General features: G+C 66.1%; 204 protein-coding genes, 2 tRNA genes, 4 rRNA genes, 2 pseudogenes and 1 riboswitch (2 of these 213 only partly in view). Of the genes and pseudogenes, 111 read left to right on the forward strand and 101 right to left on the reverse strand.

Going from position 1 to position 226,569, the window contains the following annotated elements; translation table 11 throughout:
• The 6 genes and pseudogenes from AC3IR9_RS01505 to AC3IR9_RS01530 all read left to right on the forward strand — a co-directional run.
• Positions 1-163: the 3' portion of a hypothetical protein gene (locus AC3IR9_RS01505; RefSeq protein ID WP_489295663.1), read on the forward strand. 416 nt of this gene lie to the left of the window's left edge; only the last 163 of its 579 coding nucleotides appear in the window; the start codon falls outside the window, past its left edge; it ends in the stop codon at positions 161-163.
• 155 nt (positions 164-318) lie between these two features.
• A pseudogene (locus tag AC3IR9_RS01510) lies at positions 319-1,326 on the forward strand (RHS repeat domain-containing protein); the annotation flags it as partial.
• A 428-nt stretch (positions 1,327-1,754) separates the two neighbouring features.
• Complete coding sequence (locus tag AC3IR9_RS01515; protein ID WP_489293581.1) at positions 1,755-2,528, forward strand: RHS repeat domain-containing protein; 774 nt, start codon at positions 1,755-1,757, stop codon at positions 2,526-2,528.
• A 37-nt stretch (positions 2,529-2,565) separates the two neighbouring features.
• Complete coding sequence (locus AC3IR9_RS01520) at positions 2,566-3,234, forward strand: hypothetical protein (RefSeq protein ID WP_489293582.1); 669 nt, start codon at positions 2,566-2,568, stop codon at positions 3,232-3,234.
• 152 nt (positions 3,235-3,386) lie between these two features.
• A pseudogene (locus tag AC3IR9_RS01525) lies at positions 3,387-3,663 on the forward strand (integrase core domain-containing protein); the annotation flags it as partial.
• Positions 3,664-3,731: 68 nt separating this feature from the next.
• Positions 3,732-4,412, forward strand: a complete 681-nt coding sequence (locus AC3IR9_RS01530; RefSeq protein ID WP_489293583.1) for a hypothetical protein — start codon at positions 3,732-3,734, stop codon at positions 4,410-4,412.
• 7 nt (positions 4,413-4,419) lie between these two features.
• Here the strand turns inward: AC3IR9_RS01530 and AC3IR9_RS01535 are convergent, their stop codons facing one another.
• Positions 4,420-4,779 carry a DUF1428 domain-containing protein gene (locus AC3IR9_RS01535; RefSeq protein ID WP_489293585.1) on the reverse strand — a complete coding sequence of 120 codons (360 nt, stop codon included), beginning with the start codon at positions 4,777-4,779 and terminating at the stop codon, positions 4,420-4,422.
• 703 nt (positions 4,780-5,482) lie between these two features.
• Between AC3IR9_RS01535 and AC3IR9_RS01540 the strand changes: the two genes are divergently transcribed.
• Both AC3IR9_RS01540 and AC3IR9_RS01545 read left to right on the forward strand, forming a co-directional pair.
• Positions 5,483-6,055: an OmpO family porin gene (locus tag AC3IR9_RS01540; RefSeq protein WP_489293586.1), complete on the forward strand. Its 573-nt coding sequence runs from the start codon at positions 5,483-5,485 to the stop codon at positions 6,053-6,055.
• A 208-nt stretch (positions 6,056-6,263) separates the two neighbouring features.
• Positions 6,264-6,950: an alpha/beta hydrolase gene (locus tag AC3IR9_RS01545; RefSeq protein WP_489293588.1), complete on the forward strand. Its 687-nt coding sequence runs from the start codon at positions 6,264-6,266 to the stop codon at positions 6,948-6,950.
• Between the two features lie 85 nt (positions 6,951-7,035).
• Here AC3IR9_RS01545 and AC3IR9_RS01550 read toward each other — a convergent pair whose 3' ends face one another.
• Genes AC3IR9_RS01550 through AC3IR9_RS01560 form a run of 3 tightly spaced genes read right to left on the reverse strand, consistent with a single transcriptional unit; the run spans position 7,036 to position 9,892 of the window.
• Positions 7,036-7,971 carry an alpha/beta hydrolase gene (locus tag AC3IR9_RS01550; RefSeq protein WP_489293589.1) on the reverse strand — a complete coding sequence of 312 codons (936 nt, stop codon included), beginning with the start codon at positions 7,969-7,971 and terminating at the stop codon, positions 7,036-7,038.
• A complete protein-coding gene (locus tag AC3IR9_RS01555) occupies positions 7,968-8,837 on the reverse strand; it encodes an alpha/beta fold hydrolase (protein ID WP_489293590.1) in 870 nt (289 codons plus the stop codon). Before AC3IR9_RS01555 ends, AC3IR9_RS01550 begins: the two co-directional genes overlap by 4 nt.
• Positions 8,837-9,892 (reverse strand): sugar phosphate isomerase/epimerase family protein, encoded by a 1,056-nt coding sequence (locus tag AC3IR9_RS01560; protein WP_489293592.1) that lies wholly within the window; start codon positions 9,890-9,892, stop codon positions 8,837-8,839. Before AC3IR9_RS01560 ends, AC3IR9_RS01555 begins: the two co-directional genes overlap by 1 nt.
• A gap of 111 nt (positions 9,893-10,003) precedes the next feature.
• On the opposite strand from AC3IR9_RS01560, the gene AC3IR9_RS01565 reads away from it, so the two are divergent.
• Together AC3IR9_RS01565 and AC3IR9_RS01570 are read left to right on the forward strand one after the other, a co-directional pair.
• The gene (locus AC3IR9_RS01565; protein WP_489293593.1) at positions 10,004-10,606 is read left to right on the forward strand and encodes a TetR/AcrR family transcriptional regulator; all 603 of its coding nucleotides are present in this window, start codon (positions 10,004-10,006) and stop codon (positions 10,604-10,606) included.
• Positions 10,593-11,024, forward strand: a complete 432-nt coding sequence (locus AC3IR9_RS01570; protein ID WP_489293595.1) for an NUDIX domain-containing protein — start codon at positions 10,593-10,595, stop codon at positions 11,022-11,024. The genes AC3IR9_RS01565 and AC3IR9_RS01570 overlap by 14 nt, the downstream gene beginning before the upstream one ends.
• 14 nt (positions 11,025-11,038) lie before the next feature.
• Here AC3IR9_RS01570 and AC3IR9_RS01575 read toward each other — a convergent pair whose 3' ends face one another.
• From AC3IR9_RS01575 to AC3IR9_RS01600, 6 genes are all read right to left on the reverse strand, one after another.
• Positions 11,039-12,142 carry a sugar kinase gene (locus AC3IR9_RS01575; protein ID WP_489293597.1) on the reverse strand — a complete coding sequence of 368 codons (1,104 nt, stop codon included), beginning with the start codon at positions 12,140-12,142 and terminating at the stop codon, positions 11,039-11,041.
• Positions 12,139-13,320, reverse strand: a complete 1,182-nt coding sequence (locus AC3IR9_RS01580; RefSeq protein ID WP_489293599.1) for a GDSL-type esterase/lipase family protein — start codon at positions 13,318-13,320, stop codon at positions 12,139-12,141. Before AC3IR9_RS01580 ends, AC3IR9_RS01575 begins: the two co-directional genes overlap by 4 nt.
• Before the next feature lie 68 nt (positions 13,321-13,388).
• Complete coding sequence (locus AC3IR9_RS01585; protein WP_489293600.1) at positions 13,389-14,144, reverse strand: SDR family NAD(P)-dependent oxidoreductase; 756 nt, start codon at positions 14,142-14,144, stop codon at positions 13,389-13,391.
• A gap of 64 nt (positions 14,145-14,208) precedes the next feature.
• Complete coding sequence (locus AC3IR9_RS01590) at positions 14,209-15,498, reverse strand: MFS transporter (RefSeq protein ID WP_489293602.1); 1,290 nt, start codon at positions 15,496-15,498, stop codon at positions 14,209-14,211.
• The gene (locus tag AC3IR9_RS01595) at positions 15,495-17,729 is read right to left on the reverse strand and encodes an oligoalginate lyase (protein WP_489293604.1); all 2,235 of its coding nucleotides are present in this window, start codon (positions 17,727-17,729) and stop codon (positions 15,495-15,497) included. The genes AC3IR9_RS01590 and AC3IR9_RS01595 overlap by 4 nt, the downstream gene beginning before the upstream one ends.
• On the reverse strand, positions 17,726-19,951 hold the full coding sequence (locus AC3IR9_RS01600) for a polysaccharide lyase 6 family protein (RefSeq protein ID WP_489293605.1): 2,226 nt from the start codon (positions 19,949-19,951) through the stop codon (positions 17,726-17,728). Before AC3IR9_RS01600 ends, AC3IR9_RS01595 begins: the two co-directional genes overlap by 4 nt.
• A gap of 281 nt (positions 19,952-20,232) precedes the next feature.
• Between AC3IR9_RS01600 and AC3IR9_RS01605 the strand changes: the two genes are divergently transcribed.
• Together AC3IR9_RS01605 and AC3IR9_RS01610 are read left to right on the forward strand one after the other, a co-directional pair.
• Positions 20,233-23,115, forward strand: coding sequence for a TonB-dependent receptor (locus AC3IR9_RS01605; protein WP_489293607.1), 2,883 nt, complete (start codon positions 20,233-20,235; stop codon positions 23,113-23,115).
• A gap of 91 nt (positions 23,116-23,206) precedes the next feature.
• Positions 23,207-23,950 carry a FadR/GntR family transcriptional regulator gene (locus tag AC3IR9_RS01610; protein ID WP_489293608.1) on the forward strand — a complete coding sequence of 248 codons (744 nt, stop codon included), beginning with the start codon at positions 23,207-23,209 and terminating at the stop codon, positions 23,948-23,950.
• Positions 23,951-23,971: 21 nt separating this feature from the next.
• Here the strand turns inward: AC3IR9_RS01610 and AC3IR9_RS01615 are convergent, their stop codons facing one another.
• The gene (locus tag AC3IR9_RS01615; protein WP_489293609.1) at positions 23,972-24,361 is read right to left on the reverse strand and encodes a DUF6165 family protein; all 390 of its coding nucleotides are present in this window, start codon (positions 24,359-24,361) and stop codon (positions 23,972-23,974) included.
• 179 nt (positions 24,362-24,540) lie between these two features.
• Here AC3IR9_RS01615 and AC3IR9_RS01620 point away from each other — a divergent pair, with 179 nt between their 5' ends.
• Positions 24,541-25,242 carry a TorF family putative porin gene (locus tag AC3IR9_RS01620; RefSeq protein ID WP_489293610.1) on the forward strand — a complete coding sequence of 234 codons (702 nt, stop codon included), beginning with the start codon at positions 24,541-24,543 and terminating at the stop codon, positions 25,240-25,242.
• A 118-nt stretch (positions 25,243-25,360) separates the two neighbouring features.
• Here the strand turns inward: AC3IR9_RS01620 and AC3IR9_RS01625 are convergent, their stop codons facing one another.
• Complete coding sequence (locus AC3IR9_RS01625) at positions 25,361-26,548, reverse strand: MFS transporter (RefSeq protein ID WP_489293611.1); 1,188 nt, start codon at positions 26,546-26,548, stop codon at positions 25,361-25,363.
• A 112-nt stretch (positions 26,549-26,660) separates the two neighbouring features.
• Between AC3IR9_RS01625 and AC3IR9_RS01630 the strand changes: the two genes are divergently transcribed.
• A complete protein-coding gene (locus AC3IR9_RS01630) occupies positions 26,661-27,587 on the forward strand; it encodes a LysR substrate-binding domain-containing protein (protein ID WP_489293612.1) in 927 nt (308 codons plus the stop codon).
• On the opposite strand, the gene AC3IR9_RS01635 is transcribed toward AC3IR9_RS01630, so the two are convergent.
• Positions 27,562-28,032 carry a YehS family protein gene (locus AC3IR9_RS01635; RefSeq protein WP_489293614.1) on the reverse strand — a complete coding sequence of 157 codons (471 nt, stop codon included), beginning with the start codon at positions 28,030-28,032 and terminating at the stop codon, positions 27,562-27,564. The two genes, AC3IR9_RS01630 and AC3IR9_RS01635, sit on opposite strands and share 26 nt — an antisense overlap.
• 175 nt (positions 28,033-28,207) lie before the next feature.
• Between AC3IR9_RS01635 and AC3IR9_RS01640 the strand changes: the two genes are divergently transcribed.
• A complete protein-coding gene (locus AC3IR9_RS01640; protein ID WP_489293615.1) occupies positions 28,208-28,675 on the forward strand; it encodes a hypothetical protein in 468 nt (155 codons plus the stop codon).
• Between the two features lie 63 nt (positions 28,676-28,738).
• On the forward strand, positions 28,739-29,488 hold the full coding sequence (locus AC3IR9_RS01645; protein WP_489293617.1) for an SDR family NAD(P)-dependent oxidoreductase: 750 nt from the start codon (positions 28,739-28,741) through the stop codon (positions 29,486-29,488).
• Between the two features lie 133 nt (positions 29,489-29,621).
• Here AC3IR9_RS01645 and AC3IR9_RS01650 read toward each other — a convergent pair whose 3' ends face one another.
• From AC3IR9_RS01650 to AC3IR9_RS01680, 7 genes are all read right to left on the reverse strand, one after another.
• Complete coding sequence (locus AC3IR9_RS01650; protein WP_489293618.1) at positions 29,622-29,978, reverse strand: VOC family protein; 357 nt, start codon at positions 29,976-29,978, stop codon at positions 29,622-29,624.
• A 71-nt stretch (positions 29,979-30,049) separates the two neighbouring features.
• Positions 30,050-30,832: a helix-turn-helix domain-containing protein gene (locus tag AC3IR9_RS01655; RefSeq protein WP_489293620.1), complete on the reverse strand. Its 783-nt coding sequence runs from the start codon at positions 30,830-30,832 to the stop codon at positions 30,050-30,052.
• A gap of 251 nt (positions 30,833-31,083) precedes the next feature.
• Positions 31,084-31,950, reverse strand: coding sequence for an SPOR domain-containing protein (locus tag AC3IR9_RS01660; RefSeq protein ID WP_489293621.1), 867 nt, complete (start codon positions 31,948-31,950; stop codon positions 31,084-31,086).
• A gap of 18 nt (positions 31,951-31,968) precedes the next feature.
• Positions 31,969-33,657, reverse strand: coding sequence for an arginine--tRNA ligase (gene argS / locus AC3IR9_RS01665; protein WP_489293622.1), 1,689 nt, complete (start codon positions 33,655-33,657; stop codon positions 31,969-31,971).
• Between the two features lie 150 nt (positions 33,658-33,807).
• On the reverse strand, positions 33,808-34,506 hold the full coding sequence (gene radC / locus AC3IR9_RS01670) for a RadC family protein (protein ID WP_489293624.1): 699 nt from the start codon (positions 34,504-34,506) through the stop codon (positions 33,808-33,810).
• A gap of 418 nt (positions 34,507-34,924) precedes the next feature.
• Positions 34,925-35,377: a hypothetical protein gene (locus AC3IR9_RS01675; protein ID WP_489293625.1), complete on the reverse strand. Its 453-nt coding sequence runs from the start codon at positions 35,375-35,377 to the stop codon at positions 34,925-34,927.
• A 3-nt stretch (positions 35,378-35,380) separates the two neighbouring features.
• Entirely contained in the window at positions 35,381-35,941 is a 561-nt protein-coding gene (locus AC3IR9_RS01680) for a Panacea domain-containing protein (RefSeq protein WP_489293626.1), read from the reverse strand.
• 264 nt (positions 35,942-36,205) lie between these two features.
• Between AC3IR9_RS01680 and coaBC the strand changes: the two genes are divergently transcribed.
• From coaBC to AC3IR9_RS01695, 3 genes are read left to right on the forward strand one after another with little or no spacing between them, the layout of a single operon-like run.
• A complete protein-coding gene (coaBC, locus tag AC3IR9_RS01685; RefSeq protein ID WP_489293628.1) occupies positions 36,206-37,465 on the forward strand; it encodes a bifunctional phosphopantothenoylcysteine decarboxylase/phosphopantothenate--cysteine ligase CoaBC in 1,260 nt (419 codons plus the stop codon).
• Entirely contained in the window at positions 37,462-37,935 is a 474-nt protein-coding gene (dut, locus tag AC3IR9_RS01690) for a dUTP diphosphatase (protein WP_489293629.1), read from the forward strand. The genes coaBC and dut overlap by 4 nt, the downstream gene beginning before the upstream one ends.
• Before the next feature lie 14 nt (positions 37,936-37,949).
• On the forward strand, positions 37,950-40,289 hold the full coding sequence (locus AC3IR9_RS01695; protein WP_489293630.1) for a phosphomannomutase/phosphoglucomutase: 2,340 nt from the start codon (positions 37,950-37,952) through the stop codon (positions 40,287-40,289).
• A 127-nt stretch (positions 40,290-40,416) separates the two neighbouring features.
• Here AC3IR9_RS01695 and AC3IR9_RS01700 read toward each other — a convergent pair whose 3' ends face one another.
• The 8 genes from AC3IR9_RS01700 to pyrE form a co-directional block, all read right to left on the reverse strand.
• Positions 40,417-41,136 carry a response regulator transcription factor gene (locus AC3IR9_RS01700; RefSeq protein WP_489293631.1) on the reverse strand — a complete coding sequence of 240 codons (720 nt, stop codon included), beginning with the start codon at positions 41,134-41,136 and terminating at the stop codon, positions 40,417-40,419.
• On the reverse strand, positions 41,117-43,777 hold the full coding sequence (locus AC3IR9_RS01705) for an ATP-binding protein (protein ID WP_489293633.1): 2,661 nt from the start codon (positions 43,775-43,777) through the stop codon (positions 41,117-41,119). Before AC3IR9_RS01705 ends, AC3IR9_RS01700 begins: the two co-directional genes overlap by 20 nt.
• A 37-nt stretch (positions 43,778-43,814) precedes the next feature.
• Entirely contained in the window at positions 43,815-44,477 is a 663-nt protein-coding gene (kdpC, locus tag AC3IR9_RS01710) for a potassium-transporting ATPase subunit KdpC (protein ID WP_489293634.1), read from the reverse strand.
• Positions 44,474-46,525 (reverse strand): potassium-transporting ATPase subunit KdpB, encoded by a 2,052-nt coding sequence (kdpB, locus tag AC3IR9_RS01715; protein ID WP_489293635.1) that lies wholly within the window; start codon positions 46,523-46,525, stop codon positions 44,474-44,476. Before kdpB ends, kdpC begins: the two co-directional genes overlap by 4 nt.
• 26 nt (positions 46,526-46,551) lie before the next feature.
• Entirely contained in the window at positions 46,552-48,270 is a 1,719-nt protein-coding gene (gene kdpA / locus AC3IR9_RS01720) for a potassium-transporting ATPase subunit KdpA (protein ID WP_489293636.1), read from the reverse strand.
• Between the two features lie 12 nt (positions 48,271-48,282).
• Complete coding sequence (locus AC3IR9_RS01725; RefSeq protein ID WP_038690964.1) at positions 48,283-48,375, reverse strand: potassium-transporting ATPase subunit F; 93 nt, start codon at positions 48,373-48,375, stop codon at positions 48,283-48,285.
• Positions 48,376-48,683: 308 nt separating this feature from the next.
• Positions 48,684-49,352 carry a hypothetical protein gene (locus AC3IR9_RS01730; protein WP_489293637.1) on the reverse strand — a complete coding sequence of 223 codons (669 nt, stop codon included), beginning with the start codon at positions 49,350-49,352 and terminating at the stop codon, positions 48,684-48,686.
• Between the two features lie 17 nt (positions 49,353-49,369).
• On the reverse strand, positions 49,370-50,029 hold the full coding sequence (gene pyrE / locus AC3IR9_RS01735) for an orotate phosphoribosyltransferase (RefSeq protein WP_489293639.1): 660 nt from the start codon (positions 50,027-50,029) through the stop codon (positions 49,370-49,372).
• A 195-nt stretch (positions 50,030-50,224) separates the two neighbouring features.
• On the opposite strand from pyrE, the gene AC3IR9_RS01740 reads away from it, so the two are divergent.
• From AC3IR9_RS01740 to AC3IR9_RS01750, 3 genes are all read left to right on the forward strand, one after another.
• On the forward strand, positions 50,225-51,025 hold the full coding sequence (locus tag AC3IR9_RS01740; RefSeq protein WP_489293640.1) for an exodeoxyribonuclease III: 801 nt from the start codon (positions 50,225-50,227) through the stop codon (positions 51,023-51,025).
• Positions 51,022-52,392, forward strand: a complete 1,371-nt coding sequence (locus AC3IR9_RS01745; protein WP_489293642.1) for an AmpG family muropeptide MFS transporter — start codon at positions 51,022-51,024, stop codon at positions 52,390-52,392. The genes AC3IR9_RS01740 and AC3IR9_RS01745 overlap by 4 nt, the downstream gene beginning before the upstream one ends.
• Before the next feature lie 84 nt (positions 52,393-52,476).
• Positions 52,477-52,704, forward strand: coding sequence for a hypothetical protein (locus AC3IR9_RS01750; protein ID WP_489293643.1), 228 nt, complete (start codon positions 52,477-52,479; stop codon positions 52,702-52,704).
• Positions 52,705-52,773: 69 nt separating this feature from the next.
• On the opposite strand, the gene AC3IR9_RS01755 is transcribed toward AC3IR9_RS01750, so the two are convergent.
• Together AC3IR9_RS01755 and AC3IR9_RS01760 are read right to left on the reverse strand one after the other, a co-directional pair.
• The gene (locus tag AC3IR9_RS01755) at positions 52,774-53,898 is read right to left on the reverse strand and encodes an anhydro-N-acetylmuramic acid kinase (RefSeq protein WP_489293644.1); all 1,125 of its coding nucleotides are present in this window, start codon (positions 53,896-53,898) and stop codon (positions 52,774-52,776) included.
• A 93-nt stretch (positions 53,899-53,991) separates the two neighbouring features.
• Positions 53,992-55,467: a M23 family metallopeptidase gene (locus AC3IR9_RS01760; protein WP_489293646.1), complete on the reverse strand. Its 1,476-nt coding sequence runs from the start codon at positions 55,465-55,467 to the stop codon at positions 53,992-53,994.
• 168 nt (positions 55,468-55,635) lie between these two features.
• On the opposite strand from AC3IR9_RS01760, the gene tyrS reads away from it, so the two are divergent.
• The 7 genes from tyrS (at position 55,636) to rrf (AC3IR9_RS01795) (ending at position 62,911) form a co-directional block, all read left to right on the forward strand.
• Positions 55,636-56,847 (forward strand): tyrosine--tRNA ligase, encoded by a 1,212-nt coding sequence (gene tyrS / locus AC3IR9_RS01765; protein ID WP_489293647.1) that lies wholly within the window; start codon positions 55,636-55,638, stop codon positions 56,845-56,847.
• A 577-nt stretch (positions 56,848-57,424) separates the two neighbouring features.
• Positions 57,425-58,969: ribosomal RNA gene (locus tag AC3IR9_RS01770) — 16S ribosomal RNA — on the forward strand.
• Positions 58,970-59,064: 95 nt separating this feature from the next.
• Positions 59,065-59,140, forward strand: a tRNA-Ala gene (locus AC3IR9_RS01775).
• A 47-nt stretch (positions 59,141-59,187) separates the two neighbouring features.
• A tRNA-Ile gene (locus AC3IR9_RS01780) sits at positions 59,188-59,264 on the forward strand.
• 229 nt (positions 59,265-59,493) lie between these two features.
• Positions 59,494-62,374 (forward strand): 23S ribosomal RNA (locus tag AC3IR9_RS01785).
• Between the two features lie 172 nt (positions 62,375-62,546).
• A 5S ribosomal RNA gene (gene rrf / locus AC3IR9_RS01790) occupies positions 62,547-62,661 on the forward strand.
• A 135-nt stretch (positions 62,662-62,796) separates the two neighbouring features.
• A 5S ribosomal RNA gene (gene rrf, locus AC3IR9_RS01795) occupies positions 62,797-62,911 on the forward strand.
• The 16S, 23S and 5S rRNA genes sit together here with 2 tRNA genes alongside, the layout of an rRNA operon.
• A 23-nt stretch (positions 62,912-62,934) precedes the next feature.
• Here rrf (AC3IR9_RS01795) and AC3IR9_RS01800 read toward each other — a convergent pair.
• From AC3IR9_RS01800 to AC3IR9_RS01810, 3 genes are all read right to left on the reverse strand, one after another.
• A complete protein-coding gene (locus AC3IR9_RS01800; protein ID WP_489293649.1) occupies positions 62,935-63,072 on the reverse strand; it encodes a hypothetical protein in 138 nt (45 codons plus the stop codon).
• 311 nt (positions 63,073-63,383) lie between these two features.
• The gene (locus tag AC3IR9_RS01805) at positions 63,384-65,111 is read right to left on the reverse strand and encodes a M28 family metallopeptidase (RefSeq protein ID WP_489293650.1); all 1,728 of its coding nucleotides are present in this window, start codon (positions 65,109-65,111) and stop codon (positions 63,384-63,386) included.
• A 52-nt stretch (positions 65,112-65,163) separates the two neighbouring features.
• A complete protein-coding gene (locus tag AC3IR9_RS01810) occupies positions 65,164-65,826 on the reverse strand; it encodes a DUF4097 family beta strand repeat-containing protein (protein WP_489293651.1) in 663 nt (220 codons plus the stop codon).
• 98 nt (positions 65,827-65,924) lie between these two features.
• Here AC3IR9_RS01810 and AC3IR9_RS01815 point away from each other — a divergent pair, with 98 nt between their 5' ends.
• On the forward strand, positions 65,925-67,247 hold the full coding sequence (locus AC3IR9_RS01815) for a murein hydrolase activator EnvC family protein (RefSeq protein ID WP_489293653.1): 1,323 nt from the start codon (positions 65,925-65,927) through the stop codon (positions 67,245-67,247).
• A 124-nt stretch (positions 67,248-67,371) separates the two neighbouring features.
• Complete coding sequence (locus AC3IR9_RS01820; RefSeq protein ID WP_489293655.1) at positions 67,372-68,817, forward strand: S41 family peptidase; 1,446 nt, start codon at positions 67,372-67,374, stop codon at positions 68,815-68,817.
• A gap of 68 nt (positions 68,818-68,885) precedes the next feature.
• Here AC3IR9_RS01820 and AC3IR9_RS01825 read toward each other — a convergent pair whose 3' ends face one another.
• Complete coding sequence (locus AC3IR9_RS01825; protein ID WP_489293656.1) at positions 68,886-69,578, reverse strand: rhomboid family intramembrane serine protease; 693 nt, start codon at positions 69,576-69,578, stop codon at positions 68,886-68,888.
• A gap of 228 nt (positions 69,579-69,806) precedes the next feature.
• Between AC3IR9_RS01825 and AC3IR9_RS01830 the strand changes: the two genes are divergently transcribed.
• The gene (locus AC3IR9_RS01830) at positions 69,807-71,150 is read left to right on the forward strand and encodes an outer membrane protein transport protein (RefSeq protein WP_489293657.1); all 1,344 of its coding nucleotides are present in this window, start codon (positions 69,807-69,809) and stop codon (positions 71,148-71,150) included.
• Positions 71,151-71,228: 78 nt separating this feature from the next.
• On the opposite strand, the gene AC3IR9_RS01835 is transcribed toward AC3IR9_RS01830, so the two are convergent.
• Positions 71,229-72,191 carry a GlxA family transcriptional regulator gene (locus AC3IR9_RS01835; protein WP_489293659.1) on the reverse strand — a complete coding sequence of 321 codons (963 nt, stop codon included), beginning with the start codon at positions 72,189-72,191 and terminating at the stop codon, positions 71,229-71,231.
• Positions 72,192-72,309: 118 nt separating this feature from the next.
• Here AC3IR9_RS01835 and AC3IR9_RS01840 point away from each other — a divergent pair, with 118 nt between their 5' ends.
• Positions 72,310-72,579 carry a GFA family protein gene (locus AC3IR9_RS01840; protein WP_489293660.1) on the forward strand — a complete coding sequence of 90 codons (270 nt, stop codon included), beginning with the start codon at positions 72,310-72,312 and terminating at the stop codon, positions 72,577-72,579.
• A gap of 536 nt (positions 72,580-73,115) precedes the next feature.
• On the opposite strand, the gene putA is transcribed toward AC3IR9_RS01840, so the two are convergent.
• Positions 73,116-76,355 carry a bifunctional proline dehydrogenase/L-glutamate gamma-semialdehyde dehydrogenase PutA gene (gene putA, locus AC3IR9_RS01845; protein ID WP_489293661.1) on the reverse strand — a complete coding sequence of 1,080 codons (3,240 nt, stop codon included), beginning with the start codon at positions 76,353-76,355 and terminating at the stop codon, positions 73,116-73,118.
• 410 nt (positions 76,356-76,765) lie between these two features.
• On the opposite strand from putA, the gene coxB reads away from it, so the two are divergent.
• The 4 genes from coxB to AC3IR9_RS01865 all read left to right on the forward strand — a co-directional run bounded on the left by coxB (position 76,766) and on the right by AC3IR9_RS01865 (position 81,098).
• The gene (coxB, locus tag AC3IR9_RS01850) at positions 76,766-77,716 is read left to right on the forward strand and encodes a cytochrome c oxidase subunit II (protein ID WP_489293662.1); all 951 of its coding nucleotides are present in this window, start codon (positions 76,766-76,768) and stop codon (positions 77,714-77,716) included.
• Between the two features lie 64 nt (positions 77,717-77,780).
• Positions 77,781-79,391 (forward strand): cytochrome c oxidase subunit I, encoded by a 1,611-nt coding sequence (ctaD, locus tag AC3IR9_RS01855; protein WP_489293664.1) that lies wholly within the window; start codon positions 77,781-77,783, stop codon positions 79,389-79,391.
• 220 nt (positions 79,392-79,611) lie between these two features.
• Entirely contained in the window at positions 79,612-80,202 is a 591-nt protein-coding gene (locus AC3IR9_RS01860; RefSeq protein ID WP_489293665.1) for a cytochrome c oxidase assembly protein, read from the forward strand.
• A 20-nt stretch (positions 80,203-80,222) separates the two neighbouring features.
• Positions 80,223-81,098, forward strand: a complete 876-nt coding sequence (locus AC3IR9_RS01865) for a cytochrome c oxidase subunit 3 (protein ID WP_489293666.1) — start codon at positions 80,223-80,225, stop codon at positions 81,096-81,098.
• A gap of 53 nt (positions 81,099-81,151) precedes the next feature.
• Here AC3IR9_RS01865 and AC3IR9_RS01870 read toward each other — a convergent pair whose 3' ends face one another.
• Positions 81,152-81,370, reverse strand: a complete 219-nt coding sequence (locus tag AC3IR9_RS01870; RefSeq protein WP_038690924.1) for a twin transmembrane helix small protein — start codon at positions 81,368-81,370, stop codon at positions 81,152-81,154.
• 57 nt (positions 81,371-81,427) lie between these two features.
• Here AC3IR9_RS01870 and AC3IR9_RS01875 point away from each other — a divergent pair, with 57 nt between their 5' ends.
• Genes AC3IR9_RS01875 through cyoE form a run of 4 tightly spaced genes read left to right on the forward strand, consistent with a single transcriptional unit; the run spans position 81,428 to position 84,885 of the window.
• The gene (locus AC3IR9_RS01875; protein WP_489293668.1) at positions 81,428-82,162 is read left to right on the forward strand and encodes an SURF1 family protein; all 735 of its coding nucleotides are present in this window, start codon (positions 81,428-81,430) and stop codon (positions 82,160-82,162) included.
• 27 nt (positions 82,163-82,189) lie between these two features.
• On the forward strand, positions 82,190-82,765 hold the full coding sequence (locus AC3IR9_RS01880) for a hypothetical protein (protein WP_489293670.1): 576 nt from the start codon (positions 82,190-82,192) through the stop codon (positions 82,763-82,765).
• Between the two features lie 10 nt (positions 82,766-82,775).
• The gene (locus AC3IR9_RS01885) at positions 82,776-83,984 is read left to right on the forward strand and encodes a COX15/CtaA family protein (protein WP_489293671.1); all 1,209 of its coding nucleotides are present in this window, start codon (positions 82,776-82,778) and stop codon (positions 83,982-83,984) included.
• A gap of 1 nt (position 83,985) precedes the next feature.
• Positions 83,986-84,885 (forward strand): heme o synthase, encoded by a 900-nt coding sequence (gene cyoE, locus AC3IR9_RS01890; RefSeq protein ID WP_489293672.1) that lies wholly within the window; start codon positions 83,986-83,988, stop codon positions 84,883-84,885.
• Positions 84,886-85,115: 230 nt separating this feature from the next.
• Here the strand turns inward: cyoE and AC3IR9_RS01895 are convergent, their stop codons facing one another.
• The 4 genes from AC3IR9_RS01895 to AC3IR9_RS01910 form a co-directional block, all read right to left on the reverse strand.
• Entirely contained in the window at positions 85,116-86,114 is a 999-nt protein-coding gene (locus AC3IR9_RS01895) for a bile acid:sodium symporter family protein (protein WP_489293674.1), read from the reverse strand.
• 52 nt (positions 86,115-86,166) lie between these two features.
• Positions 86,167-86,655, reverse strand: coding sequence for a protein tyrosine phosphatase family protein (locus AC3IR9_RS01900; RefSeq protein WP_489295664.1), 489 nt, complete (start codon positions 86,653-86,655; stop codon positions 86,167-86,169).
• 54 nt (positions 86,656-86,709) lie between these two features.
• Positions 86,710-88,437 carry a DNA primase gene (gene dnaG, locus AC3IR9_RS01905; protein WP_489293676.1) on the reverse strand — a complete coding sequence of 576 codons (1,728 nt, stop codon included), beginning with the start codon at positions 88,435-88,437 and terminating at the stop codon, positions 86,710-86,712.
• 64 nt (positions 88,438-88,501) lie between these two features.
• Positions 88,502-89,416: a YihY/virulence factor BrkB family protein gene (locus AC3IR9_RS01910; RefSeq protein WP_489293678.1), complete on the reverse strand. Its 915-nt coding sequence runs from the start codon at positions 89,414-89,416 to the stop codon at positions 88,502-88,504.
• Between the two features lie 212 nt (positions 89,417-89,628).
• Here AC3IR9_RS01910 and AC3IR9_RS01915 point away from each other — a divergent pair, with 212 nt between their 5' ends.
• Positions 89,629-90,564, forward strand: coding sequence for a hypothetical protein (locus AC3IR9_RS01915; protein ID WP_489293679.1), 936 nt, complete (start codon positions 89,629-89,631; stop codon positions 90,562-90,564).
• A gap of 69 nt (positions 90,565-90,633) precedes the next feature.
• Here AC3IR9_RS01915 and AC3IR9_RS01920 read toward each other — a convergent pair whose 3' ends face one another.
• Entirely contained in the window at positions 90,634-91,080 is a 447-nt protein-coding gene (locus AC3IR9_RS01920) for a GatB/YqeY domain-containing protein (protein WP_489293681.1), read from the reverse strand.
• A 142-nt stretch (positions 91,081-91,222) separates the two neighbouring features.
• A complete protein-coding gene (gene rpsU / locus AC3IR9_RS01925) occupies positions 91,223-91,438 on the reverse strand; it encodes a 30S ribosomal protein S21 (RefSeq protein ID WP_002808376.1) in 216 nt (71 codons plus the stop codon).
• A 167-nt stretch (positions 91,439-91,605) separates the two neighbouring features.
• Between rpsU and tsaD the strand changes: the two genes are divergently transcribed.
• Positions 91,606-92,631, forward strand: coding sequence for a tRNA (adenosine(37)-N6)-threonylcarbamoyltransferase complex transferase subunit TsaD (gene tsaD, locus AC3IR9_RS01930; protein ID WP_489293682.1), 1,026 nt, complete (start codon positions 91,606-91,608; stop codon positions 92,629-92,631).
• A gap of 8 nt (positions 92,632-92,639) precedes the next feature.
• Here tsaD and AC3IR9_RS01935 read toward each other — a convergent pair whose 3' ends face one another.
• Positions 92,640-93,014: a hypothetical protein gene (locus tag AC3IR9_RS01935; RefSeq protein ID WP_489293684.1), complete on the reverse strand. Its 375-nt coding sequence runs from the start codon at positions 93,012-93,014 to the stop codon at positions 92,640-92,642.
• Positions 93,015-93,671: 657 nt separating this feature from the next.
• Between AC3IR9_RS01935 and folB the strand changes: the two genes are divergently transcribed.
• From folB to AC3IR9_RS01955, 4 genes are all read left to right on the forward strand, one after another.
• Positions 93,672-94,025, forward strand: coding sequence for a dihydroneopterin aldolase (gene folB, locus AC3IR9_RS01940; protein ID WP_489293686.1), 354 nt, complete (start codon positions 93,672-93,674; stop codon positions 94,023-94,025).
• 70 nt (positions 94,026-94,095) lie between these two features.
• Complete coding sequence (locus tag AC3IR9_RS01945) at positions 94,096-95,367, forward strand: mechanosensitive ion channel family protein (RefSeq protein ID WP_489293687.1); 1,272 nt, start codon at positions 94,096-94,098, stop codon at positions 95,365-95,367.
• A gap of 137 nt (positions 95,368-95,504) precedes the next feature.
• On the forward strand, positions 95,505-97,679 hold the full coding sequence (gene bglX / locus AC3IR9_RS01950; protein WP_489293689.1) for a beta-glucosidase BglX: 2,175 nt from the start codon (positions 95,505-95,507) through the stop codon (positions 97,677-97,679).
• 196 nt (positions 97,680-97,875) lie between these two features.
• The gene (locus AC3IR9_RS01955) at positions 97,876-98,484 is read left to right on the forward strand and encodes a hypothetical protein (RefSeq protein ID WP_489293691.1); all 609 of its coding nucleotides are present in this window, start codon (positions 97,876-97,878) and stop codon (positions 98,482-98,484) included.
• Positions 98,485-98,600: 116 nt separating this feature from the next.
• Here AC3IR9_RS01955 and AC3IR9_RS01960 read toward each other — a convergent pair whose 3' ends face one another.
• Positions 98,601-99,749 carry a PQQ-dependent sugar dehydrogenase gene (locus AC3IR9_RS01960; RefSeq protein WP_489293693.1) on the reverse strand — a complete coding sequence of 383 codons (1,149 nt, stop codon included), beginning with the start codon at positions 99,747-99,749 and terminating at the stop codon, positions 98,601-98,603.
• A 177-nt stretch (positions 99,750-99,926) separates the two neighbouring features.
• Between AC3IR9_RS01960 and yiaA the strand changes: the two genes are divergently transcribed.
• On the forward strand, positions 99,927-100,376 hold the full coding sequence (gene yiaA / locus AC3IR9_RS01965) for an inner membrane protein YiaA (RefSeq protein WP_489293695.1): 450 nt from the start codon (positions 99,927-99,929) through the stop codon (positions 100,374-100,376).
• A 23-nt stretch (positions 100,377-100,399) separates the two neighbouring features.
• Here yiaA and AC3IR9_RS01970 read toward each other — a convergent pair whose 3' ends face one another.
• From AC3IR9_RS01970 to AC3IR9_RS01995, 6 genes are all read right to left on the reverse strand, one after another.
• Positions 100,400-100,747, reverse strand: a complete 348-nt coding sequence (locus AC3IR9_RS01970) for a hypothetical protein (protein WP_489293696.1) — start codon at positions 100,745-100,747, stop codon at positions 100,400-100,402.
• Between the two features lie 106 nt (positions 100,748-100,853).
• Positions 100,854-102,152 (reverse strand): APC family permease, encoded by a 1,299-nt coding sequence (locus tag AC3IR9_RS01975; RefSeq protein WP_489293698.1) that lies wholly within the window; start codon positions 102,150-102,152, stop codon positions 100,854-100,856.
• A complete protein-coding gene (locus AC3IR9_RS01980) occupies positions 102,149-102,919 on the reverse strand; it encodes a L,D-transpeptidase family protein (RefSeq protein ID WP_489293700.1) in 771 nt (256 codons plus the stop codon). The genes AC3IR9_RS01975 and AC3IR9_RS01980 overlap by 4 nt, the downstream gene beginning before the upstream one ends.
• A gap of 18 nt (positions 102,920-102,937) precedes the next feature.
• The gene (locus AC3IR9_RS01985) at positions 102,938-103,786 is read right to left on the reverse strand and encodes a MurR/RpiR family transcriptional regulator (protein ID WP_489293702.1); all 849 of its coding nucleotides are present in this window, start codon (positions 103,784-103,786) and stop codon (positions 102,938-102,940) included.
• Positions 103,787-103,794: 8 nt separating this feature from the next.
• The gene (locus AC3IR9_RS01990) at positions 103,795-104,901 is read right to left on the reverse strand and encodes a dipeptide epimerase (RefSeq protein ID WP_489293703.1); all 1,107 of its coding nucleotides are present in this window, start codon (positions 104,899-104,901) and stop codon (positions 103,795-103,797) included.
• Positions 104,898-106,346, reverse strand: a complete 1,449-nt coding sequence (locus AC3IR9_RS01995) for a C40 family peptidase (protein ID WP_489293705.1) — start codon at positions 106,344-106,346, stop codon at positions 104,898-104,900. Before AC3IR9_RS01995 ends, AC3IR9_RS01990 begins: the two co-directional genes overlap by 4 nt.
• Positions 106,347-106,571: 225 nt before the next feature.
• On the opposite strand from AC3IR9_RS01995, the gene AC3IR9_RS02000 reads away from it, so the two are divergent.
• The 9 genes from AC3IR9_RS02000 to hglS all read left to right on the forward strand — a co-directional run bounded on the left by AC3IR9_RS02000 (position 106,572) and on the right by hglS (position 117,385).
• Positions 106,572-108,041, forward strand: a complete 1,470-nt coding sequence (locus AC3IR9_RS02000; protein WP_489293706.1) for a transglutaminase-like domain-containing protein — start codon at positions 106,572-106,574, stop codon at positions 108,039-108,041.
• 43 nt (positions 108,042-108,084) lie between these two features.
• Entirely contained in the window at positions 108,085-111,084 is a 3,000-nt protein-coding gene (locus tag AC3IR9_RS02005) for a TonB-dependent receptor (protein ID WP_489293707.1), read from the forward strand.
• 4 nt (positions 111,085-111,088) lie between these two features.
• A complete protein-coding gene (locus tag AC3IR9_RS02010) occupies positions 111,089-112,651 on the forward strand; it encodes a serine hydrolase (RefSeq protein WP_489293709.1) in 1,563 nt (520 codons plus the stop codon).
• The gene (locus AC3IR9_RS02015; protein ID WP_489293710.1) at positions 112,605-113,336 is read left to right on the forward strand and encodes a M15 family metallopeptidase; all 732 of its coding nucleotides are present in this window, start codon (positions 112,605-112,607) and stop codon (positions 113,334-113,336) included. Before AC3IR9_RS02010 ends, AC3IR9_RS02015 begins: the two co-directional genes overlap by 47 nt.
• A 58-nt stretch (positions 113,337-113,394) precedes the next feature.
• Positions 113,395-113,772: a hypothetical protein gene (locus AC3IR9_RS02020; RefSeq protein WP_489293711.1), complete on the forward strand. Its 378-nt coding sequence runs from the start codon at positions 113,395-113,397 to the stop codon at positions 113,770-113,772.
• A gap of 218 nt (positions 113,773-113,990) precedes the next feature.
• Entirely contained in the window at positions 113,991-114,410 is a 420-nt protein-coding gene (locus tag AC3IR9_RS02025) for an EF-hand domain-containing protein (protein ID WP_489293713.1), read from the forward strand.
• 171 nt (positions 114,411-114,581) lie between these two features.
• Entirely contained in the window at positions 114,582-115,331 is a 750-nt protein-coding gene (locus AC3IR9_RS02030; protein ID WP_489293714.1) for an HAD family hydrolase, read from the forward strand.
• 31 nt (positions 115,332-115,362) lie between these two features.
• A complete protein-coding gene (locus AC3IR9_RS02035; protein ID WP_489293715.1) occupies positions 115,363-115,908 on the forward strand; it encodes a hypothetical protein in 546 nt (181 codons plus the stop codon).
• A 109-nt stretch (positions 115,909-116,017) separates the two neighbouring features.
• The gene (gene hglS, locus AC3IR9_RS02040) at positions 116,018-117,385 is read left to right on the forward strand and encodes a 2-oxoadipate dioxygenase/decarboxylase HglS (protein WP_489293716.1); all 1,368 of its coding nucleotides are present in this window, start codon (positions 116,018-116,020) and stop codon (positions 117,383-117,385) included.
• Between the two features lie 217 nt (positions 117,386-117,602).
• On the opposite strand, the gene AC3IR9_RS02045 is transcribed toward hglS, so the two are convergent.
• Positions 117,603-118,837, reverse strand: a protein-coding gene (locus tag AC3IR9_RS02045; protein WP_489291031.1) for an IS3 family transposase whose coding sequence is annotated in 2 segments (ribosomal slippage) — positions 117,603-118,486 and positions 118,486-118,837 — 1,236 coding nt in all. Because the reading frame shifts where the segments join, the coding sequence is not laid out codon by codon here.
• Positions 118,838-118,940: 103 nt separating this feature from the next.
• A complete protein-coding gene (scpC, locus tag AC3IR9_RS02050; protein ID WP_489293717.1) occupies positions 118,941-120,455 on the reverse strand; it encodes a succinyl-CoA:acetate CoA-transferase ScpC in 1,515 nt (504 codons plus the stop codon).
• A 370-nt stretch (positions 120,456-120,825) separates the two neighbouring features.
• Between scpC and glnE the strand changes: the two genes are divergently transcribed.
• Positions 120,826-123,645 carry a bifunctional [glutamate--ammonia ligase]-adenylyl-L-tyrosine phosphorylase/[glutamate--ammonia-ligase] adenylyltransferase gene (gene glnE, locus AC3IR9_RS02055; protein ID WP_489293718.1) on the forward strand — a complete coding sequence of 940 codons (2,820 nt, stop codon included), beginning with the start codon at positions 120,826-120,828 and terminating at the stop codon, positions 123,643-123,645.
• Between the two features lie 48 nt (positions 123,646-123,693).
• On the opposite strand, the gene AC3IR9_RS02060 is transcribed toward glnE, so the two are convergent.
• From AC3IR9_RS02060 to AC3IR9_RS02080, 5 genes are all read right to left on the reverse strand, one after another.
• On the reverse strand, positions 123,694-124,263 hold the full coding sequence (locus tag AC3IR9_RS02060; RefSeq protein WP_489293719.1) for a queuosine precursor transporter: 570 nt from the start codon (positions 124,261-124,263) through the stop codon (positions 123,694-123,696).
• Between the two features lie 74 nt (positions 124,264-124,337).
• Complete coding sequence (locus AC3IR9_RS02065; RefSeq protein WP_489293720.1) at positions 124,338-124,862, reverse strand: hypothetical protein; 525 nt, start codon at positions 124,860-124,862, stop codon at positions 124,338-124,340.
• Positions 124,863-124,899: 37 nt separating this feature from the next.
• Positions 124,900-125,418 (reverse strand): hypothetical protein, encoded by a 519-nt coding sequence (locus AC3IR9_RS02070; protein ID WP_489293721.1) that lies wholly within the window; start codon positions 125,416-125,418, stop codon positions 124,900-124,902.
• Positions 125,419-125,485: 67 nt separating this feature from the next.
• Positions 125,486-126,352, reverse strand: coding sequence for a DUF2145 domain-containing protein (locus AC3IR9_RS02075; RefSeq protein WP_489293722.1), 867 nt, complete (start codon positions 126,350-126,352; stop codon positions 125,486-125,488).
• A 37-nt stretch (positions 126,353-126,389) separates the two neighbouring features.
• The gene (locus AC3IR9_RS02080) at positions 126,390-127,358 is read right to left on the reverse strand and encodes a mitochondrial fission ELM1 family protein (RefSeq protein WP_489293724.1); all 969 of its coding nucleotides are present in this window, start codon (positions 127,356-127,358) and stop codon (positions 126,390-126,392) included.
• A 130-nt stretch (positions 127,359-127,488) separates the two neighbouring features.
• On the opposite strand from AC3IR9_RS02080, the gene AC3IR9_RS02085 reads away from it, so the two are divergent.
• The 3 genes from AC3IR9_RS02085 to AC3IR9_RS02095 all read left to right on the forward strand — a co-directional run bounded on the left by AC3IR9_RS02085 (position 127,489) and on the right by AC3IR9_RS02095 (position 129,811).
• Positions 127,489-128,079, forward strand: a complete 591-nt coding sequence (locus AC3IR9_RS02085) for a malonic semialdehyde reductase (RefSeq protein WP_489293725.1) — start codon at positions 127,489-127,491, stop codon at positions 128,077-128,079.
• Positions 128,080-128,163: 84 nt separating this feature from the next.
• On the forward strand, positions 128,164-128,865 hold the full coding sequence (locus tag AC3IR9_RS02090; protein ID WP_489293727.1) for a YceI family protein: 702 nt from the start codon (positions 128,164-128,166) through the stop codon (positions 128,863-128,865).
• A gap of 118 nt (positions 128,866-128,983) precedes the next feature.
• Positions 128,984-129,811 carry a hypothetical protein gene (locus AC3IR9_RS02095; protein ID WP_489293728.1) on the forward strand — a complete coding sequence of 276 codons (828 nt, stop codon included), beginning with the start codon at positions 128,984-128,986 and terminating at the stop codon, positions 129,809-129,811.
• A 114-nt stretch (positions 129,812-129,925) separates the two neighbouring features.
• Here the strand turns inward: AC3IR9_RS02095 and AC3IR9_RS02100 are convergent, their stop codons facing one another.
• Positions 129,926-130,357, reverse strand: a complete 432-nt coding sequence (locus AC3IR9_RS02100; RefSeq protein WP_489293729.1) for a hypothetical protein — start codon at positions 130,355-130,357, stop codon at positions 129,926-129,928.
• On the opposite strand from AC3IR9_RS02100, the gene AC3IR9_RS02105 reads away from it, so the two are divergent.
• On the forward strand, positions 130,356-131,084 hold the full coding sequence (locus AC3IR9_RS02105; protein WP_489293730.1) for a hypothetical protein: 729 nt from the start codon (positions 130,356-130,358) through the stop codon (positions 131,082-131,084). The two genes, AC3IR9_RS02100 and AC3IR9_RS02105, sit on opposite strands and share 2 nt — an antisense overlap.
• Positions 131,085-131,141: 57 nt before the next feature.
• Here the strand turns inward: AC3IR9_RS02105 and AC3IR9_RS02110 are convergent, their stop codons facing one another.
• Both AC3IR9_RS02110 and AC3IR9_RS02115 read right to left on the reverse strand, forming a co-directional pair.
• Positions 131,142-131,939, reverse strand: a complete 798-nt coding sequence (locus tag AC3IR9_RS02110) for a siderophore-interacting protein (protein ID WP_489293732.1) — start codon at positions 131,937-131,939, stop codon at positions 131,142-131,144.
• Positions 131,940-132,039: 100 nt separating this feature from the next.
• The gene (locus AC3IR9_RS02115; RefSeq protein ID WP_489293733.1) at positions 132,040-132,543 is read right to left on the reverse strand and encodes a PadR family transcriptional regulator; all 504 of its coding nucleotides are present in this window, start codon (positions 132,541-132,543) and stop codon (positions 132,040-132,042) included.
• 482 nt (positions 132,544-133,025) lie between these two features.
• Here AC3IR9_RS02115 and aceE point away from each other — a divergent pair, with 482 nt between their 5' ends.
• Both aceE and AC3IR9_RS02125 read left to right on the forward strand, forming a co-directional pair.
• Positions 133,026-135,713 (forward strand): pyruvate dehydrogenase (acetyl-transferring), homodimeric type, encoded by a 2,688-nt coding sequence (gene aceE / locus AC3IR9_RS02120; RefSeq protein ID WP_489293735.1) that lies wholly within the window; start codon positions 133,026-133,028, stop codon positions 135,711-135,713.
• A gap of 194 nt (positions 135,714-135,907) precedes the next feature.
• Positions 135,908-137,137, forward strand: a complete 1,230-nt coding sequence (locus AC3IR9_RS02125) for an AAA family ATPase (protein ID WP_489293736.1) — start codon at positions 135,908-135,910, stop codon at positions 137,135-137,137.
• Here AC3IR9_RS02125 and AC3IR9_RS02130 read toward each other — a convergent pair.
• Positions 137,065-138,152, reverse strand: a protein-coding gene (locus AC3IR9_RS02130; protein WP_489290575.1) for an IS3 family transposase whose coding sequence is annotated in 2 segments (ribosomal slippage) — positions 137,065-137,900 and positions 137,900-138,152 — 1,089 coding nt in all. Because the reading frame shifts where the segments join, the coding sequence is not laid out codon by codon here. The two genes, AC3IR9_RS02125 and AC3IR9_RS02130, sit on opposite strands and share 73 nt — an antisense overlap.
• A gap of 184 nt (positions 138,153-138,336) precedes the next feature.
• Between AC3IR9_RS02130 and AC3IR9_RS02135 the strand changes: the two genes are divergently transcribed.
• The 4 genes from AC3IR9_RS02135 (at position 138,337) to AC3IR9_RS02150 (ending at position 141,999) form a co-directional block, all read left to right on the forward strand.
• Positions 138,337-139,442 (forward strand): IS3 family transposase gene (locus tag AC3IR9_RS02135; RefSeq protein ID WP_489291038.1). Its coding sequence is split into 2 segments (ribosomal slippage): positions 138,337-138,595 and positions 138,595-139,442, totalling 1,107 coding nucleotides; the frame shifts between segments, so codons are not numbered across the junction.
• A 200-nt stretch (positions 139,443-139,642) separates the two neighbouring features.
• Positions 139,643-140,461 (forward strand): AAA family ATPase, encoded by an 819-nt coding sequence (locus AC3IR9_RS02140; RefSeq protein WP_489295666.1) that lies wholly within the window; start codon positions 139,643-139,645, stop codon positions 140,459-140,461.
• A gap of 26 nt (positions 140,462-140,487) precedes the next feature.
• Positions 140,488-141,354, forward strand: coding sequence for an HNH endonuclease family protein (locus AC3IR9_RS02145; protein WP_489293737.1), 867 nt, complete (start codon positions 140,488-140,490; stop codon positions 141,352-141,354).
• Between the two features lie 186 nt (positions 141,355-141,540).
• Positions 141,541-141,999 (forward strand): very short patch repair endonuclease, encoded by a 459-nt coding sequence (locus AC3IR9_RS02150; RefSeq protein WP_489293739.1) that lies wholly within the window; start codon positions 141,541-141,543, stop codon positions 141,997-141,999.
• Here AC3IR9_RS02150 and AC3IR9_RS02155 read toward each other — a convergent pair.
• The 6 genes from AC3IR9_RS02155 to AC3IR9_RS02180 all read right to left on the reverse strand — a co-directional run bounded on the left by AC3IR9_RS02155 (position 141,978) and on the right by AC3IR9_RS02180 (position 150,677).
• Positions 141,978-143,522, reverse strand: a complete 1,545-nt coding sequence (locus AC3IR9_RS02155) for a DNA cytosine methyltransferase (protein WP_489293740.1) — start codon at positions 143,520-143,522, stop codon at positions 141,978-141,980. The genes AC3IR9_RS02150 and AC3IR9_RS02155 overlap by 22 nt on opposite strands.
• Positions 143,523-143,575: 53 nt before the next feature.
• Positions 143,576-144,265 (reverse strand): DUF6339 family protein, encoded by a 690-nt coding sequence (locus AC3IR9_RS02160; protein ID WP_489293741.1) that lies wholly within the window; start codon positions 144,263-144,265, stop codon positions 143,576-143,578.
• A 74-nt stretch (positions 144,266-144,339) separates the two neighbouring features.
• Positions 144,340-145,251, reverse strand: a complete 912-nt coding sequence (locus AC3IR9_RS02165; protein ID WP_489293742.1) for a hypothetical protein — start codon at positions 145,249-145,251, stop codon at positions 144,340-144,342.
• Complete coding sequence (locus AC3IR9_RS02170; protein ID WP_489293744.1) at positions 145,248-147,095, reverse strand: hypothetical protein; 1,848 nt, start codon at positions 147,093-147,095, stop codon at positions 145,248-145,250. The genes AC3IR9_RS02165 and AC3IR9_RS02170 overlap by 4 nt, the downstream gene beginning before the upstream one ends.
• Positions 147,092-148,108 (reverse strand): PD-(D/E)XK motif protein, encoded by a 1,017-nt coding sequence (locus AC3IR9_RS02175; RefSeq protein WP_489293745.1) that lies wholly within the window; start codon positions 148,106-148,108, stop codon positions 147,092-147,094. The genes AC3IR9_RS02170 and AC3IR9_RS02175 overlap by 4 nt, the downstream gene beginning before the upstream one ends.
• Complete coding sequence (locus tag AC3IR9_RS02180; protein WP_489293746.1) at positions 148,089-150,677, reverse strand: Z1 domain-containing protein; 2,589 nt, start codon at positions 150,675-150,677, stop codon at positions 148,089-148,091. Before AC3IR9_RS02180 ends, AC3IR9_RS02175 begins: the two co-directional genes overlap by 20 nt.
• Before the next feature lie 665 nt (positions 150,678-151,342).
• Between AC3IR9_RS02180 and AC3IR9_RS02185 the strand changes: the two genes are divergently transcribed.
• The 4 genes from AC3IR9_RS02185 to AC3IR9_RS02200 all read left to right on the forward strand — a co-directional run bounded on the left by AC3IR9_RS02185 (position 151,343) and on the right by AC3IR9_RS02200 (position 153,987).
• Entirely contained in the window at positions 151,343-151,642 is a 300-nt protein-coding gene (locus tag AC3IR9_RS02185; protein WP_137191215.1) for a SymE family type I addiction module toxin, read from the forward strand.
• A 201-nt stretch (positions 151,643-151,843) separates the two neighbouring features.
• Positions 151,844-152,176, forward strand: coding sequence for a hypothetical protein (locus tag AC3IR9_RS02190; RefSeq protein WP_489293747.1), 333 nt, complete (start codon positions 151,844-151,846; stop codon positions 152,174-152,176).
• Between the two features lie 175 nt (positions 152,177-152,351).
• Positions 152,352-152,606, forward strand: coding sequence for a hypothetical protein (locus AC3IR9_RS02195; RefSeq protein ID WP_489293749.1), 255 nt, complete (start codon positions 152,352-152,354; stop codon positions 152,604-152,606).
• A gap of 235 nt (positions 152,607-152,841) precedes the next feature.
• A complete protein-coding gene (locus AC3IR9_RS02200; protein ID WP_489293751.1) occupies positions 152,842-153,987 on the forward strand; it encodes a YncE family protein in 1,146 nt (381 codons plus the stop codon).
• A gap of 65 nt (positions 153,988-154,052) precedes the next feature.
• Here the strand turns inward: AC3IR9_RS02200 and AC3IR9_RS02205 are convergent, their stop codons facing one another.
• Complete coding sequence (locus AC3IR9_RS02205; RefSeq protein ID WP_489293753.1) at positions 154,053-154,661, reverse strand: hypothetical protein; 609 nt, start codon at positions 154,659-154,661, stop codon at positions 154,053-154,055.
• A gap of 84 nt (positions 154,662-154,745) precedes the next feature.
• On the opposite strand from AC3IR9_RS02205, the gene AC3IR9_RS02210 reads away from it, so the two are divergent.
• Both AC3IR9_RS02210 and AC3IR9_RS02215 read left to right on the forward strand, forming a co-directional pair.
• Positions 154,746-155,792 carry a hypothetical protein gene (locus AC3IR9_RS02210; RefSeq protein WP_489293754.1) on the forward strand — a complete coding sequence of 349 codons (1,047 nt, stop codon included), beginning with the start codon at positions 154,746-154,748 and terminating at the stop codon, positions 155,790-155,792.
• Between the two features lie 415 nt (positions 155,793-156,207).
• Complete coding sequence (locus AC3IR9_RS02215) at positions 156,208-156,378, forward strand: hypothetical protein (protein ID WP_489293756.1); 171 nt, start codon at positions 156,208-156,210, stop codon at positions 156,376-156,378.
• Positions 156,379-156,424: 46 nt separating this feature from the next.
• Here the strand turns inward: AC3IR9_RS02215 and AC3IR9_RS02220 are convergent, their stop codons facing one another.
• Positions 156,425-157,327, reverse strand: coding sequence for a class I SAM-dependent methyltransferase (locus tag AC3IR9_RS02220; RefSeq protein ID WP_489293757.1), 903 nt, complete (start codon positions 157,325-157,327; stop codon positions 156,425-156,427).
• Positions 157,328-157,422: 95 nt separating this feature from the next.
• Between AC3IR9_RS02220 and AC3IR9_RS02225 the strand changes: the two genes are divergently transcribed.
• Both AC3IR9_RS02225 and AC3IR9_RS02230 read left to right on the forward strand, forming a co-directional pair.
• Positions 157,423-158,214: a hypothetical protein gene (locus AC3IR9_RS02225; protein WP_489293759.1), complete on the forward strand. Its 792-nt coding sequence runs from the start codon at positions 157,423-157,425 to the stop codon at positions 158,212-158,214.
• Between the two features lie 96 nt (positions 158,215-158,310).
• Positions 158,311-158,796: an REP-associated tyrosine transposase gene (locus tag AC3IR9_RS02230; protein ID WP_489293761.1), complete on the forward strand. Its 486-nt coding sequence runs from the start codon at positions 158,311-158,313 to the stop codon at positions 158,794-158,796.
• Between the two features lie 25 nt (positions 158,797-158,821).
• Here AC3IR9_RS02230 and AC3IR9_RS02235 read toward each other — a convergent pair whose 3' ends face one another.
• Both AC3IR9_RS02235 and AC3IR9_RS02240 read right to left on the reverse strand, forming a co-directional pair.
• Positions 158,822-159,235: a hypothetical protein gene (locus tag AC3IR9_RS02235; RefSeq protein ID WP_489293763.1), complete on the reverse strand. Its 414-nt coding sequence runs from the start codon at positions 159,233-159,235 to the stop codon at positions 158,822-158,824.
• Between the two features lie 120 nt (positions 159,236-159,355).
• Positions 159,356-159,727 carry a MerC domain-containing protein gene (locus AC3IR9_RS02240; protein ID WP_489293764.1) on the reverse strand — a complete coding sequence of 124 codons (372 nt, stop codon included), beginning with the start codon at positions 159,725-159,727 and terminating at the stop codon, positions 159,356-159,358.
• Positions 159,728-159,795: 68 nt separating this feature from the next.
• Between AC3IR9_RS02240 and AC3IR9_RS02245 the strand changes: the two genes are divergently transcribed.
• Complete coding sequence (locus AC3IR9_RS02245; protein WP_489293765.1) at positions 159,796-161,124, forward strand: GTP-binding protein; 1,329 nt, start codon at positions 159,796-159,798, stop codon at positions 161,122-161,124.
• A 42-nt stretch (positions 161,125-161,166) separates the two neighbouring features.
• Here AC3IR9_RS02245 and AC3IR9_RS02250 read toward each other — a convergent pair whose 3' ends face one another.
• On the reverse strand, positions 161,167-162,777 hold the full coding sequence (locus tag AC3IR9_RS02250; protein ID WP_489293766.1) for an ABC-F family ATP-binding cassette domain-containing protein: 1,611 nt from the start codon (positions 162,775-162,777) through the stop codon (positions 161,167-161,169).
• Between the two features lie 174 nt (positions 162,778-162,951).
• Positions 162,952-163,854: a LysR family transcriptional regulator gene (locus tag AC3IR9_RS02255; RefSeq protein ID WP_489293768.1), complete on the reverse strand. Its 903-nt coding sequence runs from the start codon at positions 163,852-163,854 to the stop codon at positions 162,952-162,954.
• Between the two features lie 229 nt (positions 163,855-164,083).
• Here AC3IR9_RS02255 and AC3IR9_RS02260 point away from each other — a divergent pair, with 229 nt between their 5' ends.
• The 3 genes from AC3IR9_RS02260 (at position 164,084) to AC3IR9_RS02270 (ending at position 167,535) form a co-directional block, all read left to right on the forward strand.
• Positions 164,084-165,265, forward strand: a complete 1,182-nt coding sequence (locus AC3IR9_RS02260; RefSeq protein ID WP_489293770.1) for a serine hydrolase domain-containing protein — start codon at positions 164,084-164,086, stop codon at positions 165,263-165,265.
• Entirely contained in the window at positions 165,262-166,476 is a 1,215-nt protein-coding gene (locus tag AC3IR9_RS02265) for an MFS transporter (RefSeq protein ID WP_489293771.1), read from the forward strand. Before AC3IR9_RS02260 ends, AC3IR9_RS02265 begins: the two co-directional genes overlap by 4 nt.
• A gap of 87 nt (positions 166,477-166,563) precedes the next feature.
• The gene (locus tag AC3IR9_RS02270; RefSeq protein ID WP_489293773.1) at positions 166,564-167,535 is read left to right on the forward strand and encodes a polysaccharide deacetylase family protein; all 972 of its coding nucleotides are present in this window, start codon (positions 166,564-166,566) and stop codon (positions 167,533-167,535) included.
• Positions 167,536-167,556: 21 nt separating this feature from the next.
• Here AC3IR9_RS02270 and AC3IR9_RS02275 read toward each other — a convergent pair whose 3' ends face one another.
• On the reverse strand, positions 167,557-169,158 hold the full coding sequence (locus AC3IR9_RS02275; RefSeq protein ID WP_489293775.1) for an EAL domain-containing protein: 1,602 nt from the start codon (positions 169,156-169,158) through the stop codon (positions 167,557-167,559).
• A gap of 262 nt (positions 169,159-169,420) precedes the next feature.
• On the opposite strand from AC3IR9_RS02275, the gene AC3IR9_RS02280 reads away from it, so the two are divergent.
• Entirely contained in the window at positions 169,421-170,194 is a 774-nt protein-coding gene (locus tag AC3IR9_RS02280; protein WP_489293777.1) for a lytic transglycosylase domain-containing protein, read from the forward strand.
• Positions 170,195-170,215: 21 nt separating this feature from the next.
• On the opposite strand, the gene AC3IR9_RS02285 is transcribed toward AC3IR9_RS02280, so the two are convergent.
• On the reverse strand, positions 170,216-171,742 hold the full coding sequence (locus AC3IR9_RS02285; RefSeq protein WP_489293778.1) for a tetratricopeptide repeat protein: 1,527 nt from the start codon (positions 171,740-171,742) through the stop codon (positions 170,216-170,218).
• A 125-nt stretch (positions 171,743-171,867) separates the two neighbouring features.
• Here AC3IR9_RS02285 and AC3IR9_RS02290 point away from each other — a divergent pair, with 125 nt between their 5' ends.
• Positions 171,868-173,946 carry an NHL repeat-containing protein gene (locus tag AC3IR9_RS02290; protein ID WP_489293780.1) on the forward strand — a complete coding sequence of 693 codons (2,079 nt, stop codon included), beginning with the start codon at positions 171,868-171,870 and terminating at the stop codon, positions 173,944-173,946.
• 9 nt (positions 173,947-173,955) lie between these two features.
• On the opposite strand, the gene AC3IR9_RS02295 is transcribed toward AC3IR9_RS02290, so the two are convergent.
• A complete protein-coding gene (locus tag AC3IR9_RS02295; RefSeq protein WP_489293782.1) occupies positions 173,956-174,330 on the reverse strand; it encodes a YciI family protein in 375 nt (124 codons plus the stop codon).
• Between the two features lie 208 nt (positions 174,331-174,538).
• Here AC3IR9_RS02295 and AC3IR9_RS02300 point away from each other — a divergent pair, with 208 nt between their 5' ends.
• From AC3IR9_RS02300 to AC3IR9_RS02335, 8 genes are all read left to right on the forward strand, one after another.
• Positions 174,539-174,958, forward strand: a complete 420-nt coding sequence (locus tag AC3IR9_RS02300) for a YciI family protein (protein ID WP_489293783.1) — start codon at positions 174,539-174,541, stop codon at positions 174,956-174,958.
• A gap of 29 nt (positions 174,959-174,987) precedes the next feature.
• The gene (locus AC3IR9_RS02305; RefSeq protein WP_489293785.1) at positions 174,988-175,410 is read left to right on the forward strand and encodes a VOC family protein; all 423 of its coding nucleotides are present in this window, start codon (positions 174,988-174,990) and stop codon (positions 175,408-175,410) included.
• Between the two features lie 22 nt (positions 175,411-175,432).
• Entirely contained in the window at positions 175,433-175,840 is a 408-nt protein-coding gene (locus AC3IR9_RS02310) for a VOC family protein (protein ID WP_489293787.1), read from the forward strand.
• Between the two features lie 85 nt (positions 175,841-175,925).
• Positions 175,926-177,161, forward strand: coding sequence for an RNA polymerase sigma factor (locus AC3IR9_RS02315; protein ID WP_489293788.1), 1,236 nt, complete (start codon positions 175,926-175,928; stop codon positions 177,159-177,161).
• 90 nt (positions 177,162-177,251) lie between these two features.
• Positions 177,252-178,901: a M28 family metallopeptidase gene (locus AC3IR9_RS02320; protein WP_489293789.1), complete on the forward strand. Its 1,650-nt coding sequence runs from the start codon at positions 177,252-177,254 to the stop codon at positions 178,899-178,901.
• Positions 178,902-179,165: 264 nt separating this feature from the next.
• The gene (locus AC3IR9_RS02325; RefSeq protein ID WP_489295668.1) at positions 179,166-180,425 is read left to right on the forward strand and encodes a sensor histidine kinase; all 1,260 of its coding nucleotides are present in this window, start codon (positions 179,166-179,168) and stop codon (positions 180,423-180,425) included.
• Complete coding sequence (locus AC3IR9_RS02330) at positions 180,415-181,188, forward strand: LytR/AlgR family response regulator transcription factor (RefSeq protein WP_489293791.1); 774 nt, start codon at positions 180,415-180,417, stop codon at positions 181,186-181,188. Before AC3IR9_RS02325 ends, AC3IR9_RS02330 begins: the two co-directional genes overlap by 11 nt.
• A gap of 31 nt (positions 181,189-181,219) precedes the next feature.
• Entirely contained in the window at positions 181,220-181,564 is a 345-nt protein-coding gene (locus AC3IR9_RS02335) for a hypothetical protein (RefSeq protein WP_489293792.1), read from the forward strand.
• Positions 181,565-181,603: 39 nt separating this feature from the next.
• On the opposite strand, the gene AC3IR9_RS02340 is transcribed toward AC3IR9_RS02335, so the two are convergent.
• Together AC3IR9_RS02340 and AC3IR9_RS02345 are read right to left on the reverse strand one after the other, a co-directional pair.
• Complete coding sequence (locus AC3IR9_RS02340; RefSeq protein WP_489293793.1) at positions 181,604-182,218, reverse strand: hypothetical protein; 615 nt, start codon at positions 182,216-182,218, stop codon at positions 181,604-181,606.
• Positions 182,219-182,629: 411 nt separating this feature from the next.
• Entirely contained in the window at positions 182,630-184,750 is a 2,121-nt protein-coding gene (locus AC3IR9_RS02345; protein ID WP_489293795.1) for a M13 family metallopeptidase, read from the reverse strand.
• 309 nt (positions 184,751-185,059) lie between these two features.
• Between AC3IR9_RS02345 and AC3IR9_RS02350 the strand changes: the two genes are divergently transcribed.
• Complete coding sequence (locus AC3IR9_RS02350) at positions 185,060-188,011, forward strand: bifunctional diguanylate cyclase/phosphodiesterase (protein ID WP_489293796.1); 2,952 nt, start codon at positions 185,060-185,062, stop codon at positions 188,009-188,011.
• 25 nt (positions 188,012-188,036) lie between these two features.
• Here AC3IR9_RS02350 and AC3IR9_RS02355 read toward each other — a convergent pair whose 3' ends face one another.
• The gene (locus tag AC3IR9_RS02355) at positions 188,037-188,918 is read right to left on the reverse strand and encodes a LysR family transcriptional regulator (RefSeq protein ID WP_489293797.1); all 882 of its coding nucleotides are present in this window, start codon (positions 188,916-188,918) and stop codon (positions 188,037-188,039) included.
• A 96-nt stretch (positions 188,919-189,014) separates the two neighbouring features.
• Here AC3IR9_RS02355 and AC3IR9_RS02360 point away from each other — a divergent pair, with 96 nt between their 5' ends.
• The 3 genes from AC3IR9_RS02360 (at position 189,015) to AC3IR9_RS02370 (ending at position 192,088) form a co-directional block, all read left to right on the forward strand.
• A complete protein-coding gene (locus tag AC3IR9_RS02360) occupies positions 189,015-189,425 on the forward strand; it encodes a DoxX family protein (protein WP_489293799.1) in 411 nt (136 codons plus the stop codon).
• Positions 189,426-189,462: 37 nt separating this feature from the next.
• Positions 189,463-190,275 (forward strand): dioxygenase family protein, encoded by an 813-nt coding sequence (locus tag AC3IR9_RS02365; protein WP_489293800.1) that lies wholly within the window; start codon positions 189,463-189,465, stop codon positions 190,273-190,275.
• A gap of 169 nt (positions 190,276-190,444) precedes the next feature.
• Positions 190,445-192,088 carry a Na+/H+ antiporter gene (locus tag AC3IR9_RS02370; protein WP_489293801.1) on the forward strand — a complete coding sequence of 548 codons (1,644 nt, stop codon included), beginning with the start codon at positions 190,445-190,447 and terminating at the stop codon, positions 192,086-192,088.
• 151 nt (positions 192,089-192,239) lie between these two features.
• Here the strand turns inward: AC3IR9_RS02370 and AC3IR9_RS02375 are convergent, their stop codons facing one another.
• Positions 192,240-192,491: a DUF3297 family protein gene (locus tag AC3IR9_RS02375; protein ID WP_489293802.1), complete on the reverse strand. Its 252-nt coding sequence runs from the start codon at positions 192,489-192,491 to the stop codon at positions 192,240-192,242.
• A 137-nt stretch (positions 192,492-192,628) separates the two neighbouring features.
• Between AC3IR9_RS02375 and AC3IR9_RS02380 the strand changes: the two genes are divergently transcribed.
• Entirely contained in the window at positions 192,629-193,171 is a 543-nt protein-coding gene (locus tag AC3IR9_RS02380; RefSeq protein WP_489293803.1) for a DUF6630 family protein, read from the forward strand.
• A gap of 43 nt (positions 193,172-193,214) precedes the next feature.
• On the opposite strand, the gene AC3IR9_RS02385 is transcribed toward AC3IR9_RS02380, so the two are convergent.
• From AC3IR9_RS02385 to msrB (AC3IR9_RS02405), 5 genes are all read right to left on the reverse strand, one after another.
• Entirely contained in the window at positions 193,215-193,496 is a 282-nt protein-coding gene (locus AC3IR9_RS02385) for a DUF4031 domain-containing protein (RefSeq protein WP_489293804.1), read from the reverse strand.
• Positions 193,497-193,509: 13 nt separating this feature from the next.
• Positions 193,510-194,040: a hypothetical protein gene (locus AC3IR9_RS02390; RefSeq protein ID WP_489293806.1), complete on the reverse strand. Its 531-nt coding sequence runs from the start codon at positions 194,038-194,040 to the stop codon at positions 193,510-193,512.
• Positions 194,041-194,142: 102 nt separating this feature from the next.
• Positions 194,143-195,087, reverse strand: a complete 945-nt coding sequence (gene motB / locus AC3IR9_RS02395) for a flagellar motor protein MotB (protein WP_489293807.1) — start codon at positions 195,085-195,087, stop codon at positions 194,143-194,145.
• Positions 195,088-195,096: 9 nt separating this feature from the next.
• Positions 195,097-195,951, reverse strand: coding sequence for a flagellar motor stator protein MotA (motA, locus tag AC3IR9_RS02400; RefSeq protein ID WP_489293809.1), 855 nt, complete (start codon positions 195,949-195,951; stop codon positions 195,097-195,099).
• A gap of 126 nt (positions 195,952-196,077) precedes the next feature.
• Complete coding sequence (gene msrB / locus AC3IR9_RS02405; protein WP_489293811.1) at positions 196,078-196,545, reverse strand: peptide-methionine (R)-S-oxide reductase MsrB; 468 nt, start codon at positions 196,543-196,545, stop codon at positions 196,078-196,080.
• A 140-nt stretch (positions 196,546-196,685) separates the two neighbouring features.
• On the opposite strand from msrB (AC3IR9_RS02405), the gene AC3IR9_RS02410 reads away from it, so the two are divergent.
• A complete protein-coding gene (locus AC3IR9_RS02410) occupies positions 196,686-197,108 on the forward strand; it encodes a classical arabinogalactan protein 4 (protein ID WP_489293813.1) in 423 nt (140 codons plus the stop codon).
• A 179-nt stretch (positions 197,109-197,287) separates the two neighbouring features.
• Positions 197,288-197,458 carry a lana protein gene (locus AC3IR9_RS02415; RefSeq protein WP_489293815.1) on the forward strand — a complete coding sequence of 57 codons (171 nt, stop codon included), beginning with the start codon at positions 197,288-197,290 and terminating at the stop codon, positions 197,456-197,458.
• A gap of 613 nt (positions 197,459-198,071) precedes the next feature.
• On the opposite strand, the gene AC3IR9_RS02420 is transcribed toward AC3IR9_RS02415, so the two are convergent.
• A complete protein-coding gene (locus AC3IR9_RS02420; protein WP_017356503.1) occupies positions 198,072-198,551 on the reverse strand; it encodes an Lrp/AsnC ligand binding domain-containing protein in 480 nt (159 codons plus the stop codon).
• 149 nt (positions 198,552-198,700) lie between these two features.
• Between AC3IR9_RS02420 and AC3IR9_RS02425 the strand changes: the two genes are divergently transcribed.
• Both AC3IR9_RS02425 and alr read left to right on the forward strand, forming a co-directional pair.
• The gene (locus tag AC3IR9_RS02425; RefSeq protein WP_489293817.1) at positions 198,701-200,011 is read left to right on the forward strand and encodes a D-amino acid dehydrogenase; all 1,311 of its coding nucleotides are present in this window, start codon (positions 198,701-198,703) and stop codon (positions 200,009-200,011) included.
• Positions 199,990-201,063 (forward strand): alanine racemase, encoded by a 1,074-nt coding sequence (gene alr / locus AC3IR9_RS02430; RefSeq protein ID WP_489293818.1) that lies wholly within the window; start codon positions 199,990-199,992, stop codon positions 201,061-201,063. The genes AC3IR9_RS02425 and alr overlap by 22 nt, the downstream gene beginning before the upstream one ends.
• 85 nt (positions 201,064-201,148) lie before the next feature.
• On the opposite strand, the gene AC3IR9_RS02435 is transcribed toward alr, so the two are convergent.
• Positions 201,149-201,718 (reverse strand): DUF3016 domain-containing protein, encoded by a 570-nt coding sequence (locus AC3IR9_RS02435; RefSeq protein WP_489293819.1) that lies wholly within the window; start codon positions 201,716-201,718, stop codon positions 201,149-201,151.
• Between the two features lie 165 nt (positions 201,719-201,883).
• Here AC3IR9_RS02435 and AC3IR9_RS02440 point away from each other — a divergent pair, with 165 nt between their 5' ends.
• Entirely contained in the window at positions 201,884-203,932 is a 2,049-nt protein-coding gene (locus AC3IR9_RS02440) for a hybrid sensor histidine kinase/response regulator (protein WP_489293820.1), read from the forward strand.
• A 78-nt stretch (positions 203,933-204,010) separates the two neighbouring features.
• The gene (locus tag AC3IR9_RS02445; RefSeq protein WP_489293821.1) at positions 204,011-204,301 is read left to right on the forward strand and encodes a DUF3247 family protein; all 291 of its coding nucleotides are present in this window, start codon (positions 204,011-204,013) and stop codon (positions 204,299-204,301) included.
• Positions 204,302-204,321: 20 nt separating this feature from the next.
• Here AC3IR9_RS02445 and AC3IR9_RS02450 read toward each other — a convergent pair whose 3' ends face one another.
• Positions 204,322-204,585, reverse strand: coding sequence for a hypothetical protein (locus tag AC3IR9_RS02450; protein ID WP_489293822.1), 264 nt, complete (start codon positions 204,583-204,585; stop codon positions 204,322-204,324).
• 153 nt (positions 204,586-204,738) lie between these two features.
• Here AC3IR9_RS02450 and AC3IR9_RS02455 point away from each other — a divergent pair, with 153 nt between their 5' ends.
• From AC3IR9_RS02455 to AC3IR9_RS02465, 3 genes are read left to right on the forward strand one after another with little or no spacing between them, the layout of a single operon-like run.
• Positions 204,739-205,866, forward strand: coding sequence for a class I SAM-dependent methyltransferase (locus AC3IR9_RS02455; RefSeq protein ID WP_489293824.1), 1,128 nt, complete (start codon positions 204,739-204,741; stop codon positions 205,864-205,866).
• On the forward strand, positions 205,863-206,567 hold the full coding sequence (locus AC3IR9_RS02460) for a pseudouridine synthase (protein ID WP_489293825.1): 705 nt from the start codon (positions 205,863-205,865) through the stop codon (positions 206,565-206,567). Before AC3IR9_RS02455 ends, AC3IR9_RS02460 begins: the two co-directional genes overlap by 4 nt.
• Positions 206,564-207,259 (forward strand): HAD family hydrolase, encoded by a 696-nt coding sequence (locus tag AC3IR9_RS02465; protein ID WP_489293827.1) that lies wholly within the window; start codon positions 206,564-206,566, stop codon positions 207,257-207,259. Before AC3IR9_RS02460 ends, AC3IR9_RS02465 begins: the two co-directional genes overlap by 4 nt.
• 763 nt (positions 207,260-208,022) lie before the next feature.
• On the opposite strand, the gene AC3IR9_RS02470 is transcribed toward AC3IR9_RS02465, so the two are convergent.
• The 3 genes from AC3IR9_RS02470 to fabA form a co-directional block, all read right to left on the reverse strand.
• Positions 208,023-209,243: an ISL3 family transposase gene (locus AC3IR9_RS02470; RefSeq protein WP_489291085.1), complete on the reverse strand. Its 1,221-nt coding sequence runs from the start codon at positions 209,241-209,243 to the stop codon at positions 208,023-208,025.
• A 132-nt stretch (positions 209,244-209,375) separates the two neighbouring features.
• A complete protein-coding gene (fabB, locus tag AC3IR9_RS02475; protein ID WP_489293828.1) occupies positions 209,376-210,584 on the reverse strand; it encodes a beta-ketoacyl-ACP synthase I in 1,209 nt (402 codons plus the stop codon).
• Positions 210,584-211,099 (reverse strand): 3-hydroxyacyl-[acyl-carrier-protein] dehydratase FabA, encoded by a 516-nt coding sequence (gene fabA / locus AC3IR9_RS02480; RefSeq protein ID WP_489293830.1) that lies wholly within the window; start codon positions 211,097-211,099, stop codon positions 210,584-210,586. The genes fabB and fabA overlap by 1 nt, the downstream gene beginning before the upstream one ends.
• Positions 211,100-211,328: 229 nt before the next feature.
• Here fabA and dinB point away from each other — a divergent pair, with 229 nt between their 5' ends.
• Complete coding sequence (gene dinB, locus AC3IR9_RS02485) at positions 211,329-212,411, forward strand: DNA polymerase IV (RefSeq protein ID WP_489293831.1); 1,083 nt, start codon at positions 211,329-211,331, stop codon at positions 212,409-212,411.
• A gap of 289 nt (positions 212,412-212,700) precedes the next feature.
• Here dinB and AC3IR9_RS02490 read toward each other — a convergent pair whose 3' ends face one another.
• Positions 212,701-213,615 (reverse strand): MBL fold metallo-hydrolase, encoded by a 915-nt coding sequence (locus AC3IR9_RS02490; protein ID WP_489293832.1) that lies wholly within the window; start codon positions 213,613-213,615, stop codon positions 212,701-212,703.
• 86 nt (positions 213,616-213,701) lie between these two features.
• Positions 213,702-214,340, reverse strand: a complete 639-nt coding sequence (locus AC3IR9_RS02495; RefSeq protein WP_489293833.1) for an NAD(P)-dependent oxidoreductase — start codon at positions 214,338-214,340, stop codon at positions 213,702-213,704.
• 96 nt (positions 214,341-214,436) lie between these two features.
• Here AC3IR9_RS02495 and AC3IR9_RS02500 point away from each other — a divergent pair, with 96 nt between their 5' ends.
• A complete protein-coding gene (locus AC3IR9_RS02500) occupies positions 214,437-215,339 on the forward strand; it encodes a LysR family transcriptional regulator (RefSeq protein ID WP_489293835.1) in 903 nt (300 codons plus the stop codon).
• Positions 215,340-215,395: 56 nt separating this feature from the next.
• Positions 215,396-216,046, forward strand: coding sequence for a phosphoglycolate phosphatase (gene gph / locus AC3IR9_RS02505; protein ID WP_489293836.1), 651 nt, complete (start codon positions 215,396-215,398; stop codon positions 216,044-216,046).
• Between the two features lie 122 nt (positions 216,047-216,168).
• Here the strand turns inward: gph and btuB are convergent, their stop codons facing one another.
• Positions 216,169-218,010, reverse strand: a complete 1,842-nt coding sequence (gene btuB / locus AC3IR9_RS02510) for a TonB-dependent vitamin B12 receptor (RefSeq protein WP_489293838.1) — start codon at positions 218,008-218,010, stop codon at positions 216,169-216,171.
• Between the two features lie 122 nt (positions 218,011-218,132).
• Positions 218,133-218,357: riboswitch (cobalamin riboswitch) on the reverse strand.
• 156 nt (positions 218,358-218,513) lie between these two features.
• Between btuB and AC3IR9_RS02515 the strand changes: the two genes are divergently transcribed.
• The gene (locus tag AC3IR9_RS02515; RefSeq protein WP_489293840.1) at positions 218,514-219,092 is read left to right on the forward strand and encodes a histidine phosphatase family protein; all 579 of its coding nucleotides are present in this window, start codon (positions 218,514-218,516) and stop codon (positions 219,090-219,092) included.
• An 81-nt stretch (positions 219,093-219,173) separates the two neighbouring features.
• Here the strand turns inward: AC3IR9_RS02515 and AC3IR9_RS02520 are convergent, their stop codons facing one another.
• Entirely contained in the window at positions 219,174-219,536 is a 363-nt protein-coding gene (locus tag AC3IR9_RS02520; protein ID WP_489293842.1) for a TfoX/Sxy family protein, read from the reverse strand.
• A complete protein-coding gene (locus AC3IR9_RS02525; protein ID WP_489293844.1) occupies positions 219,533-220,015 on the reverse strand; it encodes a GAF domain-containing protein in 483 nt (160 codons plus the stop codon). Before AC3IR9_RS02525 ends, AC3IR9_RS02520 begins: the two co-directional genes overlap by 4 nt.
• 74 nt (positions 220,016-220,089) lie before the next feature.
• Between AC3IR9_RS02525 and bioD the strand changes: the two genes are divergently transcribed.
• On the forward strand, positions 220,090-220,767 hold the full coding sequence (gene bioD / locus AC3IR9_RS02530) for a dethiobiotin synthase (RefSeq protein ID WP_489293845.1): 678 nt from the start codon (positions 220,090-220,092) through the stop codon (positions 220,765-220,767).
• 20 nt (positions 220,768-220,787) lie between these two features.
• Here the strand turns inward: bioD and AC3IR9_RS02535 are convergent, their stop codons facing one another.
• From AC3IR9_RS02535 to msrB (AC3IR9_RS02550), 4 genes are all read right to left on the reverse strand, one after another.
• Positions 220,788-222,206: an aminotransferase-like domain-containing protein gene (locus AC3IR9_RS02535; RefSeq protein ID WP_489293847.1), complete on the reverse strand. Its 1,419-nt coding sequence runs from the start codon at positions 222,204-222,206 to the stop codon at positions 220,788-220,790.
• 178 nt (positions 222,207-222,384) lie between these two features.
• The gene (msrA, locus tag AC3IR9_RS02540; protein WP_489293848.1) at positions 222,385-223,125 is read right to left on the reverse strand and encodes a peptide-methionine (S)-S-oxide reductase MsrA; all 741 of its coding nucleotides are present in this window, start codon (positions 223,123-223,125) and stop codon (positions 222,385-222,387) included.
• Between the two features lie 16 nt (positions 223,126-223,141).
• Positions 223,142-224,920 (reverse strand): cytochrome c biogenesis protein DipZ, encoded by a 1,779-nt coding sequence (locus AC3IR9_RS02545; protein WP_489293849.1) that lies wholly within the window; start codon positions 224,918-224,920, stop codon positions 223,142-223,144.
• A gap of 34 nt (positions 224,921-224,954) precedes the next feature.
• Positions 224,955-225,461: a peptide-methionine (R)-S-oxide reductase MsrB gene (msrB, locus tag AC3IR9_RS02550; RefSeq protein WP_489293850.1), complete on the reverse strand. Its 507-nt coding sequence runs from the start codon at positions 225,459-225,461 to the stop codon at positions 224,955-224,957.
• A 147-nt stretch (positions 225,462-225,608) separates the two neighbouring features.
• Between msrB (AC3IR9_RS02550) and AC3IR9_RS02555 the strand changes: the two genes are divergently transcribed.
• On the forward strand, positions 225,609-226,328 hold the full coding sequence (locus tag AC3IR9_RS02555; protein ID WP_489293852.1) for a response regulator transcription factor: 720 nt from the start codon (positions 225,609-225,611) through the stop codon (positions 226,326-226,328).
• Positions 226,325-226,569 carry the 5' portion of a sensor histidine kinase gene (locus tag AC3IR9_RS02560; protein ID WP_489293853.1) on the forward strand. It continues 1,237 nt past the right edge of the window, so the window shows 245 of its 1,482 coding nt (coding positions 1-245); the start codon lies at positions 226,325-226,327; the stop codon falls past the right edge of the window. The genes AC3IR9_RS02555 and AC3IR9_RS02560 overlap by 4 nt, the downstream gene beginning before the upstream one ends.

A 226,569-nucleotide genomic window follows, 5' to 3' on the forward strand; every position in this document is an offset into this window, starting at 1 on the left:
GAAGGTCGTATCAATAGATACAAGTACGGGTGAGCGCGGTAAGAAGGCTGATCGGAAATTTCTTGTCTGGCCAGACGCGGCACAGAGATTTGATGGCACGAAGGGTGCATATCTGGCTAACGGCGTACATGCAATGTTTGTTCCCAAGCCTGGTGAGAGATAGTTCCTCTGAGTGCATGATCCTTAGTGCTGCCGGTCTGCATCAGAGGGATTGAGTAGATAGGACGATGAGCCGATCGCCTACTTGGACGAAGCCGGCGCGTGTGCCCATCTGCAGTACGTGGGCATCGGTCAGATCGGCAAGCGCCTGCAGGCCGACGGCGAGCTGGTGAAGTACCGCTGCGACACCGGCACGCCACCCGCCGCTTCGACCCGCTGGGCCAACTGCTGGAGGAACTGCAGGACGGCTTCCGCGTGGGGTACGCCTACGATGAAGTAGGCAACCGCATCCAGCGCCAGACCGGCGCCGGCAGTCCCGTGGCCTTCGCCTACGACCTGCGCGACCAGCTGACCGAAGTGGGCATCAACGATGAAGCCCCCATCACATTGGAGCGCGACGCCCTCGGCCGCACCACCCGCGAACAGCTGAGCGCGCACGTGGAGCGCCGCTTCGAGTACGACGCGCGCAACCTGCTCACCGCGCAGACCGTCCTGTGCGATGCGGCCCCGCTGTTCGACACCCGCTACGACTACGACCGCACCGGCAACCTCACCCGTCGCCAGGACAGCGCGCAGGGCGTGGACGAATACCGCTACGACGCAATTGGCCGCCTGCTGGCGCACACCGACCCCAAGGGCGTACTGCACCCGTACTACAACGACCCGGCCGGCGACCGCCTGCGCACCGAAATCCGCTAAGCACGCATGCGCAAGGTGGCCGGTGGCGACGACCAGGCAGAGCTGCTGTGGATGCGCGAGGGAACCTATCAAGGCGTGCACTACGTGTTCGACCGCGCGGGCGACATGGTGCGCAAGGGTAGTCCGGGCGGCGGCGACGCCAGCGACCTTGAACTGATCTGGGATGCAAACCATCGGCTGGCCGAGAGCCGATGCGGTGGGAAGAGCACGCACTACGGCTACGATCCGTTGGGACGACGGGTGTTCAAGCGCAATCCGACTGACACCACGTGGTTCTTCTGGGATGGCGATGCGTTGTTGGGTGAGGTGAAGCAGGCCAACGACGCCGAAGAAGCCGCGCCGGTGTGGGTGGACAACGTGGCCAGCCTGATCGAGGTGAAGCGACGGCAGCGGCGGTTGGGGAAGCTGCATGCGGGGGTGAGGGAGTATGTGTATTACCCGGGGTCGTTTGTGCCGCTCTCACTCATTACTGGGCATGCGGCTCAGGCGGCTGAGGTAAAGCCCGTGTACCAAGCTGCGCAGGACGGTAGCGGTTTTGTTTCTAGCGGATCGGCGACGCCGTCGCTTCTCAAGGCGGAAGCTTACGAGCAGGTGAAGCGAACATCGGCGGATGGCCCTAAGCGAAAACCACATGCGAATCAGGAAAACATCACTGGGCTAGGTCACCTTGGCGCTACGGCGCTGGGACGAGGCGCCACCAATCAACAGAGGGAGGGGGCGAAGATCAAGCCGGATTGCTATCGCTTGGGCTGGGTCAGCTGGGTGGCACAGGGCTGGGACAAAAGGTCACCGCTGTATCGATAGTGAGTAAACCAGTTCACTCGCCTGTGCTAGCACGACTCGATCACGTAGTAACGGAAAGGTCTGGCAGTGACGAGTCACTCAATGATCGCGCAGTGGAAAATGCGTTGATCGCGGATAGCTCGAATACGCCCGAAGCGCCAACGGCAAGCGGAGTATGTCACTTTCAGCTCATGCCAAATGGCTCTCCAGAGCGAATCTTGAGCGCGTCGGGAGCCATTGTGTGGGAGGGGCGCCTAGGAGCTTGGGGGGCGGTCGAGTCAACACCTGCGTCCAGCACTGAGAACAACCTACGGCTGCAAGGGCAGTACTTCGACTACGAAACGGGTCTTCATTGCAATAGAAACAGATACTTTGATCCAGGTGTTGGCCAGTTCATCGGGCAGGACCCGCTAAGGCTGGATGCGGGTGAAAATCTCTATGAATTTGCTGTCAACATTAACTCATGGGCAGATCCGCTCGGTTTAAGCTGCAGAACGACAAGAAAATTGCAGAGCTTCGTGGATCAAGCTGTTCGCGAAATTACGGAAAATCCGCAGATGGCCAAGAGTCTCATGAGCAAAGGAAGCTATAGCCATCTCGAAAACGTAACCAATTTGTATTCCGCAAGTTTCGGAAAAGCAGTTGAGCGACGGGTTGCTCAGTTGGTGCAAGGGGGTAAGAATTTGCGTAACACAATTAAGCAAACGGGACTCACGCGCGGTGCCAATGGTCAGTTTATATCAAGTCCGGACTTCACGAGGACTATTGGAAAGCCAAAGGTGTGGGATGTAACCACAAATACGGGTGTTCCGGCCCACGCCGCAAGGTATGGGGATGAGAAAGTGACGTATCTTGTGTACGATGTCGTGCACGGTTTAAATTTCTAAGGTTAATATGAAAACGTTAGATGGTGTCAATTTTGAGATGAAGTTTTACGATGGTGGCTCAACGTTTGCGGATGCCATCTACACAAATTGTATATTTGATAACTGCGGACTGTCTCTGTGCAAGCAGCCGGAGAAAATGTCAAAGGTCAAGCGAATCTCAGTTCGAGGTTGCTATTCTGTCAGTTCAAGTGTGGGGCCTTGTGAACTCGAAGACGTCTTGATCCATGATTTGAAGACGAATCCAATACTCCTTATCTGGTCCTCTTTCTTCCGTCGCGTCACTCTTTCGGGAAAAATTGGAAAGATGAATATCAACGTGGAGCCTTGGGGGTTCTGCACGGATGTCGATGTGCTGTCTGGATTCTCGAAGGCGAGAGCCGAATTCTATGGCGCGACGGATTGGGCTATCGACATCAGTCAGGCTCGGTTCCTTGATTTTAACTGTCGCGGTGTGCCATTTGATTTGATTCGAAGGGATCCGGAAACGCAGGTTATTCTGTGTAAAGTTGATTTCCCGGGCGTGCATGCGCTTGATGAGGGATTCAATGAGAAATTTCCTGAGGTCTATTCGTATCTCAAGGGGTTCTCCAAGTCAGGCGATCAAGAGGTGCTGCTTGTGGTTCCCCTTGCAGCGCCCAAGAGCCGTAAGGATGATTGGAGGGGCGGGATTGCTGAGCTGAGGGCGCTTGGCTTCATCAAGGATTGACTGTTCAACGGTGAAAGCTGCTTCTGGACGATCACCCGCCGCTTCGACCCGGTGGGCCAACTGCTGGAAGAGCTGCAGGACGGCTTCCGCGTGGGGTACGCCTACGATGAAGTAGGCAACCGCATCCAGCGCCAAACCGGCGCCGGCAACACGGTGGCCTTCGCCGACGACCTGCGCGACCAGTTGGTCGAAGTGGGCATCAACGACGAAGCGCCCATCACCCTGGAGCGTGACGCGTTGGGCCGCACCGCCCGCGAGGAGGTGCTGGACCAGCACCTCTTCGCATGCCTTGAGGACGTGCGCGAGGCAGCGCATTGGTGGATGATCGATTACAACGAAGTTCGTCCACATGACTCGCTCAGCGGCATGAGCCCCGTCGAGCACCGTACCGCCCACGCCAGAAGCTCTACTTTAGAAATGTCTGCTTGACGGGGGAGCTTACGACTTCACCCCACGTCAGCTATCGCTGCCAAACCCTCGCCGTACCCCGGAGCCCCATGCGCGGTCTAGACTTCAGTTCCTGGCAAGCCATGCTCTCCACCCTGTTCGGGCTGGCGGTCATCACCCTCATCGGCGTCGGCATCCGCCTGCTGGTGATGCAGACCATGCAGCAGCGTCGCGAACGCGAGAACCGCCAGATAAACGAGCGCCTGCGCACCTTGATCGCGGCCTACAAGACCTTGGGCGGTTCGTTCACCGGCGCGTTGCACGTGGACCCGCGCCATCTGCGCGATCTGCACGTGATGCCTGCCCAGGACGCGCCCGATGACGCCCTGCAACTACCCGATGACGTCCCGCAGGGCAGCGACCGCGCACGCCGCATCCGCGATGCAGTAGAGGCGGCCCTGTCGGACATCATCCTGCTCGGCACCGACGACCAGGTCCGGCTGGCGGCGCGTGCGGCAACCGAACTGGCACAAGGCAGGCAGGTGCAGACCGCCGAGCTGGTGGTATCGCTGCGCGACTTCATCCGCCAGGCGCTGGACCTCGCTCCAATCCCGGCCAGCGTGGCCATTCCGCGCCAGGGCCCGGCGCGTCCCGCTGCCGGCGGTGCCAAGGGCAAGGCCGATGCCGGCGACAAGGGCGGCGGCAAGGGGGGCGGCGGGGGCATGGGCGGCATGGGCGGCGGCGCGGGTGGCGGGCTCGCCACGGAGGACGACGCCAGTCACCCGCGTTGAACAGGCCTTACTTCCCCAACGTGACCACCGGCACGAAGCCGCCATAGATCATCCGCTTGCCGTCGAACGGCATCGGGTTGTTCTCCGGATTCATGCGCGGATCTTCCATCATCTTCTGCATGCCCGCATCGCGGGTGGCCTTGTCGGGCCATTCGATCCACGAAAACACCACCGTCTCCTCCGCAGTGGCGCCAACTGCGCGGTAGAAGTCGGTCTGCTTGCCGTGCGGAACATCATCCCCCCAGCATTCCACCACGCGCAGCGCGCCGTGCTCCATGCAGATGGCATCACCTTCCCTGGCATGGGCGAGGAACTTCTCTTTGTTGGCGGTAGGTACTGCAAGCACGAAACCATCGATGTAGGACATGGTTGCCTCCCGGCGGACGAGGGCGCACCGGAATGGGCGCCTTCATTGCATACGACGACTGCGGGCGTGGGAAATCGACAATGCGCCGCGCGGTGCGGGCGGCGCGTGACGGAAATCCGGTGCATTCGGCACTGTTATGTATTTTTTCAACAACTTGCACCGTACGCATACGTCTGGACGGGTGCGGGGGTCAGAAAAATCCGAACGATGTAGAGGAACATCCTGATAGTCCAACTGACGTGTTCAGCCCACTATGGCGTTGCCGCGCAGGACCTTTCCCCAAGAGCCTGCAATCGATGCCTGTCCCGGGTCGAGCGGCGTAACACGGAGAGGGGCGCGTTAGCCGACTACTCCCCAAGAGCGGCTTCCCCAACGCGTGACGCCCCGCAAGGGCATCGTCGTGACCTGCTTTCTCTCCCTCGATGTGCCGATGCTGGCGCTTGGCCGCCAGCGCCCCTCGATTTCCTTCAAGGTTCAGCAGAGTGCCGGCGCCGATCACGCCGCATGCACGCTGCAGCGCTGTTTTTCCGCTGGAATCTGCGCGCGCGTATGCCAGAGCGCAACTGAACCCCTGCCAAAAATTCACACAGATGAAAGCCCGCCACTTCAGGGCGGGTTGTGTCGAATAACGGAGAATTTACATTCCCGATGCAGCCCGGCGTCCGCGCTGGCTGCAAGTAGTTCAAGACAGAGGTGTACCCCCATGAAAACTTCGTTGATTGCCCTGGCGCTCGCCGCCGCCCTGCCGTTCGCTGCTTCCGCCGCTGAAGGCCTGTCCTACAACTACGCCGAAGGCGACTACGTCAAGACCGACGCCGATGGCGGCAACGCCGATGGTTGGGGCGTGAAGGGTTCCTACGCGTTCCTGCCGAACTTCCATGCCTTCGGCGAGTACAACCAGCAGAAGACCGATCTCAACGACGCCAAGGTTGACCAGTGGCGCGTCGGCGTGGGCTACAACCAGGAAATCGGCAACAGCACCGACTTCGTGGGCCGCGTTGCCTACAACAAGTTCGACCCGAAGCACGGCCTGGACTTCAACGGCTACAGCGCTGAAGCCGGTATCCGTACCGCCTTCGGCCAGCATGCCGAAGTCTATGCAATGGCCGGCTACGAAGACTTTTCCAAGAAGCACGGCATCAATCCGGATGGCCAGTTCTACGGCCGCCTGGGTGGCCAGGTGAAGTTGAACCAGAACTGGGGCATCAACGGCGACATCAAGATGGATCGCCACGGTGACAAGGAATGGTCGGTCGGCCCGCGCTTCAGCTGGTAAGCGCTGCATGATCGCATCGCCACGTGCCTGATCGGCGTGGCAGGAAAGGCCCGGCATCGCCGGGCCTTTTTCGTTGCCTCGGCGCCGCGCCCGGCACGACTGAAAGTGTAGCCAACGGCTCACACCGGACTAACCGGCGTGCGCGCGTAGTACCGGCTCCGCTGGCCAGCATCGGGCTGCCAGCGCGATACCACCTTGGAGACCGACGATGAGCAGCACGCCGACAATTGTCCTGGTACATGGCTTCTGGGGCGGTGCCGCGCACTGGTCCAAGGTGATCCTGGCCCTGCACCGCAAAGGCCACACCGCATTACGCGCGGTGGAAGTGCCGTTGACCTCGCTGGCCGACGATGCCGAGCGCACCCGCAAAATGGTGGCCCAGATCGATGGGCCGGTGCTGCTGGTCGGCCACTCCTATGGTGGCGCGGTGATCACCCAAGCCGGTGACCTGCCCAACGTGGTCGGCCTGGTCTTCATCGCCGCCTTCGCCCCGGATGCCGGTGAAAGCCCGGGTGGCATCACCCAGGAACATCCCCCGGTGGCCGCAGCCAACCTGGCCCCGGACAGCGACGGCTACCTGTGGATCACGCAGGACAAATTCCACGAAAGCTTCTGCCAGGATCTCGGCGCCGCCGACGCGCTGGTGATGGCCATCACGCAGAAGGCACCGCTGGCCAGCACCTTCGGTGACACCATCACTGCCCCGGCCTGGAAGAAAAAGCCCAGCTGGTACCAGATCTCCAGCCAGGACCGCATGATCGCACCGGAGAATCAACAGCGCATGTCGGCGCGGTTGAACGCCCGCAAGGTGATCACCCTGGATGCCGGCCATGCCTCGCTGGCCTCGCACCCCGATGAGGTAGCCGCGCTGATCGATGAGGCCGCACGCGCCTGATCGCGCCTACGAGGTGGCCGCGCCGCTGTCGGCCACCCCGCATTGCCCGCGCCGCGATCTGGGTGCGGGGTGGGCATGGGCCAGTTCAGTGCGCGGCCGCCAGCAGCGTGGCGCACCGGTCCAGCAGCATGCGCGACGCCGGCGCCACGCCCATCAGGTGCAGGCACGCATGCACCATGCCCGGCAGCGATTGGCAGTGCACCGCGACTCCGGCCTGCTGCAGCCGCCGGGCGTAGGCCTGGCCCTCGTCGCGGAGTGGGTCGCACTCACAGACCAGCACGCTTGCTGGCGGCAGCCCGCGCAGGTCATGCGCACGCGCGGGCACGGCCAGCCCGTTGGCCGCGGCGCTGCCCTCACCCAGGTAGGCGTCCCAGCAGCGCTGCATGAGTGCGCTGCTGAGGTAGTAGCCTTCGCCGAACTGCCGGTGGCTGTCGTTGTCCATGGCCGTATCCAACGCCGGGTACAGCAGCAGCTGATGGTGGATGTGCGGGCCGCTGCGATCCCGCGCCAGCATCGCCACCGCCGTTGCCAGGGTGCCACCGGCGCTGTCGCCGCCGACCATCAGCCGCGTCGGGTCGATGTCCAGCTGCGTGGCGTGCCCGGCGCTCCAGCACAGCGCCGCATACACGTCCTCCAGCGGGATCGGGAAGCGGTGTTCCGGTGCCAGCCGGTAGTCCACCGACAGCACCACGCAGCCGGTGGCATTGGCCAGCGCCCGGCAGGGCGTGTCGTACACCGCCAGCGAGCACTGGAACCAGCCGCCGCCATGCGCGAACAGCAGCCCCGGGCGCGCGTGCCCGCGCAGATGCCCGGCCGGCCAGTACGCGCGCATTGAGATGGCGTGGCCGTCGTCGGCGCGCACGCTGAAATCGCGCACCTCGGCCACCGGCTCCCGCGCACCCTGCAACGCGGGCAGGGCGGTCTCGCTGATGGCTCGCAACTGCTGCAGCGACAGCGCTGCCACCGCCTCCGACGGTGGCAGCGTGGACAGGAAGCGCGCGATATCCGGGTCCAGGCTCATGCCGCGCAGGCCGGCAGCAGGAACGGCAACAGCTGGGCCAGGAAGGCCTCCGGTGCTTCTTCCATCACGAAGTGGCCGCAGTCGGTGATCATCGTGCCGCGCAGGTCCGGCGCGTGCGCGCGCAGGGTATCGATGGGCATGTCGGCGGTGGCATGCTCGGCGCCGATGGCCAGCACCGGCATCGCCAGCGGGGTGAGCGCACGCTGCTGGTTCTGGCGGATCGTTTCCGGAATGGCCCGGTAGTAGCCGAAACCACCACTGAGCCCACCCGGTGCCGCGTACGCCTGGATGTAGACCTCGCTGGCGACGGTTTCGCGGCGATGTGCCCAGCGGTCGAACATGAAGGTCAGGTAGGCGCGCTCGCGCCCGGCGATCAGCGCTTCGGGCAGGTCGCGCACCTGGTTGAACATGAAGTGCCACAGGAAGAGGTTGTCCTGCGGGGCGACGAACACCGGCGGGGCATCGGCCAGCCCGGGGATCACCGCTTCGGTGACCGCCAGGCGCTGCACGGCCTGGGGATGGTCGCTGGCCAGCGCATAGGCCACCCACATGCCGACATCGTGGCCGACCACCTGGTACTGCGCATGGCCCAGCTGGGCCATCACCGCATGCAGGGTCGCCGCGATGCTGCCGGTGTCGTAGCCGTGTGCGGGCGTGTCCGAATCACCGGTGCCGGGCGGGTCCACCGCAATGGCCTGGAAACCCTGCTCGGCCAGCGCCTGCATCACGTGCCGCCATGCATACCAGGTCTGCGGCCAGCCAGGAATCAGCAGCACCGGGCGGCCTTCGCCGAGGATCGCGCAATGCACGCTGCGTCCGTCGATGCGGATGTGGCGATGGGTGATGCCTTCAAGTGCCGGGTTCATCAGACGATCCCCAACATGCCGTGGATCTGCGCGCGGCTGACCGGCGCACCGGCGAAGTCGTCGAAGATGCGCTCGGTGACCTTGATGATGTGCGCGTTGATGAAGGCCACGCCCTCGCGCGCGCCATCCTCCTGGTTCTTCAGGCAGCACTCCCATTCCAGCGTGGCCCAGCCGTCGTAGTCGTATTGGGCCAGCTTGGAGAAAATACCCTTGAAATCTACCTGCCCATCGCCCAGCGAGCGGAAGCGCCCGGCCCGCTCGGTCCAGCCGCTGTAGCCGCCGTAGATGCCCTGGCGGCCGCTGGGATTGAACTCGGCATCCTTGATATGGACCATGCCGATGAAGTCGCGGTAGATGTCCAGGAAGCTGAGGTAATCCAGCTGCTGCAGCACGAAGTGGCTGGGATCGAACAGGATCCGGCAGCGTTTATGCATGCCCACCGCGGCATGGAAGCGCTCGAAGCTGGTGCCATCGTGCAGGTCTTCGCTGGGATGGATTTCATAGCAGAGATCCACACCATGCGCGTCGCAGACGTCCAGGATCGGCAGCCAGCGCCGCGCCAGTTCTTCGAACGCGGCCTCGATCAGGCCCTCCGGGCGCTGCGGGAAGGGGAACAGGTAGGGCCAGGCGAACGCGCCGGAGAAGGTCCCCATGCGGTCCAGGCCCAGCCGCTGCGAAGCTTGCGCGGCCAGTGTGAGGCGCTCGACGGCCCAGGCGCTGCGCGCGGCCGGGTCGCCGTGCAGGGCCGGCGGGGCGAAGCTGTCGCACAGCGCGTCGTAGGCCGGGTGCACCGCCACCAGCTGGCCGAAGATGTGCGTGGTGAGTTCGCTGATCACCAGCCCGTGGCTGGCCAGCATCGCGATCATGTCGTCGCAGTACTGCTGGCTGTGCGCGGCCTGTTCCACATCGAACAGGCGCTCGTCCCAGGCCGGGATCTGCAGCGCCTTGAAGCCCTGGCTGGCTGCCCACGCGGCAATGGAGGGCAGGTCGTTGAACGGGGCCTGGTCTGCACTGAACTGGGCCAGGTGCAGGCTGGGGCCTTGGAGGGTACGCATCGGATGTCGCCTATTGTTGGTCGATCAACAAAGAATAGGGTGCAGATTCGCCCCGGTCAATGCCCGGTGTCGCTAGAATTGCCGCACCGCTTCTTTCCGTAGTGATGCCCCATGGCCGGCCGCCCCCGCGAATTCGACAAAGACCACGCGCTCAATCAGGCGATGCTGCTGTTCTGGGAATGCGGGTATGAAGGCACCTCGATGTCGGCGCTGGTGGAAGCGCTGGGCATTGCCTCGGCGCGCATCTACGCCGCCTTCGGCAGCAAGGAGCAGTTGTTCCGCGAGGCAGTGGCGCTGTACGAATCCGGCGACGGGGGCTTTGCCGACCGTGCGCTGCGCGCGCCGGCGCTGCGCACGGCGATTGAACGCATGCTGCACGATGCGGTGCTCACCTACACCCGGCGCGGCCGCGCGCAGGGCTGCCTGGTGGTGTCGGCCGCCACCAGCACCGCACCGGAGCATGTGGGGGTGATGGACTGGCTGGCCGAACATCGCCGCCAACGCACCCAGCAGATCATCGCGCGCCTGCAGCAGGCGGCCAGCGCCGGCGAATTGGCCGATGGCGCCGATGTGCAGGCGCTCGGCGACTATTTCGCTACCGTGCTGCACGGCATTTCCACCCAGGCGCGCGATGGCGCCAGCCGCGCGCGGTTGCTGGCGGCGGTGGCGGTGGCGATGCAGGTGTTACCCGCTACGGAGCATGCCGATGTCTGAGTCAGCCGATGGCCAACGCCCGCGCCTGGGTTGCGGTGCCGTGGTGCTGCGCGCCGATGGCGCGATCCTGCTGGTGCAGCGCGGCCGCCCACCCGAGCAGGGCCATTGGGGCCTGCCCGGTGGCAAGGTGGACTGGATGGAAACCGTCGAACACGCGGTGATCCGCGAAGTGCACGAGGAAACGGGGCTGCGCGTGGCGATCGAGCGGTTGCTGTGCGTGGTGGACCACTTCGAGCCGGCACTGGCGCAGCACTGGGTGGCGCCGGTCTATCGGGTGCGCACGCTGGATGATGCGCCAGCCCGGTTGCGCGAGCCGGAGGCATTGCTGGCGCTGGGCTGGTTCAGCCTGGATGCGCTGCCCACACCGCTCACGCTGTCTGCGCGGCAGGGCGTGGCGCAGCTTTCAGCGGTGCGCTGAGCCCTCCCCGCGCATCAGCGCCGCGCGGCGGCTCCGTCACCCCGCGCCACCGCTTCTACTTCCTCCAGGCTCGCACAGGCGGTATCGCCCGGCGTGGACATCGCCAGTGCTCCGTGCGCGGCACCCAGGTCCACCGCTGCCTGCTCGCCCTTACCTTCCAGCAGTGCGTGCACCACCCCGGCCACGAACGCATCGCCGCCGCCGACGCGGTCGAGCAGGTCCACCTCGCGCGCGTCGGACACAAACAGCCGCTCACGGGTGCGCAGCGCACCGGCCCAGCCATTGCGTGCCGCGTTGCTGGCATCGCGCAGGGTGAACGCCACCGCCTGCAGGTTGGGGAAGCGCTGCAACGCACGCTGCGCGGCCGCATCGGCCGGGCCCACGTCCATCGGCGTGGCGCGTTTGCCCAGGTCGGCCAGGTCCATGCCCAGGCATGCGGCGAAGGAATACTCGTCGCCCACCAGCAGGTCGCATTCGGCGGCGATGGCGCAGTTGGCGTGGCGCGCCGCGTCCGGGTCGGGGTGGCTGTTCCACAGGCTGGCGCGGTAGTTGAGGTCGTAGGACACCGCCACGCCATGCCGGCGCGCGGCCCGGGCGGCGGCAATCGCGGTCTGCGCGCTGTGTTCGGACAACGCCGCGAAGATGCCGCCGGTATGCAGCCAGCGCGCCCCGTGCGTGGCAAACAACGCGTCCCAGTCGTACTCGTCGGGGCGCAACTGCGAGGCGGCCGAGTACGCGCGGTCGGACACACCCAACGGCGCACGCACGCCGAAGCCGCGCTCGGTGAAGTTCAGCCCCATCCGCGTGGTGCGGCCGATGCCATCGTAATCGCGCCAGACGATCTGGCTGCCGTCCACGCCGCCGGCCTGGATCAGCTGCCGGGCCAATGCGCCCAGTTCGTTGCGCGGCAGCGCGGTCAGCACGCCGCTGCGGTGGCCGAAGGTGCTGCACAGGCCACGCGCCACGTTGTACTCGCCGCCCCCTTCCCACACGTTGAACTGGCGCGCGTTGCGCACCCGGCCCTCGCCGGGGTCGAAGCGCAGCATCACTTCGCCCAGCGCCAGCGCGTCCCAGCGCTGGCCAGCGGAGGCTGCCAGCGCAAACTGCTGCGTGCTCATCGTGCCTTGCACCCCAGCAGGCCCAGGTCGATGCCGGCGGCCATGCGCCGGTAGCCTTCATCGTTGGGGTGCAGGTGGTCGCGGGTGATGTCCTCGGGCAGGTTCTCCGGGTTGGACGGATCACGCAGGATCGCGTCGAAGTCGATCAGCGCGTCGTAGCCGCTGCGCCCGCCGCGCATCCAGGTATTGAGCGTGGTGCGGGTGGCGGCCGACAGGGGCTCGTAGCGGTCCGAGCCACCGAACGGGGTGAGGGTGGCGGCAAGGGCGGTGATGCCATTGCCGTGCAGGCGCTCGGCGATCTGCCGGTAGCCCAGCACCATGTCCTCGGCATTGCGGCCGGCGACGGGCGGGGTGCCGCCGTCGTGGCGGATATCGTTGATGCCTTCAAACACGATCACCCGGTCCACGTTCGGCAAGGCGATCACGTCGCGGTCCAGCCGCGCCAGCGCACTGTGGCTGCGGCCGTGGTCCATCACCTTGTTGCCGCTGATGCCGGCATTGACCACCACCACCTGGTCCGGGCAGGCCTGCTGCAGGCGGGTGGCCAGCAGCGCCGGCCAGTCGCCGTTGCTGCCGCGGGTGGCGGTGGCGCCTTCGGTGATGGAGTCGCCCAGCGCGACCACCACGATCGGCTTGCCACTGCGTTCGGCCAGCACCGCCGAGACGATGTTCTGCCGGTAGGCCAGTTTGACCTTGTCGCCGACCTCGGCGTGGCGGCCCTCGGCGATGCGCAGCGCGGTGCGGCGCACGGCGGGGCGGGTTGCCTCGGGGAAGTACACGGTGAGCGATACGTCGGCCAGCGCCGGCACCGTCATCGCCACCGGGTCGCTGAGCAGCGCGGCACCCACCGGCACCACCACGGCACTGCGGCCATTGAAAGTGACCAGCTTGGCCGGCGTGGCCGTGCCGGTGCGCTGTGCAGATGCGCCGCCGATGGTCAGCGGCGCATCGCCCAGTTCATTGCTGATGCGAAAGCGCAGGGCCGTGGCCGAACTGGCCAGGCGCATGTCCTGGCGTACGGTCTGGTTGGCAAACTGCACCGGGGCATCGGGGGTACCGTCCAGGCGGTCCGGTGCCGGCGAGGCGGTCCACGCCGGCACCCATACCTGGGCCTGGACGGGCAGCGCTGCGGCGCTGGTGGCAAGTGCAAAGGTAACTGCAGTGATCCAGCGCAACATGGCGGCCCTCCCAGGCGGTCAGGGTGGAACAGGTAATCGGTGAAACAGGTAATCGGTGAAACGCAAACTCAGGAGAAGTACGTGCCGCCGTTGACGTCCACGTTGGCACCGGTGATGAAGCCGGCCGCATCGGAGGCCAGGTACACCGCGGTCGCTGCGGCTTCTTCCGGGCGGCCCTGGCGGCGCAGCGGGGTATTGCCGGCCACGGCGGTGCGCACTTCCGGCTTGGTGAATTCATCGTGGAAGCGGGTGGCGATCATCCCGCAGCACAGCGCGTTGACGCGGATCCCACGCGGGCCCAGTTCCTTGGCCATGGCGCGGGTGAAGGTCATCACCGCCGCCTTCGCCGTGGCATAGATCGCCGCGCCGGGGCCACCGCCATCGCGGCCGGCCTGCGAGGCGAAGTTCACGATCGCACCGCCCTCGCCCATGTGCGGCACCACCGCGTGCGTGGTCAGGTAGACCGAGCTCATGTTGAGGTCCATCACCTTGTGGAAGAAGGCCTCGTCGATCTCGGCCAGCGGACGACGCTGGACCATGCCGCCGGCCACGTTCACCAGCACATCGATGCGATCGCCGAAGGCCACCTGCGTGGCCGCCACCAGCCCGGCCACCGCGGCGGCATCGGTGACGTCGGCGCGGTGCACGATGGCGGTGCCACCGGCGGCCTGCACCAGCTTGAGGGTTTCCTGCGCGCTGGCCTCGTCGTTGGCGTAGTTGATGCACACCTTGGCGCCAGCGGCAGCCAGCTGCAGGGAAATCTCGCGGCCGATGTCACGGCCGCCGCCGGTGACGATGGCCACCTTGTTGTTGAATTGGGTCATGAAAAACTCCAGTGATGCGTGGGGGAAAACGGATGGGTGGAACGAAAGGAGTGCGGGCCGTGGCTCAACGCGACACCGGGCCGTCGATCTTTTCGACGCGGCCGGTGACCAGCCACAACGCCAGCAGCGAGGCCGGTACCAGTGCGGCCACCAGGATGAAAATCGGCGCGTAGGATTCACGGGTCATCACCGGCACCAGCCAGGTGGTGATCAGCGTGCCGGCCACCGCGGCCATGCCGCCCAGCCCGGCCAGCGAGCCCACCGACTTGCCGCTGAAGATGTCGCCGGGCAGGGTCTGGATGTTGCCGATGGCGATCTGGAAGCCCAGCAGCACAAAGGCAATGGTCACCACCGCCCACATCGGGTCGGTGGCCAGCACCGCGCCCAGCAGGGCCGGGGCCATGATGGCCCCACCCAGGGTGACTACTACCTTGCGCGCGCGGTCCACGCTCCAGCCGGCGCCGATCAGGCGCCCGGACAACCAGCCGCCGCCCAGGCTGCCGATCATCGCGCCCACGTAGGGCACCCAGGCGAAGATGCCGATCTGCTTGATGTCAAAGCCGAAGGTGTCGGCCAGGTAGATCGGCAGCCACGACACGAACAGCCACCAGATCGGGTCCAGGAAAAACCGCGAAATCAGGATGCCCCAGGTCTGCCGATGGCTCAGCAGCTGGCGCACAGTGGGGACGTACTCGGCCTTGGGCACGGCCGGTGCTTCGGCGGGCGCATCCAGGATCAACGCACGCTCTGCCGCGCTCACCCACGGGTGCTTGTCCGGCCCGGCGCGGTAGATGATCAGCCACGGCAGCAACCAGATGAAGCCGATCGCACCGATCAGGATGAAGGTGCCGCGCCAGCCCAGCCACAGGAACAGCACCGCGATCAACGGCGCGGAGATGATCGCGCCGATGGACGCGCCGGCATTGAACACGCCCTGTGCCAGCGCCCGCTCGCGCGCCGGGAACCACTCGGCATTGGCCTTCACCGCCCCCGGCCATGCGCCGGCCTCGCTGATGCCCAGCATCGCGCGCACCAGGCTGAAGGACAGGATCGAGTGGGTGACCGAATGCAGCGCGATGGAGATCGACCACACCGCGATCGACAACGCAAACCCCATGCGCGTACCGATGATGTCGAACAACCGCCCAAACACGAACTGCCCGGCCGCATAGAACAGCATGAACACCGTCACCAGCAGCGCGTAGTCTTCCTTGGTGGCGCCCACGTCCTTGGAAATCTGCGGCCACATCACCGCCAACGCGTTGCGGTCGATGTAGTTGATGACCGTGGCCACCGCGATCAACCCGACAATCAGCCAGCGCACGTACGTACGTGCTTGTGTGGTGACCTTCATTTGCCATCCTTGCCACTGGCGGTGTCAAAACGCTTCCAGCCGCCGTCCCAGCGCCAGCGCTGGCCACCGCCGCTGACCTCGTGCGCGCCACCCTTGGAGGGATCATCGGCGATGCCCAGCGCCAGCTGCTTGCCGCCGGCCAGGGTCAGCACCAGCACATCGGCGTCGGTGCCCCGGTAGTGCGCGATCGCATCGATGCGGCTGTTGGCCCCGCGCACGGTTTCGGCGGTGCCGTCGTACTGGCCATGCGGCTCCAGCACACCATAGAAGGTGGTGGCGGCCTGCCCATCCACACGCTGCAGCAGCATCGGTTCACGGCGCAGGTTGAAGGACGGATCGTTGGCGCCGCTCTCGCCGATCAACGCCCGCGACGGCGCGGTGCTGGCGAAGCGGTAAGTGTAGAAGCGCCCGTCCAGCAGCCAGGTCAGGCGGCGTGCTTCGCTGCTGGGCTCGCTGGCGGCGTCCACCCACACATGCTGATAGCCGTTGGCCTTGCCCAGCACCGGGCGGCTGGCCACCGCCGACTGGCTCTTGAAGCCCACCTCCATGATGTGGCCATTGAAGTGCAGTGGCAGGTCGTAGCGCGCGGCCTTGCTGCCGGTGACGCGCAGCAGGTCCAGCACCACCGGCAGGCCCAGCGCGGGGTGCGACAGCAGCGCCTGGGTCCGGGTGAAGCTGACCCCGTCGTAGGCGCCGTCCATGCGCGCCGAGGCAATCTGGGTGTCATCGTTCACCGCAAACAGCAGCGGCGTCGGCGCCAGCGGCTGGCCCTTCTTCCAGTCACCGCCGAAGTGGCTCTGTTCGTTCACCACCAGCGTGTTGTGCGCGAGGGTCTGGCGTGCCCAGCTGTTGTTCTCGGGCAGGTAGATGCCACCGGCCTTGGCCTCGATGTTGAGGAAGCGGGCCGCGCCGTAATCGGTCACCACCCGCTGGCCGTTGTCGTAGAACAGCCAGTTGAGCTTGTCGAAGTGGCCGTGGCCCATGCCCTGCTTGGTATTCTTCATTACCAGCGCCTGGCCATCGGCACCGTTCATACGCAGGATTGCCAGCGCACCCTCGGTGCCGTCAGGGCCATCGCGCAGCAGCGTGGGCACGAACGCGAACGGCTTGGCCTTGTCCTGCGCCAGCGCCTGGGCCACCTGCAGGCCCTCCGGCGACAGCAGCACGCGCTTCTGTTGCCTGGCCACCGACAACAGGCGCGCATCGCCGGTCTGTGCGTAGGCAATGTCGATCCCCGCCACCAGTTCTTCGGTGTCCAGGCCCTTGTCCAGGATGGCGTCGTTGATCGGGAAGAAGTAGCCGCCGTAGCTGCTCTGCACCAGTGCATCCACCGCCTTCAACAGCACCCCGTCGCGGCGCTTGAAGATGCCCTGCTGCGGCGCGTTGCGCTCGATTGCGTTGGCAAACAGGATGAACGGCGCCAGCGCATAGCGCTGGTAGTACGGGCCTTCTTCGTAATAGCCGTCCGGCGAGAACAGCTGGTCCACCTGCTTGAGGAAACCGGCACTGCCATCGCGCTTGCTGCCCTTCAGGGCCTTGTCCACATAGGCCGGGTCGCGCAGCACGTAGCCGGTCATGCCCACCGCCGCTACCGCCCAGGTGGCATGGTTGTGGATCTTGTCGAAATTTTCCGGCGTGCCGCTCAGGAAGTCGGCCATCGGCCGGAACACACCATCGTCGATGGTCTTGCGGTCGGCCGTGCTCAGGCTGTCGCGGATCGCGTCATAGCCCTGCACCGCGCTCACCAGCCACACCGAATCGTTGAGCGTCTGCCAGAACAGCCGGCCGGGAATCTGCCCGCGGCCCTGCGGGTGCGCGCCCAGCCCGGGGTAGAGCTTGGCGTAGGCCAGCAGCACGTCGCGCGCGTAGTCGGCATACGCCTTGTCGCCGGTCAGCCGGTACAGCGCGCCGGCGGCCTGGAGGGCCTGATAATTGCGCTTGTGCTGTTCGTGGGTGTAACCGCCGCCCTTGTCCTTGGGCACCGGCACATCGATGCCGGCCTTCATCATGCCGCGTACCAGGCGTTCGGCGCGCTGCTGTTCCTGGTTGAACACCGGGTAGCGGGCACCGTCGCTGCGCATCTGCTGCCACTGTGCGGCGGTGACCAGTACCGGGGCGCTGTCGGCGGCGGCCGGCTGCTGCGCACTGGCCGGCGCGGCATCGGCAACGGGCAGCAGGGCAGCGCTGAAGGACGCGGCCAGCAGCAGCATCAGGGGCGTGGAACGGGTCATGGCAACGTCTCGGCTGGGGTATCGGACTGCATCGCCGCAGTGGCGGTCAGTACGTTGTCGCGCACGCGCAGGTGGGGCTCCCCCACGCGATGGCTGAAGCGCACGCGGCCGCTGCGTGCGAAGCGGTTGTCGGCCAGGGTCGCCTGTTGCACGCCCTGCAGGCGCAGGCTGGTGTCATCGGCCACGCCCACCTGGTCCAGCTGGTTGCGCCGCATCTGCAGGGACGGGCCGAAGGTGCTTTCATCGGTGCCGCCGCGGTACAGCGTCAACAGCGGCCCGCCGATCCGCGCGAAACGCGAATCCAGCACGTCCACCTGTTCGGCGTTGTAGGTGCCAAGGTCGTCGGTTTCGGCGGCCGCTGAAATCACGCTGCCGCTGATGTCTTCCACCACCGTGTGGGTAACGGCGATCTGCGCGGCCAGGCTGCCCTTGCCGGCGTTGACCACGTCGAAGGCCTTGTTCGCAGTCAGGCCATGGATGCGGCTGTGCTCGATCAACAACGTGTAGTTGAAGGCCTGGCTGCCCGGCGCGATGCGTACCACCGCATTGCCGGCCGCATCCGGGGCCAGCGCGCCGTCGATATCCAGCCTCGACAGCTTCAGCGAGCCGCCCGCGCGGATCGCAAACAGGGTAGGGCGCGAGAACTGCAGGCTGGCATGGCCGGCCTTGGGGCCGATCACACTCAACGGGTGGTTCACCTCCAGCACCTGGTTCACCCGGTACTGGCCGCGCTGCAGTTGCAGCTGGTCGCCCGGCGCGCTGGCGGCCAGGGCGCGGGTGAGGGTGTCCTCGCCCGGGGCCACCGTGCGCACCTTGCCGCTGTCGAGCGTGGCAAGCGCCTGCGCCTTCGGGTACCAGGCCACGCCCACCTGCTCGCGTGCAATCGGGGCCAGGTCGCGCGGCGCGCCGGCGGCGATGGTTTCCAGCGGGTACTGCAGCCCATTGGCCGCGCGCTGCAAGGTCACCGCGCGTGCGTCAACGCCAGCGGGAAAGCCCGGCGACACGGCCGGGCTCTGCACGTTCGCGCTGAAGGTGATGCCGGACAGGTCGCCTTGCGTGCGCAGCAGCTCGCGCCCGTCCTCACCGATGAACAGATTGCCGGCGATACGGCTGTCCACCGGCATCGCATTGCGCTCCTCATCCAGGCCCGCGCCCAGGAACAGCTGGCGCACGCCGATGAAACTGTTGCGCTCGATCACCGTGTCGGCCACCTGCTCGTAGCGGTTCAACGGCGCGTCGCGGGTACCGGCCATCACCGCCAGCGCGGCGGCGAAGTTGTCGCCGGCGAGCTTCTCGAAGTAGTTGTCGCGCACGGTCTGGCGGCGGTTGATTACCCGCACCCCGCCGCTGTGCGGCTTGCCGTTGCCCAGGAACACATTGCGCTCCACCACGTTGCCGTGGCCGTGGCGCAGCACCAGCGACCCGCGCGATTCGAAGAACACGTTGCCCCGGTACAGATTGCCGCCGGACTTGTTGGAGACGACCTCCACCTCGCCGTCGCAATGCTCGAACCAGTTGTTCTCCACCACCGTATTGGAATCGGACTGCGAATCGTGGCTGGTGCCCACGCGCATGCTTTCCCCGCCATTGCTGCCCAGGTTGGGGCGCGGGCCGAACCAGTTGTGGTCGATACGGTGGCGGTTGTCCAACCCGCTGGTGGCATTGCGCACCACCACCAGGGTGGTGCCGGCATTGGTCTTGCCGATCAGCTGGTTGTGGTCGAAGCGGTTGTGCTGGCCGTACATCGCCACCCAGTTGTCGCTCTGCTGGCGGTCCGGTTTGTTGTAGCCGTCGATGACCACGCCCGTCACCCGGCTGTGGGTGGCCCAGGCCTTGGACGAGGTACGGAACGACACCACCTCGCCGCCCGGCGCCCAGCCATCGCGGAAGACAAGATTGGAGACCTCCAGGTAGGCCCCGGCCATCCGCAGGTGCGATTGCCCGCTCAGGATCACCTGGCCGGGGGTCTGTGCCGTCAGCTTAATTGGTTGACCAATTGTGCCGGTACCCGTCAGCAGCAGGTCCATGTCGCGCCAAATGCCGTCGGCCAGGATCACCGTGTCGCCCGGTTTCAGCGCTTTCGTTGCCTGCGCGTAGCCGGCCGCGTCGTGTACCAGGTGGTCGGCCGCGAATGCGGGCACTGTGCCCAGCGCGAGCCCGAGCGACAGTGCTGTTGCCAATGGACGCAGCGCCTGCAGCGCATACGAGTGGTGCAAAGTCACAGGCTTACCCTCCCAGATCAACCGTGGCGTTCAACGCGAATCTGGATCGTAACAGGTCGTGCGCGGCAGTCGTCAACCACAATCGCATACCACTTTAGGTGCATCTGGTTGGCCTGTTGCGCAGATTCCTGCTGCACCCGCACATTAAATTCGCGCAAAGTGGTCTAGGTAGATCACCGGGGTAGACTTTAGTACCAATTCATTGACATTGGTCCAGTAACCGTGAATCTTCCGGATCGAATCCGTGTATTCGGACGATCCATCCTGGGAGGGAGATCACGATGTTGCATGACCGCCGCACGGCCTCGCCACGAGGCCTTCGCCCCACCGCGCTGCATACCGCGCTGATGTTTGTCCTGTGCACCACTGCGGCCGTGCCGCACGTCCATGCGCAGGATGCCCAAGCCCCGCCCGCGCAGGCCACCACCCTGGACCAGGTCCAGGTGACCGGCACGCGCGGCACCATCCAGACCTCCATCGACAAGAAGCGCGAGGAGACCGTGGTCTCCGACGTGCTCTCGGCCGAGGACATCGGCGACCTGCCGGCGCTGTCGATCGGTGAAGCCATCGAAACCATCACCGGCGCCTCCACCCATCGCGAGAAGGGCGGCGCGTCGGAAATCTCGATCCGTGGTCTCGGCCCGTTCCTCGGCTCGTCCACCTTCAACGGCCGCGAGGCCACCAACGGCAGTGGCGACCGCTCGGTGAACTTCAACCAGTTCCCGTCCGAACTCATCAACACCGTGGCCATCTACAAGACCCAGCGCGCCGACTTCGTCGAAGGTGGCGTGGCCGGCACGGTCAACATGGAAACCGTCAAGCCGCTCGAATACGGCAAGCGCACCTTCCAGCTCGACGGCCGCGGCACCTGGCAGGACTACGACGACCGCCTCAAGGACAAGGACGGCGTGGGCTGGCGCGGTACCGCCAGCTACATCGACCAGTTCGACATGGGCGCGGCCGGCAAGCTCGGCGTGTCGGTCGGCGTGCAGGCGCTGCAGGGCAGCAACCCGGAAGAAATGTTCTCCAGCAGCTCCACCTGGGTGGCCTGCGATGGTGGCGAAGTGGTGGGTGCCACGCGCAACTGCACCCCCGTCAACGGCAAGCAGGTGGCCGACGGCACGCCGTACTACCTGGTGCCCAGCAGCCGCATCTACCGCCAGTTCATCGAACACGACAAGCGCGACTCACAGTTCGCCGCGCTGCAGTGGCGACCCAGCGACGCGGTCGAGGTCAACCTGGACTACCAGCACTCCAAGCGCGACTACACCGAAGACCGCTCGGACCTGTCGCTGTCCTCGATGATGCGCAACCTCAACAACCGCGTGGTCAGCGATGACGGCGCGCTGCTGCACCACACCGGCAGCACCACGGTGGATTCCACCGGCAACTTCCTGGAGCGCAAGGAGGAATACACCGGTGGCGGCCTCAACGTGGTGTTCCGCCCGACCCCGGCCTGGACCCTGTCCACCGACCTGTCCTACTCCAACACCCTGCGCGACCAGATCGAGCGCTCCACCCGCCTGCGCGCCGGCCGTACCGACGTCAACGGCAACCCGGTGGGCGGCATCAAGAACACCCGCTATGTCGACTACACCTACGACTACAGCGGCGATGTGCCCAGCATCTACCTGGATCCGGCGTTCGATGTGAACAACCCGGACAACTTCACCGACTCGGCGCTGGTCCGCCGTCGCCAGCAGACCCGTGAGCACACCATCCGCGCGCAGCGTTTCGATGCGGCGTTTACCCCGGAAAGTGGCTTCTTCACCGCACTCAAGGGCGGCCTGCGCCGGTCCGAAGCGACCTATACCGACTTCACCGACACCAACGACATCACCACCACCAATGTCGCCGCGATCCGTGCGGCCAACCGTGCCTGCCGGCAGGAATTCCCGCAGGATGACTTCCTGGCCAACGCCAGCGGCAACACCATCGACCAGTGGGCCAGCTTCGACAGCCGCTGCCTGTTCAATGCCTTCACCGGCGTGGACGACACCGGCCTGAGCGCGGACCTGCGCGACCCGGCCAACAACGATGTCACCGAGAAGACCAGCGCGGTCTACTTCATGGGCGACTACAGCAGCGAATGGTTCGGCCTGCCGGTCACCGGCAACATCGGCCTGCGCTGGGTGCGTACCGACGTGCGTTCGGTCGGCCTGCGCAGCGGCATGGATGTGACCAACAACCCCGACGGCACCGTGACCCTGCGGCCCACCGGCGATTTCACCCGCCAGGTGCTCAAGTCCAGCAACGACCAATGGCTGCCCAGCTTCAACGCCGCCTTCGAGCTGCGCCCGGACCTGCTGCTGCGCGTCGGCGCCTACCGGGCCATGTCGCGCCCGGACCTGGCCGCCGAAGGCTATGGCCGCAGCTTCAACCTGGATGACGTGGATACCGAGTTCAACAACGTCGGCGATGCACTGCGCAGCATCACCGCCACCGGCAACCCGCGCGCCAAGCCGCTGATGTCCTGGAATGCCGATGTCTCGCTGGAGTGGTACGCCAACGCCGACACCATGCTGGCCACCGCCATCTACTACAAGCAGTTCAACGGCGGCTCGGTGCCGGTGGTGGTGGGCGAAACCTTCGATATCGACGGCGAAAGCGTGACCGTGCCGGTGGAGCAGCTGGCCACCAGCGACCAGAAGAGCGACCTGGTCGGGTTTGAACTGACCGGCTCGCATGCCTTCTCCTACCTGCCGGGGATCTTCTCCGGGCTGGGCGTGAAAGCCAGCTACAACTACGCCCATTCCAACTTCAAGACCGAAGACCTGCGCCTGGGCGAGTCCACCGACCCGGCCACCGGCATCGTCACCCCCGGCATCGTCGAGCCGGCCAACATCTTCGGCCTGTCCAAGCACGTGGCGTCGGCCCAGGTGTACTGGGGCCTGGGCAAGCTGGACCTGCAGGCCATCTACAAGTACCGCTCCGACTATTACCAGCAGTTTGTCGGCGACCCTTCGCAGAACCGCTACGTGCGCGACAATGGCTCGCTCGACTTCCGCGCGACCTACAAGGTGAACAAACACCTGTCGCTCTCGCTGTCGGCCAGCAACCTCACCGACGAGCCGCGCGTATCGGATATGCCCATCCTGGGCAGCTTCCGTGAGTACACCACCTACGGGCGGCGGTATTATCTCGGCGTGCGTTACCGCTTCTGAGGCAGGGCGGCGTGGCCTGAGGGTCGCGCCGCACTCTCCGGGCGCGGGCCGCATGTCGGTTCCCAGCCACCGTACAGCCAGGCCTTTGATGATGTCCGAACCCCGTCTCTACCAGTCCATTGCCGCCGAAATCGTCGCGCTGATCGAGAAGGGCGAATTCCCGCCGGGCTCGCGCCTGCCCGGCGAGCGTGACCTGGCCGAACGCCTCGGCGTCAGCCGGGTCACCGTGCGTGAGGCGGAAATCGCGCTGGAAGCGCAGGGCCTGATCACCATCAAGACCGGTTCGGGCGTGTATGTGAAGGCCCGCCCGTCGCAGGTACCGGGGGCATTGCCGGACGTGTCCGCCTTCGACCTCACCGCCGCCCGCGCGGTGATCGAGGCCGAGGCGGCGGCCATGGCCGCCAGCCGCATCACCGATGCCGAAGTGGACCTGCTGGAGGGCCTGATCGCGGCCATGGTCGACCCGGCCTCGGGCGAAGCGGCCGCCAGCGAGGCCGACCGCCAGTTCCACCTGACCATCGCGCGGATCGCCGGCAACCCGGTGGTGGAGCACTGCGTGCAGCTGATCTGGCGGATGCGCAACGAGCTGCCGCGGGTCCGGCAGGTCTACGCCAACGTCTGCCACAACGACGATGACACCCGCGACGACGAACACACCGCCATCCTCGACGCGCTGCGCCAGCGCGACCCGGCCGGCGCGCGCACGGCCATGCGCAACCACTTCCAGCGCCTGTTTGAATCGATGCTGGAAGCCACCGAGAACGAAGCCCTGGCTGAAATCCGCCGGCGCACCCAGCAGGATCGCGAACGCTTCATGGCCGCCACCGGGCACTGAGCCCGGCGCGGGCAGGGCGGGTTACTCGCCCTGGTACTGCTTTTCTTCCACCAGCGCAGAGCCGGCGATACGGTTGATCTCGTTTTTCACCTTCACCCGCTCGCCGTTGGTGCCGTACACCCCGCGCGCCAGCTGGATGAACGCATCGTCGAAGACCTGCGCCGCTTCCTTGTCGCGCAACTGGTCCTGGATGTCCCACATGCGCACGTTGATCGCCTTGAGCTGGGTCTTCAGCGCCTCCAGCCCCGGCTGGGTCGCCAGCTGCGCCTGCCACAACGGCCACAGGCCATCCAGTTCCTTGCGCACGTTGGCATTCTTGCCCGCATCGCGGATGCGCTCGGCCTTGATTTCCAGGATGGTGATCTTGTCGATCAGCTCGCCAATCGACACCGGGGTCAGGATCGCGTCCACGCCATTACTCGCAACAGGGTCAGAGCGGCCATGATAGCGCGGCCCCCGTAGCCGGGCCGCGACGCAGGATTTACGCGAAATTTGCGCGGTTCAGCCCTGCTCGCCCTCGCAGCTTTACGCTGCCAGCAGGAACACTGCGCACCTCGACGGCGCCGCCGTCCGATGGAGTGGCAAACGTGGTGGTTGAACATACAAACCGGCGCATCGCGCGCCGCGGCAGCGTGCTGCTGCTGGGCCTGGCGATCAGTGGCGCGGCCTCGGCCGCAGTGGAAGGCAATGCAACGCTCACCTCCGATTATGTGTGGCGCGGCAGCTCGCAGAGCGATGGGGACCCGGCCGCACAGGCGGGGGTCAAACTCAGCAGCGACAGCGGCTGGTACGCCTCGGCCTGGGGTTCAGGGGTGTCGTTCCAGCCGGACAACGGCGCCCGCAGCGAGTTCGACGTGGTGGCCGGGTGGGGCGGGGCGCTCAGCCAGAACTGGGCGCTGGACGTAAACCTCACCCGCTACCTCTACCCGTCCAGCCATGTGGATCTGGACTGGACCGAGTTCAACAGCACCCTCACCTGGCAGCAGCGCTACTGGCTGCAGGTGGGTATCTCCGATGACGCGCTGGCCGGCGGGCACGCGGGCACCTACGCGCAGCTCGGCGCGCGGCTGCCGCTGGGCGCGCAATGGCGGCTGGAAGGCGCGGTGGGCCGTTACTGGCTGGCCAGCGCACAGGGCGATGACTACCTGCACGGCCAACTCAGCGCGATCTGGACGGTGCATGGCCCATGGGAATTGCGCCTGACCGCGCACGACACCGACGGCGCCGCCAAGCGCCTGTTCCCCGGGAATGCCGGTTCACGCGTGGAGTTCGCGGTGCAAACCGCCTTCTGATCCCCCGTAGAGCCGACCGTTGGTCGGCTGCCCACAGATCACCGGCGTCCCATCACCGCGTGCAACGGCAGCCGACCAACGGTCGGCTCTACGGTTCCGCATCAGTGGGCAAGTGGCCTCACCCGGTCCGCTTTTCCGCCACCACCGCAAACGCCCACACCGCCATCGCCACCGCCGCCACACCCGCACCGGTCACGCACACCCCGATCCAGCCATACGCGCCATACACCTGCGCCGATACCAGCGACCCCAACGACCCGCCAATGAAGTAGCCGGTCATGTACCCCGCATTGAGCCGGTTGCGCGCCTCCGGCCGCAGCGCGAACACCACGTTCTGGTTGCTCACGTGCAGCAGCTGCGCGGCCAGGTCCAGCACCAGCACGCCCACCACCAGCGCCGCCAGCGACTGCACCGAAAAGCCCAGCGGCAACCATGATGCGGCCAGCAGCACCAACGCCACCGTCGTCGCCAACGCCGCCTTGCCGCGGTCGGCCATCCGCCCGGCCACGCCCGCTGCCAGCGTTCCGGCCGCGCCCACCAGCCCGAACAGCCCGATCGTCGCATCGCTGTAGTGGTACGGCGCGCCCGCCAGCAGGAATGCCAGCGGCGTCCAGAACATCGCGAACATCGCAAAGCTCAGCGCCCCCAGCAGCGTGCGCAAACGGAACACCGGCTCCTGCACGAACAACGTGCCGATCGAACGCAGCAGCGCCCCGTAGCCCAACCCCGCATGCTGGTGGAAGCGCGGCAGATTGCGATGCAGCACCCAGGTGGTCAGCACCAGCGTGCCGGCCGCCATCCAGTACACCCAGCGCCAGTCGCCCAGCGACGACAACGCCCCGGCCACCGTGCGCGCCAGCAGGATGCCCAGCAGCAGCCCGCTCATCACCGTGCCCACCACCTGGCCGCGTTCTTCCGGCTTGGCCAGCGTCGCTGCGAACGGCACCAGCACCTGCGCCACCACCGAAAACAGCCCGGTGATCGCCGTGCCCACCAGCAGCCACACAAATTCATGGCTCAGCGCGCTCACCACCAGCCCGGCCGCCGACAACAGCGACATCACCACGATCAACCGCCGCCGCTCGAACATGTCGCCCAACGGCACCAGCAGCACCACGCCCACGCCGTAACTCAACTGCGCCGCCGTCACCAGCATCCCGGCACGCCCGAACGACACCCCGAACTCGCCGGCGATGGTATGCAGCAGTGGCTGCGCGTAGTAATTGCTGGCCACCGCCACGCCGGTGGCAAAGGCCATCAACAGCACCTGCCAGCGGCTCAACGGGGTGTGTACATCGGCGGTCATGACGCGTCCAGACTCCAGGGGGACGCCAGTGTCCGCCTCACCAGGCGATGATGGAAATGAATAGTTATCATCCAACGCATCTTAAAAATAGATGGGTAACCGGGATGTCGGCGTGAACCTCAAACAGCTCGAGTTCTGCGTGGCGCTGGCCGAAGAGCGCAATTTCACCCGCGCCGCCGCGCGCTGCCACGTGGTGCAGTCTGCACTCAGCCACCAGATCGCCCACCTCGAAGCAGAACTGCAGGCCACCCTGTTCGAACGCCTGCCGCGCCAGGTGCGGGTCACCCCGGCCGGCGAGGTGCTGCTCACCCACGCCCGCCAGGTGCTCGATTCGCTGCGCCACCTGCGCGAAGACGTCGCCGCGGTGGCCGGCCAGGTGCGCGGCACCCTCACCATCGGCCAGATCACCTCGCTCACCGCCGTGGACCTGGTGGCGTGCCTAACCGCCTTCCACGTGCGCTACCCGCAGGTGGAATTCCGCCTGCGCATGGATAAAAGCGAAGTGCTGATGGAAGACGTACGCGAGCGCCGCGTGGACGTAGCCCTGGTCGGCCTGTCGCCGGGCACCGCCATCGACGGCGCCTGCCACCGCCTGCTCGCCGAAGAATCGATGGTCGCCGTGCTGCCGCCCACCCACCCGCTGGCCAGCCGCAAACGGCTGTCGCTGGCCACCCTGGCCGAGCTGCCGCTGGTGGACTTCCAATACGGCAGCGGCGCGCGCCGGCAGACCGACGAAGCCTTCGCCGCCGCCGGGCTACCGCATCGGGTGCCGTTCGAGATCAACCACATGTCGCTCATCGAGCGCTTCGTCCAGCAAGGGCTGGCGGTAGGCATCGTACCGGTGGCCATCGCCGCCGGGTTCAACGGCGTGGCCTGCGTGGCCATCCAGGACGCGCCCGTGCGGCGCGTGCATGCGGTGTGGTCACGCCTGCCCACGCCAGCGGCGCGGGCCTTCATGCAGGAACTGCTGCAGCACGTGGCACCGCAGGCCGAGCCACGCGCAACCGGCGGTCTCAGGCGGCGCGCACGCGCAGGGTGAGACCCTTCAGGAAGTTACGCAGCAGCTGGTCGCCGCAGGCGCGGTAGTTCTTGTGGTCGGCCTGGCGGAACAGCGCCGACAGCTCCGGCTTGGACACCGGGAAACCGGCGCCCTCGAAGATCTCGTGCATGTCCACGTCCTTCAGCTCGAAGGCCACGCGCAGCTTCTTCAGCACCAGGTTGTTGCTGATGCGCTTTTCCACCGGGCGCAGCGGCTGGCTTTCATCGCGGCCACGGAAGTGCACCACCAGGCCATTGAGGAAATGCGACAGGGTCGCATCGTCGCAGGCCACGAAGCCTTCCTCGTCTTCCTTGCGCAGCCAGCCCGGCACATCGGCCTTGTCCACCACGAAGGCGGGGTCGGCCAGGGCACAGGTGTCGGCAATCATGCCGTCGCTCAGGTCGAGCATGTAACGCAGGCTGCGCAGTACATCGTTGTTGATCATGGGGGCATCCAATACCGCCGGCGCGGCTGCGCGGCTGGCGGCCATTTTACCCCGTGCCGGGCGCGCGCCCCGCTGCGACCGGCCGGACTGTCATCTGGCTGCCATGAAAGTGAAGCACAGTGCCGCCATCAGGCACGTACAGGCAGTGGAGCAGGCAATGCGCAGGTGGCAGGTAATGGCGGGTGTGGGAATGCTGTGGCTGGCCGCAACGGCCGCCGCCCAGACCCCGTATGTGGCGATCGAACAGCGCGTGGACCCCCAGGCACTGTCCCAGGTGGGGCTCAGCCCGGCCCAGCTGCAGGCCCTGAACCGCCTGCTGCGCGAGGCCGACGCGCGCATCCCGGCCGCGCCGGTCGCCGCCGCCCCGCTGGCCGCCGCCGGCATGCCCACCCCGGCGCCGATGTTCCCCGGCCTGGATGACGGCCCCATCACCGCCAAGGTCACCGGCGACGTAGCCGGCTGGGCCCCCGGCACCGTGTTCACCCTGGACAACGGCCAGCAATGGCAGGTGCTCAAGGGCGAGATGAAGCTCCGGGCCACCCGCAGCAACCCGGACATCGTGGTCGTCCCCGGCATCGCCGGCCGCTGGTTCCTGCAGGTAGACGAAGACCTGCCCAAGGCCCGCGTGTTCCGCATCCGCTGATCGCGTCGGCCCATACCCCCCGCATCGGTGCGAAAATACCCGTGATTTCCACGGAGACCCCCGATGACCCGTACCGCTCTCATTACCGGCGCCACCTCCGGCTTCGGCGCTGCCGCCGTCCACCGCTTCGCCCAGGCCGGCTGGCGCGTCATCGCCACCGGCCGCCGCGCTGAACGCCTGCAGCCGCTGGTGGAGGCCTACGGTCCCGAGCGCGTACACGCGGCCGTCTTCGACGTGCGCGACGGCGCCGCCATGGAAGCCGCGCTCGGCGCGCTGCCGGCCGACTTCGCCGACATCGACCTGCTGGTCAACAACGCCGGCCTGGCCCAGGGCACCGCCCCGGCCCAAAGCGCCTCGCTCGACGACTGGCGCACCATGATCGACACCAACGTCACCGCGCTGGTCACCCTCACCCACCGCCTGCTGCCGCAGCTGGTCGCGCGCAAGGGCGCCATCATCAACATCAGCTCGGTGGCCGGCGTGTACCCGTACCCGGGTGGCAACGCCTATGGCGGCACCAAGGCCTTCGTCAGCCAGTTCTCGCTCGGCCTGCGCGCCGACCTGCACGGCACCGGCGTGCGCGTCACCACCATCGAGCCGGGCATGGCCGCCACCGAGTTCACCCTCGTGCGCACCCACGGCAACCAGGCCGCCTCGGACACCCTGTACACCGGCGCCAACCCGATGACCGCCGAGGACATCGCCGAGCAGATCTTCTGGGTCGCCAACCTGCCGGCGCACCTCAACATCAACCGGCTGGAGCTGATGCCGGTAAGCCAGTCGTTCGCCGGCTTCCAGGTAGCCCGCGACTGACAAAACGGCACCGCTGCCCCGCCGCCGCGCAATCCCGCCGCGTAGAGCCGACCGTTGGTCGGCTGCTCCTCGCACATGGCCCGGGCGGAACACGCCCACGGTCACCGCTAGCCGACCAACGGTCGGCTCTACGTCAGGCGGCCGTCCACACCGCCAGCTCGTACCCATCCAGATCGCGGAAATGGAACCGCCGTCCACCCGGGAAATCGAACGCCTCCCGGCACACCACCGCCCCGGCCGCTTTCAGCCGCCGCTGCGCATCGGCCAGGTCGTCGGCATACACAATCACCAACGGCCCACCCGGCCGCACTGGCTCGCCGGTGGTGAAACCGCCGCACAGCCGCCCATCATTGAACTCGGTATACCCCGGGCCATAGTCGGTGAACGACCACCCGAACACCTCCCCGTAAAACGCCTTGCTGCGCGCGATATCGGCCACGTTGAATTCAATGTTGTCGATGCGGCGGTCGTTGCCGTCTGCGGTACTCATGGGGGGCATCTCGCTGAAAAGAGCCCCATCCTCGCGCGCCCCCATGCCACCGTCTTGAACAAAACGGCCACTCACCCCGCGTGATGCGCCCGCAGCGCCACCGCGCCCATCCCGGCCAGCGCCCGCGCTTCCCGGCTCAAATGCGCCTGGTCGGCATACCCGCAGTCGGCCGCCAATGCGGCCAGCCCAACACCGCGCTGCACCCGCGCCACCGCCAGGAAGCGCTGCAACCGCAGAATCCGTTCCAGCATCTTCGGCCCGTAGCCAAACTGCTCATGGCACAACCGGCGCAGGCTGCGCGTGCTCAGCTGCAGCGTGGTGGCTACCGCACCCAGGTCGCCATCGCCTGCACCCACCTGCGCGAACACATGCGCCGCCCCCCGGTGCGCCCCGGCCGCATTACCCGGCAGTTCGGCCAGCAACTGCGCGAACAGCGCCTGCCGAGCATCGGCGTCGCCCAGCGCGTTCAAGCGCGCCGCCATCTGCCGCGCGCGTGCACCCAGAATCGCGTCCAGCGGCACCGCCGAACCGACCATTTCCACCAACGGCACGCCCAACCACCCACGCGCCGCACCGGGCCGGAAGCGCGCGCCCAGCACCTGCGCGCCGGGCGTCAGCTGCGGGTGCGCGGCCACCACATCCGGGCCCACGGCAAACAGCTGCCCATCGCGCCACAGGATGTCCACGCAACCGTCCGGCAGGATCGCCACATCACCGCTGAAATCGAGCGGCAGGTCGCTGCGCCACAGCTGGCCGAAACCAGCGCGCAGCGCGGGCGGCGGCAGCCATTCGCGGTAGCGCTCGGTGGCACCGGCAGGGTCGGGCGTATCGGCAGGATCGGGGTGGGAGGGCATGCGCGGACGATAACGCACTGAGGCTGGCGAGGAACGCGACCGCTCAGGCGGCCCACATGAGACCGGCAAGACCATCTGCTGGGCGCCTACCTGGAAGGGATCCGGGCGCCAGATCGAAAAAGAAAAAGCCCCGCATTGCGGGGCTTTTTCAGGGCTCAAGGCCAACTAGGTGAAGCAAAGGGCTCAAGGGCCACTGCGGCAATCAAGAGCGCCGACTAACAGTCGGCTCTACGTAACGGTGCGGTGCACCGTTACTGCGCCTTGATCGCCATGGCTTGAAGGCCCGTCCCATCCAGCTTCTGCTTGGCTTCGGCCAGCTCGCCTGCGGTGCCATACGGCCCCATGCGCACCCGGAACACCGTCTTGCCGTTGATCTGCGCCGATTCCACCCGCGCCGCCAGCCCGATCATCGCCAGCTTGGCCTTGGTTGCCTCGGCATCGCCGGACGCGCCAAACGCGCCGGCCTGCAGGATGTAACGCACGTTGCTCGCGGCCGGCTGGGCTGCAGCCATGGCTGCCGGTGCGGTAGCCGCAGGCGCGTCCGGCTTCGGCGTGGCAGCCGCCACCTGCGCCGGAGTGGCCGCAGTAGTGGTGGTCGCCGGGCGTTCGGTCACCGGGGCCGGCAGTGGCGCCCTGCCCGCGGTGTTTGGCGAGGTAGTGGCCGCCGTACTGGTGGCTGCCGGGGTCGCCGGCGCCGGGCGGCCTTCCAGCGCCGCCTGCGCGCGCTGCGCCTCGGCCTTGGCCCGGCGCTGGTCTTCGGCGCGCGCGCTGGCGGCCAGCTCCGCATCGGACATCTCCACTTCCTTGCCGGGCAGCAAGGTGTAGAAGTCGTACTGCGTGGCCGCCGGCTTGGCCGGTTCAGCAGGCTTGGCCGCCGCACCCGGCTTGGGCAGTTCAGCGCCCACGTCGGTCTCGGCGTCGCTTACCGGCGCCGGCTGTGCATCCGGGTTGGGCTGCGGGCCTACCCGCAGGAAGCCGTCGCCGTCGTTCTTGAACAGGTTCGGTGCCGCCAAAAACACCACGGCCGCAATCGCCACACCGGCCACCAGCCACACCCATCCCGGCGTGCCCTGGTTGCTGTTGCGCCGTGCCTGGCTCTTGCCGCGTCGTGCTGCCATTTACTGCTTCTCCACTGCTTACATTTTTTCCGGGGCGGAAACGCCCAGGACGTTCAGACCATTGGCCAGCACCTGCCGCGCCGCGCAGGCCAGCGTGAGCTTGGCGTTGCGTTCGGCGTCGTCAGCCACCAGTACCTGCGTACCGTGATACCACGTGTGGAAAGCATGCGCCAATTCACGCAGATACTGCGCGATCAGATGCGGTTCCAGTGCGATTCCGGCCGCTTCCACTACTTCGGGGAAGCGCGACATTTCAATCATCAGCCACAGCGAGGCCTCATCGCTCAGCGCCGCCAGCCCAGCCGTGCCTTCGGTGGGCGTGTAGCTCAGGCCCTTTTCCTGGCCCTGGCGCAGCAGGCTGCATACCCGGGCGTGCGCATACTGCACGTAGAACACCGGGTTGTCGTTGCTCTGCTGGCGGGCCAGGTCGATATCGAAGGTCAGCTGCGAATCGGGCTTGCGCGCAATCAGGAACCAGCGGGTCGCATCGCGGCCGGCTTCCTCGATCAGATCGCGCAGGGTCAGGTAGCTGCCGGCCCGCTTGGACAGCTTCACTTCCTCGCCGCCGCGCATCACCGTCACCATCTGGTGCAGCACGTATTCCGGCCAGCCTTGGGGAATGCCCACGTCCAGCGCCTGCAGGCCGGCACGCACGCGCGCCAGCGAGCCGTGGTGGTCCGCCCCCAGCTCGGTGATGGCGCGCTCATAGCCGCGCTGCCACTTGCTCAGGTGGTAGGCCACGTCCGGCAGGAAGTAGGTGTAGGTGCCGTCGGACTTGCGCATCACGCGGTCCTTGTCGTCACCGAAGTCGGTGGAGCGCAGCCACAGCGCGCCGCCTTCCTCATAGGTGTGGCCGGCCGCCTTCAGCTGGGCGACGGTCTCTTCCACCTTGCCGTCCTTGTACAGCGAGCTTTCCAGGAAGTAGATGTCGAAATCCACCCCGAACGCGGCCAGGTCCTGGTTCTGCTCGTTGCGTAGGTAGGCCACCGCGAAGCGGCGGATGCCATCCAGGTTGTCCGGATCGCGCTCGCCCACCACCGCGTGGCCTTCCAGCTCCACCGTGGCGCCGGCCAGGTAGGCGTTGGCCACGTCCTGGATGTAATCGCCGCGGTAGCCGCCTTCGGGCCAGCCGGCGTCGTCGGGCTTGAGCCCCTTGGCGCGCGCCTGGGTAGACAGCGCCAGGTTCTCGATCTGCACGCCGGCATCGTTGTAATAGAACTCGCGCTTGGCGTTCCAGCCGTTCGCATCCAGCAGGCGCGCGACGCAATCGCCGATGGCGGCGGCGCGGCCATGGCCCACGTGCAGCGGGCCGGTCGGGTTGGCCGACACATATTCCACGCCCACGGTACGGCCGTTGCCGCTCAGGTTGTGGCCGTAATCGGCGCCTTCCTTGAGCACACTGGCCGCTTCGCGCTGGTAGGCGCTGGGGGCGAGGTGGAAATTGATGAAGCCCGGGCCGGCAATCTCAACGCGCAGCACATCGGTACTTTTGGGCAGCGCATCCAGCAGCGCCTGGGCCAGGGCGCGCGGGTTGCTGCGCGCCGGCTTGGCCAGCAGCATGGCGGCATTGGTGGCGAAATCGCCGTGCTCACGGGTCTTCGGGCGTTCCACCACGAATTCCGGGGTCAGGGTATCGGCCGGCAGAGTGCCGTTGGCGCGCAAGGCTTCGATGCCTTGGCTGATCAGGGCGCGGAGGAGATTTTTCACAAGGCCTGCTTTGGGACTGGAGCGGCGGAATCGGCAATTTTAGCCTAGATGGGGCGGGGATCTATTGAATGCCAGAAGGGCAGGCGGTCTCGGCGGGGCGTTGTGGCCGTTCAAGGCGGGGAAACAAGCCTGCCGGGCTGACCAACCCGTTCAGCCGGGGAAGGCCAGTCGCCGTTCCAGCCAGCCGCGTTCAGCCATGGAGACCGGGGTGCCTTCGCCCACCACCACGTGGTCGAGGAGGCGGATGCCGACCAGGTCTAGCGCCTGTTGCAGATGGTGGGTGATCTGCCGGTCGGCGGCCGAGGGTTCAGCGCTGCCGGAAGGGTGGTTGTGGCTGACGATGACCGCAGCGGCGTTGTGCAGCAGGGCGCGGCGGACTACCTCGCGGGGGTACACGGCGGCCGCATCAATGGTGCCAGTGAACAGTTCTTCGTAGCCCAGCGTCCGGTTGCGGGTGTCCAGAAACAGTGCTGCGAACACTTCCTGCGGTCGGGAGCGCAGCCGTTGTTTGAAGTAGCGTGCCGCCGAGCCCGGATCACGCATGCTCTCGCCTCTATCCAATTGTGCGCGTAGATGCCGGTTGGCCAGTTCCAATGCGGCCACCAGCTTGCATGCCCGCGCAGGGCCCAGCCCAGGCAACTTCATGAGCTTTGCGGCATCCATGTCCAACAGCTTCCGGAGGGGACCATGAACTTTCAGCAGCTGATGTGCACACTCCAGTACATGCAGGCCTTTAGATCCGGTTCCCATGAACAGGACCAGCAGTTCTACGTCGGACAACGCCCTCGGGCCCTGTGCCAGAAGTCGTTCACGAGGGCGTTCTTTCTTGGGCCATTCGTTGATTGCCATGTGGGTCAGTGTCGATCGGCGCCCGCACCGTCGCTACAGGGACGCCTCTCATGTTGGGGTGGGAATGTGAAGAGGGCTGCTGTCAGGAAACCCACAAGAGCGAGAGCTTCCTGACGGGGCTTGAAGAAGCGGTAGGGCGACCTACGTGAGGCACAAGCGGGAATGTAAGAGGTCCAGATGCAGGCACTCAAATTACGTGTGGTGCTTGCACGCCGGGATCGCCCCGCCGCTCTTGCGCCCAGAGTGATCGTTGTGGTCAGCAGTAAAAAAGAGATCTTTAATAACAATGGAGGTAGCTAAAGAAGACTTTTCTAGCGTCTCGTCTACCCACAATGTCACCCAGTCACAGGCATCGCAGGCTCACGCACGACCGTCTTGCAGACTTGGCTCCACCGATATCCGCACGTAGCCTGCGCTGCTACTCGCCTGCAGCCACTTGATCGCGTATCGACGCTTCCTGCTCCATGCTGGTGTCATCTGCAGCCGCAACACACAATGAGGCCACGCGGCATTGAGCGACGTCCAAGGACGCGATGTGCTGCAACCGCCCTGACACGAGATGAGCGCAAGCAGCCGCCATGTCGCCATCATCCAGGCCGCGCAAGTCCAGCCACGTCTGCTTTTTCAGGCCGCGTTCGGGACAAATGACCCCCAGATGGAAGCCTGGATAGGGATCACCGTGATAACAGGCGGGTGTCTCTGGTCTGCCATGTCGACGACTTGTCAGGAGACGCCAGACGAGGTCACCACTCCGTCTGCCATGCGCCAATACGAGCAGATATTTTGGAAGCAACTGCCCGCTGTCGGAGTGGGTGTAAAAATCGTTGGCAAGAAGGATACATCCTGGCGCGAGCCTGGGATCGTGAGCCATGCGTCAGTGCGTCCGCGCCGCAGCAAATCCTTCATGCATGGCAGCCGATGCAAGGACGGCCTCGCGATCAGACGCGTCGGCAGGAATCGCAAGACGGTAATCAATCACCTGATCATTGCCTTCCCCGTCACGCCAGGTTTTGCACCAAGCGCCGTTCTCTGCATGCGTGACATCGATCATGGACTCAGAAAGCGTGTCGCGATATTTCAACGCGATGCCCTCCAAAAGCCGCATTTCCCGTTTGCTGAAATGGCGAGCGTCAAACGGCTGTAGTGGAACGACTTGTTCGCGCCAGTAGCTGATGACCTGCTCAGGGACAATGCTGATCGCGTTGCGCAGCGCATCGTCCGGTTGATCCCACTGCTGCACCAGCTCGGCCGGCACCGGTCCCATTCGCCACGCGCGATACTCCAGTCCGGTAACACTGCGACCCGTCTGCCGGAAATGCTCGAAGTCCAGCAGAAAAAGCAGCTTGAACAGCTTGATTTTGCCAAGCGCCTGCGTGTGATGCGCGAAGTAAAGAATGGCCTGTACGAATTTTTCTTCCGTATGGCTTTTCAGCACGGACCTTCTCCCAAACGCCTCATCTTCACTATTCTACGCGCCGGTACCTGAATTCGCTATATCACATTATCTACTGCGATGCACGCGCTGAGAGGTGGGGTGAATCAGCACGCATCGCGCCGCTGGCAACCGGTCAGTCAACTTTTCTGGGTCACTGGTATGGCGCGCTCATAGCGGAAATCGCTGTCCTCATGCCCCTGAGGCATCAGCCCCCCACACCCCATCAGGTAAGCTAATCGCCTCAGTACGACAGGAAATTCGCAGGTGGCTGACTCCCCCCAGGCTTCTCCGGCGTCCGCACGCCCGCTCCAAGGCCAGAAGCTGCTCCTCTGTGTAGGTGGCGGCATCGCGGCCTACAAGTCGCTCGAACTGGTGCGTCGCCTGCGCGACGCCGGGGCCCAGGTGCAGGTCGCCATGACCGCCGGGGCCCAGCAGTTCGTCACCCCGCTGAGCTTCCAGGCCCTGTCCGGCCAGCCCACTCGCACCACCCTGTGGGACAGCGCCGCCGAGCAGGCCATGGGCCACATCGAGCTGGCCCGCTGGGCCGAGCGCATCATCGTGGCCCCGGCCACCGCCGATCTGCTGGCCCGCCTGGCCCACGGCCACGCCGATGACCTGGTCACCACGCTGTGCCTGGCCACCACCGCCCCGCTCACCGTGTGCCCGGCCATGAACCACCGCATGTGGCAGCACCCGGCCACGCAGGCCAACATCGCACTGCTCAGCGAACGCGGCGCGCAGGTGATCGGGCCGGAAGACGGCCCGCTGGCCGAAGGCGAATCCGGCCCCGGCCGGCTCACCGAACCCAATGCCATCGTGGCCGCCCTGGCCGCGCTGCAGGCCCCGGCCACCACCGCTGCCGCGCCCGCCCAGCAGTTGCAGGGCCTGCGCGTGGTCATCAGCGCAGGCCCCACCTATGAAGACCTGGACCCGGTGCGCTATGTGGGCAACCGCAGCAGCGGCAAGATGGGCTACGCGCTGGCGGCGGCCGCCGTGCGCCAGGGCGCGCAGGTGGTGCTGGTCAGTGGCCCGGTGCAGCTGCCCACCCCCGCCGGGGTGGAGCGGGTGAACGTGCGCTCGGCCGCGCAGATGCGCGAAGCGGTGCTGGGCGCGCTGCCGGCCGACATCTATATAGGGGCGGCGGCGGTGTCCGATTACACCCCGCGCCAGGTGGCCCCGCAGAAATTGAAGAAGACCGCCGGCACCCAGACCCTCACCCTGGAGCTGGTGCGCACGCCGGACATCCTGGCCGAGGTGGCCACGCAGACCAACGCGCTCAAATTGGTGGTCGGCTTTGCCGCCGAAACCCATGATGTGGAGAAATACGCGCGCGGCAAGCTGGTGGACAAGCGCCTGGACCTGGTAATCGCCAACCAGGTGGGTATCGCCAACGGCGGTTTTGAAAGTGATGAAAATGCGGCCACGGCGTACTGGCAGGGCGGCGAACAGGTGTTCCCCGGTACCTCCAAGACGCTGCTGGCCGAACAACTGTTGTCTTTGATTGCCCAGAGGTTGCACGCATGAGCGTTGATTCCACCCTTCAGCCATTGCAGGTCAAGCTGCTCGACCCGCGCTTCGGCGATACCTGGCCGCTGCCGGCCTACGCCACCGAGCACAGCGCCGGCATGGACCTGCGCGCGGCGCTGGAAACCGAACTCACCCTGCAGCCGGGCGATACAGCGCTGATTCCCAGCGGCATCGCGATTCATATTGCCGACCCGAACCTGGCCGCCGTGGTGCTGCCGCGCTCGGGCCTGGGCCACCGCCACGGCATCGTGCTGGGCAACGGCACCGGGCTGATCGACGCCGATTACCAGGGCCCGTTGCTGATCAGCGCGTGGAACCGGGGCCGCGAGCCGTTCACGCTGCAACCCGGCGACCGCATCGCGCAGCTGGTGGTGCTGCCGATTGCGCGCGTGGGCCTGCAGGTAGTGGATACTTTCACCGACAGCGCCAGGGGAACGGGTGGATTCGGCCATACCGGGGTGCGCTGACAGGGGGAACATCCATGAGCAAGGCGAAGGCGGGCGGGCAACCGCGGCTGGCCAGCAAGCGTACCGGTCCACTGTTGGTGGGCGCGCTGGTGCTGCTGGGGCTGTGGTTTGGCTGGAGTGCGGTGCGGCAGTGGCGTCAGGCCTCGGTAGGCACGGCGCTGGAGCTGTCGCGCGACCAGGTGGTGGCCGGTGTGGAAGGCGCGTTGACCGCGCAGGTGGCGCAGCTGCGCAAGCTGGTCAAGAGCGAGCGGGTGACCGCCGCGCTGGCCAATGCCGACGCCGATGCCGCTGCGGTGGCCATCCGCGAAGGCTGGCCCGGCACCGAAGAGGTGCAGGTGCTGGGCGCTGCACTGGAGGCGGCCTACGCCGATCCGAAGGCGTTCGGTTACTCGCGGCTGGCGCTGCTGGAAGCGGCCAATGCCCAGGATGAGGTGGTGGCGCGGGTGGTGCGCGATGCCGGCGGGCAACGTCTTGGCCTGGCGGTGCCAGTGGAACTGGGCGCGCAGGGCCGGGCGCTGGTGTACGTGCGCCAGCCGTTGCTGCGCCTGACCGCCACCTTCGACCAGGTGCGCGTGCCCGAATCCGGTTACCTGGCGCTGCGCCAGGGCAACCACAACGTGATTGAACAAGGCAGCGCATCGCTCGGCGATGGTGCCGAGGCGCTGGCGCGCCCGATCGGCAAGAGCAGCCTGCGCCTGGCTGCGGCCGTGCCGGATATCGAAGCCGGCCCGATGGGCCTGGGCATGGTGGCCAGCGCGGTGGTGGCGGTGCTGCTGCTGGCCATCGCGGCGATGCTGCAGTTCGGCAAGGGCAGGGTGGCGCTGCCGCGTCGTCGCGCAGCGGCCGATGCCGGCGACACCGATGGCCCGACCCTGCGCGAGAGCATCGAGCTGGCCCCGGTGATGGCCGCGGCGGTGGCCAGCGGCGATGCGCCGCTGGCGGTACCGGGCGTGGCCGGGCAGGACGTGCCGGCCGGTATCTTCCGCGCCTACGACATCCGTGGCGTGGTCGGCCCTGAGCTGACCCCGAAGGTGGCCGCGCTGATCGGCCAGGCCATCGGCTCGGTGCTGCAGGTGCAGGGCCTGCGCGACATCGTGGTGGGCCGCGACGGCCGCCTGTCCGGCCCGGAACTGAGCGCGTCGCTGATCGAAGGCCTGCGCCGCGCCGGCTGCAACGTGATCGACATCGGCCTGGCCCCCACCCCGGTGGTGTACTTCGCCAGTTACCACCTGCGTGCCGGCAGCTGCGTGGCGGTCACCGGCAGCCACAACCCGCCGGACTACAACGGCTTCAAGATCGTGGTGGGCGGCGAAACGCTGTCCGGCGATGCCATCACCGAGCTGTACCAGCGCATCGTGGATGGCCAGCTGCAAGTGGCCGCCGAACCGGGCAGCCTGCAGCAGCGCGAGGTCAACGCCGATTACATCCAGCGCATCGCCGACGACGTGCAGCTGGACCGCCCGCTCAAGGTGGTGGCCGATGCCGGCAACGGCGTGGCCGGCGAGCTGGCCCAGCCGCTGCTGGAAGCCATCGGTGCAGAGGTCATTCCGCTGTACTGCGATGTGGATGGCACCTTCCCCAACCACCATCCCGACCCGAGCGACGCGGACAACCTGCAGGACCTGATCCAGACCGTGAAGCGGTTTGATGCCGATATCGGCCTGGCCTTCGATGGCGATGGCGACCGCCTCGGCGTGGTCACCAAGGAAGGCCGCATCATCTACGCCGACCGCCTGCTGATGCTGTTCGCTGGCGACGTGCTGATGCGCAACCCGGGTGCGTTGGTGATCTACGACGTCAAGTGCAGCGGCAAGCTGTCTGATTACGTGCTGCGCAACGGTGGCAGCCCGCTGATGTGGAAGACCGGGCACTCGTTGATGAAGGCGAAGATGCGCGAGACCGATGCCGAGCTGGCCGGTGAAATGAGCGGGCACTTCTTCTTCAAGGAGCGCTGGTTCGGTTTCGACGACGGGTTGTATGCGGCCGCGCGCCTGCTGGAAATCCTGGCGCAGCGCGAAGAGACGCCGTCCGAAGTGCTCGATGCATTGCCCGACAGCGTGTCCACGCCGGAGCTGAAGGTGCCGGTGGAATCGGGCACCCCGCATGCGCTGGTGTCGCTGTTTGTGTCGGCCGCGCAGGTGGAAGATTCGCCGTTTGCCACTGCACGCCTGTCCACCATCGATGGCCTGCGCGCCGATTTTGCCGACGGCTGGGGCCTGCTGCGTGCCTCCAACACCACCCCGGCATTGGTGCTGCGGTTTGAAGCCGATGACGAGGCGGCGTTGGAGCGGATCAAGGCCTTGTTCCGCGAACAGCTGCAGCCGCTGCTGCCAGGGGTGGAGCTGGGATTCTGACGGTAGGCCACGACCGTTGGTCGTGGCGCGACGCAGCCGGGCGGTGAGGCGCTGTACCGACCAACGGTCGGTACCTACGGGGTTGCCGGATCCGGGATCGTGTGGCCCGGGATCCGGTCGTGGCGGGTCAGCCCTTGAACCGCAAGCCCACGCCCGGTTCGGTGAACAGGTAGCGCGAATCCAGTGCGGAATCGCCCAGCTTGTGGCGCAGTTTCCCCACCAGGATCCGCAGGTAATGGGTGTCGTGCTGGTGGGTAGGGCCCCAGATTTCCTGCAGGATCTGCGGCTGGGTCACCACCCGCCCGGCGTTGCGCAACAACAACGACAACAACGCGTATTCCTTGCGCGTCAGCGCCACCGGCACGCCCTGCAGCTGCACCTCGCGGCGCACCAGGTCGATGTGCAGGTGGCCGTCGTCGAACTGCGGCAACACGCCATCGGCCGATACCGTATGCGTGCGCAACAGCGCGCGTACCCGCGCCATCAGTTCCTGGGTGCCGAACGGCTTGGTCACATAGTCGTTGGCACCGTTGTCCAAGGCCTGCACCTTTTCGATCTCGCTGGCGCGCACGGTCAGCATGATCACCGGCACCTGGCTCCACTGGCGCAGCTCGGCCAGCACCTGGTGGCCTTCCATGTCCGGCAGGCCCAGGTCCAGGATCACCAGCTCGGCGCCCTCGCTCACCAGCATCTCCAGCCCGGCCTGGCCGGTGGCGGCCTGCAGTACGCGGTAGCCCTGCGCGCGCAGGCTGATATCGAGGAAGCGGCGGATCTGCGCCTCGTCATCGATCACCAGCACGCGCGCCGGCGGCACGCCTTGGGGCAACTCAGGGGTCGTCGTGGTCATCGGCAGGATGCGGTTGCAGCAGCGGCAGGGTGATGCGGATCAGGGTACCGCGTCCGTCGCGGCCCGGCAGCGCCTGCACGCTGCCGCCATGCGCGCCGATCATGCCCTGGCAGATGGTCAGGCCCAGCCCGGTGCCATGGCGGCCACGGTCGCCGCGCTCCACGCTGTAGAACATGTCGAAGATGCGCGCACGCTCGTCGTCGGGAATGCCCGGGCCGGCGTCCAGTACATCGATGCGCAGGTCGCCCTCTACCAGCCGCGCCTGCACCTCCACCGCAGCACCGGGCGGGGAGAACTTGGCGGCGTTTTCCATCACGTTGAACACCGCCTGCTCCACCAGCGCCGGGTGCACCCAGATCGGTGCCAGCGTGGCGGGAATATCCAGTTTCAGCAGCACCTCCGGCTGGTAGCGCTGCAGCCGCCGCGCCGCCGACCCCACCAGTTCATCCACGCCGATCCAGTCGCGGTTGATCTGCAGCCCCTCATGGCCCAGCCGGGTCATGTCCAGCAGGTTCTGGATGTAGCGGTCCAGCCGCTCGCCTTCCACCAGGATGGTGTCCAGCAGGGCGCGCCGGTCCTGCGCGTCCATCGCATCGGCATAGCTGGACAGGCTGTCGGCCGAGCCGATCATCGCCGCCAGTGGCGAGCGCAGGTCATGCGATACCGAGGACAACAGCGCCGAGCGCAGCCGCTCGGTCTCGTTGCTCACATGCGCCTTTTCCAGCTCGGCTACCAGTTGGGTGCGCAGGGCGGCCTGGGCGATGTCATCTACCATTCCCTCGGCCAGCTGGCGTTGTTCGGGGGTCAGCCGTGGCACCCCGCGGGCGAAGCGCATGCCGGCCACGCCAATTGCGCGGTCGTCACCGTCCAGCAGTGGCAGGAACCACCATTCCGCGCCAGCCAGGGTGTCGGTGAAGCGGCCGCTGGGCTGGCCATGCCGGCGTGCCCAATCGGCGGCGGCCAGGTCGGTCTCTCCCGGCGCGGCGCTGCCGCTGGTGCTGGTGTCCTGGCCGATGCGCAGCCATGCCGGCGTATCCAGGGCCTGCTCCAGGGCTTCGCGCCCAGCCTGCGCAACGTCTTCGTTGCTGGCGGCCCGGGTCAGCTGCCGCCCCAATGCCTGGCGCGCGTTGGCGTGGCGGTTGGACGCGCGCAGCGCCACCACCTGCATGCGCAGCCGTGATGCCAGGCGCCCGGCCACCAAGGCCGCGGCCAGGAACAGGAACACGGTGATCACGCCTTGGCGCGCGCTGATGGCAAAGGTGAAGCGCGGGGTGATGAAGAAGAAGTTGTAGGCCAGGAAGCACAGCGCCGCGGCAATCACCGCCGCACTGGTGCGGCTGCGCGCGGCCACCATCACCACCGCCACGATGAACACCATCGACAGGTCATACAGCCCCACCCAGCGCTCGGCCACCAATGCCACCAGGCAGGCAATTGCCGTGGCGCCCAGCGCCAGCAGGGTGTCCTGGCCGGTGCTGCGGCTGGGCACGCTCAACCCGGTGCGGCGCGCGCGCGCACGCGCCTGCGGGGTGCCGATGATGGTGATCTCGTAGTGCGCGCCACGCTGGATCAACTGCTGGGTGAGGGTGCGGTTGAGCATGCGCGCGACCGGGCGCTCGCGGGTGCGGCCCAGTATCAGGGTAGACACGCTGTTGTGCGCGGCATGGTCCAGCAGCGCATCGGCAATGCTGGACCCGTGCAGCAGCTCGGCCTCGCCCCCCAGGCGGCGGGCGAGGGCGAACGCCGCGTCGATCTCGCGCCGGGTGTCCTCGTCGTTGCGCCGGCCCTGCACGGTCACCACCGTCCACGGCGCATCGCGACGCTCGGCGATACGCCGGCCCACGCGCACCAGGTACTCGCTCTGGCCGCCGCCGTCGATGGCCACCAGCACCCGCCGCCGCAACGGCAGGTTGGCTTCGCCACGCGCGGCGCGGGTCTCGCGCAGGCTGCTGTCCACGCGGTCGGCCGCTTCCTGCATCGCCAACTCGCGCAGCGCGGTGAGGTTGGCTGGCGAGAAGAACGCCTGCAGCGCCTGCGCAGCCTGCTCGGGCACGTACACCTTGCCCTGCTGCAGGCGCTCGATCAGCTCACGCGGCGGGATATCCACCAGCACGATGTCGTGCAGGCGGTCCAGTACCGCATCGGGCACGGTCTCGCTCACCCGCACGCCGGTGATGCGCATCACCACGTCGTTGAGGCTTTCCAGGTGCTGGATGTTGACCGTGGTCCAGACATCGATGCCGGCCTCCAGCAGTTCCATCACGTCCTGCCAGCGCCGCTCGTGGCGGCTGCCCGGTACGTTGCGGTGGGCCAGCTCGTCCACCAGTACCAGTGCCGGGTGCCGTGCCAGCACCGCGTCCAGGTCCATCTCGCCCAGCACGTGCTGCTGGTAGGTACGTTGCACCCGCGGTACCTGCGGCAAGCCCTCCAGCAGCGCCGAGGTTTCGGCGCGTCCGTGGGTTTCCACCAGCCCGACCACCACGTCCACGCCACGGCGCAGTTGTTCGCGCGCGCGGGTGAGCATGCTGAAAGTCTTGCCGACGCCGGGCGCGGCACCCAGAAACACAGTGAGCTTGCCACCGGCTTCGCGTTGCAGGCGTTCAACCAGGGCGTCGGCCTGGCGGGTACGTGGGTCGCTCATGGAGAGGGATTGTGCGCGCAACCACGCAAACGGTGCATCACAGCGCCTCGGTGTGCCGGGCGCTGCCCGGCAGCGCATCCAACGCCAGATTCAATGTCATCACATTCACCCGCGGCTGGCCGAACACGCCCCACTGCGGCCCCAGCGTATGCGCCTGCACCAGCGCGGCTACCTGCCCAGGCAACAGCCCACGGCTGCGCGCCACCCGCGCGATCTGCACCTGCGCGGCGGCCGGCGACAGTTCCGGGTCCATGCCCGCGCCGGATTGGGTTACCAGATCACCGGGTACCTGCGCGGGGGCGATGCCCTCGCGCGCAGCCACCGCGGCGATGCTGGCCTGCACACGCTCCTGCAGTGCCGGGTTGCTGCGCGCCAGGTTGCTGCCAGCGGCGGCCATCGGGTCGTAATTGGCTGCCGAGGGACGCGCCTGGAAGTAGCCCTCGCCATTGAACGGCTGGGCGATCAGCTGCGAGCCACGTACCTGGCCATCGCGCAGCAACAGGCTGCCATCGGCCTGGGCCGGGAACAGCCAACGGCTGACCCCCGTGGTGGCCACCGCATAGGCCAGGCCAAGCAGCAACAGGCTTACCAGGCCCAGCATCAACGCCGGGCGCCACGCGCCGTGCTGCTGCAGGGTGGCCGCGTCTACGCCACGGGCGCGGGTGGCGCGGGGCAGGGAGGTTGCAAGCGAACGGTTCATGCGCCGAATACCGAGACAAGGAAGAGGTCGATCAATTTGATGGCCGCAAACGGCAGCAACACCCCGCCCAGCCCGTACACCAGCATGTTCCGGCGCAGCAGCACGGTGGCCGTGGCCGGGCGGAAGCGCACCCCGCGCAATGCCAGCGGGATCAACGCCGGAATCACCAGTGCATTGAAGATCAGCGCCGCCAGCACCGCGTTGCGTGGGCTGGACAGGTGCATCACGTTCAACGCTGCCATCGCCGGCAGGGTGGAGGCAAACAGCGCCGGCAGGATCGCGAAATACTTGGAGACATCGTTGGCCAGCGAGAAGGTGGTCAGCGCGCCACGGGTGATCAACTGCTGCTTGCCCACTTCCACTACCGCCAGCAGTTTGGCCGGGTCCGAATCCAGGTCGACCATGTTGCCGGCCTCCTTGGCCGCCTGGGTGCCGGAGTTCATCGCCAGGCCGATATCGGCCTGGGCCAATGCGGGCGCATCGTTGGTGCCGTCGCCCACCATGGCCACCAGCCGGCCACCGGCCTGCTCGGCACGGATGCGCGCCAGTTTGTCTTCCGGGCGGGCCTCGGCGATGTAGTCGTCCACGCCGGCCTCGGCGGCGATGGCGGCGGCGGTCAGCGGGTTGTCACCGGTGATCATCACCGTGCGGATGCCCATCGCCCGCAGCTGCGCGAATTTCTCGCGCATGCCGTGCTTGACCACGTCACTCAGCTCGATCACGCCCAGTACGTGGCGGCCTTCGCACACCACCAGCGGGGTGGCGCCATTGCGTGCCACCTGCTCCACCCGGCCGGGCAGTTCGGCCGGCACCGTGCCGCCCAGCTCGCGTACATAGGCGGTGATCGCATCGGCAGCGCCCTTGCGGATGCGCCGGCCGCCATCCAGGTCCACGCCGGACATGCGGGTCTGCGCGGTGAAGGCCAGGTACTCGGCGACATCGGGCTCTGCGGTAACGCAGCCCTGTTCGCGCGCCAGCCGCACGATCGACTTGCCTTCCGGGGTCGGGTCGGCCAGCGAAGACAACAGCGCCGCTTCACGCAACTGGCTGGTATCGATCCCGGCCAGTGCGTGGAAGTGGGTGGCCTGGCGGTCGCCGTAGGTAATCGTGCCGGTCTTGTCCAGCAGCAGCACATCCACGTCGCCGGCTATTTCCACCGCCTTGCCCGACTTGGCCAGCACGTTGGCGGCCAGCGCGCGGTTCATGCCGGCGATGCCGATGGCCGGCAGCAGCCCGCCGATGGTGGTGGGAATCAGGCACACCAGCAGCGCGATCAGCAGCAGCGGGTCGACCTTGACGCCCACGAACGCACCGATCGCCGGCAGCGTGGCCACCACCACCAGGAAGGTCAGGGTCATCGCCGCCAGCAGCAGGGTCAGCGCGATCTCGTTGGGGGTCTTCTGGCGGTTGGCGCCTTCCACCAGCGCGATCATCCGGTCCAGGAAGCTGTGCCCGGGCTCGGCGGTGACCCGCACGATGATCTGGTCCGACAGCACCTTGGTGCCGCCGATCACGCCACTGCGGTCGGTGCCGGCCTCGCGCAGCACCGGTGCCGATTCCCCGGTCACCGCCGCTTCGTTGATCGTGGCCAGGCCCTGCACGATCTCGCCATCGGCCGGAATCAATTCGCCGGCACTGACGATCACATGGTCGCCCGGGCGCAGTTCGGCAGCGGGCAGCTGGGTTTCGCTGGCCCCGGCATGCGCGGCGGCCAACCGGCGCGCGCTGAGGTCCTGGCGGGCACGCCGCAATGACGCGGCCTGGCCCCGCCCGCGTGCTTCGGCTACCGCTTCGGCGAAGTTGCCGAACAGCACCGTCAGCAACAGGATCGCGGTAACCGCCAGGCCGAAGCCCAGCGGCGCCTGGCCGCTCAGGGTGACCACCAGGCTGACCACGGTGCCGGCCATCACCACCGCCATCACCGGGCTGTGCAGGAGGTGCCGGGGGGACAGTTTGATGACCGAATCGCGCAGCGCACGGCGCCAGCCGGCACCGTCCAGCAGGCGCTGGCGGCGGTGGGAAGAAGCGTTCAAGGGATAGGTACTCATGGGAGCGGTACTCACGACATCAGGTCTCAGTGCACGGTCAGCGAGAGGTGGTCGGCCACCGGGCCCAGCACCAGCGCCGGCATGAACTGCAGCACGGTCAGGATGGCGATCAGCGCAAGCAGCGTGAGCGCGAACGTCGGGGTTTCAATCTGCAGCGTGCCGGCCGATTCCGGTGCGCGTCGCTTGGTCGCCAGTTGCGCGGCCACGATCAACGGGATGATCAGCACCGGGTAGCGGCCCAACAGCAGTACCAGCGTGCAGCTCAGGTTCCACCACACCGTGGCATCGCCCAGGCCTTCAAACCCGGAGCCGTTGTTGGCATATGCCGACACGTACTCGTAGAACACCTGGCTGATGCCGTGGAAACCGGGATTGGAGGTTCCGGTGATCGAGGGAATGGCCAGGGTCAGCGCGGTGAAGCCCAGGATGGTGATCGGCTGCAGCAGCACCAGCAACGCCAGCAGGCGGATCTGCGGGGCTTCCAGCTTGCGGCCGAACAGTTCCGGGGTACGCCCGGTCATCAGCCCGGCCAGGAACACGCCCAGCAGCAGGTACACGAAGAACTGCTGCAGGCCGCAGCCGATGCCGCCCCAGATCGCGCTGATCAGCATGTTCACCATCGGCACCGCGCCGGCCAGCGGGCTGAGCGAATCGTGCATGCCGTTGACCGAGCCGTTGGAGACCTGGGTGGTCACTGCGGCCCACAGTGCGGTGCCATCGGCACCGAAGCGCACTTCCTTGCCTTCCATCAGCAAGGCGCTGGCGCTGGTGGCCGAGTGGCCTTCCAGCCACACCGTGGCCGCCACCGACAGGCTGGACATCGCCAGCATGCAGCCGAACACCAGCCCGGCCAGCCGCTTGCGCCCGGTGAAGGCGCCCAGCATGAAGATCACGCTGATCGGAATCAGCAGGATGCCCACCAGTTCCAGCGCATTGGACAGCGGGGTCGGGTTTTCCAGCGGCATGCTGCTGTTGGGGCCGTACCAGCCGCCGCCATTGGCGCCCAGCTGCTTGGCCGCCACCATCGCCGCCACCGGGCCGAGCGGAATCTTCTGCGTGTCCATGCCCGAGGCGGCATCGATCGGCGTGGCCTGCGGGCCACCAGCCAGCGTGGAGGGCACACCCTGGCTGGTCAGCAGCACCGCCCACAACAGGCACAGCGGCAGCATGAAACGCACGCAGGCGCGCACCACATCGGCGTAATAATTGCCCACCGCGACGCGACGGTCGGCGCTGAGCAGTGCGGCGTTTTCAGCGGAGACCTCGTCCGGCCGTGCGCCGAACAGCGCCCGCAGCGTTGCCACCGCCAGCGCCAGGCCCATCATCGGCGTCACCACCTGCAGCCCGGTGATCGCGGTCATCTGCGCAAAGTAGGACAGCTGCGCCTGGCCGGAATAGTGCTGCTGGTTGGTGTTGGTCAGGAACGACACCATCGTGTGCAGCGCCGTATCCCAGCGCATGTTGGGAATCTGGTCGGGGTTGAACGGCAGCCAGGCCTGGGTCATGAACACCGCCTGCACCAGCACCGCGATCACCACGTTGCTGAGCAGGAAGGCGCCCACGTAGCCGCGCCAGGACATGCCGCGCAGCGGGTTCACCCCCAGCAGCCAGTAGACCGGTTTTTCAACCAGCCCGAACAGCGCATCGCCCCGCATCGGCGCGCCACGCATCACCCGGGCCAGGTACAGCCCAAGCGGAAAGGCCAGCACGATGCTGGCCAGCAGGATCAACAGGATCTCGGTCATGGTCGGCTCCGGTCAGAACGCTTCGGGCCGAAGCACGACGTACAGCAGGTAGGCGGCGGCGACAAGCACCAGTACACCGCACAGCAGGGAAAGCCAGGCAGACATGGTCTTGGTCTCAAACGCGGGAAGGGAGGGCGGCGGTGCACGGCGCACCAGCAGCGGGAAACTCAGGCAGAAACAGGCTCATGGGACGTCCAGGTGGAACCACTCCACGTCAGGCGCCCATCGTGTTCCCCAGCGGCATAAAGGGGCCACGCCAAGGACCGCGCCCCAGCGTAAAAAGTGCATAAAAAATGGCGCTTGGCCGCCGTCCGGCAGCCCTGGACCCGGTGCCGTCAGCGTCTGGTCGACGCGCGGCACCCACAAAAAAGGCGGCCCAACGGCCGCCTCTCGCTACCACTTCGGCCACCCCATCACGCCTGCGGGTCGGTCCCCACGCCCTTCAATCGCCGGTACCGCTGCAGGGTTTCCTCGATCTCCACATCCAGCGCCTTGCGCTGCTGCTCAAACGAGGCCTGCATCCGCTTCTGCGCCACCAGTTCGGCATGGCGCTGGCGGATGCTCCCGGCCTGCTTGTCGGCCACCGGCTTGCCGTCCAGCTCGCGGTCGCCGGCCGTGCCCAACAGGCTCACCAGCGCATCGCGCAGGCTGGCCACGTTGTAGCGCGCGGTCTGCACGTTGTTGTCGATGATCCCGGTGCGCTCGGTAAACACCCGGCGCAGGTCATCCTCGTTCTCGTAGGTGGACAACATCGCCTGCTCGGTACGCTGGCGGGTCTGCTCGGCGGCCAGGTCGAGCTGGCGCTGTGCGGCAACCACCGCCGCATCGGCGCGCTCTTCCTCGGTCAGCGTGCGCTCCACCTCGCCACGGCGAAGGCCGCTGCTGGCGCTGAATTCCTCGCGCGCGCGGTTCACCGCGTCCTGCGGCAGCGTATCGCTGCAGATCCGCTCGCTGCCCTGGTTCCAGCAATACAGCTTCTTCTGCTTGGCATCGGTTTTACCGCGCTGCGCCTGGCCGTGGGCCGGCAACGTCGCGGCGGCCAGCAACAGGCCGGTGAAGATGGTCGTGGCAATCCTGGACATGTAAGAGCCCCCTGCTCTCAGCGCGTGGGACGGCTGCCGTAACGGGAACGATAGTCCTCCAGCGGCTGCCGATACCCGACAAGTTCCGGATTTCCGGAGGCAAAATCAAGCAGGTCGGCCAACGTGGCCACCGCCACCACCGGAATCCCGGCCTCTTCGGCCACCGACTGGGCCGCCGAACGCAGGTCGGTCTCCGAGGCGATCTCCTGCCGGTCCAGCGCCACCACGATCCCGGCGGGGGTACCGCCGGCACCCTTGATGATGGTCAGCGCCTCGCGGATCGCCGTGCCGGCGGTGATCACATCGTCCACGATCAGCACGCGCTTGCCATTCATGTCCGCGCCGATCAGGTTGCCGCCCTCACCATGGGCCTTGGCTTCCTTGCGGTTGAACGACAGCGGCAGGTCACGGCCGCGCTGGGCGAACTCGCAGGCGGTCGCGGTGGCCAGCGGGATGCCCTTGTAGGCCGGGCCGAACACCACATCGAACTTCAACCCGGTGGCTTCCACCGCATCGGCGTAGCAGGCGGCCAGCTGCACCATGCGCGCGCCGGAATCAAACCGGCCTGCGTTGAAGAAGTAGGGGCTCAGGCGGCCGGACTTCAGGGTGAACTGGCCAAAACGCAGGGCGTCGGCGGTCAGGGCCAGTTGCAGGAAACGGTGGCGATGGTCGCTCATCAGGACTCTATTCAATTCATTTGGAGCGCAAATCCTAATGCATGGGCGCGTTTTTCGCCCTCCGCCAGCGCCCGGCAGGGCAGCACAGCCCGGCTTGGCCAGGGCCAGCGGCCAGCAAAGAGGGCGCATTCCGGCGAGCCGGGCAGGGGTCTAACCGGTATGCTTTCCCGGTTACCGTTGCAGACCCGGACCCGCATGCGCATCATCAGTTTCAATGCCAATGGCATCCGTTCCGCCGCCACCAAGGGCTTCCTGGAGTGGTTCCGCGCCCAGGACGCCGACGTCCTGTGCATCCAGGAAACCAAGGCCCAGGAAGAGCAGCTGACCGACCCGATGTTCCGCCCGGACGGCCACCACTGCTTCTACCGCGACGCCATCACCAAGAAGGGCTACAGCGGCGTGGCCATCTACAGCAAGCGTGAGCCCGACCAGGTCATCACCTCGCTGGGCTGGGGCCCGTTCGACGATGAAGGCCGCTACATCGAGGCCCGCTTCGGCAACCTCAGCGTGGTCTCCTTCTATATCCCCTCGGGCAGCTCGGGCGACCTGCGCCAGGGCTTCAAGTACGAAGTGATGGAGTGGCTGCGCCCGATCCTGGCGCAGTGGGCGGCCAGCGGCCGCGACTACGTCCTGTGCGGCGACTGGAACATCGTGCGCTCGGCGCTGGACATCAAGAACTGGAAGTCCAACCAGAAGAACTCCGGCTGCCTGCCGTCCGAGCGCGACTGGCTCAACGGCCAATGCGCCGACGCCGACCAGGCGCTGGACATCGCCGCCGGCCAGGGCTGGACCGACGCCTACCGCCTGCTGCACCCGCAGGGGGAGGACTACACCTGGTGGAGCAACCGCGGTGCGGCCCGGGCCAACAACGTCGGCTGGCGCATCGACTACCAGTTTGTCAGCGCCGGCCTGCGCGACCGCCTGCGCAGCTGCGCGGTCTACCGCGATGAGCGCTTCTCCGACCATGCCCCGTTCACGGTGGACTACACCCCATGAGTGAGGCGGTCGCCAAGCCCCGCCGCCCGTGGCAGCGGGTGCTGGCCAATCTGCGCCAGCGCAAGGTCCTGGCGATGCTGCTGCTCGGCTTCAGTTCGGGCCTGCCGATCTACCTGGTTGGCAATACGCTCGGCTTCTGGATGCGCAAGGAAGGCATCGAGCTGGACACCATCGGCTTCCTGTCGTGGGTGGGCCTGGCGTACTCGATGAAGTTCCTGTGGGCACCGATCGTGGACAAGGTCGATGCCCCGCTGCTGGGCCGTTTCGGGCGGCGCCGCGGCTGGATGCTGTTGTCCCAGCTGGTGGTGGCCGTGGCTCTGGTCGGTATGGCGATCGTCCAGCCCAAGGGCGGCCACGTGCTGTTCCTGGGCATCGCCTGGGAACACCTGCTGGTGTTCGGCGTGCTGGCCACGGTGGTGGCCTTCGCCTCGGCCACCCAGGACATCGTGATCGATGCCTGGCGCATTGAAAGCGCGGAAAACAGTGAACAGCTTGGGCTGTTGACCTCATCGGCCGCCCTCGGCTACCGCACCGCGCTGCTGGTCACCGATGCGTTGATCCTGCTGATCGCCGCGCGGGTCGGCTGGCAGATCTCCTACGAGATCATGGCCGGGTTGATGGCGCTGGGCGTCGTCGCCGTGGTGATGGCGCGTGAACCGGCGCGCGCACAGTTGGCCGTACAGGCCCAGACCGCCTCGCTATGGACACCACGTGGCCTGTTCGATGCGCTGGTCGGCCCGTTCATCGCCTTCCTACGCGAACACCGCAGCGGCGCCATCCTGATCCTGCTGGCGATCAGCATCTATCGCATGGCCGATTTCGTCATGGGGCCGATGGCCAACCCGTTCTACGTCGACCTTGGCCTGTCCGAAGACACCGTCGGGGCCGTGCGCGGCTCGGTGGGGCTGGTGGCCACCTTCATCGGCATCGCCGCCGCCGGTCTGGTGTCGGTGCGCTGGGGGGTGCTGGCCACCCTGCTGGTCGGCGCGGTACTGGGCCCGGCCTCGAACCTGGCCTTCGCCTGGCTGGCCTACGTGGGCCCGGACCAGACCAGTTTCGCCATCGCCATGGCCATCGACAATATTTCCGGCGGCTTTGCCGGCACTGCGTTGATCGCCTACATGTCCAGCCTGACCAGCATCGGCTACACGGCCACCCAGTACGCGTTGCTGAGCTCGTTCTACGCGATGCCGGGCAAGGCGCTGAAGGGTTTCTCCGGGTGGACCGTGCAATACCTTTCCCAGGGACGCACCCTGCTGGAGGGCTACGCGCTGTTCTTCATTGGCACCGCGTTGATCGCCATCCCGGTGGTGATCCTGTGTGCGCTGCTGATCGTGCAGCAGCGCCGGCACGCCGCCAGGGCCTGACGCCCGGTTGCCCCCCGCCCCCCGCTGCGCCATCATCGACCCCGTTGTGCCGTGGGGGCGGTGCGTTGCCAACGGGGGAAAACGATGGTCGATCTGCTGCTGCGGGATCTGGACCCGCTGTTGAACGAACGCATCCGGCGCGTGGCCGTCGCACGCGGCTGGACCCGTGAGCACACCTGCGTGGTGCTGCTTGAGCAGGGCCTGTTTGCCACCGAACTTGAAGTGCGCAGCGGCTTCCAGAGCCCGGAGGTCAACGCCCTGGCCGACGCCATCGCCGCCTTGCAGGCGTTGCCGGACGCGCAGGGGCTCTGACGGCCAGCGGCCCATCGACCAACGGTCGATGGCTACCGGGGTCACGGGGTTGGCGGGGTCTGCCGCGTACTACGCCGGATGGATCGCGCCCAGAATCCGCGGCCCGCGCGCGCCGCTGACACTCGGCAGGTTGCCCGGCAGGCCTTCCAGGGCCCGGTGCGCCAGCCACGCAAACCCCATCGCCTCCATGTAGTCCGGGTCCAGCCCATGCACCGCGCTGGACTCGATCACCACCCCCGGCAGTCGCGCGCCCAAGCGCCGCAGCAACTGTGGGTTGCGCACCCCACCGCCACACACCAGCACCCGCTTGGCGCCGGGCAGGTGCGCCAGCAGCGCATCGGCCACGGTCGCGGCGGTCAGCTCCAGCAGCGTGGCCTGTACATCGGCGGCCGCGTGCTGGCCTTCACCCATCGCACGCTCCGCCCACGCCAGGTGGAACTGCTCGCGCCCGGTGCTCTTGGGCGGCGGCAGCGCGAACCACGGGTCGGCCAGCCAGCGCGCCAGCAGCGTCTGGTCGTACTGCCCACTGGCCGCGAACGCGCCCTCGGCATCGAACGGCGTACCCCGGTGGCGCTGGCACCAGGCATCCATCAGCGCATTGGCCGGGCCGGTGTCCAGGCCGCGCGGCACGCCATCGCGTGGAATCAGGGTCAGGTTGCCGATGCCGCCCAGGTTGAGGATCGCCCGATCCTCCTCCGCCGTGCCCAGCATCGCCAGGTGGAACGCCGGCATCAGCGGCGCGCCATGCCCACCGGCGGCCACGTCGCGGCGGCGGAAATCGGCCACGGTGGTAATGCCGGTCAGCTCGGCGGTGCGGTTGGCATCGCCCAGTTGCATCGTGAACGCCGGATCGGCCAACGGCCGATGACGCACCGTCTGCCCATGCGAGCCGATCGCGCGGACCTGCGCGCGGTCCACGCCGCTGCGGTCCAGGAGGGCGTTGGCGGCCTCGGCGAAGGCGATACCCACCTGCGCATCGATCCTGCCCAAGGCATCCAGCGAGGTGATATCGCCGCCTTCACCCAGCGCGATCAACGCCGCGCGCAGCGTCCGGTCCCAGTCGTGGGTGTGGCCCTGGATGAAGTGGCAGCCCCCCTGCGCGGGAAACTGCACCAGCGCCGCATCGATGCCATCGGCACTGGTCCCGGACATCAGGCCCAGGTAGAGCGGGGAATGCGGGTCAACGACAGTCATGGCAGGCACGCTCAAACGGGATGCGCCCAGCTTCCGCGCAACCCGTCACCGCCGTCAATGCGCGCGCCTGCGCGTTGACGGTGCGGCGGCCGGTCAACCGCGGGTGCGCTTGGCCGGCTTGGCCGCGCTGGCGGTCTGGGTCTGTGCCTGGGTGTCGGCCGGGGCCACCTGCGGGGCCGGGCTGGCCTCGGCGTAGATCAGCTTTTCCATGCCCTGGATGCGCGCCAGTGCCGGCGCGGTCTGCGCGCGGAAGGCCGCCAGCTCGCCGCCACGCAGCGGCTCGGGCGGCGGCATCGTCACCGACAGCGGGTTGCGGTGCACGCCGTTGACGCGGAATTCGTAGTGCAGGTGCGGCCCGGTGGCCAGGCCAGTGGAACCGACATAGCCGATCACCGTGCCCTGCGCCACGCGCTGCCCGGTCTTGATCGCCCCGAAGCGCGACATATGCCCGTACAGCGTGGAATGGCCCTTGCCATGGTCCAGGATCACCACGTTGCCGTAGCCGCGCTGCACGCCGGCAAACTGCACCCGCGCATCGCCGGCGGCCATGATCGGGGTGCCGGTGCGCGCGGCGTAATCCACGCCCTTGTGCATGCGCATCTTGCCCAGCACCGGGTGCTTGCGCGCGCCGAAGCTCGAACTCAGCCGGGCGAACGGGATCGGCATGCGGATGAAGCTCTTCTTCAGCGGGCGCCCGCTGACGTCGAAGTACTCGGACTTGCCGTTGCGGTCGAAACGGAAGCCGCTGTAGGTCTTGCCGCCGGAGGTAAAGGTGGCCGCCAGGATCTTGCTGGTGTCCACCTTCTCGCCCTCGCGCCAGGTTTCATCCAGCACCACGCTGAAGCGGTCGCCCGGTTGCAGGTCCTTGGAGAAGTCGATGTCGTACTTGAAGATCTCGTCGGTCATCGTGGCGATCGCCGACGGCGACAGCCCGGCCTTGCGCGCGGCGGCATACAGCGAACTGGTGATCTCGCCGCTGGCCACCACCCGGCGCATCGAGGACTCACGCTTGATCACCTTCTCGCTGATCGTGTCGTCCTTCAACGACAGCTCCACGCGGTTGTCGGCATCGCGGTCGAAACGGATCGTGCGCAGGTCGCCGGACAGCGGCAGGTCGAAGGCGATCTCCGCACCGGGGCGCAGCTTGGTCAGCGCCGCGCGCGCGCCGGGGTGCTCCAGCACCTGGTGCATCACCGAGGCCGGGATGCCGGCTTCGTCGAACAGGTTGCTCAGGGTCTGGCCGCGCTGCACCCGCAGCACCTGCCAGCTGTCGCCGGGGGTCTGCTTCAGCCGCTCCTGCGACAGCGGCGGCAACGGCAGTGCCAGGGTCGAATGGCTGGCCGCGTAGGGCGAGTCGATGGTGTGCGAGAAGCCCGGCACGATCGTGGCCACCAGGGCGCCGATGGTGGCGAACAGGCTGGCGTGTATCCAGTGCCGGTGGGTCCAGCGCTGGTTGAAGGCGGCAGGAAGATGCTGTTTGAGCTTCCGATGCAGGGCGGTGTCGTGGAGGACGTGGAGACGTTCCTGGAAGCGCTGCTTGCGCGCGCGGCCTTGATCGGAATTGAGCATCGTCGGTCTGTTCCTGGCTGGCCCGGGAGCGCGGGCCCAAACGTCGGTAACATAGACAGGTATAAATACCGCGTCAAACCCTTGTGCCTATTGGCTTTTGTGAAGTGGTTGCGGTTAACTGTACTTTAACGTCATTCATTTAAATAAGGCATTGCCGGGAGTTGCACCGTGTCGTCCATTGAAGAAGCCATCGCCCTGATCGGTCGCGGCGCCGACGAAATCCTCAAGCTCGAGGAACTTCGCCAGCGTCTGGAAAGCGGCCGCCCGCTGCGGATCAAGGCTGGTTTCGACCCCACCGCCCCGGACCTGCACCTGGGCCACACCGTGCTGCTGAACAAGCTGCGCCAGTTCCAGGACCTCGGCCACCAGGTGATCTTCCTGATCGGCGACTTCACCGGCATGATCGGTGACCCGTCCGGCAAGAACGTCACCCGCAAGCCGCTCAGCAAGGACGATGTGCTGGCCAACGCGCGTACCTATGAGGACCAGGTCTTCAAGGTGCTGGACCGCGACAAGACCGAAGTGCGCTTCAATTCGGAGTGGTTCGGCAAGATGGGCGCGGCCGACATGATCCGCCTGGCTGGCCAGCACACCGTGGCGCGCATGCTCGAGCGCGACGATTTCGCCAAGCGCTACGCCGCCCAGCAGTCCATCGCCCTGCATGAGTTCCTGTACCCGCTGGTGCAGGGCTACGACTCGGTGGCCCTGGAAGCGGACGTCGAACTGGGCGGTACCGACCAGAAGTTCAACCTGCTGATGGGCCGTGGCCTGCAGGAGCACTACGGGCAGAAGCCGCAGATCGTGCTGACCATGCCGCTGCTGGAAGGCCTGGACGGCGTGGCCAAGATGTCCAAGTCGCTCAACAACTACATTGGTATCAGCGAACCGCCGATCGACATCGTCACCAAGACCATGAAGATCGGCGACGACCTGATGTGGCGCTGGATCGAGCTGCTCTCCTTTGATATCAGCCAGGCCGAGGCGCTCAGCCTGCGCCAGCAGGTCGAGGCCGGCGGCCTGAACCCGCGTGAGGTGAAGCTGCGCCTGGCGCGTGAGCTGACCACCCGCTTCCACGATGCCGATGCCGCCGAACTGGCGATTGCCGGCTGGAACGCCGCGGTGACCGGGCAGGGCGATGTGACGCTGTTGCCTCTGCAGGAAGTGGTGATCCCGGCCGACGGCCTGCGAATCGGCGCCCTGTTGACCACTGCCGGGCTCACCCCGAGCAATTCCGAGGCCTCCCGCAAGCTCAAAGAGCGTGCGGTGAAGGTCGATGGCGAGGTGGTGGAGGACGCCCAGCAGCTGTTCCTGCCCGGTTTCGAGGGTCTGCTGCAGGTGGGCAAGCGCAACTTTGCCCGGGTGCTGCTGGTCGCCGCCTAAGCGCCACAAGGGCTCCGGACGGTTGCGGGCCTGCGCAAGATGAATGGGAGGGTCGGCGCGTGAAATAAGTGCGCCGACCCCCTTCACAAACGCCCGGGATAAGCACATACTTCACCTCCCCCGACGCAGGGGCCACCGCAAGGCGGCAACCGCGAAGGATCAGGACTTCAGCATCCCTCGAAAGAAGGTGTTGACGGAAACGAAAAGCCTGACATAATAGGCGGCTCGCAACGACGAAACGATCTACGGATCAGGCCGACGAAGCGGCATCGGCAACAACGGTTCACTACGGTGAAGCGGCCTTGAAAAAAGGTGTTGACGAAGCAGATAAGCCGGCTATAATGGGCGGCTAGCAACGACGGAAACGTCGGGGCACACGGAAGAAGGCGCTGAGGCCGATTCCAAAGTTCTTTGACAGTATGCGCAGGTATCTTGTGAAGGCGCCTGCAGGAAGGATGTATGTCCATCTTGCAGACGTTTGATCAAGCAACATATCAATTGTTTTAAAGCAAGCGAAACGTTGCCAGCGGTCAAGCATCTGCAGCTTTAAATTTTTAGTCCTCGGACTATGCGTTTTTAAGTGAAGAGTTTGATCCTGGCTCAGAGTGAACGCTGGCGGTAGGCCTAACACATGCAAGTCGAACGGCAGCACAGGAGAGCTTGCTCTCTGGGTGGCGAGTGGCGGACGGGTGAGGAATACATCGGAATCTACCTTTTCGTGGGGGATAACGTAGGGAAACTTACGCTAATACCGCATACGACCTTCGGGTGAAAGCAGGGGACCTTCGGGCCTTGCGCGGATAGATGAGCCGATGTCGGATTAGCTAGTTGGCGGGGTAAAGGCCCACCAAGGCGACGATCCGTAGCTGGTCTGAGAGGATGATCAGCCACACTGGAACTGAGACACGGTCCAGACTCCTACGGGAGGCAGCAGTGGGGAATATTGGACAATGGGCGCAAGCCTGATCCAGCCATACCGCGTGGGTGAAGAAGGCCTTCGGGTTGTAAAGCCCTTTTGTTGGGAAAGAAAAGCAGTCGATTAATACTCGGTTGTTCTGACGGTACCCAAAGAATAAGCACCGGCTAACTTCGTGCCAGCAGCCGCGGTAATACGAAGGGTGCAAGCGTTACTCGGAATTACTGGGCGTAAAGCGTGCGTAGGTGGTTGTTTAAGTCTGTTGTGAAAGCCCTGGGCTCAACCTGGGAATTGCAGTGGATACTGGGCGACTAGAGTGTGGTAGAGGGTAGTGGAATTCCCGGTGTAGCAGTGAAATGCGTAGAGATCGGGAGGAACATCCATGGCGAAGGCAGCTACCTGGACCAACACTGACACTGAGGCACGAAAGCGTGGGGAGCAAACAGGATTAGATACCCTGGTAGTCCACGCCCTAAACGATGCGAACTGGATGTTGGGTGCAATTTGGCACGCAGTATCGAAGCTAACGCGTTAAGTTCGCCGCCTGGGGAGTACGGTCGCAAGACTGAAACTCAAAGGAATTGACGGGGGCCCGCACAAGCGGTGGAGTATGTGGTTTAATTCGATGCAACGCGAAGAACCTTACCTGGTCTTGACATGTCGAGAACTTTCCAGAGATGGATTGGTGCCTTCGGGAACTCGAACACAGGTGCTGCATGGCTGTCGTCAGCTCGTGTCGTGAGATGTTGGGTTAAGTCCCGCAACGAGCGCAACCCTTGTCCTTAGTTGCCAGCACGTAATGGTGGGAACTCTAAGGAGACCGCCGGTGACAAACCGGAGGAAGGTGGGGATGACGTCAAGTCATCATGGCCCTTACGACCAGGGCTACACACGTACTACAATGGTAGGGACAGAGGGCTGCAAACTCGCGAGAGTAAGCCAATCCCAGAAACCCTATCTCAGTCCGGATTGGAGTCTGCAACTCGACTCCATGAAGTCGGAATCGCTAGTAATCGCAGATCAGCATTGCTGCGGTGAATACGTTCCCGGGCCTTGTACACACCGCCCGTCACACCATGGGAGTTTGTTGCACCAGAAGCAGGTAGCTTAACCTTCGGGAGGGCGCTTGCCACGGTGTGGCCGATGACTGGGGTGAAGTCGTAACAAGGTAGCCGTATCGGAAGGTGCGGCTGGATCACCTCCTTTTGAGCAAAGACAACATCGTCCTGTCGGGCGTCTTCACAAGTAACCTGCATTCAGAGTTTCACGCCGGCCTGGCCGGTGTGGATAGTCCCGTATATGGGGCCTTAGCTCAGCTGGGAGAGCACCTGCTTTGCAAGCAGGGGGTCGTCGGTTCGATCCCGACAGGCTCCACCACTCAACGCGCCTTTATCAGCGCGTTGGCACTGAGCTGAACGGACATTGGGTCTGTAGCTCAGGTGGTTAGAGCGCACCCCTGATAAGGGTGAGGTCGGTAGTTCGAGTCTACCCAGACCCACCACTCTGAATGATTAGCGCATACAAAGAATTTATTACGCATCGGCATTGTGGCCGGTACGTGTTCTTTTAAAACTTGTGACGTAGCGAGCGTTTTGAGATTCTATCTTGACGTGTCGTGAGGCTAAGGCGGAAGACTTAAATGTCTTCTTATTAATTGAGTCGTTATATTTCGTACCTGGGCTTTGTACCCCCAGGTCATATATGTAACCCAAGGCAACTTGCGGTTATATGGTCAAGCGAATAAGCGCACACGGTGGATGCCTTGGCGGTCAGAGGCGATGAAGGACGTGGCAGCCTGCGAAAAGTATCGGGGAGCTGGCAACAAGCTTTGATCCGGTAATGTCCGAATGGGGAAACCCACCCGCTTGCGGGTATCCTGCAGTGAATACATAGCTGCTGGAAGCGAACCTGGTGAACTGAAATATCTAAGTAACCAGAGGAAAAGAAATCAACCGAGATTCCCTGAGTAGCGACGAGCGAACGGGGACTAGCCCTTAAGCTGGAATGGTTCTAGAAAAACAGCCTGGAACGGCTGGCCATAGAAGGTGATAGCCCTGTATTTAAAAGGGCCACTCCAGTGAAGACGAGTAGGGCGGGGCACGTGAAACCCTGTCTGAACATGGGGGGACCATCCTCCAAGGCTAAATACTACTGACCGACCGATAGTGAACCAGTACCGTGAGGGAAAGGCGAAAAGAACCCCGGAGAGGGGAGTGAAATAGATCCTGAAACCGTGTGCGTACAAGCAGTAGGAGCCTCGCAAGGGGTGACTGCGTACCTTTTGTATAATGGGTCAGCGACTTACTGTTCGTGGCAAGCTTAACCGTATAGGGGAGGCGAAGGGAAACCGAGTCTGATAAGGGCGCATAGTCGCGGGCAGTAGACCCGAAACCGGGTGATCTAGTCATGGCCAGGGTGAAGGTGCCGTAACAGGTACTGGAGGCCCGAACCCACGTCTGTTGCAAAAGACGGGGATGAGCTGTGATTAGGAGTGAAAAGCTAATCGAACCCGGAGATAGCTGGTTCTCCTCGAAAGCTATTTAGGTAGCGCCTCATATGTATCCTCTTGGGGGTAGAGCACTGTTATGGCTAGGGGGTCATCGCGACTTACCAAACCATTGCAAACTCCGAATACCAAGACGGACTGTATGGGAGACACACGGCGGGTGCTAACGTCCGTCGTGAAAAGGGAAACAACCCAGACCCACAGCTAAGGTCCCAAATTCACTGCTAAGTGGAAAACCATGTGGAAAGGCACAGACAGCCAGGAGGTTGGCTTAGAAGCAGCCACCCTTTAAAGAAAGCGTAATAGCTCACTGGTCGAGTCGGTCTGCGGGGAAGATTTAACGGGGCTAAGCAGTGAACCGAAGCTTGGGGTGTGCATATTTATATGTACGCGGTAGAGGAGCGTTCCGTAAGCCGTTGAAGGTGGATTGAGAAGTCTGCTGGAGGTATCGGAAGTGCGAATGCTGACATGAGTAACGATAATGCGGGTGAAAAACCCGCACGCCGAAAGCCCAAGGTTTCCTTGCGCAACGTTAATCGGCGCAGGGTGAGTCGGCCCCTAAGGCGAGGACGAAAGTCGTAGTCGATGGGAAGCAGGTTAATATTCCTGCACCTCGCGTAAGTGCGATGGAGGGACGGAGAAGGTTAGGCGTACCGGGCGTTGGTTGTCCCGGGGAAAGGCGGTAGGTTTGGATCTTTGGCAAATCCGGGATCCTTTAAGACCGAGCACCGAGACGAGCCTTTAAGGCGAAGTCGCTGATACCACGCTTCCAGGAAAAGCTCCTAAGCTTCAGCTTACGCAGACCGTACCGTAAACCGACACAGGTGGGTAGGATGAGAATTCTCAGGCGCTTGAGAGAACTCGGGTGAAGGAACTAGGCAACATGGCACCGTAACTTCGGGAGAAGGTGCGCCCTTTTTGGTGGCTCATGCGAGCTATAGCTGAAGAGGGCCGCAGAAACCAGGCCGCTGCGACTGTTTATCAAAAACACAGCACTCTGCAAACACGAAAGTGGACGTATAGGGTGTGACGCCTGCCCGGTGCTGGAAGGTTAATTGATGGGGTCAGCCGCAAGGCGAAGCTCTTGATCGAAGCCCCAGTAAACGGCGGCCGTAACTATAACGGTCCTAAGGTAGCGAAATTCCTTGTCGGGTAAGTTCCGACCTGCACGAATGGCGTAACGACAGCGGCGCTGTCTCCACCCGAGACTCAGTGAAATTGAAATCGCTGTGAAGATGCAGCGTTCCCGTGGCAAGACGGAAAGACCCCGTGAACCTTTACTATAGCTTTACACTGAACGTTGAGTTCGTCTGTGTAGGATAGGTGGGAGGCTATGAAACTGTGGCGCTAGCTGCAGTGGAGCCATCCTTGAAATACCACCCTGTCGTGCTTGACGTTCTAACCTGGGTCCATTATCTGGATCGGGGACCGTGTATGGTGGGTAGTTTGACTGGGGCGGTCTCCTCCTAAAGAGTAACGGAGGAGCTCGAAGGTACGCTCAGCGCGGTCGGACATCGCGCACTGTGTGCAAAGGCATAAGCGTGCTTGACTGCAAGATCGACGGATCAAGCAGGTAGGAAACTAGGACTTAGTGATCCGGTGGTTCTGTATGGAAGGGCCATCGCTCAACGGATAAAAGGTACTCCGGGGATAACAGGCTGATACCGCCCAAGAGTTCATATCGACGGCGGTGTTTGGCACCTCGATGTCGGCTCATCACATCCTGGGGCTGTAGTCGGTCCCAAGGGTATGGCTGTTCGCCATTTAAAGTGGTACGCGAGCTGGGTTCAGAACGTCGTGAGACAGTTCGGTCCCTATCTGCCATGGGCGTTGGAGATTTGAGAGGGGCTGCTCCTAGTACGAGAGGACCGGAGTGGACGAACCTCTGGTGTTCCGGTTGTCACGCCAGTGGCATTGCCGGGTAGCTATGTTCGGAAGCGATAACCGCTGAAAGCATCTAAGCGGGAAGCGCGCCTCAAGATGAGATCTCCCGGGGCACAAGCCCCCTGAAGGAACCATATAGACTATGTGGTTGATAGGTCAGGTGTGTAAGTACAGCAATGTATTGAGCTAACTGATACTAATGATCCGTGAGGCTTGACCATATAACCTCAAGTTGCCTTGGCCGACATGACATGTCGATAGATCCCAAGTGCACGCTACGTCACAAGACCAAACGAGAGGCAGGCGCTGTAGGCGCGTCTCTTTGTAAAGCAGGCACCAACATGCCTGCTCCCTGCAAAGACACGGCTCCCACGGCGACACTCCAAAAGCCTCCCTGGTGAAATTAGCGCTGTGGAACCACCCGATCCCATCCCGAACTCGGAAGTGAAACGCAGCTGCGCCGATGGTAGTGTGGCTCAAGCCATGCGAGAGTAGGTCATCGCCAGGGTTTATACCCCGAAAACCCCGTTGCTCACGCAACGGGGTTTTCCTTTTTTTGCAGGCACCGGGTTTTCAACGGTGTTTGTTTCTCGGAAGAGACCTCTGCCGAGCTGGCGCATTACTGCGCTGCTCCAACCGTCTCCCTGGTGAAATTAGCGCCGTGGAACCACCCGATCCCATCCCGAACTCGGAAGTGAAACGCAGCTGCGCCGATGGTAGTGTGGCTCAAGCCATGCGAGAGTAGGTCATCGCCAGGGTTTATACCCAAAAACCCCGCTGCTCACGCAGCGGGGTTTTTCTTTGCGCGTTCGTCCAGCAGCATGATTTCGCCCAGGATCACGATGGCGCCCGGCCGTTGGTCGCGCAGCGACGCATCGCGCCGGGTTTCCCCGCACACGGATGGAGCTGTGCCGACCAACGGTCGGCACCTACCGGGGTCCGTCGGCGCCACACCCGGTAGCGTCCGACCGTTGGTCGGGCGACGGCGCATCGCGCCGGTTTCCCCGCCAACCACAGGCAGAAATGGCTCTTTTCCCATCGGTGGGATCAGCGTCACCACCAACGGTGATGACCTACCTCCGCAACGGGCCCCGGACGCTCGCGCCATAGCCAAGCGAAGACACACCAACCCGCTGCCGTAGCCCTTCAGGAGACCCCCTCACATGGCAGAAGGGCCAAAAAAAACGGCGCCCCGAAGAGCGCCGTTTCATTCCAGCAACGGTCAACCGCTTACTTTGCTGCCGGCGCCTCAGCTGCAGCCGGCGTCTTGCCCTGCATCATCGCGTCGCGCGCCGCCTTGAACGGGTTGCCGTCGTACCAGTTCGGCCAACGGTCGCTGCCGGCCAGTTCCTTGCCGACACCATAGAGCAGCTGCAGGTCCTCGACCGTGCCATCCAGCTTCCAGGTGGCCGGATCAAACTCGTCCTTCGGGCCGTGGTAACGATCGCGGCCGTAGCCCTCGGCGTATGCACGCCCCGCCTCGACACCGCCGTCGCGCAGGTCTTCACCCCCGTCGGCATACAGGGCCGGCACGCCAGCCTTGGCGAAGTTGAAGTGGTCCGAACGGAAGTAGAACCCGCTCTGCACCGACGTCTCGCCATGCAGGGTACGGCCCTGGTTGGCGGCCAGCGGCTTGAGGATGTCTTCCAGCTCCGAACTGCCGAAACCGGTGACGGTCAGGTCCTTGGCACGGCCGGCCACCGACATCGCGTCGATGTTGATCACCCCGGCAATTTTGTCCAGCGGGAACGTCGGGTGGCTGACGTAGTACTTGGAACCCAACAGGCCCGACTCCTCCAGCGTCACGGCCAGAAACACCACCGAGCGCTCCGGCGCCGGCTGCTGGTGCACCATCGCGTCGGCGACTTCAAGAATGCCGGCCACGCCGGTCGCGTTGTCGACGGCACCGTTGTAGATGTTGTCGCCCTGCTCGCCTTCGTGCTTGCCCAGGTGGTCCCAGTGCGCCATGTACAGCACCGCTTCGTCGGCACGCTTGCTGCCCGGCAGCACGCCCACCACGTTGCGCGACTTCTTCTCGGCAATGGCGCTCTTCAGATCGAAGGAGACCTTGGCCTTCAACGGCACCGGCTTGAAGCCACGCTTGTTGGCGTCCTTGTAGGCCTTGTCCAGGTCCAGCCCGGCCTCGGCGAACAGCTGACGCGCGGCCTCGGCGCTCAACCAACCCTGTGCGGGCAGGCGCGCTTCCGGGTCGCCCTTGGCCGGCAGGTCGTACTGCGGCCCGGCCCAGGAATTCTTGACCACGTCCCAGCCATACGAAGCGCCGGCGGTGTCATGCACGATCAGCGCGGCGGCCGCGCCCTTGCGCGCGGCTTCCTCGAACTTGTAGGTCCAGCGGCCGTAGTAGGTCATCCGCTTGCCGTCGAACAGCGTCTTGTCGTCAACGTGGAAACCGGGGTCGTTGACGAACATGACCACCGTCTTGCCCTTCCAATCCTGGCCGGCGTAGTCGTTCCACTTCTGCTCCGGCGCATCCACGCCGTAGCCGACGAAGACCAGTTCACTGCTGTCGACCTTCACCTCCGGCTGGCCACTGCGGGTGCCGATCACCATGTCGGTGCCGAACTTCAGCTCGCGCTGCTTGCCGGCCTGGTCCAGGCGGAGCACGGTGGAGGGGTCGGCCGTGGTCTCGGTCATCGCCACCTCCTGGAACCAGCTGTCGCCATTGCCCGGCTGCAGGCCGATGCGCTGCATCTGGTCGCGGATGTAGTTGACGGTGAGCTCTTCGCCCTTGCTGCCCGGGGCCCGGCCTTCAAATTCGTCCGAGGCCAGGGTTTTGACCAGTTCGGCGAAGTCGCCGACGTTGATCTCCGGGGAAAACGCATGGGCGGCCGCCGGGGCGGTATCGGCAACCGGCGCGGCGGTCGGTGCGGTGGCTTCGCCCTTGCACGCGCTCAGGGCGGCGGTGGCGGCGAGGCACAACAGAAGTTTGCGGGGCATCATCGAGTCCTGGATCCAAAGGGCGGTGCACGCAGGCACCGGTAAGAGGGTATCAATCCTGCGGTGCGGCGTCGGAGTCGAACGACACCGCCTGGGCGCCGCTGATGGCGCCGGTATGCGCGCTGCTGTGCACGTACAAGGTCACCTCGCGGTCGAACTGCAGCGTGCCGTTGACCGCCGCGTTCGGGCCGATGATCACCCGCGGCCTGCGCCCGGGGGTCAGCGACAGGCTGAAGCTGGGTTTACGGACCCGGATCCCACCCTGCACCTGCGAGCCAACGCCGACGGTGATGTCACCGTTGACCGTTTCGATGCCGCCGGACAACCGGGTCTCGACCAGCCCGATGCCGCCGTTGACGGTTTCAAGGTCGCCGTCGATCTGGGTGCCGCGGTCGGCGAAGATGCTGCCGTTCACGGTCTCCACCGTCCCGCCGGCCACCACCTCGCGGCCGATCCGGACCCCGCCGTTGACCGTGGAGATGCCACCGGTACGGGCGCGATCGGCAATGCGGATGCCGCCGTTGACGGTTTCGATGTCGCCGGTAACGGCGGCTTCCTCGACGCTGATGCCGCCATTGACCGTATCCAGGTCGCCATACACCTGGCCGGCCTGGGCGTGGATGCTGCCGTTGACCTTGCTGATGCTCTCGTTGGCCAAGCCAGGCGCGCAAGGCAGCGCCAGGGCCAGCAACAGCGGTAGCGTGACGTGTTTCATCGGGACCTCGTTGAGCGGGGGACGGCTGGCAGGCCGCCTATGGGGATGTCACCATGCATCGGTACAATCCGCATCTGCCTGAAGTCACTGGAAAGCCCTTGCGCGACAACGTTTTTTCCTCACGCAGCACTAACAACCCGACGACTGCGCAACGCACCGCGCTGTTCCGGGCTGCGTGGCGTGCGGGGTTGTTGGCGCTCGCGCTGGTGGCGGCCCTGCCGACGCTGGCGCAGAACCCGAAGGACGCCGAGCGCAAGCTGCAGAAACTGCGTACCGAACTGAAGGGCGTCGCACAGGAACGGCGTACCCTGGAAGGCCAGCGCGGCCAGGCATCGCGGCAACTGCGCGACGCCGACGAAAAGGTCGCCCGCAGTGGCCGCGTGCTTGCACAGACCGAAACCGCCCTGCAGCGCGAGACCCGCGCGATGGAGGAACTGGAGCGCAAGCGCAGCGCCCTGCAGGCCGGGCTGGAGAAGCAGCGCGAGGAACTGGCTGCGCTGCTGCGCTCGGCGTACCGCATCGGCAACAACGCGCCGTTGAAGCTGCTGTTGTCGCAGGACCGCGTGGCCGATGCCAATCGCAGCCTCGCCTACCATCGCTACCTGCAGCGCGAACGTGCGCGCCGCATCCAGCTGCTGACCCAGGACCTGACCGAGCTGCAGACCGTCCAGACGCAGATCGTCGAACGCCGACAGGCGCTGGAGGGCACCCGCCAGCAGCAGAAGCAGCAGGTGGTCACGCTGGCCGACGACCGGCGTACGCGCGCGGCCACCGTGGCCAGCCTGGACGAACGCTACAAGGACCGCAGCGAGCGCGAGAAGGCCCTGGGCCAGGATGCCAAGGCATTGGAAACGCTGCTGGCCAACCTGCGCGCGGCTGCCGCCCGTGCCGAAGCCGAGCGTCGCGCCGCGGCACGCCGTCTCGCTGCGGAAAAAGCCGCGGCGGCAAAGGCGGAGAAGGCTGCTGCCGCCAACGGCACCCGTCCGCCGCCACGTGCGACCAAGGTGCCGCCGGCGGTCGCAACGGCGCCGGCGCCCAAGGTGGGTGGGTTGGGTTGGCCGCTGTCAGGCAATCTGTTGGCACGTTACGGCGGCAAGCTGCCCGACGGGCGCACCAGCAGTGGCGTGCTGATCGGCGCGGCCGCAGGCAGCACGGTCACCGCCGTGGCCGATGGCACCGTGGTGTTCTCCGACTGGATGACCGGCTACGGCATGATCCTGATCGTCGACCATGGCAATGGCTACATGAGCCTCTACGCGCACAACGACACCCTGCTGCGCGATGCCGGTGCGTCGGTGAAGAAGGGCGATGCGGTGGCCAAGGTCGGCAACTCCGGCGGACAGGGCGTCACCGCGCTGTACTTCGAGTTGCGTCGCAATGGCCAGCCGGTCGATCCGGGTTCCTGGCTGCAGCGTCGCTGACAGCCAGCCAAACGCAGTAGCGCCGGTGCACGCTGGATTCAACGGGAATTTATCGTTGCTTCGCGCATAATCGGCCGACGCACCCAGTGCGTGTTTTCCGTCCCTTGCCGACCTGGAGTGCTTCATGCGCGTAGCCCGTACCGCCACCTTGCTGCTGGCCCTGCTGCCGGCGGCGTCCTGGGCGCAGCAGACCAGTGAAGCACCCAGCCGCAGCAACGATGCGGCCAGCACCGAAGAGGCGGTGACCTCGCGGGTCCCGCTGGAGGAAATACGGCGCTACGTGGCGGTCTACAACGCGGTACGCGCCGCCTATGTGGATCCGGTGGATGACAAGAAGCTGATGCAGTCGGCCATCCGCGGCCTGCTGCTGGACCTGGACCCGCACAGCACCTATTTCGACAAGGAAGATGCCGAGGCCTTCGACGAGCAGGCCACCGGCGCCTACGACGGCATCGGCGTGGAGCTGCAGCAGCAGCCGGACAACAGCAGCCTGAAGGTCATTTCGCCGATCGACGATACCCCGGCCGCGAAGGCGGGCATCCGCGCGGGCGATCTGATCATCGCCATCGACGGCAAGCCGATCAGCGCCATCGAGGCCACCGAACCGCTGCGTGGCAAGGCCGGCAGCAAGGTGGTGCTGACCCTGGTACGCGAGGGCAAGCCCAAGCCGTTCGATGTCAGCGTGACCCGCCAGACCATCCGCGTGACCAGCGTGCGCAGCCGCATGCTGGAACCGGGCTATGGCTACATCCGCCTGAGCACCTTCCAGGCCGATACCGGCGCCGATTTCCAGAAGCATGTGGGCCAGTTGCAGCAGCAGGCCGGTGGCACGCTCAAGGGCCTGGTGCTGGACCTGCGCAGCAATCCCGGTGGCCTGCTCACCGCGGCGGTGCAGGTGGCCGACGACCTGCTGGAGAAGGGCAACATCGTCAGTACCCGGGGCCGCATTTCGATCAGCGATGCGCGTTTCGATGCGACGCCCGGCGACCTGCTCAAGGGCGCGCCGGTGGTGGTGCTGGCCGATGCCGGCTCGGCCAGTGCGTCCGAAGTGCTGGCCGGCGCGTTGCGCGACAACGGCCGCGCCCGCGTGGTCGGCAGCCGTACCTTCGGCAAGGGCTCGGTGCAGACCGTGCTGCCGCTGGACAACGGCGACTCGGTCAAGCTCACCACGGCGCGCTACTTCACCCCGAGCGGCAAGTCGATCCAGGCCACCGGCATCGTCCCCGACGTGCTGCTGCAGCCGGAAAAGCAGCCGGGCGACGATGACCTGCCCGCCAGCCTGGTCGACTACAGCGAAGCCACCCTGCCGGGCCACCTGCGGGGCGATGACGAAGGCGGCGACGGCTACAAGGCCGGTGACGTGCTGTCCGGCGATGGCCCCATCAACGATGCCTTGGCTGAACTGAAGCAGCCCGGCTCGGTCGTGGCCCGGCAGAAGGCCGAAGCGGCCAAGGCCGCTGCGCAGAAGAAGCCGGAAGCGAAGCCGGAAGCGAAGCCGGAAGCGAAGCCGGAAGCGAAGCCGGAAGCGAAGCCGGAAGCGAAGCCCGCGGACGTGCCGGCCAAGCCCTGATCGGCCCGGTTGCGCCGGTCCCACATGACATCAACAGCGTGCCGACCAACGGTCGGCACGCCTTGCTCTCAAAACCCGTGCCGCTTGCGCAGCCGCCGGGCGATCGCGGCACGGACGTAAACGCCGTAAGCCAGCCCGAAGACGAAGCCGGCAATGTGCGCCCACCACGCCACCATGCCGAAACTGGGGCCGATATAGGCAAATACCACCTGCAGCCCAGCCCAGACCCCGATCAGCAGGTAGGCCGGGGCCCGCACGAACTCCAGGAACAGGCCCAGCGGGATCACCACGCCCAGCCGTGCCCCCGGGAACAGGGCCAGGTAGGCGCCGATCAGCGCCGACACCGCACCGCTGGCGCCGATGATGATCTGGTCCGGGCTGCCCATCGTGTAGATCGCGGTGAGGTTGGAAATCGCCCCGCCGACCAGGAACAGCAGCATCAGCCGCCAGGGCCCAAGCACGCGCTCGGCCGGCAGCCCGAAGATCAGCAGGAACACCAGGTTGCCCAGCAGGTGCGACCAGTCCGCGTGCAGGAACAGGGCCGTGAACAGGCGCAGGACGCTGCCATCCTGAAGCGTGGCCCACCAGTCCAGCGGGTGGGTCAGCCCGGTGGACAGCGCGCCCCAGTCCAGCCACAGGCTCCGGCGCGCATCGTCCGGGCGCGAGATCGACCACAGGAACGCTACCCACAGCGCGGCAAACAGCAGCGGGGTGGCCCAGCGCAGGGCGGACTTCTTGCGGGAGGGGAGCGAAACGAACATGGGTGCCGATAGCCTAGCGTGGCGCCGCTCAGGGCGGTGAATTGACGCGTTCAGCCTGAATAGCCGCAAGGGCGATGGCCGTTATTGTTTCATTAACCGGTCTGGGTATACTCCAATACGGCGTCGTATGTCGGGAGGGGAATCCGGCGCGTGGTTCTGGTCCGCAAGGGCAGGAACGACGCAGGCGCGCGTTGCCCAACATCACCGCAATTCCGGAGAGAACCAACAATGCATACCGCTTCCACTCTTGCCCGCGTCACCGCCCTGGCCGTCGGCATTGCCGGTGTCCTGGCCGTTGGCCACGTCAACGCTGCCGCCTTCCAGCTGAAGGAAAACAGCGCCAAGGGCCTTGGCCGCGCCTTCGCCGGCTCGGGCAGCGCCGAGGGCGACGCCTCGATCATCGCCGTCAACCCGGCCGGCATGCGCCAGCTGGAAGGCATGCAGATCCAGGGTGACCTGAGCGCCATCAGCTTCAAGGCCGAGTTCAAGGGCTCCGGCCGCAAGCCGACCGGCGCCCCGCAGACCGGCAGTGACGGCGGCGACGCCGGCACCATCGCCCCGGTCCCGGCTGCTTACTTCCACATGCCGATCGGCGAAAAGGCCCACTTCGGCGTGTCGCTGACCGCACCGTTCGGCTTCAAGACCGAATACGACAACGGTTGGGTCGGTCGCTACAGCGGCCTGAAGACCGACATGAAGGTCATCGACCTCGGCTTTGCCGCCTCCTACGACGTCAACCCGTACGTGTCCTTCGGCGCGTCGGTGTTCGTTGAACACATGACCATCGAGCTGAGCAACAACATCGACTTCGGCACCGCGCTGGCCCAGTCCCGCGTACCGGGCTTCGCCCCGGGCAGCGCCGATGGCAAGCTCACCGTGGAAGGCGACAACAATGCCGTGGGTTGGACCGTCGGTGGCTTGTTCAGCCCCGATGAGAACACCCATATCGGCATCAGCTACCGCTCCAAGGTCGAGCACAAGATCACCGGCGGCGATGCCACCTTCGACGTGCCGGCCAACGCTGCCGCCGTGCTGGCCGTGGCCCAGCCGGGCCGCTTCGTGAGCACCTCGGGCAAGGCCACGCTGACCCTGCCGGCCTCGGCCACCCTGAGCGTCACCCACAACGTCAATGATCGTTGGACCGTGATGGGCGATGTGACCCGTACCGCGTGGTCGACCTCGTTCGACCAGGTCACCATCGACTACGCGTCGGCACAGCCCGACTCGGTGCTGGACTTCGCCTACCGCGACACCACCTTCGTTTCGCTGGGTGCCGACTTCAAGCTGAGCGACACCGTCACCCTGCGCGGCGGTATCGCACTGGACCAGACCCCGACCACCAGCGCGCACCGCGACGTGCGCGTGCCCGACACCAGCCGCAAGTGGCTGTCGCTGGGCGTGGGCTGGACCCCGTCGGCGAACATGGAATACAACTTCGGTTATACCCACCTGTTCACCAGCGACCCGGACGTGAACATCGCCGGCACCACCAACAACCAGGGCAACTCGCTCACCGGCAAGTACAAGGTTGCAGGCGACGTGCTGGCGGCTTCGTTCAACTACAAGTTCTGATCCACGCAGCGGCAACGCTTGCTTGAGTTGCAGAAGGCCCCGCGCAAGCGGGGCCTTTTGTTTGTGCGTTGGAGAGGATCAACGCAACTGGCGCGGGGTCGCGTTGAGGCGTTTGCGCAGCAGCCGGCGCAGCGCGGTGGGGTCGCTGTAGCCGACGCGCTCGGCTACGCTCTCCACCGAGTAGCGGCTGTTCTGGAGCAGTGCGCGGGCCCTGTTCAACTGCACGCTGCCGATCAGGTGCAGCGGCCCTTGGCCGGTGGCCTTGCCGACCTGGCGCGACAGCGTGCGGGTGGACATGCCGACATGCTTGGCCAGGCCGCCTACGCTGACCACGGCCGGCAGGCTGTCTTCGATGTGGGCGGTGAGCGTGGCGATCAGCGCGTTGCCCTGCGCCATCATCGCCGGCACCATGTACGCCGTTTGCGCTTGTCGGCGATCCAGCAGGAGGGCGCGCGACAACGCCTCCACCAGGGCTGGCCCGAAGCGCTGGCGCAGCAGATGCAGCATCAGGTCGGTATGCCCGAGTGCGGCGCCGGCGGTGACCAGTGGCGGGTCCTCGATCACCATCCGGTCCGGATCCACCCGACAGCCAGGTGCCTGCCGCTGCAGCGCACCGGCCAGCCACCAGCTCGTGGTCACGCTGTGCCCTTGCAGCAGCCCGGCGGCATCGAGCAGGAAGACCGAGGCGCACGATGCGGCCACCTGCCCGCCGGCAGCGACGTGCTGGCGCAACGCACGCACGACGGCGGGGATGTCCGGTGCGGCCAGGCGCTGCGCGATCGCCTCCGGATCTTCCACGCCGAGCCCGGGGACGATCCAGCACGACTGCCCATCCACCGTGCGTGGCAGCGGCTGCGCACGCAGGTGCAGATGCGGACCCAGTTGCACCCGGCTGCGGCCCGGAGGGCTGCATACCCGCCAGCGCGGTACCGGCAGGCCCAAGCGCGGGGCCTGCGTGGCTGCGGTGGTGAGGATGTCCAGGGTCAGCGCCACGCTGGACGCAAACGCACCGGGCAGGACGATCACGGTGAAATCATGCATTGGCTGATTGTGCACGAAAGATGTCGTATCGGCCGATGGTGGTCCAGGCCGTGTTCGGCTGCAATGAAGGCCCCGCCGAGCTGCCTTGCGCGGCGACACCCCCTCCAGGAGAACGCCCATGTCGGTGCATTCCGGTTCCTGCCATTGCGGTGCGGTCCGTTTCGAGTTCGATCAAACGCCCGGCCCGGCCTTTGAATGCAACTGCTCCCTCTGCCACCGCCGTGGTGCGGTCTGGCAGGGCTGTGATGCGGCGCATTTCCGTCTGCTCGCCGGGAAGGACACGCTGGTGGCCTACGCGTTCGGCACCCATACCGCGCAGCACTTCTTCTGCCGGCAATGTGGCGTTGCACCCTTCAGCCATCCACGGTTGTCACCGCAGCATGGGTGATCAACCTGCGCTGTGTGGCGGGTATGGATCTGTCCACGCGGGAGATCCATCGCTTCGATGGGCAGCACTGGGAGCAGGCGGCGCAGGCCTTCCTGCAGGCGCGACGGTCGGGTGAAAGCAGCGAGCACGCGCCGGATCCGGGCGGAGGGTAGTTCTGCCCAGCGCTCGACCCACCCGCTGACCTTTGCGGTCTCCGGTATCTGGCCAGGCATTCGGGGCTGCGATCAGGGTCACCACCAACGGTGGTGACCTACCTTGGTAAGCGCATCGGTGCCCGCGCGCGGAAAACCACAGCGCCCACGCCAACCCTCGGCGTGCGCCGTTGCGCACCGCAAGCCAAGCGGCACCGAAAGCTCGCGTTACACCCAAGCGAAGATGCACACACTCGCTGCTGCCGCCCGTTGAAGTGAATCTCTCCACTCAACGGAGAGACAACCAAAAAGCGCCACGATCCCTGATGGGATCGCGGCGCTTTTCTTAAGTGGACAGCATTGCCGCTTTCGCGGCGCTTCCGGTTTACCGCATGACGCCTGCGGTCAGTCGCCCAAGGTCAGCAGCGAGGCATTGCCGCCGGCCGCGGTGGTGTTCACCGTGACGGTTTTTTCGGTGGCAAAACGCAGCAGATAGTGCGGGCCGCCGGCCTTGGGGCCGGTGCCGGACAGGCCCTGGCCGCCGAACGGCTGCACGCCCACTACCGCGCCGATCTGGTTGCGGTTGACGTACACGTTGCCGACATTGACGCGCGAGGAAATGCGGTCGACGGTTTCGTCGATACGCGAATGCACGCCCAGGGTCAGGCCGTAGCCGGTGGCGTTGATCTGGTCGATCACCGCATCGAGCTGGTCGCCCTTCCAGCGGATCACGTGCAGCACCGGCCCGAAGATTTCCTTGTGCAGCTGGTCCAGGTTCTTCAGCTCGTAGGCACGCGGGGCGAAGAAGGTACCGTGCGCGGCCGCTTCGCTGAGTTCTGCGGCCGCGATCAGGCGGGCGTCCTTTTCCATACGTACGGCATGGTCCTGCAGGATCTGCAGCGCGTCGGCGTCGATCACCGGGCCCACGTCGGTGGACAGCAGGCCGGGGTCGCCGACCTTCAGCTCGGCCATGGCACCGGCCAGCATGCCCATCACCTTGTCGGCGATGTCGTCCTGCACGAACAACACGCGCGCGGCCGAGCAGCGCTGGCCGGCCGAGGTGAAGGCCGAACCGATCGCATCCTTGACCAGCTGTTCCGGCAGCGCCGAGGAGTCGGCGATGAAGGCGTTCTGGCCGCCGGTTTCGGCGATCAGCACGCCGATGGCGGCATCGCGTGCGGCCATCGCGCGGTTGATCGCACGGGCGGTGTCGGTGGAGCCGGTGAAGGCCACGCCGGCCACGCGCGGGTCGGCGGTCAATGCGGCGCCGACGGTGGCACCGTCGCCCGGCAGGAACTGCACCACGCCCTCAGGAACGCCGGCATCGAGCAGCAGCTGCACCGCGTAGCAGCCGATCAGGTTGGTCTGTTCGGCCGGCTTGGCGATCACGCTGTTGCCGGCGGCGAGCGCCGCGCTGACCTGGCCCAGGAAGATCGCCAGCGGGAAGTTCCACGGGCTGATGCAGACGAACACGCCGCGGCCATGCAGCTGCAGTTCGTTGGATTCACCGGTCGGGCTGGGCAGCTTCTCGGCATGGCCGAACTGCTCGCGGGCCTGCTTGGCGTAGTAGCGCAGGAAGTCCACCGCTTCGCGCACTTCGGCAATGCCGTCGGGCAGGCTCTTGCCGGCTTCCTTGACGCACAGCGCCATGAACTCGGGCATGCGCGCTTCCAGCTGGTCGGCCGCGTGTTCGAGGATCGCCGCGCGGCTGGCGGCCGGGGTGCGGTTCCACTGCGGTTGCGCGGTCACGGCGTTGGCCAGCGCCTTCTCGACGGTAGCGCTGTCGGCGGGCTGCCACTGGCCGATCACCTGGCGGGTGTCGGCGGGGTTGGTCACATTCAACAGCGCGCCGGTCGGGGTGGCACCGGGCACCAGTGGCGCGGCCTTCCACGGCTTCACCGCAGCGTTGAGCTGCTCGGCCAGGGCACGCAGATCGTTGTCGTTGGCGAGATTGACGCCCATGGAATTGGTCCTGTCATGGTTCTGGCTGCGCAGCAGGTCGACCGGCAGCGGGATTTTCGGGTGCGCGATGTTGCAGGGCGTGGCGGCGGCGAAGGCGGACACCGCTTCCACCGGATCGCGGATCAGGTCGTCGATGGCCACGCTGTCGTCGGTGATGCGGTTGACGAAGCTGGAGTTGGCGCCGTTCTCCAGCAGGCGGCGCACCAGGTAGGGCAGCAGGTCTTCATGCGAGCCCACCGGTGCATACACCCGGCACGGCACGTTCAACCGATCGGCCGGCACCACTTCGGCATACAGGTCATCACCCATGCCGTGCAGCTTCTGGTGTTCGTACTGGCCACCGTTGGCGAAGGCCTTCACCGCCGCGATGGTGTGCGCGTTGTGGGTGGCGAACATCGGGTAGAGCGCATCGGCGTGCGTGAACAGGCGCCGGGTGCAGGCCAGGTAGGACACGTCGGTGTTCTGCTTGCGGGTGAACACCGGGTAGGCCGGCAGGCCGTCGATCTGCGCGCGCTTGATTTCCGCATCCCAGTAGGCGCCCTTGACCAGGCGCACCTGCAGGCGGCGACCGATGCGACGGGCCAGGTCGGCCAGGTAGTCGATCGTGTACGGGGTGCGCTTCTGATACGCCTGCACGACCACGCCGAAGCCTTCCCAGCCCGCCAGCGAGGCATCGCTGACCACCGCTTCGATGATGTCCAGCGACAGCTCCAGGCGGTCGGTTTCTTCGGCGTCCACCGTGCAGCCGATGCCATAGGACTTGGCCAGCTGCGCCAGTTCCAGCACGCCGGGAACCAGCTCGGCCATGACCCGCGCGCGCTTGGCATGCTCGTAGCGCGGATACAGCGCGGAGAGCTTGATGGAGATGCCCGGTGCGGCGTTGACGTCGCCGTCGGGGCGGCCACCACGGGCCTTGTGGTCGCCACCGATGGAGTGGATCGCGCGGCGGTAGTCTTCCAGGTAACGCTTGGCGTCCTTCATGGTCAGCGCACCTTCGCCGAGCATGTCGAACGAATAGCGGTAGCTGGCGTTGTCGCCCTTGTGCGAGCGCGACAGCGCTTCGTCGATGGTGCGGCCCATGACGAACTGGTGGCCCATGATCTTCATCGCCTGGCGCACGGCCAGGCGGATCACCGGCTCGCCGACGCGGCCGATCAGGCGTTTGAACGCGCCGGGGACGTCGGTGCGGGTGGCGTCGTTGATCTGCACCAGGCGGCCGGTCAGCATCAGGCCCCAGGTGGAGGCGTTGACCAGCACCGAGTCGCTGCCGCCCATGTGCTTCTTCCAGTCCGCATCGCCGAGCTTGTCGCGGATCAGCTTGTCGGCGGTGTCCTGGTCGGGAATGCGCAGCAGCGCTTCGGCCACGCACATCAGCAGCACGCCTTCCTCGCTGCCCAGGTCGTACTGGCGCATGAAGGCTTCGATCGCGCCCTGGTCCTGCGCACGCACGCGCACACGCTTGACCAGGTCGGCCGCGGTGGCCTGAACCCCCGCCTGCGCGTCGGCGGGCAGCCGCGCCTGCTCCAGCAGTTCACGCACGTGGCTGGCCTCGTCCTTCATCCAGGCGTCGGTGATGGCCTGGCGGAACACGGGGGGGCGCGTCGGCAGCTCGGGCGAGAGCAGCGGCGGACGGGGGGCGCCGGACGGGGCCGGGGCAGGAGAGGATGCGGAAGGTGCGTTCATGCCGTTCGGCTCGTGGAAAACTTGACCATTTTAATCGTTTTTTTGCGGCGCGAAGCAATTTCATTGGCCTCTGCGATAACGCGCATAGCCTTTAAGAGTAGGGGATTGGGGCGGATCGCCACGGCTGGATTTTATTGTGCTGAAATCGTCATTTCGGCCGACGCTGTCGATGCTGTGTTGCAGCATTCCCCGAAGTGTGAATGGACCCTTGCTACACGCCGGAGTGCAGGGCTACCATCAAGACGTTCTCTACGGCAGCGGCGTCCCCCCACGGGCGCACCCTGCGCGACAGTAATTGCTGTGGTTTGCGCCCGGTGTCCGGTGCCCTTTTTGGGGGCGCGGACGCTGGAACGAGAAGGCTTGCTCGCGGCCAGTGATGGTCGCAACCGACGACGCTAAGGGTCTAGGCAATGAAGCAATGCAGAAAGTGGGGCAGTACGTTCAGGAAGATCACGATGTGCGGGGCGGCGCTGCTGGCGCCTGCCATGGCGTGGGCCCAGGCGGCCGACCCCAAACCGTGGCAGTTGAACATGGGCAAGGGGGTCACCCAGAGCTCGCGGTTGGCATGGGAATCCAACCTGTTCTCGCTGTGGGTGTGCACGGTCATCGGCATCCTGGTGTTCGGCGCGATGTTCTACGCCATCTTCAAATTCCGGAAATCCAAGGGCGCCGTCGCCGCCACCTTCAGCCACAACACCCGGGCCGAAATCATCTGGACGGTGATCCCGATCATCATCCTGGTGGTGATGGCCTGGCCGGCCACGGCCAACCTGATCAAGTTCTACGACACCCGCGACTCGGAAATGACCGTCAAGGTCACCGGCTACCAGTGGATGTGGAAGTACGAGTACCTCGGGGAGAACGTGACCTTCACCAGCCGCCTGGACCGCGAGTCCGACCGCATGCGGCAGAGTGGCAAGGTGCCCACGCGCGATTCGCATCCGCACTACCTGCTGGATGTGGACAACCGCCTGGTGCTGCCGGTGGATACCAAGGTGCGCTTCGTCATCACCTCCGATGACGTGATCCATGCGTGGTGGGTGCCGGCGCTGGGCTGGAAGCAGGATGCCATCCCCGGTTTCATCAACGAGGCGTGGACCAACATCGAAACGCCTGGCGTGTATCGCGGGCAGTGCGCCGAGCTGTGCGGCAAGGACCATGGCTTCATGCCGATCGTGGTGGAAGCGGTGTCCAAGGAGGACTTCAAGAAATGGCTGGCCTCGCGCAAGCCGGCGCCGCCCGCAGCGCCGGCAGCGACGCCTGCGGCACCTGCGGCACCGGCCCCTGCCGATGCAGCGCCGGCCGCAACTCCTGACGTCGCGCCACCGCCGGCACCGGCACCGGCAGACAGCAACGCCTGAAATCGAGCTGCGCCCGCCATCCGGCGGGCGTGGGTACCACCGGATCCAGTGAGGTGTAGTTGCGATGGCGCATTCCGCAGTTGACCATGATGGCCACCACGGGCATCAGCAGGGTTTCTTCGAGCGTTGGTTGTTCTCGACCAACCATAAGGACATCGGCACGCTCTACCTGCTTTTCAGCTTCATCATGTTCATCATCGGCGCGGCAATGAGCGTGGTGATCCGTGCCGAATTGATGCAACCGGGCCTGCAGTTCGTCAAGCCCGAGTTCTTCAACCAGATGACCACCGTGCACGCCCTGGTGATGATCTTCGGCGGCGTCATGCCGGCCTTCGTCGGCCTGGCCAACTGGATGATCCCGCTGCAGATCGGCGCGCCGGACATGGCCCTGCCGCGCATGAACAACTGGTCGTTCTGGCTGCTGCCGGTGGCCTTCAGCCTGCTGCTGGTCACCCTGTTCCTGCCCGGCGGTGCGCCGGCCGGTGGCTGGACGTTGTACCCACCGCTGTCGCTGCAGGGCGGCTACAACGTGGCCTTCACCGTGTTCGCCATCCATGTGGCCGGCATCAGCTCGATCATGGGCGCAATCAACATCATCGCGACCGTGCTCAACATGCGTGCCCCGGGCATCGACCTGCTGAAGATGCCGATTTTCTGCTGGTCCTGGCTGATCACCGCGTTCCTGCTGATCGCGGTGATGCCGGTGCTGGCCGGCGCGGTCACCATGCTGCTCACCGACAAATTCTTCGGCACCAGTTTCTTCAACGCCGCCGGTGGCGGTGACCCGGTGATGTTCCAGCACATCTTCTGGTTCTTCGGGCACCCCGAGGTCTACATCATGATCCTGCCGGCGTTCGGCGTGGTCAGCGAAATCATCCCCACCTTCAGCCGCAAGCCGCTGTTTGGCTACCAGGCGATGGTCTACGCGGTGGCGGCGATCGCCTTCCTGTCGTTCATCGTCTGGGCCCACCACATGTTCACCGTGGGCATGCCGCTGGGCGGCGAAATCTACTTCATGTTCGCCACCATGCTGATTTCCATCCCGACCGGGGTGAAGGTCTTCAACTGGGTGAGCACGATGTGGCGCGGTTCGCTCACCTTTGAAGCGCCGATGCTGTGGGCGGTGGCGTTCGTCATCCTGTTCACCATCGGTGGTTTCTCCGGCCTGATGCTGGCCATCGTGGTGGCCGACTTCCAGTACCACGACACCTACTTCGTGGTGGCGCATTTCCACTACGTGCTGGTCACCGGCGCGGTGTTCGGGCTGATTGGCGCGGTGTACTACTGGTGGCCCAAGTGGACCGGGCGCATGTACAGCGAGCGCTGGGCACAGGTGCATTTCTGGTGGACGATCGTGTTCGTCAACCTGCTGTTCTTCCCGCAACATTTCCTGGGACTGGCCGGCATGCCGCGCCGCATTCCCGACTACAGCGTGGCGTTCGCCGACTGGAACATGGTCAGCTCCATCGGTGCGTTCGGCATGTTCGTCACCCCGTTCATGATGGCCGCCATCCTCATTGCGTCGCTGCGCAATGGTGAGAAGGCCACCGAGCGCGTCTGGGAGGGCGCACGCGGGCTGGAGTGGACGCTGCCGTCGCCGGCACCGGCGCATACCTTCACCACGCCACCGGTCATCCGCCCGGGCGATCTTGCCCACGATGACATCACCCATTGAGGCCCGGCATGCATCCAGAGCGTCCTACCCTGCCAGATACCCGTAGAGCCGACCGTTGGTCGGCTGCACCCGAAGGGTCGGTCGATGCTGGGCGCCAGGAGCAGGCGGCCGCCGATGGGGTTGAGCAGCGCCGGCAACGTGCACACCGCACTGCCTGGAAAGTCGGTGCGGTCGCCATCGCGGTATACATCGGCTTCATCCTGACCGGGGTGATCGGCCGATGAGCGAACCGCGCCCGGCCGCTCCCGCACGGCATGCGGGCCTGCCCCGCCTGATCGGGATCGCGCTGGCGGTGTTCGTGCTGACCTTCTCGCTGGTGCCGCTGTACCGGATTGCCTGCGAGAAAGTCTTCGGCGTGCGCCTGGAGCGCGGGCCGGGGGTTGCTTCCGGCAGCGCCGTGGCCACCGGCAAGCGCACCGTGCGGATCGAGTTCGACGGTGGGGTGAACTCCAAGCTGCCATGGTCGTTCCATCCCGAACAGCTGACCATGGACGTGGTGCCCGGCGAGCTCAACGAAGCGCTCTACTACGCGCGCAACGACAGCGATCGCGCGCTGGTGGGCAGTGCGGTGCCATCGGTGGCGCCGGCCAAGGCGTCGGGCTATTTCAGCAAGACAGAATGCTTCTGCTTCACCGCCCAGACCCTGCAGGCCGGTGAAAAGCGCGATATGCCGGTGCGTTTCATCGTTGACCCGGACCTGCCGGCCAACGTCAAGACGATCACCCTGTCCTACACCTTCTACAAGAACGACGCGCTGTCCGCGCAGCTGCCCCCTGCGGTGGCTGCTGCCGGCGCCCACGCCGCTCCCTGATACGCACCGGAATCCAGACCATGGCCCAGCAAAGCACCGATGCCAACGTGTACTTCGTGCCCACGCACAGCAAGTGGCCCTTCATCGGCTCGATCGCGATGATGGTGACCATGGTCGGCGTGGCCAGTTGGCTCAACGATTCCAGCTGGGGCAAGTGGACCTTCTACACCGGCATCGCGATGCTGGTGCTGACCCTGTTCTGGTGGTTCAGCGATGTGGTGCGCGAGTCGCAGGCCGGCAGCTATAACCGCCAGGTCGACGGCTCGTTCCGCATGGGCATGGTGTGGTTCATTTTCTCCGAGGTGATGTTCTTCGGCGCGTTCTTCGGTGCGCTGTTCTATACCCGCAACCTGGGCTTGCCGTGGCTGGCCGGCGAGGGCGACCGGGTGATGACCAACGAGCTGCTATGGAGTGGCTATTCGGCCGCCTGGCCGACCAATGGCCCGGGCGCGATCGGCGGCCACTTCCAGACCATTCCGGCCTGGGGCCTGCCCCTGATCAACACGCTGATCCTGCTGACGTCCGGGGTAACCCTCACCATCGCCCACCACGCGCTCAAGGCCGGCCATCGCCGCCAGCTGCTGGTCTGGCTGGGCCTCACCGTAGTGCTGGGTGTGTTCTTCCTGACCCTGCAGGCCGAGGAGTACATCCATGCCTACAAGGAACTCAACCTCACCCTGGGCTCGGGCATCTATGGCTCCACCTTCTTCATGCTCACCGGCTTCCATGGCGCGCACGTGATGCTGGGCACCATCATGCTGGGGGTGATGTGGCTGCGTTCGGCCAAGGGCCACTTCACCCGCGACAACCATTTCGGCTTTGAAGCGGCCGCGTGGTACTGGCACTTCGTCGATGTGGTGTGGCTGATGCTGTTCCTGTTCGTCTACGTGCTGTAGCGTCGACGACAGCGTGCCGCACCGGCCCCGGTGCGGCTTCCCGTGGCGCTGTTTCAGCCGCCGATGCCGTGCGGTTTGATCCATCCGCTGTAGATGCCGATGGCCACCAGCGCGATCAGTGCCACCGACACCGCGATGCGACGGGTGAGTGCATTGACGGTACGTTTGGTCTGGCCGCGGTCGACCAGCAGGTAATACAGCCCGGCGCCCAGATTCCAGACAATGACGATCAGAAACGCGATTACCAGCAGGGTCTTCAACGAATCATTCATGCGCGGCTCGATGGCAGGGCGGGTACGCCTATATCACCGCGTTTCAGCGGCGTTGTCATGATGCGCAAGCACACACGCCTGATTGGCTGGGTAGCGGCGGTCCTGGTGATCGTCGGTTTCTGCCAGCTGGGGCGCTGGCAACTGCAGCGCATGCATGAAAAACAGGCGTTGCTTGCCCAGCAGGTGCCCGCCCATGCGCAGAGCATGCGCCTGGGCCAGGCATTGGCCGCGCCTGTGGTGCTGCGCTGGGTGGAAGACCATGGCAGCTTCCTGCCCGGTACCGTGCTGCTCGACAACCAGACCCGTGACGGGCGCGCCGGGATCAAGGTGTACCAACCGTTCCGCAGTGATGATGGCGCCCGCGTGCTGGTGGACCTGGGCTGGGTCCCGATGCCCCCGGACCGCGCCCTCCCGCACCTGCCCGAGCGCCGCGGCGCCACCGCCATTGCCGGCCTGCTGGCGCCGCCGCCGGCCAGTGGCCTGGCGTTGGGCCCGGCGCTGTCGCCCACCGACCAACCCGGGGTATGGCTGGCCAACCGGATGCCGGTGGAAGAGGTGGCCGGCGCGCTGGGATTGCCGCCGCGCGCGCTGCCCGGGCGCGTGCTGCGGCTGGATCCCACGCTGCCGGGGGGCTATGCGCGTGACCTGGAGCTGCTGCCCAACACGCTGCCGCCCGCCCGCCACCTGGGCTATGCGGTGCAATGGTTCGCGCTGGCGCTCACCGTGCTGGTGGTGGCGCTGGTCCTGGAAGTCCGTCTGCTGCGCCGCCGCCGTGCCGAGACACGGCGCTGATCGCCCCAACATGAGAAAATCCCCTGCATGAATGCTACTTCCCCGGACCCGTTGCGAGCGCGCACCCGCGGCCGTTGGATGCTGATCGCGCTGTTCGGCGTGTTCTTCGGTTCCATGGCGCTGGCCGGCGTACTGCGTTTTTCGGGCTGGCAGCCCGCCGCACACCGCAACAGCGGGCAATTGCTGGAGCCGAAGGTGGATCTGCGTGAGCGCGCACTGCTGTTGGCCGATGGCCAGGTGTACCCGTGGAACCCCGCCGCGCGCACCTGGCGGATCCTGGTGGCGCCTGCCCCGGGCTGCGCGGCCGAGTGCGTCACTTTGTCGCAGGGATTGGGCAAGGTGTGGCAGCTGTTCGGGCATAACGCCGATAATGTCGAGATCCTGTGGCTGGGCACGCCGCCGGCCGAGGTCCAGGGCATGCCTGCGCTGCACGCGTTGCGCGCCCAACCGGACCTGCGTGCCGCTTTGCCCGCCGTGGATGACGCCGCCGGTACGCCTGTGTATGTGATCGACCCCAACGGATTCGTGATCATGCGGTATGCACCGGGATTCGATATGGCCGGTCTGCGCAAAGACCTGGCCACGCTGCTGAAACTGAAGTGAGTTCTGTTTGATGAGTTCCTCCGCACGCCCGGCGCTGCACCGCAATTTCCATCGTCTGGCATGGTTTGCGTTGATCATGACCGCCAGCACGATCATGTTCGGGTCGTTCGTCCGCCTGTCCGATGCTGGCTTGAGCTGCCCGGACTGGCCGACCTGCTATGGCCGGGTGACCTGGCCGCAGCACGCCGCCGAGGTGGTGGGGCACGAGGCGGCGAAGATCCGCCCGCTGGAAACCCACAAGGCGTGGCGTGAGCAGGTACACCGCTTCCTGGCCGGCGCGCTTGGCATCGAGATCCTCACCCTGGCCCTGTTGGCCACGCGCAAGCGCCGCTGGGGCAGTCCCGCGGTGGTCACCGCGTGCGTGCTGGTGGCCACCGGCATACCGCTGTACATGATGGGCATGCACGTGCCCGCCAGCATCCTGGCGATCATCGGCGAGGCGATCCTGCTGATCGCTGCGTTGCGCTGGAACAACATCGACCTGGCCCGTGCCGCGCTGCTGACCTTGGCCGTGGTGATCTTCCAGGCGCTGCTGGGCATGTGGACGGTGACGCTGCTGCTCAAGCCGATCGTGGTGATGGGCCACCTGCTGGGCGGCATGCTGATGTTCGGGTTGCTGGTGTGGATGGCCTGGCGCGCCACGCACATGCCGATCACGCTGGTGGAAGCGCCGCGACTGAAGTGGCTGCTGCGTGCCGGCATCGCCGTGCTGGTGCTGCAGATCGCGCTTGGTGGCTGGGTCAGCGCCAATTACGCGGCGCTGGCGTGCGGGGGCGGCAGTGCGTCGCTGGACAACTTCCCGCGCTGCGTCAGCCAATGGTGGCCGCAGCATGATTTCAAGGAAGGCTTCACCCTGTGGCGCGGCATCGGCGTGGATTACGAAGGCGGCGTGCTCGATGGTGCTTCACGCATCGCGATCCAGCTGGCGCATCGCCTGTTCGCCGTGGTCGTGGCGCTGTACCTGCTGTGGCTGTCGGTGCGCCTGTTCCGGCTGCCAAGCATGCGTGGCTGGGCTTCCGCGCTGGGCCTGCTGGTGCTGCTGCAGATCAGCCTGGGCATCCTCAACGTGAAACTGGCCGTGCCGCTGGACGTGGCGGTCGCACACAGCGGCGGCGCGGTGGCGTTGCTGTTCGTGCTGGTGACGTTGCTGGCGCGCCTGCGCGCGCCGGATGCCGACAGCCGGCCGGTGCCCGTGTCGATTGATGGGCGGGTGGGTTGAGATGAGGTTGAGCAACTATCGCCAGTATTGGGATCTGACCAAGCCCAAGGTCGTCGCGCTGATCGTGTTCACCGCGCTGGTCGGCATGTTCCTGGCCATCCCGGGCATGCCCACCGCGCAGCAGGCCCTCGACGGTGCGTTGGGTTTCCTCGGCATCTGGTTGGCGGCCTCGGCAGCGGCGGCGATCAACCAGTTGCTGGATGCGCACATCGACGCGCAGATGGCACGCACCTCGTGGCGCCCACTGGTGGTGGGCAAGGTCAAGCCGTGGCAGGTGCTGGTGTTCGCCGGCATCCTGATCGCGTTGTCGATGACGATCCTGGTGGTCTGGGTCAATGTCATCACCGCCGTGCTCACCTTCGCCTCGCTGATCGGCTACGCGGTGATCTACACCGTGTACCTCAAGCGCGCCACCTCGCAGAACATCGTGATCGGCGGCCTCGCCGGCGCCACCCCGCCGATGCTGGGCTGGGCAGCGGTGACCGGCATGCAGGGCGCCTCGGATTGGGCGTACGCCTCGCTGCTGGTACTGATCATCTTCATCTGGACCCCGCCGCACTTCTGGGCGCTGGCGATCTTCCGCCGCGAGGATTACGCCAAGGCGGAGATCCCGATGCTGCCGGTGACCCACGGCGTGGTGTACACCCGCAAGTCGATCATGGCCTATTCGATCGTGCTGGCCATCGTCAGCATCCTGCCGGTGGCGGTGGGCATGAGCGGCATGTTCTACCTGGGCGGGGCGATCGTGCTCAACGCGGTGTTCCTCTGGTACGCGTGGCGCATGTTGAATCCGCCGGACGAGATCTTCTCGATGAAGATGTTCGGGTATTCCATCGTCTACCTGATGGCGCTGTTCGCGTTCCTGATGGTCGACCACTGGATGCTGCCCTGGCTGGGATGAGGGGGTCGGTACCTGCCGCGGCCTTTTGGCGGTGTGCGGTGGGCTGCCGTACCGACCAACGGTCGGTACCTACCGTGGTCTCCTGGCCGTGTGTGGTGGGCTGCTGTACCGACCAACGGTCGGTACCTACCGTGGTCTCCTGGCCGTGTGTGGCGTTCTGCTTTACCGGCGCATCCTGGTAGGCCACGACCGTTGGTCGTGGCGGGCAGCTCGCGCGGTGCGCGCAGGATCTACTGCTTCACCCCAGGTGGCGCGGGCTCGATGGGATCGCGCGCATAGCGCTGGGCGATCATCGCGCAGACGATCAACTGGATCTGGTGGTAGATCATGATCGGCAGCACGATCGCCCCCAGGCTGCCGCCGGCGAACAGTACCTTGGCGATGGGGATGCCGGTAGCCAGGCTCTTCTTGGAGCCGCAGAACAGGATGGTGATTTCATCGGCCCGGTTGAAGCCCAGCCGGCGCGCGATGAAGCGGATGGTCGGCATTGCGATGCCCAGCAGCACGGCGGCCACGATGGCTACGGTGAGCAGCGACAGCAAGGGTGTCTTGCTCCACAGGCCTTCGCTGACTGCCTCGCCGAAGGCCGAATACACCACCAGCAGGATGGTGGCCTGGTCGGTGTAGCGCAGCAGCGCGCGCTGCTTCTCCACCCAGCGGGCAATCCATGGGCGCAGCAGGTGGCCGGCCACGAACGGCACCAGCAGCTGCAGCATGATGCTGACAATGGCCTGCCCCGGGTTGTGCATGCCGCCTGCGGTCCCGGCCAGCAGGGCCAACAACAACGGGGTCAGGAACACCCCGAGGATGCTCGACAGCGAGGCACTGCACACTGCCGCCGGCACGTTGCCACGCGCCATCGAGGTGAAGGCGATGGAGGACTGCACCGTGGACGGCAGCGCGCACAGGAACAGCACGCCGATGTAGAGCTCCGGGGTCAGCAGCCAGCCGTCCAGCGGTTTGAACATGAGCCCCAGCAGCGGAAACAGCACGAAGGTGCAGGCCAGGATGGTCAGGTGCAGGCGCCAATGCAGCAGCCCGGCCACGATCGACTCGCGCGGCAGGCGTGCGCCGTGCAGGAAGAACAGCGCGGCGATGGCCACGTCGGTGACATCGTCCAGCACCATCGCGGCGGCGCCGTGCATGGGCAGCAGCGAGGCCAGCAGCACGGTGCAGAGCAGGGCGAGGGTGAAGTTGTCCGGTCGCAGGCGCGACCACCAGGGCTTCATGCGGGGCACGCTCCTGTCAGGGGGAAAAGAGAGAACGGAGGCGCGCGCTGGATCAACGCGCGGCAGCCTGTTCGAGCAGGGCCCGGGTGGGTGCTTCCAGCGAGGTCATGCCGGCGCGCCGGCCAACATCCAGTGCCTGTTCAACCGTGGCGCCGTCGCGCGCCTGCAGCAGCGCCAGCAGCGCACCGGCCCGGTTGCCCGAGGCGCAGTGCAGCAGCACCGGTCCGCTGCTCTGCGCCAGCGCGGTGCGCAGCGCGTGCGCGTTGGCGTCGGTCAGGCCGGCGGCACCGGCCACCGGGATGCGCACGTAACGCAGGCCCAGGCGTTCGGCCGCCGCGGTTTCATCGAAACCACGGTCTTCATCGGGCTGGCGCAGATCGATCACGGTGGTGACGCCGGCCGTGGCCGCCTGCTGCAGCTGCGCGGCAGTGGGTTGGCCGGCGCTGTACAGCTGCGCGCGCGGCTGCGCAAAGGGCAGGGCGTCGGCAAGGGCGGCGAGCGGCAGCAGCAACAGGGCTGCGGCAAACAATCGGCAGAACAGGGGCGCGGCTGGCTGGAGGGCGGTGTCGGGCATGTCAGCGGGCTCCACAAAGAATCAGCGCAGGGTGGCGCGGGCCTTGAGCAGCTCGCGCAGTTCGTACTTGTCAGTATCGTCCAGACCCTGCTGCCTGTGCTTTGCCTGAAGCTCGTCCAGGCGTTGCATCAGCAGCTGTTTTTCCAGCTGCGCCACCGCATCCTGCAGCTCCTGGGTCCACATCGCCTCATCGCCGGGCTGGCTCTGCGCGGCCAGCTTGTGCAGGGATTCCTGCTCTTCACGGCCATCGAAGTGCTGCAGCAGCGCGCCGGTGCTGATGTCCGGGCGCTGTTCCACCAGCTCCAGCAGCTCCAGCAGCAGTTCAATACCGGGCAGGCGCAGGCCGTTGAAGTGGTGGCCTTCCAGGGTCATCGCCAACGACGGCTGCTGCAGCAGGATCGCGATGGCCGCACGCACCAGGCTGCGCCGCTGGGTGGGGGCCAGCGGACGCGGCGGCGGCCGTGATCCGGTGGTGGTCGCCGAAGGCCTGCTGCCCAGCCCGGTCAGGGTGCTCAGCTGCTGCTTCATCAGGTCGCCAAAGGCGCCGTCGGGAATCTGCGCCAGCATCGGCTTGGCCCGTTCGGCCAGCCGCGCCTTGCCGTCCAGCGTGGTCATGTTGACCTCGCCGGTGAGCTCGTCGAAGAAGAACTGCGACAGCGGGGTGGCCTGCTTCAAACGCACGTCGAACGCCTCACGGCCTTCCTTGCGCACGATGGTGTCGGGGTCTTCGCCATCGGGCAGGAACAGGAAGAAGGCCTGGCGGCCGTCCTTCATGCGCGGCAGCACCGATTCCAGCGCGCGCCAGCCGGCGCGGCGACCGGCGGCATCGCCGTCGAAGCAGAAGAACACGTCCGGCGCATTGCGGAACAGCAGCTCGGCATGCTCGGGAGTGGTGGCCGTGCCCAGCGTGGCCACCGCCTGGGTCACCCCGAACTGGAACAGCGAGACCACGTCCATGTAGCCTTCGACCACGATCAGCCGTTCGATCTTCTGGTTGGCCTGGCGCACCTGCCACAGGCCGTACAGCTCGCGGCCCTTGTGGAACAGCGCGGTCTCGGGCGAGTTGAGGTACTTGGGGCCATCATCTTTCTCCATGACCCGGCCGCCATAGGCGATCACCCGGCCACGGCGGTCGAAGATGGGGAACATCACCCGGTCGCGGAACTTGTCGTAGACGTGGCCACGGTCGTTCTTGGAGAACAGCCCGGCACGGTCGAGCAGCTTCATGCGCCGCTCGTCCTTGCCCAGGGCATCCTTCAGCGCGCTGTAGCCATCGGGCGCAAAGCCGATCGCAAAGCGGGTGCGGTTCTCCTCGTCGACCCCGCGCTGGTCCAGGTAGGCGCGCGCCTTGTCGCTGCCCTCCAGCGACTTCTGGAAGAAGCGCGTGGCCGCATCCAGCGCCGAGTACAGGTCGCGGCTGTCATCCTGTTGCTCAGCCGTGCGCGGCTGGGTGTCGCGCGGCACTTCCATGCCCACGCGCTTGGCCAGCTCGTCCACCGCGTCGAGGAACTCGAGGCGGTCGTAATTCATCAGGAAGCTGATCGCGGTGCCGTGCGCGCCGCAGCCAAAGCAGTGGTAGAACTGCTTGGTCGGCGACACCGTGAACGAGGCCGAGCGCTCGTCGTGGAACGGGCAGCGCGCGGCGTATTCCTTGCCCTGGCGCTTCAACGGCACGCGGCTGCCCACCACCTCGACAATGTCCGAGCGGGCCAGCAGGTCGTCGATGAATGCGTCGGGGATACGGGCCATGGGCAGCAGGCAGGGGGCGCGACCGGCAACGGCCACGCACGGAAGCGGGGGACGGCCTAGTCTACTAGCTGGCGGCCGCTTCGCCCGGATCAGCTGCCGCGATGCCGGCCGGGCCCGGCTGGAGGCGCGCGCGCAGGCGCTCGTCGACCACCGCGGTCATCAGTGCGCCGACGAAGAACACCACCGTGGCGTAATAGATCCACACCAGCGAGATCACCAGCGCGCCCATTGAACCGTACGCGCTGCCGGGCGCGACGGTGGCGATGTACAGGCCGATTCCGTAGCGGCCCAACGCGAACAGCACCGAGGTGATCGCCCCGCCGATGAAGGCCTGGCGCCACGCCACGCGGCGGTCGGGCAGGTAGTGGTAGAGGAAGGCGAAGCCCACCGTGTACAGCGCCAGGCTGGTGAGGTAGCCGATTGCCGGCAGTGCCGAGGGCAGCTGCGCGAAGGCGATCTGCAGCATGGTGGTGGCGGTCATCGACAGGATCAACAGGAAGCCCAGCGCCAGCACCACGCCGAAGGAGAACACGCGCTTGCGCAGCCACGCCACGATGCCGTCCAGGCGCTCGCCACTGGTGTTGAAGATCAGGTTCAGGGCGTTCTGCAGCTGGGCGAACACCGCGGTGGCGCCAATGAACAGCAGCAGGGTGCTCCACACGCCGGCGAGCGTGCCGATGTCGGGCTGGTTGTTGGCGTTGCTGAGCACCGTTTCGGCCACGGTGGCGGCACTGCTGCCGGCCACGTCATGGATCTGGCCCAGCAGCGCCTGCTGTGCCGGGGGGTATAGCGAGGCGGTCAACCAGAGCAGCAGGACCAGCAGCGGCGCCATCGACAGCAGGGCATAGAAGGCCAGCGCGGCGGCCTGGGTCATCACGTTCGCGTCGGCAAAGCGACGCGCCAACACGGCAGGAAAACTATCCTGCAACCGCTCCAGGTGCGGACGGAGGGCGGTCAGGGAGGGGCGCGGATACGGCATCAACGGCATCAGGTGCAGAGTGGATGCCCTTGTAATAGCAAATCCCGGCGTTGCAGTGGGTGAAGTGCCTCTTCGGACCAGCGCGTCTGGCCGATACCGCGTTATCCTTCTGCCGAGCCGGAGGCCTACTGGGGGCTGCAGCTGCGGTATCCCGCCCCGTTGTCGATGCGCAGGGCCACTACGCTCCAACTTCACAGGAAAAAGGGACTTTTATGAAAGGAATGGTCTACACGACGATGGTGCTGTTGGCGGCCGCCGGTCCGGCCGCGGCTTCCCCGGCCTGCGAGAAGGCGTTCAAGACGGTGGGGGACCCGCGCAACGGCGCGCTGTACATGGCCGATCTCACCGTGCCGGGTCTGAAGGTGCAGAGTGCGTTGGACCAGCTGCGCAAGATCGGTGGTGATGATGAGTTCGAGGTCGGTGGACAGCTGGTAAACGGCGATAGCGGCGACCAGTACCTGGTCCAGCGAAAGGGGCTGCGGACCCCGTTGGTGATGGTCGCCACGGCCGACCGCACCGGCCGCGTCACCCTGGCGACCAAGCTGGCGCGCGGGCAGTCGATCGAGCCGCAGGCGGCGAAACAGTCGATGTGCGAGATGCTGGGCAAACTGAAGGGGGGCAGCCAGGGCGATACGCTCGCCGCGGCGGCGCGCGCCCAGTATCCGATGCCGGCCGTCGAGGCAGTGGCCGCACCGGACCTGTCCAAGAAGATGGGCAAGGAAGTGCGTGACACGATGGCGCTGTACAACAGTTCCGGTGCCTTCAAGGACCTGCTGCTGGGCACCACCACCAACAAGGAAGACAAGGGCGACCGTTCGGCCACCTTCCTGCCGGTCTACGCCAAGTACGTGGGGCGGCGCTACCAGATCGACGGCCAGATCTATACGGTCAATACCAACAGGTACTCGACCCGGCCGGGCGACATCGGTTCGATCAACTACCTGGTGACGCCGACCCGTGGCCTGCTGCGTGTCAGGCAGAACGACACCTACAACAACAACAACTACACCATCCGCTGTGAGTTCGCCTCCGATCAGGCGGCCAACTTCACCATGCTGCGTGAGCGTGACTGGGCCAAGCTGGAAGGCGAGATCAGTGCGGTTGAAGAGAGTGAGATGACGTTGCGCAACTGCCGCCAGGCGCAGTAACGGCCGTCGTGGTGAACTGAAAAGGCCCGCGCGATGCGGGCCTCTTCAGGTGTGGCACCGGCCACTGGATCAGCCGGTCAGCTGCTGCTTGACCAGCTTGGACACCAGGCCCATGTCGGCCTGGCCGGCCAGGCGCGGCTTCAGCGCGCCCATCAGCTTGCCGATGTCGGCCGGGGTGGTCGCGCCGGTGTCGGCCATGGCAGCCTGGATGGCCGACACGATCTCCGCTTCGCCCAGCTTGGCCGGCAGGTACTGGTCGATCACCCCGATTTCGTTGCGCTCGATCACAGCGAGGTCTTCGCGGTTGGCCGCTTCGAACTGGCTGACCGAGTCCTTGCGCTGCTTGACCATCTTTTCCAGCACGGCCAGGACCGCCGCGTCGTCCAGCTCGATGCGCTCGTCCACTTCCTTGCGCTTGATGTCGGCAAGCATCAGGCGAATCACGCCCAGGCGATCCTTCTCGCCGGCCTTCATGGCGGTCTTCATGTCTTCAACGAGCTGCTGCTTCAGGCCCATGGGGCACCTCGGTATCGGTGGAAAAGGGGATGGAACGATGCGCCACCAAGGCGCAGGAACGCAAAAAGCCGGCGACGCTCGCGCGTGCCGGCTTCGACTCCGTCGCGACAGGCTGGGCCTGTCGCATCGAAGTTGCGTTCGATCAGTACAGGCGCTGACGCTTGGTGACGTCGCGCGAGGAGCGACGCAGCTGACGCTTCACAGCAGCGGCAGCTTTACGCTTGCGCTCCTGGGTCGGCTTTTCGTAGAACTCGCGCTTGCGGGTTTCGGCCAGCACGCCGGCCTTTTCGCAGGTGCGCTTGAAGCGACGGAGCGCAAACTCGAAGGGCTCGTTCTCGCGGACTTTAACGCTGGGCATGGAATCTCCGGGACACAATTGAACCGGGTCACGCCCGGTGTGAGCCGCACATTATAGCGGCGACAAAAGAAGTTGCAACCCACCCCGGCAAACTTCCTGGCCACGGGGGGCGAAGGGCCCGCTGGCGGTACATCTGCCGAGGCCACAAGAGGTCCATAATACCCGTTATGCGAGTCCTTGGTATTGAATCTTCCTGCGATGAGACCGGCGTGGCGGTGTATGACACCGACCGGGCCGGCCCGGACGCCCTGCGCGCCCATGCGGTCTACAGCCAGATCGCCCTGCATGCTGAATACGGCGGGGTGGTGCCCGAGCTGGCCAGCCGCGACCACGTGCGCAAGCTGCTGCCGCTGATCCGCCAGACATTGGATGAGGCCGGCATGACGGTGTCGGACATCGACGGCGTGGCCTATACGGCCGGGCCGGGGCTGGTCGGTGCGCTGCTGGTGGGCGCGGGCGTGGCGCGGTCGCTGGCCTGGGCGCTGGAGGTGCCGGCGGTGGGTGTACATCATATGGAAGGCCACCTGCTGGCCCCGCTGATGGAAGACGACCCGCCGCAGCCGCCGTTCGTGGCCCTGCTGGTCTCTGGCGGCCACACCCAGCTGGTGGCGGTGGAACGGATCGGCCAGTACCGGCTGTTGGGCGAAACCCTGGACGATGCAGCGGGCGAGGCCTTCGACAAGACCGCCAAGCTGATGGGCCTGCCGTATCCGGGTGGCCCGCAGCTGGCTGCGCTGGCCGAGCGCGGCACGCCGGGCGCGTACCGGTTCACCCGCCCGATGATCGACCGCCCCGGGCTGGATTTCAGCTTCTCCGGGCTCAAGACCCAGGTGCTGCTGGCCTGGCGCGACAGCGACCAGAGCGAGCAGACCCGCGCGGACATCGCGCGCGGCTTTGAGGATGCCGTGGTGGATACGTTGGCGATCAAATGCCAGCGCGCGCTGGATGCGGCCGGTACCGATGTGATCGTGGTGGCCGGTGGCGTGGGCGCCAACAAGCGGCTGCGCGCCAAGCTGCACGAGATGGCGGCCAGGATCGGCGGCCGCGCCTGTTTCCCGCGCCCGTCGCTGTGCACCGACAACGGCGCGATGATCGCCTATGCCGGCGCGTTGCGGCTGGTGGCGGGGCAAAGCAACCCGCCGCAGGTGCAGGTCACCCCGCGCTGGGACATGGCGACGCTGCCGGCGGTGTAGGCGGCAGCTCAGGTCGGGCGTCGCTGAAGCAGAGCGGTCACGGCTTCTTCGTGCCGCATCCAGCGTTCAACCTCCGGGCAGCGCATCCCTACGATCCTGGCGATGGTAGTCAGATCGTTGTCCAGGTCACGCATGAAGATCGGTTCGTGATGTGCGATCCGGTTGCGCAGCAGCCTCACCCGCTGCAAGTCGGCGTGCAGGCGGGCACGCGCAATGTGGGGTGGACCGAATGCCTGGGCGCCGGGCAATACCCGGAGCAGCGTTGGCCGCCAGAGGCCATGGTCAAAGCGTTGTGTGAACATTTGCTGCCAGAACGCGAAGCGCAGCGCGGCGACCACCGACGATGTCGAGGCATGACGGGCAGCCGCACGTTGCAGTTCCATACGGGTGTTGTAATCGGCTGTACCACCGGCAGGCAGACTGGACTGGAGCCCGTGCTGCCAAGGCCAGCGCGCGCATGCTGTTGTTCAAGCGCCTCGGCGACGGCGTTGCGGATGACCACCTCGCAGATATGCAGGGGTAGCAGGAAGGCGCCGTTGATGCGCATGTTCCACTCGTAGAGGGTAAATGAGTGGACCGGTGCGGCAGCGGTGGCGCGCTCAAACGTGCGCATGCGTGCTGCCGAGAAGGATCGGTGGATGAGTTGCAGATCGCGCACCGGTGGGAAATCCGTGGAGAGGTGGCTGATCGTAGGCTGCAGCATGCGGGCGACGGCATCAGGGTACGACGCGAGCGCAGTTGATGGGTCCGTTGTGAGCGTGTCGAACGATTGCTTCAATGAATTGATTAGCGAGACCCTGAGCGCCAGTTCCCAGAATCGTCACTGTCACGTTGACCGGAAAATGTCGCCGCGTTAGGGTGGCCGTGTGTGCCGCCGGGAGCCGCTTTTGGGGCAACCCAATTCCCCCGGGGACAGTGGTGGCAAGCAAAGGGCCCCGAAAGGGGCCCTTTGTCGTTTCCGGCCCGGAGCGGCTGCCCGGTTCCCGACACGTTCCGGCCCGCCCCGTTACCATGTTGATCCTCTTCCACGCGGCATGGCTATGGACAAGGTATTCATCGAAGGGCTCGAGATCGATGCGCTGATCGGGATCTACGACTGGGAACGGCGGATCCGCCAGACCCTGCGTTTCGATCTGGAAATGGGCTTTGACAACCGTCGCCCGGCAGCCAGCGACGACATCGCCGACACGCTCAATTACAAGGCGGTCAGCAAGCGTATCGAAGAGTTCGTGCGCGCGTCCGACTTCGGCCTGGTGGAAACCCTGGCCGAGCGCATCGCCGAGATCGTGCTGGGTGAATTCAACGTGCAATGGCTGCGCCTGAAACTGAGCAAGCCCGGCGCGGTGCGCGGTGCGCAAGCGGTGGGCGTGATCATCGAGCGCAGCGCCGCCTGACCGGCAAACCAACCCGTAGTGCCGGGCGCTGCCCGGCTATCCAACCCCATGATTCCCACAAAGGAGAAAAATGTTGGATGCAGTAGTAGCAATCCGTTGGCTGGACGACCTCCAGCAGAACCTGCAGCCCTGGCCCTGGGCTTACACAGTCATCGTGCTGGTGGCCCTGGCGCTGACCGCCTGGCTGGCCAATTTCGTCACCAAGAAGATCCTGCTGCGCGGCCTGCGCAAGCTGGTCAGCCGCCTGCCCGGCAACACCGGCCGCACCGAGGGCAACAACCTGAGGGTGATCTCGCGGTTGTCCAACGTGGTGCCCAGCATGGTCATCGCCGCCGGCATCCGGATCGTGCCGGACCTGCCGCCGGAGCTGGTGGACTTCATCATCGGCGCGTGCCGCGCCTGGGCAGTACTGACCGTGGCGCTGGCTGTGGCGCACGCGCTGGATGCCGCCAACGACTTGTACGAACGCCGCCCGGACGCGCGCAACAAGCCGATCAAGGGCTACCTGCAGGTAGTGAAGATCGTGGTGTTCGTGATCGCCGGTCTGTCGATCGTGGCCACCCTGCTGGGCGTGGAGCTGGGCCCGCTGGTGACCGGGCTGGGCGCGGCCACCGCAGTGCTGATGCTGATCTTCCAGGACACCATCCTGTCGCTGGTGGCCAGCGTGCAGATCAGCGGCGATGGCCGGGTGCGGCTGGGCGACTGGATCGAGATGCCCAGCCAGAACGCTGACGGCGATGTGATCGACATCGCCCTGCACACCATCACCGTGCAGAACTTCGACAAGACCATCACCACCATCCCGACCAAGAAACTGGTCACCGAGTCGTTCAAGAACTGGCGCGGCATGCAGGAGGCCGGCGGGCGGCGGATCAAGCGCGCGCTGTACCTGGACCAGCACAGCGTCGGCTTTGCCGATGCGCCGATGCTGGCCCAGCTGGAGCAGTTCGCGGTGCTGGGCGACTACCTGCGCGGCAAGCAGGCCGAGCTGGAGCAGTGGAACGCCCAGTTGCAGGCCAAGGGCGTGGCGGCGGTGAACGCGCGCCGGGTGACCAACCTGGGCACGTTCCGTGCCTACATCCAGCGCTATCTGGCAGGACATGCGGGAATCCATACGGATATGACGCTGCTGGTACGGCAGTTGCAGCCCACCACCCAGGGCCTGCCGCTGGAGATCTATTGCTTCACCCGGACCACCGCATGGGGCGAGTACGAAGACATCCAGTCCGATGTGTTCGACCACCTGTTGGCGATCCTGCCGGCCTTTGGGCTGCGGGTTTTCCAGGAGTCCAGCGACGCGATGTTGATGGCCGGACAGCAGCGGCTGGCCGCTGCGGAGTAAGCTCCTGTGCCCCGCTGCCGCGCTCACGGCGGCGGGGTTCTTCCCACCCGGAAGAAAAATGAACGACAAAAATCATTCACAACGGGCTCGGGAACGCTAGAATCCCGGCCTTGTAAACGTTTTCATAAGGACCGCCGGTGGCCGCCGATCGTATCGAAACCCTCATTGCCCAGATGACCGTCGAAGAAAAAGTCGGCCAGCTCGGGGTGTTCGCCGACATGGTCCGGCCGTTCGCCCCGGACGTGAACCCGGAAGCCAACGTGCTCAACGCCGACCAGGTGCTGCAGCAGGTGCGCGAGGGCAAGGTGGGGTCGCTGTTCAACGGCGTGGGCGTGGAAGCCGGCCGGCGCATCCAGCAGGTAGCGCTGGAGGAGAGCCGGCTGGGCATTCCGGTGATCCTGGCCGCCGATGTCATCCATGGCATGCGCACCGTGTTCCCGATCCCGCTGGGCGAAGCGGCCAGCTTCGAGCCGGCGCTGGCCGAGCGCACCGCGCGCGCCACCGCGGTGGAAGCCACCGCCGCCGGCCTGCATTGGACCTATGCCCCGGCCGTGGACATTGCCCGTGACCAGCGTTGGGGCCGTGGTGCCGAAGGCGCCGGTGAAGACGTGGTGCTGGGCTGTGCGTTCGCCGCCGCCCGCGTGCGCGGCTTCCAGGGCCCGGACCTGCGTGCGGCCGACGCGCTGCTGGCCACCCCGAAGCATTTCGCCGCCTACGGTGCGGTGATGGCGGGCATGGAATACAACATGGTGGACATCTCCCCGCAGACCCTGCGCGATGTGCACCTGCCGCCGTTCCAGGCCGCCTTCGAGGCCGGCGCGCTCACCGTGATGTCCTCCTTCAACGACATCAACGGCGTACCGGCCAGCGCCAATGCCGAACTGCTTACCGACATCCTGCGCGGCGAATGGAACTTCCCCGGCGTGGTGATCTCCGATTACACCGCCGACATGGAACTGGTGGCGCACGGCTATGCCGCCGATGACCGCGACGCCACCGCCAAGGCATTCACCGCCGGGCTGGACCTGAGCATGCAGAGCGGTTTCTACGCCGAGCACCTGCCGGGTCTGGTCGAGAGCGGCGAGGTGCCGATGGCGACCCTGGATGAATCGGTGCGCCGCATGCTGCGGCTGAAAGAGGCCATCGGCCTGTTCGACGACCCGTACCGGTCGCTGGACCTGGAGCGCGAAGCATCCACCGCGTACCTCGCCGCGCATGACGCGCTGTCGCGCGATGCCGCGCGTCGTTCGATCGTGCTGCTCAAGAACACCGATGCGGTGCTGCCGCTGAAAAAGACCGGGCAGAAGATCGCGCTGATCGGCCCGTTCGTGCAGGACCGCGAGAACATCGAAGGCTGCTGGACGCTGTTCGGCGACAAGTCGCGTTACGTCACCCTGGAAACGGGGGTGCGTGCGGCGATCGGTGATGACGCCTTGCTGGAAATCGTGCCGGGGTGCGAGCTGGAAGCGGCCGTGCAGGATGGCATCGAGCAGGCTGTGGCCGCCGCGCTGCGCGCCGACGTGGTGGTGCTGGCGCTGGGTGAGCCGCAGCGCTACAGCGGTGAAGCGCAGTCGCGGGTGGAGATCACCCTGCCGCCCGCGCAGCAGGCCCTGGCCGAAGCGGTGGCGATGACCGGCAAGCCGCTGGTAGTGCTGCTGCGCAATGGTCGCGCGCTGGCGCTTCAAGGCGCGGTGCGCAATGCGCATGCCGTGGCGATCACCTGGTACCTGGGCACCCAGACCGGGCATGCGGTGGCCGATGTGCTGTTTGGCGATTACAGCCCCTCCGGGCGCCTGCCGGTGAGCTTCCCGCAGGTGTCCGGGCAACAGCCGTTCTTCTATAACCACGCGCGTACCGGCCGCCCGGAACTGCCGACGATGTCCGAGTTCAAGGCGCGCTGGCGCGAGATTCCCAACGCGGCGCTGTACCCGTTCGGGCACGGCGTGGGCTACACCAGCTTCAGCTATGGCGTGCCGCAACTCAGCGCCGAAACGCTGGGCTGGGACGACACCCTCACCATCACCACCACGCTCACCAATACCGGTGCGGTGGCAGGCGAAGAAGTGCCGCAGCTGTACATCCACGACCGCGTGGCCAGCCGCGTGCGGCCGGTGCGCGAGCTGAAGGATTTCCGCAAGGTGGCGCTGCAGCCGGGCCAGAGCACGCAGGTGGTGTTCAGCCTGGACCGCCATGCGCTGGGCTTCACCAACCGCGATGGGGTGTTCGGCGCCGAGCCGGGTCAGTTCGAGCTGTGGGTGTGTGCATCGTCGGCCAGTGGTGAACCGGTGATCTTCGAGCTGTTGGCGGCCTGACCGCGCCAACCCGCGGTAGAGCCGACCGTTGGTCGGCTGCTCCTGCACGCATCGGTGGCCGGCTGAACGTGAAGGCAGCCGACCAACGGTCGGCTCTACGGCGGTTGCAGGACGGTCGCAGGACGTGAGCGGCCATCATCGGCGGCTGACGTGTGGGCGGTTACGCTGGCTTCCTCGCAAAACCGATGAAGCCAGCATGCGCGCGATCCACCTCCTGCTACCCACCCTGTTGCTGGCTGCCTGCGCGCAGCCGGCAGCACCGCCAGCCAACGCGGCCGCTGCTGCGCCGACCGCACCGCCGACCGCCACCACCGCACCCGGCCAGGACGCTCCGGTCGCGGGCATGTCGCCCGATGCGGTGGCAACCCCGGCCGACGCCGTAGCGCAGACCACGCCTGCGACCAGCGCAGCGGATGCCAATGCTGGCAGCAGCGAAGGCGACGTCCGCCAGCGCATTGAACGCCTGCTCGGCGACGCTCCCCGCTACGAAGCGATCTTCACCGCCCTGCAGAAGGGCGTGGCCGCGCACGATGCCAAGGCGGTGGCCGCCCTGCCGCTGTACCCGGTCAGCGTCAACGTGGGTGGCAAGAAGCGCAAGGTGGCCGACGCGGCCAGCTTCGAGCGCGAGTACGACAGCATCATCACCCCCGAGATCGCCAGCACCATCGCCGCGCAGCAGTTCGACGCGGTGTTTGTGAACTGGCAGGGGGTGATGCTGGGCAACGGCCAGATCTGGATCAACGGCATCTGCCCGGACAACGATTGCAGCAAGGCCAACATCGGCATCGTTACCGTGCAGGATTGAGCGGCGTGCGTACCGACCAACGGTCGGTACCTACCGCGGGGTCGTCACGCCCCGCTGCACCAACCACCGTTCGTTACGCCCGGTAGGTACCGACCGTTGGTCGGTACGCTTCGCCCTTAACCCTTCGGCGTCAACTTCAGCAACCGCCCGTTCTTGCCGTCTTCCAGCAGCCAGATCGCCCCATCCGGGCCCTGTTCCACTTCACGGATGCGCTCGCCCATGTCGAAGCGCTCGGCTTCGCGCGCGCTGTCGCCATCGAAGGCCACCCGCACCAGTGCCTTGGACGACAGCCCGCCGATGAAGCCGCTGCCCTTCCACTGCGGGAACTGCTTGCCGCTGTAGATGATGAACCCGGCCGGTGAAATCACCGGGGTCCAGGTCACCTTGGGCGCGGCGAATTCGGGCCGGGTGCTGTGATCGGGAATGTCGCGGCCATCGTAATGATTGCCGTTGGAGACGATGGGGTAGCCGTAGTTGGCGCCGCGCTCGATCAGGTTGAGTTCGTCGCCGCCGGCCGGGCCCATTTCGTGTACCCACAGCTTGCCGCGCGCGTCGAAGGCGATGCCCAGCGCATTGCGATGGCCCAGCGACCACACCTGCGCGGCCACGCCGCCCTGCGAAGCGAACGGGTTGTCGGCCGGCACGCTGCCGTCGTCGTTCAAGCGGATGATCTTGCCCAGGTTGCCGCCCATGTCCTGGGCCGGGTCGAATTTCTGCCGTTCGCTGGAGGTGATCCACAGCTTGCCGTCCGCACCGAACGCCAGCCGGTGGCCGTAATGGCCCTTGCCGTCCACCTTCGGCGTCTGCCGCCAGATCACCTTGAGGTCTTCGAGCGCGCCGCTGCCATCGGCTTTCAGCGCCAGCCGTGCCCGCGCCACCGCCGCGCCCTGGGTACTGCCTTCACCGGCTTCGGCGTAGCTCACGTACACCAGCTGATTGCTGGCGAACTGCGGATGCGGCAGCACATCGCCGAAGCCGCCCTGGCCACCGTAGGCCACCTTCGGGACCCCGGTGATGTCCGCACTTTTGCGCGTGCGCGGGTCGAAATGCTTCAGCACCCCACGCTTTTCGCTCACCAACAGGCTGCCGTCGGGCAGGAAGCTCATCGCCCAGGGCTCATCGAACGTGGCGAACTCGGTGGCCGCGAAGGGCCATTGGGCCTTCTCCAGCACCGGCGCGGCGGCCTTGTCGGCGGCTACGCAGGCGGTGGCGAACAGGGGCAGGGTGAGGGTGACGGCGAGCGAGAGCAGCAGCTTGCGGGTCATGGGGGATCTCCGGGTGGGGATGCGATGGCCAGCCATGGTTGTACACCATGGCCATCAACGGGGCGTGGACCATACGTCATCCCCCGTAGGCGCGGCTGCCCGGATCGGCTAACGTTGCCCCGCGCCGCCCGTGGGGGCGGCATGTGCGGCCTGCCGCCTTCAAAAGGAGTTTGGAAAATGACACAACCGGTGCATAAACCGTCCCCGGCGTTCATCGCCGCCTCGTGGACGGCGCTGCTGCTGGGCGCGGTGGCCTATCTGGTCGGCCTGTTCAACGCGGAGATGGCACTCAATGAAAAGGGCTATTACCTGACGCTGCTGCTGTTTGGCCTGTTCGCGGCGGTGTCGCTGCAGAAAAGCGTGCGCGACCGCGTCGAGGGTATCCCGGTCAGCGGGTTGTATTACGCACTGTGCTGGTTCGCACTGCTGGCAGCGCTGTTGCTGCTGCTGGTCGGGTTGTGGAACGCCACCCTGCTGCTCAGTGAAAAGGGCTTCTACGGCATGGCCTTCGCGCTGAGCCTGTTCGGCGCGGTGGCGGTGCAGAAAAACACCCGCGACCTGATGGCCGCGGGCGATGCTGGGGCTGACATCAAGCGTGACATTCCGCCGCTGCCCAGCGGCGAGTGAACCGGTGGCGGCTGCGCGGTACCTCAGGTGCCGCGCGGCACGCCCTTGTCCAGGTGCGACTGCCGCAACGCGGTGGATTCGTCCCAGCCGCGCCGCACGGCATTGCGTGCCTGCGCCCAGGTCAGGGGGCTCTTGCCGCGTTCCTGCGCCCAACGTGTTTCCAGTTCGGCTTCCACTTCCTCGTAGGCACGGGTGATTTCCTGTGCGCGCGACTGGTGGCCAATCTGGTAGGCCGGCTCATAGTCATCGAAGAACTGGCTGCTGTCGTAATACGGTTCGCTGCTGAAGCGTTCGCGCCAGTAGTCCGATACCGCTTGGCGCGGGACGCCGTCTTCCGGCACCCGGCCGGGAATCTGGTAATCAGGGCTCATGTTCTGCTCCGGTGGGGTGAGGCTTCACCGTAGCGGGGTGCCGGTTAACAGCGTGGGCGTGCGGGGTGAATGGCACATCAAGCGCCCTTCACCGGCCCATGCTGGATCAGGGCGGCGCATCCTTGCGCGGAAATTTGTAGATCACCGCGCCCACCGCGAAGGCGATGCCGGCGGCGGCGATGTTCTGCCAGCTGGCGCTGATGAACAGCGCCAGGCACAACAGCAGTGCGAGGATCGGGATCAACGGGCCGCCGGGCAGCTTCAATGCACCGGGGCGGTCGCCGAACCGCCGCGCCAGCACCAGCACCGCCGCCGCAGTGCCGATGTAGGCAAACAACCGCGTGGTCATCGACAGCAGCGCCAGTTGCACGAACGAGCCCGACAGCGCCAACGCCAGTGCAATCAGCCCCTGGGTGACGATCGCCGCGGCCGGGGTACGGAAGCGCGGATGCACCTGTGCCAGCAGCTTCGGCCCATAGCCGTCGCGGGCCAGCGCGAACAGGAAGCGCGGGCCCATCATCATCGTGTTGCTGTTGGTACCGAGGATGGAAATGGTGGCGCCCACGGTAAGGATCAGCGCCAGGGTGACCCCGCCGAAACTGGCGGCCGCATCGGCCAGCGGCGTCGGCGAGCTGGCCAGCCCGACCAGCGTGCCCTGCGCGATGAACTGCACCGCGCCGTAGATGACGGTGACGGTGATGATCATGGTGATCAGTGCGAAAGGAATGTCGCGGCGCGGGTTCTTGTACTCGCCCGCGGCAGCTGGAATGTTCTCGAACCCGGCATAGGCGTAGAGCAGCAGCAACGCCGCCTCGCCCATGCGTTGCAGGTCATGCGGGTCCGGGCGCACGCCGGAGAAGGCCAGCCCGGTATCCACGTAGAACGCGCCGATCGCCACGAACAGCAGCAGCGGCAGCAGCTTGCCGATCACCAGGATCACCCCGGTGCGGGCGGCCGAGCGCACCCCGGCCACGTTCACCGCGGTGAGGAAGCCCAGCGACACCACGATGATCGCGATGCGGCCGATATCGTGCCCGGCCCACGGCCAGAACCGCGCCACGGCATCGGCCAGCGCATTGCTCAACGCGGCCGCCGAGCTGATCCGGGTCAGCCAGATCATCCAGCCGATCTCGAACCCGGCGAAGCGCCCGAAGGCCTCGCGTGCATACAGATAGCTGCCGCCGGGCTCGTCGAAGTAGCTGGCCGCCTGCGCGTAGCAGAGCACCAGCAATGCCACCACGATACCGGCGGCGACCACGCCCCACAGGCTGAACGGCCCGAGCAGGGCGACGGTGGCGGCCGGCAGCAGGTAGATGCCGCTGCCGATCACATCGTTGATCGACAGCCCGACGATCTGCCAGCGGCTGACCGCGCGTTCCAGTTGTGGATCGGCCGGCGCGCTCATTGCGCCACGTCCGTCAGTACCGGCAACTGCCAGGCCGCTTGCCGTTGCTGGTACTGCGCGCGTGGCAGCAGCACCAGGCGCGGCCTGGCATCGGGCGTCAGCCAGGCCAGCAACGCCTGCATGTGCGCCGGCGGCATTGCCGTGCAGCCGGCGGTGGCCTCGCCCGGCGCGCGCCACAGGTGGGCGAAGATGCAGCTGCCCCGGCCCGGCACGGCCTTGGGGTTGTGCTCGATCACGAAGCCCTCGCGGTAACGCACGTCACCGTTGTTGTGCAGGTCCAGGCGCATGGGCTCGGTGGAGCCTGCCACCGCATCGGCGCCCACCACGTCGGCATCCACGATGCGGTTGTAGTACGGCGAATCGGGCACGTCCATGCAGTAGCTGGTGGTCAGCATCGGCTGGTAGGGCAGGGCGGTATCGGCCTTGCCCGCGTAACCGAAGGCCGGACCGATGTCGAACACACCGGCGGGGCTGCGGCCATCGCCTTCCTGTTTCTGCGGCCCGTCGGTGCGCGGCGGATGACGGCCGATGCCCCAGGCGCTGCCGCTGCGGCCCACGGCCACGTCGAAGGCCGCGCCCTGCCGCTGCCAGCCGGCGTCGGTGCGCACAAAGGCCTGCAGTTGGCCGTGGGTGGCCTCCCAGCCCTCGGTGGTCACCACGATCACCTGCGTGCTGCCGTCCAACGGCGCGGCCAGCGGCCGTTTGGCGGCGGCGGGCAAGGCAGTGGCAAGCACCAGGCAGGCAAGGACGGAACGGAACGGCAGCATCGTGGTGGGCTCCAGCAATCAGGTATCGATCAGGTGTTCGATCCGTTCCAGGTTCACCCCGAGCTGGCGGTGGCGGTCCGGGTTGGCGTGGCACAACAGCACGAAGACGAAGTCCAGCAGGGACTGCAATGAGGCACGGTACAACAGTTGCGCCAGGTGCGGTGCCGGGTCGTGCGCGCACACCACCAGCGCTGCATCGGCGTGCGCGCGCAGCGGGTTGGCGCTGTGCCGGGTGATGGAGACCACCTTGCCGCCCATGTCCTGGAACTGGCGCGACAGCTGGAACAGCTGCGGCAGTTTGCCGAACTCGGAAAACACCAGCATCACATCATTCGGCCGTGCCGCCGAGAGGTTGGCCATCATCAGGATCGGGTCGGCATGGTGCACGGTAAGCATGCCCAGCAGCGACAGCCGCATCGCGAACTCGCGCGCGTACAGGCCGTCATCGCCCAACCCGTAGACGAACACCTTGGGCGCATCGTCGATCAACTGCACGATGGCCGCGACGTCGGCCTGCGGGTTGGCCAGCCAGGTTTCTTCCTCGGCGGCGGCCTTGCTCAGGCGCAGGCGTTCGGCCACCTCGGTGTAACCGTCGGCCACGTCGGGCGACGGCGCGCCTGCCTGCGGGGAGTTGCCGGCGCGGGCGACCGCCTGGCCGATGGAGTACTTCAGGTCCGGGTAGCCCTTGAAGCCCAGTTTCTGGCTGAACTTGACCACGCTCGACTGGCTGATGCCCAGGGCACTGGCCAGCTGCTGGGAGGAGTAGTCGCGCAGCAGGTGGGCGTTGTCCAGGATGAAGTCGGCGATGCGGCGTTCGATCGCCGACATGTGGTCACGCTCGGAGCGGATTTTCACCAGGGGCGGCATGGGCGCGGTCACCAACGCATCGGCTTGATCATCTCCAACCCCTGCACTTCGGTGATGCCCAGCCCCGGCGCATCGCTGATGGTGATCTCCGATTCGTTGAAGTTCACCCCGCCGCTGACCGGGTTGAACAGGCCCAGCGAAGGGCCGTCCAGGTCCACCTTGGTGATCACCTCGCTCTTGGCCACCGCCAGGTGCACGGCCGCCGCCACCGAGATGCTTGATTCAATCATGCAGCCGATCATGCACGGTACGCCGTAGATGGCGGCGATGTCGGCGATGCGGATCGCATTGGACAGCCCGCCGGTCTTCATCAGCTTGATGTTGATGATGTCCGCCGCACGCTGCTGGATCAGGTCGAACACCTGGCCGGGATTGAACACGCTTTCGTCGGCCATCACCGGCGTGTTGACCCGGTCGGTGACGTACTTCAGCCCGGTGATGTCGGCCGCCTTGACCGGCTGCTCCAGCAGTTCCAGCACCACCCCGGCCTCTTCCAGGGTGTGCATCGCATGCACCGCCTGCTTGGCCGTCCAGCCCTGGTTGGCGTCCAGCCGCAGCAGTGCACGGCCCTGTACGGCGGCATGGATCGCCTTGACCCGCTCGATGTCCAGCCCGATGTCCTTGCCGACCTTGATCTTCAGTGACTCGAAACCGCGATCGATCGCCGACAGCGAATCGGCCACCATCTTGTCGATGTAGTCCACGCTGATGGTGATGTCGGTGGTGATCACCGGGTCGCCACCGCCGAGCATCCGGTACAACGGCGCGTTGTGCAGCTGCGCCCACAGGTCATAGACGGCAATTTCGACCGCGGCCTTGGCGCTGGTGTTGCGCTCCAGCGAGGACTGGATGAGCCCGCACAGGTGGTTGAGGTTGGCCACGTCCTGGCCGATCAGGCGCGGCTTGATGCAGGTGGTGATGGCGTCGATGATCGAGCCGTGGGTATCGCCGGTGATCACCGCCGTTGCCGCAGCCTCGCCGTAACCGGTATGGCCGCTGTCGGTGCGTACCAGCACCACCACGTCCTCCACGGTGTCCACGGTGCGCAGCGCGGTCTTGAACGGGGTTTTCAGCGGCACGCGGAGCATGCCCAGTTCGATGTCGGTGATCTTCATTCGTTGGTCTGTGGCCGGATGCGCTGGATGTTGGTGATGCGGTCGATGTAGCTGACGGTGTCGCTGGCCATCATCGGCTCCAGCGGGGTCACCGACACGCCGTTGAGGTGGGCCTGCACGCGTTTGCCGTCGGCACCGGACCAGCTGCCGCCGGCGGTATCGTGGATCACCCAGGTGCGGCCGTCGAGATGGCCCAGGGTGACCATGACATGGCCGGGGATGTAGATCAGGTCGCCGACCTGCAACTGGTTCACCGCCGCAGTGCGCGTTGCCTTGCCGTCCTTCGGATCGAAGGCGATGCGGTCCAGCGCCGGGCTCACCGCCTGCGCACTGGTATTGCGCGGCACAAGCACGCCGACGCTGCGGTAGATCTCCGAGACAAAGCCGCTGCAGTCGCGCGTGTCGTAATCATGGCCCCAGCCGTAGCGCTCGCCGAGGAACTTGAAGGCCTGGGTGATCAGGGTGCGCGGGGTCAGTGGCAGGTAATCGGCGGCGCTGTCCTGCGAGCGTGGCAGCAGCGCCGGCACCAGTGCCAGGCGGCCGTCGTCGTTGCGTACCGGCAGCTGCAGCACGTAACCGGCGTGTGCCTGCTGGCCATTGACGGGCGTGTCCTGTGGCCAGTCGGCGATCACCGGCAGGCGCACGCCCATGTCCAGCTGCAGCCGCGATACCCGCGGTTCCTCCGGCGTGTAAGCGGTGAACGCGGTCGCGCCGGTCACCACACGGTAGGGGCCGCGCTGGCCATAGCCGAGCACGGTGGCCGCATCGCCGATGCCGACAAAGCGCTTCTCGATCCACGCCGAGTAGCGTTCGCTGGTGATGAACAGCCAGTGCCCGTCGGCGCTTTCATGCAGCACCGCCACTGCATCGCCCGGGAACAGGGCCGATTCCTGGAAGCGGTCGATATCGGTGTCGCCCTGGGTGGTGAACACCCGCAGCGTGGTGGGGAACGCGCGCAGTGCCGCCCGATGGGTGACCAGGCCGTACTGCAGCGGCCACTGCGCAGGGATCGCGTCCAGCGCAAGGTTGCGCAGGGTCGCTTCGCGCTGCGGCACGTCGATGCGGTTGCCGTCCTGGCCGTACAGGGCCTTCTCCGGCCACCGCGACAGCGCCTGGATGCTGGACAGCACCGACGCCCGCGGCAGTTGCGCCGGCAGCGCGCGCAGGTCGTGGATGGAGCGGTCCTGGGTACGCATGCGGGTGTTCTGCGCGTCGATCTGGCGGCGGTCCAGGATCACCGCATCGGCGTTGGGCAGGCGCGCGGCCCAGTACTGCGGGGTGAGGTAAGCCTCATGCAGTCCGACCACATACGGCAGCGGGGCACCCGGATCGGGTCGACCGGCGGCGCCGTCGGCGGCCCACCCGGGCAGGCTGGCCACGGCCAGCAACAAACCCACGAGCGGTCGCGCGGGGGCCGCCCACAATGCAAAGCGGGAACGCGTCATCGCGGCAATGTCCTCGGTTGGAAGCGCGCAAGGGCGGCCGGCACGAACCCGGCATGGCACTGCGCGCAGCGCCGCTCTGGAGGATTCATGGTGCACGTGCTCCGGGCGGCTGCGGGTGTCATGGAATACTTATTCCTTTCGGCGTGGAATGCAAGAATAAATTATTGACCGGTGCCCCGGCCCGTGTTACACAGCCATTACCACCCGCGCTGGGGAAGTGTCGCTGTGGATCGTGCCGTTCGCAAACCGTCTCTGCCCCTTGTCGCCGGACTGTGCGCGGCGCTGCTGCTGTGGGCGCTGCCGGGGCGGTCCGAATCGGCCGACGTGGCGCGCATTGCCGAGCTGGTCGATGCCGGCCGCTTCGCGCTTGCCGATGCGCAGATCACCCAGGGCACCGCCACCGAGGCGTCGCACGCCGATGGCCTGGCCTTCCAACGCGAGCGCATGCGCCGCATCCGCCTGGATTTCAGCCTGGATCGCGCCGCCGCGCAGGCGGCCGTGCGCCGCGACATTCCGGACCTGCGCCAGCAGGAGTTTGACCACTGGGACCGCCAGGGTCTGCTCGAACACCTGGACATCGACGGCGAGCGCCGCTACTTCAAGCGTGCGCCGTCCAACCTGTTCCGGCTCAGCAGCGAGGCCCGCGCCCGCCGCCGCGCCGATGCGCCACCGATCACCGACGGACCCTTTGAAAAACTCACCCCGTATCACGCACGGGTGGTGCAGGCGGCAACGCAGTCCGGCCGCAGCTCGGTGCTGCCGCAGCGGGTGGAGGTGACCCAGTCGCTCACGGTGAAGGCCGATGCGGTCCCGGCCGGCCAGGTGCTGCGTGCGTGGATTCCGTACCCGCGGCAGATTCCCGGCCAACAGGAGCAGTTGCAGTGGCGCGGCAGTTCGCCGGGCAAGGCCCGCATTGCCCCGGCCGATGCCCTGCAGCGCACCGCCTATCTGGAAGCCACGGCGGTTGCCGGGCGCTCCACCCGTTTCGAGATCCGCTACGCGTTGACCGTGTCTGCGCGGCATACCGCGATCGATCCTGCCCAGGTGCAGCCCACGCCGGCCGATCCGGCACTGGCCCCTTACCTGGCCGAACAGCCGCCGCATGTGCGCTTCACCCCGGCCATGCGGCTGTTCTCCGCGCAGGTGCTGCAGGGCGAAACACGGCCGTATGAAGTGGTGCGCCGGTTGTTCGATGCGGTGGATGCCATCCCCTGGGCCGGCGCGCGCGAGTACTCAACCCTCGGCAACATCAGCGATTACGCCCTGCGCGCCGGTCATGCCGACTGCGGCCAGCAGACCCTGCTGCTGATCACCCTGCTGCGCATGAACGGCATTCCCGCGCGCTGGCAATCGGGCATGGTCTACGCCGACGACGCGGTGGCTTACAGCAACCTGCACGACTGGGGCGCGGTGTACCTGGCGCCGTACGGCTGGGTGCCGATGGACGTCACCACCGGCCGCCTGGACAGCGCCGAGCCGATGCTGCGCGATTTCTACCTCGGCGGGCTCGATGCCTATCGCATCGCCTTCAACGACGATTTCCAGCAGCCGCTGCAGCCGGCCAAACGCTACCCGCGTTCGGACACGGTGGATTCGCAGCGCGGTGAAGTGGAATGGTCCGGCGGCAATCTGTACTTCGATCAATGGAACTACGACTTCCAGTCGCACATCGTGCCGCTGGAGGCCACGCGGTAAACGGCGGCATCCACGATTCCACATCTGCAGGAGAGAGCAGGGAATGAACACGAACAGGTTGAAGCGGGCGGCGCTGTGCGTCGCATTGGGAGCGTGCCTGGGCACGCTGGCACCGGCGGCGATGGCCCAGGACGGCGCGGTGGTCGGCAAACTGCTGACCGAGCCGGGCCAGCAACTGACCAATGCCACGGTGACGGTACGCAACCCGTCCACCGGCTTTGTGCGCTCGGTACGCGCCGAAGCCAACGGCAGCTACCGCATCCCGCTGTTGCCGGTGGGCACCTATGAGCTGGAAGTGGCCGTCGCCGGGGGCGCTCCGGCGCGCGTGGGCCAGGTCAACGTCGGGCTGGGCAGCGCCACCACGGTGAACGTGCCGGTCAGTGGGGTGAGCACGCTGGGCGTAGTGGAAGTGCGCGCGCCGCAGGTGGTGTCGATGGTGGATGTGAAGTCCACCGAATCGGCCACCAATATCACCCGCGAAGAACTCTCGCGCCTGCCGGTGGACCGTGACATCACCGCCGTGGCGCTGCTGGCGCCGGGCGCGGTCAAGGGCAAGGGCTCGCTGGGCGGGCAGGGGGTCTCCTTCGGCGGCTCCTCGGTGGCCGAGAACACGGTCTACATCAATGGCCTGAACGTCACCGACTTCTACAACCGGGTCGGCTTCTCTTCGGTGCCGTTCGGCTTCTACCAGGAGTTCCAGGTCAAGACCGGCGGCTATTCGGTGGAGTTCGGGCGCAGCACCGGTGGCGTCATCAACGCGGTGACCCGCTCGGGCAGCAACGATTTCAAGGCCGGTGCCGAACTGGTGCTGGAGCCGCGCGCGTGGCAGTCGCAGGCCCGCGACCGCTATGACGGCGACGGCAGCCGCTACATCACCGCCAGCAGCGACGACTACTCGCGCAGCGCGCTGAACGTGTTCGCCTCCGGTGCGCTGGTGCAGGACAAGCTGTTCTTCTTCGGCATGTACGAAGCGCGCGACTACAAACCCAATTCGACCAACGACGCCGGCGCCGTGCTCAGCCGTGGCACCGCCGATGACCCGTTCTGGGGCGGCAAGCTGGACTGGCAGATCACCGACAACCAGATGCTGTCGCTGTTCGGGTTTTCCGACAAAAGCGACACCATCACCGACGTCTACCGCTACGACTACGACACCGGCCGGGCCGTGGGCGATCGCACCAACCAGATCTACAACACCGTGGGTGGCAAGAACTGGTCGGGCACCTACAGCTGGCAGGTCAACAACGACCTGACCATGAAGCTGATGTACGGCGAGAACAAGCGCAACCGCTCGCAGAGCAGCCTGATGGACCAGAACTGCAACCGCGTGTTCGACAACCGCACCGCCAGCCAGGGCGTGCCCACCGCGCTGCAGGGCGACCGCAGCTGCACCAGCAGTGCGCAGCTGGAATCGGCGCTGGACACGCGCAAGGCCGCCCGCGCCGATTTTGAATGGTCCATCGGCGACCACCTGCTGCGCTTCGGCCTGGACCGCGAAGAGAACACCTCCGACTACGAGCGCGCCTATCCCGGCCCCGGTGGCCTGCGCTACGACGTGTACTACCGCACGCCCGGCAGCTCGCTCAATGGCGGGGTGGCACCGGCCAGTGGCCAAGTGGTGCGTACCCGCCGCTATGAAGTGGCCGGCTCGTTTGAAACCATCAACTCGGCCTACTACCTGGAAGACAACTGGCAGGTCACCCCGAATTTCCTGCTGAACATCGGCGCACGCATGGAGGGCTTCGACAACAAGGGCGGCGGCGGCGACAGCTACATCAAGATCGACAACATGATCGCCCCGCGCCTGGGCTTCTCCTGGGACATCCGCGGCGATGGCACCACCAAGCTGTTCGGCAACCTGGGGCGCTACTACCTGCCGGTGGCCAACGTGATCAACATCAAGCAGGCCGGCGGCTTCCTGGATGAGCGCACCTGGTACGAGTTCCTCGGCTATTCCGGTGCGGACAACAACGTGCCGGGCCTGGGCGGGCAGATCGGCCCGGTGGACAACTCGCAGGGCGACGGCAGCGTGCCGGACCTGCGCGCCGAGGTGAACCGCGACATGGACCCGGTGTACCAGGACGAGGCCATCCTCGGCTTCCAGCACATGCTGAGCGAGTCGTGGTCGGTGGGCGCCAGCGTGACCTATCGGCGCCTGCAGAACGCCATCGACGACATGAACATCACCGCCACCGGCCAATGCGGTGCGGTGGACGGGGTGTGGATCATGGGCAACCCCGGCCGTACCAACACGGTGTGGGGCGACAGCAACTGCGATGGCAGCAACGACGCCTGGATCGACATCGACACCTCGCGCGAAGGCTGGGCGCTGTACGACGATGACGGCAACTACGTCGGCCAGCGCGGCTGGGTCAAGCCCAAGCGCGACTACAAGGCGCTGGAACTGCAGGTGGACCGCGCCTGGGACGGCAAGTGGGGCTTCAATGCCTCCTACACGCTGGCCTACGGCCGCGGCAACGCCGAAGGCCCGGTTAACTCCGATACCGATTTTGCCGATTCGGGGCGCACCGAGAACTTCGACAACCCGTGGGTGAACTATCGCGGCTACGGCTACCTGGCCAATGATCGCCGCCACCAGTTCAAGTTCCGTGGCAGCTACGCGCTCACCGAGAACCTCACCGTGGCCGCCACCCTGGGCATCCAGTCGGGCAGCCCGATCACCCGCTTCGGCGCCGGCAATCCGTTCGACGATACCGACTTCCACAGCTACTACGTATGCGTGGCCAACTGCCTGTCCACGGTGGCGTCCGAGCGCCAGTACGTGCACTCCCCGCGCGGTGGCGATGGCCGCACGCCGTGGACCTATGACCTGGACATGAGCGTGGCCTACAAGGTGCCGGTACCGCTGGACATCAACATCAAGCTGGCCGTGTACAACGTGCTCAACCAGCAGCGCACCGTCTCGGTGGACCAGGACTACGAACCGCAGGACAGCATCGGCACGCCCAACCCGATGTACGGCTACGGCACCGGGTTCCAGTCGCCGCGCTACGCCCAGCTCAGCGTGACCTGGAACTACTGATGGCATGAGCGGCCTCACGCCACGGGCGTCACTGGCGGTGCTGGCGGGCCTTGCGATGGCCGCCAGCATCAGCGCCGCGCCGCTGCAACCGCAACCGTTCGACGCGATGTTCGAGCAGGCCCGGCAGCACTATGCGCTGCCGGGCCTGGCGATGGCCGTGGTGGCCGACGGCCAGGTGGTGTATCAGCGCAGCGCGGGAGAGCGCCGCGTCGGCACGGGCGAGCCCATCGATGCCGACACCCTGTTCAAGATCGCCTCCAACAGCAAGGCGATGACCGCCGCACTGCTGGCGCGCCTGGTCGACCGTGGCCTGCTGCACTGGGACGACCCGGTGATCCAGTACCTGCCGCAGTTCCGCATGCACGATGCGTGGGTCACCCAGCACATGCAGGTGCGCGACCTGCTCATCCACAACAGCGGGCTGGGCCTGGGCGCGGGCGACCTGATGCTCTGGCCCGAGCCCAACCGCTACACCCGCCAGGACATCCTTGCCGGGCTGGCCCACCTCAAGCCGGTCACCAGCTTCCGCAGCGGCTATGCCTACGACAACCTGATGTACGTGGTGGCCGGCGAAGTGGCCGCTGCGGCAGGCGGCAAACCGTATGACCAGTTGCTGCGCGAGGAGGTGTTCGTGCCGCTGGGCATGGACCGCTGCCAGGTGGGCGCCTGGTCGGTAACGCAGGTGGGCAACGTGGCCCAGCCGCATGCCCGGACCGGCGGGCACAACGTGCGCGTCGGCAGTGACGGCGGCACCAGCCCGGACCTCACCTCGATGGCGGCCGGGGGCATCCGCTGCAGCCTTGCGGACATGACCCGCTGGATGCAGGTGCTGCTGGACCCGGCGCGGGTGCCGGGCTGGCTCAGTGCCACCCAGCGTCGCGCGTTGTGGACCGCGCACATGCCGATGCCATTGGGTGAACGGCAGCGGCAGTGGGACACCGCGCATTTTTCCGCCTATGGCTACGGCTGGCGGTTGTCGGACATGGACGGGCAATGGAAGGTGGCGCACACCGGCACGCTGTCGGGCATGTACTCCTCGCTGGCGCTGTTGCCGGACCGCCACATCGGTGTGGTGATATTGATCAACGGCGACGCTGAAGACGCCCGCACGGTGTTGATGCAGGCCGCGCTCAAGCATTTCACTGCGCCCTCCGAGGGCCGCGGCGTGCTCGATTACGCGCGCCTGCTGGCGCAGGACCAGCAGCAGCGCACGGCCGCCGGCCACGTGCGCCCGGATACGCGCGCACGCCGCCCCGCCGACCGGCACGCCACTGCCGCGTGGCAGGGCCGCTATCGCGATCCCTGGCTGGGCGATGCCCGGCTCTGCATGCAAGAGGGGCACCTGCGCTTCAGCGTGGACAAATCCCCGCTGTTGCGCGGTCGCGTCATGCAGCTGGGCGAGCGCTGGCTGGTGCAGTGGGATACGCTCGGTACCGACGCCGAGCCCTGGTTGCAGGTGCAGCCGGGCGCGCCGCCCACGCTCACCCTGCGCGCCATCGACCCGGATATCGACTTCAGCTATGACTACCAGGACCTGCAGTTCACCCGCATCGGCGATTGCCCGTAGCGTCGCGCTGCTGCTGGCCCTGGCGGGCGCTGCGGTGGCCCAGCCGGTGCAGGTATCTCCGGCGCACACCCCCGCCGAGGCCGGGCTGGTGGACATCGGCAGCCTCGCGCCGGGCATTGCGCTGGACATCCGCTATGCCGGCACCGACAACTTCACCGGCCACCGCGTGCCGGGCTACGACGCGCCCCGGTGCTACCTGCTGGAGCCTGCCGCGACCGCATTGGCGGCAGTTGAAGCCGAGCTGCGCAGCACCGGCTTCGCCCTGCGGCTGTTCGACTGCTACCGCCCGGTGCAGTCGGTGCGTGCGTTCGTCGCCTGGGCGCACGACCCGGCCGAACACTCCCGCAAGGCGCTGCAGTATCCCGACCTGGACAAGCCCGCGCTGCTCGGCGTCTACATCGCCGAAACCTCCGGCCACAGCCGCGCCGCCACCGTCGACCTGACCCTGCTCGACTGCCGCAGTGGCGCCTGCACCGCGCTGGACATGGGCACCGACTTCGATTTCTTCGGCACGCGCGCGCATACCGATGCCCCGGACATCACTGCCACCCAGCGCGACAATCGCCAGCGGCTGGTGCAGGCGATGGCCCGCCACGGCTTTGCCAACTACGCGCTGGAATGGTGGCATTACAGCCTGCGCCCCGAGCCAGACCCGCACACCGCCTACGACGTACCGGTGCATTGACCGGCGTGCCGGCAAGGCGGGCCGCTACACTGTGGGCTGACCGCCCGCCCGGACCCCGATGAACCTGCCGCTGCACTTTGGATTGCTCGGAACCCTCGAAGCGGGCCTGATCGCCCTGCTGGTGGGGCTGCTGGTGTACGCGCTGTGGCACCGCCTGTGCCGCTGGCTGGGCGGGTCGGTTGGGCATGCGATCGGCTGGTCGTGCGTGATCGCGGTGGCGGGCTCGGCCGGTATCGATGCCTGGAAGCTGTTCTACATGGGCATGATGCGGTTGGAGTCGCCGTTGTATGCGCGGTTGTTCCTGAGCACCATCCACGATCCGAACGAACTGGGCTCGCGGGTGGTTCTCGAAGTGGCCGGCGCGCTGGCCGGTGTGACCCTGGGCTGGCTGTTGTTCAGTTCCCGCTCAGGCGAAAAAAACGCCAGCCACGACTGACATTGCGTTTGCATCCGGTTAAATCCGACCCGGTTGAATGCACACCTTACTTCCTGCTCACCTGCACATAACCAGTGCGGTAATGCACGTGCGCGGGCAGCGGGTTAAGACCGCGTGCGCACGCCGATCGCGGCGCAATTTCGATTCACAAACGGGCTGGCAGTGTGGGGCCGTGCGGAAACAACCGAACCGCGCAACATCCCCAAAGGAGACCACCCATGACTATTCGCATCCGCAAGCCCCTGATCGCCCTGATCGTCGCCGCCGGCAGTGTGCTGGCCCTCCCGGCGATGGCCCAGTCCGCGCAGCAGAGTGCCGCGCAGGCGCAGAACCAGGCGGCGCAGGCCCAGCAGGCGGCGGCACAGGCCGGGCAGGCTGCTGATTCGGCCACCGGCGCTGCCGCCCAGGCCTCGCAGCAGGCCAACGGTGGCGGCGGCCAGACCTGGGCCAGCGTGGACACCGACGGCAACGGCACCATCAGCAAGACCGAGTCGCAGGTCAACGCCGGCCTGGCGCAGGTGTTCGACCAGGCCGACACCAACAAGGACGGCGAGCTTTCGGCGGACGAATACAAGGCATACGTGGCCGCCCAGCAGGGCAAGGCCGCCAGTGGCAGCGGCGCACAGCCGGGCAACTGAACACGCGTTCCATGAGCAGGCAAGGGCCTTACACCGCTGGACACCGGTGAACGGCAGTGAGGGAGGAGGGCGGCTCAGGCCGCCCTTCTTTCAGGTGCGGCCCGGCGCCGGTTCGGGCAACGGGCAGACGATGTCATTGGGTGACGCCGCCGCTGTTGCTATCCTTGCCCGATGATGACCTCCATGCCCGCGCCCCAGGGCGCCATCGGCCTGGTCGGCTTTGACGGTGACGACACGCTGTGGAAGAGCGAAGACTATTACCGCACCGCCGAGCAGGGCTATCTCGACATCCTGTCGCGCTACATCGACGTGCACGACACCCAGACCGCGCGCCACCTGCTGGAGGTGCAGCAGCGCAACCTCGGCGTGTTCGGTTACGGGGTGAAAGGCATGACCCTGTCGATGGTCGAAGCGGCCATCGAGATCACCCAGCAGATGATCACCGCGCGCGACCTGCAGCAGATCCTGGACATCGGCCATGACACCCTGCGTCATCCGGTGGAACTGATCGACGGCGTGCGTGAGTCGGTCAGTGAAATCGCGCGCGATTATCCGGTGGTGCTGATCACCAAGGGTGACCTGTTCCACCAGGAAGCCAAGATCAAGATCGCCAACCTGCGCGACCTGTTCCCGCGCATCGAAATCGTGTCCGAGAAGGACCCGGAAACCTACGCCCGCGTGCTGGAAGAGTTCGACCTGCCGATCCACCGTTTCTGCATGGTCGGCAATTCGCTGCGCTCGGATATCGAGCCGGTGATCACCCTCGGCGGCTGGGGCATCCACACCCCGTACGCGGTGACCTGGGCGCACGAAACCCAGCACGGCGTGGCCGACGACGAGCCGCGCATGGTCGATGCCCCGACCGCCTTCGACTGGCCGCAGGCGTTGCGCGTCATCGAAGCCAAGGCCGCGCAGGCCTGACCGGCATGCAGCATCGCGGCAGCATCGGCCCATGACCCTGCGCACGCTGCTGGTGGTACTGCTGTTGCTGCTGCCACTGACGGCAGCGGCGCAGCAGACCGCGGAGAAATCCGAGGCCTATGTCGTGGATACCGGCGATGCCTGGGTGGATGGCCAGCTGCAGGACATCAACCATTACGCCGAGCGCTACCCCGACAGCTTCCTGGATGAAGTATCGCGCTATGCCGGCGTGCCACGCGGCTACATCGCCGCGCTGATGTACACCCACGGCTGGCAGGCCGGCGATATCTATTTCGCCTGTTTCTGGGCCCACGCCATCCAGCGCTCGTGCCGCGACAGCGTGCAGGCCTGGACCCGCGCCACGCCGGCAGCGGGCAGCCCCAAACACTGGCAAGCGGTGGTGGCCGAGCTGCCCGTGAAGCCGACCAACCTGCACTGGCGCGCCGTGCGCCACGCCATCGTGGCCAGCCACGACCATTGGGACCGCCCGGTCACACTGGATGCCACCCTGCAACGCCAGCTCGGTAATCGCGCCCAGCGCCTGCGCAGCGCCACCCACGCCGATCCCGGGCCTTGACGGTTCGCGCATCCGCGGCTTTGCTGCTGTGCAGATCGCGGTGCCGCCCGGGCTCGGCGACACTATGCGATTGCCGTACCTCCCCCCGTGATCCGTTGCCGAGTACGTAATGAGCACCGACCGTTTCGTTTCACCCGACGATATCCGCAGCCTGTTCGCCCAGGCGATGTCCACCATGTACCGCACCGAAGTGCCGCTGTACGGCACCCTGGTGGACCTGGTGGCCGAGATCAACGATGCCGTGCTCACCGCCGATCCAGCGCTGGTGGCCCAGCTCGACCGCAACGATGAGCGCGCCCGCCTGGACCAGGAACGCCATGGCGCCATCCGGGTCGGCAGCGCCGACGAGCTGGCCACCCTGGGCCGCCTGTTCGCGGTGATGGGCATGCACCCGGTGGGCTATTACGACCTGTCGGTGGCCGGGGTGCCGGTGCATTCCACCGCGTTCCGCCCGCGCACGGCCAAGGCGCTGGCGCACAACCCGTTCCGCGTGTTCACCTCGCTGCTGCGGCTGGAGCTGATCGAAGACGCCGCGCTGCGCGATGAATCGGCGCGCATCCTGGCCCGGCGCCAGATCTTCACCGATGCCGCGCTGGCATTGATCGCCCAGGCCGAGCGCGACGGCGGGCTGGACCAGGCAGGCGCGCGCCGCTTCGTCATCGAATCACTGGAAACCTTCCGCTGGCATGGCGATGCCACCGTGTCGCTGGCCACCTACCATGCGCTGCACGACGCGCACCGGTTGATCGCCGACGTGGTCTGCTTCCGCGGCCCGCACATCAACCACCTCACCCCGCGCACGCTGGATATCGATGCGGCGCAGGCCGGCATGCTCGCCCGTGGCATCGATGCCAAGGCCGTGGTCGAAGGCCCGCCGCCGCGTCGTTGCCCGATCCTGCTGCGCCAGACCAGCTTCAAGGCGCTGCAGGAAACCGTGCATTTCCCCTCTGGTGACAGCGGCGATGCGGGCACCCATACCGCGCGCTTCGGTGAGATCGAACAGCGCGGCCTGGCGCTCACCCGCAAGGGCCGCGCGCTGTACGACCAGCTGCTTGCCCAGGCGCGCGACAGTGGCGGCGCCGGCAGCACCGGGCAGGATTACCCAACCCGGCTGGCGGCGGCGTTCACCGCCTTCCCCGATGACCACGACACCCTGCGCCGCGAAGGCCTGGGGTACTACCGCTACGCGCTCACCGACGCCGGTCGCGCTACTCCGGCCGCCATCGGCGACCTGCCGGCCGACGCGTTGATCGCGGCCGGCCTGGTCAGTGCCGACCCGATCGTCTATGAGGATTTCCTGCCGGTGAGTGCGGCGGGCATCTTCCAGTCCAACCTGGGTGGCGAAGAGCAGCGCGCCTACACCGCGCACGCCAACCGCGGCGCGTTCGAACAGGCGCTGGGCATGCCGGTGGAAGACGAGTTTGCGATCTACGACCGCCTGCAGCAGGCGTCATTGACGAGTCTGCGCACCGGGTAACCGGGCGGGTGCCGGTCGGTGGTCGGTACGCGTATTGCCGCGTCCCATGTCGCGTGCGCCACGACCAACGGTCGTGGCCTACCGGGGGTCGGGCGCCACGGCCAATGGGTGGCCGCACCCGGTAGGTGCCGACCGTTGGTCGGCACGGCACCTGGCCACGCCCGCCATGACCCGTCCTGCCATAGGTTGACACCTGTGGCGGATGATCTGGCCGCCGTCAGGCGGCCAGAGACGCCCGATGCACCGCATCGGGCGTTTGCATTTTAAGCGACAGGTGCGGCCGCTCGGCGTTATAGATCCCCACCGACTCGGCGACCATCTGGCGTGCCTGCAGCAGGTCCCGAGGCCGGTGCAGCAGGAACTCGCCCTTCAAAATTCCATTGACCCGTTCGGCCAGCGCATTCTGGTAGCAGTCGTAGCCATCGGTCATCGAGCAGGTCACCCCATGCCTGGCGTGGATCTTCTGGTAGTAGTCCGAGCAGTACTGGATACCCCGGTCGGAGTGATGGATCAGCTGCTGCCGCGTTTTTCGTTCCTTCAGCGCCATCTGCAGTGCTTGGGCGACCTGTTCGGTCTGCAGGGTGTCGTGCACGCTCCAGCCCACGATCCTGCGCGACCACACATCGGTAATCAGGCTCAGGTATACAAATTTCCCCTGCGTGGGCAGGTAGGTAATGTCGGCTACCCAGACCTGCTCACTGCCGGTCGGTACCACGCGCCCTTCGCCGGGCTTGAGAAGATTGGGGTGCCGCCGGAAGCGGTGATGGCTGTCGGTCGTCTTGTGGTACGCCCGCCGCATGGGGACCAGCAGCCGGGCATCACGAAGGACGCCAAACAGACGGTCGCGCCCCATTGCCACTCCCGATGCTTGAAGCGTCGGTCCAATCAGATGATGCAGCTTGCGCGTGCCGATGCGCGGCTGGCGCGCTCGATAGCCACCTACCAGCGCGAGCGCCCGAGCACCGTCGGCCAATTGCCGCTGCTGACGATGGCCTGCCTGATAGTACGCTTGGCGACTGATACCAAAATGCCGGCAAGCCCTTGCCACGCTTACGCCTTGGAGGCGCCTTTGCGTGAGGACTTGCCGGAAGGCTTTTTTACGATGCGCACCCCGTAGTCTTCCTTGAGCACATCCACGATGGCCTCGAAAAGCTGCGCCTTCTCGGTCGCCTCCCGCAGCTGAACCTGCAGGACTTTGATCTGTTGTTCCGGTGTCAGCGGCTTGGCCGTTCCGGACTTGGGAGCTGTGGTCATGGGGGCAGATGATGCCCCACCTGACCAGTCTTGCCGACCATGTCGCCGAAGCCACGACAGCACGGTGCTCCGTCCTTGGATTCCGTAGCGCTCCTGGGCCTGCTTGTAGGTCAGCTCCCCACGCTCGACCTGGTCCACCACCGACAACTTGAAGGCCAGCGAGTAATCCCGCTGGCTGCGCCTGATTGTTGAATTCATTGAACATTCCTCTTCCTGTGGGAAAAGGTGTCAACTCAATTCAGGACGGGTCACCACCAACAAAAACGCCGGGTTTGTGCCCGGCGTTTTCGCATTCAACCCATCATGCCTTCATCGTGCCGGTGTCCAGCCAGCGCTGGTGCCACGACAGCGCCTCGGGCAACAGGTGCGGGGTGTGCTTGCCGTAACTGTCGCGGCTGGCGCGCTCGAAATAATCGTTGAGCTGATCGCGGAAATCCGGGTGCGCGCAGTTGTCGATCACCACCCGGGCGCGCTTGCGTGGGGTCAGCCCGCGCAGGTCGGCCAGGCCCTGTTCGGTCACGATCACCGACACATCGTGCTCGGTGTGGTCCACATGGCTGACCATCGGCACGATCGCCGAAATGCTGCCGTTCTTGGCCGTGGACGGGCTCAGGAATGCCGACAGGAACCCGTTGCGTGCGAAATCGCCCGAGCCACCGATGCCATTCATGATCCGGCTGCCCATCACATGGGTGGAATTGACGTTGCCGTACAGATCCACCTCGATCATCCCGTTCATGCCGATGCAGCCCAGCCGGCGCACCAGCTCGGGATGGTTGGAGATTTCCTGGGTGCGCATGATGATGCGCTCGCGGTAGAAATCGATGTGCTCCTTGAACGTCTCGTTGGCCTGCGGGCTCAGCGCGAACCCGGTGCACGAGGCATAGCTCAACACCCCGTCGCGCAGCAGGTCCAGCATGCCGTCCTGGATCACCTCGGTGAACGCGCTCAGGTCACGGAAGCCACTCTTGCCCAGCCCGGCCAGCACCGCATTGGGAATATTGCCCACGCCCGACTGCAGCGGCAGCAGGTTGGCCGGCAACCGTCCCCGGGCCACCTCGTGCTTGAGGAACTCGATCAGGTGCGCGGCGATCTGCTCACTGGTGGCATCGATCGGGCTGAACGGGCTGTTGCGGTCCGGGCCGTTGGTGCGCACCACCGCCACGATCTTGTCCGGGTCGCAGCGCAGCGCGGTCTCGCCGATGCGGTCGTTGCCGTGCACCAGCGGAATCGGCTTGCGGTGCGGCGGCAGCGCGGTGCCGTAATAGATGTCGTGCATGCCCTCCACGCCGGCCGGCTGCCACGCGTTGACCTCGACGATCACCTTCTTGGCCAGGTCCAGCCAGGTCTTGTTGTTGCCCACCGAGGTGGACGGCACCAACGAACCGTCTTCACGGATCGCCGAGACCTCGATCACCGCCGTGTCGATCTCGCCATAGAAGCCGAACCACACGTGCTGGGCGACGTGGCTGAGGTGGATGTCGATGTAATCCAGCTTGCCCTCGTTGATGCGGTTGCGCGCATCGGGGTCGCTCTGGAACGGCATGCGCATGGCGATGCCGTCGGCCTTGGCCAGCGCGCCGTCCAGCTCCGGCGCGGTCGATGCGCCGGTCATCAGGCTGATCTGGAACGGCAGGCCCTGCGCGTGCACCGCTTCGATGCGCTGGGCCAGCGCCACCGGTACCGCCTTGGGATAACCTGAACCGGTAAAGCCGCTCATGGCGACGGTTTCACCCGGCTGGATCAGGGCGGCGGCGGCTTCAGCGGACACAACGCGGTCACGCAGACGCGCGTTGGCAATGCGATCGACAGACATGGCGACAACGTTTCTGGGGGGACCTGCATTATCGGCGATCCACGCCCTGCGGGGTGTGCGACCAAGGTGGGATGGCGTTGTCGGCCACCGCCGGCCCCTGTTCAGCTTTTCCCACGTTCGCGGCGGGTGAATTTTTTTTGCAGTGCAGCGTGCAAGTTGCCCGCCGACCCTAGAAGATCGACCTGCATCCCGACGTGGGGGAGGGAGCAGAGCCCGCTGGCAGTTCGCTGCAAGCGGGCTTTTTATTGCCTGGCCTCCGGACATCGGGGCGCCCGTGGGTACAGCGCGTCGATACGCGCCTGGGCAGTACGGCCAACCGATGAACACGCCTTTTTCCGGCGGCGCTACGTCGGCACGGCATAATCGCGTCATGCCGATTCCTGCCGATGCCGTCCCCGCCGCCCTCGTTCCCCTGGTTGACCGCGCACTGGCGCGGCTGGCCCTGTCGCTGGCCGACAGCGGCCACTGGCCACCGTCCCCGGACCTGCTCGACCGCCTGCGCGAACTGGCCATCACCAGTGATTTCGCCATCGACACCCTGTGCCGCCAGCCGGCCCTGTTGTCGCACCTGGCCCAGCCGGACTGCCCGCCGCTGCCGCTGCCCGAGCTGGACCGGCAACAGCCCAGCGACTGGCCGCAGCGCCTGCGTCGCTATCGCACCGCCGCCTCCACCCGGCTGATCTGGCGCGATCTGGCCGGATTGGATGATGTGCCGGCCACGCTGGCCGGTGCCACCGCGCTGGCCGAGCACTGCCTGGGCATCGGCCTGGCCGCGCTCGAACAGGAATTCGCCAGCCGCCATGGCGTGGTCCGCGCCAGCGACGGCAGCGCCCAGCAACTGGTGGTATTCGGGCTGGGCAAGCTCGGTGGCGGCGAACTCAACTTCAGTTCCGATGTCGACCTGGTCTACGCCTACCCGCAGGGCGGCGAATCCGACGGCGCGCGCCCATTGGCGGCCGAGGAGTATTTCGCCCGGCTCGGCCAGCGCCTGGCCCGCCTGCTGGATGAAACCACCGTGGACGGCTTCAGCCACCGCGTCGACCTGCGCCTGCGACCGTTCGGCAGTGCCGGCCGGGTGGCGCTGTCGTTCACCGGCATGGACCAGTACTTCCAGCGCGAAGGCCGCGACTGGGAGCGCTATGCCTGGTTGAAGGCGCGCGCGGTGGCCGGCGACATCGACGCCGGCGAAGCCTGGCTGCAGACCCTGCGCCCGTTCGTGTACCGCCGCTACCTCGACTTCACCGCGCTCGACGGCCTGCGCGACATGAAGGCGGCCATCACCGCCGAAGTCTCCCGCCGCGAGATGTTGGATGACATCAAGCGTGGCCCCGGCGGCATCCGCGAAATCGAGTTCCTTGCGCAGGCCCTGCAGTTGATCCGCGGCGGCCGCGAAGCCAGCCTACGCGAGCGCCGCCTGCTGCACGCGTTGCCGGCGCTGGTTGCCTGCGGGCAGATGGCCGCCACCGATGGCCAGGACCTGCTGCACGCCTATGCGTTCCTGCGCACGCTGGAGAACCGCCTGCAGATGCTGCGCGACGCGCAGACCCACGCACTGCCCACCGATCCCATCGACCGCCTGCGCATCGCCAGCGGCCTGGGCTACGCCGATTGGGACGCGCTGGTCGCCGCACTCGACGTCCAGCGCGACCGTGTCAGCACCGAATTCGGCGCGCTGCTGGCCCCGCGCCGCGGCCAGGCCGCGCCCGATGCACTGGCCAGTTACTGGCGTGGCCTGCCCGACGATGGCAGTGCCGACGTGCTGGCCACGGCCGGCTTCCACGACCCGGTCAGCGCCGACCAGTCGCTGCGCGAGTTTGCCCAGTCGCTCGGGGTCAAGTCGCTGTCCGACACGGCCCGTGCGCGCCTGGACCGCGTGCTGCCGGCGCTGCTGCACGCCGCCACCCGCTCGCCGCACCCCGATGCCGCGCTCAAACGCGTGCTCGGCCTGCTGCAGGCCATCCTGCGCCGCACCAGTTACCTGGCCCTGCTCGACGAACAACCCAGCGCACTGGCCCGCCTGGTCGACGTGCTTGCGCGCAGCGCGCTGCTCGCCGAGCGCCTGGCCGCCTACCCGTTGCTGCTGGACGAACTGCTCGACGTGCGCGTGTCCGGGCCGATGCCCGACGCGGCCGGCATGCAGGCCGAGTGCGATGCCGCGCTGGCCGTCGACGACCCCGAAGCGGCGCTGCGCATGCTCAACGAAACCCGGCTGGCGCTCAGCTTCCGCATGGCCCTGGCCACGCTGGATGGCCGCCAGCGCGCAGTGGACAGCACCCGCCAACTGGCCGAACTGGCCCAGGCCGTGGTGGTCACCGCGTTGGCGATGGTGCAGGCGGACATGCAGCGCGCGCATGGGGTGATTGGCGGCGGGCGCTTTGCGATCATCGGCTACGGCAGCCTTGGCGGGCTGGAGCTGGGGTTCGGTTCAGACCTGGACCTGGTGTTCCTGCACGACCACCCCGCCGACCAGGAGGGCAGCGACGGCCCGCGCCCGCTCGACCCCGGCCGCTGGTACGCGCGCCTGGCGCAGAAGGTGATGGCCTTGCTGGGCGCGGTCACTGCCGCCGGCCGCCTGTACGACATCGACGTGCGCCTGCGCCCCGATGGCGGCAAGGGCGCGCTGGTGTCCTCGCTGGCCAGCTATACCGAGTACCAGCGCGAGCGTGCGTGGACCTGGGAACACCAGGCACTGGTGCGCGCGCGCGGCATCGCCGGCGACGCCACCTTGCTGGGCGATTTTGAACAGGTCCGCGCGGCCACCCTTGCACGCCCGCGCGACAACGCAGTGCTGTACACCGACGTGCTCAAGATGCGCGCGCGCATGCGCGCCGAGCTGGACCGCAGCGATGCGGCGCGGCTGGATCTCAAACAGGGCGCCGGGGGCGTGGTCGATCTCGAATTCCTGCTGCAGACCGGCGTGCTCGACAGTGCTGGCAGCCACCCGCAGGTGCTGGACCCGCGTGACACCCCGCGCCTGATCGACGCCCTGGCCGACATCGCCTGGCTCCCCGGCGGCACCCGCGCCGGTCTGCATGACGCGCACGCCGCGCTGCTCGACGTGGGCCTGGCCTGCACGTTGGACCGGCGGCCCCGCCTGGCTGCACCCACACCCGCATTGGAAGACGCGCGCGCAGTGATCAGCGCCGCGTGCGAAGCGGCCGGCCTGCCGTTCCAGGCGACACCCGCGTAGCGCGGCACAGGCCAGCGCTGCGCGCGGTCGCCGGGCAGAGACCCGGCGCTACCGGCTGCTGTTGTCGGCACGCACCGGTGCCATGCGCCACAACAACGCCCGGAACGGCGCCAGCAGGAACACCCCGATGGTCAGCTTCACCGCCAGGTCGCCGGCCGCCCAGCTCACCCACGGCAGGCTGGACCCGGCAAAGGCGATGCTCCAGAAAATCGTCGTATCCAGCGTCGCGCTGCAGGTGGTGGCCACCATCGGCGCGCGCCACCAATGCCCGCGGCGCAGCCGGTCGAACACGGTGATATCCAGCAGCTGCGCGGCAATGAAGGCCAGGCACGAGGCCACCGCAATGCGCGGGGTCGCAATCCAGATCGACAACAGCACCGCCAGCGCGAACCCGGCCCACGCCACCTTGCGCGCGGCCTGCGGCCCAAAGCGGCGGTTGATCAGGTTGCTGACCAGAAACGCCACCGGATAGCTGAAGGCCCCCCAGGTCAACCAATCGTTGATCGGGTACATCACCAGCACGTTGCTGCCCAGCACCACCGCGCCCATGGCCAGCACCGCCAGCAGCAGCGCGCGCAGGGTCAACGGGGCAAACGTGATCGAAGGACGCACAGACATGGCGCACCGGGAAAGTCAGCGAAGCGGCGGATTATCCCGGCTCCGGCGGCGCAGGGCCACCGGAGCCGGTTCATCTAGAAGCGTTCGCTCATGCTGCTAGCGGCCGCATCGCCGGTGGGCAGGAAGGCCAGCGCGGTGCCATCGGCGGCGGCCACGGTCCAGCCGGCGCCGGCCGGCGTGGGGGTGAACTCCAGCACATCGCCCACCTTCACCCCGGCAGCCGGGTTGTCGGCACGTGCCGGCCATTCCACCACCGCCAGTGCATCGGGCGCCTGCGGATTCTTCAGGTCCACCCGGTAGCCGCCATCGGGCTGTTGCGCCACGCGCTCCACGGTCAGCGGCGGCAGCGCGCCTGCCTTCTTTCTGGCGGCCCGTGCGGCGCGGTTGTGCGGCATCGAGGCGTCATGCACCTCGCTTACCCCCAGCGCGCTCAGCCATACCGGCGCGGCAATCACCGCCAGGCTCACCGTGGAGGTCAACAACACGCTGCTGGTCACCGGCGACGCACGCCGCAGGTTCTGCGCCGAGGCCGGCGCGCTGGCGGCAACCAGGGTCAGCGCCAGCAGCGGCGCCAGGGCAAGCGAAGAAGTACGTGTCATGCGGCCGTTCCGGTGCGCGCGCGATGGCGCAGTGGGCTTACCAGCGCGCACTCGGCTGCGCCGCGTCGGGATCGGTTGGCAGGAACGCCAGCGTCGTACCGGCCGCGTTGGCCACGTTCCAGCCCGCCCCACCCGGGGTAGGGGTAAAGGCCAGTACATCGCCCACGGCCAGGCCGTCTGCCGGGTTGTCCGCGCGCGCCGGCCACGACAGCACCGCCAGATCGTCCGGCGCCTGCGGGTTCTGCAAGGCAACCTGCAGTGCACCGTCGGCACTGCGCTCCACCTTTTCCACGGTCAGCGGCGGCAACGGCTGGGCCTTGTTGCGCGCCTTGGCCGCGCGGCTGCGCCGGGCCGAGCCATCGCTGGCCTTGCTCACGCCTGCCGAGACCAGCCAGATCGGCGCGGTCACCACCACCACGCTTATCACCGAGGTGACGATCACGCTGCTGGCCACCGGATGCTGGGTGCTGAACTCCTGTGCCGACGCGGGCAGGCTGGCCGCGCACAACGCAACGGCCAGCAGCGGTGAAACAGCAACGCGCGAAATCCGTGTCATCGGGTAGTCCTTCGAGGCATCAACGTAGGCGCGCAGTATGCCTGCAACCACACCGCCCGCAGCTGACTCATGGCTTGGGCGCGGCGATGCCCGGCACCGCCACATGGGCAACGCTCAGTTCGCGCTGCATGCCTTGTTGTCGCTGCACGAAATCGAACACCGATTCCACCGTCACCACCGAGTAGTTGCCCGAGATGCGCTCGCTCGCCGGATGGTCGGTCACCGCCGCATTGGGCACGAAGAAACGCGCGCCCAGCCGCTTGGCCACGCCGATATGCAGCGTACTCGGGCGGTAATCGTGTTGCTTCAACCAGTCCTGCACCTGGGTGCGGTTGACGATCAACGTGCCATCGTCGTTCTGCGCCATCGCCGCGGCCAGCACCTCCAGCACCCACTGGTTGGAGTTCTGGTACTCGGCACGGAACGGGTAGGCCACCACGCTGTAGCGCGCCTCGTGCAGGGCACGCGCCTGGATCGCCGGTTGGGTCAGCATCGCCTTGAGCGCATCGCGCAGCGCCGGGGTAGGCACACCGATGCGCAGGTCGGTATGGCTGGAGGTTTCACCGATGAAGGTGGCCACGCCTTCGCGGAACAGATGCGATTGCGCGGTCTTGCACGGATTGAGCAGATGCACCGCACGCCACTGGCCGTCATCCTCGCGCAGCAGGAACGCCACATGGCTGTGGCGCAAGCCATACTTGCTCAGGTCCTGGCCACCGCGCGCAATCAGCACCACGTCCACGCCGTCCAGCGCATCCAGCTGTTCGGTGGTGGCCAGCGCCACATCGAACATCGAGGCCAGCGCGGCCGGCGTGGGGTAGTGCTCCACGCATTGTGGTTCGGCGTGCGCGATAGGGGCGGCCAACGCCAGTGCCATGCACAGCGGTGCCAGCACGCGCAGCGGATTCAAACGGGTAGGGCGGGGCACATCCATGTCACACGTTCTCCAACGGCACCGCGCCGCCGCCGCATCATACCGATAGCAGGCGCTGGCGTACTTCGGCGGCCACCCGGGCGGTTTCGCGCAGTGGTTCGATGCGGCCATCGGCATGCCAGTCCAGCCAGCGCGATTGCAGCCGGCCACGTGCATGCAAGGCCTGCTGGAAGTTGGCCATCCGTCCCTGTGCCTGCGCGGCCAACGCAACGGCCACCGGTAGCCGCGTGGCACACGCTTCGGACAGCAGGTTCACCGAATCGGGCGACACCACCACGCGATCGGCCCAGCCCAGCAGCCCGGCATACGGGTTCACCCCATCACCGCCATCGCCCCAGATCACGTGCGGCACCTCGGCGAACGCGCTGCGCAGCGCCCCCCCCAATGCCGGTGGCGTACGCCTTGAAGTGGTGGCCAACAGGCTGCCGCCTTCGGCCCGCAACTGCGCGGCCACCTGCTGGAACACCTGCACCATGTCTGGCTCGTGCCAAGGCGCGTGCGGGGTCGGGCCACCCACCAGCAACGCGGTGCGCGGCCCGGGCAGTTCACTGAAGGCGGCAAACGCCGCGCGGCCGCAGGCCAGCCAGTCGTCATTGACCGGGTTCAAACTGCCCAGCAGGGTCAGCACGTTGTCGCCGCGCAGGCGGTCGTGCTCGGGCACCACCAGCAGGTCCCAGTGGCGGGTGCCCAGGCGCGGGTCGAGGATCTGCACCACCTTGCTGCCCCGTCGGCGCAGCTCACGCAGGGCGCCGGCGGCCTGGCGGCCACAGCCGATGGCCAGGTCCGGCGGCGAGGCGGCCAGCTGCTTGAAGGCCTCGCCAAACCCGCCCGCCGCGCCCGGCAACCTGCGCGGGGCCAGCCAGCGCCACGGTGCGCGCGGGCTCAACACCAGCGGATGATGGGCCCCCAGTTTCAACGCCGACGCCAGCGCCACCGCTTGCCGGACATTGCCGGCACGGCCGTCAGTGATCGTCCAGGGCGGACTCCATCGTTTCACGTATGGCATTAATTCGTTTCAGTCAGGCTGGGTGTTGCAACTGTCACGACACTCTACACTGCCAGCCTTCACCGATCGCGCGGCCGTGTTGCCACGGCGCCGACCCCGCCAAGGTTCCCCCCACTTTTCTGGAGGCTTCATGTCCCACGTGCTCAACGATGCAGCGCTTGACCAGTTGTTCCGTACCGCCCGCACCCAGAACAACTTCCTGGACACCCCCGTCGAGGACAGCCAGCTGCAGGCCCTGTACGACCTGCTGAAGTGGGGCCCGACCGCCGCCAACTCGAGCCCGGCGCGCTTTGTGTTCGTCAAAACGCCCGAGGCCAAGGCCAAGCTGGCCCCGGCGCTGTCCGAAGGCAACCACAACAAGACCCTGGCCGCCCCGGTCACGGTCATCATCGCCTTCGACGAAGACTTCCACGAAAAGCTGCCCTACCTGTTCCCGCATGCCGACGCCAAAGCCTGGTTCGACGGCCCGCGTGAAGGCCGTACCGAGTCGGCGTTCCGCAATGGCAGCCTGCAGGGCGCCTACCTGATCCTGGCCGCCCGCGCGCTGGGTCTGGATGCCGGCCCGATGTCCGGCTTCGACGCGGCCAAGATCGACGAGGCGTTCTTCAAGGGCACCTCGCTGAAGGCAAACTTCCTGGTCAATCTGGGGTACGGTGATTCTTCGGGCCTGTTCCCGCGGCTGCCGCGCCTGTCCTTCGACGAAGCCGCCCGCATCGAATAAGCGTTTCCGCCAGACCTGGCCCGTCCGCGCGGACGGGCTGTTTGCAGTACTTCCCATTCCCTTCGCATTCCAGAGAGACCTGACATGACCCTTACCCGCAAACTGCTGCTGCCGCTGGCCCTCACCCTGGCCATCAGCGCCTGCTCCAAGCCGGCCGAAGAAGCCGCCGCCCCGGCTGCCGATGCTGCCCCGGCCGCTGCCGAAACCACCCCGGCCGCCGATGCCGCTGCGGCCGCCCCGGCTGCCGAAGCGATCCAGATCGCCTCGGGCACCTACAAGCTCGACCCGACCCACACCGACGTGCTGGTCCAGTGGAGCCACTTCGGCTTCTCGCACCCCACCGCCCACTTCGGCGCCGCCGAAGGCACCCTGGTGTACGACGCGGCCGACGTGAGCAAGTCCACCGTGGAAGTGAAGCTGCCGCTGAGCGGCCTCAACAGCTTCACCGCCAAGTTCGACGAGCACCTCAAGAGCGCCGATTTCTTCGACGCCGCCAAGTTCCCGGCCGCCACCTTCAAGAGCACCAAGGTGGAAGCCAACGGCACCAACAAGCTCACCGTCACCGGTGACCTGACCGTCAAGGACGTCACCAAGCCGGTGACCCTGGATGTCACCATCAACGGCGGTGGCGAGCACCCGATGGCCAAGGTGCCGGCTGCCGGCTTCGATGCCACCACCACCATCAAGCGCAGCGATTTCGGCGTGGGCGCGTATGCCCCCAACGTCAGCGATGAAGTGAACATCCGCATCACCACCGAAGCCACCGGCGAAAAGCCGGCTGCGTAATCGGTCACGCGGTTGAAGTGCAGAAAGCCCGCCCAACGGCGGGCTTTTTGTTGCCCGCCGCGCCGCGCGCGGGGATCGCCTACACTGCTGCGCTTCACGCACATCAAGGAGCACACCCGTGCAAGACGCACAGTATTGGATGATGGAATTCTGGACCGGCCTGAGCTTGCTCGACCTGGTCGGCGGCAGCGTGCTGGGCACGGTCATCGGCCTGCTGCTGGGCGTTGCCAGCTGGTGGGCGCTGCACCGCCGCCGCTGGCTGGCCCGGCGCAACCGCTGGCATCACTGGAGCATCGCCACCTACGTGGTGCTGCTGCCGTTGCTGTTCGCCTTCACCGGCCTGCAACTGGGGTTTGCCGCGGGCGCGCAGCGCGCCCTGTACAAGCAGATCGACCATTTCCAGCCGCACCTGCAGACCCTGGTGGCGATATGGATGGTCGATTTTGAAACCTCGCTCGACGACCCCGCGCTCACCACCCTGATGCGCAGCGACGCCAGCGTGCACCAGGTCACCCGCGAGGTCGTGGACGCGTACCTGGCCGCGCACCCGCTGCCCGGAGCAGGCTACCTGCAGGGCGAAGGCCGCCTCCAGCGCTGGACCCGCAGCGGTGTCGAACACGTGCGCGGCGCATTGATGTCCCAGTGGGTGGAGGACACCCTGTCGGACAAGGCCTCCGGCTACAGCGGCGTGGACAAGAAAGTGTTCCGCGAAGCGCTCGGCATGCGCATGAACGAACTGCTGCACACCCAGGGCGTCATCCGCCTGCTCAAGGCGCAGCTCAGCGGCATGATGCCCGGCATCTACCTCGGGCTGTTACTGCCGCTGCTGATCATCATGGCGCTGGTACTGCTGGAAATCGGCCTGGCCAAACGCTACAACTGGCGTCGCAGCGCATCCCCCGTAGAGCCGACCGTTGGTCGGCTGCTTTCCGCATCGGCCGCGTGAACCCCAACGTCAACGGCAGCCGACCAACGGTCGGCTGCTTTCCGCACCGGCCGTGTGAACCCCAACGTCAACGGCAGCCGACCAACGGTCGGCTCTACGGGGCACCCGCACGCTTCAGTCCGCTGCTACCGCCGCCACCACCTTCTCCAGCCACTGCGTGGCGAAGTCGGTCGGCAAACGTCGTGCCGGCGGCACGATCCCGGTATCGCGCAGGAACGCATGCGTGGCCTGCGCGAAATTCTGCCGGGCGCGCAGCGCGGTCTGCTTCACCGTGGCCTGCTGTTTGCGCAGCTGCACGATCTGCAAACTCGGCTTTCCCGGGACGGCATACTTTTGATACCGGCGCAGCTCATCGGCCACCAGTTCGATATCCGCGTTGGCCTTGGCCAGCGCCAACTGCGCCTTGGCCAGCGCCAGCACCGCCTCGCCCAGCGGCATAGCCAGCGCCGGCGGGGCCAGCGCGGCCAGTACGGGGGCCAGCGTGGCATCGCCGCGCTCGAGGCGATCGATCAGGTCGGTCAGTGCCGAAGGAGAAACTGCTTGCATGGAAAAGGGCACCGGCCAAAATGCGATTGTCGCATCCGCAGCCGGTGCCCGTCGCGGCTCAGTCGCCGTCGTCATGTGCCCAAGTTGGGTCCTTCCCGCGGGCTCATACCCGATTGGTCACTTTGCCGTACTGTTGGCCGAGCCTTGCCAACCTGAGCGTAGCCAATGGCAGGCCATGGATTCGGGCGACCTCGCCGGAGGCGCCCAGGCAGGCCCAGCCCAGCAGGCCACTACGTTGGGTACTTCAACCAAGCGAGGTGAAGCCGTGACCAACCGCCGCATCCTCAGCCCCCGCCCACTGGGCCGCCTCACGCTTGCTGCGCTGTTGCTCACCCTCACCGGCTGCAACTACGTCCGCTGCGGCGAGTACTACCCCTTTGTCAACGACAAGCGTGACGCCGCCGAGGTGGTGGCTTGGGCCGACGCGTATGTGCTGGGCCGCAACCCGGCCACGCTCACCCTCAACAGCGGTCTGCTGGTGGGGCCGGGCGACAAGCGCATCCGGGAAATGGAACAGCTGCCTGCAGGCCTGGCTGGAAGTGAGGTGCGGATCGTAGAGGAAGGGGCCGAGGGCATATCGGCCATCTTCATCGGCAGACGCACGTTGAAGGGGCTGTTGGTCACGCGCGATCCCATGCCCACCGCGCTGCAGGGTATCCCCCTGCTGGGAGCATCCATCTACGAACGCGGCGGGCGCACGGCCGTCATGTGCTACCACCAGCGGTAGCCGCACAGACCACGCCGCGCGCCGCCTGATCCGTTGCCTATGTCGGGGCGTCGCGGCTCAGTCGCCGTCGTGCTCGTCGGCGTGGGCCTTCCAGTAGCCGGTCGAGCGGATCCAGTCCTTCGGCACCCCCAGGTGGCCCTCGATGTACTTGCGCATCATCCGCGCCCGCCGCGACTCGGTGGCGATCCAGTAGAACGTATCGCCATCGGGTTCCTCGAAATCGGTCAGCACGTCTTCCAGCAGCGTGCTGCTGGCCGCATCGAAGCCATTGCGCTCCAGCCAGGACACCCGGATGCGGTCGTCCTCGGGCAGCGCCTGGCGGTCGCCGGATTCGGGAATCTCGATATACACATCGGCCTGCGCGCCCTCCGGCAACGTCTCCAGCCAGCGGCCAATGGCCGGCAGCGCGGTTTCATCGCCGATCAGCACATAGGTGTCGTAGTCCGGCGCGGTCATGTGCGACCCCCGCGGCCCACCCACTGCGATCGCATCGCCGGGCTGGGCGTTGGCCGCCCAACTGGAGGCCACCCCATGCCCGTGCATGACGAAATCCAGCGCCAGCTCACCGGCCTCCAGGTCCCACCAGCGCGGGGTGTAATCGCGGGCCGGCGACGGCGCCTGGCCTTCCGGGTAGCGTGGGCCTTCCGGGGTCAGGGTCGGCACCACGAACTGGCCTTCCGCGTTCGGGAAGAACAGCTTCACGTGGTCGTCGGGCGAGGGCGAATCGAAGCCCTCCAGCGCCGGCCCACCCACGATCACCCGGCGCATGCACGGGCTGATCTCCTCGGTGCGCAGCACCTGCAGCGGGCGGAACTTCACGGTATGACGCAGCAACTTGTTTTCGTGCAAAGCCATGGGAATACCTGTACTCAATGCGCCGCAGCGCGGCGTAGGGGGAAGACCTGGCTGGCCGGGGCTGGCTGGGTCGAATGCCGGAAATAGGGGGAAGTCACACTCAGCGTCCTTGCCCACGGATCTGCGCGGCGGCATCGCGCAGCGCCTGCGCCACGCCCACCGCGTTGTGCTCGGTCCAGCGCCCGTGGCACAGGCCCAAGGCCTGTTTCAGCTCGCGCAACGCCTCGCGCACGCTGGGCGGCAGGTTGGCCTTGGTGATCGTGCGCGCGCTGTCGCGGGCCCGGCGTACCGCCGCGTCCACCTCCTCGCGCTGCGCGCCCAGTTCGGCCTGGCCCAGCACCGTCAGCGCGTAGCGCTTGCGCCCGCCGTCTTCGCTGGCGGCCACCCAGGCGGCCGCTTCAAACTGCGCCAGCACCGGGTAGACCGAGCCCGCGCTGGGCGTATACACCCGCACGAACATGTCGCTGATCAGCTGGATCAACTCATAGCCATGGCGCGGCTGCTCGCCCAGCAGCGCCAGCATCAGCAGGCGCAGGTCGCCACGGCTGAGCGGGCGTGCGGCCAACGGGCGGGCAGGGCGGTCGAGGTCACGCGGAGCGGTCATTTCGATATATCGAATGAAGTGACGGAACGATATATCGAAAACTCGCCGCCGACCAGCCACTTCGCACGCACGGCAGGGATGCGTTCAGGTGAATTCCCCGCGTGACGGTGCGTGCCCGTGGTGGAACAGTGAGCCGCCCGGGCGCTCGCCCAGCGCGCGCCGCCAAGCCGCGCCGACGCCACTGCGTGGCCGCCGCAATGCCCCACAAACCGCGCCGCGCAAGGGCTGCCCACCGCCAGCGCCCGCAGCGGCTTGTCCAGCGCTGTCGTGCTGACCCACCCATGTCATCGCTGCAGGCGACGCTGACTGCGTGCGTGGAGCCCCGTTCTTGACCGCTTGGGCTGTCGCAACCTGTCCCTGCGGACACCCCCTGCGACCTCCATACGCACCCGTAGCGAAGTAAGCAAACCCTAGGGTGCGCTACACTTTGCGGCTAGAAATCTAAAACAGTCGCGCGCGTGCGTGCGGTCATGGGAGCGCAAATGAACTGGTTGAACGAGGTGCTGAACAACGACCCGAATCCTGTGGAAACCCAGGAATGGATCGAGTCGCTGAAGGCCGTAATTGATGTCGAGGGCCCCGAGCGCGCGCATCAACTGTTGGAAGGCATGGTTGAACTCACCCGTCGTTCGGGCGCGTACCTGCCGTTCTCTCCCACCACCGAATACGTGAACACCATCGCGCCGACCCTGGAGGCCAAGAGCCCGGGCAACGCCGAACTGGAATGGCGCATTCGTTCCATCATCCGCTGGAACGCGATGGCCACCGTGGTGCGCGCCAACCGCAAGCCCGGCGACCTGGGCGGCCACATCGCCTCCTTCGCCTCCGGCGCCACGCTGTATGACGTGGGCTTCAACCACTTCTGGCGCGCCCCCAGCGACAACCACCCCGGCGACCTGCTCTTCATCCAGGGCCACAGCGCCCCGGGCATCTATGCGCGTTCCTTCCTGGAAGGCCGCATCGACGAAGCCCAGCTGGACAAGTTCCGCATGGAAGTGGACGGCGGTGGCCTCTCCAGCTACCCGCATCCGTGGCTGATGCCCGATTACTGGCAGACCCCGACCGTGTCGATGGGCCTGGGCCCGCTTGCCGCGATCTACCAGGCGCAGTTCCTGCGTTACCTGGAAAACCGTGGCCTCATCGAGAAGTCCGACCGCAAGGTGTGGTGCTTCATCGGCGACGGTGAGAGCGACGAGCCGGAAACCCTGGGCGCGATCGCGCTGGCCGGCCGCGAAGGCCTGGACAACCTGATCTTCGTGGTCAACTGCAACCTGCAGCGCCTCGACGGCCCGGTGCGTGGCAACGGCAAGATCATCCAGGAACTGGAAGGCGTCTTCCGTGGCGGCGGCTGGAACGTGATCAAGCTGCTGTGGGGCGGTTACTGGGATGCCCTGCTGGCCAAGGACACCAACGGCGTCCTGCGCAAGCTGATGATGGAAACCGTCGACGGCGAATACCAGAACTGCAAGGCCTTCGGCGGCGCGTATACCCGCGAGCATTTCTTCGGCAAGTACCCGGAAACCGCCGCGATGGTGGCCGGCCTGTCCGACGACGATATCTGGCGCCTCAACCGTGGCGGCCACGACCCGCACAAGGTGTATGCCGCGTACCACGAAGCCGTGAACACCAAGGGCATGCCCACCGTGATCCTGGCCAAGACGGTCAAGGGCTACGGCATGGGCAGCGCGGGTGAAGCACTGAACCCGACCCACCAGACCAAGAAGCTGGATGACGACGCCGTTCGCCACTTCCGCGACCGCTTCAACATCCCGGTGACCGACGCCCAGCTGGCCGACGGCCAGGTGCCGTTCTACCACCCGGGCCCGGATTCGCCGGAAGTGAAGTACCTGCAGGAACGCCGTGCCGCCTTGGGTGGCTACCTGCCGCAGCGCCGTCGCAAGGCCGAAAAGAGCTTCAACGCGCCCAAGCTGGAAAGCTACGAGCGCCTGCTCAAGAGCAGCGGCGAGCGCAGCTACTCCACCACCATGGCCTTCGTGCAGAGCCTCAACATCACCCTGCGCGACAAGGAACTGGGCCCGCACATCGTGCCGATCGTGGCCGACGAAGCCCGTACCTTCGGCATGGAAGGCCTGTTCCGCCAGATCGGCATCTACGCGCCGTTCGGCCAGAAGTACAAGCCGGTCGATGCCGACCAGCTGATGTTCTACCGCGAAGACCAGAGCGGCCAGGTGCTGCAGCAGGGCATCAGCGAGCCGGGTGCGATCAGCTCGTGGATGGCCGCCGGTACCAGCTACTCGGTCAGCAACGTGCCGATGCTGCCGTTCTACATCTACTACAGCATGTTCGGCTTCCAGCGCGTGGGCGACATTGCCTGGCAGGCAGCGGACATGCGTACCCGTGGCTTCCTGCTCGGCGGCACCGCCGGCCGCACCACGCTCAACGGTGAAGGCCTGCAGCACGAAGATGGCCACAGCCATCTGGCCGCCGGTGGCATTCCCAACGTGCGCAGCTATGACCCCACCTTCGGCTTCGAAGTGACGGTGATTCTGCAGCACGGCACCAAGGCCATGATGGAAGACCAGATTGATGAGTACTACTACATCACTCTGATGAACGAAAACTACACCCACCCGGAAATGCCGGAAGGCGCGGCCGACGGCATCGTCAAGGGCATGTACCTGCTCACCGACGCCGGCAAGCCGAAGAAGGGCGAGCTGCGCGTGCAGCTGCTGGGGTCGGGCACCATCCTGCGCGAAGCCATTGCCGCGGCCGAGCTGCTGGAGAAGGACTTCGGCGTCACCGCCGACATCTGGAGCTGCCCGAGCTTCAACGAGCTGCGTCGCGATGGGTTTGATGCCGAGCGCTTCAACCGTTTCCATCCGGAAGCTGAGCAGCGCAAGGCGTATGTGACCGAGCTGCTGGAAGGCCGCCAGGGGCCGGCGATTGCCGCCACTGACTACGTGCGTGCGTACGCGGACCAGATCCGCTCGTTCGTGCCGATGTCGTATACGGTGCTGGGTACCGATGGCTTCGGTCGTTCGGATACGCGTGCCAACCTGCGTCGCTTCTTCGAGGTCGACCGGTACTACATCGCGCATGCCGCGATTGCGGCGCTGGCTAAGGAAGGGAAGATGACGGCTAAGGATGTTGCCCGGGCGATCAAGCAGTACAAGATTGATCCTGAGAAGGCTAATCCTGTCGGGGTTTGATTTTTGATCTGGTTGGGGCAGCGCAAGCTGCCCCAACTTCTATGTTTGCTCGACTCTTTGAGTGGAGGCCGCTCGGTAATAAAGTCGCTTCCAAATCCCTTGGCAGTCTATTGTCAACTGTTAGTTGCATTGCTTAACATTGATCGCGAATCAATGTGATTCACGGCATTCTTGGCTAGGGAGAAAAAGTAGGTATGCGCAAACTCACAAGGATAGGAGGCGCACGGCCCGCACCCCTTCACAAGAGAAAACTAAAATTTCAGTTGAGAAGCATTGATGAGTACTTCAAGCTTCCAATCGAGGAGCGGCGCAAGCGTCGCCCGCGAGTTGATCTTGGGATCCTTGAAAACGCAGAAGTTGTAGAGAGGATACTGCTTAACCAAGACGGCTGCTGTGCTTACTGCGAGGAAGCTGTGGGCGAAGGTTCGAAATCCGCCACCCACTATCGTCCACCAAGCAATGCGGTTTTTTCAGGTGGTGGGCAGTCAGACATTCAATACTATGTCTGGTTCACATACGAATGGAATAATCTTCTTGTCCTGTGTCGCGAATGCAGGCAGGCCAAGGGAGAGAGTTTTCCCTTGCAGGGGAAGCCGGTTAGGCCCGGGGCATCTTGGGTGGAAGCCGCAGAGCGAGAGAAGCCTCTGCTGCTCGATCCCTATCGCGCAGATGCTTCACGTCATCTCATGTTTACTCACGAGGGGGAGGCTGTAGGTCGCAGCAGTGAGGGGACGGTGACCATCGATGTGATCGGACTCAATAGGCCAAGCCTTGTCAGTGCACGCGGTCGTGTCCTGAGTCAGCTAAAAACCATTCTAGTGGAGTCAGAGTCTGCTTCGCTCGTAAGAGCTTTGGCAGAATTCTCGGGAAGAACGCAGTTCCCTGGCGTAGTTGAGATTTTTCTGCAAAACCTATGTCGAGTGTCTGATGCGGTGACTCGTCGGACTGAATCCCTTTCAGGAATAAATCTATTCCGGGTGGTGTGGGAGATCCTATCTGGGTTAGACGAAGGTGCGGCGATTCTCTTGATAAATAGGTTGGACATCCGCGACTTGAGATTTCGGATAGTCAATACCGAGCTTGATGGCTTCAGAATGACTCGGCATCCAAGGGGCGCGTATCTCTCAAGCCTGAAGATAGAGGGATTCAAGTCGCTTTCAAATCTTTCCATCGAGGTGGCTTCCAGTGAGTCACACGCACCCTGTCTCATGCTGCTCGGGGAGAATGCGACGGGTAAAAGCTCGGTGCTTCAAGCAATCAAGATCGCGCTCTCTACCTCCAAAGAGAAGGCGCGTTTGGGACCTCGGTGGAAGGGTAATCCCCCCGCTTTTAGCGGTCGCCAAAAGTGGAACTACGCTGCCAGTGCAAGCTTCTGCATTGGCGTGATGCCGCCGAGCGCCATGTTCGGGCGCTCGTGGTTGTAAGTCCATAGCCAACGGGTGGCGATGTCCTGGACCTGCTGGATGTCATTGAACAGATTGCTGGCAAGCCAAGCGTAACGCACGGTCCGGTTGTAGCGTTCGATGTAGGCGTTCTGCTGAGGATTGCCTGGCTGGATGTAGAGCAGCGCAATGCCTTGCTGCTCGGCCCATGCTTGCAGCGCTCCGCTGATGTACTCGGGCCCATTGTCGCAGCGTATGGCGCGAGGCTTTCCGCGCCATTGAATGATCTGTTCCAAGCTGCGGATAACGCGCGCCGCAGGCAAGGAGATGTCGACCTCCATCGCCAGACCCTGCCGGTTGAAATCATCCAGTACGTTGAGCATCCGGAAGCTGCGTCCATCAGCCAGTTGGTCGTGCATGAAATCCATCGACCAAGTGTGGTTCGCCGCCTTCGGAACCGCTAGCGGCGCCGGCACTTCTCGGACGATGCGCTTACGCGGCTTGATGCGCAGGTTCAGCTCCAAATCGCGATAGATCCGATACACGCGCTTGTGGTTCCAAGCGAAGCCCTTCACGTTGCGCAGGTGCAGGAAGCACAGCCCAAAGCCCCAATCGCGGTAGGCGCTGGTCAGCCTGAGCAACCAGTCAGCGATGATCGCATTTTCTTGGCAGGCCTTGGCCTGATAGCGGTAGCAGGTCTGACTCACCTCGAACGTCCTGCACGCATGAACGATGCTGGTGATGCCTGCCTGGACCGCCAGTCTGGCCATCTCGCGACGCTGAGATGGCCTCACCATTTTTTTGAGAGCGCTTCCTTCAGCAGCTCGGCACTGAGCTGGGCATCGGCGTACATCTTCTTCAGCCGCCGGTTCTCGTCCTGCAGTTCTTTTAGCTGGGACACCATGGACGCATCCATGCCGCCGAACTTGCTGCGCCACTTGTAGAACGTCGCTGAGCTGATGCCATGCTGTCGGCAAAGGTCCGGGACAGGCGTGCCGGCCTCGGCCTGCTTGAGTACGGCGATGATCTGGCTGTCGGTGAATCGTGATTTCTTCATGGGATCTCCTCGGGTTAGGTTACGAGAAAATTCCACTTCTGGCTGCTACTAACCTGCGGGGGGATTACCGAAGGAACTCACGTCCACATCCGGGCCCGTGGAAATCAACGTCAAACCGACGTCCCCCCAAGATTGAGTAGCGCAGCTGTTTGGAGTCCAATCCTCAGTGACAAGGAGATTGGACGTGAAGAAACGCTTTTCCGAAGAACAGATCATCGGCTTCCTGCGCGAAGCAGAGGCCGGCATGCCCATCAAGGACCTGTGCCGTCAGCACGGCTTCAGCGAGGCTTCGTACTACCTGTGGCGCAGCAAGTTCGGTGGCATGAGTGTGCCCGACGCCAAGCGGCTCAAGGACCTGGAGGCTGAGAGCACGCGCCTGAAGAAACTACTGGCAGAGCAGGTTTTCGAGAACGACGTCATCAAGGATGCGTTGCGAAAAAAGTGGTGACCGCCCCGGCGCGCAGGCTGCTGGTGCGGAGCATGGTCGAGAAGGGGTTGAGCGAGCGGCGAGCGCTGACGGTGGTGCGGATGAGCGCCAGCGCGCTGCGCTATGAGCCTCGGGCCGACCGCAACGTTGAGCTGCGCGAGCAGATCGCTGCGCTGGCGCATCGGCACAGACGCTACGGGGTGGGCATGATCCATTTGAAACTGCGGCAGAAAGGGCTTGTCGTGAACTACAAACGAGTGGAGCGCCTGTATCAGGAAGCGGGCCTGCAGGTGCGTCGCAGAAAGCGTAAGAAGGTGCCGATAGGCGAGCGCCAGCCTCTCCTGCGGCCGTCCGCTGCCAATGAGGTGTGGTCGATGGACTTCGTGTTCGACCGCACCGCGGAAGGCCGGGTGATCAAGTGCCTGACCATCGTCGACGACGCCACCCACGAGGCTGTGGCCATCGAAGTGGAGCGGGCAATTTCCGGGCAAGGCGTGTCCAGGGTACTGGACAGACTGGCCATGCAGCGCGGCTTGCCACGAGTGATCAGGACAGACAACGGCAAGGAGTTTTGCGGTAAGGCGATGGTGGCCTGGGCTCACGAAAAGGATGTTGCCCTGCGTCTGATCGAACCGGGCAAGCCGAACCAGAATGCGTACGTCGAGTCCTTCAACGGACGGCTGCGCGACGAATGCCTCAACGAGCACTGGTTCCCGACGTTGCTTCATGCCCGTACCAGTATCGAAAGCTGGCGGCGCGACTACAACGAAGAAAGACCCAAAAGAGCGCTTGGCGGTCTAACACCCGTCCAGTACGCCGCCCAGTTGGCGGCGAAGAAAGATAACATCAGCACCGGACTCTAAACCCGCCCACTACTCAAGCCGGGGGGACGTCGAAACTTCAGAATGACGATGAGGCATGTGTCCGCACGGACATAAATGGAAAACTCGTCACAGACCGCGCAGCCGACTCCTTGGTCATTGGCTACGGCGCGCGTCGATACTTCACCTCACAGCCCATTCGTAATCGCTCGCGATACTTAAACACAACTTTGTTCAATCCATTGGCGACACTACGTGACCCGAGTAGTTGGCTTGAAGGTCTCGATGATCACAAGTTCAACGCGGTCGCGCGGGCACTTCGGTCGATCCTAACTCTGGATGAGGACGGTTCAATTGTAAGAAGCGACCAGCAGCGACTTTGCATTAGGATCGGTAGTGGAGAGGTTCCTATTGAGCACCTCAGTGATGGCTACAGATCTCTCTTCATAATGTCGATTGACATTATGAGGGAGCTGCTCGATACCTGGGATAATCTTGAGGTGGCTGAAGCCATTGTACTTATCGACGAGGTAGAGACCCATCTTCATCCTCGCTGGAAAATGCATGTCATGGCGGCGCTCAGAGATGCCATGCCTCGGGTCCAGTTCATCTGCACAACTCATGATCCACTTTGTCTAAGGGGCATGAAGAATGGAGAGGTTCGACTCCTTCGGAGGGGTGTGGGCGATACAGTCGAGGTTCATCACGAATTGCCGGATATTTCAACGCTGCGAATTGAGCAGATCCTGTCGTCTGATTACTTTGGGCTTTCAAGTACTGAAGATCCTGAGCAGGACCACATAGTTCGACGCCTCGCTGAGCTTGCTGGGCTGGGTGAGAACAAAATGACCGATCCGCAGCGGAATGAGCGAGATGTCCTGCTGACGAAGTACGAAGGAATCCCGTACATAGGCAGCAGTCCCGACAGACAGATTATCGTCGAAGCAATGACTAGGCACCTGCGTATGAATCCAAGAGCAACGGTTGAAGATCGCGCGGTTGCTCGCGAGGAGTCGATTGACGCTGTTGTTGCCGTTCTGAAGCGAGCGCTAGAGAAATGAAGGCCGTAAATCGGTCGAGCATAGTGATGCCTAAGGAGCTGGCGGATGTTGGCAGTCCAGCAGCGACTGAGCGAAGTAAAGTGAAGCATCACTATGCCAATCCAGATGCCAAGGCCTACAAGTTCTCGGCGTATAAGCAGAAGGAAGTGATCACCGCTATCAATGCGCTGTTCAAGAATAAATGCGCGTATTGTGAGAGCCGCTATTCGGCCACCTCGCCAACAGATGTTGAGCATTTTAGACCAAAGGCGCGCGTTAGCGATGAGGCTGGTCATCGAGGTTACTGGTGGCTAGCGTCCACCTGGACCAATCTTCTCGCATCTTGCATTTTCTGCAATCGGGCGCACAATAACGACCTCTACGATTGGGTGGTCGCGGACTGGTTACCCAGGCAAGTTAAAAGTGGAAAGCACGATAACTTTCCTTTGGCCTTTGGAGCCCGAGCATTTAGTGACTCGGATGATCTGACAGCCGAGGATCCTTTGCTGATTGATCCTACTCAACGAGACCCAGCGGAGTATGTGTCGTGGCGCAAAGTGGAGGGCGTGCAGGTAATCGTTCCGTTGGAAGCGGACGGTGCCACGACTCCATACGCTGCCGAGAGCATCCGGGTGTACGGACTAAACCGGAGACAACTTGTAGAGGCGCGAACGGGTACCGCACAGGCGATTGAAGTGGAAGCGGGAATCATCGCTGATGACATACGTTATGCGGCAGGGCTCGACCGGGCAATGCTCGCCGCATTCATGCCTAGGTTGGAGGCTCGGGTCCTAGCGTTTAAAGGGCGCGTAAGCCCTGACACCCAGTACGCGGGTATGGTGGAGTACCTTGTAAACTTCGAAATGAACCTGTTGATCGAAAGCCTTGAGCGCCTTAGAGAGAAATGCAAGTAGCGTCTTGGGACTTCGTCATTGGCTTGACAAGGGCGCAAGCGACCGATTGGCCAGTGTTCGCCGATCGATGCCACAGCATCCCGGGCACAGTTGCCTTGGAAATGAACAAAGATAGCCTCAGAGCCGGTCACTGAACTTGGCTGCTACTTGGGCCGGCGGCGATTGGTTCTTGATAGGAGAAAATCCATGGACATCGTGTCCAGAGAGAAGCGCGCTCTCATGATGTCGGGTATTAAAGGGAAGAACACGAAGCCCGAGCTCTTAGTCAGGAAGCATCTGCACGCTTGCGGGCTTCGCTACCGGCTTCATGACAAGAAACTTGCAGGGTCGCCGGACCTTGTGCTCACGCGTCACAACGTAGTCGTCTTTATCCATGGTTGTTTCTGGCATCGCCATCGCGACTGCCGATACGCAACAACACCTGGTACGAGGCGGGAGTTTTGGGTTAGCAAGCTTGAAAAAAATCGTACCCGCGACGAGGCGTCACAACAAACACTGTTGATGCAAGGATGGCGAGTCGCGGTGGTGTGGGAGTGTGCCCTGCGCCGCTCAATTGAGACGACGCTGGCCGGGCTTCACGACTTCGTGCTGTCAGATAGATCGTTCCACGAATTCTCCTCTGCTCAAGATCCCAGTGCCGAATAGACAACATCAGCAATCTGTCTTGCCATCCACGGCGGCACTGCATTGCCTACTTGACGGAACTGAGCGCCCCGAGATCCCTCGAAGAAATAGTTGTCGGGGAAGGTCTGAAGACGCGCCGCTTCCCGAACAGATAGGCTCCTTAATTGCGCAGGATCAGGATGGATAAAATAGTGCCCATCTTTCGAAAGATGGCTGGTTACAGTGGAGCTGGGGTGTTCCCACGCCTGGACTTTAAATCGATCGACAAATTTGCCGCTGGTCCAATTCTCATGATTGGGATGCATCGCCTCGGGGAACTCTGAAGATCCTCGGGGGGCGCGACCATGGATCTTGGTAAATGCGGACGCATAGCCATAACGGACCAAGTCCATCCACATGTGTGGGCGGACCTCATGATTGAGGATGTGCCCAAGTCGCTGATCCAGAAGCCAAGACTTCAGATGTTCAGGCACACTGTCTGCCGACGCTGCTTTGGGCATGGACCTCCCGCCCGGACCGGCATCTGAGCTCGCCACAAGCTTCGCCTGGTCCTTGAGCTCCCGACTGACCTTCGCATCGTCCGAAAGCTCGGCCGCATGCCGCAGCACTTCACGCGCGGCGGCAGGCCAATCGTCGAACTCGACATTGGTGATCCCGCTTCGGAGCTTTGGCATGCCAGCCAGAACATCCCCGACGCCGTACTGACCCGCAGCGCGCCGAATCTGGCGCACCGAACCGATCTCGACATCCTCACGAACACCGAAAAGGACAACACGGTGACGCGCTTGAGGAACCCCGAGCTCTTCGGCCCTCAGGATGTAACGGCGCCCGTCCTCATCATCAAATAGTCCATTTTGCTCCTCAACGAGCGGCAGTATTTTGTACTTCGGCCCATTCCTTCCGCCTGGAGCACGGAGATCTTCCAGAATGCGCGGGAACATGAGCTCCCCGCCCACCTTCGACGACAGTATGCCCTTGACGTTCTCCATTACGAACGCAGCAGGCGAGTAGTTCCTCAGAATCTTCAGGTAGTGCTTGTACAGGAAGTGCCTGGGGTCCTCCTCCGCCTTGTAGCCCACAACGCCGCGATTTCGGGCGCGCCCTACCAGGGAGTAGGCTTGGCAGGGAGGTCCGCCTATAAGGACCCAAGGATCGCCCTCTGCCGCAACCTCGCGAACACGGGCATGCAGCTCCTTGTCATCGGCCGGCTCGCCCAGTTTCAGCTGTCGTGCTTCGTGGCCGGCAGCCGCCCACTGACTCTCAGTCGCATCCGTCCACGGCGCTACGGCTCGACCGGCAACGTAGTCGTAGTAGCTAGTAGGCGCCTTCCCCGGAGCGAACTGCCTGTAGAAGGCGCGCAGACGGAGAGTTTTGGCCGCATTGACTTCCATCTCTGCCGAGATGGCGATCTTGAACGGTTGATGCCTGGCGTTTCGAGGTGCCGTGTAGGCAGAAAATCCTTCGCCCAGGCCACCTGGGCCAGCGAAGATGTCGACTACTGGGATGTGCATGCCTGACTTCACAAGAATGAGCAGGGCGCCCATGCGCCCTGGAGCGGCGCCAGGATCGCACGCCCGGGGCCGCAATTCAACCAAAACTAGCTGGCAGGGGAGGATAGGCCAGCTGCTTCCGAGAACACCAATCCAACCGCAGCAGTCAGCTCATCTTCCTCCAAAATACCCAGCTCGAAAACCTGATACCTCAGGCGCAGAATCTTGATCGCGTGCCGCATCACGCCTTCCATCGCCGCCTTGCCCACGGCACTACACGACAAGATCCACTGGCGTGCAATCGCTTGCGCAAGAATGGGGTTGCCCCCAATTGATGGACGTTCAAAGATGGCGACATGCGCGTCCTCGGTGAGTGCTCTCAGCAACCTCCATCGGTCTACGCCCGCGTCCTCACCAAGGTCGAGCGCCCGCGAGCGCATGTGAAGGCGCTGGAGCGTGTTACGAGCGCCTCCGTGGAAGCGATCCTCAGTAGCACTGGGAAAACGCCAGCGAGCCACATCAGGGAGGAGTGCCGTGGTCAGGTATGCCCAGACGTCATCTCTCAGCCCTTCCGCGCCGGATAGCTCCTGCACAGCAGCGAGCGCAATAGCTGCATCGCGATCAAACTTCGCTCTGACCGTTAGGCCCGATGAAGAAGGAAATCCACATTCGATAGCCACAGCGCGTATCAAGCCGGCGATCTTAGGCGACGCACGTTGAGCACGGACACCGCCGGTTGCAGCATAGCTCGTGAAGGACGCATGCTCGTTCAGGTAGGCCAAGGCGTCTTCGGACACGAACTCCGGGCCCAAGTCCCTCAAAACGCTGTTCACTCCAATCCGGGACAGTCGCGGTAGTAGCTCAACGCTCGTCAAGATCTGTCTCCCATATCCGCCACCGCAATCATTGCGGCATTAAACGCCCCTGGGTCGTTGTGGAGCAGCCTGACCAGTGAGGCGACTCCGCTTTCGTCAGGAAACGCCTGGTGAAGCCAGTGCCGCAGGACTCCGCCGACGGACCCTTCCTCGAACACATCAAAATCAAGCTCATCACTGTTATGCAGAAGAACGGTGGAGCACATCTGAGCAGCTACGCCACCCAGAACCGCCTGGACGGTGAGGCGCTCGCCCTGCATGAATCGCTCAAGGAAGAGTTCCTCATCGGAGTTCACGTACAGCACCACCTTTGAAGAGAAGTCGCCGAAGAGATCTTCCGGGCGCCAGTCCACATACCAAGGTGCGAACTGATGGGGCTTGTCTGCGAACGCCGCTTGAAAGCTGATGGACGAAACAGGGAATCTCGCATTGCCACCATCCTCGATGATGACATCCAACTCCTCGCGCCACAGCCGGGAGCCCTTTGCAACTGGAGAGAGTTCCGACGCCGAGGCAGAGGATTCCAGCAGAATGATATCCAGACGGGCTATCAACTGTGCAGAGAGGGACTGTCCTGGAACGACAACCTCGAACAAGGCCGACGTCGAATCCTTCGAGAGCCGATGGCTGGCAACATTCCGAACCAAGCGGGGAAGATGACCTTGACCAGTACCGATGCTCAACTGTGCGAGCGCCAGCCAGTCCCCATCTCCAAAGCCAATGCCCGATGATGCAGCCTCCCAGTCGACAGTGACACTGCCGCTCAAGGTCAGGTCTCTGGCGTAGTCCCAGTCCTCCAGAATCTCCGTTGCCGGGAACAGCGGCAAGCCCACATCCCCAATATGCCATCCGGTAAATTCGATGGCTTCATCAGGTATGCGAAGGAAAGGGTAAGCGATTCGGCTCATGACTCAACTCCTTCCAGGATGCGAGCCCCAGCCGTAATAGCGGCACCTTCAACAAGTCTGATCGATGCGGTGATCTGACCCTCCAGAAGGCCCACTGCAAGCGTATTGTCAGCGGTCATCAACCCATGGGAGGGTAACGCGACGCATTGAACCGTGGGAATCAAGTGGTCTGGCACGCCGACCGCATCAATTCCACCGCCATCAACGACCAGCTTGGGTTCAATCAACACGGAGATGGGCCCCTTGCTTCCATCGTTAAAAAGATCGGCATGGAAGTTGGCAACGCGGCTGCCATCAGCTGCGATCGAAAGGCCAATCATTTCGAGTGCTGTGACGCGAACGCCCTTCTTCACTGAAGCGGCGATGCGCCCAGGCGCGGTCGGTTTCCCTGCGCCACGCGAGCTGACGGGACCAAGGAACTTTCCCATCTGTCCAGAGGTCGCAGCAAGGCTTGGTCCACCTGCATCGGCAGAGCGTTCAAGTGATCTGACAGGGACAAAGTTATCCGCTTGAATACGCAAATCCCGCATTCCCACGCGCACCATTGTCTGTTGCCTCCCTTTCGGAAGGTTATTTGGAACCCAGTCGTCGTGAGTAGGAGGTTCAGCTTGAGCAAATGCCTCTTCCACCTCTGGGTCTTTGGAGCAGACAAAGACACCCGCCCATTCCAGGGTTGGATCTGGATAGGCACTCCCTCGGATGTACTTGACCACAAGCTCCACCGGCCGCATCACCGCGATGTGGGATGAGTTCACCAAGACATCGGAGCTGCCCGATGCACAAAGCGGATGGCGAGGCGCGGATAAACCGGGTGCGAACGCAAGGCGGCCAAGGTCCTTGGCTGGACGCTGCGACTTGATCTTGTGAAGGTTGGGGCTTCCAGTACGCACATCCGCCAATGCCCTGCAGAACAGATCAAGTGGAGGGAATGCTTCAGGGCTAGGCACCTCGATCGTTTCGCCGTCGATCTCGATCGTCACATGCAGGCGTCGATCCGCATTCGTCGTCTGCGCCATTCTTGGCCAAAAATTCAGCAGTACACAGGTAACGAGCTCCGGCCCGAGGTTCTCAAGCGAAGAGAAGTCCAACTCTGGATCAAGGATGACAATTGATGTGCCGCTGTCTGCCTCGGCCCGAGGGAAGATGCCAAGCGACTTGCTGAGCGCGATGGCGTTCTCATCTGTAGCAGGAGCAATACTGTCACCTTCACCAGACATGCCCCACCAATGACGTCCCGTAAATCGCCTGGGCCCTGGAGTTGACGAATCAACGTCGAATGCATCACCCAGATGACACGCCATGAAGCGCCTTACCGGCCGGCCAAGCTCAAACGTCTGGCTATCGACAAGGACCAGAGAGCAGGTACTCATTCCATACAGCGAGCTTTTGCCGTAACCGTACGTACCTCCACCCTGATGGCTATCACGCGCTGCACCAACATTCTTGAGAAAGTTGACGAAGTTCGCTCGCTCATCGGGCGCTGGAGGGACATCGGCTTCGGTTGGCCCGGACAGGCCCACAGTGCCAAAGTCCGCGATCTCCAAAACCCAAAGCTCCTCCTTCTCAGTGGAGCTTTGCAGCGCCTCGCGGGACGCAAGCCCTTGTGGGAGAGTCGCGAGGACTACCCCGGTCAGGGCAGCTCGCTCTTCCATGCCAAGTCGTCGGAGCCTGATCCTCGCCTCCGGTGCAAAGCCGGGCAGGGTTGCGTCAATGACGTTCTGAAGACTCTCACGAACAAGAGTTTGTAGAAGATCGAGGTTTGGACGCCCGAGCAGACGCTTGAAACCCTCGCCCGCAAGGTTCCCGTTCTTCGAAAACGGCTCGCTATAAAGATTCAGATTCATTCAAACACGGCTCTCAAGACGTCATCGTGGTGAGCGACAGGCAGCATCTGTTCCACTGCCGCCGACAGATCAACGGTGTACTCGATCTCGCTGATGCCAGGCGGGGTCGAGCCATCTGCGGTGGACGGAAGCATGAGGCGTGGAAAGCGGTCGTTCACCGAGTAAAGGCTCATACCCTCAAAGGAGAACTTGGCCGCGTTCCATTCTGGCGCCAACGGATCATTGCAGCCAAGCGAGGCCAGACGAGTGAGAAGCATGGTTGAGGGAACACCAACCGCTACGAGTTCGTTGTATAGCGCTGCTACGTGAATGTTGCCTGCCTGAGAGCTCTCCAGCACGACATGAGCCAGCCAAAGTGGGGCATCTGACGGAGGACAGAGCTGCTCAATGCCATGAATACGAATGGTCGTTCGCTGCTTGTAGCCTGTTGATTTGACTTCGAGGGCGCCATGCCTTCCGCGGAAGTCATGGCGTTGCCCCGTAGGTCCGGTCCACGACTCAACAGCGGTCGAGCTTCTCTTGGCACCTTCGAGTAGCATCATCAGCTCGCCAAGGAGTCCGACTAAACTACTCCTGCTTATGCTCTGGTCTTGGCTTTCCGCCAGCAGCGCGCGGTAGTCCTCGATAGTGCTCTTCACTGAATCGACAGGCGAAGTGCCCGCAGCGATACGTGACACCATCTCTGTACAAAGCTCACCGAAAAGCTGATGTAGCCGAGGCTCACGCAGACTGATATCCAAATACACGGAAGCAGCACCGTCCAGGGAGAGGCGGGAGATGCGGACCTCCACGCTAGGCCCGCTCAGCGTACTCACCTGCAAGTTGGCGGTAGAAGATGCTATGGGGACAAGAAGCCGGGGGCTTGCCGTCTCTGTAAGGGCGAAGCGGACAGGGCCGAAACCCGTGTCCGCGTCGCCGGCGACTGTTGAAACTTCAGCTCGTGTATCTCCACGACTACGTTCGCGTAGACCCAGCCAGTGCTCATGAGGACTCTTAGGCATCGGCGTCTTCATGCAAGTTGGAGACGTCGTCCTCCAATTGATCAGGCGTAGGGACGCTTAGCTCCACGCTGTAGTAGCTGCCGGATTTGTCTCTGTTGCCCGGAAACACAAAGCCGAGGCCGATGAGATGTCCCCTTGCATCGAGTGGCACACGGCGATCCGTAGCTTTCATCGGTGCGGATAGCTGATCGATCGGATACACAAGCAGCAGCGGGACGTCAGCGCGCAACAGCTTCAGTTCATCCCAACTCGACGAACCCTTCGCTTGGGCTTTGGCAACGTCTTCCAACACGTCGTGCTTGGACATCAGCGCCTTGATATCGGCATAGTCCGATGGCTCGCGCAGACGAGAACGAATGAACGGGACGATTTCGCCGATCTTGCCAAGCGAGACGGGTTCCGCTTTACCATCCGCGCTCATGATGGCGACGTTCCATGCAGGCATCCGCCCAGCCGATGCATCCAGGTAGCCTAGTAGCAGCTCTTTGTTCAGGTTGAGCTGCTTATCGCACATGCTGTAGCTCACTAGGAACTTGCGGACTACCGCCATGGGCACCTTTGCAAAGACGCGAGGCTTTACCCTCTCATAGTCTTCGCTTACAAGGTGATCAACCAGAGACGAGGCGGCCTGCCAGTTTTTCAGGACTACGTCGCTATCCTTATGATTGAATCGGGTGGTCTGTTCATGCTTCCCATCGAAGCTGATGCTCGTCCTTATTACATGCCTCATCTTGGCTGCGGAAGTGATGGCCAATCCGGGGATTGAGCGAACTTTCACAGCAAAATCCAGTGGACTTACTTCGGCCGTCCTGTAGACAGAGATCTCTTTTCGGATCTCTTCCTCAACCTGAGCCAGGGCCCGGAAGTTGGATATGAGATCCGTTGTCGTCCAAAGTCTCGGCAAGTCCTCGTAACCCTTTCGGAAGCCAAACCAGCGGCCCATCTGAAGGAGTGTGTCGTATTGCTGAGAGGTTCTCAGGAAGAAGGATACGCAAAGGCCTTCGAGCGTGAGGCCGCGAGCAAGGACAGAGCCGCCGACAACAATGTAGGTTCTGGCCCCGTTCGTAAAATCGAGACGTTCCAGGCTCTCCCCGTTTTCCACCACGAGTTCTAGCGCATCTAAAACCTCGCCAAGGGCGTCTTTAAATGACGATTCGAGGTAGTCCGCCGGTGCGTCCGCAGAGAGGGGGCTTCTGACAATCTCTTCAGCAAAAACGTCTCTCAAGAGCTGCCCGGCAGCGCCGCTGACGGACCTGATTTCATCGCTATTCTTCGAAATCCACGCTCGAATCGCCTTGTCCATGTTTTCATGCTGTGCCACATATGCAGACGTATGTACCAGCATCGTCATGTGGTCATTCTGTTGCCCGCGCGTCCTGCGAATGGCGCATGAGATCAGGAACCAGGCGATGGCCTTCTGTAGCTGGAGTGTTACATCCGGCATGAAGGACTTGTGGGCGCCCTTTCCCTTCGGCGTCAGTTTGTTTAGCTCTTCAGGGGGGATCGAGCGGAACATGTCCCGGCCAAAATCTACTTCATCAGCATCGGCTGAGGTGTCGGAGCTGCCAAACACCTCAAGTGTGCCGAAATACCCTTTGGGGCGCGGAAGCGCAGTGATGAAGTCCTCGGGGTAAAGGTCGTCCAGCTTGTCTGCTCGGTCCGGGAACGGATTGATGAACACGTTGGCGAATGGCGTTGCTGTGTAACCTACGTAAGAGACGCACGGTAAGGCAGCAATCAATCGCCGAATTGCCTCGTTGATGCGCGTCATTTCTTCGTCGTCGGCGCCCGCATTGACGGATGCCTGATCGCACTCATCGTCAATGATCAGCGCCTTCAGCTTCCGCATGATTGGCGGCGGCGTTCTAGTGACAGTCTCGAGCAGCTTGTCAAGCCGCGTCGATTCCTTCTTCATCACCACCAACTGGGCGCCGCCCTTGTGCGGCATGACAAACTGGTCATTGGCAGGCTTGATGAAGTCGCCGGCGTCCTCAGTCGTTGTGTACATCTGCCACAGCGTCCTGTGTCTTTCAACTACATCACTTTCGATGCGTCGCTGGGTTTGCGCACGAAGCTTGTTCGTCACGCCACCGAGCAAAATTATCAAGTTGTAGCCAGCATCAACGGCCTTTGCGATGACCGCGGTCATGTTTGCCGTCTTGCCTGATTGGACATAGCCGACCACCAGGCCCCGGCATTGGAATGAGTCGTCCGCAGGATTGGCGAGCAGCGATACGATCTCGGACGATGACTCGTCAAGTGACTCGGACGCGTCCTTCCAGTTCTTGACCTCCCGGAGGTAGCCCAAGAGAGCTGGCCAATGCCTATCTTGTTCTGACGGACCGGTATACCAAGCCGGCTTAGGCTTGATCAGTGAGTTCTTTCGCAGAACTTCAACGTTCTGGAACGATGCCCGAACGGCTTCTGTCGCTGCCTGGAAATTCGCCTCAACATCCGCTGGAAAGACCCCCATGACCACTTCGAGAGTTTGGCGAAGGGCCTGTACGGCATTATCCAAAGTATCGTAGCTCGGGAGCTTTGCCCGAATCATGTCCGAAAAAGCGTCAACCTGGGTCTTCAAGACGGCATCCTGCGCTGTTGGGGGCAACAGAATGCTGGGCTGGATGTGCCCCCTGCAGCATCCATGCCCTTCAGAAAAGTCTGCAGCGTTTAGTGGGCTGTGACTCGCTATTCCGATTGTCATCGACTGTGGCTATCTACGCAACCGAGGCTGGACGGGTGAGAAACTTCCGGGACCCTAGGAACATCTGCGCAGGGCAATGATCCTGAAGAGATATGCGCACTTGGGCCTCTGGTGGGTAGAACGGTCGCGTGTCCTTTTAAGGTGACCCTGACTCGATCCATGGTGACGCAAGTGGCACGTTAGTTGCTTGGATGCCCCAAGACGTCTATGCAGGAGAGCATTAGCGCGAGCGCTGGCGTCGCTGACAGCACCCCTGCAGCCGCTACTGAGGCGCCACTAGGCCATTTGCGACGCACCAAAGGCTTAGTTAACCAACCTCAGCCAGATCAACAGGAACAAGCGATTTCCCATCCTCCGCACCAACGCGCATGGTGTTCATCGGAGCGTAGAAACTCCTCTAGAGTTAAAAGTTGGACGTCCTTTGTCGGGAGGGTGGCTAATACAACACCCCCGTGGAAATACGCCCGCCGAGCTCTAGACGGTTTCTAACCTCCCGACGCCCTTGCCATCCCGGCAAGGGCAAGCCCTGCAGGAGGTCCAACATGTTGACGCCGTGGGAAGACGAACCCGATGACGCGCGCCCCAAGCGCAAACCCTACGCCCGCCCCGCACGCAGCTACCGCGTAGGCGCGCTGACGTACCCGGACCGCGAAGAGTGCGGTCCCACGGAGATTGTTCCCTACCTCAAGCTGCGCGGCCGCTGGCTGGACAAGCTCGGCTTCGACGTAGGCGCCCGCCTGAAGGTGGAGGCCACGCACGGCATCATCACCCTTACGGTGGTGGAGCGGCCCGTGCCGGTGGTCAAGAAGATCCCCCGCAAGTTGCAGCGCCGCACCGGCTGAGCGCCCGCGCCCACCTGCCGGGTGGGCCGCTGCACGGCCAGTGTTCGCCAGCCCTTGCGGGCGGCCTGGCCGCACAGCCGCAGCGCATATCCCGGTTCGGCAGCGCTGCGCTGTGGCAGGCGTAAACGCCAGCACGTCACTGCACGCCCGGTGCAGTGTGGATGTACAACCTGTTTCATAACCCAGCAGTGGGAGGAACGCATGAGCAAGAGTGTCTTCATGCAATTGGAAATGGCCGCTGGCCTGCGCGCCAGCTTTCAGCACGCGGCGGCGCGCGAACACCGCCCCGCCGCACAGGTGCTCCAGCGGTTGATGCGGGAGTATGTGGTGCGGCAATCGTGTGTGGATGCCGACGCAGAGGCCGGGGTCTTCGACCCGGTTGAGCGGGCGGCAGGCGCGGTGGCCCTGGAGGGGGCGAGGGTGGCCACGTGTGAGCCGGAGGCGGCGCCGTGCTTTGAAAGCGGTGACCGGGACCTTGAGGCGATGGTGGTTCGGCAGCTTGGGTGGCGGTGTTCGCCGTTTGGGATGGGGTGAGCGAGCGGCATCAAGTTGTTTCTGGCAGTTCATGGGGTGTGCCTGCCGAGCCGGCAGGCGCACTGTACCTCCCCAACCGCCATACCCGTTGTTCACTGGCGCCGCCGGCAGCGCTGGGTAGACGCGCCGCCTCCGGATGTTCAAGCTGCTATCGAGCTCAATGACAGGCATAGACATGACCAGCTTCTCAATTGACTTCGTAAGCCTGCCAAACTTCGATTCACTGGCGGTAGAAGTCTGTTTCAAGTCGCAGCTTCTTTGCCGCATCGATCGTGAGCAACAGGATGGTTCGCTTGAGGTGGAGTTCTTTCACCTAGCCAGAGTTTTGAAGGAAGAGGTCACCATGAAATTCCCTCTGTCCGAGTTCCTTCAGGTCGTTGAGCACGTCTCGGCGGAGCTGCTAGCGATTCCGCCTGCTTCGGTGCCTTGAGAAGTGACGGCACGGTCGTACGTGTAGGCGTGCCAGCCGGCAGCGAGTACCACTCCCATAACCTTCGGCCCAATCCCCTTCGACTACGCGCCCCACTCAAGCACTCCCCCCACACCCTGCTACCATTCCCCCGCATTCCAGCCAGCCTGCCCACGCACCCAAGATGCAGGGCCGGCCGTCATAGAACGGCCCAGCGAGCCAGGACACCCTCCCGTGCCCATTCAAGGACGCTCGCATGTACTCTCGTTCCATTCTCCGTTCGGCCGCGCTGGCCCTCGCTGTTACCCTCTCTCTCGGCACCCCGTCGGCATTCGCCGTGGGCAAGACCACCCCGGTCGCCGCCACCGAAGCGGCCGTGTTGCGCAAGCCTGTTGCCCAAGGCCTGTACGAGCTGGCTTACAGCCCCAAGGTAGACGCCGTCTACGTGGCCTCCTCCGGTGGCTTCGGCGATGCCGCCGGCCCGTCCCAGCTGCTGATCCTGGACCCCAACACCCTCGACGTTGAAGCCCAGATCCCGCTGGAGCGCAAAGCCTTCGGCCTGGTGCTGGACGACGCAGGCAACCGCCTGTACATCGGCAACACCGTGGACACCTCGGTCACCGTGCTCGATACCGCCACCCACAAGGTGCTGGGCATCGTGCAGCTGATGGAGAAGCAGGTGGGCAAGGACGGCAAGGCCGCCTACACCCACGACCTGCGCGAGCTGGTGGTGGATGGCCCGGCCAATCGCCTGTACGTCACCGGCCACTCCGGCGAGGGCAGCGTGCTGTTCGTGGTGGATACGCAGTCGCTGAAGGTGCTCAACACCATTCCCGGGCTGGGCAATGCCAAGGCACCGGGCCTGGCGCTGGATGCCAAGGGCAAGCGCGTGTACACCTCCAACCTGCTGGCTGAAGTGGTCACCGTGGGCACCGACACCGGCAAGGTGGAGCAGCGCTTCAAGGTGGGCGCCGAGCAGCCGATGAACATCGCCCTCGACCCGGACGGCAAGCGCCTGTTCGTCACCGACCAGGGCTCGGAGATGCTGCGCAAGTACCAGACCAGCAGCACCCCGGGCTTCGCCTCGGCGCACCCGGGCAACCGCGTGTTGGTGATCGACCGCCACACCGGCAAGGAACTGGCCAGCATCGCCGCCGACGGCGGCCCGATGGGCATCCTGCTCGATGGCAAGCGCAAGCGCCTGTACGTGACCAACCGCGAAGGCGGCACCGTCACCGCGTACAACAGCGACACCTACAAGCCGGTGGCCACCTACACCGTGCCGACCCATCCCAACAGCCTGGCGCTGGATGCGAAGAAGAACGTGCTGTATGTGACCGTCAAGAACGGCGAAGAGGATGCCAAGGGCAGCCCGGAATCCGTGGCGCGTATCGCGCTGTAAGCGCGGTTGCGTCGCGGCATGCCGGCCATCTCAGCGGTGGCCGGTGTGCCGCGCGGTGCAGGGTTTCACGAGCAGATCGACCCTACGTTGGAAATCCGCCATCCGTAGCGCGCGTCATGTTCGAGCAGGTAACTGTGGCTGCAGGCCTCGTCGGTAACCCGTAGCTCCAGCGTTCTTCCCAATGGCGAAAGATAGACCTCATTGAAGTCTCTCCCCATGAAACGCCGAACTTCACCGTCGATATCGGCACGTGGAACGATCCGGATCGGATCTGCTGGCAGGCCCGAGAAGCCGGAAGAGACCCCCACGGTGTCGGTCAGGTGGTCATGCAGGTAGCGCTTGGGAGCATCGGGTTCTTTCTGGCATAGCAGGTAGTCGATCAGTTCGATTACCTTGCTGGGTTCGGGCACCTGGCCGAGGAAATCGCCCCAGGATCCAGAGCGGCCTTCGCGGCACTGTAGGGTTTCGCCGGTGTCCAGTGGGTTGGAAAGCGCGTCGGCATTTGCTGCGCAGGGCAGCAGGGCGCAGAGCAACACGAACGGGCGAAAAGGGTTCATCGGGTCCTTGATGCGTGTAGCGGTGGAATGCTGCCTGATTCTGGCGAAGAGCCCGCGCAACAACAATGGCTCCGTGCCGGTCCCGGGGTGCGCTGCCCACTCCACGATGTACTGCATCCAACACAGCGACGCCAGCGCCTTCGGTCATACTTCGGCCCTGGCAGCCAAGCCCGGCGGCCCGCGTACCTATCGAGAACAAGGATGTCCCACGCCCCCAACGGCCGCGCAGAAGCGCTGCCTGCAGAACTCCGCGCCGCCCTGGAGGCCACCCTGCGCTTCCAGCAGGACGCGGGCACCACGCTGCTGTACTTCGCCATTGGCGTTGCAGTGGCCATCACGGCGTTTGCCACCCAGCTGGGCATGCACCCCGATCGCATTGCGCCCACACAGGTGCCGGCCTATCTGGCCGCCGCGCTGGGTGTGGTGGGCATCGTCCTGGCAGTGGTGCATCGGCGCCGGCGCACCAAATCGCTGCGGGCGGCGCTGGCTGCGGGGCAGGTGACGGTGGTGGAAGGACGCCTGGGCACGTCGGAGATTCTGCCGGCGGTGGGTACGATTGCCGGGCGCCCGCGCGCGTATTCGGTGGACGGCACCACGCATGTGGTACTGGAGGAAACCCCGGGCAGCGATGCGTTGCTGGGCTTCGTGCCGCACGAGGTGGTGGGCCCGGTGGGCAGTACGCCGGTGCGGCTGGTCTTCAGTGCGGTGCAGCCGGGTCACCTGTTGCAGGTGGACTATCCAGGCCTTGGTGCCGCGCCGGAGACGGTAACGGCGATGACCTCGCAGGACTGGAAAGCCCTGATGGCACGCCCGCGCGTGTTGCTGCGCACGGCGGGCTGGTGCTGCGCGGCGGTGTTGCTGGGGCTGTTGGTGCTGGCGTTCCTGCCGGGGGTAAGCCGTGGTTTCAGCACCTGGCTGGCCTGTGCGTTGGTGGTGCTGCCGTTGTGGACGCTGTGGCTGTGCCTGCCGTACCTGCGGTTGTGGGGGCGGCGCGGGCAGGTGCAGTGCGAAACCGTGCACGGGCCGATCCAGGAAGTGATGCGGGCGCAGCGCAACCGGGGCCAGCAGGCCGCCGAGCAGGCCACCTTCGTGCGGGTGGGCGGGCGTTGGCATCGGCTGCAGGCGGGCGAGGTGCACACGCTGCGGCCGGGTGCGGTACTGGGCGATGCGCATGCGCTGGCCTATGCCACGCTGGGCACGCACCGGGTGGCGCTGGGGCGCGGGTTAGCGACGGCAGCCCTCAGGTAGCCAGTGCTGGGGAGTGTCTACGTGATGGCGGCGCTACAGCCGTGGTGCACGTCATGGGCCGCGGTGCCCCGCAGCGTGCGCAGCCACCGGTCTGGGGTGCCCCCAACAGCGCTTTGCGTACTGCCGCGTGCGAAGCCGGATGTGCCCCCAGCCCATGCAGCAGCAAGGTGCGCGCCAGACCGCAGCAGGGAACGCGAGGCAGCGCCAGCACGGTGGTGGCAGTGGCGCGGGGATATAGCGGGCGAAGGTCCATCTGTCCCGATTCTCGTTGAAGGCGGTACTGCGGCCACTGTGCGTGGAGTGCGTCTCACCGACTGAGACGCGGCAACCCGATGTCACGCGTGCCATTACTCACACGGCCAAGACCGCCTGTGGCCGACCATCCCGTGCCTGCTGAACAACCCACTACGCCGCCATGCGCCAGACCCGTACCCCGCCCTGGAAGAAGCCCAACCCGAAGACAATCAAGCAGCCGCTGTCGGCCGCGCAGAAGGACGCCGCACGGCAACGCGCCGAAGAGAACGGCCGCACCTACCCGAACCTGGTGGACAACATGTGGGCGGCCAAGCTGCCTCGCGGCGACTGACGCGGCACGAGGCGCTGAGGCACCCCGCGCCGGTCCAGCGTTGCGCTCAGCGCTTTACCGCCAGCACGCCATCCATCGCCAGGTCTGCCTTGAACCCGGCTTTCTCCAGGCGCTTGGCCACTTCACGCGGTACGTCGCGGCCGCTGGTGAGTTTGTTGGGCGCGCCGGTGTAGTGGAACATCCGCCCGCCGTTGCGGATCACCCGCGCCAGCTGGTCGTAGAACACCTGCGAATACAGTTCGCCGGCAATACCGAAGCGCGGCGGGTCGTGCAGGATCGCATCGACCGAATGGCTTTCCAGTGCCTGGATCGCCTGCGACACATCGGCCTGGGTCAGCGACAGCCGGCCGCCGCTGCTGGCCGCTTCCGGGTCCGGCGACCACGGGTTGAGCGTGCGCAGCCAGAGTACGTCCGGGTTCTTCTCGAACGACTGGATGCGGTTGACGCCCCCTTCGAGGCAGCACGCGGCGAAGTAGCCCAGCCCACCGCAGGTATCCAGCACGGTCTTGCCGGCCGGCGCGATCAGCGCCACTTTGCGCCGCGCATCTTCAAACGGCGACACCTGCGCACTGGGCAGCATCTTGATGCCATCGATCTCGAAGGTCGGTGCATCCCACTGGGTAGGCACCAGCTTGATCAGCGCCGAGCCGAACCGCGATACCGCGCAGAAGTCGTCGCCGTCCCAGTAGTACAGGGTGCGGTCCTTGGTCTTGCCCGGGTAGGCATAGGCCTCGCCCTTCCAGTGCCACTGGTCGGCACCCAGGGTGGCGATACCGGTGGAGCGGCCCAGATCGAGCGAGCCGGTCCACTCGGCGGCCCCCGCATCACGGGCACGGGCCAGGGCGTCGGCAAGGGGGCGGGTGAGCAGGGGGCCGGTGTAATGGGGCACGGGAAGGGGGAGCGACCGCACTGCGGGGCAGCCGGACGTCAGCAGGTTAGGGGTGGGCATCGTACCTGAGATGGCCGGAACCGCGCCCGGCCGGCGCAGGTGACACTGGAAATGGCCGCCCCGATATAGTGGGCCACCGCCCAGGGAATGCCCGCATGCGTCGCCGTCCACGAACTACCCGCCGTTGCCTGGGCCTGCTGCTGGCGACGCTGTTGCTGTCGTCCTGCACGGGGAGCACCAACGGCGCGCACCCGGTCCCGGTGCAGGAGGTGCGCGCGATCGAGATTGTTTACCAGCAGGGTCCGTTTGATGCGGCCGATGAAGTTCATCGCCTTCGTCCTGGGCCGGGGCGACGGGCATTCGTGCGCGAGTCGCGGATGGATACGGCCAGCGCCGCACCTGTGACGAGCGAGTCGGTTCCGGTGCAGCGCGTCGGCGAGTTGTTGTGGGCACTGTCGGCGCCGGCTGTATCACGCGCCGAAGGGGTGGCGATGGTGGCGCGCCGGGTGCGTCCGGCGCGGTTGCTGGAGACCGCCGCGCGGGCTGACCTGCGCGACGCCCCGGGCTGCACCGCCAACGCGCTGCGCGGCCACATGCGCACGCACCTGCGCGGTGCCGCACTGCGCGAACAGCTGGAGGCGTATTACGATTCGGCCGGTTGGACCGACGATGACGTGTCGATCCGGGTGGTCATCGACTACAAAAACAGACCTCGGCAAGTGCTCTACTCCACTTCGCAGAAGCTGCAGATGCTGCCATGGACGCAGGAGGCCAGCACCGGGGTGCCGGCAACGCCGCGCTGGTCGGTGCCGCTGAGCCAGGCGGTGCTGCGGCTGCTGCCGGCCACCTCTGCTGCCGCCAGGCGGCTGGAGGCGCGTGAGGACAGCGCGCTGAGCGGCGGCATCGTGCGCGTGGCGGAAGTGGAGTGCCGCGCCGGGCAAGGATAGGGCGCAGGAACCCGAGGGGCGCACCGGTGTAGTTCCGACAGCGTGGTGTGGGTTGGTCTGATGGTGTCGGCTGCGGCGGATTTTCAGACTGTCGGCATGCCCAACGATCATTCCCTGCTGCAGGCTGGAACGGCGTACTTCTTCAGCGCACACCTGCGCGACCGGCACAGCCAGCTGCTGGTGGAGCATGCGCAGGGCTTGCGGCTGGCCTTCCGGGTGGCGCAGCAGGCACGCCCGTTCCGGATCAACGCGATCGTGGTGCTGCCCAATCACCTGCACGGGGTGTGGACGCTGCCCGAGGGCGACGAGGAAGGCCTGCGCCGCTGGACCCAGATCCAGGCCATCTTCGACCGCCAGCTTCCCGGCATGCCACCGCGCGCGGTACTGCGGCGTGACCGCAGCGCCCGCCCCCTGTGGCACGCCAGTTTCCGCGAGCACCGCATCGTGGATGGCGATGACCTGCGGCGACACGTTGCCTACGTGCATCAGAACCCGGTCCGGCACGGGCATGTGCACACGGCCGAAGCCTGGCCCTACAGCTCGATTCATCGCATTGACGGCAACCGGAGCGGGCCATGTTGATGCAGCGCCGCGCGCGCAGGGGGAGTCAGCCGCAGTTGACCTTGAACACCGGGCCGGCACCGATCAGGACCAGCGCCATGAAATCGCTGTCCTTGGCCTTGCCCTTGAGCGTGGCACCGGGATTGAAATGGAAGATGCCAAAGCCGCCATTGGGGCGAACCAGCGCCTTGTCGATCTGGTCGGCGTCGTCCTTGAAGTAGCGGGCGATGTCCGAACGTGAGGACACCTGCAATGCGGTGGGATCGCGTTGCCATTGCTCGTCGCGGTTGAAGCTGACGAAATACTGGCGTTGCTGCTGCTCGATGCGGAACTCGGCGGGCTTGCGTGGGTGGGTGGCGTAGCAGCCCAGCAGGGGGTCGGAGGAGAACATGCCTGGATCGGCGCCTGGCTTGCCACAGGCAGTGAGCAACAGCAGCAACATGCAGGGCAGTACGCGCATGGTGGGTCCTGGCGGTGGTGGTGCCGCCAGTGTGCCGCAGGCGTGGGGACGTTGCCGTGCAGGTGCCGACGCCAGCGCGCGCGCCGTCTCCAACGTGGCCGCCAGCCGCTTCCCGGTGCCTCAATGCCGATGCCGGCGCCAGGTATTCCACACATGGGTGCTCGCCAGCAGCAGGCTGCCGACGACGGTGATCGGGGTTTCGGCATCATGGCTGGGCCAGCCCAGCGCGCCGAGCAGCAGCAGTGCCAGGCCGGCGCTGGCACTGACGAAGGCCGCGGCCGGCAAGGGTCGCTGGCGATGCGCGCGCCACAGCGCGAAGCCGGTCAGCGGTGCGGCGATGGCGACGAACAGCGCGTGCACCCATTCGGCCTCGGCCCATACGCCGAACAATGGCAGTGCCGCGGCCAGCAGGGGCAGCGCCAGGCAGTGCAGCAGGCACAGGCTGGACAAGGCGATGGCACCGGCGTCGAGCAGGGCGGAGGAACGTTTCATGGGGGAGGGGTCCGGGTTGATTAATGTTATATAGTAACATTTCAATCCCGCCATGATGCTGCCCTGCCATGACTGCCTCCCCTGTTTCGCCCGACCGCCGCCTGCCGGTCACCGTGTTGTCCGGCTTCCTCGGCGCGGGCAAGACCACGCTGCTCAACCAGGTGCTGCGCAACCGCGACGGTCGGCGGGTGGCGGTGATCGTCAACGACATGAGCGAGGTCAACATCGATGCGCAGCTGGTGCGTGATGGCGGTGCAGCGTTGAGCCGCACCGAGGAAACGCTGGTGGAGTTCAGCAATGGCTGCATCTGCTGCACGCTGCGCGATGACCTGCTGCAGGAGGTGAAGCGGCTGGCCAGCGAGGGCCGCTATGACTACCTGCTGATTGAATCGACCGGCATCGCCGAGCCGATGCCGGTGGCGGCAACGTTCTCGGTACGCGATGAGGACGGCTTCTGCCTCAACGACATCGCGCGGCTGGATACGCTGGTGACGGTGGTGGACGGGCAGCAGTTCCTGGATGACTTCAGTTCCACCGATCGGCTGCTCGACCGTGGCCAGCAGGCCGATGCGCACGATGCGCGCGCGGTGGTGAATCTGCTGGCCGAGCAGGTGGAGTTTGCCGATGTCATCGTGGTCAGCAAGTGCGACCTGGTCGACGATGACAGGTTGCAGTCGACACTGGCGGTGCTGCGCGCGATGAACCGCGATGCGCGCCTGCTGTTGTCGCAACACGGCGAGGTGCCCTTGGGCGAACTGCTGGATACGCGTCGCTTCGACTTCATCAAGGCGCAGTTGGCGCCGGGGTGGATGCAGGCATTGCGCGGCGAGCACACCCCGGAAACCGAGCAGTACGGCATCACCAGTTTCGTCTATCGGGCACGCCGGCCGTTCCATCCGCAGCGCTTCGCGCACCTGCTGGAACACGGGCTTGGGGCGGTGATCCGCAGCAAGGGCTTCTTCTGGCTGGCCAACCGCATGGACTGGGTGGGCGAGCTGTCCAGTGTTGGCGCGACCACCCAGACGCAGGCGGCGGGGTTCTGGTTCGCCTCGCGCGAGCGGGTGGAGGCGGGGCTGGAAGGCACCCTGCCGCAGGTGCCACCTCCCCGCGTGCCCTACACCGACGTCGGCTGGGTCCGCCAACAAATGGCGGGTTGGACCGCGCCGCTGCCCAGCGCGGAGATGGTAGGCAACGCCGGGGAGTACCAGTCGATGCGCCGGATGTGGCACCCCTGGTGGGGCGATCGCCGCCAGGAGCTGGCGGTGATCGGGGTGGCAATGGACGAGCAGGCGGTACGCGCGGGGTTCGACGCCTGCCTGCTCACCGATGCGGAGATGCAGGCCGGGCCATCGATGTGGCACCTGCTGCCCGACGCATTTCCGCTGTGGACGCGCTGAGGGCGGGCGTGATCGAGGCACGCCACGTTGCCTACCGTCGCCCTAGCGCTGGCTGAGCTGCCAGCCGTCCGCGGTGGCATCGAGATGGTGGGTGAGGTGCACGGCATCCAGCAGCGCCGGGTCATGCGAGACGATCATCAGCGTGCCCGGGTACTGGTTGAGCATCTGCTCCAGTGCGGCCAGTGAAGGCAGGTCGAGGTGGTTGCCGGGCTCGTCGAGCAGCAACAACTGCGGGGGTGTGCGTGCATACAGCACGCTGGCCAACGCGGCCTTGAGGCGCTCACCGCCGCTGAGCGTGGCCAGCGGGCGCAGGCTGTGCTCGGCATCCAGCCCGAGCAGGGCCAGCCGGGTGCGCAGGGTGGCCTGGTCGGCACTCGGGTTGGCCGCCTGCAGCAGTGCCAGCGCAGAGGCCTGCGCGGGTAGCAGCTGCAGCGATTGATCGAGCAACGCGACCTTGGCGGCTACCTCGCAGTGGCCACTGCGCGCTGCCACGCCGCCGGCCAACAGCTGCAGCAGGGTGGACTTGCCGCTGCCATTGCGCCCGCGCACGCCGATGCGCATGCCGCGCTGCACGGTGAGGTCGATCTGTTGCCACGGCGCGGCGACCCACGGCAGTTGCACGTTGCTCAACCGGGCCACGCGCTGCGGGCCGGGATCATCCAGGCCGGGCACCTGCAGGGCAATGCCGCGCATCGCCTCCACCTGCGTGGCTGCGTCACGCACGCGGGTATCCAGTTCCCGCTGGCGTTCGGCCTGCTGCGCCTGCCAGCGGCCGGCACTGTGTTCGCTGCGGTTTTTCATGCCGCCCAGCAGGATGGGGGCCTGGTTGGCGGTGCGGGCGCTGCGTTGTGCACGTGACTGGCGGTGCTCGAGCCGTTCGCGTTGCTCGCGCAGGTCGGTCTGTTGCTGGCGCCGCTCGCGTTTGCGCAAGGCCAGCAGGTCTGCGGCGTTGTCGCGCTCGCGCTGCTTCTGCTCGGCGTACAGCGCGTAGTTGCCGCCGTAGCTGCGCAAGCCGCTGGGCGAGAGTTCAACAATGCGCTGCATCTGGTCCAGCACGGCCCGGTCGTGGCTGATCACGATGAGGCCGCCGCGCCAGCCGGCCAGGGCGGCCATCAGTTGTTGCCGGTGCGTGGCATCCAGATGGTTGCTGGGCTCGTCCAGGATCAGTGCATCGGCGTTGGACAGCAACGCGCCGGCCAGCGCCACCTGCATGGCCTGGCCGCCGCTGAGCGTGGCCGCCGGACGGGCCGGATCCAGCACGGGCAGGCCGAGCAGCTGCCATTGCGCCTGCAGTTGGTCGCGCAGGGTCCAGCGATCGCCCACCGTGGCGAAGTCTTCGGGATGGATGCTGCCGGCTTCGATCCGCGCCAGCGCATCAAGAACCGCGCCCACGCCGGCAACATCGGCGATGCGCCCGGCCACGGGGCCACTGTGCTGGGCGAGCAGGTGCACGCGGCCACTGCGTTGGATGCTGCCGCTGCCAGGCGGCTGCGGCCCGGCCAGCAGGCGAGCGAGCACACTCTTGCCCACGCCGTTGCGACCGACCAGGCCGGTCGGGGTGGCGTCGAAGTGTGCGGAGAGATCAGCGAAAAGAACCCGGCCGTCGGGCAGGGTCTGGGTCACGCGATCGAGCGTGAGAGAAAATGCGGTCATGCGACCTCCATGGATGCCGTGGATACCTCCGCGCGCGCAGGCGGGAAGCAGACAAGGCCGTCAGTAGACGGCGGGCATCAATGGCGCATGCAGGCATACCTCATTACACAGGCGACTGGCTGTCGCGGGGCCAGTATAGGTTTGCCGGGCCGGTTGCCGATGAACGCGTGCTGTTCAGCAGCTCACGCCGGTCAGGCGGGTGCTGATGAAATCGATCAACACCCGCAGCTTGGGCAGCACATGGCGGCCGGAGGGCCACAGCAGGTGGAACGTGCCGCAGGCATGGATCTGCTCGGCCATCACCCGCTGCAGGCGGCCGTCGGCCAGTTGCTCGCGCACCGAGTGCTCGGGCAGGTAGGCGATGCCGCGCCCGGCCAGGGCGAAGGACAGGCGCGCCTCGATGGTGTTGCTGACCATCGACACCGGCAGGTCCAGCGCGGGCGTGCCCGGTTCGCGCGGCAACGGCCAGGGCTCGAGCTTGCCGGAGCTGGGGAAGCGGTAATGCAGGCAGTCGTGCTGCAGCAGGTCGTGCGGGGTGTGCGGCACACCGCGGCGGGCCAGATAGTCTGGCGCGGCCACCAGGTAGCGGGGGAACACGCCCAGGCGGCGCGCGCTGAGCCGCGAGTCGCTGGGTTCACCCACGCGCAGCACGGCGTCGAATCCTTCTTCGATCACATCCACCAGGCGGTCGTCGAAATCCAGTTCCAGGCGGATGCCGGGATAGGTGGCCATGAACTCGGACAGGATCGGCAGCGACAGGTCGCCCACCAGCGGCAGGCTCAATCGCAGCACGCCACTGGGCGCGGCGGCCTGCTGGATCAGCTCGGTGCGGCCGGCATCGAGCTCGTCGAGGATGCGCCGGCAACGCAGCAGGAAGCGCTCGCCCTCGGCGGTGAGGGTGATGCTGCGGGTGCTGCGGTGGAACAGGCGCACGCCGAGGGCCTGCTCCAACCGGGTGATGGTTTTGCCGGTGGCCGAGGCCGATACGCCAAGCAGGCGCCCGGTCTCGACGAAGCTGCGGGTGTCGGCCACGTGCACGAAGGTCTGCAGGTTGCCGAGGTTTTCCAATGCCGACATGACTGCACCAGGTGGGGAACACGGGCACTTTAGCGGCCAAGCGCAGGCGTGGGCGCGCGCGGATGGAATGCAGCGGTGCGCGGCGTGGGGGTCTTGGCCCAATCCCTTGCGGGGGCACGGTTGCTGGCAACTGCGGAACACGGTGTCCTGAATGTACGGAGCCGTACCTGGGTGTCTGCCGAAAAGAGGCGCGCCGACAATGGCGCTCCCTTCAACCCGGTGCTTGTCCATGTCTTCCGCTCTTTCCGTACCGCCTGCCGCCGCCCCGCGTCTGGCGGCGGTGGATGCCGCGCTGTCTGCCGCCCATGGCCGTCAGCAGGTGGTTGGCGCCGTGGTGCTGGTACGCCAGCACGGCCAGCTTCGCCATGCCAGCGCCAGCGGCTGGGCCGACCGCGAGCAACAGCGGCCGATGCATGCCGATTCGCTGTTCCGGCTGGCCTCGGTCAGCAAGCCGATCGTCACGGCGGCGGTGATGCGGTTGGTGGCGCAGCGCGTGCTGTCGCTGGATGCACCGATCAGCGACTGGCTGCCCGATTTCCGGCCGGCGCTGGCCGACGGCACGTCGCCGCCGATCACCCTGCGCCAGCTGCTAAGCCACAGTGCCGGGCTCGGCTACCGTTTCCTTGATGCCGATGCCGACGGCCCCCATGCACAGGCCGGGGTCAGCGATGGCATGGATGACAGTGCGATCAGCCTGCAGGAAAACCTGCGCCGGATCGCACAGGTGCCGTTGCTGTTCGCCCCCGGCCAGGCCTGGCGCTATTCGCTGGGCGTGGATGTGGCCGGTGCGGTGCTGGAGGCGGCCACCGGAATGCCGCTGGCCCAGTTGGTGCGCGAGCAGGTCACCGCACCGTTGGCGATGCACGACACGGGCTTTCATACCGATACCCCCGAGCGTCTGGCGACCCCGTATGTCAGTGACGCGCCGCAGCCGCATCGCCTGGCCGAGGGCGAGGTGGTGGCGCCGTTCGAGGGCGTGGCCGGTATTGCCTACAGCCTGGCGCGCGCCGGCAACCGGGATGCGTTCGCGTCTGCCGGTGGCGGCATGGTCGGCAGTGCACACGATGTGATGCAGCTGCTTGAAGCGTTGCGCGGCGATTCCCGACGCGCGTGGCTGCCGGCCGCCAGCATCGATGAAATGGCGCGCGCGCAGGTCGCTGAGCAGGGCCCGCCGGACGCACCGGGCTGGGGCTTTGGGCTGGGCTTTGCCGTGCTCCACGACCCGACGCCGACGGCAACCCCGCAGGCCGCCGGCAGCTGGCGCTGGGGCGGCGCCTATGGACACAGCTGGTTCGTGGACCCATCGCGCGGGCTCAGCGTGGTGGCGCTCACCAACACGTTGTACGAAGGCATGCATGGCGACTTCGTCGACCAGTTGCGTGATGCGGTGTATGCAGGGGTACAGGCATGAGCGGGACAGGCATGAGTGGCGAGGCCGGATGCGCGGTGGTCGACGCGGCCCCCGCCGCGGTGCGCCTGCCGTTGGGTGGGCTGCTGGCGCTGGCCTGCGCGGGCTTTGTGACGATCCTGACCGAGGCGTTGCCGGCCGGGCTGTTGTCGCCGATGAGCCAGGACCTGGGCGTGAGCCGCGCGCTGGTCGGCCAGCTGGTGACGATCTATGCGATTGGTTCGCTGGTGGCGGCACTGCCGATGACCGCGCTGACCCAGCGCCTGCCACGGCGGCCCTTGTTGCTGGCGGCCATTGCCGGCTTCGTGGTGGTCAACACGGTCACCGCGTTTACCCATCACTACGAGGTGATGCTGGTTGCGCGCTTCATCGCCGGCATCAGTGCGGGCCTGTTGTGGTCGCTGGTGGCCGGTTATGCCAGCCGCATGGTGGCCCCGCACCTGCAGGGGCGTGCGATCGCCGTGGCGATGGTGGGCACGCCGTTGGCGCTGTCGCTGGGCATTCCTGCCGGCACCCTGCTGGGGCAGACCATCGGCTGGCGCTGGGCATTCGCGCTGATATCGCTGCTGAGCATCGGGCTGCTGGTCTGGGCGCGCTGGGTGTTGCCGCCGTTGTCGGCCCCGGGCGCGGGCGCGCGGCAGAAGCTGGGCGCGGTATTGCGGCTGCCGGGAATGCGCACGGCGTTGTGGACGATGTTCCTGTTCGTGCTGGCCCACAACGTGCTGTACACCTACATCGAACCGTTTGCCGCGCTGGCCGGGGCGGTGGTGTGGCTGGACCGGCTGCTGCTGGTGTTCGGCGTGGCCTCGTTGCTGGGTATCTGGATCACCGGGATCTGGGTGGACCGCTGGCTACGTGGCCTGGTGATTGCCAGCACGCTGGGGTTCGGCCTGGCGGCGATGGCGTTCCTGCTGTGGCCGTCTTCGCCGTGGGTGCTGGTGGCCGGCACCGCGCTGTGGGGCGTGGCCTTCGGCGGGGTGCCCACCCAGTTCCAGACGGCGGTGGCGCGCCGCGCTGGCGTGGCCGGGGATATCGCGCAATCGTTCGTGGTGACCGGCTGGAACCTGGCGATCGCCTTGGCCGGCGTGGCCGGCGGGATTGCACTGGAAACCATCGGCGAGCGCTGGCTGCCGGCGATGCTGCTGTTGTTGCTGGTGCCAACGCTGGCGGTAGTGATGCGCCAGCCACGGGCATGGCAGCCGGCCGTGCACTGACCGCAGACCCTGCCGCACGCAACCGCGCGGCAGGGCATGGGCGGCGCGGCGGTATGCTGGCCATTGCCAATGCAGTGGGAGCCAGGCGTGCGCAAGTGGAGGTTGGGCGGTTGGGGGCTGGGCCTGTTGTGCCTGGCCGGTGGGTTGCAGGCAGCGCCGGCGCGGCAGATCGCGCTGACCCTCGATGACCTGCCGTGGCAGCGGCTGGACGAACGTGCCGAACCGGAATTGGCGCAGCGCCATGCGCAGTTGCTGCAGGCGCTGCGCGACGCGCACGTGCCGGTGGTGGGCTTCGTCAACGAGGTGAAGCTGGAGCAGGGCGGGCAGGTGCAGCCGGTGCGGGTGCAGATGCTGCGTGACTGGCGCGATGCGGGGTTTGAGCTGGGTAACCACACCTACGCCCACGTGGATCTGCATGCGGTCGGCCTGGCGGCCTATGAGCAGGACATCCTGCGCGGCGAGCAGACCCTGCGCCCGCTGCTGGCCGAACAGGGCCAGCAGCCACGCTGGTTCCGCCACCCGTACCTGCGGGTGGGCCGCAGCCCGCAGCAGCGCGCCGCGCTGGCGGCGTTCCTGGACCAGCATGGTTATCGGATCGCGCCGGTGACGGTGGACAACAGCGAGTGGATCTGGGCGTTTGCCTACGACCACGTGCGCGACACCGAGAGCGATCCGGTGGCACGCGAGCAACGCCTGCGCCAGCTGCGCCGCGGCTACGTGCCCTACATGCTCAACATGCTGGACTACTACCAGGCGCAGTCGCAGCACCTGCTGGGGCGGTTGCCGGCGCAGGTCTGGCTGATGCATGCCAATGCCTTGAACGCAGCCAGCATCGAAACGCTGGTCGCTGCAACGCGGCGCCGTGGGTACACCTTTGTTTCGCTCGAGGACGCGCTCAAGGACCCGGCCTATGCGCATGCCGATGGCTACAACGAGGCCGGTGGCATCAGTTGGATCCAGCGCTGGGCGATGGCCGAGGGCAAACCGGCCAGTTTCTACGCCGGCAAGCCCAAGGTGCCGCGCTGGGTGCTGGACCTGGCTGGGATCGACAACGATTGAGGCCGGCGCGCAGCCGCTCGCTCAGTCGTCCATCACGCTGTTGGGGTTCTGCATGTCTTCCGGGGCCCGGCCGTACTGCTCCCGGCGCTGGTGGTGATAGGCGATGAAGGCGTCCGGCGGCAGCGGCTGGGAGAACAGCCAGCCCTGCCCGAACTCGACCTGGCGTGCCTGCAGGTAGGCCAGCTGGACCGGGGTTTCGATGCCTTCGGCGACGGTGAACAGGCCCAGTGTCTTGGCCATGTCGATGATGTGCGAAGTCACCGGACTGGTGGCGCTGTCGGTGCCGATGGCATCGATGAACGATTTGTCGATCTTCAATGCGTCCAGCGGCAGCTGCTGCAGGTACTGCAGGCTGGAATAGCCCACGCCGAAATCGTCGATGGCCACGCTATGCCCGGCGCGGCGCGCGATGGCCAGCGTATTGCGCGCGCGCTGCACATCGATGAAGCCACGCTCGGTGGCCTCCAGCCAGATCTGCTGCGGGTGGATGCCGGTCCCGGCCAGTTGGGCCGAGAGCACCTTCAATGCCCGCCCGCTGCTGACATCGCCGGCCGACAGGTTGATGGCGATGTGCGCGCTGCGATCCTGCACCAGCAGCGCGCGCATGTCGGCGATGACCAGTGCGATGACCTGGTCGGTGAGTGCCTCGATCAGGCCATTTTCTTCGGCCAGCGGAATGAACAGGTCCGGGCGCACCTGGCTGCCGTCTGGGCGGGTCCAGCGCACCAGGGCTTCGGCACCGACACAGATGCCGGTGTCCAGTTCGATGATGGGCTGGTAGTGCATGAAGAATTCTCGCCGGCGCACGGCCGTGGCCAGCTCGCCACGCAGCGACAACCGCCGCCGCGACACCCACACCACCCCGGCCACCGCGCCCAACGCGCCCAGCACGCCCAGTGGAATGAGCTGCACGATGTGGTCACCGGCACTGGCCAGCAGGGTGGTGCGCGGGGCGGTGGCGATCGCCAGCCATTGCTGGTCCTGGGCGGTGGCATACAGGGTGTGGCTGTCCATGCCGCTGTGCGGCGCGCGCAGCAGGCGTTGCAGCAACGGCTGGTCGGCGATGTCCTGCTGGGCCATCAGGCGGCCATCCGGGCTTGCCACGGCCAACCGCACGTTGGGGTCGGTGATGACATCGACGAACCTGGCCGGGTTCATCAGCAGGTCGTGGTTGCCCAGGTGCAGGGCGAGCAGGGGCGAGCCGTCGCCGGCCTGTGGCCGCACCCCCAGGGTGATGCCGGCGCCATCGGCGGTGACATGGTCCGGCGTGGGGGCGGGCACGTAGGCGTCCATCGGCCCCCAGGTGGTGCAGCGCAACCGGCCGTCCTGGAAATAGCCCACCTGCTCGGCGGAGCGGGTGCCCAGGGTGACGGCGCGCATCAGCTGCAGGTGCTCGGGCGAACACGCTGCCACCGTGCTCTGGTTGAGCTGGCGCAGTGCGCGCAGGCCGTCCTGGTAGGCAAGGTGGGCACGCTGCAGGGTGCGCTCGGCGGTAAGCTGAAGACGCGCGTGCTCTGCATCGGTGGTCCTGACCCAGCTGAAATACACCAGGGTGGCGACCGGCACGAGGGCGCCAAGCAGGGCGAACAGCACGGTGGCAGCAATGATCCTGACGCGGTTCAAGCAGACCTCGGTGCGGGAGGGAAGACCAACGGGGAGGCGCGCGCGGCCAGGGCCGGTGCTGCACTATCTCACCACCTGGGGGCGGGGAAGGGAATCGGATTTTTCCTGTGGCTCTTGCCAGACAAGGCCTGCGCGCCGGCCGGCGCCTTGTGAAGATGGAAGAAGCGACAACCGGGGATCGGTCCGCCACGGCATTCACCTTCGGTTCGCAGCCCTGGCCGGATGATCGCGCCGCACGATTGGCGTGCCCCGATGTGAACCGATGAACCCGACCCTGCCTGCCGCGCTGGCCCTGTTGTCGTTGCTGCTGCCGTGGACGGCATCGGCGCGCACGGTGTATCGCTGCGTGCAGAACAACACGGTCAGCATGGCCACCGCGCCGGAGCCGGGGTCGAAATGCACCCCGCAGCAGATCGACGACAACGCGGTGCAGGCGCCCAACCTGTGGGGCAACATGGGGGTGTTCAGCGGCACCCTGTATGAGCGCGAGCAGGCGGGCGTGCTGGTGTATTCCACGCGCAACCTGCCCGGCTCGCGGGTGTTCCTGAAGTTCACCGTGGCCACACCGCCCGGTGAGCCCGCGCACCCGGGCCTGGGCAAGGTCGGCGCGGCGCAGCTCAACCGGCATGCCAAACAGTTCAAGGCGGCCGCGCGCGCCACCGGCGTGGACGATGCCTGGCTGCGTGCGATCGCGCATGCCGAAAGTGGTTTCGACGCGGGGGCGATATCGCCCAAGGGCGCGCAGGGGGTGATGCAGTTGATGCCCGATACCGCCACCGAGTTCGGCGTTGCCGACCCGTTGTCGGCCGAGCAGTCGATCAACGGCGGGGCGCGCTACATGAAGGCCTTGCTGACGCGCTACAAGGGCGACCGCACGCTGGCCGCCGCCGCTTACAACGCCGGCATCGGCGCGGTCACGCGCTACAAGGGCGTGCCGCCGTACGCCGAAACGCTGGCCTACGTGGAAAAGGTGAGCGCGTTGTATGTGCGCTACCGCGAGGCGATGGGGTTCAAGGTGGAGACCCCGGCGCAGTAGTGCCGGCCAGTGGCGCGTGGGCTAGCGCCAGGCAGCGCGGCCATGGATCGGCTGCACTTCGATGCGGCCCACCGCGTTCACCGCCCGCTGCACATCGCGGCGTTGCAGCAGCTGGTCGCCGCGCTTGTCGCGCGCGGCGTCGCCGGGCAAGGGGGGCAGCATGCGGAAGCCCTGGATCAACAGCAACGCCGCCTGGCGATCGTTCGGCGATTGCAGCTGCGCGATCAGCCACGCGGCGGCGGCGTCCATGCGGTTTTCCTCCAGCAGCACCGCGATCCATATCTCGCGACCGATGCCCTGGTTGGTCTGCAGCCACTGCCGGGCAAGCGCCGACCGCGCCGGGTCGGCCTGGTCGCGGTACGCCACGTAGCGCACCCACTGGCGCATCGCCTCGCCAAACATGGGCGCTTCGTCCAGCCCGTCCAGCGCCTGCAGGGCGTCGGCCGGTTGCTGCCGGGCCAGGTACCAGCTGGCCAGGCTGGCGCGCTGGAACGCATTGACCGGCCCGTTTTCATCCAGCTGCGCGGCCAGGATCAGGGTGGCGGTGGTGTCAGCGTCGCGGCCCAGGCGGTGTTCGGCCATGGCGCGGTACTGCATCAACCAGGCCGCGTACTGCGCGCCGGGGAAGCTGCGCTGGCTGCCCGGGGCGTTCAGACGCGCATACAGCTCATCGGTGGTGCCCAGCACCTGCGCGTGCTCGCCAAGGAACAGCAGGGTTTCGCTCAACGCGATGATGCGGTCGCCGCGGTCATGCTTGAGCAGGCCGCTGACGCGCAACGCGTCGAGATGGCGCTGCGCGGACTGCGCCGGATCGAAACGCGGGCTGCGGCGATCCACCACCTGGTCGAAGCGCTTGTCGCTGCGCAGGGCCACGATCTCCATCGGGCTGTCGATGCGGGCGATGGTGGCCGCGAGCCGTGGGTGTTCACCGGCATCGGCCTGCAGCGTGGCCAGCTGCAGCCACAGCGTGCCAGGTTCCAGGCCATCGTCGGTCCAGCCCCGGTCGAACAGCACCTGCAGGAAGGCGCGCAGCGCGTCGGGGTGGTCCTGCAGTTTTTCGCGCAGCGAGAAGGCCAGCCGGTAGTCGATCTCAGGGAGGAACTGGTCCGAGCCCTGCAGTGCACGGGTGATTGCTTCGGCCCCCGGCAGCGGTTGCTGTTGCCACAGCAGCAGGCGGCCCAGGACATACCACGCGCGCGGGTCGTCGGGTGCCTGCTGCAGGGCCGCGTCCAGGTAGCGACGTGCATCGACCGGCTGGCGTGCGTTGAAGGCGGTGCGCCCGGCGCTGATCAATCCCTCCACGCGCACCGGGGCGGGCAGCTGCGCGGCGCGCGGGTCGGCGAACACGCGCTCGAAACCCATCAGCGCCCCCACCGTATCACCGCGTTGGGACAGTGCGATGCTGTCGGTCAGGGCCTGCGTCAGTGCGGCATTGGCATCGGCAGCGGCAGCGGCAGCGGCCGATGCGGCATCGACCGTTGCGGCCAGCGCCGGTGTGGCCGACAGGGCCAGCAGCAACAGGGCGAGGCGAAGGCGAACAGACGGCATGCGGGCTTCCTTGCGTGGCGTGAGCAGGGATTGAACCCGGAACCGCGCGATGGCACAACCCGTTGGGGTTTGCAGGCACGCGGGCAACGTTTAAGGTCGTGCGCTGGACACGGGCAGGGAACGCAATGAAACGCTGGCACGCACTGATGGCGACGGTGGTGGTCATCACCGCAACGGGACTGGCATGGACGTTCCTGCCGACGGCGGACACACCGCCGGCGGCGCAGGGCCCGGTGCCGACGCTGCTGGGCTGGCAGGCGCAGATCGAGACCTTGGCCGGGGACGGCGTAGCGGGCGTGCGCGACGGCGCAGGTGCGCAGGCGCGGTTCTCCGACCCGTATGCGGTGGTGCTGGATGCGCACGGCGTGGCCTACATCGCCGATGCCGGCGACAGCAACCGCATCCGCCGCGTGTATCCCGATGGCCGCGTGGATACGCTGGCCGGCAATGGCGAAGGCTGGCGCGATGGCCCGGCACTGCAGGCGCAGTTCCACACCCCGTCGGGCATCGCGATGGATGCGGCCGGCAATGTGTTCGTGGCCGATACCGGCAACAACCGCATCCGGCGCATCGGCAGCGATGGTCAGGTGACCACGCTGGCCGGTGATGGCGGGCGTGGGTTTGTCGATGGCCCCGCCCTGCAGGCGCGCTTCGATGCGCCGATGGGGGTGGCGGTGGATACGGCAGGGCGCGTGTACGTGGCCGACACCTACAACGATCGCATCCGGGTGGTGGAGCCCGATGGCACGGTGCGCACGCTTGCCGGCGGCGATCGGCCCGGTACGGCCGATGGCGTGGGCACGCAGGCACAACTGGACACGCCGGTGGCGCTGGCGCTGGACCGGCACGGCAACCTGCTGATTGCCGATCTGTACAACAACGCGATCCGGCGCTTGTCCCCGGACGGCACGCTGCGTACGCAGGTGGCCGATGGCGGGTTGATCAACGGGCCGTTGTCGGTGGTGGTCAGCCACGATGATGTGCTGTACGTGGGCGATACCGGCGGCCGGCTGGTGCAGGTCACCACGCAGGGGCACCAGATCGCGCTGCTGGGCCAGGAATCGCAGCCGCGCTTTGCGCGCCCGTCGGGCCTGGCCCTGGCCGCGGACGGTACGCTGCGGGTGGCCGATGCGGCGGCGTACCGGCTGCACCGGGTGGGTGCGTTGGCGGTGGGCGCGTTGCCCGTCCCGGCGCTGGTGGGACCGGCCGCGGATGCGCCGCTCCCGGCGACGGAGGGCCGCTGGCCGTTGGCGCCGCAGCAGGGCTGGCATGAAGTGGTGGGCACGTTGGGCGAAGTACGTGGCGACTTCAAGGGTGAAAGCCGCCACCACCTGCACGGTGGGTTCGACATCCGCGGCGATATCGGCCAGACCGTATTGGCGATCGTCGATGGCAAGGTCAGCAGCCCGACCCCGACCTGGTCGGTGGGCGGGCAGGCCGAAGGGCTGGTGCTGGACCGCCTGAAGTACATCCACATGAAGGTGGGGCGCGACCCGGCCGGGCGCGCGTTCGATCCGCGCTGGCAGCAGCTGCTGGCCGAAGATGGCACGCTGCGGCGCATTCGGGTGCGCCGGGGCACGCGCTTCCATGCCGGTGAGGCGCTGGGCAGCATCAACCGCATGGCGCATGTGCACCTGAGCGTGGGCGCCAGCGGATTCGAGCGCAATGCGGTCGCGCTGGGTTTCACCGGCTATGTCGACACGGTCGTGCCGCGCATCACCGAGGTGGCCCTGCTTGACGACCGCGACCAGCCGTTGCAGGCCGGGCCCGACGGCCGCATTGCGCTGCCACGCGATGGCCGTGGCGTGCAGATCGTGGTGGAGGCGTGGGACCAGGTGGACCGCAACCAGGCCCGGCGTCGGTTGGGACTGTACCAGGTGGGCTACCAGATCCTGGATGCGCACGGCCAGCCGCTGGCCGGGTATGAGCAGCCGCGCTTCAACATCGTGTTCAACCGCATGCCGCCGCATGACAGCGCCACCAAGGTGGCCTATGCCCCGGACAGCGGGATCACCGTGCACGGCAGCGCGGTGACGCGTTTCCGCCACCTGGTCACCAACACCGTGCGTGACGGGTTGGTGGAGACCGGGCGTTGGCAGTTCGATGCGCTGCCAGCGGGGGACTACGTGATCCGCGCCAGTGCGCGCGACTACAGCGGCAATGAAGCGGTGGGGCCGCGCGATCTGAACATCACGCTGCTGTAAGCGCCAGGGTCAGGCGCCGACGCGCTCGCGCTCGGCGTCCATGTCGGCCAGCGGGCGGACTTCGATGCTGCCAAAGCGCGACCAGGGGAACTGCTGGGCGATGCGCATCGCTTCCTCGTGGTCGCGCGCGTTGATCAGGTTGAAGCCGGCCAGCAGTTCGTGGGTTTCGGCGAACGGGCCGTCGGTGATCCGGGCCTGGCCCTGGCGGGTACGCACGGTGCGCGCGCTGGCCACCGGTTCCAGCTTCTGCGCCAGCACCAGCGTGCCGTTGGCTTGCAGGGTGTCGGCGTGCTGCAGGCAGTCGTGCATGAGGCCGTCGTATTCTTCGGCGGGCAGGGCCTGCAGCAGGCTCTCGTCGATGTAGATCAGCAACAGGAATTGCATGGCCGGGCGCTCCTGGACGGGGCGGTCATGATGCCCCAGCGCGCGCGCTGGATGTGTTGCAGCGCCGCACAGGCCGCCTGTTCAGCCCGCAGCCGGCGGCTCCGGACGGACTTCAGAATTATTTTCCGGGTCGTGTCGATTTCCCGTTCACTGGGGCGTCGTAGGTAGTGAAGGGCCCGCCGAACCGGCTGCCCATGAGGACACGTCCATGAAAGTCATTGTGTTGGTCAAGGCCAGCGAAGCCTCCGAAGCCGGCGAGATGCCCACCGAAGCCGAGTTCCGCGCCATGGGGGCCTACAACGAACAGCTGGTGCAGGCCGGCATCATGTTGGCCGGCGAGGGCCTGTACCCGACCTCGCGCGCCCGTCGGGTGGCCTTTGGCGATGGCGCGCCGCGGGTGATCGACGGTCCGTTCGCCGAGACCCGTGAACTGGTGGCCGGCTTCTGGCTGTGGCAGGTGCGCTCGCTGGACGAGGCCACCGAGTGGCTCGCGCGGGCGCCGTTCGGCCCTGGCGATGTGGTCGAGCTGCGCCCGATCCTCGGCATCGACGATCTTGGCGACACCTTCACTCCCGAGTTACGCGCGCAGGAACAGCGTCTGCGCGACCAGATCGACAACAGCCACTGATCCATGTCGTGCCCACCAGGAGAACCCGCATGAAACTGATTCCGTTCCTGAGCTTCAACGGCAAGGCCCACGAGGCGATGGCTTTCTACGCACAGGTGCTGGGCGGCCAGGTCACCTCGGAAATGACGTACCGCGACATGCCGCCGATGGAAAGCACCGACGGCTGCGGCGAGATGCCGCCGGAAACCCTGGACCACGTGGCGCACAGCCAGCTGGAAGTGGGCAGCGCGGTACTGATGGCGTCCGACAGCCCGTCCGGCCCGGGGGAGGGCACCACCACGATCAACATCGAGGTGGATACGATCGAAGACGCCGAGCGGGTGTTCAAGGCGCTGGCCGACGGCGGTGACATCAAGATGCCGATCGGCGAGACGTTCTGGGCCCACCGCTGGGGCTTCCTCATCGACCGCTACGGCAAGCCGTGGATGGTCAACTGCATGAAACAACCCTGATCCACTGCCCAGGATGACTACGATGACCGATTCGCCCCAGATGATTTTCGTCAACCTGCCGGTCCGCGACCTGGAGGCCTCCAAGGCGTTCTTCGCCGCGCTCGGTTACACCTACAACCCCGCCTTCACCGATGAAAATGCGGCATGCATGATCATCAGCGACAGCATCTTCGTGATGCTGCTGACGGAGACGTTCTTCACCCAGTTCACGCCCCGGCCGATCAGCGATGCGCGCGCTGCCACCGAGGTGATCACCTGCCTGTCGGCAGCCAGCCGCGCGGCGGTGGACGTGATGGTGGACAAGGCACTGCAGGCCGGCGCCAGCGAGCCGATGCCGGCACGCGACTACGGCTTCATGTACCAGCGTGGTTTCCAGGACCTGGACGGCCACCTGTGGGAGGTGGCGCACATGGATGGCGAACCGGGCTGACGCTGCCGGCCGGGCCGGCGGAGGCTTGTGCGCGGCAGCGCGGAGTGCTGTGATCGCTGCCATGGACACCGCCCTGACGCAACGCATGGATACCCTCTGGCGCATGGAAGCGCCGGCCCTCATCGCACGCCTGGCGCGGATGCTGCACGGCGATGTGGGGCGTGCCGAAGAACTGGCCCAGGACACCTGGTTGGCCGCGCTGGAGCGCTGGCCGGCGCAGGGCGTTCCGGATAACCCGGGAGCGTGGCTGATGACCACTGCGCGCAATCGTGCCATCGACGTGCTGCGCCAGCACCAGCGCGTGAGCGGCCAGCACGCGCAGTTTGCCAGCGAGCTGGAGCCGCAGCCGCTGCCGTTGCCCGATGACAGCGACGCGCTGCAGGACGACATCGGCGATGACCTGCTGCGGTTGATGTTCGTGGCGTGCCACCCGGTGTTGTCGGCCGATGCGCGGGTGGCCCTGACCCTGCGCTTGCTGGGCGGGCTGACCACCGATGAAATCGCGCGCGCGTTCCTGCAGCCCGAACCCACCATCGCCCAGCGCATCGTGCGTGCCAAACGCACCCTCGCGCAGAAGCAGGTGCCGTTTGAAGTACCGCGCCAGGCCGCGCTGCCCGAGCGGTTGGAGTCGGTGCTGGAAGTGATCTACCTGGTGTTCAACGAGGGCTATACCGCCAGCGCGGGCGACGACTGGATGCGGCCGGCCCTGTGCGATGAAGCGTTGCGGCTGGGACGGGTGCTGGTGCACCGGTTGCCGGCGTGGCCGCAGGTACACGGGCTGGTGGCGCTGATGGAACTGCAGGCCTCGCGGGCCGCCGCGCGGGTGGATGCGCAGGGCAACCCCATCCTGTTGCCCGACCAGGACCGCGCGCGCTGGGACTGGCTGCAGATCGCACGCGGCCAGGCCGCGTTGCAGCAGGCTCACGCCCTGGGCGGAGCGGATGATCCGTACGTGCTGCAGGCCGCCATCGCCAACTGCCATGCGCGGGCGCGCCGCGCGCAGGACACCGAGTGGGCACACATGGCCGCGCTGTACGCGCGGCTGGCACGGCAGCAGCCGTCGCCGGTCATCGAATTGAACCGCACGGTGGCGATCTCGCGGGCCGAAGGCGCGGCGGCGGCGTGGCCGCTGCTGGAGGCGCTGGTCGCCGATACCCGCCTGCAGGATTACGCGCCGCTGGCGGCGGTGCAGGGCGACCTGCTGGCGCAGCTGGGGCGGCATGCGGAAGCCCGCGCCGCGCTGCTGCGCGCGGCCACGTTGACCGCCAACGCACGCGAGAAATCGGTGCTGCTGGCGCGGGCACAGGCGTTGGGCCGGTAGTCCACGCTGCCGGACATCGCGTAGTGCCCGGCGCTGCCCCCGCGCTACCGTACACTCGGGGGCTACGTGGTCCCTGTGCTGGAGAGAGCGATGAAACGAGTGGTATTGAGCGTACTGGCCCTGTCGGTGTCCAGCGCCCTGATGGCGGCAACACCGAAATTCGATGGCGCGCGGATTTCCGCGGACGTCAAGGAACTGGCTTCCGATGCCTACGAAGGCCGCTCGCCGGCCACCGCGGGGGAACAGAAAACCATCGCCTACCTGAGCGCGCAGTTTGCCGCGGCCGGCCTGCAGCCCGGTGGCGACCTGAAGGACGGCAAGCGCCTGTGGACCCAGGCCGTGCCGCTGCGCAAGGGCGACATCGTCGGTACCCCGAGCCTGTCGCTGGCCAGCAAGGGCAAGCCGCAGGCACTCGCCCAGGGCAAGGAAATCGCGGTGCGCGCGGCCATGAATGGCGCCACCGACGTGGATATCGCCAATGCGCCGCTGGTGTTCCTCGGCTACGGCGTCAAGGCGCCCGAGCGCCACTGGGACGACTTCAAGGGCGTGGACCTGAAGGGCAAGATCGCGGTGGTGCTGATCAACGACCCGGATTTTGAAAGCGGCAAAGGCGACTTCGACGGCAAGGGCATGACCTACTACGGTCGTTGGACCTACAAGTACGAAGAAGGCGCACGCCAGGGCGCGCTCGGCGTGCTGATCGTGCATGAAACCGCACCGGCCTCCTACGGCTGGGCCACGGTGGCCGGCTCCAACACCAACACCATGTTCGACGTGGTCCGCGACAACCCGGCCGAGGCGCATCCGCTGTTGGAGGGCTGGATCCAGCGCGACCTGGCGGTGGATCTGTTCAAGCGCGCCGGGCTGGATTTCGAGACGCTCAAGCAGCAGGCGCAGACCCGCGATTTCAAGCCGGTGGAACTGAAGGGCGAAACCTTCTCGGCCAAGTACGCGGTCAAGACCGAGGTGATCACCTCGCACAACGTGGCCGCACGCCTGGAAGGCAGCCGGCATCCCGATGAGACCGTGGTGTACAGCGCGCACTGGGACCACATCGGGGTGGGCGAGCCCGATGCGCGGGGCGACCGCATCTTCAACGGCGCGTTGGACAACGCCAGCGGCACCGCCTCGCTGATCGAACTGGCGCGTGGTTTCGCCAAGGCCAGGCGCCCGGAGCGTTCGGTGCTGTTCCTGGCCGTCACCGCCGAGGAGAAGGGCCTGCTGGGGTCGGAGTATTACGCCAGCCACCCGCTGTACCCGCTGGGCAAGACCGTGGCGGTGATCAACATGGATGGGATGGCACCGTTCAGCCCGTCGCGTGATTTCGGCATCTACGGGTCGGCCAAGCTGGAACTGCTGGACCAGCTCAAGGACGTGGCCAAGGGCTGGGACATCCGCTACACGCCGGACCCGAAGCCGGAAGCGGGCCTGTTCTTCCGCTCCGATCATTTCCCCTTCGCCAAGCGCGGCGTGCCGGCGGTGTCCTATTCGGCCGGCCAGGACTGGGTGGACGGTGGCGTGGCCGCCGGCAAGAAGGCATCCGAGGACTACACCGCCAAGCGGTACCACCAGCAGGGCGACGAATGGCAGCCGGACTGGACCTTTGCCGGCGCCGCGCGCGACCTGGAGGTGCTGTACACGCTGGGTAACCAGCTGGCCAACTCCCGCGCCTGGCCGAACTGGAGCGAAGACTCGCAGTTCCGCGCCCCGCGTGACGCCAGCGCCGCCGAGCGCCGGTAGCGCCGGGGGCCCTGCCGACCCTGCCGATAGAGGTCGGTGGGGTTCTGGGTGGCGGTGGGGGACAGCAGCCGACTAACAGTCGGCTCTACCGATTTTTGATTTTTGATTTTTGATTTTCGATTTTCGATTTCCGGCGCCCGGCGCCCGGCGCCCCGGTCGGCGTTGCGCTGGCTTCATCCCGCCAATGGCGGCTTCCGTCGCAACCTGCTTGTCCCTGCCCACGGCAGGGCTATGCTCGCCCCATCCCATCGTGAAGACGCCGCCGTGTTCGCCAGCCTCGCTCTGATCCTTCGCATCCTGTTGGCCTGGGCCGCCGCCATCATCGTGGCCGGCTTTGTCTGGAGTGGCCTGTTCCACGACATGAATCAAGGCCCGGGGTGGGTCTTCGGGCTGGTGGCGCTGTTCCTGGCCGTCACCGCGATCGGGAGCTGCATCACCCATATCCGCCGGGTCTGGTTGGTCGCCGGGCGCCTGGACGGCACCACCCTGTCCAGCCGCCAGCGCCGCCAGATCGAACTGCCGATGGACCCCGGCCCGGCCTTCGTGCTGGTCGAGGCGGCCATCGCCGAACTGCCACGCGTGGAAGACATCGAAAGCGCCGCCGGCAGCCTGCAGGTGCGCGCCTACGTACGCCGCGTGGACTCCAACAACGGCCGGCCACCCTCACGCTGGAACCTGCCGGCACGCCTGGCGATCCGCCGCAACAGCGTGCTGGCCACGGTCACCCCGGGGCAGGGCACCTGCAGCGTGACCCTGCTGTTTGAGCCCGATGCCGGGGTCTGGGCCGATCTGCTGGCGGTGGACGAGGGCAGCAACTACGAGAACGCCGAAGCGGTCAGCCGGGCGATCACCCGCCGGGTGTCCGAGCAGCGCCGCGTCGAGCAGGCCGCCGCCGAACAGACCGCCACCGAAAAGGAGCTATCGGTGGCCAAGCTCAACCTGCTGCATGCACAGGTCGAGCCGCACTTCCTCTACAACACGCTGGCCAACGCGCAGGTGCTGACCCGTACCGATCCCCCGCGTGCCGACCAGATGCTGGGGCACTTGATCCAGTACCTGCGCAGCTCGCTGCCCAGCGTGGAAGAGTCGATGTCCACCCTGGGCGTGGAGCTGGACCGCACCCAGGCCTACCTGGAGATCCTGAAGATCCGCATGGGTGCGCGCCTGGCGCTGCAGGTGGATGTACCGCCGGCACTGCACAGCCTGCCGCTGCCATCGATGGCGCTGCAGACGCTGGTGGAAAATGCGATCAAGCATGGGCTGGAAGCCAAGCCCGGCGGCGGCACGGTCTGGATCATCGCGCGCGCGTTCGACGACCACGTCACCCTGACCGTGGCCGACGACGGGCTGGGCTTCGGCCAGGGCACCCGCGGTACCGGGATCGGTTTGAAGAACCTGCGCGAGCGCCTGCGCCTGACCTGCGGCGAACGCGCCGGGGTGGCGATCGTGGCCAACTTCCCCAGCGGGGTGGCGGCGACCATCACCTTGCCCTACGACGCCCGCGAGGCCATCCATGCAGCTTGATGCACTCATTGCCGAAGACGAAGACCTGCTGCGCCAGTCGCTGGTGGCGCAACTGCAGCGCCTGTGGCCGGAACTGCGGCTGGCTGCCGAATGCGAAGACGGTGCCAGTGCGCTGGAAACACTGGCCGAACTGAAACCGGACCTGGCCTTCCTGGACATCCGCATGCCGGGCATCAGCGGCATCGAAGTGGCCCGCGCATTGCCCGAGATCAGCCCGCGCACCCAGGTGGTGTTCGTGACGGCCTATGATCAGTACGCCATCGACGCCTTCGAACAGGGCGCGATGGACTACCTGCTCAAGCCGGTCAGCGACGAGCGCCTGCTGGCGACCCGCGAGCGGATCCTGACGCGCATGCAGCAGGGCCGCCCGGACAACGCGATGCTGGAGCACCTGCTGCAACGCCTGGGCACCTCACCGGGCGCGCACGCCAGCGCGCCGCCGCTGGCCTGGATCACTGCCAGCAACGGCCGCGAGACGCAGCTGATCATGCTCGAAGACGTGGTGTATTTCCGCGCCGACAGCAAGTACACCACGGTGGTCACCGAGCAGGGCGAAAGCCTGCTGCGCACGCCGCTGCGCGAGTTGCTGGAAGTGCTGGACCCGCAGCGCTTCCGACAGGTTCACCGTTCCACCATCGTCAACATGACGGCCGTGGCGGCGGTCAGCCGCGACGACACCGGGCGTGGCCAGCTGCGCCTGAAACACCGCAGCGAAGTGCTCAACGTCAGCCAGCCGTTCATGAGCCTGTTTCGCGGCATGTAAGTCCATCTCGAGCACCCATTCCGGAGCGCGTATGCGAAATTCCATCGTCGCCAGCCTGTGCCTGCTGGCGCTGGCGGCCTGCCAGCAATCCAGCAACACCTCCGTCACCCGCATCCGCGCCAATGGGGTGGATACGCTCTACAGCAAGACCACGGTCGAGCATGGCGTGGCCCGCTTTGCGTGCATCGCCAGCAGCAGTGGCCAGTGCCATTACCGGGTGCTGGACCCGCGCTGCAGTACCGACACCCCGTGTGCGCAGCCGCCGCTGCACCTGCTCAGCGTGGCCGTGGGCAAGACCGAACAGATGGCCGGCCTGCCGGCGGGGTTCCGCCAATGCGTCAGCGCGCTCCGCAAAGAACAATGCCACCGTGACTGATCACGGTGGCATTGTGGCTCCCCCCGCTTTCCGGGATGGTCAGTAAGCTGGTTGCAGGTGCAGGTTGTTGCGGTCGTCCTGCTCGCCTACGTGGTTGAGCTGGCCGACCAGTTCGGAGTGCTGCTTCATGCGGCCGATCTCGCGCATGATGCGGATGTCCTCGTGGCGCAGCTCGCGGCGGGCGGTGACGACCTGCTTGTAGTTGAGCACTTCCGGGTAGAGCTGGGCCATGTCCAGCGCTTCGGCCACGCATTCGACGCTGTCGGCATCGGAGGTGATCCGGGCACGGCTGTTGAAGGCTTTCATCCAGCGTTCGAAGCCGGCGGTATGGTCGAACATGTTGGCCATGAACCAGATCACGAACAGGATCGATATCCACGAGCCGAACACGATCACCACGCGGGTGAAGGTGATATGGAAGTCGTCCTTCCACAGGTAGTTGCTGATCAGGCCCAGGATCAACAACGAGGCGGCCTGCCAACCGACGATGGAGGCCATCAGCCACTGGCCCTTGGCCTTGTCCAGCACCTCCACCTCTTCGCGGATCTGATGCTCGCTCTTGTTACGCCAATGCGCGACTTGTTTTTCAAACGGGCTGGAGTACAGCTCGTTGTCCTGCAACAGCAACCCCAAACCCTTGAACAAAGCGATCATGACCTGCTCCTTCTGGAACGTGCAGCGGCGCATTGGACGAACGTGTGGCGAATTCAGTTCTAGCACTTTCACTGCGCTGCGCAATGGGGAACGTGCGAGGCCATACAGCGCCAGTTCCTGAATACGCGAAGGGTTGTGCGGCGCAGCATCGTGCCCGTGGCCTGCGACAAGATGTCGCAGGCAAAATCGTGCTGCGGATGCACATGAAACGCGCGCTGAGCGCCCTGGCGCGCGGCCCGGGTCGCCAGCGGCCAGAATCGGAGGTGACCGCGCAGCCTGCGCGCGGATGGGCCCGATCAGGCGGCAGGTACCGACCGTTGCCGGCTACGGTGATCTTCAACAGTGCATCAGGCAAAAAAACGGACGCCGCAGCGTCCGTTTTTCGAGCGCATCGCTAGGCGATGCAAGCGCTCACCACACCTTGACCCGCTTGTCCGGGGCCAGGTACAGCTTCTGGCCTTCCTTGACCTCGAAGGCGGGGTACCACGCATCCAGGTTGCGCACGGTCAGCGCACGGAACTGGCCGGGTGCGTGCACGTTGGTCAGCAGTGAGTTGCGCAGGGCCTGTTCACGGGCCTTGCTGCGCCAGGCCTGGGCGAAACCGAGGAAGAAGCGCTGGTCGGCGCTGAAGCCTTCCAGGGCCGGTGCCGGCTTGCCCTGCAACGACAACTGATAGGCGTCGTAGGCGGTGCCCAGGCCAGCCACGTCGGCGATGTTCTCGCCCAGGGTCAGGCGGCCATTGACCGACACGCCCGGGAACGGCTGGTAGCTGCTGAACTGCGCGGCCAGTGCATCGCCGGCGGCGTTGAATTTCTTCAGGTCGTCGGCCGTCCACCAGTTATGCAGCTTGCCGGTTTCATCGAACTGCGCGCCGGCATTGTCGAAGCCGTGGCTGATCTCGTGGCCGATCACCGCACCGATCGCGCCGTAGTTGACCGCATCGTCGGCAGCGCCATCGAAGAACGGCGGCTGCAGGATCGCGGCCGGGAATACCAGGCGGTTTTCCAGCGGCACGTTCATCGCGTTGATGGTCTGCGGCAGCATCGCCCACTCGCTGTGGTCCACCGGCTTGCCCAGCTTGGCGATGTTGCGCTGGTACTCGAACTGCTCGGCGCGCTCGGCGTTGCCCAGCGCGTCGTCGCGCTTGACCTCCAGGCCGGTGTAATCGCGCCACTTGTCCGGGTAGCCCATGCCGACGGTGAGGCCGGCCACTTTGGCCTTGGCGTGCGCCTTGGTCTGCGGGGACATCCACGCCAGCGCGTCGATGCGCTTGGCGAAGGCGGCGATGATGTTCTTGGCCATCTCATCGGCGCGGGCCTTGGTGGCCGGGTCGAAGTGGCGTTCCACGTACAGCTTGCCGATGGCCTCGCCGACGGCATGGTTGCTGTCGTCCACCGCGCGCTTCCAGCGATCGCTCTGCTGCGGGGTGCCGTTGAGGGCCGTGCCGCGGAAGGCGAAGCGCGCGTCGGCGAACGACTTGGGCAGGTACGGCGCGGCGCGGTCCAGCGCGTGGAAGGCCAGGTAGTCCTTCCATACGTCCAGCGGCTCGGTGGCGACCAGGCGCGAGATGCCGGCCATCGCCTTGGGCTGCCACACGATGAAGTCCTGCTGCGCCTCCAGCTTGGCGCCGGCCAGGAAGGCGTTCCAGTCCATGCCCGGTGCCTTGGCGCTCAGGTCGGCCTGGGTCCAGGCATTGGCACCCTTGGCCACGTCGTTGGTTTCTTCCTGGGTGGCGTGGGCCTGGGCGATGCGGGTTTCCAGCGCGAGGATGCGCTGCGCCTTGGCAGCCGGGTCGGCGACGCCGGCCAGCTGCAGCACCTGGGCGATATAGGCCTGGTACTGCTTGCGCAGCTCGGCCATGCGGCCGCCCTGCAGGTAGAAATCGCGGTCCGGCAGGCCCAGCCCGCCCTGTACCAGGTACGGCGCGTTGCGGTCGGGTTGCAGCAGGTCCACCGACACCCACACCCCGAACAGGCGGTCGGTGTAGAAGTTGGTGGCATTGAGCAGGTCCACGTCCGCGCGCAGGGTGCCGCCCAGTGCGGTGGCCAGCGCGGCCTTGTCGGCGATTGCGCCGATGGCGTCCAGTTCCGGTGTGACCGCTGCCACGCCGCGCGATTCGATGCCGGCCTGGTCCATGAAGGCGGCGTAGTAATCGCCGATCAACCGGGTCTCGCCGCTGGCCTGGGTATCGGCGGCGGCGCCTTCGAGGATGGCACGGGTGTCGGCCAGGGTCTTTTCGGCGATGACGTTGAAGCTGCCATAGCTGGACCGGTCGGCCGGAATCTCGGTGTTCTTCACCCAGCTGCCGTTGGCGAAGCCGAAGAAGTCATCACCGGCGGCAACGCTGCGGTCCATGCCGGTGGCATCGAAGCCGAAACTGCCCAGCTGCGGCGTGGGCGCGGCCGGCGCCGCACTGGCGGTGTCCGGCGCAGCGGCGCCTGGGGCGGCCGGTTCACGGTCGCAGGCGGCCAGGCCCAGCGACAGGCTGGCGGCGATGGCGAGCATCAGGGTAGGGCGGCGCAGCTTGGACATGGACTTCTCAGGCAACGGGAAAACCCCAAGTCTAATCCTCCGTGCCGGCCATGTTTGTGCCTGCCATGGCCGGTGCGCCGCTGCGGTTGTGCCTGGTGACGGGCTTGTTCATGCGCCACGGGCCGGCCTGTGGCCCTTTCCGTGCCGCACGCACTGGTGCATTCTGCAGCGGCCCCGATGGGGTGCAGGCAGCGGGGGTTGCAGGATGATCGGCCGGTCAAGAATCCCGGGCGTCGGCCGCTCAGGTTTGGGGGACACCAGGAAGCGTTTACGCATGAAATCAGCCCATCGCAGCGGGAGAGGTCGGCAATGCCCGCATTGAACCCGGCACTGGCCCGGCCAATGCGCACCATCGTGTGGCTGGGCATCAGCCTGGGCGTGCTGCTGGCGGTCGGGCTGGGTTTGATGCTGGCCAACGATTACCAGCGGCGCCAGGAAGCGGCGCAGCGCCAGAGTTCGGCGCTGGCGGCCGGTTCCCAGCGCCTGCTGCGGCTGGAACTGCGCAACCTGGAGCGGGCCATGCTGGGCATCGCCGAGGATGGCGCGCTGCTGTTCGAACGGGTGCCGGTGCAGGCCCCGGACCTGCTCGACGATGCCATCGGCGGCGTGCTGCAGCGCCATGCCGAGCTGGACAGCATCGTGGTGGTGGACCAGCACGGCCGCGCGCTGACCAGCGGCAGCGGCGACCTGTACCTGCCGCTGTGGGCAGTGGATGCCAACCGGGGCATCGAGAGCCGGCTGTACCTGGGGCCGCCGCAGCAGCGCAACGCGCAGCGCTGGGTGCTGCCGCTGGCGCTGCGCATGGGCGATGACCGCTGGCTGCTGAGCCGGCTGCATACCAGCGAGCTGCAGTCGATCATCAGCGGGCTGGACACCGGCGAGCACGGGGTCATGTCGATCACCGACGCGCAGGGCTCGGTGCTGGCGCGCAGCCCCGATCCGGTCGGCCTGACCGGCCAGCGTTTCAGCCTGGGCAGGCGCGACATGCTGCGTCGCGATGCGGTGATCCCGCTGGGCATTGAAACCAGCAGCATCGACAACGTCGAACGCATCTCTACCCTGACCACGCTGGGCCAGTATCCGGTCGCGGTGTATGCCGGCCTTGGGCGCGAGGATGTGTTGGCTCTGTGGTGGCCGTACGTGCAGGCGTCGGTGGCGCTGTTCCTGCTGTACTGGGGGGTGTTCGCGGTGGTGTATGTGAGCCTGCGCCGTGCCACCTGCAGCCAGGATGCGCTGACCGAGGAACTGCGCACCGGGCACGCCGAGCTGCTGATGGCCCACCAGGTCGGCAAGGTCTGTACGTGGTACGTGGACGAGGATGCCTCGCTGCTGCGCTGGTCGCCGTTGGCGCGGCAGATCTTCGGGATCGACATCGAAAGCCTGCCGGTGGCCGCGTTCTTCGCCCGCGTGCACCGCGACGATGCCGAGCGCATGCAGATGGCGTTCGACAATGCGTTCGCCGGCAATGGCGTGCTCGATGAAATGTTCCGGGTGGTGCTGCCCGGCGGCGTCGTGCGCTGGGTTTCCGCGCGCGGCCAGCGGGTAGCGGTGGTGGACCGGCAGCGGCGCATGATCGGCGCGCTCACCGACGTGAGCGAGCGGGTGCATGCGCTGGCCCGGGTGCAGCAGGCCGAACGCCAGTTCCGGCTGTTGTTCGACCGCAATCCGGCGCCGTTCTGGGTGTTCGACCCGGACACGCTGCGCTTCCTGGAGGTCAACGAAGCGGCGGTGAAGCAGTACGGCTACAGCCGCGATGAATTCCTGGCGATGAGCATCCTGGACATCCGCCCGCGCGAAGGCTGGGACGAGATTCGCGGGGCGGTCGACAGTACCGGCGTCGGCGAAGTGCAGGATGCCAAAGTGCGCATCCACCGGCGCAGGGACGGCACCTTGTTCGAGGTGCGCACGCATCTGTCGCGACTGGATTTCGACGGCCGCCAGGCCTGCCTGGTGCTGGCCGAGGACATCAGCGAACGCCTGGCCTACGAACGCGACCTGGCCTACCACGCCACCCACAACCCGGCCACCGGCCTGCTCAACACCCGCGCGCTGGCCGCGCAGCTGGATGAAGAGGGCGGTGGCTACACCATCGCCTACGTGCAGTTCCGCGGGCTGCAGCTGGTGGCCGATACGCTGGGCCGCGAGGTGGGCGAGGTGGTGCTGCAGGCGATGGCCAAGCGCCTGGGTGGGTTGGGCACGCGCTACGGGCTGTTGGCGTTCCAGCCGGCCGAAGATTTCATCTTTGCCATCCGCGATGACCATCAGCGCCAGACGGCGCTGGATACCCTGGTACAGACCGTGTCCGAGCCGGTACGCGGGCAGGACTGGCTGCACCAGTTCGAGCCGCGGATCGGCGTGGCGGTGAAGTTCGACGGTGATGTGCTCGGTGCCGAGCAGGTGATCGGCATGGCCGCGCAGGCCGCGCATGCCGCGCGCGACGACGGCAGTGTGCTTGCCTGGTTCGACCATACGGTGACCTCACGCCTGGCCGAACGGCTGCGCCTGGCCGGGCGGATCCACACGGCGATCGACAACGAATTCCAGCTGTATTTCCAGCCGATCTGCCATGCCGCCGATGGCACGCCGGCGGCACTGGAGGCGTTGCTGCGCTGGCCACAGGCCGATGGCAGCTTCATCGCACCGGGGGAATTCATCCAGCTGTGCGAAGACACCGGGCTGATCCTGGCGCTGGGCCGGTGGGTGATCCGTGCGGCAGCGCAGGCGCAGCGTCAGTTGGTGGATGCCGGTTGGCCGCTGCCGATCGCGGTGAACGTGTCGGCGGTGCAGTTCTTCAACAGCGACCTGGTGGCCGAGTTCGCCCGGGCCAGCCAGGAGTTCGGGCTGGCGCGCGGCGCGTTGCAGGTGGAGTTGACCGAGAGCAGCCTGATGCGCAAGCCGGCCCAGGCCAAGCAGACCATGCAGCGCCTGCATGAGCAGGGCATCTGTATTTCGCTGGATGATTTCGGCACGGGGTATTCCAACATGTCCTACCTGCAGCACCTGCCGCTGGACGTCCTGAAGATCGATCGCAGCTTTGTGGCCGACGTGGAAACCAACCCGCGCAATGCCTCGATCTGCCGCGCGCTGTTGTCGCTGGGCCACAGCATGGGCTTGACGGTGATCGCCGAAGGCGTGGAAACCCCGGGCCAGCACCAGTGGCTGGCCGCGCACGGCTGCGACCAGGTGCAGGGCTACCTGCTGGGGCGGCCATCGCCGCTGGCGCAGGTGATTACGCGGCTGGAAACCGCCGAAGCCCTGTAGAGCCGACCGTTGGTCGGCTATCCCTTTACCCCAGCGCTTCCACCAGATAATCGATGAAACTGCGCACCTTCGGTGCGAGATGGTTGCGGCTGGTGTAGACGGCGAAAATGCCGACCGGCGCGATGTCCCACTCGGGGAGCACGCGCTCCAGGCGGCCATCGGCAAGGGCGTCGGCGATGAGGAAGTCCGGTTGCACGATGATGCCCATGCCGGCCAGCGCCGCTTCGCGCAGCACATCGCCGTTGTTGGCGCGCAACCCGCCGCGCACCGCCACCGATACCTCGCCGCGCGGGCCGCGCAGCTGCCAGCTGTCGCCGCCGCCCCAGTAGCTGTAACCCAGGCACTGGTGTGCGGCCAGGTCTTCGGGCTGCTGCGGGCGCCCGTGCGCATCCAGGTAGGCCGGCGCCGCGCACAGGGTGATGTGGGCGCTGGCCAGCTGGCGCGCGATCAACGCCGGGTTCGGTTGGCGGGTGATGCGGATGGCCACGTCAAAGCCTTCTTCGACCATGTCCACCAGCCGGTCGGACAGCGACAGGTCCAGCTGCACCTGCGGGTGACGGGCGCGATAGCCGGCCAGCAATGGGCCCAGGCGGGCGATGCCATAGCTGACCGGGGCATTCACCCGCAGCAGGCCGGAGGGCGCCAGCGCCTGTGCGCCAATGCCCGCTTCCAGTGCGTCGAACTGCGCCAGCAGCTGCACGCATTGCGCGTAGTACGCCGCGCCGGTGCTGGTAGGGCTGACCCGGCGGGTGGTGCGGTTGAGCAGGCGGGTGGAAAGGCGTTTTTCCAGCGCGGCCACCTGGCGGGTGACCCCGGCGGTGGACAGGTCCAACGCCTGCGCGGCGGCGCTGAAGCCGTTGCGCTCGACCACCGCCACAAACACACGCATCGCGTCCAGGGTGTCCATTGTTGCGATTCCTGTAATAAACAGCGTCGATTGATCGTATTTATCGCCCGTCGTGGGCGCAATAGCATGGCCTCATCCTATTCGTCGAGGTGTCCCATGCGTACTCCCTTTGTTGCACCCCCGGCCTTGGCCGGTGTCGGCCCGGCCCTGCTGCGCTGGGGCCTGGGCGTGTTGTTCCTGGTCCATGGCCTGACCAAGCTGCTGGTGTTCACCCCGGCCGGTACGGCCGCCTACTTCCAGTCGCTCGGCCTGCCCGGCGCGCTCGGCTACCTGGCCATGGCGCTGGAGCTGACGCTTGCCGCCTCGCTGCTGCTCGGCGTCTACGCACGCTGGATCGGCCTGCTGGGGGTACCGCTGCTGCTGGGCACGATTGTCAGCGTGCACGGTGCCAACGGCTTCAGCTTCGCCAATGCCGGCGGTGGCTGGGAGTACCCGGCGTTCTGGGCGCTGGCGTTGCTGGTGCTGTTCTGCATCGGCGATGGCCGCTGGACGCTGGCCTCGCGCTGAGTATTACCTGTTCGATGACCCTCTCCTGGAGCCTTTGATGTCCCGTCTGCCTTCGCTGTACATCTCCCATGGTTCGCCGATGACCGCGCTCGACCCGGGCCCGGTCGGTGAACGCCTGGCCGCGCTGGCCGCGCAGTTGCCGCGTCCGCGCGCGATCGTGATGGCGTCGGCGCATTGGCTTACCCACCAACCGGCCGTGGGCGGGCACGCGCAACCGCCCACCCTCCACGACTTCGGTGGGTTCCCGCAGGCGTTGTTCGACCTGCAGTACCCGGCGGTGGGTGACCCGGCGTTGGCCGCCGAGGTTGCCGCACGCCTGGATGCGGCCGGTCTGCCGACGGTGGTCGACCGCAACCGTGGCCTGGACCATGGCGCCTGGGTGCCGCTGCGCTTCCTGTACCCGCAGGCCGACATCCCGGTGGTCCCGCTGGCGATCCAGCCGCTGCTCGGCCCGGCCCACCAGTTCGCGCTGGGCCGCGCACTGGCGCCGCTGCGCGAGCAGGGCGTGCTGGTGATCGGCTCGGGCAGCATCACCCACAACCTGCACGACTGGCGCCGCTACGAGGACGGCAAGGAAGCGCCCTATGTGCGCCCCTTCATCCAATGGGTGGAACAGCGCCTGCAGGCCGACGACAGCGCTGCATTGCTGGACTACCGCGCGCGTGCGCCGCATGCGGTGCAGGCCCACCCCAGCGATGAGCACCTGCAGCCGCTGCACCTGGCGATGGGTGCGGCCGGTGGCGATGTACTGGGCGCGCAGCGTATCGATGCGGGCATCGATGGCGGCTTCCTGGCGATGGACATTTACCGCTTCGACGGCGCCGATGCGCGGGCTTCGGCCACCCGTTGATGCAGTGAGGGGCGCCGGTTCCAGCGTGCGGCGCAGCGCCCGGCGGCTGTCCACGGACTGAGCCAGGCGCGTGCCCGCCATTCGCGCAGGCGGGCGGGTGTGGTAGTTTTTTTGCAGTTTCCGGCGCCGGCTGCCTGCAGCCTCCCCCGCGCTGTCTTCTGGAAAATGCATGCATACCATCGAAGTCGTCCTGGCCATGCTGGTGGCCGTGGTCGCCAGCGGTTACCTGGTTCGGGTACTGCCGCTGTCACTACCGCTGCCGTTGGTGCAGATCGGCCTGGGCGCGGTGATCGCCGGGGTCTTCAACCGTGGCCACGCGCTGGAACCGGAGATGTTCTTCCTGCTGTTCCTGCCGCCGCTGCTGTTCCTGGACGGCTGGCGCATTCCCAAACAGGGCCTGTTCCGCGACAAGGGCGTGATCCTGGAGCTGGCCTTCGGGCTGGTGGTGTTCACGGTGATCGGCGCCGGTTTCCTGATCCACTGGATGATCCCGGTGATGCCGCTGGCGGTGGCCTTCGCGCTGGCGGCGATCATCTCCCCGACCGACCCGGTGGCGGTCAGCTCGATCGCCTCGCGCGCGCCCATTCCCAAGCGGCTGATGCACATCCTGGAAGGCGAGTCGTTGTTGAACGATGCCTCCGGCCTGGTCTGCTTCCGCTTCGCGGTGGCGGCGGTCATGACCGGGACGTTCTCGCTGGCCACCGCGTCATTGACCTTCCTGTGGGTGGCGCTGGCCGGGCTGGTGATCGGCGTGGCGGTCACCCTGGGCGTGTCCACCTTCCAGCGCTGGCTGTGGCGGCGTTTCGGCGAAGAGCCGGGCGCGGCGCTGCTGGTCAACCTGCTGATTCCCTTCGCGGCCTACCTGCTGGCCGAAGAGGCCAATGCCTCCGGCATCCTCTCGGCGGTGGCCGCCGGCATCACCATGAGCTACGTGGAGATGACCGGCCGCGTGTCCGGCAGCATGCGCGTGCAGCGTGCGGCGGTGTGGGGGATGCTGCAGTTCAGCTTCAACGGCATCATGTTCGTGCTGCTGGGCGAACAGCTGCCGGGGATTGTCGAGCGCGCGATCACCACGGTCAGCGAGAGCGGCCACCACAGTGCGTGGTGGCTGCTGGTGTACGTGGTGGTGATCAACCTGACCCTGGTGGTGCTGCGGCTGGCGTGGGTGTGGCTGTCGCTGCGCTGGAGCCTGCTGCGCGCGCGCCACCGTGGCGAAGCCGGGCAGGGTACTTCCTGGCGCATCGTGGTGGCGACCTCGGTGGCCGGGGTGCGCGGTGCGATCACCCTGGCCGGCGTGCTGACCCTGCCGTTGTTCCTGCCCGATGGCAGTGCGTTCCCGGCACGTGATCTGGTGATCTTCCTGGCCGCGGCGGTGATCCTGTTCTCGCTGGTGGGCGCCAGCGTGGCGTTGCCACGGCTGTTGAAGGGCCTGGAGCTGCCGGCCGATTCGGGCGAGCGCAAGGCCGAGGACCTGGCCCGTCGGCTGGCGTCCAAGGCCGCCCTGGCCGGGGTCGAGCGCAAGCGCCAGCAGCTGGTGCAGAACCAGACCACCGAGAACGTGCAGCTGTACAACGACGCTGCCTCGCGGGTGAGCCTGCTGTACCAGCGCAACCTGGAAAAGGACGAGGGCCCGGATGCGGACCCGGAAAAGGTGCAGCGGATGGAGCAGGGCTACCGTCAGCTGCGCGGTGCCGGGCTGACCGCCGAGCGCGAGGAACTGTTCCGCCTGACCCGGCGCGGCCAGATTTCCGACGAGGTATCGCGCAAGCTGATCCGCAACCTGGACCTGCTGGAAACGCGGCAACGCGATTGAACGGCCGCCCGACCCACGGTCGGGCGCTACCGCATGCCCCGGTTGAACGCTCGGGCGCCGACATTCCCCGGTGGCAACCGACCGTTGGTCGGTTGACCACTCAGGCGTCGGTATTCCCCCGGTAGCAACCGACCGTTGGTCGGTTGGCCACTCAGGCCTCGGGCTTCTGCTCCAGGTAATACGCCACGACGGTGCCCTTGATCTTGATGGTCATCGGGTTGCCGCGACGATCGCGGGCCTTGCCGGCCTGCACGCGGATCCAGCCTTCGCTGACCGAATATTCTTCGACGTTGTCGCGCTCGACATCGTTGAAACGGATGCCGACGCCGCGTTCCAGCGCAGCGGCATCATGGAAGGGGCTGGCCGGGTTGATCGCCAGGTGATCGGGAGGGATATCGCTCATGGTCATCGGGTGCTGATGGCCACCACGGCCACCTTCTAGGCGCACAGGATAAACCGCGCAGCGTCCGTGGCCGAATTTCGCTTCCTGCCAACGCCCCCGCACGGCAGAATGCCCGCCTGTCTCCAGGAAACCCCGCCATGCCCGACAACAGCGATTATTTCGACTTCGAAGAAGACGAGCGCGATTTCGACGAAGACGATTTCGAGGCGCGGATCTGGAACCTGTTCGCGCTGATCAACCCGGGCGATGAAGAACTGGCACTGCAGCAGTTCAACCGCTGGCGCGAGGCGCTGCTGGAAAGTGGCGAGGAAATCGACGAAGAAGCCGACTGGCTGCCACCGATGATGGCCGCCATTGCCTGGCAGTCCGGGTTCGAGGTGGAGCGGGAGGACGCCGATGCGCTGATGTCGGCGGTCAACGAGCTGTCCGCGCGCTGGAACCTGCAACTGGACTGGGGCGGCGACCTGGATGACGAGGATTTCGCCGCCAAGGCCGACGGCGTGCAGCTGATGAGCACCGGCTTCGACCGCCTGCGTGAGCAGAACTACACGCTGTGGAGCGTGGACGCCGGCAACGACGGCTTCACCGGCTGGATGGCGCTGACCCGCGATGACGATGCGATGCTCGCACTGTGCTCGCTGTTGAACGTGGAAATCCGGCTCGGCAGCGACCCGTTCTGAGGGCATCCGGCGTGGAGGGTGCGTGCGGACCAACGGTCGGCACCTACGTGGCGGGGGTGTATTGCCGGCGCGCGTTGGCGATGACCGCTTTGAGCCGCGCACGGTCGGTATGCCGTGAGATCGCGGTGACACCCAGGGCGATCGCCTGCTCGCGCAGCGGTGCCGGCACGTCGTAATGGGCGCCGCTGGGGCGGTTCTGGAAGGCCCGTCGGGGAATCCCGAGCTGCGCCGCCATGGCGTGCAGCTCGGGCAGGGTGTCGGCCATCAGATGCGCCCAGCGCTCGCCGCGCCAGGGGTGTACCGCATCGTCGATATAGACCGTCACCGGGTGCGCTGGCTCAGGCCTGCGGCTTGTCGTCGCTGGCGGCCGGGGTGGCTTCGGCGTCGGTGGCCACGTCGGTGCTGGCTTCGGTGGTCGCTTCGTCGGCGCTCTTGGCTTCGTCGGCGGCTGCCTGGCCTTCTTCGCCTTCTTCGCCGTCTTCCCCTTCGACGCCTTCAAACTCGGATACCAGGTGGCTCAGGTACTCGTCGGCGGTCTTGCCTTCGTCGGCGGCCAGGTCATCGATCAGCTGCTGCAGCTGGGTCGAGTATTCCAGGGTGACCTTGCGGCCTTCCTTCTCCTGCACATTGGACAGGTGCTTGAGCATGGCCAGCATCGGGATCGGGTTGTCGGCGTTGCCCATGGTCTGGCCGCCGATGGCCAGCAGCCATTCGGTGCCCTGCAGGCCGATCGCGGCCACTACCTGGCCTTCCTCGTTGGTCAGCACGGCATGGTTCTGCACCTGCTGCTGGGCATTGAGGCGGTTGATCGGGCGCTTGGGCTGAAGCTTCTTGCGCTTGTCGCGCTTGGCCTTGGACTGCTTGGACATGGGTGCGGTCTATCTACAAAAGGAAAGGCCCATTGTAGTGCCGGCCGCCGGCCGGCTCCACGGATTCCCTGAATTCCCCTGCAGCGCCCGCCGCCGCGCGCCTCAGGGCGTGGCGGGCGGGGACTGCGCCGCCTGGATATCGGCATCGGCGGCGGTGGGCGACAGCGCCACTTTCTGCCCGGCGCCCGCCAGTGCGGCCGCTTCGGCTGCCTGGGTCATCACCACGATGCTGATCCGGCGGTTGATCGGGTTGTCCGGCTGGGTCTTGTCGAACAGCACCGAGGAGGACAGCCCGACCACGCGGGTCACCTTCTCTTCGCTCATGCCACCGTCCAACAGCGCGCGCCGGGCGGCATTGGCGCGGTCGGCGCTGAGCTCCCAGTTGCCGTAGCCGTGCACCGCGTTGTAGGCGGTGGTGTCGGTATGGCCGGTGATGCTGATCCGGTTCGGCACGTGGTTGATGAACTGCGAGAGCTCGCGCAGGATCTCGCGCGTGTAGGGCTTGAGCGATGCGCTGCCCATGTCGAACATCGGCCGGTTCTGCTTGTCCACGATCTGGATGCGCAGGCCTTCGGGGGTCAGGTCCAGCAGCAGCTGGTCCTTGAACGGTTCCAGCGCCTGGCTCTTGCTGATCGCTTCTTCCAGTTCCTTCTTCAACGCTTCGAGCTGCTGCTTTTCGCGCTCGCGATCGGTCTGCGGGATCGGCTTGGCGGCCTGGGAATTCTGGAACGGGTCGTTGCTGTTGCCGCGCGAGATATCGGTGGCGCCGCCCAGCTTGATCATCGAGGTGCTGGCCCCGCCTGGCCCGGCCATGCCCGGGGCCGCGGTGGGGCTCTGCCCGACCAGCGGGCTGGGGTTGCGGAAGTACTCGGAAATGGCCGCGCGCTCGGGGCGGGTGGTGGCGGCCATCAGCCACAGCACCAGGAAGAAGGCCATCATCGCGGTGACGAAGTCGGCGTAGGCAACCTTCCAGGCGCCGCCATGGTGGGCGGCATGGCCGGCCTTCCTGACCCGGCGGACGATGACGGTGGGCTTGTTCTCGGCCATGGCGGTGCCTTACTTGACCGTCTTGAGGTGCGCTTCAAACGCACTGAAGCCCGGGCGCACGGCCGAGGGCAGGGTCTTGCGGGCGAACTCCAGCGCGATCTTCGGGTTGTAGCCGCGCAGGCAGGCCAGCAGGGCGGTCTTGACCGACTCGTAGATGCGGCTGTCCTGTTCGGCGCGTGCTTCCACTGCCGCGGCCAGCGGGCTGACGAAGCCGTAGGCCAGCAGGATGCCCAGGAAGGTGCCGACCAGGGCGCCGGCCACGTGCGCGCCCACTTCGGTGATTTCCCCGCCGATCGAGCCCATGGTGATCACGATGCCCAGCACCGCGGCCACGATGCCGAACCCGGGCAGGCCGTCGGAGACCTTGTAGAGCACCGCCGCCGGCTGCATGGCTTCGCCGTGGTGCTTCTCCAGTTCCAGTTCCAGCAGCGGTTCCAGTTCGTGCGGCTCGATGTTGCTGCCGATCATCAGGCGCAGGCAGTCGGTGATGAAGTCGACCAGATGGTGGTCGGCCTGCACTTTGGGGTAGTTGGCGAAGATGCTGCTCTCGGCCGGCCGTTCGACGTGGTCTTCCAGCGCCATGAAGCCTTCGCGGCGCGCCTTGTTCAGCAGTTCATAGAGCAGGCTGAGGACGTCGAGGTAGTCCTGCTGCTTGTAGCGCGGGCCCTTGAACACCCCGATGCTGGCCTGCAGGGTCTGCTTGACGGTCTTGACCGGGGTGCCCACCAGGAACGCGCCCAGGGCCGCGCCGCCGATGATGACCAGTTCATAGGGCTGCCACAGCGCGGCCAGTTTGCCGTGCGCGCCGATGTAGCCACCGAGCACGCTGAGGATGACGATGAGGAATCCAACAAGAATGAGCATGGGGCCGGCGCGGAGTAGGGGATACCTCCATGTCGGCCCCGACCCCGGGTTTCTGAAGGGGCCGTTCGTTCAATGTCACACTTTTGCGGGGAAGCGGTGCGGGCCCGTGGTCCGCACCTGGCGGCCTCAGCCGGCCGCGCCGGCCTCGGCGCCAGCGCGCTGCAGCGGGTCTGGATAGGCCTCGCCGTTGGGGGTGAACGCGAGCGAGACCGAGTTCAGGCAGTGCCGTTCATGGGTCGGCGGCGGGCCATCGGGAAAAACATGGCCAAGATGGCTGTCACATCGCGCGCAGACGATTTCGGTGCGGACCATGCCGTGGCTGATGTCGCGGATCTCGCGGACATGGGCCGGGTCGAAGGGGGCGAAGAAGCTGGGCCAGCCGGTGCCCGAGTCGAACTTGGTGCTGGAGCGGAACAGCGGCAGGCCGCACAGGCGGCAGCCGTAAACGCCGTCCTGCTTGTTGTCCAGGAACACGCCGCAGAACGGTGCCTCCGTGCCGTGCTGCAGGAGTACCCGCTGCTCGTCGGCGCTGAGACCGGCCACCAGGGCCTCGCGCTGGGTGTCGCTGGGGGGAGAGAGATCGAAGGCGGTCATCGGCGGTTCCTCGCAGGGGTAGGTTCAAGATTGGGCCGGGCACGGGGGCTTCAACCCGGGCGGGGACACGCCGGCCACGTTCAGGGTGCTGATACCTGCACGGGTGCATGGTGGATGCCTGCCCATCGCTGGAGCATCCCATGATCCGCCCGATCCGTATCGCGACCGCGCTGTTGGCGTTGCTGCCGGCCATGGCCATGGCGCAGATCGGCCCGCCGCCCAATCCCACCGCGACCCGGCCGGTAGTGGTGGCGCAGCCGACGCCGGCGCCCCTGCCGACGCCGGTGCGGCCGGCCCCGGTCGACAGCCTGTCGGGCCAGATGGCCCCGGTAAAATCCAACAGCCAGGTGCAGCAACAATTGAGCACCCATCCCATCCAGGCGCGCGGGACCGGCGCGGCGCAGCCGATCCAGGCGCCGACACCGCAGCCCAAGGTGTACGACCGCCACGGGCGGATCATTCCCGGCGCCAAGCAGGTAGGCCCCAACCGCGTGCTGGATACGCGGACGGGCAAATACTACGACGCCATTCCCAGTGGCGACGGGCAGCAGATCCGGCCTTGAGCGGCGGGCATCGCCGCGACGGGGTTTCAAACGCATGAACGCTGCACAACGCGGGCCCGCAGTCATCTGCGTCAACGCGCCAGCTCACTGCTTTTTCGCCTGCGATTAACCGTTTTTCCCGGACCCTGTACGTGCGCCGGAACGCGGCGTATTCCAAGGTTTTTCAGAAGAGTGCAATCATGACCAACCAGCAGAACCAGAAGGGCGGCAAGATGCCGCAGGAACAGCAGGGCAGTCAGCAGCAGCACCAGAAGGCCGGCCAGCAGAACCAGCAGCAGTGGGATCAGCAGAACCAGAAGGGCGGCAAGCAGCAGGATCAACGCACGCCCGATTCCAAACAGCAGCGCTGACGCGCGCGATGCTTGACTGACACTTCACGAGTGACCCAAGACAAAGGCGGTGCGCGCGAGCGTACCGCCTTTTTTTTTGTTTTTTTTTCTTAAAGCAACGGCCAGATCAACAGCCGCATCAACAGCCGCATCAACAGCCGCATCAACAGCCGCATCAACAGCCAGGTCAACCGCCGATGGCTGCCTGATCCTGGGCTGGGCGGGGGTGTGTGGGTTCGCGGGACACGCCGTAAACCCATCCTTGGGGGCTCCGCCATCGCATCCATGCGATGGAGGGTCCCGCGAACCCACACACCCCCACCCCAGACAGTTGGCAGGTGGCCATGGAAAGCGGCTCTGCTTCACCGATGCATCAGCGGCGATATCGATGCCCGAACGCGACGGTTGTGCCCTTGCTTGCCTGTGAGGACCGGGTAGGTATCGGGGGCTGGGGCGGGTGGGTGGCCGGGGCCCTCCACCGCATGGATGCGGTGGCGGAGCTTACAGGGACGTACTTGCAGCGTGCCCCGGCTACCCACCCGCCCCAGCCCAGCACGCAGCATCGAAAACCCGCTCTGCTCTGCTTTGCTTTGCTTTGCTTTGCTCTACGCCGCTACAACCGCAATCCTCATCCTCAATCCGGAATTGGCAACGTCAGCGTCTCCTTCACCTCTTCCATCACGATGTAGCTCTTGGATTCGCGCACGTGCGGCAGGGTCAGCAGCGTGCTGCCGAGCAGCTTGCGGTAGGACGCCATCTCGCTGATGCGCGCCTTCAGCAGGTAATCGAAATCGCCCGACACCAGATGGCACTCCAGCACGTTGGGCAGCTTCAGCGCCGCGCGACGGAATTCCTCGAAAATGTCGCCGGACTTGTAGGCCAGGCTGATTTCCACGAACACCAACAGACTGGCCTTGAGATAGTGCGGATCCAGCTTGGCGTAGTAGCCGGTGATCGCCCCATCGCGTTCCAGCCGGCGCACCCGCTCGGTACAGGGCGTGGTCGACAAGCCCACCCGCTCGCCAAGTTCGGTAAAGGAAATCCGCCCCTCGGCCTGCAGGATGCGCAGGATCTTGCGGTCGATCTTGTCCAGCTCACGGGCACGTACGGCCATCGGGGTCATCCGGTCACGGGGATTGGCAGGACAATATCCTGTCGGCGATCCTAAAAACAGGGAAATTGATTGGTTTGGCCGGAATATACTTCCGCAATTATGCTCCCCACACGCTCCAGTGCAGGGAATGATCGGGTTGGAGAAGCAGCATGCGCGTTCTAGTCCTTGGCAGCGGCGTCATCGGCACCACCAGTGCCTGGTACCTGCGGCAGGCCGGGTTTGAAGTCACCGTCGTCGACCGCCAGCCCGGACCGGCACTGGAAACCAGTTTTGCCAATGCCGGCCAGCTCTCGTTCGGTTACACCTCACCGTGGGCCGCCCCGGGCGTGCCGCTGAAGGCGATCAAGTGGCTGTTCTCCGAACATGCCCCGCTGGCCATCCGGCCGGGCCTAGACTGGCACCAGTATCGTTGGCTCGCGCAGATGCTGCGCAACTGCACCCACGACCGCTACGCCATCAACAAGGCGCGCATGGTGCGCATGTCCGAATACAGCCGCGACTGTCTCAACGAACTGCGCCAACAGACCGGCATTGAATTCGAGGGCCGCGACCTGGGCACCACCCAGCTGTTCCGTACCCAGCAGCAGCTGGATGCCTCGGCGCAGGATATCGAAGTGCTGGCCCAGTACGGCGTGCCGTACGAACTGCTGGACCGCGACGGCATCATCGCCCACGAACCGGCCCTGGCCGGCGTGGCCGACAAACTGGTCGGCGCGCTGCGCCTGCCGCGCGACCAGACCGGCGACTGCCAGCTGTTCACCCGCCGCCTGGCGCAGATGTGCGTGGAGGCCGGCGTCGAGTTCCGCTTTGACCAGGATATCGCCGGCTTGCAGACCGATGGCAGCCGCATCACCGGCGTGCGCATCGACGGCAAGCTGGAAACCGCCGACCGCTACGTGGTCGCCCTCGGCAGCTACTCGCCGGCGCTGGTGGACCCGCTGGGCCTGCGCCTGCCGGTGTACCCGCTCAAGGGCTATTCGCTGACCCTGCCGATCACCGACCCGGCCATGGCGCCCACCTCGACCATCCTGGATGAGAGCTACAAGGTGGCCGTCACCCGTTTCGACGATCGCATCCGCGTCGGCGGCATGGCCGAAGTTGGCGGGTTCGATCTGTCGCTGTCACCGCGCCGCCGCGCCACCCTGGAAAAGGTGGTGCGCGACCTGTACCCGCATGGCGGCGACCTGTCGCGCGCCGAATTCTGGACCGGGCTGCGCCCGGCCACCCCGGACGGAACCCCGGTGATTGGCGCCACGCCGTACCGCAACCTGTTCCTCAACACCGGCCACGGCACGCTGGGGTGGACCATGGCCTGCGGCTCGGGCCGTTACCTGGCCGACCTGATGAGCGCGCGCCAGCCGCAGATCAGCACCGAAGGCCTGGATATTTTCCGTTACGGCCACACCGCCGCATCCGTTGTCCATAGTGAGCCCAAAGCATGCGCCCAGCCCGCGCGTTGATCGACCTGGACGCGTTGCGATCCAACTTCCGCCTGGCCCGTGAACTCGGCGGTGGCCGCAAGACCCTGGCCGCGATCAAGGCCGATGCCTACGGCCACGGAGCCATTGCCTGCGCGCGCGCGCTGCAGGGCCAGGCCGATGCATTCGGCGTGGCCTGCATCGAAGAGGCGCTGGAACTGCGCCAGGCCGGCATCACCACGCCGATCCTGCTGCTGGAAGGTTTCTTCGACGCCGACGAACTGCCCCTGATCGTGCAGCATGACCTCTGGTTCGCCGTGGGTGCGCCGTGGCAGGTCGATGCGGTCGCCGCGTTCCAGACCACCGCCACCCTGCAGGTGTGGTTGAAGCTGGACAGCGGCATGCATCGCCTCGGCCTGTCGCCGGAGGATTTCCGCGCCGCGCATGCGCGGTTGAGTGCGCTGCCGCAGCTGGCGCCGATCGTGCTGATGAGCCACATGGCACGCGCCGACGAGCTGGACAGCCCGCGCACGCGCGAGCAGGCCGACCTGTTCGCCGCCACCATCGACGGCCTGCCGGGCGAAACCAGCCTGTGCAACTCGCCGGCGTTGCTGGGCTGGCCGGACGTGCGCAGCGACTGGGTGCGCCCGGGCCTGATGTTGTACGGGGCCAATCCGTTGCCCACCCACAGCGCGCTGACCGAGCGCCTGCGCCCGGTGATGACCATGCAGTCCAGGATCTTCGCGGTGCGCCAGATCGGCATCGGCGAACCGGTGGGCTACGGTGCGCGCTTTGTCGCCGAACGCCCGACCCGGGTGGGCGTGGTCGCGCTGGGCTATGCCGACGGCTACCCGCAGTTCGCCCCCAACGGCACCCCGGTGGTGATCGATGGCCAGCCGGCCAGGCTGATCGGGCGCGTATCGATGGACATGCTGACCGTGGACCTCACCGACCTGCCGCAGGCCGGGGTGGGCAGCAGCGTGACCCTGTGGGGCGAGGCACCGCGGATGGACGAACTGGCCCCGCTGTGTGGGGTCAGCGCCTACCAGCTGCCGTGCGCGGTCAAGCGCGTACCGCACGTCTACCTGGGCTGATGACGCCGGTGGGTGGCGCGCATCGCGTCACCCGCAGCAGCGGTGCCGGGCAACCAGCGGTGCAGCGCCGGTTGCCCGTGCGTGCTCAGTTGCTGGCGGTGGCCTCGGCGCGCAGGTCGCGACGGATCCAGTCGTCCAGCAGCTTCTTTTCATAGCGCAGCGGATCGCTGTCGCGCTGCAGCCCGATGTTGTGCAGATAGCCGCTGTCAGACAGCTTGCGCTCGCCCTGCGCCACTACCTGGCCCTGTGCATCGCTGAGGGTGTAGGTCAGCGCGATGCGGGGGGGATAGATGTCGCGCAGGATGCGGATATCGGTGCCGCGCGGCCCATGCCACGGTTCGTAATCACCGGCACGCTTGATGTCGGTGAAGGTCACCGCGAGCGACTGGCCGGGGAGCAGCTGCTTGCCGGCGGTGGTCTGCACGTACTTGGCCAGCTGTTCCACCCAATTGCCGCGGACCGCTTCGAAGCGGTTGGTGCTCTGGCGGATTTCGGTGAACTGGGCCGGGTCGGTCCACTCGACCTGGACCGGGCCCTCGCCGCTGAGCGCGCGCGGGGCCTGCGGATCGGTTACGGTGCGGGGTGAGGCCGCGCTGGCGCTGGCAACCGCCAGCAGGCACACCAGCAGGCCGGCCACCAAAGGATTGCGGTTCATGACGACTCCTCGATCACGATCACAGACGGGATCAGGGTTTCAGTGTGATCCTGATCTCTGGGTGGGACAATCGACAAAAGCGACATCCTTCCCCGCGGTTGCCGCCAATTCACCTCCGTCACCTTCTTCCATGGCGCTTGACGCTACGAATACGCCCTGTGGACGATGCTGTGCCCTTCCGCTTCGCCAGTTGCCCCTTTGACGCCCTTGTCCAGCCTGCCAACCTCTACATTGGAACGCCCTCCCTTCGCGGCTCCCGCACCGGACCCCGGCTTGTACCGGAGCGTGCTGGAGCAGATGAATGCGGGCTTCTGCGTGGTCGAGGTGTTGTTCGACAAAGCAGTCGCGGTGGATTACCGCTTCCTGGAGGTCAACGAAGCCTTCGAACGCAATACCGGTCTTGTCGATGCGCGCGGCCAGCGCATGAGCGCGCTGCAACCGGCGCATGAGCCGGACTGGTACCGCCTGTACGGCGAGGTCGCCAGCACCGGGCAGTCCCGCCAGTTCGAACTGGAAGCACGGGCGCTGGGGCGGTGGTATTCGGTGGAGGCGGTGCGGGTCGGTGTGCCGGAAGAACACCACGTGGCAATCGTGTTCTTCGACATCACCAGCCGCAAGCAGATCGAGGTGGAACTGGCGGAAAGCGAAGCGCGTTTCAGCGCGCTGGCCGACGGGTTGCCGATGCCGGTCTGGGTGCTGGACGAGCGCGGCCACGCCCGCTTCGTCAACAGCGCCTTCAGCGAATTCTTCGGCGGCAACGAACAGCGCGTGCCCGAGGATGTCTGGCGCGGCCTGGTGCATCCCGACGATGCCTCGGTATTCGAGTACGAGCTGCAGGAAGCGCTCAAGGCGCAGCGTTCGATGCATGCACTGGTGCGCGGCTGCCGCTCCGATGGGCAATGGCGCTGGCTGGAAATGAACGCACGCCCGCGCTTCTCGCGCATGGGCAACTTCATTGGCCTGGCCGGCAGCAGCCCGGATGTGACCGAGCGCCGCGAAATTGAAATGGCACGCGAGGAGCTGCTGCAGTCCGAACGTGCCGCGCGCAGTGCGGCCGAGAACATGGCGCGGCTGAAGGATGAATTCCTGGCCACGCTGTCGCACGAGCTGCGCACCCCGCTGACCACCATTCTGGGCTGGAGCGAATTGCTGCTGCAGCGCGTGGACAATACCAGCCCGATGTTCAAGGGCCTGGGCGTGATCGCCAACAGCGCGATGGCCCAGAAGCGCCTGATCTCGGACATGCTCGATCTCAGCAGCATGCTGCTGGGCAAGGTGCAGCTGGAAGTGGAAGTGCTGGACCTGCGTACGCAGCTCACCGAAGCGGTGCGCGCACAGGAGCTGGTCGCCGAAGGCAAGGCGTTGAACATGAGCCTGGTGCTGCCCGAGGTGCCCACCCTGGTGCTGGGCGATGCCACGCGCCTGCAGCAGGTGCTGTGGAACCTGCTCTCCAATGCCATCAAGTTCACCCCGGCCGAGGGCACCGTCACGGTGACCCTGGAGGAGGATGGCGGGCACTGGTCGATCAGCGTCGCCGACTCCGGCGATGGCATTCCCCCCGAATTCCTGCGCCACCTGTTCAGCCGCTTCCGTCAGGCCGATGGCACCACCACCCGCCGCCACGGCGGGCTGGGGCTGGGGCTGGCGATCGCCCAGCAGCTGGTGGAACTGCACGGCGGTGCCGTGGCAGCGGCCAGCGAGGGCCACGGCCACGGCGCCACCTTCACCGTGCGCCTGCCGCGCTACCAGCCGCAGGCCGATGGCCGCCCACTGCGTGAAGTGTTCAGCGGCCCGATCAGCGAACAGATCATCGAACCGTTCCCGCTCAAGGGCCTGCACCTGATGGCGGTGGAAGACCAGCCCGAAGTGCTGGAATACCTGCGGCGGTTGCTGGAAGAGCAAGGCGCGCAGGTCACCGCGGCCACTTCGGCCGGTGAGGCGCTGGCGCTGCTGGACGAAGGCGGGCACAGCGGCATCGACGTGCTGTTGACCGACATCGGCATGCCCGGCATGGACGGTTACGGCCTGGTGCGCACGCTGCGCGAGGATATCGGCGTGGAAGCGCAGGTGCTGCCTGCCGTGGCGGTTACCGCGCTGGCGCGCGCCGACGACCGCAAGCGCGCGCTGGCCTCCGGCTTCCAGGAGCATGTGGCCAAACCCTATTCGGTTGCCCAGCTGGTCTCGGCCGTGCGCAGTGTGCTGGCCAACCGCTAGCGCGCCGTGCTGGCGCGCTGGCCGTACCCACCCAGCAGGGTGGGTGCCGATATCTGGATGTCCACCGAAGGAGTTCCCATGTCCCGTTACGCGCCGAACATCCACACCGATCCGGCCCGGATCGCCGCGCTCGAAGCGTTGCTGCCGCAGCTGCACGGCCAGACCCGGGTCGAGCTGACCCTGGATGACGGCAGCCACCTGCTCGGCACCGTTGCGGTGCAGCCCACGCTGCAGCAATACCGCGATGCCGACGAAAACGAGGGCAGCAACGGCCAGTTGCGCCTGGATGACCTGGACACCCCGGTGCAGCAGCACCGGGTGTGGCTGGACCGGATCACTGCGATCCGGTCATTGCCGCCGGTGGAATGAGCGGCGCTGCCGGGCGGTCCTTACTGCACGAACAATTCCGGCTCGGCCTCGAAGCGGCGCGCGTAGGCGCGCTCATCGGCCACCCGGGCGACCTCGTCATCGGCCATGTCCGGGGCGCCATATACCGCGTAGGCGACGCTGCCGTCGGCCTGCTTGCCCACCTGGTGCAGGCGGTAGCGCGAATGCCCGCCGCCGGTGTCCTGCGGATAATGCACGGGAGGCTGCGCGCCTTCCATGTCCATTTCGCTGTTGTCGACCACGCCACCGACAAACAATGCACGCATGAGCCATCTCCATCGCAAATGAGCCTCCACCCTGACGGTTGGGGTGTTGCCGGGGCATCAAGACCGCGTTGAATAAACGCAAAGTGGGCCCCTGCGGGGGCCGGACGGAACGAACCGGTAGAATAGCCGTCTCTTTCAATATGTGCCCCCCGCATGGCTGCCCAGCACGACGCTCCCCTGGAAACCCTGTTCCTGCCGTTCGCCAGTGGCGTGCTGTCCTGGCCTGCCGGCCCGGTACTGTTCCTGCGCGCCCGCGATGGCTGGCCGCTGCGCGAGCACGCCCAGCCGGGCCAGCTGGTCTGCGAGCAGAGTTTCCGCCCGTTCGCCGATGCGCTGGACGCCAGTGGCTGGACCCTGCGGGATGAGCAGCAGCTGGCCACCGATACCACCCGCTATGCGGTGGTGCTGGTGTTGCCGCCACGCCAGCGTGAAGAGGCCCGTGCGCTGTTCGCCCGTGCGCTGGCGCTGACCGCCCCGGGCGGGATCGTGGTGGCCTGCCAGCACAACAACGAGGGCGCGCGCTCCGGCGAAAGCGACCTGCAGCAGCTGGCCGGGCTGGGCGGTAAGCTGACCAAGAACCATTGCCGTACCTTCTGGACCGCGCCGCTGAACGGCCAGCACGACGCCGCGCTGGCCGCGCGCTGGGAAGTGCTGGATGCCCCGCGCGCGATCCTCGGCGGGCGTTTCCAGAGCCGTCCAGGCATCTTCGCCTGGGACCGCATCGACCCGGCCTCGGCCCTGCTGGTGGAACAGCTGCCGGCCGACCTCAGCGGCCAGGGCGCCGACCTGGGCTCGGGCTTTGGCTACCTCTCGGCCGAGGTGCTGGCGCGCTGCCCCGGCGTGACCGGGCTGGATCTGTACGAGGCCGAGGGCCGTGCGCTGGCGTTGGCCCGCGAGAACCTGGCCACACTGGGTAAACCGGCGGCGCTGGCCTACCACTGGCAGGACGTCACTGCCGGTATCGACGCCAGTTACGACTTCATCGTTACCAACCCGCCGTTCCACACCCCCTCGCGTGCCGACCGCCCCGACATCGGCCAGCGTTTTATTGCCGTGGCCGCGCAGGCGCTGCGTCCGGGCGGGCGGATGTGGCTGGTGGCCAACCGCCACCTGCCGTACGAGCAGATCCTCAATGAGAGCTTCGGCAAGGTCCGCGTGGCCGCCGAGCGCGACGGCTTCAAGCTGATCGAAGCGACCAAGATGAAGCAGGCGCCGACCCGGACCCGGGAATCGCCGCGCAGCAAGGACGCGCCGCGCGGCCGTAACTGGGACCGCGCATGAAGCTGGTCAAGCTGCTGGCCAACCTGGGCTATGGCAGCCGCAAGCAGGTGCAGCTCATGTTCCGCGAAGGCCGCATCACCGATGCCGACGGTGAGGTGCTGTACGCCGACGACGCGGTGGGGCATGAGGCGATCCGCGTCGATGGCGAGCCGCTGGATCCGCCGCAGGGACTGACCCTGCTGCTGCACAAGCCGCGCGGCTATACCTGTTCGACCAAGGACAAGGGGCGGCTGATCTATGATCTGCTGCCGCCGCGCTACCGCGAGCGCGCGCCGGTGCTGTCGTCGGTGGGGCGGTTGGACCGCGATACCAGCGGCATGCTGTTGATGACCGACGACGGCGCGCTGCTGCACCGGATCGTGTCGCCGAAGTCGCGCCTGGACAAGGCCTACGAAGTGACCCTGGCCGAAGACCTGGGCGGCAATGAGGTGGCGCGCTTTGCCAGCGGCACGCTGCTGCTGGAGTCCGACGACAAGCCGTTGCTGCCGGCCGAGCTGCGCGTGGATGGCCCGCGCCAGGCGCAGCTGGTGCTGCACGAGGGACGCTACCACCAGGCGCGGCGCATGTTCGCGGCGGTGGGCAATCACGTCGAGGCGCTGCATCGCAGCCGCATCGGTGGGCTGTCGCTGGAGGACCTTGCCGAAGGTCAATGGCGGATGCTCGATGCCACCGACCTGGACACGCTGTTCGACGTGCCATGACCGCGATCGCTGCGCTGCCGTTCCTGCCCGATGCGGTCATCTTCGACATGGATGGCTTGATGATCGACAGCGAGCGCGTGTCGATCGCGTGCTGGGCGCAGGCCGCGCGCGAGCAGCAGTTGCCGTTCGTGGAGTCGTTCTGGCTGCGCATGGTGGGGCTGGGCGATCGCGATTGCGAACGCCTGCTGCTGCAGAGCGTGGATGCGGCGCAGGTGGCGGCGCTGTTCGCGCGCTGCCACGATCTGTACGAGGAGCGCACGCATGCCGGGCTGCCGTTGCGCCCGGGCATCCTGGAGCTGTTGCAGTTGCTGCAGGCCCACGATGTGCCGCGGGCGGTGGCCACCTCCACCCGGCAGCCACGTGCCTCGCGCAAGCTGGCGTCGACGGGGTTGTTGCCGTTTTTCGAGGTGGTGGTGACCAGCAGTGACGTGGCCCACCCCAAACCGGCGCCGGACATCTATCTGTTGGCCGCGCAGAGGCTGGGCAAGGACCCGGCGCGCTGTCTGGCACTGGAAGATTCACCGGCGGGCATCCGCGCGGCGGTGGGGGCGGGCATGACCGCGATCCAGGTGCCGGACCTGGTGCATCCCGATGACGCGCTGCGCGCGTTGGGGCATCGCATCGTGGATTCGTTGGTGGACGCGCGGATGTTGTTGTTGCCGTGGTTGTCGGCGCCGCGAGCGACCCCGTAGCGCCGGGCTCTGCCCGGCCTGGCCTGGCGCAGGTGGCAGACGTTGCTGTCGTTTTTCCTGCAGTCAGGCGACGAACCCAAAGCGGTGCTTTTCGCTCAGAGGGGAGAGGGTCACTCCAGGGGCGATAGCAGCTTGCGGGGGTGTCTTCGCCTGGCTATGCCGCGAGCGTCCGGGGCCCCTTGGCGGTCGGCAGGCCCTTGTGCAAATGTCCCCCGGCCGACGCCTGCGGCGGCGGCCTCCTCCTTTATTTTGCCAAGGACCTGCCGGCCGCCAAGGGGCTCGGCTTGCGGAACGGGAAGAGCGCTCTTGCTTGCCGTGGGCCGCTTGGGTTTTCGACACGCGTGCACCGATGCCCATGCGGAGGTAGGTCACCACCGTTGGTGGTGACGCTGTTCCTCCACGGGCGACTGCAGCGAGCGGCGGTCTTCGCCTGGCTGTGCCGCGAGCGTCCGGGGCCCCTCGGCGGCCGGCAGGCCCTTGTGCGGTGTCCCCCGGCCGACGCCTGCGGCGACGGCCTCCTCCTTTATTTTGCCAAGGGCCTGCCGACCGCCAAGGGGCTCGGCTTGCGGAACGGGAAGAGCGCTCTTGCTTGCCGTGGGCCGCTTGGGTTTTCGACATGCGCGCACCGATGCCCATGCGGAGGTAGGTCACCACCGTTGGTGGTGACGCTGTTCGCTCGACCCACCTGCTGCGCGAACTTACCGACCCTTGCAACGCGCTGGGTGCTTTTTTGTTCAGAGGGGAGAAGAACCAAAAAAAAGGTTCATCGCGGAATACCGGGGAACGCTGCACGGATTTTCAGGAAGAAGTACTCCTGATCCCGATAGCCGTAGGCCCGGCGTTTGATGACCTTGATGGTGTTGTTGATGCCTTCGACGATGCTGGTATTGAGGCGGTGTCGGCAACGCGACACGATCCCATGCAGATAGGCTTTGAGCCGTTGTGCAAACAGCGCCAAGGCGGCGATTCCGCTGCGCTGGGCCTGCTCCAGCCACTGGTTCCAAGCCTTCCTGGCCCATCCGGGATGGCGGTAAAACCACAGTCGCTTGAGCTCATCACGCATCAGATAGGTGGTGAGGAGCGGTTGATTTGCTTCCAGCAGCTCATCCAGCCGCACCGTCTGATGCCGGTCCAGGTTGCTGCGATTGCGCAGTAGCAGCCATCGGCTGGATTTGATGACACGGCGCGCAGGCTTGTCGTGCCGGAGCTTGTTGGCCTGGTCCACGCGAACCCGGTCGATCACTTCGCGACCGTACTTGGCCACCACATGGAACAAGTCGAAGACGATCTCGGCATTGGGACAGTTGGCCCGGATCTCCACTTCATAGGCCGTCGTCATGTCGATCGCCACGGCGCGCAATTGCTCGGAAACGCCCGGGGGAAGCTGCTCAAAAAAGGCACGCGCCGTATCGCGGGAGCGCCCGTTGCCCAGCCAAAGTACCTGGCGACTGATCGGATCCACCACGACCGTTGCATAGCGGTGACCCTTGTGCAGCGCAAATTCGTCCATCGCCAGGTAGTGGATCTGGCTCCAGTCCGGGGCTTGGACAGACTCACGCAACAAGGCTTTATCCAGTGCCTTGACCGTATGCCAGCCCAACTGGAAAAAGCGTGCCACGGCCAGGATATTGCTGGATACCAGCAACTGGCTGACCGCTTCGGCCAGCCGGTCAGTGACCCGCTGGTAGCGGCCAAGCCAGCTCAACTTCTCCAGGCGCGGCCCAGCGCACTGGGGGCACCAGACGCGCCGTCGCGGCACCACCAGCGCAACGCGCAATGCCATCAGGGGCAGATCGCGTACCCGGCGCACCGTCGTCTCGTGCACTTGCCGGCATCGGCTCCCGCAGTGCTCGCAATGCATCGTGCGGGCCGTGGGTTTGAGGTAGATAGTGACGGTCCGGCTGTCGCCTTCCGGCCAGGCGATCCGCTCCACCCGGTAGCCTTCCCAGCCACCCAGCCTCTCAATCGTCTTCCGATCCAGCATGACCTGACCCCTGAGGCCCTGATTTCAGGCTTCAAGGGTAACGGGAGCCGGCAAAAGCTCCACGCTATTCCGCGATGAACCAAAAAAAAGCCCGGCGCATGGCCGGGCTTCTGGTTGCGGCTTCGGCTGCTATCAGACGCGGCCGAACACCAGTGCTGCGTTGGTGCCGCCAAAGCCGAAGCTGTTGGACATCACCGTGTTCAACGTTGCGGCCTTGCTTTCGCGCACGATCGGGAAGCCTTCCACGGCCGGATCGAGCTCGCCGATGTTGGCCGAGCCGGCGATGAAGCCATCGCGCATCATCAGCAGGCAGTAGATCGCTTCGTGCACGCTGGCCGCGCCCAGTGAGTGGCCCGACAGTGCCTTGGTCGACGACAACGGCGGGATCGCCTCGCCGAACACTTCGCGCACGGCCTTCAACTCGGTGACGTCGCCCAGCGGGGTCGAGGTGCCGTGGGTGTTGAGGTAATCGATCGGGGCGGACACGTTGGTCATCGCCATGTTCATGCAGCGCACCGCGCCTTCACCGGACGGGGCGACCATGTCGGCACCATCGGAGGTGACGCCGTAGCCGACCAGTTCGGCGTAGATGCGTGCGCCACGGGCCACGGCGTGGTCGTAGTCTTCCAGCACCAGCATGCCGCCACCGCCGGCGATGACGAAGCCGTCGCGGTCTTTGTCATACGGGCGCGAGGCGCTTTCCGGGGTGTCGTTGAAGCGGGTCGACAATGCGCCCATGGCGTCGAACATGACGCTCATCGACCAGTGCAGGTCTTCACCGCCGCCGGCGAACATCACGTCCTGGGCGCCGTGGCGGATCAGATCGGCAGCCGCGCCGATGCAATGTGCCGAGGTGGCGCAGGCAGCGGACAGCGAGTAGCTCAGGCCTTTGATCTGGAACGCGGTGGCCAGGCAGGCCGACACGGTCGAGCACATCGTGCGCGGCACCATGTACGGGCCGACCTTGCGCACGCCACGGGCGCGCAGGATATCGGCCGATTCGACCTGCCACTGGCTGGAACCGCCGCCGGAGCCGGCGATCAGGCCGGTGCGCGGGTTGGCCACCTGGTCGGTGTCCAGGCCGGCATCGGCGATCGCATCGCGCATGGCGATGTAGGCGTAGGCCGAGGCATCGCTCATGAAGCGCTTGAGCTTGCGGTCGATCTGCGCGTCCAGGTCCAGTTCGATGTTGCCACCGACATGGCTGCGCAGGCCGGCTTCGGCGTGGTCGGGCAGGCTGCGGATGCCGGGACGGCTGTCACGCAGTGCAGCGGACACGGTGTCCAGGTCGTTGCCCAGGCACGAGGTGATGCCCATTCCGGTAATGACGACGCGACGCATCAGAAATTCTCTGTGGAGGTGAACAGACCTACGCGGAGGTCTTTGGCGGAATAGATTTCGCGGCCGTCCACCAGCATGCGGGCGTCGGCCTGGGCCATCACCAGTTTGCGGTTGATGACGCGGGAGATGTCGATTTCATAGGTGACAAGCTTGGCGCTCGGCAATACCTGGCCGGTGAACTTCACTTCACCGCAGCCCAGGGCGCGGCCACGGCCGGGGGCGCCCAGCCAGGTGAGGTAGAAGCCGGTCAGCTGCCACATGGCATCCAGGCCGAGGCAACCGGGCATCACCGGGTCGCCGATGAAGTGGCAGCCGAAGAACCACAGGTCGGGGCGGATATCCAGTTCGGCGCGTACCATGCCCTTGCCGTGTGGACCGCCATCGTCACTGATGTCGGTGATGCGGTCGAACATCAGCATCGGATCGTTGGGCAGACGGCCGCTGCCCGGGCCGAACAGTTCACCGCGGGCGCTGGCCAGCAGTTGTTCGCGCGAGAACGCGTGGAGACGAGTCATGGAAAGCGCAATCCTGTGGAAGTTGACATCGGGTGTCGCCGGCCAGGGGCGGGCGGTTTGTTGCTGTTGAAAGTGCTCAAGAGTGCAGAGGAAAAGTGATTCAATCAAACGTTTTAACCGTACGCTGGCGTAGTGTTTTCAGCTTGAAAACCGCATGTTGTTGTTATGAAAAGACCATGCCCTGGCGTATGGCGTTAATCTTGTTCATCTGACCTTGAGCGTTGCCAACGTGTCCGCCCCCCGCAAGATCATTCACGTCGACATGGATGCGTTCTACGCGTCGGTGGAACAGCGCGACGATCCGTCGCTGCGCGGGCGGCCGGTGGTGGTGGCGTGGCGGGGGGCGCGGTCGGTGGTCTGCGCGGCGTCCTACGAGGCGCGGGTGTTCGGGATCCGCTCGGCGATGCCGGCGATGCGCGCCGAGCGGCTATGCCCGGATGCGGTGTTCGTGCCCCCCGACTTTGGTCGCTACAAGGCGGTGTCGCGGCAGGTGCGTGAGATTTTCCTGCGGCATACCGATCTGGTGGAGCCGCTGTCGTTGGACGAGGCCTACCTGGATGTGACGGTGCACAAGGGCGGGCTGACGGTGGCCACCGAGATTGCGGAGATCATCCGTGGGCAGATCCGCGAGGAAACCGGGTTGACGGCGTCGGCAGGGATCGCGCCGAACAAGTTCCTGGCCAAAATCGCCTCGGACTGGCGCAAGCCGGACGGTCAGTTCGTGGTGTCGCCGCAGCGGGTGGAGCGCTTCCTGACGCCGTTGCCGGTCAGTCGGGTGCCAGGGGTGGGCAAGGTGATGGAAGCCAAGCTGGCCGAGCTGGGGATTGCGACGGTGGGCGATCTGCGGGCGTTGCCGCTGGAGGCGCTGGAGAGTCGCTTTGGTTCATTCGGTGCGCGCCTGTACAACCGGGCGCGCGGGGTGGATGAGCGTGCGGTGGAGCCAGACCAGCCGGTGCAGTCGATTTCCTCGGAAGATACGTTCGCCGAGGATCTGCCGTTGGAGGCGCTGGAGGCCGCGATCGTGCAGCTGGCCGGGAAGACCTGGAACGCCACGCGCAAGACCGAGCGTGTGGGTCACACGGTGGTGCTGAAGTTGAAGACGTCGCAGTTCCGGATCATCACGCGCAGTTTCACCCCGGAGTCGCCGCCGGCGTCGATGGAGGAGCTACGCGATATCGCACTCGCACTGCGGGCGCGGGTGGAGCTGCCGGAGGCGACGCGCTATCGGTTGGTGGGGGTGGGGCTGGGCGGGTTCCGCGAGCGCGAGGCGGTTAGCCAGCCGGGGCTGTTTGATCATCTGGATGAGGCTTGACGGCCAATGCCAATGCCAATGCAACGGTGTGCTGGTGCTGAAGATTCGGGTGGCGCGGGTGGGTTGGCAGGACACGCCGTGAACCCGTCCATGGGGGCTCGTGTACGGCATCCATGCCGTACACGGTCCCGCCAACCCACCCGCACCACCCGTGGACGCATGGCTGGCGCTCGCAGAGCAATCAACGGCCTGTGCGTGGGTAGGGGTGCACCCTGATCGGCTGCTGATGATCGTTCAACGTGCGGTGGTGGCATGACCCACACAACGTGGGGTTGCTGCGGTCATGCCGTTACGGCCACTGCATTTCGCCCTTGGCGACCTTTGCGCTCAGTTCCAGTGCGCTGACGCCTTGCAGGGTCGGGTAGCGCTTCTTCATCGCGGCGATCAAGGCGTCTGCATTCTTGCTGCGTGCGGTTTCTTCATCGAAGGCGCGGATGTAATCGGCGGTGAAGGTGAGTGCGCTGGCGTCCAGCGCGGCACCACGGGCGTAATGGCCGGGAATGACGCGGGTGGGGTTGAGTGCGTTGATCGTGGCCAGGGTGTTCAACCAATCGGCATGCGACTGCGCGCCCTGGGTGTCGGCCATCCAGACATGTTCGCCGGCCACAATCGGGATGCCGCCCAGCACGGTGCGCAGGGCCGGGATCCAGAGCACGGTACGGTCGGGGGTGGGGCCGTTCAGGCCGATAAGCTTGAGCGGTTGGCCTTCCAGGGTGAGGGTGTCGCCCTGCAGGATCTCGGGGATGACGATGTGGGCGGGCTTGTCCTTGCCCATCTGCGGACCCCAGTAGGCAAGCTTGCCGGCCTGGGTGGCGGTGATGTGGGCGACGGTCGGGGCGGTGGCGAGGATGCGGGCGTCGGGGAAGGCGTCCTGCAGGGTGGCCAGGCCGAAGTAGAAATCCGGGTCGCCATGGCTGATGTAGATGGTGGTCAGGCGCTTGCCCGAGTCGCGGATGCGCTGCACCAGCTGGGCCGCATCGCGGGCGGCGAACTGGGCGTCGATGAGGATCGCATCGTGCTGGCCGGTGATCAGGGTGGAGGCCACCGAAAACAGCGCCTTGTCGCCGGGATGGTAGGGCTGCACCTGCAGCGTGTGGGTCTCGGTGCTGGCCGCGGCGGCGTGGCCGATGTCAGGGGCGCTCAGGCCCAGTGCCGTGCCGATGGCCAGTGCCAGGGCAAGGGTGGTGCGGGGAAGGTGGGGCATCGGGATGATCCTGTGCAGGACGATTCTCGTAGCGCCGGGCGCTGCCCGGCTGCTCTCGGCTCATGCGTGGCGCCGCCGGCGGCGCGTCAGTACGCAACCGTGGCGATCTGCCGCAGGTACTGCGGGGTTTCAATCTCGCTGACGAAGGCGTCGGCGTAGTCGGGGTAGCTGATCCGGCTGTGGCCGTCGGCCCCCACCAGGAAGGCGCGCGCCTGGGTGCGGAAGCCACTGCGCTGCGGGCCGGGGCCGATCTCGGCGGCGGGCGAGTAGAAGGTCCAGTCCAGGTCGTCGACGGCCTGCAGCTGCTTCAGGGTGTCGCGCGCGGCCAGGGCGACCGGCTTGTAGGCGTCCGGGAAGCCTTCGGTATCCACCAGCTGCACGCCGGGGGCGACTTCCAGGCTGCCGGCGCCGCCGACCATGATGAAGCGCGGCACGCCGGCCTGGCGCGCAGCCTTGACCAGTGCGGCACTGGTGCTGGTCACGGTGCTGGGCGCATCGCCCGGACGCGGGCCGAAGGCGCTGGCCAGCACGTCGTGGCCGGCGATCACCGCGGCCAGGGCGTCGGTGTCGTCCAGCGCGGCGACGGCCAGCTGGGCGCCGTCCAGTTCGGCCGGCAGGTCGGTCTCGCGGCGCACGATGGCGGTGACCTGATGGCCGCGGGCGAGGGCCTGGCGGGCGATTTCGCGGCCGATGTTGCCGGTGGCACCAACGAGAGCAATTTTCATGGGGTGGGTCCGTTGTGGGAGGAAGGCCAGCGTATGCTTCTGGAATCGACCGAAAAACCGCGTATAACGGCCTAATTTGTTGCACGGAACGATCAAATGGACCGGATGACGGCAATGAATGTCTTCGTGGAGGTGGTCGAGCGCGGCAGCCTCACTGCGGCGGCCGATGCACTGGAGATGTCGCGGGCGATGGTGACCCGCTACCTGGCCGAGGTGGAACGCTGGCTGGGCGCGCGGCTGCTGCACCGGACCACGCGACGGATCAGCCTGACCGCGCCGGGGGAAGCGGCGCTGCTGCGGTTCCGGCAGATGTTGGCCATTGGCGAAGAACTGCACGGTGAGCTGGCCAGTGACAACCCCGAACCGCACGGGTTGATCCGGGTAACGGCGAGCGTGTCGTTCGGGCAGATCCACCTGGCCGCGGCGGTGGCCGAGTTCGTCCAGCGCCATCCGCTGACGCGGGTGGAACTGTTGCTGGTGGATCGGGTGGTCAACCTGGTGGAAGAGCGGGTGGATATCGCGGTGCGGATTTCGCGCGCGATCGATCCGGCGTTGATCGCACGCTGGTTGGCACCGTGCCGGTCGGTGCTGTGCGCGGCGCCGTCGTACCTGGCCGCGCGAGGCACGCCGGGCAGTGCGGACGAATTGGCGGCACACAATTGCCTGACCCACCATTACGTCGGCAGGAGTGTGTGGCACCTGCAGCGCGGTGGCCGTGCGATCGCGGTGGCGGTCGGCGGCAACATCAGTGCGAACGAGGCATCGCTGTTGCTGGAAGCGGTGCGTGCCGGTGCCGGCATCGCGATGTTGCCCACTTACCAGATCGCACCGTTGCTGCTCAGTGGCGCGCTGGTGGAGGTATTGCCCGACTATGAAGTAGAGGGCATGGGTATCCACGCGGTGTACGCGTCACGTCGGCAGCTGCCGACGATCATGCGCAGTTTCCTGGATTTCCTGGTGGAGCGCTTCGCCAGCCCGGCCTTTCTGGCGCGCATCTGAGTGGGCAAGGCGTCCCGGTACAATGGCCATCCCACGTCGTTGAAGCGAGTTGCACCTTGTCTTATCCGTATCCGTTGGTGGTGTTCGATCTGGACGGCACGCTGGTGGACAGCGCGGCCGATATTGCCGAGGCCCTGAACCGCACGCTGCAGGAGTGGCAGTTGCCGCCTGTAGCGGAATCCACGGTGCTGACCTGGATCGGCGATGGCGTTCGGCGGCTGGTGGAGCAGGCGTTCGATGCGGCCGGCAGCGCCATCGACCTGGACACGGTGATGCCGGGTTTCATGCGCCACTACGAGGCGTGCCTGTTGCGCAGCCCGCGCCTGTACGACGGCGTGGCGCCCGCGTTGCAGGCCCTGCACGCGCAGGGCGTGACGTTGGCGATCTGCACCAACAAGCCGTCGGCGCTGGTGGCCCCGTTGCTGCAGCATTTCGGGCTGCAGGCGCAGTTTGCGCTGGTGCTGGGCGGGGATTCGTTGGCCGAACGCAAGCCCAGCGGCGTGCCGTTGCGGCACATTGCAACGCAGTTCGGCGTGGCACCGGAGGCAGCCTTGATGGTGGGCGATTCGATCACCGATTACCGCGCCGCCGTGGACGCGGGCATGCCGGTGGCGCTGGTGCGCTATGGGTATCGGCGCGGGCTCGATCTGGACAACGTCGAGGCCGTGGCGGTGATGGACGATCTGCGGGAATTGCTGGCGCTGTAATCGGCGGCGGTTAACAAGCGTGCCGACCAACGGCCGGCACCTACCAGCGACAATGGGGTGTGCCGACCAACGGTCGGCACCTACCGGGGGTGGGACGGCGGTGGTGCCACCGTCCTGCGCGCTTATTTCGGCTGGTAACGCACGCTCAGGCGGTACTCGCGGCCGGGCTGGTTGTACCAGGCCACCGTTTCGTAATCGCGGTCGAACACGTTGCTGACCCGGCCCAGTACCGACCAGTCGCGGCTGATCGCATACTCCAGGCGCAGGTCCAGCGTGCCGTAGCCGGCCAGCTGCACGCGGTTGGCGGCATCGTCGTAGCGCTTGCCGGCACCATTGACGGTGAGCCCGGTGCGGAAGCCACCGAAGCTGCGGTCGATGTCCAGGCGCGCGGTGTTCTGTGCGCGGCGCGCCAGCCAGTTGTCGAACTGCGCGCTGCCGTCGGTGCGGTTGCGCGGGGCGGTATGGCTCAGCTGCGCGCTCACGTCGAACCCGGCCAGCACGATCGAGCCGGTCAGTTCGGCACCGCGGATGCGCGCCTTTTCCACCTGCGACATCATGAAAGTGGTGGCATCAAAGGTGATCAGGTCATCGATGCGCGTTTCATACACGTCCAGGCCCCAACGCCAGCCGTCACCCTGTTGGGCGATGCCGAGATTGGCGCTCTTCGACTTTTCCGGGTCCAGGGTCGGCACGCCGCTCCACGGGTCGTACAGATCGCTGAAGGTCGGCGCCTTGAACGCGGTGCCGTAGCTGGCGTTGAGGCGGAAGCCGCCGCCCAGCTCCATGCCCCAGCCGAGGCTGCCGGTGGTGTGGTTGCCGAACTGCTGGTTGTCGTCGTTGCGCGCGCTGGCCTGCAGCTGGTGCGCGCCGAAGCGGCCCTGGTACTGCACGAACACGCCGGTGTTGTCGCGGCTGTCGACCAGGTAGCCGGCACTGCTGCCGTCCAGGTTGTCCTGGCTCCAGTCCACGCCGGCGCTGAGCAGTTGGCCTTCGGCCAGGCCGATGTCGGTCTGCACCGAGGCGCTGTTGCGGTGGGTCTGTGCGGCGCCCAGCCAGGTGCTGCCGTTGTAGTTGTCGGACTCGTTGTCGGCGCGGCCGACGTTGACGGTCAGGTTGAAGCGCTCGCTGGGGCTGTAACGGACCTTGCCGCCCAGCACCTGCTGCAGCGTTTCCGAATAGTTGTAGTAGCCGTCGTAGTGGTTTTCGCCTTCGGCGCGCAGCGCAGTGCCTTCCACGCTGAGGCTGTCGGTCAGGGTGTAACCACCGCGCAGGCTCATCGACAGGTTGCGGTAGCCGTCGCGGTCGGGTTCGTCGGCACCGCAGCCGGCGAACGGCGATACCGAACCCCGGCAGGCGTTGATGCCATCGGTGTGCTGGTAGGCGATGTCGGTGCCGAACCAGCCGCGCGCGCTGCTGCCACCGAAGCCGCCGCTGGCCTCACGCAGGCCGTTGCTGCCGGCGCCCAGCTGCAGGTGCGGGGCGAAGGTGCCGGTGTTGCGGCGGGTGAAGATCTGGATCACCCCGCCGATCGCGTCGGCGCCATACAGGCTGGACTGCGGGCCGCGCACGATTTCCACGCGCTCGATCTGCGCCAGCGGCAGGTCCTGGATCATGGCCAGGCCGAGGTCGCCGGTATTGATGCGCACGCCGTCCACCAGCACCAGGGTGTGCGCCGAGTTGGTGCCGCGCAGGAACAGCGAGCTCTGCTTGCCCGGGCCGCCGCTGTTGTTGAGGTTGATGCCGGCACGGCCGCGCAGCAGGTCCTGCAGCGACGGTGCCTGGCTGCGCTCGATCTCGGCGCGGTCGATCACCTGCGCCGGCGAGATGCTGTCCTGCAGGGCGATCGGCGTACGGGTGGCGGTGACCAGGACCTGGTCCAGTGCGGTGGCTTGGTCCTGGGCCGATGCCAGCAAGGGCAGGGCCGACAGCACGGCCAGAGAAAGAACACGGGTTTGCAGCTTCATCGATGACTCCATGCACCGCGCACGCCCGCGCGGCAAGGGGTGGGGATGATCGCGCTGCAGGGGCCTTCGACGGTGGGCGGGCGCGCACGGCGCCGCTTGCCGCCGCCATGCCCGCCGCATCGCAACCAGTCGTCTTCCGGGCCGGTCTCCGGGCTTGCGGGCCGATGGCTGGGCCATCGCCCCAGGCGCCTTCCCATGCCGCAGCACAGTGGCGTATCGCCTGGGTTTTCCACGCTTACCGTTGCGGGGGCAGCGCCGGAGTGGCAGCAAAGGGTCTGCTGCGTCACCGGCTTCCCGTTTCAACCTGCCGGCACGCGCCGCAGGTCACCTGAAAGTGCGCGCAGTGTAGAGCAAAGGCGTGGGCGCGGCAGGGTATGCGCCAGGGCGATGCAGGCCGAGCGGTTAGAATGCGCCTCGCTCTACGAAGTGGTCCTGATGAAACAGACGTGGTTGCAGCACCCTTGCCGGCCGATGCTGGCACTGTCGGCCCTGCGGGCGGTGGCATGATCCTGGACCTGGTCCGCCATGCCAGTACCGGCCGCGACGGGCACCTGGATGGACGCAGCGATCCGCCGCTGGACCCTGGCAGCACCGACGCGCTGTGCGACCGCTATGCCGCGCTGGCGTGGCAGCGCGTAGTGAGCTCCCCCCGCCAGCGTGCGCTGGCCACTGCCGCTGCGCTGGCGTTGCCGCACGGGGTGGAGGTGGTCGCCGATGAGGAGTGGGCAGAACTGGATTTCGGCGATTGGGATGGCCAGGCACTGCACGATCTGCCGATGCCGCAGTTGTCGGCATTCCATCGGGATCCGCATGCCAACCCGCCACCGCAGGGCGAAAGCTGGGGCCATTTTGAACGCCGCATCGCGCGCGGCCTGCACCGGCTGCTGGACGACCCCGAGCCGGTGGCAACGCTGATCGTCAGCCACGGCGGCCCGCTGCGGATGGTGTTGTCGCAGGTGTGCGGACTGCCGATGGCGATGTGCTGGGCGCTGCGCATCGACCACGGCACGCGGCTGCAGCTGCGCGTGGAGCGTGAGGACCAGCGGCTGTGGGGCGAGTTGCTGGAGCTGCAGCAGCCTTGATCGGCAGCGTAGAGCCGGGCTTTGCCCGGCTGGCGTCGGATGTGGTGTCGCCGCGTAGAAGCAGCCGGGCAGAGCCCGGCTCTACGACGTCTCGTCGTCGAACGGCGGCGAGACGTCGCTGTCGTCGTCGCGGTGCTGCGCGGTGCGGTCGTAGACCGGGCCGGAGGCCGGCGGGGCCTTCTTCAGCGGCTTGTCGGCAATGATCGCGTCGTAGGCGGCGACCAGCTCGATGCGGCGTGCTTCCGGCAGTTCCTGCCAGTGGCAGTCCTGCAGCGCACCTTCCAGCGAATAAAGCAGGTTCAGGCTGGGCTTGAAGCCGGCGCGACGGACCTTGACGAAGGCGTCCACCGCGCCGATCGCCATCAGCTCCTCGGGCGTACGCAGACCGACCTGGCGCAGCCAGGCCGCGCTCTTGGGGCCGATGTTGCGCAGCTTGACGCTCATCCCAGTGCCTCGACGAACACCGCGGCGATCGCTTCCATTCCCGCCTGGTCGTCGGCGTCGAAGCGCGCAAGCGAGGGGCTGTCCAGATCGAATACACCGATCAGCGTGTCGCCCTTCACCAAGGGCAGCACCAGCTCCGAGCGCGAGGCCGAATCGCAGGCGATATGCCCGGGGAAAGCCTCCACGTCGTCGATCCGCTGGGGGATGCGCTGGCTGGCCGCTGCCCCGCACACGCCCTTGTCCAGCGGAATGCGCACGCAGGCGGGCAGGCCCTGGAACGGCCCGACCACCAGTTCGGTGCCGTCGAAGAAGTAGAAACCGGCCCAATTCAGCTCCGGCAGGGCGTGGTAGACCAGCGCCGACAGGTTGGCGGCATTGGCGATGCGGTCGCGCTCGCCGTGGACCAGCGCGCGGGCCTGGGCCAGCAGCTGGCCGTACTGTTCCGGCTTGCTGCCGGTAAGCGAGGAGGTATCGAACATGGCCCGAGTCTAGCAAGCGGCAGGCCGCGCCGGGACCGTCGATAATAGGCCACTCCTTTGCCAGTGCCGTGCCGATGATCTTCCCACCGCCTCCCGCCCTGTACGTCACCGGTACCGATACCGGCATCGGCAAGACCTTCAGCAGCTGCGTGCTGCTGCACGCGCTGCGCCGCCAGGGCGGCACCGCGGTGGGCATGAAGCCGGTCGCCAGCGGCTGCGAGTGGACGGCCGAGGGCCTGCGCAACGAGGACGCCACCGCGCTGCTGGCGGCCAGCGACCCGATGCCGGCCTATGCCGACCTCAACCCGTATGCGTTGCCGTTGCCGCTGGCACCCGAGCTGGCCGCTGCCGAGGCGGGCGTCCGACTGGCGCTGCCACCGATCGAGGCCGCCTTCGCACGGCTGCGCGCGCAGGCCGATACCGTGGTGGTGGAGGGCGTGGGCGGCTGGCTGGCGCCGTTGTCGGCCACGCTCGACCAGGCCGACCTGGTCAACGCGCTGCAGCTGCCGGTGGTGATGGTGGTGGGGTTGCGGCTGGGCTGCCTCAACCATGCACGCTTGACCGCTGCGGCGATCGCGGCCAGCGGCGCACGCTGCATCGGCTGGATCGGCAATGAGATCGATCCGCAGATGGCCCGCATCGACGACAACATGACCCTGCTGCGCGCGCGCCTGCCGATGCCCTGCCTGGGCCGGCTGCCCTATGCGCCGGGTGCCGATCCGGCCGGACTGGCGGTGCGCTTGAGCCTATAGGCCAGCGGGCGCGCAGCCGCTTACCCGGCGCGCAGCGCGCAGGCCAGGCGGCCCACCGTGGCAATCGCGGCCACGTAGGCCTCGTCCAGTTCCTGGCAGCACGACAGGCGCAGGCAATGCCGGTAGCGCGCCCCGCGTGAGTAAACCTGGCCCGGCATGAACACCACGCCCTGCGCCAACGCCTGCTCGAACAACTCACCGGTATCGATGCCGGCCGGCAGCTCCACCCACAGCAGAAAGCCCCCGGTGGGCAGGGTGGCCAGCGTGCCGGCCGGGAAATGCTGGGCGATCAGGCTGCGCACCCGGCGTACCTGGTCGCTGTACAGCCGGCGCATCCTGCGCAGGTGCTGCTCGTAGCTGCCGGCGGCCAGGAACGCGCCCACCGCCTCGCCCAGCAGGCGTGATTCGGCGCCGGTGGACTGGAACTTGAGCAGCTGGATATCGGCAGCGAAGCGCCCCCCATCCAGCCAGCCGATCCGGTAATCCGGTGCCAGCGTCTTGGAAAAACTGCTGCACACCATCACCCAGCCGTCCTCGTCGAAGGACTTCAACAACGGTGCCAGGGGTTCCTGGTACTGCAGTTCGGCATACACGGCATCTTCGATCAACGGAATGCGGTAGCGGTTCACCAGTGCGGCCAGGCGTTGCTTGGCGGCGACCGGCATCGTGCAGCCCAGCGGGTTGTGCACGCTGGGCATGGCCACGATCGCGGTCAACGCGCCCTGTTCCAGCTGCGCGGCCACCGCGTCCACGTCCAGGCCCTGGCGTGGGTCGGTGGGCAGCTCGATCGCCTTCAGGCCCAGGCTGCTCAACAGCGGGTACAGGTTGAAATATGACGGCGCCTCGATGCCCACGGCATCGCCGGGGCGGGTCACCGCCCGCAGTGCCAGCTGCAGGGCTTCCATCGCGCCATGGGTAAGCACCAGCCGCTCGACATGGGTGTGCAGGCCCAACCGCGGACCACGTCGCACGATCTGCTCCAGCAGCACGCTGGCGGCATTGGGGCGCGCGTAGGTTTCCACCATGCCGACGCGGCGCAGAACCTGCGCGGTGCTGCGGGCCAGGCGCGCGCCCGGATAGAAACGGCTGCCGCGCGGGCCGGCGAAGGCCAGGTCGACCACGCCCGGCTGGCGCTGTGCGTCCAGCACCCGCGCCATCATCAGCTGCTGGGTCTGGGTGGTGGCCAGCGACGGCGCCGTGCGCAGCGAGCGGGTGGGTTGGTTGAGTTGCGGGCTGACCACGAAACCGGCCTTGGGCCGTGGCATCACCAGCCCGGCGTCCTCGAGCTGGCGGTAGGCGGCGATCACCGTGTTGAGGCTGAGCTGGCGTTGCGCGGCCAAGCCGCGCAGCGACGGCAGGCGGCTGCCGACCGGTAGCCGACCGCTGTGGATCGCGTCGGCCATTTCATCGGCCAGGGCTTGGTAGAGGTTGGCTGCCATGGGGAACGTCCGCAGGAATCTGTAACCATGCGAATCGGCCATGACTGGCGCTGTATCCGCTGCTGCCCGCAGCCTAGCATGCTCCTGCCAGCGCGCCCGGGCCGTCCCGCCGCGCATCCCGGTCTTCCCTCGCGCACGGCGGTGCTGGGTTTCGCCGTGCGCTTTTTCCGCTATCCAGTCACCGTGCCGACAACGTCGACACCAATCGCGGCTTCTCGCGGTACAGCGCCGGGAACTGGCGCTTCAGGGTGTCCACCTTGGGCGCATCGTTGATGCGGATGTACATCGATTCCGGGTGCAGGGTGAGGTAGTTCTGGTGGTAGCCCTCGGCCGGGTAAAAGCGCTTGCCACCGTCCACCTGGGTCACCACCGGCACATTGAAGGCCTTGGCCCGCTGCAGCTGGGCGATGTAGGCCTGGGTGGCGGTGCGCTGCGCGGCATCGTCGGCATACACCGCCGAGCGGTACTGGGTGCCACGGTCCGGTCCCTGCCGGTTGAGCTGGGTGGGATCGTGCACCACCGAGAAGAACACCTGCATCAGTTGCCCGTAGCTGACCTGCGAAGGATCGTAGGTCACCTGCACTGCCTCGGCATGGCCGGTGCCACCGCTGCCCACCCGCGCGTAGCTGGCATCGCCGGCGCTGCCGCCGATGTAGCCCGACACTGCGTTGTCCACGCCCTTGATGTGCTGGAACACGCCTTGTACTCCCCAGAAGCAACCACCGGCGAATACCACCTGCGCGCGTTTGCTGTCGGCTTGTGCAAGGTTGGCCATGCCACTGGGCGCGGGCAGCATCACCTGGGCCTGCGCCGGGGCTGCATGTGCCGGGCGGTCCAGGCTGACCACGGCGGTGACGGTCAACGTGGCGATCACCGCAGCGATGCTGCCGGCGACCAGTTTGTCCATGCTGATGTTCATCGAAAGCCTCCTGGGCTCAGCCGAAGGTAAAGGCGTAGGCGTGTACGCCCGGATCGAGGAACTCGATCTCGAAGGTCCGTTCGCGCACCTCGCCGGTCTGGCGGATCAACTGGTACAGCCGGTGTTCGCCCACCTGGCCGCTGCCATCGGCGGCCACATCACCCCCGGCCGCTTCGCCCGGTGCCTGGCCGTCGATACGCACCTGGTAGCGCACCGGTTTGCCGTCCGCGCCCGGTGCCAGCACCAGGTGCAGGTCACGTGCGTGGAAGCGGAAGGCGATGCGCCCGCCGGCCTGTTGCAACTGCGCGTCCTCATCGCCCACCGTCCAGCGCCCCGCCAGCGCCCACTGGTTCAAGCGCAGGCTTTCCGGCACGCGGTAGTCGGTCGCCGTGTCGGTGCGCTGGCCGCCGGGCGAGGCGAAATTCTCCGCACGCGCATGGCCCAGGTAGGTCTCCGGGGATTTCAGGCTGCGCATGTCGGCCTGGCGTTCGATGCCATCGCGGGGCGCCGCAGCGGCCATCGCCATGGCCTGGGCGGGTTCGTCGGGCAGGCGGTTGCCGGCCTCGCGCAGCAGCTGGCGCAGGATCTGCTCGGACTGCGCGTAGTTGCCCTCGCCGAAGTGGTGCGCACGGATCTGGCCCTTGGCATCGATGAAGTAATGCGCCGGCCAGTAACGGTTGTTGAACCCGCGCCAGATCGCAAACTCGTTGTCGATCGCCACCGGGTAGGTGACCTTCAGGTCCTTCACCGCCTTCTGTACGTTGCCCAGGTTGCGCTCGAAAGCGAACTCCGGCGCATGCACGCCGATCACCACCAGGCCATGGTCGCGGTAACGCTCGGCCCACTCGCGCACGTACGGCATGGCACGCAGGCAGTTGATGCAGGAGTAGGTCCAGAAATCGACCAGCACCACTTTGCCGCGCAACGACTCGGCCGTCAGCGGTGGGCTGTTGAGCCAGCCGGTGGCACCGTCCAGCGAAGGCAGGGTGCCTTCCACCGGCAGGTCGCCGCCGGCCTGGTCGCCCCCGGCCATCATCATCATCGCCCCGCCGGCCGGCGGCTGCTGCGAGGGCAGCGTGTCCAGCAGCCCCTGTTCCAGCTTGGCGGTGCTGACCGTGGACAGACGGGTCAACACGCCGGTATCCCACCCCATCGCGATGGCCACCACCGCCAGCAGCGCGGCCACGCCCAGCCCGCGACGCACCCATTCGCCCACGCCCAGGCGCTGCTTCAAGGCCGCAAACACCCGTCCACCGATCCAGATCGCCAGGGCAAGCGAGGTCGCCGCCCCCAGCGCGTAGGCCAGCAACAGGCCGCTGGTGCCCACGCTGGCACCCTGCAGCGCTGCCCCGGTCAGGATCAGGCCCAGGATCGGCCCGGCGCACGGTGCCCACAACAGGCCGGTGGCCACGCCGATCAGCAGCGAGGTGCCCACCCCGCCACGGCCGGCATCACTGGCCGCATCGGCCGAGGCACTGAGCCGCGCGCCGAGGCGCTGGAACGGCGACAGCAGCCGGTTGGCCAGCGATGGCCACAGCAGCGCGAGCGCGAACATCGCCATCACCACCAGCGCGATCCAGCGGCCGATCTGGTTGGCCTGCGCCACCCACTGGCTGCCGACCGCCGCCAGGCTGGCCACCACCGCGAACATCAGCGCCATGCCGATCAGCAACGGCAGCCCGCTGCGCAGGAACGGACGGTCCGAACGCGCGAACACGAAGGGCAGCACCGGCAGGATGCACGGGCTGAGGATGGTAAGCACGCCGCCGAGGTAGGCCAGGACAAGCAGGAACATGGAAAGGTCCTTCCGGAAAGGGAAAACGTCGTGATCAGGCCGCGACGAAGGTCATCGCCGCGCCGTTCATGCAGTAGCGCAGGCCGGTCGGGCGCGGGCCGTCGTCGAATACATGGCCCAGGTGGCCACCGCAGCGTCGGCAGTGCGCCTCGATGCGGATCATGCCGAAGGTGGCATCGCGGTCTTCGCCGACCGCATCGTGCAGCGGCGCCCAGAAGCTGGGCCAGCCGGTGCCGCTGTCGAACTTGGTGGAGGAGGAGAACAGCGGCAGCGCACACCCGGCGCACTGGAACGTACCGCGCCGGTGTTCCTTGTTGAGTGGGCTGCTGAACGGCCGCTCGGTGCTCTGCTGGCGCAGCACCGCGTATTGCGCCGGGGTGAGCTGTTCGCGCCACTGCGCATCGCTGCGCATCACCTCGAAATGACGGGTAGGGGCGGCCGGTGCGGCTGGCGCCGGGCCGCTGCAGGCGGTGAGGCCGAACAGGCCGGCCGCGGCGGTCGTGGCGCCCATGCCAAGCACATTGCGACGGGTGTAACGCATGGCCGATCTCCGGGTCTGGATACGATGCGGCCATGCTGCGCCCGCGCCGGTCAACGAATCCTCACGCAGGGTTAAATTTTCCGTGACACATTCAGGCCCGGATCCACCGACAATGCTGGCTTCTCCCCTTCGTGTCCGTCCGTGCCGATGAGCACCGCCAAACGCGTTCTGATCGTCGAAGACGATGCCCACATCGCCACCCTGCTGCGCATGCACCTGCGCGATGAAGGCTATGAGGTCACCCATGCCGCCACCGGCGACGAAGGCCTGGCCCTGCTCGAAGCGCAGCCGTGGAACGCGCTGGTGCTGGACCTGATGCTGCCGGGCGTGGACGGGCTGGAAATCTGCAAGCGGGCGCGCGCGATGGCGCGCTACACCCCGATCATCATCACCAGTGCGCGTGCCAGCGAAGTGCATCGCATCCTGGGCCTGGAACTGGGCGCCGACGACTACCTCGCCAAGCCCTTCTCGATGCTGGAACTGGTGGCGCGGGTGAAGGCGCTGCTGCGGCGGGTGGAAGCCATGGCGCAGAACGCGCGCATCGACGCCGGTGAAACCGAGGTGGCCGGGCTGCGCATCGACCCGGTTGCACGCACCGCGCGGGTGGAAGGCCGGCCCCTGGAACTGACCCCGCGCGAATTCGACCTGCTGTATTTCTTTGCCCGTCACCCGGGCCAGGTGTATTCGCGCATGGACCTGCTCAACCAGGTCTGGGGCTACCAGCACGACGGCTACGAGCACACCGTCAACACCCACATCAACCGGCTGCGCAACAAGATCGAGCGCGACCCGGCCACGCCGCAGCGCATCCAGACGGTGTGGGGACGAGGCTACAAGCTGGTCGACCCCGATGGGGACGCGGCATGATCCGCCTGACCTTGTCCCAACGCCTGTCGGTGGTGTTCTGCGCGTTGCTGCTGGCCTGCTGCGGCGCACTGCTGTGGATCCAGATGCGCAGCACCGCCATGCACGAACAGGAAACCGTGCAGCGGCTGTCGCGCGGGCTGGCCGAGCACATCGCCCGCAGCGGCGAACTGATGGACGCGCGCGGCATGCGCGGCGGTGAAGTGCGCGCGCTGTTCGGCAAGCTGATGGCGGTCAACCCCAG

This window comes from Stenotrophomonas sp. GL_101 (assembly GCF_057835675.1).

Bases quoted from the DNA above. Each gene is read 5' to 3' on its own strand.
- AC3IR9_RS01555 (WP_489293590.1), bottom strand. From the start codon at position 8,837: ATGAACCCGGCACTTGAAGGCATCACCCATCGCCACATCCGCATCGAC.
- AC3IR9_RS02495 (WP_489293833.1), bottom strand. From the start codon at position 214,340: ATGAAAATTGCTCTCGTTGGTGCCACCGGCAACATCGGCCGCGAAATC.
- AC3IR9_RS01635 (WP_489293614.1), bottom strand. From the start codon at position 28,032: ATGATCAACAACGATGTACTGCGCAGCCTGCGTTACATGCTCGACCTG.
- AC3IR9_RS02085 (WP_489293725.1), top strand. From the start codon at position 127,489: ATGTCCCACGTGCTCAACGATGCAGCGCTTGACCAGTTGTTCCGTACC.
- coxB (WP_489293662.1), top strand. From the start codon at position 76,766: ATGAAGCAATGCAGAAAGTGGGGCAGTACGTTCAGGAAGATCACGATG.
- AC3IR9_RS01545 (WP_489293588.1), top strand. From the start codon at position 6,264: ATGAGCAGCACGCCGACAATTGTCCTGGTACATGGCTTCTGGGGCGGT.
- AC3IR9_RS01520 (WP_489293582.1), top strand. From the start codon at position 2,566: ATGAAGTTTTACGATGGTGGCTCAACGTTTGCGGATGCCATCTACACA.
- btuB (WP_489293838.1), bottom strand. From the start codon at position 218,010: ATGAAGCTGCAAACCCGTGTTCTTTCTCTGGCCGTGCTGTCGGCCCTG.
- AC3IR9_RS01585 (WP_489293600.1), bottom strand. From the start codon at position 14,144: ATGACCCAATTCAACAACAAGGTGGCCATCGTCACCGGCGGCGGCCGT.
- alr (WP_489293818.1), top strand. From the start codon at position 199,990: ATGCGCCCAGCCCGCGCGTTGATCGACCTGGACGCGTTGCGATCCAAC.
- AC3IR9_RS02450 (WP_489293822.1), bottom strand. From the start codon at position 204,585: ATGCGTGCATTGTTTGTCGGTGGCGTGGTCGACAACAGCGAAATGGAC.
- AC3IR9_RS02535 (WP_489293847.1), bottom strand. From the start codon at position 222,206: ATGGCAGCCAACCTCTACCAAGCCCTGGCCGATGAAATGGCCGACGCG.
- AC3IR9_RS01730 (WP_489293637.1), bottom strand. From the start codon at position 49,352: ATGTCCAGGATTGCCACGACCATCTTCACCGGCCTGTTGCTGGCCGCC.
- AC3IR9_RS02105 (WP_489293730.1), top strand. From the start codon at position 130,356: ATGGAAAAGGGCACCGGCCAAAATGCGATTGTCGCATCCGCAGCCGGT.
- AC3IR9_RS01760 (WP_489293646.1), bottom strand. From the start codon at position 55,467: ATGCTCAATTCCGATCAAGGCCGCGCGCGCAAGCAGCGCTTCCAGGAA.
- AC3IR9_RS02490 (WP_489293832.1), bottom strand. From the start codon at position 213,615: ATGCCCCACCTTCCCCGCACCACCCTTGCCCTGGCACTGGCCATCGGC.
- fabB (WP_489293828.1), bottom strand. From the start codon at position 210,584: ATGCGTCGCGTCGTCATTACCGGAATGGGCATCACCTCGTGCCTGGGC.
- AC3IR9_RS02235 (WP_489293763.1), bottom strand. From the start codon at position 159,235: ATGCGCGTACTGCCCTGCATGTTGCTGCTGTTGCTCACTGCCTGTGGC.
- AC3IR9_RS02070 (WP_489293721.1), bottom strand. From the start codon at position 125,418: ATGACACGGATTTCGCGCGTTGCTGTTTCACCGCTGCTGGCCGTTGCG.
- AC3IR9_RS02280 (WP_489293777.1), top strand. From the start codon at position 169,421: ATGAACCCGACCCTGCCTGCCGCGCTGGCCCTGTTGTCGTTGCTGCTG.
- AC3IR9_RS01820 (WP_489293655.1), top strand. From the start codon at position 67,372: ATGCGCGTAGCCCGTACCGCCACCTTGCTGCTGGCCCTGCTGCCGGCG.
- AC3IR9_RS02520 (WP_489293842.1), bottom strand. From the start codon at position 219,536: ATGAGCGTCAAGCTGCGCAACATCGGCCCCAAGAGCGCGGCCTGGCTG.
- AC3IR9_RS01885 (WP_489293671.1), top strand. From the start codon at position 82,776: ATGAGTTCCTCCGCACGCCCGGCGCTGCACCGCAATTTCCATCGTCTG.
- AC3IR9_RS01910 (WP_489293678.1), bottom strand. From the start codon at position 89,416: ATGCCGTATCCGCGCCCCTCCCTGACCGCCCTCCGTCCGCACCTGGAG.
- AC3IR9_RS02315 (WP_489293788.1), top strand. From the start codon at position 175,926: ATGGATACCCTCTGGCGCATGGAAGCGCCGGCCCTCATCGCACGCCTG.
- AC3IR9_RS02010 (WP_489293709.1), top strand. From the start codon at position 111,089: ATGAGCGGCCTCACGCCACGGGCGTCACTGGCGGTGCTGGCGGGCCTT.
- rpsU (WP_002808376.1), bottom strand. From the start codon at position 91,438: ATGCCCAGCGTTAAAGTCCGCGAGAACGAGCCCTTCGAGTTTGCGCTC.
- AC3IR9_RS01810 (WP_489293651.1), bottom strand. From the start codon at position 65,826: ATGAAACACGTCACGCTACCGCTGTTGCTGGCCCTGGCGCTGCCTTGC.
- AC3IR9_RS01915 (WP_489293679.1), top strand. From the start codon at position 89,629: ATGAAAGGAATGGTCTACACGACGATGGTGCTGTTGGCGGCCGCCGGT.
- AC3IR9_RS02015 (WP_489293710.1), top strand. From the start codon at position 112,605: ATGACTACCAGGACCTGCAGTTCACCCGCATCGGCGATTGCCCGTAGC.
- hglS (WP_489293716.1), top strand. From the start codon at position 116,018: ATGAGCACCGACCGTTTCGTTTCACCCGACGATATCCGCAGCCTGTTC.
- AC3IR9_RS01645 (WP_489293617.1), top strand. From the start codon at position 28,739: ATGACCCGTACCGCTCTCATTACCGGCGCCACCTCCGGCTTCGGCGCT.
- AC3IR9_RS01990 (WP_489293703.1), bottom strand. From the start codon at position 104,901: ATGAAGATCACCGACATCGAACTGGGCATGCTCCGCGTGCCGCTGAAA.
- msrA (WP_489293848.1), bottom strand. From the start codon at position 223,125: ATGAACATCAGCATGGACAAACTGGTCGCCGGCAGCATCGCTGCGGTG.
- AC3IR9_RS02205 (WP_489293753.1), bottom strand. From the start codon at position 154,661: ATGCAGTACATCGTGGAGTGGGCAGCGCACCCCGGGACCGGCACGGAG.
- AC3IR9_RS01705 (WP_489293633.1), bottom strand. From the start codon at position 43,777: ATGAGCGACCCACGTACCCGCCAGGCCGACGCCCTGGTTGAACGCCTG.
- pyrE (WP_489293639.1), bottom strand. From the start codon at position 50,029: ATGAGCGACCATCGCCACCGTTTCCTGCAACTGGCCCTGACCGCCGAC.
- AC3IR9_RS02460 (WP_489293825.1), top strand. From the start codon at position 205,863: ATGAAGCTGGTCAAGCTGCTGGCCAACCTGGGCTATGGCAGCCGCAAG.
- AC3IR9_RS01935 (WP_489293684.1), bottom strand. From the start codon at position 93,014: ATGGAACTGCAACGTGCGGCTGCCCGTCATGCCTCGACATCGTCGGTG.
- glnE (WP_489293718.1), top strand. From the start codon at position 120,826: ATGCCGATTCCTGCCGATGCCGTCCCCGCCGCCCTCGTTCCCCTGGTT.
- kdpB (WP_489293635.1), bottom strand. From the start codon at position 46,525: ATGAGTACCTATCCCTTGAACGCTTCTTCCCACCGCCGCCAGCGCCTG.
- AC3IR9_RS02175 (WP_489293745.1), bottom strand. From the start codon at position 148,108: ATGAAGACGCCGATGCCTAAGAGTCCTCATGAGCACTGGCTGGGTCTA.
- AC3IR9_RS01695 (WP_489293630.1), top strand. From the start codon at position 37,950: ATGAGCAAGGCGAAGGCGGGCGGGCAACCGCGGCTGGCCAGCAAGCGT.
- AC3IR9_RS02525 (WP_489293844.1), bottom strand. From the start codon at position 220,015: ATGTTCGATACCTCCTCGCTTACCGGCAGCAAGCCGGAACAGTACGGC.
- AC3IR9_RS02030 (WP_489293714.1), top strand. From the start codon at position 114,582: ATGATGACCTCCATGCCCGCGCCCCAGGGCGCCATCGGCCTGGTCGGC.
- AC3IR9_RS01550 (WP_489293589.1), bottom strand. From the start codon at position 7,971: ATGAGCCTGGACCCGGATATCGCGCGCTTCCTGTCCACGCTGCCACCG.
- AC3IR9_RS02500 (WP_489293835.1), top strand. From the start codon at position 214,437: ATGGACCGGATGACGGCAATGAATGTCTTCGTGGAGGTGGTCGAGCGC.
- AC3IR9_RS01640 (WP_489293615.1), top strand. From the start codon at position 28,208: ATGGCGGGTGTGGGAATGCTGTGGCTGGCCGCAACGGCCGCCGCCCAG.
- AC3IR9_RS02265 (WP_489293771.1), top strand. From the start codon at position 165,262: ATGAGCGGGACAGGCATGAGTGGCGAGGCCGGATGCGCGGTGGTCGAC.
- AC3IR9_RS02360 (WP_489293799.1), top strand. From the start codon at position 189,015: ATGCGTACTCCCTTTGTTGCACCCCCGGCCTTGGCCGGTGTCGGCCCG.
- AC3IR9_RS02420 (WP_017356503.1), bottom strand. From the start codon at position 198,551: ATGGCCGTACGTGCCCGTGAGCTGGACAAGATCGACCGCAAGATCCTG.
- AC3IR9_RS01660 (WP_489293621.1), bottom strand. From the start codon at position 31,950: ATGGCAGCACGACGCGGCAAGAGCCAGGCACGGCGCAACAGCAACCAG.
- AC3IR9_RS02355 (WP_489293797.1), bottom strand. From the start codon at position 188,918: ATGGACACCCTGGACGCGATGCGTGTGTTTGTGGCGGTGGTCGAGCGC.
- AC3IR9_RS01830 (WP_489293657.1), top strand. From the start codon at position 69,807: ATGCATACCGCTTCCACTCTTGCCCGCGTCACCGCCCTGGCCGTCGGC.
- AC3IR9_RS01530 (WP_489293583.1), top strand. From the start codon at position 3,732: ATGCGCGGTCTAGACTTCAGTTCCTGGCAAGCCATGCTCTCCACCCTG.
- AC3IR9_RS02335 (WP_489293792.1), top strand. From the start codon at position 181,220: ATGCGAAATTCCATCGTCGCCAGCCTGTGCCTGCTGGCGCTGGCGGCC.
- scpC (WP_489293717.1), bottom strand. From the start codon at position 120,455: ATGTCTGTCGATCGCATTGCCAACGCGCGTCTGCGTGACCGCGTTGTG.
- motB (WP_489293807.1), bottom strand. From the start codon at position 195,087: ATGGCCGAGAACAAGCCCACCGTCATCGTCCGCCGGGTCAGGAAGGCC.
- AC3IR9_RS01725 (WP_038690964.1), bottom strand. From the start codon at position 48,375: ATGTCTGCCTGGCTTTCCCTGCTGTGCGGTGTACTGGTGCTTGTCGCC.
- AC3IR9_RS01740 (WP_489293640.1), top strand. From the start codon at position 50,225: ATGCGCATCATCAGTTTCAATGCCAATGGCATCCGTTCCGCCGCCACC.
- AC3IR9_RS02080 (WP_489293724.1), bottom strand. From the start codon at position 127,358: ATGCCATACGTGAAACGATGGAGTCCGCCCTGGACGATCACTGACGGC.
- AC3IR9_RS01745 (WP_489293642.1), top strand. From the start codon at position 51,022: ATGAGTGAGGCGGTCGCCAAGCCCCGCCGCCCGTGGCAGCGGGTGCTG.
- motA (WP_489293809.1), bottom strand. From the start codon at position 195,951: ATGCTCATTCTTGTTGGATTCCTCATCGTCATCCTCAGCGTGCTCGGT.
- AC3IR9_RS01625 (WP_489293611.1), bottom strand. From the start codon at position 26,548: ATGACCGCCGATGTACACACCCCGTTGAGCCGCTGGCAGGTGCTGTTG.
- AC3IR9_RS01975 (WP_489293698.1), bottom strand. From the start codon at position 102,152: ATGAGCGCGCCGGCCGATCCACAACTGGAACGCGCGGTCAGCCGCTGG.
- AC3IR9_RS02025 (WP_489293713.1), top strand. From the start codon at position 113,991: ATGACTATTCGCATCCGCAAGCCCCTGATCGCCCTGATCGTCGCCGCC.
- AC3IR9_RS02390 (WP_489293806.1), bottom strand. From the start codon at position 194,040: ATGTCCAAGCAGTCCAAGGCCAAGCGCGACAAGCGCAAGAAGCTTCAG.
- AC3IR9_RS01590 (WP_489293602.1), bottom strand. From the start codon at position 15,498: ATGAAGGTCACCACACAAGCACGTACGTACGTGCGCTGGCTGATTGTC.
- AC3IR9_RS01805 (WP_489293650.1), bottom strand. From the start codon at position 65,111: ATGCCCCGCAAACTTCTGTTGTGCCTCGCCGCCACCGCCGCCCTGAGC.
- AC3IR9_RS01980 (WP_489293700.1), bottom strand. From the start codon at position 102,919: ATGCTGCCGTTCCGTTCCGTCCTTGCCTGCCTGGTGCTTGCCACTGCC.
- AC3IR9_RS01675 (WP_489293625.1), bottom strand. From the start codon at position 35,377: ATGGCTCACGATCCCAGGCTCGCGCCAGGATGTATCCTTCTTGCCAAC.
- AC3IR9_RS02230 (WP_489293761.1), top strand. From the start codon at position 158,311: ATGCCCAACGATCATTCCCTGCTGCAGGCTGGAACGGCGTACTTCTTC.
- yiaA (WP_489293695.1), top strand. From the start codon at position 99,927: ATGACACAACCGGTGCATAAACCGTCCCCGGCGTTCATCGCCGCCTCG.
- AC3IR9_RS01995 (WP_489293705.1), bottom strand. From the start codon at position 106,346: ATGACGCGTTCCCGCTTTGCATTGTGGGCGGCCCCCGCGCGACCGCTC.
- AC3IR9_RS02260 (WP_489293770.1), top strand. From the start codon at position 164,084: ATGTCTTCCGCTCTTTCCGTACCGCCTGCCGCCGCCCCGCGTCTGGCG.
- AC3IR9_RS02065 (WP_489293720.1), bottom strand. From the start codon at position 124,862: ATGACACGTACTTCTTCGCTTGCCCTGGCGCCGCTGCTGGCGCTGACC.
- AC3IR9_RS02545 (WP_489293849.1), bottom strand. From the start codon at position 224,920: ATGTTCCTGCTTGTCCTGGCCTACCTCGGCGGCGTGCTTACCATCCTC.
- AC3IR9_RS01835 (WP_489293659.1), bottom strand. From the start codon at position 72,191: ATGCATGATTTCACCGTGATCGTCCTGCCCGGTGCGTTTGCGTCCAGC.
- AC3IR9_RS01960 (WP_489293693.1), bottom strand. From the start codon at position 99,749: ATGACCCGCAAGCTGCTGCTCTCGCTCGCCGTCACCCTCACCCTGCCC.
- AC3IR9_RS02145 (WP_489293737.1), top strand. From the start codon at position 140,488: ATGCCTAAGGAGCTGGCGGATGTTGGCAGTCCAGCAGCGACTGAGCGA.
- AC3IR9_RS02125 (WP_489293736.1), top strand. From the start codon at position 135,908: ATGCGCAAACTCACAAGGATAGGAGGCGCACGGCCCGCACCCCTTCAC.
- AC3IR9_RS02200 (WP_489293751.1), top strand. From the start codon at position 152,842: ATGTACTCTCGTTCCATTCTCCGTTCGGCCGCGCTGGCCCTCGCTGTT.
- AC3IR9_RS01825 (WP_489293656.1), bottom strand. From the start codon at position 69,578: ATGTTCGTTTCGCTCCCCTCCCGCAAGAAGTCCGCCCTGCGCTGGGCC.
- AC3IR9_RS01570 (WP_489293595.1), top strand. From the start codon at position 10,593: ATGCCGATGTCTGAGTCAGCCGATGGCCAACGCCCGCGCCTGGGTTGC.
- kdpC (WP_489293634.1), bottom strand. From the start codon at position 44,477: ATGAACCGTTCGCTTGCAACCTCCCTGCCCCGCGCCACCCGCGCCCGT.
- AC3IR9_RS01700 (WP_489293631.1), bottom strand. From the start codon at position 41,136: ATGACCACGACGACCCCTGAGTTGCCCCAAGGCGTGCCGCCGGCGCGC.
- AC3IR9_RS01575 (WP_489293597.1), bottom strand. From the start codon at position 12,142: ATGAGCACGCAGCAGTTTGCGCTGGCAGCCTCCGCTGGCCAGCGCTGG.
- AC3IR9_RS02195 (WP_489293749.1), top strand. From the start codon at position 152,352: ATGACCAGCTTCTCAATTGACTTCGTAAGCCTGCCAAACTTCGATTCA.
- AC3IR9_RS01750 (WP_489293643.1), top strand. From the start codon at position 52,477: ATGGTCGATCTGCTGCTGCGGGATCTGGACCCGCTGTTGAACGAACGC.
- AC3IR9_RS01540 (WP_489293586.1), top strand. From the start codon at position 5,483: ATGAAAACTTCGTTGATTGCCCTGGCGCTCGCCGCCGCCCTGCCGTTC.
- AC3IR9_RS02155 (WP_489293740.1), bottom strand. From the start codon at position 143,522: ATGGGCGCCCTGCTCATTCTTGTGAAGTCAGGCATGCACATCCCAGTA.
- AC3IR9_RS02300 (WP_489293783.1), top strand. From the start codon at position 174,539: ATGAAAGTCATTGTGTTGGTCAAGGCCAGCGAAGCCTCCGAAGCCGGC.
- AC3IR9_RS02250 (WP_489293766.1), bottom strand. From the start codon at position 162,777: ATGACCGCATTTTCTCTCACGCTCGATCGCGTGACCCAGACCCTGCCC.
- AC3IR9_RS01610 (WP_489293608.1), top strand. From the start codon at position 23,207: ATGTCCGAACCCCGTCTCTACCAGTCCATTGCCGCCGAAATCGTCGCG.
- AC3IR9_RS02240 (WP_489293764.1), bottom strand. From the start codon at position 159,727: ATGAAACGTTCCTCCGCCCTGCTCGACGCCGGTGCCATCGCCTTGTCC.
- kdpA (WP_489293636.1), bottom strand. From the start codon at position 48,270: ATGACCGAGATCCTGTTGATCCTGCTGGCCAGCATCGTGCTGGCCTTT.
- radC (WP_489293624.1), bottom strand. From the start codon at position 34,506: ATGGCAATCAACGAATGGCCCAAGAAAGAACGCCCTCGTGAACGACTT.
- AC3IR9_RS02555 (WP_489293852.1), top strand. From the start codon at position 225,609: ATGAGCACCGCCAAACGCGTTCTGATCGTCGAAGACGATGCCCACATC.
- AC3IR9_RS02220 (WP_489293757.1), bottom strand. From the start codon at position 157,327: ATGCCCACCCCTAACCTGCTGACGTCCGGCTGCCCCGCAGTGCGGTCG.
- AC3IR9_RS02380 (WP_489293803.1), top strand. From the start codon at position 192,629: ATGCCCGACAACAGCGATTATTTCGACTTCGAAGAAGACGAGCGCGAT.
- fabA (WP_489293830.1), bottom strand. From the start codon at position 211,099: ATGACTCGTCTCCACGCGTTCTCGCGCGAACAACTGCTGGCCAGCGCC.
- AC3IR9_RS02190 (WP_489293747.1), top strand. From the start codon at position 151,844: ATGAGCAAGAGTGTCTTCATGCAATTGGAAATGGCCGCTGGCCTGCGC.
- AC3IR9_RS01655 (WP_489293620.1), bottom strand. From the start codon at position 30,832: ATGCCCTCCCACCCCGATCCTGCCGATACGCCCGACCCTGCCGGTGCC.
- AC3IR9_RS02035 (WP_489293715.1), top strand. From the start codon at position 115,363: ATGACCCTGCGCACGCTGCTGGTGGTACTGCTGTTGCTGCTGCCACTG.
- AC3IR9_RS02425 (WP_489293817.1), top strand. From the start codon at position 198,701: ATGCGCGTTCTAGTCCTTGGCAGCGGCGTCATCGGCACCACCAGTGCC.
- AC3IR9_RS02020 (WP_489293711.1), top strand. From the start codon at position 113,395: ATGAACCTGCCGCTGCACTTTGGATTGCTCGGAACCCTCGAAGCGGGC.
- AC3IR9_RS02110 (WP_489293732.1), bottom strand. From the start codon at position 131,939: ATGGCTTTGCACGAAAACAAGTTGCTGCGTCATACCGTGAAGTTCCGC.
- AC3IR9_RS02320 (WP_489293789.1), top strand. From the start codon at position 177,252: ATGAAACGAGTGGTATTGAGCGTACTGGCCCTGTCGGTGTCCAGCGCC.
- AC3IR9_RS02170 (WP_489293744.1), bottom strand. From the start codon at position 147,095: ATGAATCTGAATCTTTATAGCGAGCCGTTTTCGAAGAACGGGAACCTT.
- AC3IR9_RS02345 (WP_489293795.1), bottom strand. From the start codon at position 184,750: ATGTCCAAGCTGCGCCGCCCTACCCTGATGCTCGCCATCGCCGCCAGC.
- AC3IR9_RS02515 (WP_489293840.1), top strand. From the start codon at position 218,514: ATGATCCTGGACCTGGTCCGCCATGCCAGTACCGGCCGCGACGGGCAC.
- AC3IR9_RS01650 (WP_489293618.1), bottom strand. From the start codon at position 29,978: ATGAGTACCGCAGACGGCAACGACCGCCGCATCGACAACATTGAATTC.
- AC3IR9_RS02290 (WP_489293780.1), top strand. From the start codon at position 171,868: ATGAAACGCTGGCACGCACTGATGGCGACGGTGGTGGTCATCACCGCA.
- AC3IR9_RS02165 (WP_489293742.1), bottom strand. From the start codon at position 145,251: ATGAGCCGAATCGCTTACCCTTTCCTTCGCATACCTGATGAAGCCATC.
- AC3IR9_RS02150 (WP_489293739.1), top strand. From the start codon at position 141,541: ATGGACATCGTGTCCAGAGAGAAGCGCGCTCTCATGATGTCGGGTATT.
- AC3IR9_RS01860 (WP_489293665.1), top strand. From the start codon at position 79,612: ATGAGCGAACCGCGCCCGGCCGCTCCCGCACGGCATGCGGGCCTGCCC.
- AC3IR9_RS02100 (WP_489293729.1), bottom strand. From the start codon at position 130,357: ATGCAAGCAGTTTCTCCTTCGGCACTGACCGACCTGATCGATCGCCTC.
- AC3IR9_RS02465 (WP_489293827.1), top strand. From the start codon at position 206,564: ATGACCGCGATCGCTGCGCTGCCGTTCCTGCCCGATGCGGTCATCTTC.
- AC3IR9_RS01895 (WP_489293674.1), bottom strand. From the start codon at position 86,114: ATGAAGCCCTGGTGGTCGCGCCTGCGACCGGACAACTTCACCCTCGCC.
- AC3IR9_RS01840 (WP_489293660.1), top strand. From the start codon at position 72,310: ATGTCGGTGCATTCCGGTTCCTGCCATTGCGGTGCGGTCCGTTTCGAG.
- AC3IR9_RS02365 (WP_489293800.1), top strand. From the start codon at position 189,463: ATGTCCCGTCTGCCTTCGCTGTACATCTCCCATGGTTCGCCGATGACC.
- dnaG (WP_489293676.1), bottom strand. From the start codon at position 88,437: ATGGCCCGTATCCCCGACGCATTCATCGACGACCTGCTGGCCCGCTCG.
- AC3IR9_RS01580 (WP_489293599.1), bottom strand. From the start codon at position 13,320: ATGTTGCGCTGGATCACTGCAGTTACCTTTGCACTTGCCACCAGCGCC.
- AC3IR9_RS01920 (WP_489293681.1), bottom strand. From the start codon at position 91,080: ATGGGCCTGAAGCAGCAGCTCGTTGAAGACATGAAGACCGCCATGAAG.
- AC3IR9_RS02440 (WP_489293820.1), top strand. From the start codon at position 201,884: ATGCTGTGCCCTTCCGCTTCGCCAGTTGCCCCTTTGACGCCCTTGTCC.
- AC3IR9_RS02305 (WP_489293785.1), top strand. From the start codon at position 174,988: ATGAAACTGATTCCGTTCCTGAGCTTCAACGGCAAGGCCCACGAGGCG.
- AC3IR9_RS02185 (WP_137191215.1), top strand. From the start codon at position 151,343: ATGTTGACGCCGTGGGAAGACGAACCCGATGACGCGCGCCCCAAGCGC.
- msrB (WP_489293850.1), bottom strand. From the start codon at position 225,461: ATGCGTTACACCCGTCGCAATGTGCTTGGCATGGGCGCCACGACCGCC.
- AC3IR9_RS02415 (WP_489293815.1), top strand. From the start codon at position 197,288: ATGACCAACCAGCAGAACCAGAAGGGCGGCAAGATGCCGCAGGAACAG.
- AC3IR9_RS02330 (WP_489293791.1), top strand. From the start codon at position 180,415: ATGCAGCTTGATGCACTCATTGCCGAAGACGAAGACCTGCTGCGCCAG.
- AC3IR9_RS02225 (WP_489293759.1), top strand. From the start codon at position 157,423: ATGCGTCGCCGTCCACGAACTACCCGCCGTTGCCTGGGCCTGCTGCTG.
- AC3IR9_RS02310 (WP_489293787.1), top strand. From the start codon at position 175,433: ATGACCGATTCGCCCCAGATGATTTTCGTCAACCTGCCGGTCCGCGAC.
- dut (WP_489293629.1), top strand. From the start codon at position 37,462: ATGAGCGTTGATTCCACCCTTCAGCCATTGCAGGTCAAGCTGCTCGAC.
- bioD (WP_489293845.1), top strand. From the start codon at position 220,090: ATGATCTTCCCACCGCCTCCCGCCCTGTACGTCACCGGTACCGATACC.
- putA (WP_489293661.1), bottom strand. From the start codon at position 76,355: ATGAACGCACCTTCCGCATCCTCTCCTGCCCCGGCCCCGTCCGGCGCC.
- AC3IR9_RS01955 (WP_489293691.1), top strand. From the start codon at position 97,876: ATGCGCGCGATCCACCTCCTGCTACCCACCCTGTTGCTGGCTGCCTGC.
- AC3IR9_RS02470 (WP_489291085.1), bottom strand. From the start codon at position 209,243: ATGCTGGATCGGAAGACGATTGAGAGGCTGGGTGGCTGGGAAGGCTAC.
- AC3IR9_RS01880 (WP_489293670.1), top strand. From the start codon at position 82,190: ATGAATGCTACTTCCCCGGACCCGTTGCGAGCGCGCACCCGCGGCCGT.
- msrB (WP_489293811.1), bottom strand. From the start codon at position 196,545: ATGACCGCCTTCGATCTCTCTCCCCCCAGCGACACCCAGCGCGAGGCC.
- AC3IR9_RS01870 (WP_038690924.1), bottom strand. From the start codon at position 81,370: ATGAATGATTCGTTGAAGACCCTGCTGGTAATCGCGTTTCTGATCGTC.
- AC3IR9_RS02115 (WP_489293733.1), bottom strand. From the start codon at position 132,543: ATGACCGCTCCGCGTGACCTCGACCGCCCTGCCCGCCCGTTGGCCGCA.
- AC3IR9_RS02215 (WP_489293756.1), top strand. From the start codon at position 156,208: ATGCGCCAGACCCGTACCCCGCCCTGGAAGAAGCCCAACCCGAAGACA.
- AC3IR9_RS01970 (WP_489293696.1), bottom strand. From the start codon at position 100,747: ATGAGCCCTGATTACCAGATTCCCGGCCGGGTGCCGGAAGACGGCGTC.
- AC3IR9_RS01875 (WP_489293668.1), top strand. From the start codon at position 81,428: ATGATGCGCAAGCACACACGCCTGATTGGCTGGGTAGCGGCGGTCCTG.
- folB (WP_489293686.1), top strand. From the start codon at position 93,672: ATGGACAAGGTATTCATCGAAGGGCTCGAGATCGATGCGCTGATCGGG.
- AC3IR9_RS02295 (WP_489293782.1), bottom strand. From the start codon at position 174,330: ATGCAATTCCTGTTGCTGATCTACATCGACGAGAGCCTGCTGCAGGCC.
- AC3IR9_RS02060 (WP_489293719.1), bottom strand. From the start codon at position 124,263: ATGTCTGTGCGTCCTTCGATCACGTTTGCCCCGTTGACCCTGCGCGCG.
- AC3IR9_RS01535 (WP_489293585.1), bottom strand. From the start codon at position 4,779: ATGTCCTACATCGATGGTTTCGTGCTTGCAGTACCTACCGCCAACAAA.
- cyoE (WP_489293672.1), top strand. From the start codon at position 83,986: ATGAGGTTGAGCAACTATCGCCAGTATTGGGATCTGACCAAGCCCAAG.
- AC3IR9_RS02245 (WP_489293765.1), top strand. From the start codon at position 159,796: ATGACTGCCTCCCCTGTTTCGCCCGACCGCCGCCTGCCGGTCACCGTG.
- tsaD (WP_489293682.1), top strand. From the start codon at position 91,606: ATGCGAGTCCTTGGTATTGAATCTTCCTGCGATGAGACCGGCGTGGCG.
- AC3IR9_RS01755 (WP_489293644.1), bottom strand. From the start codon at position 53,898: ATGACTGTCGTTGACCCGCATTCCCCGCTCTACCTGGGCCTGATGTCC.
- AC3IR9_RS01565 (WP_489293593.1), top strand. From the start codon at position 10,004: ATGGCCGGCCGCCCCCGCGAATTCGACAAAGACCACGCGCTCAATCAG.
- AC3IR9_RS02285 (WP_489293778.1), bottom strand. From the start codon at position 171,742: ATGCCGTCTGTTCGCCTTCGCCTCGCCCTGTTGCTGCTGGCCCTGTCG.
- AC3IR9_RS02435 (WP_489293819.1), bottom strand. From the start codon at position 201,718: ATGAACCGCAATCCTTTGGTGGCCGGCCTGCTGGTGTGCCTGCTGGCG.
- AC3IR9_RS01945 (WP_489293687.1), top strand. From the start codon at position 94,096: ATGTTGGATGCAGTAGTAGCAATCCGTTGGCTGGACGACCTCCAGCAG.
- AC3IR9_RS01560 (WP_489293592.1), bottom strand. From the start codon at position 9,892: ATGCGTACCCTCCAAGGCCCCAGCCTGCACCTGGCCCAGTTCAGTGCA.
- AC3IR9_RS02370 (WP_489293801.1), top strand. From the start codon at position 190,445: ATGCATACCATCGAAGTCGTCCTGGCCATGCTGGTGGCCGTGGTCGCC.
- AC3IR9_RS02090 (WP_489293727.1), top strand. From the start codon at position 128,164: ATGACCCTTACCCGCAAACTGCTGCTGCCGCTGGCCCTCACCCTGGCC.
- AC3IR9_RS02340 (WP_489293793.1), bottom strand. From the start codon at position 182,218: ATGATCGCTTTGTTCAAGGGTTTGGGGTTGCTGTTGCAGGACAACGAG.
- ctaD (WP_489293664.1), top strand. From the start codon at position 77,781: ATGGCGCATTCCGCAGTTGACCATGATGGCCACCACGGGCATCAGCAG.
- AC3IR9_RS02455 (WP_489293824.1), top strand. From the start codon at position 204,739: ATGGCTGCCCAGCACGACGCTCCCCTGGAAACCCTGTTCCTGCCGTTC.
- aceE (WP_489293735.1), top strand. From the start codon at position 133,026: ATGAACTGGTTGAACGAGGTGCTGAACAACGACCCGAATCCTGTGGAA.
- AC3IR9_RS02350 (WP_489293796.1), top strand. From the start codon at position 185,060: ATGCCCGCATTGAACCCGGCACTGGCCCGGCCAATGCGCACCATCGTG.
- AC3IR9_RS02210 (WP_489293754.1), top strand. From the start codon at position 154,746: ATGTCCCACGCCCCCAACGGCCGCGCAGAAGCGCTGCCTGCAGAACTC.
- AC3IR9_RS02410 (WP_489293813.1), top strand. From the start codon at position 196,686: ATGATCCGCCCGATCCGTATCGCGACCGCGCTGTTGGCGTTGCTGCCG.
- AC3IR9_RS02005 (WP_489293707.1), top strand. From the start codon at position 108,085: ATGAACACGAACAGGTTGAAGCGGGCGGCGCTGTGCGTCGCATTGGGA.
- AC3IR9_RS01865 (WP_489293666.1), top strand. From the start codon at position 80,223: ATGGCCCAGCAAAGCACCGATGCCAACGTGTACTTCGTGCCCACGCAC.
- AC3IR9_RS01985 (WP_489293702.1), bottom strand. From the start codon at position 103,786: ATGCCGCCCCTGGTGAAAATCCGCTCCGAGCGTGACCACATGTCGGCG.
- AC3IR9_RS01595 (WP_489293604.1), bottom strand. From the start codon at position 17,729: ATGACCCGTTCCACGCCCCTGATGCTGCTGCTGGCCGCGTCCTTCAGC.
- AC3IR9_RS01605 (WP_489293607.1), top strand. From the start codon at position 20,233: ATGTTGCATGACCGCCGCACGGCCTCGCCACGAGGCCTTCGCCCCACC.
- AC3IR9_RS02445 (WP_489293821.1), top strand. From the start codon at position 204,011: ATGTCCCGTTACGCGCCGAACATCCACACCGATCCGGCCCGGATCGCC.
- AC3IR9_RS02075 (WP_489293722.1), bottom strand. From the start codon at position 126,352: ATGGATGTGCCCCGCCCTACCCGTTTGAATCCGCTGCGCGTGCTGGCA.
- AC3IR9_RS02255 (WP_489293768.1), bottom strand. From the start codon at position 163,854: ATGTCGGCATTGGAAAACCTCGGCAACCTGCAGACCTTCGTGCACGTG.
- AC3IR9_RS02375 (WP_489293802.1), bottom strand. From the start codon at position 192,491: ATGAGCGATATCCCTCCCGATCACCTGGCGATCAACCCGGCCAGCCCC.